Source organism: Enterococcus sp. RIT-PI-f, assembly GCF_001297065.1.
Taxonomy (GTDB): Bacteria; Bacillota; Bacilli; order Lactobacillales; family Enterococcaceae; genus Enterococcus_D.
This window is the reverse complement of sequence record NZ_LHOX01000015.1, coordinates 112,941-343,626: the sequence shown is the minus strand read 5'-3', so window position 1 is coordinate 343,626 and position 230,686 is coordinate 112,941. Positions and strand designations below refer to the sequence as shown.

Annotated in this window: 198 protein-coding genes, 2 pseudogenes, 1 riboswitch and 3 other annotated features (2 of these 204 only partly in view); of the genes and pseudogenes, 41 read left to right on the top strand and 159 right to left on the bottom strand. The window is 41.9% G+C overall.

Annotated elements, in window-relative coordinates; genetic code table 11:
• The 4 genes in view from AEQ18_RS08515 to AEQ18_RS08500 are tightly spaced (at most 48 nt apart) and all read right to left on the bottom strand, a layout consistent with a single transcriptional unit that may run on beyond the window.
• A protein-coding gene (locus tag AEQ18_RS08515) for an ABC transporter substrate-binding protein (RefSeq protein WP_054115903.1) crosses the window boundary here: on the bottom strand, positions 1-463 show its start. 809 nt of this gene lie to the left of the window's left edge; 463 of the gene's 1,272 nt are visible here — the first part of the coding sequence; the start codon lies at positions 461-463; the stop codon falls past the left edge of the window.
• A gap of 48 nt (positions 464-511) precedes the next feature.
• Positions 512-1,666, bottom strand: coding sequence for a glycoside hydrolase family 88 protein (locus AEQ18_RS08510; RefSeq protein WP_054115902.1), 1,155 nt, complete (start codon positions 1,664-1,666; stop codon positions 512-514).
• Positions 1,647-3,485 carry a DUF2264 domain-containing protein gene (locus AEQ18_RS08505; RefSeq protein ID WP_054115901.1) on the bottom strand — a complete coding sequence of 613 codons (1,839 nt, stop codon included), beginning with the start codon at positions 3,483-3,485 and terminating at the stop codon, positions 1,647-1,649. Before AEQ18_RS08505 ends, AEQ18_RS08510 begins: the two co-directional genes overlap by 20 nt.
• The gene (locus AEQ18_RS08500; RefSeq protein ID WP_235505513.1) at positions 3,482-3,760 is read right to left on the bottom strand and encodes a hypothetical protein; all 279 of its coding nucleotides are present in this window, start codon (positions 3,758-3,760) and stop codon (positions 3,482-3,484) included. Before AEQ18_RS08500 ends, AEQ18_RS08505 begins: the two co-directional genes overlap by 4 nt.
• 296 nt (positions 3,761-4,056) lie before the next feature.
• Between AEQ18_RS08500 and AEQ18_RS08495 the strand changes: the two genes are divergently transcribed.
• Positions 4,057-5,103 (top strand): LacI family DNA-binding transcriptional regulator, encoded by a 1,047-nt coding sequence (locus AEQ18_RS08495; protein ID WP_054115900.1) that lies wholly within the window; start codon positions 4,057-4,059, stop codon positions 5,101-5,103.
• A 72-nt stretch (positions 5,104-5,175) separates the two neighbouring features.
• On the opposite strand, the gene AEQ18_RS08490 is transcribed toward AEQ18_RS08495, so the two are convergent.
• From AEQ18_RS08490 to tgt, 11 genes are all read right to left on the bottom strand, one after another.
• Complete coding sequence (locus AEQ18_RS08490) at positions 5,176-6,831, bottom strand: heparinase II/III family protein (protein ID WP_160316056.1); 1,656 nt, start codon at positions 6,829-6,831, stop codon at positions 5,176-5,178.
• A 10-nt stretch (positions 6,832-6,841) separates the two neighbouring features.
• Entirely contained in the window at positions 6,842-7,678 is an 837-nt protein-coding gene (locus AEQ18_RS08485; protein ID WP_054115898.1) for a hypothetical protein, read from the bottom strand.
• A gap of 355 nt (positions 7,679-8,033) precedes the next feature.
• A complete protein-coding gene (locus AEQ18_RS08480) occupies positions 8,034-8,519 on the bottom strand; it encodes a hypothetical protein (protein ID WP_054115897.1) in 486 nt (161 codons plus the stop codon).
• Positions 8,520-8,709: 190 nt separating this feature from the next.
• Entirely contained in the window at positions 8,710-11,301 is a 2,592-nt protein-coding gene (adhE, locus tag AEQ18_RS08475; protein WP_054115896.1) for a bifunctional acetaldehyde-CoA/alcohol dehydrogenase, read from the bottom strand.
• Positions 11,302-11,646: 345 nt separating this feature from the next.
• Positions 11,647-11,937 (bottom strand): type II toxin-antitoxin system RelE/ParE family toxin, encoded by a 291-nt coding sequence (locus AEQ18_RS08470; protein ID WP_054115895.1) that lies wholly within the window; start codon positions 11,935-11,937, stop codon positions 11,647-11,649.
• On the bottom strand, positions 11,927-12,256 hold the full coding sequence (locus AEQ18_RS08465) for an AbrB/MazE/SpoVT family DNA-binding domain-containing protein (RefSeq protein WP_054115894.1): 330 nt from the start codon (positions 12,254-12,256) through the stop codon (positions 11,927-11,929). Before AEQ18_RS08465 ends, AEQ18_RS08470 begins: the two co-directional genes overlap by 11 nt.
• A 146-nt stretch (positions 12,257-12,402) precedes the next feature.
• A complete protein-coding gene (locus AEQ18_RS08460) occupies positions 12,403-13,350 on the bottom strand; it encodes a N(4)-(beta-N-acetylglucosaminyl)-L-asparaginase (RefSeq protein ID WP_054115893.1) in 948 nt (315 codons plus the stop codon).
• Positions 13,335-14,699, bottom strand: a complete 1,365-nt coding sequence (locus tag AEQ18_RS08455; protein ID WP_082348628.1) for a Sapep family Mn(2+)-dependent dipeptidase — start codon at positions 14,697-14,699, stop codon at positions 13,335-13,337. The genes AEQ18_RS08460 and AEQ18_RS08455 overlap by 16 nt, the downstream gene beginning before the upstream one ends.
• 12 nt (positions 14,700-14,711) lie before the next feature.
• Positions 14,712-15,431: a GntR family transcriptional regulator, LSA1692 subfamily gene (locus AEQ18_RS08450; protein ID WP_054115892.1), complete on the bottom strand. Its 720-nt coding sequence runs from the start codon at positions 15,429-15,431 to the stop codon at positions 14,712-14,714.
• Between the two features lie 158 nt (positions 15,432-15,589).
• Positions 15,590-15,937 (bottom strand): preprotein translocase subunit YajC, encoded by a 348-nt coding sequence (yajC, locus tag AEQ18_RS08445; protein ID WP_054115891.1) that lies wholly within the window; start codon positions 15,935-15,937, stop codon positions 15,590-15,592.
• A gap of 82 nt (positions 15,938-16,019) precedes the next feature.
• Positions 16,020-17,165: a tRNA guanosine(34) transglycosylase Tgt gene (tgt, locus tag AEQ18_RS08440; protein WP_054115890.1), complete on the bottom strand. Its 1,146-nt coding sequence runs from the start codon at positions 17,163-17,165 to the stop codon at positions 16,020-16,022.
• A gap of 197 nt (positions 17,166-17,362) precedes the next feature.
• Between tgt and AEQ18_RS08435 the strand changes: the two genes are divergently transcribed.
• Positions 17,363-18,070 (top strand): DUF975 family protein, encoded by a 708-nt coding sequence (locus AEQ18_RS08435; protein ID WP_054115889.1) that lies wholly within the window; start codon positions 17,363-17,365, stop codon positions 18,068-18,070.
• A gap of 435 nt (positions 18,071-18,505) precedes the next feature.
• Here AEQ18_RS08435 and queA read toward each other — a convergent pair whose 3' ends face one another.
• The 10 genes from queA to AEQ18_RS08385 form a co-directional block, all read right to left on the bottom strand.
• Positions 18,506-19,537, bottom strand: a complete 1,032-nt coding sequence (gene queA / locus AEQ18_RS08430; protein WP_054115888.1) for a tRNA preQ1(34) S-adenosylmethionine ribosyltransferase-isomerase QueA — start codon at positions 19,535-19,537, stop codon at positions 18,506-18,508.
• A 75-nt stretch (positions 19,538-19,612) separates the two neighbouring features.
• Complete coding sequence (locus AEQ18_RS08425) at positions 19,613-20,998, bottom strand: alpha-L-fucosidase (protein ID WP_054115887.1); 1,386 nt, start codon at positions 20,996-20,998, stop codon at positions 19,613-19,615.
• A gap of 21 nt (positions 20,999-21,019) precedes the next feature.
• The gene (locus AEQ18_RS08420) at positions 21,020-22,783 is read right to left on the bottom strand and encodes a glycoside hydrolase family 35 protein (protein ID WP_054115886.1); all 1,764 of its coding nucleotides are present in this window, start codon (positions 22,781-22,783) and stop codon (positions 21,020-21,022) included.
• 88 nt (positions 22,784-22,871) lie between these two features.
• On the bottom strand, positions 22,872-24,251 hold the full coding sequence (locus AEQ18_RS08415; protein WP_054115885.1) for a glycoside hydrolase family 1 protein: 1,380 nt from the start codon (positions 24,249-24,251) through the stop codon (positions 22,872-22,874).
• Positions 24,252-24,270: 19 nt separating this feature from the next.
• Positions 24,271-26,466, bottom strand: coding sequence for a glycoside hydrolase family 3 N-terminal domain-containing protein (locus AEQ18_RS08410; RefSeq protein ID WP_054115884.1), 2,196 nt, complete (start codon positions 26,464-26,466; stop codon positions 24,271-24,273).
• A gap of 9 nt (positions 26,467-26,475) precedes the next feature.
• Positions 26,476-29,490 (bottom strand): alpha-mannosidase, encoded by a 3,015-nt coding sequence (locus AEQ18_RS08405; RefSeq protein WP_054115883.1) that lies wholly within the window; start codon positions 29,488-29,490, stop codon positions 26,476-26,478.
• A 67-nt stretch (positions 29,491-29,557) separates the two neighbouring features.
• Positions 29,558-31,186, bottom strand: a complete 1,629-nt coding sequence (locus AEQ18_RS08400; RefSeq protein ID WP_054115981.1) for an extracellular solute-binding protein — start codon at positions 31,184-31,186, stop codon at positions 29,558-29,560.
• 58 nt (positions 31,187-31,244) lie between these two features.
• Positions 31,245-32,159, bottom strand: a complete 915-nt coding sequence (locus AEQ18_RS08395) for a carbohydrate ABC transporter permease (RefSeq protein ID WP_054115882.1) — start codon at positions 32,157-32,159, stop codon at positions 31,245-31,247.
• A gap of 11 nt (positions 32,160-32,170) precedes the next feature.
• Positions 32,171-33,109 carry an ABC transporter permease gene (locus AEQ18_RS08390; RefSeq protein WP_396174006.1) on the bottom strand — a complete coding sequence of 313 codons (939 nt, stop codon included), beginning with the start codon at positions 33,107-33,109 and terminating at the stop codon, positions 32,171-32,173.
• A gap of 190 nt (positions 33,110-33,299) precedes the next feature.
• Positions 33,300-34,643, bottom strand: coding sequence for an alpha-L-fucosidase (locus AEQ18_RS08385; RefSeq protein WP_054115880.1), 1,344 nt, complete (start codon positions 34,641-34,643; stop codon positions 33,300-33,302).
• Positions 34,644-34,888: 245 nt separating this feature from the next.
• Between AEQ18_RS08385 and AEQ18_RS08380 the strand changes: the two genes are divergently transcribed.
• From AEQ18_RS08380 to AEQ18_RS08365, 4 genes are read left to right on the top strand one after another with little or no spacing between them, the layout of a single operon-like run.
• Positions 34,889-35,518: a YesL family protein gene (locus AEQ18_RS08380; protein WP_054115879.1), complete on the top strand. Its 630-nt coding sequence runs from the start codon at positions 34,889-34,891 to the stop codon at positions 35,516-35,518.
• 19 nt (positions 35,519-35,537) lie between these two features.
• Positions 35,538-37,409, top strand: a complete 1,872-nt coding sequence (locus AEQ18_RS08375) for a beta-N-acetylhexosaminidase (protein WP_054115878.1) — start codon at positions 35,538-35,540, stop codon at positions 37,407-37,409.
• 45 nt (positions 37,410-37,454) lie between these two features.
• Positions 37,455-37,916, top strand: coding sequence for a hypothetical protein (locus tag AEQ18_RS08370; protein ID WP_235505512.1), 462 nt, complete (start codon positions 37,455-37,457; stop codon positions 37,914-37,916).
• 23 nt (positions 37,917-37,939) lie between these two features.
• A complete protein-coding gene (locus tag AEQ18_RS08365; protein ID WP_054115876.1) occupies positions 37,940-39,271 on the top strand; it encodes an alpha-L-fucosidase in 1,332 nt (443 codons plus the stop codon).
• Between the two features lie 16 nt (positions 39,272-39,287).
• Here the strand turns inward: AEQ18_RS08365 and AEQ18_RS08360 are convergent, their stop codons facing one another.
• The 3 genes from AEQ18_RS08360 to AEQ18_RS08350 all read right to left on the bottom strand — a co-directional run bounded on the left by AEQ18_RS08360 (position 39,288) and on the right by AEQ18_RS08350 (position 43,945).
• Positions 39,288-40,610: a family 20 glycosylhydrolase gene (locus tag AEQ18_RS08360; protein ID WP_054115875.1), complete on the bottom strand. Its 1,323-nt coding sequence runs from the start codon at positions 40,608-40,610 to the stop codon at positions 39,288-39,290.
• Positions 40,607-42,901, bottom strand: coding sequence for a helix-turn-helix domain-containing protein (locus AEQ18_RS08355; RefSeq protein WP_082348627.1), 2,295 nt, complete (start codon positions 42,899-42,901; stop codon positions 40,607-40,609). Before AEQ18_RS08355 ends, AEQ18_RS08360 begins: the two co-directional genes overlap by 4 nt.
• A gap of 147 nt (positions 42,902-43,048) precedes the next feature.
• Positions 43,049-43,945, bottom strand: coding sequence for an ROK family protein (locus AEQ18_RS08350; protein ID WP_054115874.1), 897 nt, complete (start codon positions 43,943-43,945; stop codon positions 43,049-43,051).
• Positions 43,946-44,248: 303 nt separating this feature from the next.
• Between AEQ18_RS08350 and AEQ18_RS08345 the strand changes: the two genes are divergently transcribed.
• Genes AEQ18_RS08345 through AEQ18_RS08330 form a run of 4 tightly spaced genes read left to right on the top strand, consistent with a single transcriptional unit; the run spans position 44,249 to position 47,650 of the window.
• Complete coding sequence (locus tag AEQ18_RS08345; RefSeq protein WP_054115873.1) at positions 44,249-45,424, top strand: betaine/proline/choline family ABC transporter ATP-binding protein; 1,176 nt, start codon at positions 44,249-44,251, stop codon at positions 45,422-45,424.
• 3 nt (positions 45,425-45,427) lie between these two features.
• Positions 45,428-46,063 carry an ABC transporter permease gene (locus AEQ18_RS08340; RefSeq protein WP_054115872.1) on the top strand — a complete coding sequence of 212 codons (636 nt, stop codon included), beginning with the start codon at positions 45,428-45,430 and terminating at the stop codon, positions 46,061-46,063.
• Positions 46,063-46,983, top strand: a complete 921-nt coding sequence (locus AEQ18_RS08335; protein ID WP_054115871.1) for an osmoprotectant ABC transporter substrate-binding protein — start codon at positions 46,063-46,065, stop codon at positions 46,981-46,983. Before AEQ18_RS08340 ends, AEQ18_RS08335 begins: the two co-directional genes overlap by 1 nt.
• Positions 46,984-46,987: 4 nt before the next feature.
• Entirely contained in the window at positions 46,988-47,650 is a 663-nt protein-coding gene (locus AEQ18_RS08330; protein WP_054115870.1) for an ABC transporter permease, read from the top strand.
• Positions 47,651-47,722: 72 nt separating this feature from the next.
• Here AEQ18_RS08330 and AEQ18_RS08325 read toward each other — a convergent pair whose 3' ends face one another.
• From AEQ18_RS08325 to AEQ18_RS08315, 3 genes are all read right to left on the bottom strand, one after another.
• Positions 47,723-50,545: an endo-beta-N-acetylglucosaminidase gene (locus tag AEQ18_RS08325; RefSeq protein ID WP_054115869.1), complete on the bottom strand. Its 2,823-nt coding sequence runs from the start codon at positions 50,543-50,545 to the stop codon at positions 47,723-47,725.
• Positions 50,546-50,791: 246 nt separating this feature from the next.
• Positions 50,792-52,753 carry a glycoside hydrolase family 127 protein gene (locus AEQ18_RS08320; RefSeq protein ID WP_054115868.1) on the bottom strand — a complete coding sequence of 654 codons (1,962 nt, stop codon included), beginning with the start codon at positions 52,751-52,753 and terminating at the stop codon, positions 50,792-50,794.
• 4 nt (positions 52,754-52,757) lie between these two features.
• The gene (locus tag AEQ18_RS08315; protein ID WP_054115867.1) at positions 52,758-53,687 is read right to left on the bottom strand and encodes an AraC family transcriptional regulator; all 930 of its coding nucleotides are present in this window, start codon (positions 53,685-53,687) and stop codon (positions 52,758-52,760) included.
• A gap of 124 nt (positions 53,688-53,811) precedes the next feature.
• Between AEQ18_RS08315 and AEQ18_RS08310 the strand changes: the two genes are divergently transcribed.
• A complete protein-coding gene (locus tag AEQ18_RS08310; protein ID WP_054115866.1) occupies positions 53,812-55,074 on the top strand; it encodes a glycoside hydrolase family 27 protein in 1,263 nt (420 codons plus the stop codon).
• Positions 55,075-55,272: 198 nt separating this feature from the next.
• On the opposite strand, the gene AEQ18_RS08305 is transcribed toward AEQ18_RS08310, so the two are convergent.
• The 9 genes from AEQ18_RS08305 to AEQ18_RS08270 form a co-directional block, all read right to left on the bottom strand.
• Positions 55,273-56,460 (bottom strand): arabinan endo-1,5-alpha-L-arabinosidase, encoded by a 1,188-nt coding sequence (locus AEQ18_RS08305; protein ID WP_054115865.1) that lies wholly within the window; start codon positions 56,458-56,460, stop codon positions 55,273-55,275.
• 111 nt (positions 56,461-56,571) lie between these two features.
• The gene (locus tag AEQ18_RS15425) at positions 56,572-56,817 is read right to left on the bottom strand and encodes a DUF6171 family protein (protein WP_082348626.1); all 246 of its coding nucleotides are present in this window, start codon (positions 56,815-56,817) and stop codon (positions 56,572-56,574) included.
• A 1-nt stretch (position 56,818) separates the two neighbouring features.
• Positions 56,819-58,264, bottom strand: a complete 1,446-nt coding sequence (locus tag AEQ18_RS08300) for an alpha-N-arabinofuranosidase (RefSeq protein ID WP_054115864.1) — start codon at positions 58,262-58,264, stop codon at positions 56,819-56,821.
• On the bottom strand, positions 58,261-59,253 hold the full coding sequence (locus tag AEQ18_RS08295) for a glycoside hydrolase family 43 protein (RefSeq protein WP_054115863.1): 993 nt from the start codon (positions 59,251-59,253) through the stop codon (positions 58,261-58,263). The genes AEQ18_RS08300 and AEQ18_RS08295 overlap by 4 nt, the downstream gene beginning before the upstream one ends.
• 3 nt (positions 59,254-59,256) lie before the next feature.
• Positions 59,257-60,678 (bottom strand): glycoside hydrolase family 43 protein, encoded by a 1,422-nt coding sequence (locus AEQ18_RS08290; RefSeq protein ID WP_054115862.1) that lies wholly within the window; start codon positions 60,676-60,678, stop codon positions 59,257-59,259.
• On the bottom strand, positions 60,675-61,268 hold the full coding sequence (locus AEQ18_RS08285; protein ID WP_235505517.1) for a DUF624 domain-containing protein: 594 nt from the start codon (positions 61,266-61,268) through the stop codon (positions 60,675-60,677). Before AEQ18_RS08285 ends, AEQ18_RS08290 begins: the two co-directional genes overlap by 4 nt.
• Before the next feature lie 19 nt (positions 61,269-61,287).
• The gene (locus tag AEQ18_RS08280) at positions 61,288-62,121 is read right to left on the bottom strand and encodes a carbohydrate ABC transporter permease (protein ID WP_054115860.1); all 834 of its coding nucleotides are present in this window, start codon (positions 62,119-62,121) and stop codon (positions 61,288-61,290) included.
• Positions 62,122-62,132: 11 nt separating this feature from the next.
• Positions 62,133-63,050 (bottom strand): carbohydrate ABC transporter permease, encoded by a 918-nt coding sequence (locus AEQ18_RS08275; protein WP_235505511.1) that lies wholly within the window; start codon positions 63,048-63,050, stop codon positions 62,133-62,135.
• Between the two features lie 56 nt (positions 63,051-63,106).
• On the bottom strand, positions 63,107-64,450 hold the full coding sequence (locus AEQ18_RS08270) for an ABC transporter substrate-binding protein (protein WP_054115859.1): 1,344 nt from the start codon (positions 64,448-64,450) through the stop codon (positions 63,107-63,109).
• A 367-nt stretch (positions 64,451-64,817) separates the two neighbouring features.
• Between AEQ18_RS08270 and AEQ18_RS08265 the strand changes: the two genes are divergently transcribed.
• Positions 64,818-65,708 carry an ArsR/SmtB family transcription factor gene (locus tag AEQ18_RS08265; RefSeq protein ID WP_054115858.1) on the top strand — a complete coding sequence of 297 codons (891 nt, stop codon included), beginning with the start codon at positions 64,818-64,820 and terminating at the stop codon, positions 65,706-65,708.
• A 65-nt stretch (positions 65,709-65,773) separates the two neighbouring features.
• On the opposite strand, the gene AEQ18_RS08260 is transcribed toward AEQ18_RS08265, so the two are convergent.
• The 11 genes from AEQ18_RS08260 to AEQ18_RS08210 all read right to left on the bottom strand — a co-directional run bounded on the left by AEQ18_RS08260 (position 65,774) and on the right by AEQ18_RS08210 (position 80,022).
• Positions 65,774-67,597 carry an APC family permease gene (locus tag AEQ18_RS08260; protein WP_054115857.1) on the bottom strand — a complete coding sequence of 608 codons (1,824 nt, stop codon included), beginning with the start codon at positions 67,595-67,597 and terminating at the stop codon, positions 65,774-65,776.
• A 219-nt stretch (positions 67,598-67,816) separates the two neighbouring features.
• Positions 67,817-70,522, bottom strand: coding sequence for a YhgE/Pip domain-containing protein (locus AEQ18_RS08255; protein ID WP_054115856.1), 2,706 nt, complete (start codon positions 70,520-70,522; stop codon positions 67,817-67,819).
• Between the two features lie 269 nt (positions 70,523-70,791).
• Positions 70,792-71,463 (bottom strand): HAD family hydrolase, encoded by a 672-nt coding sequence (locus AEQ18_RS08250; protein WP_054115855.1) that lies wholly within the window; start codon positions 71,461-71,463, stop codon positions 70,792-70,794.
• Between the two features lie 25 nt (positions 71,464-71,488).
• The gene (gene proC, locus AEQ18_RS08245; RefSeq protein WP_054115854.1) at positions 71,489-72,289 is read right to left on the bottom strand and encodes a pyrroline-5-carboxylate reductase; all 801 of its coding nucleotides are present in this window, start codon (positions 72,287-72,289) and stop codon (positions 71,489-71,491) included.
• Between the two features lie 62 nt (positions 72,290-72,351).
• Positions 72,352-73,053: a GntR family transcriptional regulator gene (locus tag AEQ18_RS08240; RefSeq protein ID WP_054115853.1), complete on the bottom strand. Its 702-nt coding sequence runs from the start codon at positions 73,051-73,053 to the stop codon at positions 72,352-72,354.
• A 41-nt stretch (positions 73,054-73,094) separates the two neighbouring features.
• Positions 73,095-75,533 (bottom strand): DNA translocase FtsK, encoded by a 2,439-nt coding sequence (locus AEQ18_RS08235; protein ID WP_054115852.1) that lies wholly within the window; start codon positions 75,531-75,533, stop codon positions 73,095-73,097.
• A 249-nt stretch (positions 75,534-75,782) separates the two neighbouring features.
• Complete coding sequence (gene relB, locus AEQ18_RS08230; RefSeq protein ID WP_054115851.1) at positions 75,783-76,007, bottom strand: type II toxin-antitoxin system RelB family antitoxin; 225 nt, start codon at positions 76,005-76,007, stop codon at positions 75,783-75,785.
• A gap of 60 nt (positions 76,008-76,067) precedes the next feature.
• Positions 76,068-76,445, bottom strand: a complete 378-nt coding sequence (locus AEQ18_RS08225) for a hypothetical protein (protein WP_054115850.1) — start codon at positions 76,443-76,445, stop codon at positions 76,068-76,070.
• 22 nt (positions 76,446-76,467) lie between these two features.
• On the bottom strand, positions 76,468-77,469 hold the full coding sequence (locus tag AEQ18_RS08220; protein ID WP_054115849.1) for an ABC transporter substrate-binding protein: 1,002 nt from the start codon (positions 77,467-77,469) through the stop codon (positions 76,468-76,470).
• A gap of 11 nt (positions 77,470-77,480) precedes the next feature.
• Positions 77,481-78,485 carry an ABC transporter permease gene (locus tag AEQ18_RS08215; protein ID WP_054115848.1) on the bottom strand — a complete coding sequence of 335 codons (1,005 nt, stop codon included), beginning with the start codon at positions 78,483-78,485 and terminating at the stop codon, positions 77,481-77,483.
• A gap of 19 nt (positions 78,486-78,504) precedes the next feature.
• The gene (locus AEQ18_RS08210; RefSeq protein ID WP_054115847.1) at positions 78,505-80,022 is read right to left on the bottom strand and encodes a sugar ABC transporter ATP-binding protein; all 1,518 of its coding nucleotides are present in this window, start codon (positions 80,020-80,022) and stop codon (positions 78,505-78,507) included.
• Positions 80,023-80,211: 189 nt separating this feature from the next.
• Here AEQ18_RS08210 and AEQ18_RS08205 point away from each other — a divergent pair, with 189 nt between their 5' ends.
• Positions 80,212-80,598, top strand: coding sequence for a helix-turn-helix domain-containing protein (locus tag AEQ18_RS08205; RefSeq protein ID WP_054115846.1), 387 nt, complete (start codon positions 80,212-80,214; stop codon positions 80,596-80,598).
• A gap of 196 nt (positions 80,599-80,794) precedes the next feature.
• Here the strand turns inward: AEQ18_RS08205 and AEQ18_RS08200 are convergent, their stop codons facing one another.
• The 4 genes from AEQ18_RS08200 to AEQ18_RS08185 form a co-directional block, all read right to left on the bottom strand.
• Positions 80,795-81,598 (bottom strand): amino acid ABC transporter substrate-binding protein, encoded by an 804-nt coding sequence (locus AEQ18_RS08200; protein WP_054115845.1) that lies wholly within the window; start codon positions 81,596-81,598, stop codon positions 80,795-80,797.
• Between the two features lie 13 nt (positions 81,599-81,611).
• Entirely contained in the window at positions 81,612-82,244 is a 633-nt protein-coding gene (locus AEQ18_RS08195) for an amino acid ABC transporter ATP-binding protein (protein WP_054115844.1), read from the bottom strand.
• Between the two features lie 10 nt (positions 82,245-82,254).
• Positions 82,255-82,899, bottom strand: coding sequence for an amino acid ABC transporter permease (locus tag AEQ18_RS08190; RefSeq protein ID WP_054115843.1), 645 nt, complete (start codon positions 82,897-82,899; stop codon positions 82,255-82,257).
• A gap of 191 nt (positions 82,900-83,090) precedes the next feature.
• Positions 83,091-83,326, bottom strand: a binding site (T-box leader).
• A gap of 104 nt (positions 83,327-83,430) precedes the next feature.
• Positions 83,431-84,585: a cobalamin-independent methionine synthase II family protein gene (locus AEQ18_RS08185; RefSeq protein ID WP_200908903.1), complete on the bottom strand. Its 1,155-nt coding sequence runs from the start codon at positions 84,583-84,585 to the stop codon at positions 83,431-83,433.
• A 112-nt stretch (positions 84,586-84,697) separates the two neighbouring features.
• Here AEQ18_RS08185 and AEQ18_RS08180 point away from each other — a divergent pair, with 112 nt between their 5' ends.
• The 3 genes from AEQ18_RS08180 (at position 84,698) to AEQ18_RS08170 (ending at position 86,612) form a co-directional block, all read left to right on the top strand.
• Positions 84,698-85,621 carry a LysR family transcriptional regulator gene (locus tag AEQ18_RS08180; RefSeq protein ID WP_054115841.1) on the top strand — a complete coding sequence of 308 codons (924 nt, stop codon included), beginning with the start codon at positions 84,698-84,700 and terminating at the stop codon, positions 85,619-85,621.
• A 230-nt stretch (positions 85,622-85,851) separates the two neighbouring features.
• A complete protein-coding gene (locus AEQ18_RS08175) occupies positions 85,852-86,037 on the top strand; it encodes a hypothetical protein (protein WP_054115840.1) in 186 nt (61 codons plus the stop codon).
• Between the two features lie 2 nt (positions 86,038-86,039).
• The gene (locus AEQ18_RS08170; RefSeq protein WP_054115839.1) at positions 86,040-86,612 is read left to right on the top strand and encodes a zeta toxin family protein; all 573 of its coding nucleotides are present in this window, start codon (positions 86,040-86,042) and stop codon (positions 86,610-86,612) included.
• Between the two features lie 74 nt (positions 86,613-86,686).
• Here AEQ18_RS08170 and AEQ18_RS08165 read toward each other — a convergent pair whose 3' ends face one another.
• The 5 genes from AEQ18_RS08165 to AEQ18_RS08145 form a co-directional block, all read right to left on the bottom strand.
• Positions 86,687-89,062: a phosphoketolase family protein gene (locus AEQ18_RS08165; protein WP_054115838.1), complete on the bottom strand. Its 2,376-nt coding sequence runs from the start codon at positions 89,060-89,062 to the stop codon at positions 86,687-86,689.
• Positions 89,063-89,197: 135 nt separating this feature from the next.
• On the bottom strand, positions 89,198-90,622 hold the full coding sequence (gene araA / locus AEQ18_RS08160; RefSeq protein ID WP_054115837.1) for an L-arabinose isomerase: 1,425 nt from the start codon (positions 90,620-90,622) through the stop codon (positions 89,198-89,200).
• 16 nt (positions 90,623-90,638) lie between these two features.
• Entirely contained in the window at positions 90,639-91,337 is a 699-nt protein-coding gene (locus AEQ18_RS08155) for an L-ribulose-5-phosphate 4-epimerase (protein ID WP_054115836.1), read from the bottom strand.
• Positions 91,338-91,356: 19 nt separating this feature from the next.
• Complete coding sequence (locus tag AEQ18_RS08150; RefSeq protein WP_054115835.1) at positions 91,357-92,952, bottom strand: xylulokinase; 1,596 nt, start codon at positions 92,950-92,952, stop codon at positions 91,357-91,359.
• A gap of 5 nt (positions 92,953-92,957) precedes the next feature.
• Positions 92,958-94,064: a GntR family transcriptional regulator gene (locus AEQ18_RS08145; protein ID WP_082348625.1), complete on the bottom strand. Its 1,107-nt coding sequence runs from the start codon at positions 94,062-94,064 to the stop codon at positions 92,958-92,960.
• Between the two features lie 163 nt (positions 94,065-94,227).
• On the opposite strand from AEQ18_RS08145, the gene AEQ18_RS08140 reads away from it, so the two are divergent.
• Both AEQ18_RS08140 and AEQ18_RS08135 read left to right on the top strand, forming a co-directional pair.
• Positions 94,228-95,058: a helix-turn-helix domain-containing protein gene (locus AEQ18_RS08140; RefSeq protein ID WP_235505510.1), complete on the top strand. Its 831-nt coding sequence runs from the start codon at positions 94,228-94,230 to the stop codon at positions 95,056-95,058.
• A 107-nt stretch (positions 95,059-95,165) separates the two neighbouring features.
• A complete protein-coding gene (locus AEQ18_RS08135) occupies positions 95,166-96,275 on the top strand; it encodes an ABC transporter ATP-binding protein (protein WP_054115832.1) in 1,110 nt (369 codons plus the stop codon).
• 330 nt (positions 96,276-96,605) lie between these two features.
• Here the strand turns inward: AEQ18_RS08135 and AEQ18_RS08130 are convergent, their stop codons facing one another.
• A complete protein-coding gene (locus tag AEQ18_RS08130; RefSeq protein ID WP_054115831.1) occupies positions 96,606-98,678 on the bottom strand; it encodes a DNA topoisomerase III in 2,073 nt (690 codons plus the stop codon).
• Positions 98,611-98,988 (bottom strand): DUF1033 family protein, encoded by a 378-nt coding sequence (locus AEQ18_RS08125; RefSeq protein ID WP_054115830.1) that lies wholly within the window; start codon positions 98,986-98,988, stop codon positions 98,611-98,613. Before AEQ18_RS08125 ends, AEQ18_RS08130 begins: the two co-directional genes overlap by 68 nt.
• Before the next feature lie 311 nt (positions 98,989-99,299).
• Between AEQ18_RS08125 and AEQ18_RS08120 the strand changes: the two genes are divergently transcribed.
• The gene (locus AEQ18_RS08120) at positions 99,300-100,154 is read left to right on the top strand and encodes an AAA family ATPase (protein ID WP_054115829.1); all 855 of its coding nucleotides are present in this window, start codon (positions 99,300-99,302) and stop codon (positions 100,152-100,154) included.
• A gap of 303 nt (positions 100,155-100,457) precedes the next feature.
• Here the strand turns inward: AEQ18_RS08120 and AEQ18_RS08110 are convergent.
• The 23 genes and pseudogenes from AEQ18_RS08110 to AEQ18_RS08000 all read right to left on the bottom strand — a co-directional run.
• Positions 100,458-100,989, bottom strand: a pseudogene (locus tag AEQ18_RS08110) (PTS transporter subunit IIC); the annotation flags it as partial.
• A gap of 182 nt (positions 100,990-101,171) precedes the next feature.
• The gene (gene mnmA / locus AEQ18_RS08105) at positions 101,172-102,290 is read right to left on the bottom strand and encodes a tRNA 2-thiouridine(34) synthase MnmA (RefSeq protein ID WP_054115828.1); all 1,119 of its coding nucleotides are present in this window, start codon (positions 102,288-102,290) and stop codon (positions 101,172-101,174) included.
• A gap of 224 nt (positions 102,291-102,514) precedes the next feature.
• Complete coding sequence (locus AEQ18_RS08100) at positions 102,515-103,036, bottom strand: Asp23/Gls24 family envelope stress response protein (protein WP_054115827.1); 522 nt, start codon at positions 103,034-103,036, stop codon at positions 102,515-102,517.
• A gap of 50 nt (positions 103,037-103,086) precedes the next feature.
• A complete protein-coding gene (locus AEQ18_RS08095; RefSeq protein ID WP_054115826.1) occupies positions 103,087-103,281 on the bottom strand; it encodes a DUF2273 domain-containing protein in 195 nt (64 codons plus the stop codon).
• 12 nt (positions 103,282-103,293) lie between these two features.
• A complete protein-coding gene (amaP, locus tag AEQ18_RS08090) occupies positions 103,294-103,857 on the bottom strand; it encodes an alkaline shock response membrane anchor protein AmaP (RefSeq protein WP_054115825.1) in 564 nt (187 codons plus the stop codon).
• Positions 103,858-104,063: 206 nt separating this feature from the next.
• Positions 104,064-104,669, bottom strand: a complete 606-nt coding sequence (locus tag AEQ18_RS08085) for a metallophosphoesterase (RefSeq protein WP_054115824.1) — start codon at positions 104,667-104,669, stop codon at positions 104,064-104,066.
• 13 nt (positions 104,670-104,682) lie between these two features.
• Complete coding sequence (locus AEQ18_RS08080) at positions 104,683-105,528, bottom strand: aldo/keto reductase (protein WP_054115823.1); 846 nt, start codon at positions 105,526-105,528, stop codon at positions 104,683-104,685.
• Between the two features lie 165 nt (positions 105,529-105,693).
• Positions 105,694-106,035: a DUF1831 domain-containing protein gene (locus AEQ18_RS08075; protein ID WP_054115822.1), complete on the bottom strand. Its 342-nt coding sequence runs from the start codon at positions 106,033-106,035 to the stop codon at positions 105,694-105,696.
• Positions 106,036-106,102: 67 nt separating this feature from the next.
• Entirely contained in the window at positions 106,103-107,242 is a 1,140-nt protein-coding gene (locus AEQ18_RS08070) for a cysteine desulfurase family protein (RefSeq protein WP_054115821.1), read from the bottom strand.
• A gap of 151 nt (positions 107,243-107,393) precedes the next feature.
• A complete protein-coding gene (gene manA, locus AEQ18_RS08065) occupies positions 107,394-108,347 on the bottom strand; it encodes a mannose-6-phosphate isomerase, class I (RefSeq protein WP_200908908.1) in 954 nt (317 codons plus the stop codon).
• A gap of 45 nt (positions 108,348-108,392) precedes the next feature.
• On the bottom strand, positions 108,393-109,397 hold the full coding sequence (locus AEQ18_RS08060) for a serine hydrolase domain-containing protein (protein WP_054115819.1): 1,005 nt from the start codon (positions 109,395-109,397) through the stop codon (positions 108,393-108,395).
• An 89-nt stretch (positions 109,398-109,486) separates the two neighbouring features.
• The gene (locus AEQ18_RS08055) at positions 109,487-110,332 is read right to left on the bottom strand and encodes a VOC family protein (protein ID WP_054115818.1); all 846 of its coding nucleotides are present in this window, start codon (positions 110,330-110,332) and stop codon (positions 109,487-109,489) included.
• Between the two features lie 189 nt (positions 110,333-110,521).
• A complete protein-coding gene (gene argB / locus AEQ18_RS08050) occupies positions 110,522-111,280 on the bottom strand; it encodes an acetylglutamate kinase (protein ID WP_054115817.1) in 759 nt (252 codons plus the stop codon).
• 33 nt (positions 111,281-111,313) lie between these two features.
• Complete coding sequence (argJ, locus tag AEQ18_RS08045; protein WP_054115816.1) at positions 111,314-112,504, bottom strand: bifunctional glutamate N-acetyltransferase/amino-acid acetyltransferase ArgJ; 1,191 nt, start codon at positions 112,502-112,504, stop codon at positions 111,314-111,316.
• 53 nt (positions 112,505-112,557) lie between these two features.
• On the bottom strand, positions 112,558-113,580 hold the full coding sequence (gene argC / locus AEQ18_RS08040; protein ID WP_054115815.1) for an N-acetyl-gamma-glutamyl-phosphate reductase: 1,023 nt from the start codon (positions 113,578-113,580) through the stop codon (positions 112,558-112,560).
• Positions 113,581-113,733: 153 nt separating this feature from the next.
• Entirely contained in the window at positions 113,734-114,873 is a 1,140-nt protein-coding gene (locus tag AEQ18_RS08035; RefSeq protein WP_054115814.1) for an acetylornithine transaminase, read from the bottom strand.
• A gap of 186 nt (positions 114,874-115,059) precedes the next feature.
• A complete protein-coding gene (locus AEQ18_RS08030) occupies positions 115,060-116,946 on the bottom strand; it encodes an ABC transporter ATP-binding protein (RefSeq protein ID WP_054115813.1) in 1,887 nt (628 codons plus the stop codon).
• The gene (locus AEQ18_RS08025; protein ID WP_054115812.1) at positions 116,943-118,670 is read right to left on the bottom strand and encodes an ABC transporter ATP-binding protein; all 1,728 of its coding nucleotides are present in this window, start codon (positions 118,668-118,670) and stop codon (positions 116,943-116,945) included. The genes AEQ18_RS08030 and AEQ18_RS08025 overlap by 4 nt, the downstream gene beginning before the upstream one ends.
• A complete protein-coding gene (locus AEQ18_RS08020; RefSeq protein WP_054115811.1) occupies positions 118,663-119,343 on the bottom strand; it encodes a TetR family transcriptional regulator in 681 nt (226 codons plus the stop codon). The genes AEQ18_RS08025 and AEQ18_RS08020 overlap by 8 nt, the downstream gene beginning before the upstream one ends.
• Positions 119,344-119,615: 272 nt before the next feature.
• Positions 119,616-120,623: an LPXTG cell wall anchor domain-containing protein gene (locus AEQ18_RS08015; protein ID WP_054115810.1), complete on the bottom strand. Its 1,008-nt coding sequence runs from the start codon at positions 120,621-120,623 to the stop codon at positions 119,616-119,618.
• Between the two features lie 123 nt (positions 120,624-120,746).
• Positions 120,747-122,717 (bottom strand): glucose PTS transporter subunit IIA, encoded by a 1,971-nt coding sequence (locus tag AEQ18_RS08010; protein WP_054115809.1) that lies wholly within the window; start codon positions 122,715-122,717, stop codon positions 120,747-120,749.
• Positions 122,717-123,625 carry an N-acetylmuramic acid 6-phosphate etherase gene (murQ, locus tag AEQ18_RS08005; protein ID WP_054115808.1) on the bottom strand — a complete coding sequence of 303 codons (909 nt, stop codon included), beginning with the start codon at positions 123,623-123,625 and terminating at the stop codon, positions 122,717-122,719. Before murQ ends, AEQ18_RS08010 begins: the two co-directional genes overlap by 1 nt.
• Positions 123,618-124,682, bottom strand: a complete 1,065-nt coding sequence (locus tag AEQ18_RS08000) for a DUF871 domain-containing protein (protein ID WP_054115807.1) — start codon at positions 124,680-124,682, stop codon at positions 123,618-123,620. The genes murQ and AEQ18_RS08000 overlap by 8 nt, the downstream gene beginning before the upstream one ends.
• Positions 124,683-124,932: 250 nt before the next feature.
• Here AEQ18_RS08000 and def point away from each other — a divergent pair, with 250 nt between their 5' ends.
• Positions 124,933-125,496: a peptide deformylase gene (gene def / locus AEQ18_RS07995; RefSeq protein WP_054115806.1), complete on the top strand. Its 564-nt coding sequence runs from the start codon at positions 124,933-124,935 to the stop codon at positions 125,494-125,496.
• 56 nt (positions 125,497-125,552) lie between these two features.
• Here def and AEQ18_RS07990 read toward each other — a convergent pair whose 3' ends face one another.
• The 11 genes from AEQ18_RS07990 to AEQ18_RS07940 all read right to left on the bottom strand — a co-directional run bounded on the left by AEQ18_RS07990 (position 125,553) and on the right by AEQ18_RS07940 (position 135,219).
• A complete protein-coding gene (locus tag AEQ18_RS07990; protein ID WP_054115805.1) occupies positions 125,553-126,764 on the bottom strand; it encodes a M20 family metallopeptidase in 1,212 nt (403 codons plus the stop codon).
• Positions 126,765-126,816: 52 nt separating this feature from the next.
• On the bottom strand, positions 126,817-127,659 hold the full coding sequence (locus AEQ18_RS07985) for a MetQ/NlpA family ABC transporter substrate-binding protein (RefSeq protein ID WP_054115804.1): 843 nt from the start codon (positions 127,657-127,659) through the stop codon (positions 126,817-126,819).
• A gap of 29 nt (positions 127,660-127,688) precedes the next feature.
• Positions 127,689-128,369: a methionine ABC transporter permease gene (locus AEQ18_RS07980; RefSeq protein WP_054115803.1), complete on the bottom strand. Its 681-nt coding sequence runs from the start codon at positions 128,367-128,369 to the stop codon at positions 127,689-127,691.
• Positions 128,370-129,446, bottom strand: a complete 1,077-nt coding sequence (locus AEQ18_RS07975) for a methionine ABC transporter ATP-binding protein (RefSeq protein ID WP_054115802.1) — start codon at positions 129,444-129,446, stop codon at positions 128,370-128,372.
• A gap of 352 nt (positions 129,447-129,798) precedes the next feature.
• Positions 129,799-130,035, bottom strand: a binding site (T-box leader).
• Between the two features lie 63 nt (positions 130,036-130,098).
• Positions 130,099-130,602 carry a cysteine hydrolase family protein gene (locus AEQ18_RS07970; RefSeq protein ID WP_054115801.1) on the bottom strand — a complete coding sequence of 168 codons (504 nt, stop codon included), beginning with the start codon at positions 130,600-130,602 and terminating at the stop codon, positions 130,099-130,101.
• Positions 130,603-130,612: 10 nt separating this feature from the next.
• Positions 130,613-131,131: a transcription repressor NadR gene (locus AEQ18_RS07965; RefSeq protein ID WP_054115800.1), complete on the bottom strand. Its 519-nt coding sequence runs from the start codon at positions 131,129-131,131 to the stop codon at positions 130,613-130,615.
• Between the two features lie 3 nt (positions 131,132-131,134).
• A complete protein-coding gene (locus AEQ18_RS07960; protein ID WP_054115799.1) occupies positions 131,135-131,980 on the bottom strand; it encodes a chorismate mutase in 846 nt (281 codons plus the stop codon).
• 56 nt (positions 131,981-132,036) lie between these two features.
• A complete protein-coding gene (locus tag AEQ18_RS07955) occupies positions 132,037-132,723 on the bottom strand; it encodes an NAD-dependent protein deacylase (RefSeq protein WP_054115798.1) in 687 nt (228 codons plus the stop codon).
• Between the two features lie 214 nt (positions 132,724-132,937).
• Positions 132,938-134,068 (bottom strand): M20/M25/M40 family metallo-hydrolase, encoded by a 1,131-nt coding sequence (locus AEQ18_RS07950; protein WP_054115797.1) that lies wholly within the window; start codon positions 134,066-134,068, stop codon positions 132,938-132,940.
• A gap of 36 nt (positions 134,069-134,104) precedes the next feature.
• Positions 134,105-134,557 carry a YjiG family protein gene (locus tag AEQ18_RS07945; RefSeq protein ID WP_054115796.1) on the bottom strand — a complete coding sequence of 151 codons (453 nt, stop codon included), beginning with the start codon at positions 134,555-134,557 and terminating at the stop codon, positions 134,105-134,107.
• Positions 134,554-135,219 carry a nucleoside recognition domain-containing protein gene (locus tag AEQ18_RS07940; protein WP_152911899.1) on the bottom strand — a complete coding sequence of 222 codons (666 nt, stop codon included), beginning with the start codon at positions 135,217-135,219 and terminating at the stop codon, positions 134,554-134,556. Before AEQ18_RS07940 ends, AEQ18_RS07945 begins: the two co-directional genes overlap by 4 nt.
• A 245-nt stretch (positions 135,220-135,464) precedes the next feature.
• On the opposite strand from AEQ18_RS07940, the gene AEQ18_RS07935 reads away from it, so the two are divergent.
• From AEQ18_RS07935 to AEQ18_RS07905, 7 genes and pseudogenes are all read left to right on the top strand, one after another.
• Entirely contained in the window at positions 135,465-135,767 is a 303-nt protein-coding gene (locus AEQ18_RS07935; protein WP_054115795.1) for a hypothetical protein, read from the top strand.
• Positions 135,768-135,909: 142 nt separating this feature from the next.
• A riboswitch (Lysine riboswitch) is annotated at positions 135,910-136,082 on the top strand.
• A gap of 115 nt (positions 136,083-136,197) precedes the next feature.
• The gene (locus AEQ18_RS07930; protein WP_054115794.1) at positions 136,198-137,787 is read left to right on the top strand and encodes an ABC transporter permease subunit; all 1,590 of its coding nucleotides are present in this window, start codon (positions 136,198-136,200) and stop codon (positions 137,785-137,787) included.
• A gap of 11 nt (positions 137,788-137,798) precedes the next feature.
• Positions 137,799-138,533 (top strand): amino acid ABC transporter ATP-binding protein, encoded by a 735-nt coding sequence (locus AEQ18_RS07925; RefSeq protein ID WP_054115793.1) that lies wholly within the window; start codon positions 137,799-137,801, stop codon positions 138,531-138,533.
• Between the two features lie 204 nt (positions 138,534-138,737).
• The gene (gene brnQ / locus AEQ18_RS07920) at positions 138,738-140,087 is read left to right on the top strand and encodes a branched-chain amino acid transport system II carrier protein (protein ID WP_054115792.1); all 1,350 of its coding nucleotides are present in this window, start codon (positions 138,738-138,740) and stop codon (positions 140,085-140,087) included.
• Positions 140,088-140,209: 122 nt separating this feature from the next.
• The gene (locus AEQ18_RS07915; RefSeq protein WP_054115791.1) at positions 140,210-141,715 is read left to right on the top strand and encodes a helix-turn-helix domain-containing protein; all 1,506 of its coding nucleotides are present in this window, start codon (positions 140,210-140,212) and stop codon (positions 141,713-141,715) included.
• A gap of 275 nt (positions 141,716-141,990) precedes the next feature.
• Positions 141,991-142,518 (top strand): helix-turn-helix domain-containing protein, encoded by a 528-nt coding sequence (locus AEQ18_RS07910; protein ID WP_054115790.1) that lies wholly within the window; start codon positions 141,991-141,993, stop codon positions 142,516-142,518.
• A gap of 189 nt (positions 142,519-142,707) precedes the next feature.
• A pseudogene (locus tag AEQ18_RS07905) lies at positions 142,708-143,062 on the top strand (iron chaperone).
• A gap of 20 nt (positions 143,063-143,082) precedes the next feature.
• Here the strand turns inward: AEQ18_RS07905 and AEQ18_RS07900 are convergent.
• The 28 genes from AEQ18_RS07900 to AEQ18_RS07765 form a co-directional block, all read right to left on the bottom strand.
• Positions 143,083-143,475, bottom strand: a complete 393-nt coding sequence (locus AEQ18_RS07900; protein ID WP_054115789.1) for a hypothetical protein — start codon at positions 143,473-143,475, stop codon at positions 143,083-143,085.
• Between the two features lie 105 nt (positions 143,476-143,580).
• Positions 143,581-144,039 (bottom strand): low molecular weight protein-tyrosine-phosphatase, encoded by a 459-nt coding sequence (locus AEQ18_RS07895; RefSeq protein WP_054115788.1) that lies wholly within the window; start codon positions 144,037-144,039, stop codon positions 143,581-143,583.
• Between the two features lie 3 nt (positions 144,040-144,042).
• A complete protein-coding gene (locus AEQ18_RS07890; protein ID WP_054115787.1) occupies positions 144,043-144,612 on the bottom strand; it encodes a TetR/AcrR family transcriptional regulator in 570 nt (189 codons plus the stop codon).
• 135 nt (positions 144,613-144,747) lie between these two features.
• On the bottom strand, positions 144,748-145,707 hold the full coding sequence (locus AEQ18_RS07885; RefSeq protein ID WP_054115786.1) for a LacI family DNA-binding transcriptional regulator: 960 nt from the start codon (positions 145,705-145,707) through the stop codon (positions 144,748-144,750).
• A gap of 12 nt (positions 145,708-145,719) precedes the next feature.
• The gene (locus AEQ18_RS07880) at positions 145,720-149,010 is read right to left on the bottom strand and encodes a GH36-type glycosyl hydrolase domain-containing protein (RefSeq protein WP_442855695.1); all 3,291 of its coding nucleotides are present in this window, start codon (positions 149,008-149,010) and stop codon (positions 145,720-145,722) included.
• Positions 149,011-149,028: 18 nt separating this feature from the next.
• A complete protein-coding gene (gene bglX, locus AEQ18_RS07875; protein WP_054115978.1) occupies positions 149,029-151,176 on the bottom strand; it encodes a beta-glucosidase BglX in 2,148 nt (715 codons plus the stop codon).
• 8 nt (positions 151,177-151,184) lie between these two features.
• On the bottom strand, positions 151,185-151,955 hold the full coding sequence (locus AEQ18_RS07870; protein ID WP_054115784.1) for an endonuclease/exonuclease/phosphatase family protein: 771 nt from the start codon (positions 151,953-151,955) through the stop codon (positions 151,185-151,187).
• Between the two features lie 7 nt (positions 151,956-151,962).
• Positions 151,963-152,883 carry an acetylxylan esterase gene (locus AEQ18_RS07865; RefSeq protein ID WP_054115783.1) on the bottom strand — a complete coding sequence of 307 codons (921 nt, stop codon included), beginning with the start codon at positions 152,881-152,883 and terminating at the stop codon, positions 151,963-151,965.
• Positions 152,864-153,475: a DUF624 domain-containing protein gene (locus AEQ18_RS07860; protein WP_054115782.1), complete on the bottom strand. Its 612-nt coding sequence runs from the start codon at positions 153,473-153,475 to the stop codon at positions 152,864-152,866. The genes AEQ18_RS07865 and AEQ18_RS07860 overlap by 20 nt, the downstream gene beginning before the upstream one ends.
• Positions 153,476-153,573: 98 nt before the next feature.
• Positions 153,574-155,175, bottom strand: coding sequence for a sugar ABC transporter substrate-binding protein (locus AEQ18_RS07855; RefSeq protein ID WP_054115781.1), 1,602 nt, complete (start codon positions 155,173-155,175; stop codon positions 153,574-153,576).
• 14 nt (positions 155,176-155,189) lie between these two features.
• Positions 155,190-156,071, bottom strand: coding sequence for a carbohydrate ABC transporter permease (locus tag AEQ18_RS07850; RefSeq protein WP_054115780.1), 882 nt, complete (start codon positions 156,069-156,071; stop codon positions 155,190-155,192).
• 11 nt (positions 156,072-156,082) lie between these two features.
• Positions 156,083-156,994, bottom strand: coding sequence for an ABC transporter permease (locus tag AEQ18_RS07845; protein ID WP_054115977.1), 912 nt, complete (start codon positions 156,992-156,994; stop codon positions 156,083-156,085).
• A gap of 356 nt (positions 156,995-157,350) precedes the next feature.
• The gene (gene ruvB, locus AEQ18_RS07840; protein WP_054115779.1) at positions 157,351-158,355 is read right to left on the bottom strand and encodes a Holliday junction branch migration DNA helicase RuvB; all 1,005 of its coding nucleotides are present in this window, start codon (positions 158,353-158,355) and stop codon (positions 157,351-157,353) included.
• 12 nt (positions 158,356-158,367) lie between these two features.
• A complete protein-coding gene (ruvA, locus tag AEQ18_RS07835) occupies positions 158,368-158,958 on the bottom strand; it encodes a Holliday junction branch migration protein RuvA (RefSeq protein ID WP_054115778.1) in 591 nt (196 codons plus the stop codon).
• Positions 158,959-159,053: 95 nt separating this feature from the next.
• Positions 159,054-159,491 (bottom strand): peptide-methionine (R)-S-oxide reductase MsrB, encoded by a 438-nt coding sequence (gene msrB / locus AEQ18_RS07830; RefSeq protein ID WP_054115976.1) that lies wholly within the window; start codon positions 159,489-159,491, stop codon positions 159,054-159,056.
• Positions 159,492-159,570: 79 nt separating this feature from the next.
• On the bottom strand, positions 159,571-159,969 hold the full coding sequence (locus AEQ18_RS07825) for a GFA family protein (RefSeq protein WP_054115777.1): 399 nt from the start codon (positions 159,967-159,969) through the stop codon (positions 159,571-159,573).
• Complete coding sequence (locus AEQ18_RS07820) at positions 159,966-160,532, bottom strand: Maf family protein (protein WP_054115776.1); 567 nt, start codon at positions 160,530-160,532, stop codon at positions 159,966-159,968. The genes AEQ18_RS07825 and AEQ18_RS07820 overlap by 4 nt, the downstream gene beginning before the upstream one ends.
• Positions 160,529-162,625, bottom strand: coding sequence for a DNA mismatch repair endonuclease MutL (gene mutL / locus AEQ18_RS07815; protein ID WP_054115775.1), 2,097 nt, complete (start codon positions 162,623-162,625; stop codon positions 160,529-160,531). Before mutL ends, AEQ18_RS07820 begins: the two co-directional genes overlap by 4 nt.
• A gap of 15 nt (positions 162,626-162,640) precedes the next feature.
• The gene (mutS, locus tag AEQ18_RS07810) at positions 162,641-165,193 is read right to left on the bottom strand and encodes a DNA mismatch repair protein MutS (RefSeq protein WP_054115774.1); all 2,553 of its coding nucleotides are present in this window, start codon (positions 165,191-165,193) and stop codon (positions 162,641-162,643) included.
• On the bottom strand, positions 165,177-165,563 hold the full coding sequence (locus AEQ18_RS07805; protein ID WP_054115773.1) for a YlbF family regulator: 387 nt from the start codon (positions 165,561-165,563) through the stop codon (positions 165,177-165,179). Before AEQ18_RS07805 ends, mutS begins: the two co-directional genes overlap by 17 nt.
• A 5-nt stretch (positions 165,564-165,568) precedes the next feature.
• Positions 165,569-166,366, bottom strand: coding sequence for a TIGR00282 family metallophosphoesterase (locus AEQ18_RS07800; protein ID WP_054115772.1), 798 nt, complete (start codon positions 166,364-166,366; stop codon positions 165,569-165,571).
• Positions 166,367-166,530: 164 nt separating this feature from the next.
• A complete protein-coding gene (pepT, locus tag AEQ18_RS07795; RefSeq protein ID WP_054115771.1) occupies positions 166,531-167,766 on the bottom strand; it encodes a peptidase T in 1,236 nt (411 codons plus the stop codon).
• A 47-nt stretch (positions 167,767-167,813) separates the two neighbouring features.
• Positions 167,814-168,236 (bottom strand): methylglyoxal synthase, encoded by a 423-nt coding sequence (locus AEQ18_RS07790; RefSeq protein ID WP_054115770.1) that lies wholly within the window; start codon positions 168,234-168,236, stop codon positions 167,814-167,816.
• A 103-nt stretch (positions 168,237-168,339) separates the two neighbouring features.
• Positions 168,340-169,116: a Cof-type HAD-IIB family hydrolase gene (locus AEQ18_RS07785; RefSeq protein WP_054115769.1), complete on the bottom strand. Its 777-nt coding sequence runs from the start codon at positions 169,114-169,116 to the stop codon at positions 168,340-168,342.
• A gap of 227 nt (positions 169,117-169,343) precedes the next feature.
• Entirely contained in the window at positions 169,344-170,210 is an 867-nt protein-coding gene (locus AEQ18_RS07780; protein WP_054115768.1) for a MetQ/NlpA family ABC transporter substrate-binding protein, read from the bottom strand.
• Positions 170,211-170,249: 39 nt separating this feature from the next.
• Positions 170,250-171,020: an SDR family NAD(P)-dependent oxidoreductase gene (locus tag AEQ18_RS07775; protein WP_054115767.1), complete on the bottom strand. Its 771-nt coding sequence runs from the start codon at positions 171,018-171,020 to the stop codon at positions 170,250-170,252.
• Positions 171,021-171,028: 8 nt separating this feature from the next.
• Entirely contained in the window at positions 171,029-171,502 is a 474-nt protein-coding gene (locus tag AEQ18_RS07770; protein ID WP_054115766.1) for an S-ribosylhomocysteine lyase, read from the bottom strand.
• Between the two features lie 138 nt (positions 171,503-171,640).
• Positions 171,641-171,894, bottom strand: a binding site (T-box leader).
• Positions 171,895-171,983: 89 nt separating this feature from the next.
• On the bottom strand, positions 171,984-172,781 hold the full coding sequence (locus AEQ18_RS07765) for a formate/nitrite transporter family protein (RefSeq protein WP_054115765.1): 798 nt from the start codon (positions 172,779-172,781) through the stop codon (positions 171,984-171,986).
• 368 nt (positions 172,782-173,149) lie between these two features.
• Between AEQ18_RS07765 and rpsD the strand changes: the two genes are divergently transcribed.
• Positions 173,150-173,761, top strand: coding sequence for a 30S ribosomal protein S4 (gene rpsD, locus AEQ18_RS07760; RefSeq protein ID WP_054115764.1), 612 nt, complete (start codon positions 173,150-173,152; stop codon positions 173,759-173,761).
• A 78-nt stretch (positions 173,762-173,839) separates the two neighbouring features.
• Here rpsD and spx read toward each other — a convergent pair whose 3' ends face one another.
• The 9 genes from spx to AEQ18_RS07715 form a co-directional block, all read right to left on the bottom strand.
• Positions 173,840-174,289: a transcriptional regulator Spx gene (gene spx, locus AEQ18_RS07755; RefSeq protein ID WP_054115763.1), complete on the bottom strand. Its 450-nt coding sequence runs from the start codon at positions 174,287-174,289 to the stop codon at positions 173,840-173,842.
• 18 nt (positions 174,290-174,307) lie between these two features.
• Entirely contained in the window at positions 174,308-174,733 is a 426-nt protein-coding gene (locus tag AEQ18_RS07750) for an Asp23/Gls24 family envelope stress response protein (RefSeq protein ID WP_054115762.1), read from the bottom strand.
• 294 nt (positions 174,734-175,027) lie between these two features.
• Positions 175,028-177,304: a glycoside hydrolase family 65 protein gene (locus AEQ18_RS07745; RefSeq protein WP_054115761.1), complete on the bottom strand. Its 2,277-nt coding sequence runs from the start codon at positions 177,302-177,304 to the stop codon at positions 175,028-175,030.
• A 12-nt stretch (positions 177,305-177,316) separates the two neighbouring features.
• The gene (locus tag AEQ18_RS07740; RefSeq protein ID WP_054115760.1) at positions 177,317-178,330 is read right to left on the bottom strand and encodes a LacI family DNA-binding transcriptional regulator; all 1,014 of its coding nucleotides are present in this window, start codon (positions 178,328-178,330) and stop codon (positions 177,317-177,319) included.
• A gap of 192 nt (positions 178,331-178,522) precedes the next feature.
• Positions 178,523-179,161, bottom strand: a complete 639-nt coding sequence (locus tag AEQ18_RS07735) for a YesL family protein (protein ID WP_054115759.1) — start codon at positions 179,159-179,161, stop codon at positions 178,523-178,525.
• A 70-nt stretch (positions 179,162-179,231) separates the two neighbouring features.
• The gene (locus tag AEQ18_RS07730) at positions 179,232-180,800 is read right to left on the bottom strand and encodes an extracellular solute-binding protein (RefSeq protein WP_054115758.1); all 1,569 of its coding nucleotides are present in this window, start codon (positions 180,798-180,800) and stop codon (positions 179,232-179,234) included.
• A 15-nt stretch (positions 180,801-180,815) separates the two neighbouring features.
• On the bottom strand, positions 180,816-181,712 hold the full coding sequence (locus AEQ18_RS07725; RefSeq protein WP_054115757.1) for a carbohydrate ABC transporter permease: 897 nt from the start codon (positions 181,710-181,712) through the stop codon (positions 180,816-180,818).
• A 9-nt stretch (positions 181,713-181,721) separates the two neighbouring features.
• The gene (locus AEQ18_RS07720) at positions 181,722-182,642 is read right to left on the bottom strand and encodes an ABC transporter permease (RefSeq protein ID WP_054115756.1); all 921 of its coding nucleotides are present in this window, start codon (positions 182,640-182,642) and stop codon (positions 181,722-181,724) included.
• Positions 182,643-183,022: 380 nt separating this feature from the next.
• On the bottom strand, positions 183,023-184,384 hold the full coding sequence (locus AEQ18_RS07715) for a citrate/2-methylcitrate synthase (RefSeq protein ID WP_054115755.1): 1,362 nt from the start codon (positions 184,382-184,384) through the stop codon (positions 183,023-183,025).
• A 234-nt stretch (positions 184,385-184,618) separates the two neighbouring features.
• On the opposite strand from AEQ18_RS07715, the gene acnA reads away from it, so the two are divergent.
• The 3 genes from acnA to AEQ18_RS07700 all read left to right on the top strand — a co-directional run bounded on the left by acnA (position 184,619) and on the right by AEQ18_RS07700 (position 189,260).
• The gene (gene acnA / locus AEQ18_RS07710) at positions 184,619-187,315 is read left to right on the top strand and encodes an aconitate hydratase AcnA (RefSeq protein WP_054115754.1); all 2,697 of its coding nucleotides are present in this window, start codon (positions 184,619-184,621) and stop codon (positions 187,313-187,315) included.
• On the top strand, positions 187,308-188,555 hold the full coding sequence (gene icd, locus AEQ18_RS07705) for an NADP-dependent isocitrate dehydrogenase (RefSeq protein ID WP_054115753.1): 1,248 nt from the start codon (positions 187,308-187,310) through the stop codon (positions 188,553-188,555). The genes acnA and icd overlap by 8 nt, the downstream gene beginning before the upstream one ends.
• A gap of 165 nt (positions 188,556-188,720) precedes the next feature.
• Positions 188,721-189,260, top strand: coding sequence for a biotin transporter BioY (locus tag AEQ18_RS07700; protein ID WP_054115752.1), 540 nt, complete (start codon positions 188,721-188,723; stop codon positions 189,258-189,260).
• Between the two features lie 69 nt (positions 189,261-189,329).
• On the opposite strand, the gene AEQ18_RS07695 is transcribed toward AEQ18_RS07700, so the two are convergent.
• Genes AEQ18_RS07695 through AEQ18_RS07675 form a run of 5 tightly spaced genes read right to left on the bottom strand, consistent with a single transcriptional unit; the run spans position 189,330 to position 192,172 of the window.
• Positions 189,330-190,079, bottom strand: coding sequence for a 3-oxoacyl-ACP reductase (locus AEQ18_RS07695; RefSeq protein ID WP_054115751.1), 750 nt, complete (start codon positions 190,077-190,079; stop codon positions 189,330-189,332).
• On the bottom strand, positions 190,076-190,297 hold the full coding sequence (locus AEQ18_RS07690; protein WP_054115750.1) for a DUF2829 domain-containing protein: 222 nt from the start codon (positions 190,295-190,297) through the stop codon (positions 190,076-190,078). Before AEQ18_RS07690 ends, AEQ18_RS07695 begins: the two co-directional genes overlap by 4 nt.
• 22 nt (positions 190,298-190,319) lie before the next feature.
• Positions 190,320-191,213, bottom strand: coding sequence for a metallophosphoesterase (locus AEQ18_RS07685; RefSeq protein WP_054115749.1), 894 nt, complete (start codon positions 191,211-191,213; stop codon positions 190,320-190,322).
• Complete coding sequence (locus tag AEQ18_RS07680) at positions 191,201-191,590, bottom strand: iron-sulfur cluster biosynthesis family protein (RefSeq protein ID WP_054115748.1); 390 nt, start codon at positions 191,588-191,590, stop codon at positions 191,201-191,203. The genes AEQ18_RS07685 and AEQ18_RS07680 overlap by 13 nt, the downstream gene beginning before the upstream one ends.
• A gap of 12 nt (positions 191,591-191,602) precedes the next feature.
• A complete protein-coding gene (locus AEQ18_RS07675; protein ID WP_054115747.1) occupies positions 191,603-192,172 on the bottom strand; it encodes a GNAT family N-acetyltransferase in 570 nt (189 codons plus the stop codon).
• Positions 192,173-192,279: 107 nt separating this feature from the next.
• On the opposite strand from AEQ18_RS07675, the gene AEQ18_RS07670 reads away from it, so the two are divergent.
• Complete coding sequence (locus tag AEQ18_RS07670) at positions 192,280-192,726, top strand: YueI family protein (protein ID WP_054115746.1); 447 nt, start codon at positions 192,280-192,282, stop codon at positions 192,724-192,726.
• 11 nt (positions 192,727-192,737) lie between these two features.
• Positions 192,738-193,154, top strand: a complete 417-nt coding sequence (locus AEQ18_RS07665; protein WP_054115745.1) for a hypothetical protein — start codon at positions 192,738-192,740, stop codon at positions 193,152-193,154.
• Positions 193,155-193,229: 75 nt separating this feature from the next.
• Here AEQ18_RS07665 and gshAB read toward each other — a convergent pair whose 3' ends face one another.
• Positions 193,230-195,500 carry a bifunctional glutamate--cysteine ligase GshA/glutathione synthetase GshB gene (gene gshAB / locus AEQ18_RS07660; protein ID WP_054115975.1) on the bottom strand — a complete coding sequence of 757 codons (2,271 nt, stop codon included), beginning with the start codon at positions 195,498-195,500 and terminating at the stop codon, positions 193,230-193,232.
• Between the two features lie 244 nt (positions 195,501-195,744).
• On the opposite strand from gshAB, the gene AEQ18_RS07655 reads away from it, so the two are divergent.
• Positions 195,745-196,113 carry a BlaI/MecI/CopY family transcriptional regulator gene (locus AEQ18_RS07655; RefSeq protein ID WP_054115744.1) on the top strand — a complete coding sequence of 123 codons (369 nt, stop codon included), beginning with the start codon at positions 195,745-195,747 and terminating at the stop codon, positions 196,111-196,113.
• A gap of 212 nt (positions 196,114-196,325) precedes the next feature.
• Here the strand turns inward: AEQ18_RS07655 and ftsY are convergent, their stop codons facing one another.
• Genes ftsY through rnc form a run of 4 tightly spaced genes read right to left on the bottom strand, consistent with a single transcriptional unit; the run spans position 196,326 to position 202,681 of the window.
• Positions 196,326-197,561, bottom strand: a complete 1,236-nt coding sequence (gene ftsY / locus AEQ18_RS07650) for a signal recognition particle-docking protein FtsY (protein ID WP_054115743.1) — start codon at positions 197,559-197,561, stop codon at positions 196,326-196,328.
• 1 nt (position 197,562) lies between these two features.
• Positions 197,563-198,381 carry a Cof-type HAD-IIB family hydrolase gene (locus AEQ18_RS07645; RefSeq protein WP_054115742.1) on the bottom strand — a complete coding sequence of 273 codons (819 nt, stop codon included), beginning with the start codon at positions 198,379-198,381 and terminating at the stop codon, positions 197,563-197,565.
• A gap of 13 nt (positions 198,382-198,394) precedes the next feature.
• The gene (gene smc, locus AEQ18_RS07640; protein WP_054115741.1) at positions 198,395-201,973 is read right to left on the bottom strand and encodes a chromosome segregation protein SMC; all 3,579 of its coding nucleotides are present in this window, start codon (positions 201,971-201,973) and stop codon (positions 198,395-198,397) included.
• Positions 201,974-201,988: 15 nt separating this feature from the next.
• Positions 201,989-202,681 (bottom strand): ribonuclease III, encoded by a 693-nt coding sequence (rnc, locus tag AEQ18_RS07635; protein WP_054115740.1) that lies wholly within the window; start codon positions 202,679-202,681, stop codon positions 201,989-201,991.
• Between the two features lie 233 nt (positions 202,682-202,914).
• Here rnc and AEQ18_RS07630 point away from each other — a divergent pair, with 233 nt between their 5' ends.
• Together AEQ18_RS07630 and AEQ18_RS07625 are read left to right on the top strand one after the other, a co-directional pair.
• On the top strand, positions 202,915-203,154 hold the full coding sequence (locus tag AEQ18_RS07630; RefSeq protein WP_054115739.1) for an AbrB/MazE/SpoVT family DNA-binding domain-containing protein: 240 nt from the start codon (positions 202,915-202,917) through the stop codon (positions 203,152-203,154).
• Positions 203,151-203,567, top strand: coding sequence for a type II toxin-antitoxin system death-on-curing family toxin (locus AEQ18_RS07625; protein ID WP_054115738.1), 417 nt, complete (start codon positions 203,151-203,153; stop codon positions 203,565-203,567). Before AEQ18_RS07630 ends, AEQ18_RS07625 begins: the two co-directional genes overlap by 4 nt.
• Before the next feature lie 944 nt (positions 203,568-204,511).
• Here the strand turns inward: AEQ18_RS07625 and AEQ18_RS07615 are convergent.
• The 3 genes from AEQ18_RS07615 to AEQ18_RS07605 form a co-directional block, all read right to left on the bottom strand.
• Positions 204,512-205,339, bottom strand: coding sequence for a carbohydrate ABC transporter permease (locus AEQ18_RS07615; RefSeq protein WP_054115736.1), 828 nt, complete (start codon positions 205,337-205,339; stop codon positions 204,512-204,514).
• A complete protein-coding gene (locus AEQ18_RS07610) occupies positions 205,336-206,283 on the bottom strand; it encodes a carbohydrate ABC transporter permease (RefSeq protein ID WP_082348624.1) in 948 nt (315 codons plus the stop codon). Before AEQ18_RS07610 ends, AEQ18_RS07615 begins: the two co-directional genes overlap by 4 nt.
• A gap of 63 nt (positions 206,284-206,346) precedes the next feature.
• On the bottom strand, positions 206,347-207,627 hold the full coding sequence (locus tag AEQ18_RS07605; protein ID WP_054115735.1) for an extracellular solute-binding protein: 1,281 nt from the start codon (positions 207,625-207,627) through the stop codon (positions 206,347-206,349).
• 103 nt (positions 207,628-207,730) lie between these two features.
• Here AEQ18_RS07605 and AEQ18_RS07600 point away from each other — a divergent pair, with 103 nt between their 5' ends.
• Complete coding sequence (locus tag AEQ18_RS07600; RefSeq protein WP_054115734.1) at positions 207,731-209,470, top strand: sensor histidine kinase; 1,740 nt, start codon at positions 207,731-207,733, stop codon at positions 209,468-209,470.
• 5 nt (positions 209,471-209,475) lie between these two features.
• Positions 209,476-210,939, top strand: coding sequence for a response regulator transcription factor (locus tag AEQ18_RS07595; protein ID WP_054115733.1), 1,464 nt, complete (start codon positions 209,476-209,478; stop codon positions 210,937-210,939).
• 135 nt (positions 210,940-211,074) lie between these two features.
• On the opposite strand, the gene AEQ18_RS07590 is transcribed toward AEQ18_RS07595, so the two are convergent.
• The 12 genes from AEQ18_RS07590 to AEQ18_RS07535 all read right to left on the bottom strand — a co-directional run bounded on the left by AEQ18_RS07590 (position 211,075) and on the right by AEQ18_RS07535 (position 225,493).
• Positions 211,075-212,655, bottom strand: coding sequence for an alpha-L-rhamnosidase-related protein (locus AEQ18_RS07590; protein WP_054115732.1), 1,581 nt, complete (start codon positions 212,653-212,655; stop codon positions 211,075-211,077).
• 115 nt (positions 212,656-212,770) lie between these two features.
• Positions 212,771-213,745, bottom strand: coding sequence for an AraC family transcriptional regulator (locus AEQ18_RS07585; RefSeq protein ID WP_054115731.1), 975 nt, complete (start codon positions 213,743-213,745; stop codon positions 212,771-212,773).
• A 113-nt stretch (positions 213,746-213,858) separates the two neighbouring features.
• The gene (locus AEQ18_RS07580) at positions 213,859-215,643 is read right to left on the bottom strand and encodes an oligopeptide ABC transporter substrate-binding protein (protein WP_054115730.1); all 1,785 of its coding nucleotides are present in this window, start codon (positions 215,641-215,643) and stop codon (positions 213,859-213,861) included.
• Between the two features lie 17 nt (positions 215,644-215,660).
• The gene (locus AEQ18_RS07575; RefSeq protein WP_054115729.1) at positions 215,661-216,578 is read right to left on the bottom strand and encodes an ABC transporter permease; all 918 of its coding nucleotides are present in this window, start codon (positions 216,576-216,578) and stop codon (positions 215,661-215,663) included.
• A 16-nt stretch (positions 216,579-216,594) separates the two neighbouring features.
• Positions 216,595-217,551, bottom strand: coding sequence for an oligopeptide ABC transporter permease (gene opp4B, locus AEQ18_RS07570; protein WP_054115728.1), 957 nt, complete (start codon positions 217,549-217,551; stop codon positions 216,595-216,597).
• Complete coding sequence (locus AEQ18_RS07565) at positions 217,551-218,495, bottom strand: ABC transporter ATP-binding protein (RefSeq protein WP_054115727.1); 945 nt, start codon at positions 218,493-218,495, stop codon at positions 217,551-217,553. Before AEQ18_RS07565 ends, opp4B begins: the two co-directional genes overlap by 1 nt.
• Positions 218,496-219,503, bottom strand: a complete 1,008-nt coding sequence (locus AEQ18_RS07560) for an ABC transporter ATP-binding protein (protein WP_054115726.1) — start codon at positions 219,501-219,503, stop codon at positions 218,496-218,498.
• Positions 219,504-219,824: 321 nt separating this feature from the next.
• Positions 219,825-220,067 carry an acyl carrier protein gene (gene acpP / locus AEQ18_RS07555; protein ID WP_005227129.1) on the bottom strand — a complete coding sequence of 81 codons (243 nt, stop codon included), beginning with the start codon at positions 220,065-220,067 and terminating at the stop codon, positions 219,825-219,827.
• A gap of 108 nt (positions 220,068-220,175) precedes the next feature.
• Complete coding sequence (plsX, locus tag AEQ18_RS07550) at positions 220,176-221,195, bottom strand: phosphate acyltransferase PlsX (RefSeq protein ID WP_054115725.1); 1,020 nt, start codon at positions 221,193-221,195, stop codon at positions 220,176-220,178.
• Between the two features lie 46 nt (positions 221,196-221,241).
• Positions 221,242-223,278, bottom strand: a complete 2,037-nt coding sequence (recG, locus tag AEQ18_RS07545) for an ATP-dependent DNA helicase RecG (protein ID WP_200908907.1) — start codon at positions 223,276-223,278, stop codon at positions 221,242-221,244.
• Between the two features lie 123 nt (positions 223,279-223,401).
• Complete coding sequence (locus AEQ18_RS07540; RefSeq protein WP_054115723.1) at positions 223,402-225,084, bottom strand: DAK2 domain-containing protein; 1,683 nt, start codon at positions 225,082-225,084, stop codon at positions 223,402-223,404.
• Positions 225,085-225,130: 46 nt separating this feature from the next.
• The gene (locus AEQ18_RS07535) at positions 225,131-225,493 is read right to left on the bottom strand and encodes an Asp23/Gls24 family envelope stress response protein (RefSeq protein ID WP_054115722.1); all 363 of its coding nucleotides are present in this window, start codon (positions 225,491-225,493) and stop codon (positions 225,131-225,133) included.
• Positions 225,494-225,760: 267 nt separating this feature from the next.
• Between AEQ18_RS07535 and rpmB the strand changes: the two genes are divergently transcribed.
• Together rpmB and AEQ18_RS07525 are read left to right on the top strand one after the other, a co-directional pair.
• Positions 225,761-225,949 carry a 50S ribosomal protein L28 gene (rpmB, locus tag AEQ18_RS07530; protein WP_003128045.1) on the top strand — a complete coding sequence of 63 codons (189 nt, stop codon included), beginning with the start codon at positions 225,761-225,763 and terminating at the stop codon, positions 225,947-225,949.
• 159 nt (positions 225,950-226,108) lie between these two features.
• Positions 226,109-228,742, top strand: a complete 2,634-nt coding sequence (locus tag AEQ18_RS07525) for a YfhO family protein (RefSeq protein ID WP_054115721.1) — start codon at positions 226,109-226,111, stop codon at positions 228,740-228,742.
• Between the two features lie 51 nt (positions 228,743-228,793).
• Here the strand turns inward: AEQ18_RS07525 and AEQ18_RS07520 are convergent, their stop codons facing one another.
• Entirely contained in the window at positions 228,794-229,795 is a 1,002-nt protein-coding gene (locus AEQ18_RS07520) for a helix-turn-helix domain-containing protein (protein WP_054115720.1), read from the bottom strand.
• A 131-nt stretch (positions 229,796-229,926) separates the two neighbouring features.
• On the opposite strand from AEQ18_RS07520, the gene AEQ18_RS07515 reads away from it, so the two are divergent.
• On the top strand, positions 229,927-230,686 hold the 5' portion of the coding sequence (locus tag AEQ18_RS07515; protein ID WP_054115719.1) for an MFS transporter. The gene runs 494 nt beyond the window's last position; only the first 760 of its 1,254 coding nucleotides appear in the window; its start codon is at positions 229,927-229,929; its stop codon lies beyond the right edge, outside the window.

The following is a 230,686-nucleotide window of genomic DNA, read 5'->3' as shown; positions in this document are numbered from 1 at the left end:
ATAGTACCCAAAAATCAGTTCGATAGGGTTGTGCATAGGTTTTTCCGTCCACATCATACATTTCGTAACTTGCTTGCGCTGGATCAGTATCAATCGAGGATATGTGGTCTGTTAAATCAACTAACTGATCTCGTAATGCATAGTTAGAATAAGATAATAAATTTTTCATGGTTAAAATGTCTGTGGTATCCCCAGATGAAAGCATCGTTGTAAGTTTTGTATCATAATCATCAGAAGCAATATCGACTGGCTCAACAGTGATTCCAGGATTAGCAGCCTCAAAAGCACGAAACAGTTTTTCAAATTCAGGTGTCGTATCATAATTCCACGTAGTAACTGTCAATTTGATATCGCCATCTGCGGATGAATCATTCTCTGAAGAAGTATCTCCACCACAAGCTGTTAAAGCTGCAACAGCGCCTAACATTGCGACTGCCATAAAACTTTTTTTCCACAATTTCATTTTAATTCCTCCATTTTATATTTTATATTTTAGGGATATCCCCTTGAATCACCAATACATATACCAAGACTGTGTTAGGCGTGTCAGTGCTTCAAGGTAGAAATAATCTCCCCATATCATGCACTCATCCACACCTTTATTTGTGTTTTTGTCATAAACACCATGTAACAAAATCCCATTCGACATTGGAGAAGTTTTCGTCGTATAATTTTGTGCCAATGCTTCCATCATCTCAAATGCCACCGATTGATATGTGTGATGTTTTTCGTCAGAAAGGGGTAAGTGCTTCGTTAATTCCAGCAGTCCGCAGACGGCAATTGCCGCAGATGAACTATCTCTTTCCTCCTCACTTCCGTCATTAAACACAAGATCCCAATAACACACTTTATCTTCCGGTAAATCTGCGATGAAAAAATCTGCGACTTGTTTTGCCGTTTCAAGAAAACTGTAGTCGCCAGTATAAAGATAACTTAGTGTGAATCCGTAGATCCCCCAAGCTTGACCACGAGCCCAACATGAATCATCAGCGAATCCTTGTTGCGTTTTCCCATAAAGCGGTTTTCCCGTTTCAACATCAAAATAATAGGTATGGAAGGTCGTAGCATTTTCCCTCACAATATATTTTTGTGTTTGCTTTGCATGAGCATAGGCTGCTTCTTTATACCGAGGATCACCTGTTTCTTGAGAGGCAAAATAAAGAAGCGGCAAATTCATTAAACAATCAATAATGATCCGTCCTCGTTGCTCCGGATCATTAAGATCCCCCCAGGCTTGTATGATTTGCGCTTTTGGGGAATATCTTTTCATCAGCAAATCTGCAGCTTGAAGCGCCATCTCTTTTGATGCATCACGGCCATTGACCTTATAATCCGCTAGTGCTGATAAAATATAGAGAAAACCAATGTCATGTGTTTCTAGTGCTATTTGATGATCCAATCGATATTGGAAGGCACGTAATTGATGGTCGATCACAAGATCATAGGTATCACTCTGACTCAATTCTTTGCTTAAAAACAACATACCGTTCCAAAAACTGGCTGTCCAATCTATATTTTCTTCAGGTTGATAAACTTGATTAATGCTTGCCGCTGGTGGAACCAAATCTGTGAATGTTCTCAAATTGTGGGTCACCTTTTCTAAAACAAACGCTGTTTCTTCTTGTAACCAGTCTTTCGTTAATTTCTCACTTATCGCCTTGCTCATTTTCGTCTTGTCCTCCTGCCAAAGCAACAACGATCTGCTCCTCAGATTGTTTGATCGTCAGTTGCCCACTGCTTTGTTTTATATCTACTGGTTGTGTACACTCATGGGGAAGCAAACCAGTAATTACTGATACCAATACATAATTTCCACTCGCTCTTTTTACTTTCAAATATGGCAGCAGCGTTGCGGGAAATAATAGGTTTGTATTTGGTTCTGTTCTGACTACGCCACTTTCGTCAAACCCAAGGATCGATTCTACACTCGATTCACCTACCCTATTTTTTACTGCAGCGCGCTCTTTTTTTTGTATGATTTCACTTTGCCCTTGTGGTGTCGAAAATCCACCTTCATACAAGTATAATGGTCTAGCAGACTGCACTTCATGAATTCTCACATGACATCCCTCAAGGGGGACAATCGTGGATCTAATACGGACATCCGTCCATGGATGCCATTCATGAACGATTCGATCAGACCGTATATCGTAAGCATGATCCAATTCTTTGGTTCTAAAAAAACGATCGTCTTCTGACAATGCTAAGCAGTTATCGAAGTTTCCTTCGTAGTACTTATAATTGCTTTTAGGCACACTATTGCCAAAGATGGAAGAATAAACAAATTTGCTATACTTACTGCTTGCATGACTCTGATTATTAATGAATTGACCTGCAGGAAACATCAGTGCATGAGTCAAATCACGATTATGCTGATAATAATTCCTACTGATTGGGTGTGGATTTTTGAGTGTCTTCATTTGCAAAGGTTGGACTTCAGATTGCCAATATGGATGATCTTTGGGTACTGCCAACAGCAAAAAAGTTTTGAATGCCCAATAAGGCGATCCAGGTGCGTTATATCCTTCAGCAAAAACTAAATTTTGATAATAATATCCTACTGATAGTAACCCTTCCGGCGTAAAAATATCTTGTTGCATCCAATGATGCAAGTGACGACTAATGATTCCTTTGATTTCTCCCCAAGGTAACGCTTCCACATCTGCAAATACTAAAGCACTGAAAAAAGATACCTGTGCGAAGCGATAGGATAAACTTCTACCGAATGGAACTGCTGCACCTGTTGCGGAAAACCAATATTGAAAAGTTTGTGCAAACTGGATCGCACGATCTTTAAATCTCTGACAGCGCGTTTCATCCTCAGGCATTAGCTTCGTATAAAGCAAGCTATAGTAGTGAATAGCAAAAGAGACATAATAATCTATCTGTGTTTGCACACCATCACAATACCAACCATCCCCCAAATAAAATGTTTCAATCAAAGCAAAATCTTTTTCGATTTGCTCTTGATCATAAGGCATGTCACATACCTTCATGGCAGAATTAACTAAAATACGAAAGAAATGCCAATTGTTTGCTGGTATCTCGTGATCATTCGCTTGGATCAACCAAGCATGGACATTTATTTTCTGCTCTTTGGTCAGCTTTAGCCAAGTCTTTTCCTTATTTAGTAAGAACAGGGTGCTTAAAGAAGCCATCTCTACGATCCGTTGATCAAAATCCTGAACGATTCCCCAATAATTGGGATGCTTAGGATTCGTTCCTGCAATGATTCCATCCATATATTCTGCTAAAAACGGACTATCATTTTGTGTAAGAAAAGGACCTAATCCCCAGAGTGGTCTTAAGAAAGCCTCAACATCTCTAATCTTTTTGTCATACACAGTGCCATGCGTTCCTAAATCCAACCCTCCCGCTGTTTCAGCTTTAAAATAAGGATGCAAAACATCTAACATATCATTAAACCCATCAGCTACATCTTCATATTGTTCAAATGGATTTTGCTTGATTCTTTTATTGATCATTTTTCAGTATTCCTTTCTATCAAAGTTCCCTTAATAAATCCATAATATTCTCCGTAAACCGTGACTTCCTCTTCTAAGTAAAGTACTGTTCCTTGCTGATTAAACACTTGATATTTCGCCGAATCTGTTTGCAGCACGAAACGATCTCCTTCCTTGATTTGAGCATCTTGACTATCGGTATCAGTTATTTTCCCAGTCATTTGAACAAATTCATTTAAAGGAACTTCTCCTTCTTGATATGCAAGATCAGTGTATGTCTTGGCTGCAGTTTTCAACTTAGTCACTGTTTCTTGAGAAAACTTCGCCGTTTGTGTACTTTCACTTTGTAAAGTGCATCCACTCAATATCATGAGCGATAAACATAAAAATAACGATTTATACACATTCAAAACAAATCACCCCATTGGATAAAACGCTTTCTTCAGAATTTATCATACTTAATTTTAGGAAAAAAATCAACACTTTTCCTAAAATTAAGTAAAATTTTCCTGGCATTAAGATTTAGGTGTTGGTTTTTTTAGTAAAAAGAAATATACTAGTAGTATCAACTTAATTTGAAGGAGGTATTTGTTTGGCCACGATTACTGATATAGCATCCATTGCCGAAGTATCCATCTCCACAGTATCGAGGGTTTTGAATTATGATCCCAGCCTTTCTGTAACTGAAGAAACCAAACGCAAGATATTCGAAGCTGCTGAAAAACTAAATTATACAAAGTACAAAACCAAACAAAAACAGAAAGTCACTGTACCGATCAAGCAACAAAAAAATGAAATCTCAATTGGAATCGTTCAATGGCGAATCGATGATGAAGAGTTAGAAGATATTTATTACATGTCGATTCGTATGGGCGTAGAAAAGCGTGCTGCTGAATTAGGATGTGATTTATTGAAGATTTCGCAACTAGATCCTCATGCGATTCAAGGGTTGGATGGTCTATTAGCGATCGGCAAGTTTACGCAAGAAAAAGTAGCTGAACTCCACGAATTACATCCTAATCTTTGCGTGATTGGGAGTAATTTCCCTTTAGATGATTACGATTCGGTCAATACAGATTTTGCTCAAGCTACAGAATTAGCATTGAATCACTTAACTGATTTAGGTCATCAAAAGATAGCCTTTATCGGGGCTGAAGAGAGCCAAAACATGTATGGTTATCGACGATATAAAACCCCGACCGTCAACACATATGTAGATATGATGAAACACTATGATTTATATGATGATACTTATTTTATTGTCAAAGAAAATAGTGCACTTGATGTAAAAACTGGTGAAGAACTAGCCTTACAAGCATTACAGACATGGGGTGAATCATTGCCTACGGCTATACTTGCTGCAAACGATGCTTTTGCAATTGGTATTATTCACACCTTAACAGCACAAGGTATAGCGGTTCCCGGCGATATCAGTGTGATGGGAATCAATGACATATCGGTTTCACGTTATGTTTCTCCCCCGCTATCTTCTGTACGGGCTTTTACAGAAGAAATGGGCGAAACAGGAATTGAATTACTGTATAATCGAATTTCAAATCCAAGTGTAGCCCGTCGGATTTTCTTAAGTACAGAGTTGATTGTACGAGAATCTACAGCATATCCGAGGGAAAACACTTAAAATAGATCGAAAAAAAACTGCTTCTCCCTTGTTGATATTTCTGGGAAAGCAGTTTTTTGTATGCACTATTATCTAATCTTTGTTCCAAGAAACAACCGTTTTGATATGATCAGCATGACCATGTTGGCTCAAAACCTTTATCACATAGGCTTTATTTTCCACCCCATAGTGATTTTTGTATCGCATAGTCTTTACAGAAATTTCTCCAATCTCAAAGTACAACTGACAAATATTATCTTCCTTCCTCAATCTGACTGTTTGGCCAACGACTTGTGGTTCAATTTCCGTCACAAACTGCTCTTCGACCGTATTATTACTTTGTTGAAATTTAAACTGATCAACGACGATTAATTGATTTTCCTCTAAACGAAATGAACGACTATAAGAATCTAGACATGCTTGGGGATAAAAATCCGTTAAAGATAAATCAAAACGGCTTCTCGATACCTCTTCCACAATGGCATTTTTTCCATATTCTTGTTGTGTTACTCCATTGATAATAGGAATTGAGTGGCTTTGAGCAGAAGGCACAAAGAACTGATACCTGAACCTATCATCAAAGTATTCTTTTGTATATTCACCCGCACCAAGATCAGTTAAGAATAAAGTATTATCAATTCCTAAAACAAAATGACCTACATCTATATGATTGTGGCTTTCTTGATTATGCCCACCTTTTGCTGCAAAAAACAACGCTGATTTTTTGACAATCAGCCATTGCGCTGATTCATAGTAACGAAAAGCATCTGTCGCTATGGGATGGGTGATTGTTTTGTCATACCAGCTTAAATTACGATAGATTGGGGCAAAGCGGTAACAATGATCACTATCCAGCCTACTCACACCGCCAGACAGCTGTGGAACAGGAACATGAAAATACTGATGGCAAAAACTGAGCAAACCGCTTGATAACGTACTATCTGCAAAATCTGAAAAAGGTAAATATTTATTAGGATAGATCATTGTATAATAAGGAAATGCTGCAATTGCTTTCACCTTAGGATGACTTAAATAGCGTGAATCACCTAAGACTGATTGAAGCTTTTCAGCGTAATAAATAAAATAGCCAAATCCATAGTCCCAGTAACCTACACCTTCAACGCACGCACCATCATCGCCAAAACCGTCCAAGTAACTAGACATTGATCGATCTAATCGATCAATGATTGCCGACAATCGGGCACTATCTTTGACCACAACTAAAGCGATCATTCCTATGCATCCACCTATTACCGCTGACCAATTATTTTCTTTATCTTCCCAATCCCAAAATTTGTTCTCAAAGGGAGACAAAATCCGAGCGTCGATTTCTTCCAATACTCGTATATTCAGTAATGGATCCAAATCATCGCCAACTAGTGTTAAAAGTTCGCTCAATGCCTGTCCGGTTTCTGCTGCAAACAAATCAATCGTTGTTTTAGCTTCTTTTGTATAATAGCCTTTTTCGATTGGCAGATGAGCAGGTAAGCTCCAAGTATACTCATTGCATATTTCCCATAATAATTGCATCAGCAAGGCTTTAGTATCTTTCCTTTTATCAAGATAATAACCCAAACCTAAAACCACTAATCGTCGCCGACGTTCAAAGTACGCCTTCTCAAAGGTAATACGTTCACCTGTTTCTAAAAAAACGGAATATCCTTTAAAAGGCAAATGGGGAATCATGCCTTCAGAAACATATACTTTAGCTGCTTCTATTATTTCTTTTTCTAATGATTTGATTGTCATTTCTTCTCGTTTAGAATTCATAATAACCAAAAACCTCGACTTGCGTAAGGGCAGGAAATGGCGACGGATCATCTGATTGGATCAAGTGACACAAGGTAATACTGGTAGTTCTTCTTTTTTTGAAATCAAATGATTGCCCACCGTCTGTTTTGGTAGTTACAAAAGTTTCACTACTGCCGTCAGAAAACACCGCTGTAACATTTTCCCAATAATTATCATGTGGAAAATCTGCCCTTAATGTAAGCCGCACATGATCCACTTGAACTTCTTTACCAAATTCAATCGTCAAGGCAGCATCTAATTGTTGATTGATTCCCCAAGACCCATAGGGATAGTTCCCATGAGAGCGATTGGCGAAAACACCATCGATTGCGTTACAGGCAAAGAATGTCGCATCATCTCTTGTTTCTACATTCGCCCAGGCATGTGGATAAACACCGCTCTCATTTTTTTGATCATGCGGATTAAGGGCAATATTACGATAGGTCCGCACTTCTGCTGAGGTAGCAAGACGCGCGCGCAAGTAATGACAATTCCCTGCAAAGCGAAACTGCGGGGCCGCTTCAAGCGCATTTTGTGTACGTTTGACTTTATACCGCCACTCTTTCTCCTTTAAATAAATCATTGTCGAATCCAAGGTTTCGTCTAATTTCACGACTAAAAATACACCTGATTGATCCAATGTGATCATAATGTCATCGCCGTCTTCATATTGGAAATCTTGTAATGCAAGTTGAACAAAATCTTCCCCTGAAGCCGAGATCATTTGTTTTTCCTTATCATGAGAAAAAAATCCTTCCTTTATTTTTCCTTTTGAATCTAGTATGGACATGGTAAGCATTGTCATAGATAAAATCTCCTTCCTTATCACATCTATTATAATCAATCAGAACGAAAAGAAAACGCTTTTAAACTATTTTTTACTATTTTTTTACTTAAATATTTCTGATAAAAAGAAATTTTATTGATAAATTTTACTAAACAAATAAAATAACAGTTTTTTGAATTATAGGAACACATTCACCAAAGTTCACTGGAACATAAACTGCCTTTGAAACGCATGCAAGTCGGCATACACTACTTCAGTTTTTCAGGCAATACGTTATTTAGTCAATCTTGACCACAAAAAAATCAAGTTGTTTTCATATAGACGAATCTCTTCTACATGAAAACAACTTGATTCTCTTTGAACCATAATTCTCTTACTTCTTGTTGAATAATCGTTGAAAAAAGCCTGGTTTATCCGCAGTCTCTTGAACTGAAAGTTGTTGTAGCGGATGATCTTTCAGCTTTCGTTGAAAGGTTAAATTATCTTGTAAAAGCAATCCGTTCAATTCTACGATACCATTCAAACTGGCAATCGTTCGCCGCAACTCGCCACCTTGCTGACCATAGAAGTCCGCAGCTTCACTTTCTTCTTGTGCCGAGAGGATTCGAATAAGTTGTTGCAATGTTTGTACCTGTTCACCGAGAATAGCAGATAATCTTTGGACTGGCGGTGCTTCAACTTGGACTGGCTCTGCATAAACAGTCACTAAAGATAAACTATCCGCGTAATCTTTCAAATCAAAAAGAAAGGTTTGGCTTTCTTCCTCTTTGGTGATCGTCGTTTGGATCAATTGTTTGTGTACCGCTTCCAATTCTTTTTGTTGCCGATTTAAATCCGCTATCAATCTTTCTATTTCCATGGGCGACACCCTCCTACTGATATAGTCTATTGTTACGTTTTTCTTTGGATCCGTCAAGAAAACCTCAGAGAAATACAAAATCCTTTATTTGCGCTCACGCTTCATTCATGTCTTTGCCTCTTGGATCACTCATAAAAAAAACCAGCCCCTTAGCAGCTAAGATACCGCGGGGCTGGTTTTAGTCATTTGTTTAGCCGTTGTAAGCATCCACAATGATTTGTTTCAATTCAGAAATCAAAGGTTCTTTTGGATTTGCTGTTGTACATTGGTCTTCATAAGCCAATTCAGCCATCCGATCAACTGTCGTATCTAAGGTTTCTTGTGTCACACCTTGTGCTTTCAAGTTCATGTCGATTCCCACTGATTGACCTAATTCATACACAGCAGTTGCCAAAGCATCTACTAGTTCAGCTGTGGTTTCACCTTTAAGACCCAAGAATTTCGCAATGTCAGCGTAATCTGTATCTGCACGGAAGAAATCATATTTCGGGAACATCGCATGTTTTTGCGGATCTTTCGCATTGTAGCGAATAATATGCGGTAAAAGAATCGCATTTGTCCGTCCGTGAGGAATGCCATATTCGCCCCCGATTTTGTGGGCAACTGAGTGACAAATACCTAAGAATGCATTGGCGAAGGCCATACCAGCCATTGTTGACGCGTTATGCATTTTTTCACGAGATTCCATATCAGGTGTTTTGACAGATTTTTCTAAGTAGTCAAAGACCAACTTGATTGCTTGTAAGCTTAATCCACGTGTGTAGTCAGATGCCATCACTGATACATAAGATTCAATGGCATGTGTCAAGACGTCCATCCCAGTATCAGCTGTAACAGAAGCAGGAACGGACATCACGAATTGTGGGTCAACGATCGCTACGTCTGGTGTCAATGCATAGTCAGCCAATGGATATTTCACGTGTGTTTCACTGTCTGTAATAACGGCGAAAGGTGTCACTTCAGAACCTGTACCAGAAGTCGTTGGGATACATACAAATTGTGTTTTTTCTGGTTTATCGATCTTGTACGTCCGTTTGCGGATATCCAAGAATTTTTGTTTCGCGCCAAAGAATGATGTGTCTGGGTGCTCATAGAACATCCACATGCCTTTGGCCGCATCCATCGCTGAACCACCGCCCAAAGCGATTACTGTATCTGGTTGGAAATCAACCATCATTTTTGTTCCAGCATAAACTGTATTTGTTGAAGGATTTGGTTCTACATCTGAGAACACTTCGATTTTGACATCATTTTTGCGGCGTGCAAGGACTTCTCGCACAGTATCACAGTAGCCAAATTGAACCATACCTGGATCGCAGACGATCATGACACGCTCTACGTTTTCCATTTTTTCAAGATACATCAAAGAGTTTTTTTCAAAGAAAATTTTTGGTGGCAATTTGAACCATTGCATATTATTTCTCCGTTTCGCTACAGTTTTCACATTGATCAAATTGACAGCTGATACGTTGCGTGATACTGAGTTCTTTCCGTATGAACCGCAACCCAATGTCAATGATGGGATCATTTCATTGTAGATATTACCAATACCGCCTTCTGCTGATGGTGTATTGACTAAGATCCGGCATGCTTTCATTCGTAAACCGAATGCCAAGTGCAAGTCTTCGTTTTCACTATGAATCACGGCTGTATGGCCTAATCCGCCTAAATCAAGCATCGCTTCACATTTTTGGAACGCATCTTCTGTGTTGTTGGCTTTGATCATCGCCAAGACTGGAGATAATTTTTCACGTGATAATGGATAATCCGCACCTACGCCATCTAATTCAGCAATCAATAATTTTGTGCCTTCAGGTACTTTGATGCCTGCTAATTTGGCAATATCCATTGCTGAATGTCCAACGATTGCTGGATTTACGGCATATTTGCCTTCATTCATCACTGCATCTTCTAATTTTTGCAATTCTTTTGGTTTCACCACATAGACTTGATGTGCTTCAAATTCAGCTTTGACTGCAGCATACACTTCTTTATCAACGATCACTGCTTGTTCAGAAGCACAGATCATGCCGTTATCAAATGTTTTTGATACAATCAAGTCGTTCACAGCGCGTTTTACTTTTGCTGTTTTTTCAATATAAGCTGGCACGTTACCTGGGCCAACGCCTAAAGCTGGTTTACCAGTTGAGTAAGCTGCTTTGACCATGCCCGCACCACCAGTTGCCAAAACGATGGCGATGCCTGGATGGTTCATCAACAAGCCAGTCGCTTCGATAGATGGATGTTCGATCCATTGGACACAGTTTTCAGGTGCGCCCGCTGCAACTGCAGCATCTCGCACGATCCGCGCTGCTTCTGCTGAACATTTTTGTGCAGATGGATGGAAAGCAAATACGATTGGGTTACGGGTTTTCAACGCGATCATTGCTTTAAAAATCGTTGTTGAAGTTGGGTTTGTCGTTGGGGTTACACCACAGACCACACCAACTGGTTCAGCAATTTCAATCAAGCCTTTTTGTTTGTCTTCATTGATCACACCAACAGTTTTGTCGTGTTTGATGCTGTTCCAAATGTATTCTGATGCATACATGTTTTTGATTGCTTTATCTTCGTAAATACCACGGCCAGTTTCTTCAACAGCCATTTTTGCAAGCGGCATATGTTTGTCTAACGCAGCCATTGCCATTTCATGCACAATGTGGTCTACTTTCTCTTGATCAAAACTTTCCATTTCTTTTAATGCAACGTTTGCTTTTACAGCCAAATCGTCGATCATGCCTTGTACGTCGATGGTTACTTCTTTTTCCAATGTCTTAGCCATTGTTGTTCCTCCTAGTTCTTAAACAAGTTTTTATTTGTTAAGTACTTCACATATAGAATGATACAGCATCTTTTTTTATTTGTAAATAGTTTTTTGTGATTTTTTTCACAGTTTTTAAAATATCTTCAAATCAAGCGTTTTCATTCTTTTGTTTATCCTATAAAACATTGGCACTGTACAAAACGAATATAAAATCACATGTGTTTTATTGAGCAATTCATGGATATTATGCTCATTTTTCGTAGCTTTCCCACTATTTTCATACATACAAATAACGTCTAGATTTCTTTATCTAGACGTTAGATGATTTCTGTTCATTGATCCTCTTCCCTCAATGAAAGTCATTTATCTATTTATTTGCTTCAATTGCGCATAAAAATTTTCATGTGTGCCACATAAAAGAATGACTATTAGCTGATCATCTTTGATGGTGTAGGCAACTCTATACATCGTGCCTGCATAGGTAAATCCTTTCGACCAGATACCGACTAAGTCCCCTGATTTTTGTTTTCCATTAAGAGGATCTATTGCGATTTCATCATATATGAGCGCTATAAATTTTTTCTTTAGTTGCTTTTCCTTTATTTTTTTCAGATATTTTATGACATGTTTTGAAGGTATCACTTCATAGGTCAAGTTCTGCCTCCAGCGCCTCCTTTGTCACAGGTCGAGCATCTGTATATGCTTCTTCAGCAATGGTGTGAAATGAAGCCACTATTTTTTCTTTGCGCTCTTTGAATGCTGCTAAAATATCTTCATGCTCATATCCCTCTGCGATGATATCCGTTAAAATCTCTTCACCAAAATCGAAAAAATCTTTTGCTGGTTCTACAAATTCGTATAGAATACCATTGCCTACTAGTTTAGGCTCTACTGCCACGCCACTGGGAATATTGAAGTCTTTGGGTACGGTCAACATAATTGAGTTTCCTTGTTTTCTGGTCTTGGTGATCATCTTTATTCCTCCCCTGTCATTAGTAATGTCTCTGTCATTACATTATACCATCACGAGGAGTCATTACAAGTAATTACACAAAAGCTGATCTATTTTCTCTATAAAGAAAACGACCACGTCTATTTGAAATCACCCTTCTTCCCATTTTAAACTGGCGCTTTGATTCTCGCTTCGTAGGCATCTAACCATGCTTGTGTGATGGGTTCGATGGTCGTGGTTTGGTTGGGACCAGGTTTAGCCATAAATATTGCAGGTGCTTGTTGTTCAGTTGCCACGCTAAAGGTGAAATCCACATTGGTGGCAACGCCCCACGCCCCTTGGTTGTTCATCGCAATCAGCGAAAATGCCGCTGCTTTTCCTAGTCGTTCCCGCAACTGCTGATCAAAATGATAGACTGCTTGATCACACGCTTCTTGAGGTGTCGACCCGTTACCCATTAATCGAACGATTTCATAGGACAAGCATCCTTTCATCAAATCTTCGCCTAAGCCTGTGGCTGCCGCACCGCCGATGGTGCTGTCTGCATAAAATCCAGATCCTGACAGCGGAGAGTCCCCTACACGTCCAGCTTTTTTCATAAAGAGACCTGAGCTGGAAGTCCCCACAGCCATGCGTTGACTTTGGTCTAGTGCGACAACACAGACAGTATCATGACCATCATAGGGGTTCAATTTCTTGTCGGCAATTTCTGCTAAACGTTTTTGCCAGATCTTTTTGGCACGTGGTGTCAGCATGTTCTTGCGAGGAAACCCTTCATTCATCGCATATTCAGTCGCACCTTGTCCGACTCTAAAGCTGTTAAAGGTGTCGACACTTAATTTGCGCGCCACCGAAATCGGATTGGCCACATCTGTGATGCCTGCAACAGCACCGATTTGAAAGGTATCGCCGTCCATAAATGCCGCATCTAATTCAACGATTCCTCGCTCATTGGGTAAGCCGCCATATCCCACAGATTTATAGTATGGATAGTCTTCGACATTACAGATAGCTGTTTCTACAGCATCTTTGCAATCCCCGTTATCTGCTAAAATGGCTTTTGCTGCTAAAACCCCATCGTGCGCCATACGCCAAGTTGCTATTGTTCCCCACATATATTTTCTCCTCCTATAAGGACTTCTTGCGTCCTTTTGTTGTTTTCATTCCTGATCAATGCAGCCATTGCATGCATATAGATGTTTACGTTTGATTGAAGATCTGTTACAGCCATGTATTCATCTTCTCGGTGTGCAATGCCTTTTTGTCCTGGAAAAGACGGACCAAAGGCGAGAATGTTAGGCACTTTACGGGCATATGTCGCTCCGGTAGTGGTCACAGGGGCTAAATAAGTACCTGTGACTTGACCATACACCTCGGATAATAGGCGTGCCCCACGGCTCTCTTTGTCGCGACAAATACTAGGTATGCTTCGCACCACTTCGATCTCTGCCTGTTTGGGCAGATGCTTTCTGATCGCTGCTAGAACTTGCGCTTCCTTTCGCGCAACAGGATACCTGACACTCACATCCAAAGAAAGGCCTTCAGTTGTTTTTTGCAAAATGACTGGTGTCACTAAAGAGGCTTCTTCTGTGGCAGAGAATGTGTGAAGACCAATCCCTTCACCAGTATGTTGTGCATGAAATTTTTCTGCTATCCATGCAAATGTGGTACGTGCTGCTTCAGATAGGCCAGCTTCTTGTTGGAGTTTTTTGGCCAGTATCGTAAGGGCATTCTCACCTAATTCAGGCGCATTGCTTGGTGCGCGTCTGCCTTTCGCTGTCACAACGCGCTCCGCCACAGTGACCCTGAGCTGATCTGGAACATGTGCTCGAGACTGATCCCCTTCAATCGTTCCCAAAAGTAATCGATCTTGCGTGGATAACGGAAATGAGAGTCTTACTTGTAAAATTCCACGTTCGCCGTAGACCACAGGGTATTTGCAATCTGGGGTGAACCCAAAACTAGGCGCTGGTTCCGCGGCAAGATAAGCTGGGATATCGGACATGCCGCTTTCTTCATCTGTGCCAAACACAATCCGAATCTTGGTGCTTGGCACCACACCTAATTCCTTGAGCAGTTTCAAGCCATATAGACAGCACATGATTGGCCCTTTGTTATCCAAAATCCCGCGACCATATAAATTACCCGCTTTTTCCGTCAAATCAAACGGCGGAACTGACCATCCCTCCCCTGCTGCGACGACATCTAGATGGCCGAAGACACCAATATAATCAGTGTCTGATGTGCCCCATTCTACATAGCCGATCTTTTGATCGATCATTTTTGTCTTAAAACCATACGCTCGGCCTAAGTGTAAGACTTGTTCTAACGCCTGTTTAGGTCCCGTGCCATAAGGGGCATTTTTGGTGGCAGCACCTTTCACACTGGGGACTTGCATGATACGTTGCAAATCAGTAAGAAACGCGGGCCACTGCTGCTTAATGATATGTTCAAATTGATCCATTCTGTACTCCTTTCATGTCCTGCGACTATTGATTTGTTTGAATGTATATTTATCACCACGGTAATAGGAGGTTTCATACATGACCGGTATCCCGTTCGCAGCATACGTCATCGCACGCAACAGAAGTACAGGATCATTTTCTGTAATGGACAGTAAGCGCGCGATTGAAGCTGGACATTTGATTGCTTCAATTTCTTGTTGTGCATAGCCTATCGGCTGTTTTTTTTCGATTGCTTCGTACAGTGAGCCTGAAAAATCAAACGTTTCTTTTTCAGCTGACAACTGCAGACTAGGAAGATAAATATTTTCTAGCGTCATTGGTTCATGATCTAAAGAACGTAGGCGCACCAGATGAACCATTGGTATGTCTTCCGTTTCGGAAAATAGTTGCTTGATTTTATCTGGTACCGCCGTAGATTCTTCTACCTGCAAGACAGTGGTCTGGGCTGTTTTCTGTTCCAATTGCGCGCGCTCTGAGAAACTTTGCAATCCATTCGCGCCACTTTGGATTTTAGCCAACTGCATGACATAATTGCCTTTGCCTGGATGTTTGACTATGCGTTGCTGCTGAATCAGTCCTTCCATCGCTTTTCGGATCGTGAGGCGGCTGCATTGGAATATCTCCGCCAAAGCATAGTCTGAAGGCAGTTTCTGACCAGCTGGATAGACCCCCGCATCTATTCTGGCTAAAATCCGGTTTTGAATTTCTTGGTAGATTGGCTGTGTACTCATTTGCTTCACCTTCTTCTGTTGCATCCCATATCTTGCAACTTATTTTGAATAAGAAATCATTTCTTCTATTCTTCACAAAAATAGTATATACCATTTAGTATATACTATGCTAGAGGTTTATAAAAAAAAGGAATGCCATTGGCATTCCCTCTTCATCATTATTCTTTTGTTTCGTCTTGAACATCTGTTGTTTCTTCAACAACATCCGCAGGTTCGATCGTTGTTTCAACAGAAGATTCCACCATTCCTGGTGTAACCGTCCGAATTGCTGAACGATCAAATTCTAAGAAGATGCCTTCGCAATCGATCACAACTGTGCTTTTTTCAGTGTTGATTTCAGAAATCACGCCATGAAGTCCGCCAATTGTTACCACACTGTCGCCAGCTTTCATATTTTCAAGCAAGTTTTTGCGTTCTTGTTGTTGTTTCTTTTGTGAGCGACTCATGAAGAACCACATTGCCACTAAAGCAACCAACATAAAGATCATTGGTAAAGATTGTGCCATTTTTTTCACCTCGATTATTATTCTTTCCTATAAATACTTTATCAGAATCAACTTTATTTTCCTACCGTTTTGACGATAAAGTTTAGAAATTCCTTGCGTTTTCTTTGTTGAATCCATATTCTTCAATAAAATGTTGTCGAAACTCTAATAAATTGTCATCCATGATCGCTTGACGGACTTGTTTCATCAAGTTCAACAAGAAGTATACATTGTGGTAAGACGTCAAACGCATGCCGAAAGTTTCATCACATTTGATTAAATGACGAATGTACGCCCGTGAATAATTCTTACAGGTATAGCAATCACATTTTTCATCAATTGGACGGAAATCACGGGCATATTGCGCATTTTTCACGACCAAGCGACCTTTAGAGGTCATGCAAGTCCCATTACGCGCGATCCGTGTCGGTAACACGCAATCGAACATGTCCACGCCACGTATGACACCATCAATCAATGAATCTGCCGCCCCAACACCCATGAGGTAACGGGGTTTGTTTTCTGGAATCCATGGGGTAGTAAATTCCAACACACGGTTCATTTCAGCTTTTGGTTCGCCGACTGATAATCCGCCGATAGAATAACCTGGGAAATCCATGCTGATCAAATCTTGCGCACTTTGTTTCCGCAAGTCTTCAAATCCAGCCCCTTGGATGATCCCAAATAGCCCTTGGCGATCAGGATTGGCATGGGCTTCTAGTCCTCTTGCTGCCCAGCGTGATGTTCGTTCAACTGATTTTTTGACATAATCATAACTTTCATCAAATGGGGGGCATTCGTCAAAACTCATCATAATATCTGAGCCCAATTTATTTTGGATATCAATCGCTTTTTCAGGTGATAGGAACATTTTTGAGCCATTCAAATGATTTTTGAAATGGACGCCTTCTTCTACGATATTCCGCATATCTGCCAACGAAAAGACTTGGAAACCGCCAGAATCAGTCAAAATCGGTTGATCCCAATTCATGAATTTATGTAAGCCGCCTGCTTCTGCTACGATGTCTTCTCCTGGACGCAACCATAAATGATAGGTGTTGCTTAAAATGACGCCGGCACCCATCTCTTTTAATTCTTCTGGTGCCAATGTTTTGACGGTTGCCAAAGTGCCAACAGGCATAAACATCGGGGTTGGGAATGTGCCGTGAGGGGTGATCAATTCTCCCAAGCGTGCACCGGTGTGTTTTTCTTTTTTGATTAGACGATAACGAATGGCTGGTTCTGTCATTCATTTCCCTACTTTCTTTATATACTCAAGTTACTGTGCAACGCTATCTATGATAAGCGCTATGCTGTTAATTTGCAAGGAAGTTTAAGGAATCTATCCCTATTTTCTCCTAAGAATGCGAATCAATCTCTTCTTTTTTTTGAAGATTTAGTGAATGTTTGCTATGATGTTATTTATATTGAAGGGAGGTTTTTTTTGTGAAATCGATTGGTGAATTAAAACGTGAAGCAAAGCAAATGTTGCAAGGCCGATGGAAGGACAGTGTATTGATGTGCTTAGTCCCTACATTGATTGCCATCGCCATCACTGCTGTGCTGGTTGTTGTAGCTGTTATTCCGCTGATGGCACTAATGAATAGCAACGGCTCTATAGACGCGTCTACGGTGGAAACAGCGAGTTCTACAGGTAATGGTGGCGGTGGTCTGATCAACGGGTTGTTTGCGGCACTCTTTGGTGCAGGGATTTCTTGGACATTTTTGGATATTCTTCGTGGCAAACGCACAGAGATCAATCCATTTTCTGATGTTTTTCGCGGCTTCAACGGCGCATTTGTCCTAGGTATTATTGTCATTTTCATTTTAACAACTATTTTTACAACGTTATGGACTTTCTTGTTCATCATTCCGGGCATCATCAAGGCGTATGCATACTCACAAGCCTATTTTGTTTATTACGATACGTATGAACAAACTGGCATGCGTCCAGATTTCCTCAGCTGTATCACTGGCAGTCGTCACTTGATGAATGGCTATAAAGGAAAATTGTTCTTGCTTGATTTGAGTTTCATTGGTTGGCATATATTGGCGCTGTTTACATTGGGGATTGGCTATTTATGGTTGACACCTTATATAAGCGCCACAAAGGCGGCATTCTATGAAAATCTGCCAAAACAAGCACTCGCTTAAAAGACCGTCACAACGGTCTTTTTTCTTTGGCAAGCAAACCATTTGCAAGCGTTTCCTAACCATGGTATATTATGAGTGTAAGGAAGGTAGCAACTCTGATGGTGGTTACGTAATAAACGCAAACTCAATCTACAAAAAGTTGTTGAACGTACAAGTTTCACCTAGTATCAAACGTGTAAAGTAACAAGAAGAACCACGTAACAAAGATCGAACATTTCCATATCGACAAATGATACGTCTCATTTTGTATCAGAATACACGAAACATGTGTAAAGTTGTAAATGAAACAAATTTTCGAACCATTGCTTTGCATGTAACATCAAAAGCGACCACCACTTATACCTTCCTCAAGTATGAAGCTGGGCGACAAAAAAGCAGTTCTAAAGTTGAGAAATCATCAACTTAAGAACCGCAATTGTCGCTCAGTTTATTTGTTTATTTCAAGAACATCGCATCGCCAAAACTAAAGAAGCGGTAGCGTTCATCGATGGCATGTTGATAAGCTGCTAAAGTCAAATCACGTCCAGCAAACGCACTGACCAACATAACCAATGTAGATTTTGGTAAATGGAAATTGGTTGAAAAAGCTTGTACGACTTTGAATTCATACCCTGGGGTGATAAAGATACTCGTCCACCCACTATCGGCTTTGATTTCGCCGTCAAATTTGGTCCCGATCGTTTCTAAGGTACGAATAGAGGTTGTCCCTACTGCGACGATTTTCCCGCCTTTGCTGCGTACGTCATTCAACTGCGACGCCGATTCTTCCGTCAAACGATAAAATTCGCTATGCATCTCATGATCCGCAATATTGTCCACGCTCACAGGTCGAAACGTGCCCAACCCAACATGCAGGGTCAAATACACGAGTTTTACACCTTTGGCTGCGATCTCTGCCAACAGTTCAGGGGTAAAATGCAGACCGGCTGTGGGTGCAGCAGCTGAACCATTCTCTTTCGCATACACAGTTTGATAGCGATCAGGATCTTCCAAACGTTCTTTGATATAAGGCGGTAACGGCATCTCTCCTAATGATTCTAAAATCTCTAGGAAAATCCCCTCATAACTAAAGCGAATGATACGTCCGCCATGATCCAATTCTTCCTCAACGACTGCCTCCAGACGCCCATCTCCAAAAGTAATTTTGGTACCGACTTTGGCTCTTTTGGCTGGCTTGATCAACGTCTCCCAGCTGTCCCCTTCAATGTTGTTCAGCAGCAAAATTTCTAGGTGTGCGCCTGTTTCTTGTTTTTCGCCATATATACGGGCTGGCAAAACACGGGTATCATTCATGACCAACGCATCGCCAGGGTTCAATTCATCAATAATGTTATAAAAGTGCTTATCTTCAAAGCCACCCGTCTCACGGTCTACGACAAGCAAACGTGAACTTGAACGGTCGCTTAATGGGGTTTGGGCAATCAATTCTTCTGGTAAATCAAAATCAAAATCTTCAGTTGTTAACATATCTTTCCTCTCTTCCTTTCATCTGCTCGTCTATTTTAGCATGTTTTTGGTTGAAAAGAAAAAGAAGACTGCTGATTAAAGAGAAATGGTCCGCACTTCTTCGATATGGTAGTTTCCTCTACTCTTCAGGATGCGGACATCAAGAGACGTAAGCGCACGTTTAGGAAAACGAACGATGCGCTGGTACCCAATCGCATTTCCTGTTGCCAGCAATTCGTCTTGGCCATCCACTTTTGTATAAATCTGATAGCTTTCGATTTGTTGGCCAAATGAAATTGCCTCTTTTAGCGAAACCCCACTGAGTTCGACTGGTTCTGCCCATTCAAACAGCAACTGTGCTGGTTCTTGCGGTTGGACAGACCGATACGTCTGCGTGTTTGGATCAACGATGAGATTGGTCAACTGGCACGTAGCTGTTGGCACATGGTTTTCTTTCTTCAATGCATTGATTTTCTCGCCTAATTCATTCAGTACGATCAGATCGTTTGGCGCCATCAATCCGTTGGGCATGGGCGGCACATTTAGCAAAAAGGTACTATTGCCGCCGACCGCCTGCTGATAGATCGTAAATAATTCTTCACTGCTGCGCAGCGCCTGGTCTTCGTGGGCATGATAAAACCAACCAGGACGTATTGATGTATTGACTTCTGCTGGGTACCAAACGAGTTTTCCCTGATAGGCGGCCAAAACAGTTTGGCTGCCTAGATCTTGTTGGGCTGAATTTGCTCTGCCAAAGGTGCCGTCATCCACTTTTTGTGATTCCGCCATCGTGCGTTCCGCCGACAATAAAGCTTCTGGCACCACGCTCCATTCATCTACGCGTGTATGCCCAGCCTCATTGCCAACCCAGCGTACATCTGGACCACAGACCGCCATGACTGCTTGCGGCTGTAATTGACGCACACAATCAAAGTAACGTTGCCAATCATAGCGTTGCTGTTTGCCTGCAACCTCACCATTTGCTCCGTCAAACCAGACTTCAAATATATCACCGTAATGCGTCAATAATTCTGTCAGCTGCGCAATGTAGAATGCATCGTACGCTTCTCCGCTTCCATAAACAGGCGCATGCCTATCCCATGGCGATAGATAGATACCAAATTTCATGTTTTCTTCGGCACATGCCTGTGAGACCTCTGCAACCAAATCACCTTGCCCATTTTTCCAAGGGGTATTCTTGACTGAATAGGCGGTTGTTTGTGTCGGCCATAGACAAAATCCATCGTGATGCTTGCACGTCAAAATGAGTCCCTTCATGCCTCCTTGCTTCAGCCCTTTGACCCACTGCCTGCAGTCTACAGATGGCGGATCAAATAGCGCTAACGAATCCTGACCATTCCCCCACTCTTTGTTCGTCATTGTATTCATCCCAAAATGAATGAAGCCGTAAAATTCAGTTTCTTGCCAGGCGATTTGACGTTTGGATGGACGAGTCTGTGATAGTTCTTGTACAGATACCATAAATTGCTCCTTTCAGTTTTTTTATTCGATGATAGGTGTCTGACTGAAAGTCAGCTCCGTCACCTGGATACCTTCTGTCTCAAAAACAATTACCTCATTGTCTCCTTGCTGCCAAAAATAGGCTGGTGCATATAAATGTCTCACCGGTCCTTGCCAATAGCGTCCAATATGATGACCATTGACAAAAACAACTCCTTTGCCTAACGTACGACAATCCAAGAAGGTATTCTCAGGTTTATCTAGGTGGATCCATATTCTATAAAAACAAGGCGTACCTGACAGGGTCTCTTTGCCAAAATCGATTTTTTGCAACTGCTCAGGTGATAGCTCTAATGAATAATGCTGCCAATCTGATAGGTATTGGTTATCATCTAGAACGCCGCCACGTATTCCTTTTCGCTGGGTAGGCGCAATCAGTTTGGGGCCGTAATTGTTTCTTCCCATATTTTCAACGAGTAGATCTAACTGACTGTATGGTTTTGACAAGTGTAACGACACGCTTTCACCTATTTGCTCTTGGTATTGCGTCGCCACGCGCTCGTGGTCAAGGTACCATTGAATACGATCGCCGCCTTCTACGATTTTCAGCGTACTATGACTAGCAGTTTTCTTGAGGACAGTGCGATATAGAAGATAGCCGAATTGCTGTCCCAATTTTTCCATTGGCAAGGAATAGTCGTTTCTGACCGGTACGCACATCTCATCTATGACTGAAAACAAGCTGACCGCATCATGTACTGGCTGTGTGTCAAAGGCAACTATATTGGGTAAAATAGGTGCTTTAGTGTCCGCACTCGACACTTCTTCTTGGATGACTTTTTGGATCGCATCGTATTTTTCAGTTGGTGTACCCCATTCAGTAAGGAGAGCATCATAATCATAGGAAGTGATTTGTGGATCGTTGATGTCCCCTGCGTCTGAACAGCCATTATAAAAACCAAAATTGGTCCCGCCACGAAACATGTACAAGTTGATACTGCCTTGTTTCAAGGTTTTTCGGACTTCCGCTGCTGTTTCCGTTGCGTCTCTGCGAATGATTGGCTTGCCCCAATTACTGAACCAGCCATCCCAAAATTCCATGCACATCAAAGGTCGATCGATTCCCCGTCTGTGTTGATACGCCCTAAGTGCTGCAAATTGGCCCGACGCATCTGATCCAAAGTTGACTGTCGCAAGAATTTGGTTATCTGACGAGGTTCCCCCTTCAAGTAATTTCTCAACACCCCCATCAGACGTGAACAAAGGCACATCGAAATAAGTTGCCAGCACCCCCGCTAGCCATGACAAATATTGTTGATCTGTCCCAAAAGAACCGTATTCGTTTTCCACTTGAACCATCAATAGCTTACCGCCTTTGGTCAATTGATAGGGAACCAACTTGGGCAGCAAAACGGCATAATAGGCTTCGATGGCTTTCAAGTAGCCAGCATGCTGCGAACGAATCCGCATACTATCATCTGCCAACAACCAAGCCGGCAAGCCGCCAAAATCCCATTCCGCACAGATATAAGGCGATGGTCTTAAAATAATATATAGCCCTAGATCTTGCGCCATCGTCAAAAATGAGGTGATGTCTGCGATCCCTGTAAAACAAAAGGCGCCTTTCTTAGGTTCATGCAGGTTCCAAGGTACATAGGTTTCTACACAATTCGCACCCAATGCCACTAAATTTTGCAACGTCATCTGCCATTCTGAAGGCGCCAGACGGTAATAATGTACGGCCCCAGATATCAAACGAATCGGTTGATCATCTATATAAAATTCTTCTTTGATGTCAAATTTCATTTGCGCTTCCCTCTCTTTCCACATGTGTACATTTTAAAACAACCTTGAGAATGCATAGTGACTTCTCAAGGTTGTTTTACTTTATAGGTCAATCAAATCCATTGTGTGCGATGACATCTGCCATCCAAAAACTGATTTCTTTCGGTGTCCGTGCATAACCGTTGGTCAAATCAAGACGGTAATAGCCATAGCGGTTCTTGTACGCATTCAACCAACTCCAGCAATCCGTGAATGTCCACATATGATAACCAAAACAAGGCGAACCTTCTTCGATGGCTTGATGCAGCGCTTTAAGGTGGTCTGACACAAAGTCTATGCGATACGTATCCTGAATGATGCCGTGCGCATCCATATATCGTTCCTCTTCAGACACCCCCATCCCATTCTCGGAAATAAACCATGGAATATTGTGATAGCTTTCTTTCAAACGCATCGCAATATCATAAATACCTTGCGGATAAATTTCCCAGCCACGGTGGGGATTGATTCGTTTCTCTGGCCAATCATATCCCCGGAACAAATCTCTAGGACCTGTGATTGGTCGATGCGGACTTTGTGGGGCTTGCACACGTAACGGCTGATAGTAGTTGCAGCCAACGAAATCGACCGTATTTTCTCTGAATATCTCGTGATCACTTATGTCCGTTTCAGGAGATAAATGCGCCTCTTTCAAGATTTCCACAAGTTCAGCTGGAAAAGTCCCTTTGACCGCGCAGTCCAGAAAGCTGCGAATATACAGCAAGTCAGCCCATCTCGCAGCTTCAACATCTTCTTTATTCTGACTTTTTGGATAGACAGGAGAGAGATTCAAGATAATCGAAATTTGCCCATCATTGTAAGGATTGTTGCGGTATGCTTTGACCGCCTTTGCATGGGCCAGCAAAGTATGGTAAGCCACTTGGATCGCACGCTTAAAATCTTGCACTTTCGGCCAGTGGGCATCACCCATATAGCCGCATTCGATATGTACCAGCGGCTCATTGAATGTCGCCCATTTTTTGACAATGTCCCCAAAGCATTCAAAAGCTGTTTTGGCATAGAAGGCAAAATGGTCTGTCGATTCCCTTGCTTCCCATCCACCTTTTTCCATCAGCCACCATGGCATATCGAAGTGAAATAAATTAACGATGGGTTCCACGCCATTGTCGATCATTTCTTGAAAATAATCACGATAAAAACGAAGAGCTTTGGGATTTAATGTCTGACCATCAGGCAACAAGCGTGTCCAAGCAATCGAGGTACGAAAAGAATTCATCCCCATCGCTTTCATATTCGCTACATCTTCTTTGTATTGATGATAGGTATTCGACGTATGTTCAGGCCCCACGCCATCGAAAAATAACTCTGGCTCCATCTCAAACCATTTGTCCCAGGTAGACGGGCTTTTTCCATCTACATTTGCTGCACCTTCTGTTTGTGGCGCTGAGGCTGCTGCGCCCCATAAGAAATTTTTGGGGAATGTATACATTTGTTTCTCTCCTTTTGCGTCATGCCGTTTTGACGTTGAACTTCTCACAAAAAATAATAGTATTCTCGGCTTCGACTTGTAATGTGAATTCTGGTGTTTCCGTTAATAGACTGCCTTGTAAAAGGGAAGACAAGGGGATCCGCAATGAAAATGTTTTTGATCCTTGGGCTGGAATCATTGATTTAGTAAACCCGCACAGTGCTTTGACTCGTGGTATGACATCCGTTGTATAATCCTTGAGATATACTTGGATCGTTGTACTGCCATTCATTGCAGACGGATTTTCTGTTTCTCCCTCTATTTCAATGCAACCATCAAATAGTCTAACAGAAGTAATAACAGAGGCAACTGCGCCATAGGTCAATCCATACCCAAATGAATATTTAGGCCGACCGCTTTCATCTAAATAATCCTCTTGAAACGCTTGCTTGCGATAATTATAATACACAGGCAACTGGCCTTCCGTACTTGGGATAGACACAGCAAGATGGCCACTTGGTGTGTCATCACCAAAAATTAGTCTACTGATTGCTTCCCCTCCATATTGGCCAGGATATCCACAATAAAGAATACTCGTAAAATACGATTCGATTGGCTCAATCAAATGTGGGCGACCGGAAATCATCAGACCAATCATCGGTTTGCCTAATGTGGCTAACGCTTTAATCAATGCCAATTGGCATGTCGGGATGTTTAAATGGGCCAAGTCGATATTCTCTCCACTTGTCATATCGTGTGATCCTTGGCGTGCTGCGCCGTTATCATCAAAAACTGTCCTAAAATCACGAATACTCGATCCACCCATCGTCACGATGATCGTATCTGAGGATTTGGCGATGGCCATCGCTTCTTGCAGCCATTGCGCATTGCCTTGTGTGATACCGCATCCTTCTGCCGCTTTGATCGTGAGAGATTCGGTTTGATACCTCTCCATCCCTTGACAAATAGTCACACACTCAGCGGCTGATTTGAACGGTGTGTAATCCCCTAAAAGATGGTAGATATTTTTGATATGTGGGCCGATCAGGGCTATTTTTTGTGGTCGATCTTTTGGGATCGGCAAAACTTGCTGCTGATTTTTTAACAGGACAATGGACTCTGTAGCAAGTTGCAAGACACTGTTTTTTTTGTTTGTTTTGGCACTCGTACTTGTTGATACAGCATGCGCAAATAATCCTAACTTTTCTTTTAATGACAATACACGGCGGACTGCTTGATCTAGAACGTCCATAGTGACCAGTCCTTGATCGACCGCTTCTTCAAGCAAAGGATACACATTATCCCATAAGCTGACATCGATTCCCCTGGACAAGGCTAGCGCAGCTGCTTCTACAGGTGGCAGACGATCAGTTAAACGATCTAGCGCACAACCGTCTGCCATCACGATCCCCTTGAATTGCTGTTCCTCACGCAAAATGCTTTGCAGTAAATACTTATTCGTGTGGCAGGGTATTCCATCTAAATCATTGTAGGCGGCCATAAAACCAGCGGCTCCTGCAGCAACACCTGCCACCATTGGGGGAAAATGGATTTCTCGTAGTTCTCGATCACCTATGCTTACTGGTCCGGCGTTGTGCCCACCCATACAGGCTCCTTGAGCAGCCAAGTGCTTCAACACAGCTATAACATTTTCGGCACCAAAATCCCCTTGTAAACCGGTCACTGCCGCTTTTGCGAAGCAACTGGTAAGAAATGGATCCTCGCTAAAGCACTCTTCTGTCCTTCCCCATCTGGGGTCTCTCGTCACATCCAATGCAGAAACTAGGCCAACGTGAGCCCCCTTTTCACGTAATTCTGCTGCAACGATTTTTTGGACCTCTTCATAGAGTGTCGGATTCCAACTTGCGCCGACACTGAAGTTGACAGGTGTGGTCGTTGAATAAAGGGCTTGATGTCCATGAGGACACTCCTCTACAAGAAACGCTGGAATTTGTAAACGGGTATTGGCCTTTAAATAAGACTGGATCAGCTGAGACACTTCTTTTGCTTCTTCCAGACACAACCCAGTGGTATGATTCCTGCCAGACCAAGGATCCGCTCGAAACACACCATAAATCCAACCGATCGATCCAAATCGTTTCACTTCCTCTTTGAAGTAATCTGTCAAAACGATTTGCCCATTCACCTTCTCATACACTTGCCATCCATAGAGGCGTTGATTCAGTTGTCCAACTTTTTCTTGGAGCGTCATTTGTTTGAGCAATGCATCGATCATTTGCTTCTCCTATTCAAAAAATATTTTTATCGTTTGCACTTCATAAGGCGCGAAAGCAACATGGATTTGATTTGCTTCCACGTGTAGCTCTTCCTCGTTTTCTTCTAATAAATTGCACAAAACAGCCCGTTGAATGAGTTGCTGACTTTCTATCACAGCCTGTGTACGCCGGTTATAATATTCATATAAGCGAATGATCACGGCTTCTTCATCTTCGGCTTTTTTGATGGTATCTAAAAGAATATTCTCTTGTGGTACGTTGAAAAAGGCATCAGACGCTATCATGGTTGCTGGGAGAGAAATGGCAGGCACATTCAAATCTAGTGCTTGTTCCATGGTATGTCCTTTCTTCCAATCTCCTTCATGGACATAGAGGGCGTACGTAAATTCATGATGGCCTTGGTCGGCTTCTGGATATGGATCAGTAGCAGATTTGATCAAGGAAATGCCTATTTTTTGAAAGGCTGTATTAAATCCATATTTTGAATCGGTCAAGACACTGACCCCATAGTCATCTTCCGACAAGTCAACCCACTTCTGGCCACAACTCTCAAAACGAGCAACGTCCCAAGAAGTATTTTGATGGATTGCACGTTTTACATTGCCAAACTGAATATCGAAAGTCGCTTCTAAGGTATTCACAGCTATCGGCAGTTGCGCTTTCAAAAGAACATGGTGTTGATGCCAATCAACGGTGGTGTCAAAATCGATTCTGCCTGTACCATGATAGAAGTGAATAAATTGTGTGATCTTTGATTGTTCAAAAGGACGAACAAGTTTGATGCTATCTCGAATCGGTCCTTGTTCCACAATTACAGCCTCGCTGATTTGTGCTACTTGGTATGATTTTTGCACATAATACGGATCAATATCCCACGCATCATAGTTCATCGGCAAGTCTTCGTATGCAACCAGCTGATTCATGACCTCCCCTTTTGGCAATACGTCTCTTTGGTGTTTTTTGTCAAATAATGACACGATCTCAAACTGTGCATTAAATATGACTACAAAATCGGTTGTTTCAAAACGTTGTGGCAAAGTACGTACAGATTGCACGCTTTCTGCAGCCTGTAATCTGATTGGTGTAAAGGATAGACTATCTGCTTGCGGCACTTGGACGATCAACTGGCCATCATGTGTCCTTTGAGAAGGCATCCCTATAGCAGTTTGCGCTGAAACAGGTAATTGCACGTGCATCGTTCTCTGAATGCCCAGACCATTGAACACCGTAAAGACATCTTTTTGTGCAGGATCTTCTGGGATCAATTGCTTGATCATTGCTTGTCCTTCTGCTTTCAGCCATGCATAGTCTTGATCTGTTTGCTGATAGACTTCTTCTATCGAGCTTCCTGGAAGAATATCATGAAATTGGTTCAGCAACAGTAACTTCCACATTTTCTCCAATGTCTTTCTTGGATAGTGATCAAACCCGTGAAGTGTATAGAGTTTTTCCAAGGTCTGCATCATATTTTCCCCTTGACGATTGTTTCTTTTATTTTTACCAATGGAGGTCAAGGTACCTCTATGATACTCAAAGTACAATTCTCCATACCAAACAGGTGCTGCTGCCGCCTTGAAAGTTTGTGCCAGCCGTTGGAAATAAGCCACGGCTTTATCCCCAGTAATCGTTGGCATACTCGGCAATGGTTTTTGCAGGCGTTTCTGACATTCCAACATATTTCTGGTAGGACCACCGCCGCCATCACCATACCCATAGGCAATCATGATCTCATCATGAATTTCTTTTTGCTGGTAGCGTGCAAAGCTGCCTTTGATCGTATATGGGTCTAACAATCCATTGTAGGTGGTGTAATAAGGGGTTGGACTATACCCTTCGCTGATTGTCGTAATAAAATGGGTCAAGACTTGACTGCCATCAATGCCTTGCCAATAGAATGAATCGTAGGGAATCTGGTTGTATTGATTCCACGATAACTTCGTAGTCATAAAGTAAGGTGTATTGGTTTTCTTTAATAATTGCGGCAAAGCGGCAGAATAGCCAAATACATCGGGCAGCCACAACATTTGACTGTCGATGCCAAACTCTTGTTTAATGAATCGTTTGCCATAAAGCAATTGTCTTACAAGGGATTCACCCGAGGTTAAATTACAATCGGCTTCGACCCACATCGCACCTTCTACTTCCCAACGTCCTGATTGGATCTTTTCCTTGATTGCTTGGTACAGCTCTGGGTATTGCTCTTTGATAAATTGATACATTTGCGGCTGACTTTGCAAAAAAGTATAGTCTGGGAATTCGTCCATCAACTTCAACACTGTTTGAAAACTGCGTTCCCCTTTCTCGATGGCTTGCTGAACCGTCCATAGCCAGGCCAAGTCAATATGGGTATGGCCAATGGCCGTTACTTTTTCTGTTGTGACGTTTTCTTCCTGATAGCATTTCGCTAATTCTGTTTGCGCTAACGTCAAACTATGATAAAAACGTTCACTGTAAGGACTGCGGAAATCCAAGATGTTAGCAGCGGTACTTAGATGCTGTTGATAAAATCTTTCTTCACCGCCAAACTTACGGATTGCCCGCCATGTTTCAAACAATGTTGTAAAATCCATCCCTGTTTTTTCTACATCTGGGTCAATAGCAATCAATTGCAGATAAAGAGGAAATTGTTTCTCTTCCCTTCCAGAAAATAATTCTAGCCGGAAATCCATTCCCCGTTCATCCCAGGAATCCAACAGCACTTCGCGATGATTGACATCGATGGCTTGTACAAAAGATTCATTCAAATATACTTTCATTTGCGGATTGGTGGTGTTATCCCATTCGTTCAACGAAGTATAGATACGGATAGCCACTGTCTGTTCCTGCCAGTCCGCTGGTATATGGATGCGTCCTTTAAAAGTATAATATTGATTTTTGCTGCCGAAAAAAGTGCCCTGCGCATAGGGCTGCCATCCTTCTGATGTTTGCATGTCAACAGGAATAGCGATAGGTTGTTCTTTGATTCGAAAACTTTTTAATTTGATCAAGATTTTTTGAATACGTTCAAACTCAAAATTTGTCATTTTTCCACTTCCTGTACTAAAAAAAGCGGACTTGACAACGATTGTCCTCGCCCGCTTCTTCACTTTATTAGTTCGCTAGCCAACGATCATATGCTGTTTGATAGACCGCCACATAATCTTCAATGCCCATCGACTCAACAGTGGATACAAATTTATCCCAATTGCTTAAAGGTTCTACACCGGTGATAAATTTGGCTTCCATCTGTTCGATATACGTACTTAAGTCTGTTGCAGTTGCCGCCACTTGGTCATTTTCCTCTACTGTCAGGTACAATAACGGGAATGGCACGACAGCAATATCATTCATTTTGTCTTCTGTTTCTTGTGCTACCCAGTCACCAAAAGCATTGTCGACTTCATCATCTGGATTCACAAGGATCGCATACTCATCTGTTGTGTCTACAACGATATTTGGTGTCGTTAAGCCATAGGCAGGTGTGATTTTTCCTCGCTCGTCTTCCGTTTTGTCTAAATCAACGCCTTCAGCATAGACACGCACTTGGTCTCCGTTCGCATTTTCTGCATACTCCCAGAACACACCTTCAGGACCTTGTTCAATGTATTTCGACCCTTCTACTGAATAGAAGTAGTCCACCCATCTCATCGATGCTTCTGGTGAAGGATTGACATTTGTGACCGCAAAAGCGCCCCGTGAAAGTCTTGGACTACCAGGAATCACCGCAGATGTCGACCATTCAGACGTCAATGGTTGGAACATCGGATCATTCATGGCTTCTGTTTCTGTACGTCCAGTCGTGAAGAAACTGAAATAATCAGCAAACAAGCCCAATTGATCATTTTGCCCTTTGGCTTTCTTCTGCTCATCAGATTGACCATAGACTTCAGCATCCAACAGTCCTTCATCATATAGCTTGTTCATAAACGCAAGGTAAGCCTTATAGTTTTCGGAAATCGGTGTATAAGAGACCACATCATCATTCACTTGGATGCCTCTAGTCAAAACACCAAAAGCTGCCATAAGCCATACCCTTGTTGAATTCATGTCCACATCAGTCAACGGAATTTCATCTGCTGCGCCATTGCCATTCGGATCATCGTTCTTGAATCGTGTCAATAAGTCATACAGTTCATCAGTTGAGGTCGGTAATTCCTCTACGCCTAAGTTGTCTAGCCATGTGCCGTTATACCACATAGGTCCTTGCCACCAAATCGATGTTGAATTCCGAGAAATCATTGGTAAAGAATAGATATGGCCATCCGGTGTGGTGATCGATTTCAAGATAGAAGGATCTTCTTGTGTAAGTGCGTATAGATTAGGCATAATTTCAGGTGTAATGTAATCTTCCAAGGCGACTAAGATACCTTGTGAGCCATAATCGATTTCCATTGAAGACGTCAGTGCATTTGAGCCGGCACCGTATACGATATCTGGTAAATCGCCTGAGGCAAATGCCAAGTTCAACTTGGTACTGAAATCAGCTGACGGTGGGGTCGTATAGGTCAAATCTATCCCCGTCAATTCTTGATAGTCTTGTAACGTGGGCATGTCTTCCCATTCTGCCATGCCCACGCCAGGTGCCATGATATTTAATGTTAGTTCTTCCCCTTCTTCAATGATTGGAAACTGACTATCATGGTTGATCTTGACGCTAGAGCCATTTTCCCCACTAGCAGCATCACTATTCGCGCTGCTATCCCCGCAAGCGCTCATTAACAATGTGCCGCATACAAACATTCCCAGCAAACGTACGATTTTCTTTTTTTCCAATTGTTCTTCCTCCTTATAAAATGAATCAACCTTTAATTGAACCGACCATCATTCCTTTTACAAAATATTTTTGTAAGAAAGGATACACCATAATAACTGGTAGTGATGAAACGATCATCACCCCATATTTTATTACTGCTGCTAATTGTTGCTTGCTGTAGAGCATATTTGCTACTTCAGCGGTCACATTGCTGCCCACTGTGTTGGATGACATATCTTGTAAAATCAAGATTTCTCTCAAGACCATTTGCAATGGATACATAGATTTATCAGATAAGTAAATCAATGCGCTGAAGAAGCTGTTCCAATGACCAACGCCATAAAACAAAGCCATAACAGCAATGATCGGTGTGGATAACGGTAGGACGATCTGCATGAACAAACGAAAATCTGAACATCCGTCTACGATTGCTGCTTCTTCCATTTCCCTAGGAATCGTTGACTGAAAGAAAGTACGCGTGACAACGACATTGTACACAGAGACTGCCCCCGGAATCACTAACGCCCAAACAGTATTCAACATACCCAGACTTCTGATCAACAAATAACTTGGAATCAAGCCGCCAGAAAGAAACATGGTGACAATCATAAAATTCGTAAACGCCCTGCGTCCATAAAAATCATCTCTTGATAAGGCATAAGCACAAGGAAGCGTGACGATCAGATTGATCGATGTCCCTAAGACGGTATAATAGATCGTATTGGCATACCCTCGCCAAATACTGTTATTGCCTAACAATGTTTTGTAGCCTTCCAGCGTGATCCCTTTTGGCAATAGCCACATTTCCCCAGAATTGACCATATGGGGATTTGAGATCGATGCACTGACGATATAAATCAATGGATATAAAACGACCACTAAAGCCAAGAATAAAAAGAAGTAAACAAACCCTAGAAATAATTTGTCGCCTCGTGTTTCTTTAATCAAACTCGTCTGCATGTTCTCACCTCCTATAACAAACTAGAATCACTTAAACGTTTTGCAACTGCATTGACCAAGATCAACAACGCGGAGTTGATCAGTGAATTGAACAACCCGACAGCTGCGGCAAAACTATACTGCGCATCCAATAACCCTTGCTGATAAACGAATGTTGAGATAACATTTGATGATTCCATATTTAATGGATTTTGCATCAGAATAATTTTCTCAAATCCGACAGACATGATGCTGCCAAAACTCATGATCAACAAAATAACCATTGTTGGCATGATCGTCGGTACATTGATATACCAAACCCGCTGGATCCTAGATGCCCCATCAATTGTCGCCGCTTCATGCAACTGCGTATCAACGCCAGAAAGGGCGGCTAAATAGATCACTGAACCCCAACCTGTTCCTTGCCAAACCCCAGATAAGACATAAATCGTTTTGAACCATTTCGGGTCTGTCATAAAATTGATCCGCTCCATGCCAATCAATTCAAGAAAGTGATTGATAATCCCTGTTGAAGGAGATAGAAACGCAATCACCATCCCCACCATAACAACCACCGCAATAAAATTAGGGGCATAGGTAACAGTTTGCGTAATTTTTTTAAAAGGACCATCCTTGACCTCATTGAGTGCCAAAGCTAAGATAATCGGCAACGGAAATCCGACAACTAGGGAGTACACGCTGATCCCGACTGTATTCTTGATGAGATCCCAAAAGTAGTAAGAGTCAAAGAAACGTTGGAAATGTTTGAATCCGACCCAAGGGCTGCCTAGAATACCTAAGGAAGGCATATAATCCTTAAATGCAATGATCACTCCATACATTGGTCCATAGGAAAAAATCAAAATAATGAGAAATGCTGGTAAAACAAATAAATACAGCTGCTTGCTTTTTCTGATCCTTATTTTTATATTGTCCAGTCGACTAGATGACTTCGGCTGACTTTTACTCATACTTGCTGCTTCCATTGAAACTCCTCCTTCGCTCATGATTCAATTCTTAAATGAATTCGCTTACATCGCAATATGTATTTTCGCTAAGTATGACAGGCATCTATGGTTAAGAAACTTGATATATCAACATTCTGTTTTGAAATCGCAAAAAATACACATCCCACATCCTAGAAAAAATCGAGCAATTCTTTTACGTATTGACTACTTTCAAACCAATAGCACCCACACTTGGTATGCGAATCGTTGTCTTGGAAATATAGCTTCGGCCATTTTCACTGCAGACCGACAATACACGATTTGTGGCCAAATCAATGACTTGCGCTTTTTCAGCATTGATCTCATCTAAATAAATCTTCTCTTCATTCAAGTCACGCACACTGCAAAAGGCGTAATGCATTTGCTGTGCTTTATGATAGGTAAACCACCACTGGTTCTGTTTACTTTTTCTCTTGCTTCTTGTCTCGTAGATCCCTTCCCCGTACTGGTCTAACCAAGCACCAATGTCTGCTAGTATAGCCGTTTCTTCTTCTGTAAAAGTGCCTTCTGGTGTTGGTCCCACACCCAAGATTAAGTTCCCACCTTTGCTCACAACATCAATCAATGTTTCAATCAATACTTGACTAGACTTGAACGTATCTGAAGGTACATATCCCCAATCGTTACCAATAGGAATGTTGCTTTCCCATACTTTATCTGGAATCTCATCTTCATTGGGAATTTTTCTTTCTGGTGTCACATAATTTTCATGACGCCCACCCATCATCCGATCGACAATGATCAATTCTGGTTGGTTTTCTCTTGCTATTTCAGCTAATCGATCCATTTGCAGGTCTTCTTTTCCTTGACCACACCATCCACCATCTAGCCATAACAAGTCCACTTCTCCATATTGTGTGGTGATTTCTTGTATTTGACGATGCACGAAGGCAACATATCTTGCCCAGATATCTGGCCGTTCTTCCGGATCGTAACTGGCTCTTCGGCCTTTTTTAGTACCATCATCTAACCAATAAAAAGGAGAATACCAATCTGCTTTTGAATAATAAGCGCCAATACCTAGACCTGCTTTGCGAAAAGATGTAAAGACTTCTTGCAAAATATCTCTTTTGAATGGACTCAACTTCCCACCAATTTTAAATTCTGTCTCTAAGGTATTGAACAAATTAAACCCATCATGGTGTTTTGTTGTGAAAATACAATATTTGAATCCTGCGGCCTTACATACCTCAGCCCAATGCTCTGTATCGAGTTTTGTAGGATCAAACTGACTGATCAACTGCCAATAGTCCAATTGCAATTGTTGGAAATCCTCTCGAAATGCACGACCTTCTCTCGCCCAGAGATCTTCTTCTGATAATTGCCAAGACTCTACGATTCCTGCTTGTGCATATAACCCATAATGAAAGATCACCCCAAACTTTAAATCCTGAAACCAGTCTAGACGCTCTTGCAACATCTGACTTTCTGGATACTGCTGCTGGTCTGCCCAACTATTTGTTTTTGCTTCTTCAATGTCGCCACGAACTTCTTTCATGTGTTTTGCCTCCCCTCTGTCTAACAAAAAAACTAACGAAGTTTGACCGATCAGACAATATGTAATTCTATTTTGCCCTTATGTAGAAAGCGTCATCATCAGAGCTGCACAAAAAATGTGGCCCGTCCTTTTGTTTCAAGCAAGTGCTGAGATATGTCATTTTAGTACATGCTATGTACTATTCGTTTTTACCTATCAGCACAGCATTGTAAGTGCTATCATTTTATAAGAACGGAGGGATTTTTATGGAAGAAAATAAACAATTGTATCGTTTTTCTTATCGTCTAGGGGATTGGTTGTTGTCCTTGATCAAACTACAATTTTTTTGTTTGTTTTTTATCATTCGCGGAGGTGTGCTATTTGGTATTTTCCCAGCAATCACTACAGTGATGCATTATTTTTTATTAACGTTTCAAAGAAAAGAAACTGGACCTGCTTTGTATCCATGGTTCAAGAATACGTACAAAAATCATTTTTTAAAAACCAATCAGTTGGCCTTGATTCTATGTGGGATGGTTGGTTTCCTTTGGGTTGATCTCAGAATTTCCAGTACTTTTGTACAAAATAGTTTGATCCATTTTGTTTTGACCGTATTTTTGATAATGGCTCTGTTAACCGGGGTGTATCTTTTTCCAGTCTATTTGCGATACTCCCTCAGCCATCTGCATTATTTTAAAGTAGCCTTTTTATTGATGATGATCAGCCTCCCGCAGACAATTGCAATCATTTTGGGTATTTTTGTTGCATCGGTGATTGCCACATTCTTCCCTATCTTAGTTGTGACTGCCTTTATTCCCATGGTGATTTTCCCAATCAGTTGGTTTACATTCCAAGCGATTCAGCGGGGCGAGGAAAAAAAAGCGCTCTTTGAATAAGTCAGAAAGGAAAACAAGGATGCCTATTCATATAGAAACAAGCGACCCCACGTTGACTGATTTCTGGCAAATTGCAGCGCCAGAATTGCAGCTGCAGCTAGACGAATCTGGCGAAAAGATGATTTTGATCCAACGTAGCGGCTCGCTAAAAATCGTCAAAACACCAACTAGTACCACCATTTTTTATCAAGAAAAGGCCCACTTATTCCGTGCATTGGTGTTATGGGTGACCCAACCTGAAGCAACCTTTACCTTTGAAGAACAGCCACAATTCAAAGAAATCGGTCCTATGATCGATCTTTCCCGTAATGCTGTTCTAACGATCGAACAAGCCAAAAGATTTATTTTGCTGTGTGGAAAAATGGGCTTGAATACATGTTTGCTCTATATGGAGGATACCTATGAGATACCTGAATTTCCTTATTTTGGCTATCTGAAGGGGAGGTATACCCAAAAGCAGCTGCAAGAATTGGATCAATATGCTCAGGCAATTGGCATCGAATTGGTTCCAGCTATCCAAACATTGGCGCATTTGACCAATCCTCTCAAGTGGGGCTTTGCTAAAGACATGAAAGATACCAGCGACATTTTACTTGTAGACGCGCCTAAAACATATCAATTTATCGAGGCAGCTTTAACTTCGATTCAGCAGAGCTTCTCCACTGATAAGATCCATATTGGCATGGATGAAGCTCATCAATTGGGTAAAGGAACCTATTTTGAGGAGCACGGGCCTGAAGATCGCTTCTCGATCATGACAAAGCATCTGCAAAAAGTAGTCGCCATTTGCAACAAACTATCACTCAAACCAATGATGTGGAGTGACATGTTCTTTCGACTTGGGTCCAAAACGGGTGATTATTATGACCCCGATGTTGATTTTCCTGAAGATTTGCCGCAGCAAATACCAGAAGTCACAATGGTCTATTGGGACTACTACCACCATGACGAAGCCCGTTATCAACAGTTGTTTCGGGACCATCAGCAGTTGCAGCGGCCAGTGATTTTTGCTGGTGGAATTTGGACTTGGAATGGTCTTGCACCTAATTATGGCAAAACCATTGCTACCTCAAGGGCAGGGTTATCTGCAGCAAAAAAGGCCAATATCCAGACAATCTATGCCACATTATGGGGGGATGACGGCGGAGAAACCCCTTTGATCGCATCGCTGCTCGGTTTGCAATTGTTTGCAGAATATCAATTTCATCCTGATCCGACGATTACAGAGATTGCTGCAGCTTTTCGACGTTTCCATCAATTGGCAGCAGAAGATTTCCTTTTATTGTCTCAATTTGATCAAACACCGGGCGTTCCGATGGATAATCCCAGTGGCGCAAACCCAAGCAAGCTCGTTTTCTATCAAGATTTATTATTTGGCCTGTATGATCAAACACTGGCTGCTGAACCCCTTAAAGCACATTATCAACAGCTAGCAAAAGAGTTGCAGCACGTGCAAGTCTCTGCTGATACACAAAAGATGTTTCATTATTATCAGCAGCTTGCCGAAGTATTGTCAAACAAGGCAGATTTCGGGCATACGCTTCACCTTGCCTATCAAACAAATGATTTATCAGAAATACAAAGTCATCTTCACCAAGCAACTCAACTTAAAAAAGCTTTGCGGCAACTTTACGATACCTATCGATCGTTATGGTTTGAGTGGAATCAACCCTTTGGATTTGAAATCATGGACTTACGCTACGGTGCCCTGATGAATCGCATTGACACGACGATTTGGCGTTTAAGCCACTATCTAGACGGTTCGATTTCCGTACTACCTGAATTGATTGGCCCGCGGCTCCCTTATGACGAATTGTATCCATCTCCAGAAGGATTCGGTCGAAATCTTTTTCATGGTATCTACAGCCCAAGTAAAATTTCAGATGTCTAAACAGAAAGGAATGATTGCATGAACAACCGAAGGAAAAAGTGGGGATTGATATTTGTTATCCTCCTCGCTGGATTATTGGCCACATTCTATCTTTCAGCACCAAAAGCTACATCTCACACGATTGAAGCCAATGGAATCACAGGTGCTGTCACAAATCAGCGTGATGCACAAATCTGTTTTGATTTGTTAGAAAAGAACTTGACTGCAGCTTCCAATAAAGATATTGAAACCTATATTGATACATTGGTCTCTAGTGCACATGAGGAAACAGCGCAAGAAATGACGACTTTCTTTGACACCTATACGTTAGCGCATACCTTGCTTTCTTTTGAGATAGTCAAGCAAGAGGCGTCCTCTATGCTGGTGGCCGCCCAACAACAAACAATCAATTTGGGTGAAAATAGCTATCGAAATCATATCACACAGGCCCATCATACATTTGTTAAAGAAGGCGCAGCGTGGAAAATCCAACAGACAGTTATGACAAATACATCATTCATTGATTGAATACACAAAAGGAGTACAACATGATGAGGAAATTCGCCAATTGGCCTACCACTTACCCTGCGCCAGACTGGTTTATTCATGACCGTTTTGGTCTATTTATCCATTTTGGTTTATTCAGTGTTGGTGCCCGCCATGAATGGTATATGACGACTGAGGAAATAGACCCAAAAACCTATCGAGAAACATATTTTGATGGTTTTGACCCTGATTTGTTCGATGCCAAAAGGTGGGCCAAAGCAGCCAAATCTGCCGGTATCACATATATGGTGTTCACAACCAAGCATCATGAAGGATTTGCCTTGTGGGATAGCCAATTCACCGATTATAAAATAACGAACACTCCGTTCAAAAGAGATTTACTTGCTGAATTGCTGCCTGCTTTTCGCCAAGAAGGAATCAAAGTCGGCTTATATCATTCGTTGATTGACTGGTATCATCCACACTTTTCATTAGATGGATTGCATCCCCAAAGAAACCATCAAGAGGCGCGTCTGAACAACGACCAACGAAACATGACCCTCTACCAAGATTTCATTGCCCATCAAGTAGAAGAATTGGTCACCCAGTACGGTAAAATCGACTATATGTGGTTTGATTTCCCTTATAGTCATCGTGACTGGGGCTGGTCTAAAGGGAAAGGTCCTCTTGATTGGGATAGTCTCCGATTGGAAACGATTTGCCGCACACACCAACCAGATATGCTCTTGAATGATCGTTTGGCACTCGGTCGCGGCATCACCACGCCAGAACAGTTTCAACCAGAAAAACCGTTTGAAAAAGACGGTTTACCTGTTCTATGGGAGGCCTGTCAAACGATGTATGGTACGTGGGGCTATGATCGTGATGCCCAAGAATGGAAATCTAGTGATATGCTGTTGAAAATGTTGATCGACACGGTTGCAAAGAATGGCAATTTCCTGCTGAATATCGGGCCAAATGCACGGGGGGAAATCGATCCGCGTACCCGCGAACGACTACAGGCTATTGGGGAATGGATGCGGTTGAACAAACAGTCCATTATTGGCTGCGGCCCAAGCATGTATAGTCCACCCACGGATTGCCGCTATACTCAAAATGGGCTAAAATTATACCTCCATATTTTTTCCTATCCTTATAAACAACTTTATATTAGAGATATTGCAAAAAAAGTCCGCAGTATTCGTTTACTTACAGATGGATCAGAAATTTTTTATCGCGGATACGACCCTCAGGAAGTCATTACCTCTACTGAAGAAACCATTGGTCCTGATGACTTGTTGGTGGCGCTCCCTATAGTGAAACCAGACACCCTCATTCCTGTCCTAGAAATCACTTTGCACGAATCAGATGAAAAAAACGGCAGCTTTCCTCTATAAGAAAAGCTGCCCTTCTTCATGTTGTATGCCATGCCCTGTACAAAGGCTGATACATCGCCTTAGATTCTTCTAGTGCATACACTTTTTGATGAATCGCTGCCAATAGCCAAAACGCATCCTCAATCACCGCTTGTGCTGTTTTTGCTTCTGGTATATCAGCCCATATCGACAGCGCGATCGCTGGCGACTGACGAAGCCACTTTTCGGCTACCTGTTGGTTATGGGCAAATGTGGTCAATTGGAATGACTCTTGGATTTTCTCAAACGTAGGATAGGTATATCCTGCCGCTTCGCCTAATACATAATAGAAAAAATTGTCGTTATGATTGATCAATTCATAGCCATTTTCCAAATAAAATGAAACTGGCGCCATGTTCGGATTCCAACGGGTCCAATAAGATACTTGGCATGCCTTTGATAGTACACATTGCTCTTCACGATTCAAGCGATAGAACCCATCATTCCACACGCGTACAGTAAACCCCAATTGGCGGACGTGGTCAATGATATCATTGACATATTCAATGAAAACTTCAATCCCACTCGCCTTTTCTCCGTACTTTTCCTTTGCGGTTTCGACTAGCAAAGGATAAGTTTCCAGTGCATCAAAATCAATAAATTCATCTGCACCAATATGAAAATAATGACTTCCAGAAAATAGCGCTGCGTACTCGTCATATAACGATTTGATAAACTGTTGTGCATCTGGATGCACAATATTCAGTGCACGTTCATCCATCGTTCCATCTTTCATAGGCAGTTGCCACTCTGGATAATGGTGCAATAGTTGCTTAAGGTGCCCGGGTGAATCCAAATCTGGAATCAATTCAATGAAATAGCGTTTCGCATAATCGATCAATTCTTTGATCTCAGATTTTTTGAGGTGTTGTTCTGACACGATTTCGGGAAATACTTCTGATTCGATACGAAATCCTTCGTTCTCCGAAAAATGAAGTTGTAAATGCGTGCATTGAAACCAAGCCATACTTCGCACCAATTGTTTTAACCTCTTTAAAGAATAGAACTTTCGCCCTATGTCGATCATGACACAGCGTTCGCTGACTTTTGCAGTGACAGTCATTGGTTCGTTGACTTCTTTCGAAGAAGACAGCAATACATATTTGGTGATACCATGAAATAATTCTGCTTGATTTCGCCCAGAGATCCAGCCTTCCACAGGATTGATCACAAAATCTTCGTCTAACGCTGGATCCACGCGCACTACTATTGGCTGCTTCAGACCTACATGATCGATCGATGTTTCTTCTATAAGCTGCTCAATCGCGTCAACCACTTCTTTGTTCTCTTCTTGATAGATAAACCTATTCGCTGCGTTCATATCTTCTCTCCTATATCTGCATTGTTTTCGATGGATGGATCGGCACTTTGATAAAATGTTCTATATTGCCCGGGTGTCATACCAACGATGGTTCTGAATTTTCTTGTATAGTTAGACACATCGTAGTAGCCATTTTCTTGGATGATCTCTTTGATCGGTCGATTTGTTTCCACTAAATCTTCTTTGATTTTATTCAAGCGCTGCATTTGAACATACTTGGAAAATGTCATTCCTGTTTCTTTTTTAATATAGCGACTGACATAAGAGACAGAGACATCGAACTTCTCTGCTAGATTTTCCAAGCAAAGCTGTGAGGAAGTATAGTGTTTCTGCATATAATCAATGATTGTTTCGCTCATATTTATCGCAGGTTTTGGTGTATTCGCCTGAACTTCTTCGCAAATCAAGTGTACCAAAGCCACCAGATTTTTTTCTAATTGATTCAAATGACTAAACTCAACCATTTCTTCCGCTTTTTGTAGAATCGCTTGACCAGCTAATTGTTCGCCCACTTGGGCTACGGCGTTTAATACATAAAAGCCGTACATTTTTTGGACAGATATTGAATAGCCTTTAAGACGAACTTCTGAAATCAGTGTATGGATCATTTCAGTCGCCACTTTGCTGTTTCCCTGATTCAGTGCTTGGATCAGTTTTAGTTTCTTTCCTTCAGGATAACTAATCGTATTTTCTTTTGTCTCATAGGTGATATCTCGATAATAAACGATCGATTGTTTGTTGGCTGAATGATAGTCTAATGCTGCCAAGCTTTCGATGTAGGATACATTTACAGAAGTTAATTGGTGGACCACAGTCCCGATGCCGATCGGGGGAACGATATCTGTTTTCTTTGAGATCAATGCCAGCATTTCTTCCACGATTTTATCTGGTTTTGTTCTTTGCTCAAAACCGATCACCAGGGCAATCAATTCGCTGCTCAAGATTTCTGTTGCATACACAGCATAGTGGTTAGTCACCACTTGCTCAATCGAATCAATCAAAAAGGCAGATTCTTGATTTTTTTCTTTGGCGTTGATATTTTTTGCATCCATTACCATCACAAAATAATGATTTGCCGGGAACTGGACATGGACAGCTTTCAGCAACAGCGCCAACTCTTGACTTGATTCAAAGCGGTCACTAATCAATTTTCGAATCACTTGTTCTCTGGCATGAGGGGTCTGCAATTGAATCTCTTGATGCAACGCTTGGTGTTTGGCAAAGAAATCCTCGAGCGTGGTATGCACATCTTCTATGCTTAGTGTCGATACTGCAGTTTCAGGTGTGTGCTTTCTCACCAATTTTTCGATCCGTTCAATCGGCCGATAACTTCTGCGTCCCATGATAACGACGACCACAACACCAATAGCAAGCATGATCACAAACGTGGCAAAAAAACTATTCTGCACACGATTGACACTTTTTAGCGCGCTATCCATATTTGTAACAGACACGACTGAGATACCTAAATCACTATTTGGGAGAGTTTGGATCAAATAGTTCTGTTGATCATACTTCACCTGTTTTTCAGCTAGCGCACTTTTCAACACGTCGGTATTTTCAAATTGTTCTGTCACTGTATTTTTTTGCGTACTCGCGATGATCTGGCTTTGATCATTGACGAGAAAATTGGTTGAATTCCCATCGCTGGATGTGAGATCCAGCATACTTTTCAAACTAGATTCTTTGATTTCATAGATAACTGACCCATAGGCAGGCAAATCATCATTTTGCAAAGGTACCACATAAAAAAATCTTGATATGCGGGTCATTGCTTCTGCTTCACTAACGGTCAACAATGTTGGTGCATCCACATTTAATTGCTCGATGAGTTGGGTTGTGTGTTCTGTATTATTTTCTAATACATTGTGCAAAAACGTTTCAATTGTATAGATGCCTACAGAAGAATACAATCTGTCTTGATCGTCTTTATAATGAAGATATGTTTCTTCGACGAATTCGCTGGTCATTTTATATGCCTGTAAGCGTTCTTTCCCCTCTTTCGCATAATAAGGATGACGCATAGAGTTCAGAGTGAGCAAATAATCACCACTCATTTTTTGCGTCAAATAATTCAATTGAATGAAATTGTTTTCTAAAGAATATTTTAATTGGATCAATTGGTTTTTTGCCATTAGCTCGACTTGTTGCTGAATGCTTTCTACTGAAGCAACATACCAAATACTAGAAATGATCAGAAATGGGAGTAAAAAAACAATCAAGTACGATAAGATTGCCTTACTTACACCACTTACTTTCTTTTGCCCTCTTCTTTTACCTGTATATTCCATATTGATCCTCCCGTGTCTGTAGGATTCCGCACAATTGATTTGACGGAGGATTCGGCCTTTTCCTTTGATAAAGATGATTAAAATTTATTTAAAAACGTTTTCATTATTATTATGATTCAAAGGACAAAAAATAACAATACAAGATTATCATTTCGTTTGACCTTTTATTTCGAATTTATTTAAAAAATAATAACAAGCGCCAATCAAGTTCGAGTCATTGCCAAATAAACAAGCTTCAACCTGTGGCACGATAATGTTACTAGGGATCGTGGCCGCCAGACGATTTATTTCCCTTTGCAGCGCAGGGAGCAAAAAATCACTTTTGCTAATACCGCCACCGATGAGTATTTTTTCTGGATCAACCATATATTGTAATGAATAACAACCAACCGCTAATTTCTCAATAAATGTATCGACCGATGCTTGTGTCTGCGTATCCCCTGCTTCAAAAAGTGCCGCTACTTGATGCCCATCTAGCGGTTTGCCGAACTTTTGACTGACTTCTTCTACAAGTACACGTGTAGAGCCTACCAAGCTCCATATTTCCCAAGGCTTCGGATCAGATGGATATAACATATAGCCAAATTCTCCCGCTACCAAATGTTTGCCTCGTACCAATTGATGATTGATCATCAAGGCGCCGCCCACTGATGTACCGAGGACGATTGTCGCAAAATCTTTGCAGTTCTTCCCGTTACCTAACCATTTTTCTGCCAAGAGGGCACAGTTCCCATCATTTTCTGCGGATACTGGTAGGTGAAAATAACGCGCCAATTCCTTAACGAGTGATTGGCCGAATGCTTCATACAGTACCGAACCTATGCCAATTTCTTGGGTCTGCGGATCAACCAAACCGGTACTGCTAATTGCGATACCATCAAACATACGTCCATAGTGTTGCTCAATATGATCGATCAAGTGTGCGGTTAATTGTTCGTAAGCGGCAGGCATCGGAAAGTTTCCTCTCGAGATTATGGTGCCGTTTCGATCAATTACCCCTGACTTTATCATTGTGCCGCCAATATCAATTGTCAAAATATCCATGCTACCATCCCTTTATTTAAAGTACCTCTAGTATAAGGAGCCAATTTGACATATGACTATATGTAAATTCTTCGCCACTATGTGAAAAACGTCAAATATCGTCTCTTTCACTTGTTACGTAAGGAATTCTCTCCTTGATCGTCTATCGAGGAAATTTGGTTCCTTTTCGATGACCCTCTAAAAAAATAGTGTGTAAATAACACAGTAAAAGTCAAATCATTTGAATAACCCATAACTTTTCGGCATACTAAGGAAAGAGTATAAGTCGAAATAGTTGACTTAAATAAAATTTGAGGTGACAACATGATTGAGTTTCAGCAAGTAGCCAAAATTTATAAAGGTGGAAAAGTAGCCGTCGAAGATGTCAATTTGTCTTTTGATAAAGGTGAATTCATCTGTTTTATTGGGACCAGCGGCAGTGGGAAAACCACTTGTATGCGGATGATCAACCGTATGACTGACCCATCTAAAGGAAAGATTTTGATCAATGGAAAAAGCGTGACTGAGATCAACCCAGTTGAACTGCGCCGCAAAATCGGCTATGTGATTCAAAGTATTGGTCTAATGCCCCATATGACGATTCGCGAAAATATTACTTTGGTACAAAAACTATTGAAAGTCAGCCAGGAAGAACGCAACAAAACCGCTGAAAAAATGATTGACTTAGTAGAATTGCCCCGCGAAATGCTTGACCGCTATCCAAATGAATTATCCGGTGGGCAACAACAGCGGATTGGTGTTGTTCGTGCCTTAGCTGCCGATCAAGATGTGATCTTGATGGACGAACCTTTCGGTGCATTGGATCCAATTACCCGTGATTCGCTGCAAGATTTGGTCAAAGATTTGCAAGAACGTCTTGGTAAGACGGTTGTTTTCGTTACCCATGATATGGATGAAGCTCTCAAGTTAGCTAGCAGAATCGTGATCATGAGTGAAGGGAAAGTCATTCAATTTGATACTCCTGCCAACATTCTTCAACACCCTGCAACACCGTTCGTTGAAGAGTTGATTGGGGAGGATCGCTTACTGCAAGCAAAACCTGACACGACACCAGTCAAAGATGTCATGTTGAATACACCAATCGCCATCACACCAGAAAAATCATTGCAAGAAGCCATCCGCTTGATGCGTGAAAAACGGGTAGATACTCTGTTGGTCACTGACAACAGCAATGTGCTGAAAGGCTATATCGATGTAGAATCTATCGACCGAAACCGTGGCAAAGTCACGAGTGTAGGAGATATCTTGAACAAGGATGTCTTTTTTGTGCGGGAAACAGCGTTGTTGCGTGATACATTGCAGCGTATCTTGAAACGCGGATTAAAATATGTGCCTGTCGTCGATGCTGATAAACATCTTGTGGGTATCTTGACCCGTGCTTCATTAGTTGACATCGTCTATGATGTGATCTGGGGCGACGAGCCTTCGATCTCCGACGCAATCGAATCAGTGAAACCTGCTGAAACAGAGGAGGTCTAGTTCATGCAAAGCTTCATAGATCAATATGGCGGTCAAATCGTCAGCAAAAGTATCGAACATTTATATATTTCATTTGCAGCATTGCTGCTAGGTATCCTCGTGGCTGTGCCTGTCGGCGTGATTTTGACCCGTTTTCCTAAAGCAGCCTCCATCGTGATCGGCATCACCAGTGCGTTGCAAACCGTTCCTTCTTTGGCCTTATTGGCCTTGATGATTCCGATCTTAGGTGTCGGTAAAGTGCCAGCGATCGCGGCATTGTTCATCTATTCATTGCTGCCGATTTTGCGCAACACGTATATCGGGATGAAAAAAGTCGATTGGAATTACCGTGATGTCGCGAAAGGTATGGGGATGACCAACCTCCAATCCATCGTTAGTGTAGAATTGCCATTGGCGATCCCAACGATCATGGCGGGGATTCGTTTGTCTGCCGTCTATGTATTGGCATGGGCAACCTTGGCTTCATATATTGGTGCGGGCGGATTAGGCGACTTGATTTTCAGTGGTTTGAACAACTATCAACCACCATTGATTTTTGCCGGAACGATTCCTGTAACTATTTTTGCTTTATTGGCAGACTGGTTGCTTGGATTGCTAGAAAACAAATTAACACCGGCTGCTTTAAGGGGGGATGCTTAATGAAAATCAAAGCAAAACTAACCTTGCTCTTCTCTTTGGGTCTCGTTTTCCTATCAGGGTGTTCATTCCCTGGATTGGCATCGACATCGACAGATGATACGATCGCCATCACTGGCGGTATCACATCAGAAGCACAAATTCTTGGCGCTATCGTGGCGGGCATGGTCGAACATTATACGGACAAAAATACAACAGTCATCAATAACTTAGCGACAACGACCATCAACCATCAAGCGATGATGAATGGCGATGCATCCATCTCGTCTGCACGTTATACAGGGACTGATTTAACGACGACATTAGGGTTAGAACCAGAATCAGATCCAGATGCTGCTTTTGAGAAGGTCAAATCCGAATTTGAGAAACGTTATGACCAAACGTGGTTTCCTTCTTATGGTTTTGACAATACCTACGTTTTCTTAGTTCGCAAAGATACGGCAGAAGAGTATGGATTGGAAAAAGTGAGCGACCTGAAAGATGTTGCCGACCAATTGGTGGCCGGTGTCGATACCGCTTGGATCACCCGTGTCGGTGATGGTTATGACGGATTCCAAGAAGCATACGGATTTTCTTTCCAAAATATTCTACCGATGCAGATCGGCTTAGTCTACGATGCTGTGGATAACGGCAAAATGGATATTGTTTTAGGCTATTCGACAGACGGACGAATCGGCAGTTACGATCTTGTCATGCTAGAAGATGACTTGCATTTCTTCCCGCCATATGACGCAGCACCAGTTGTTGACAACAAATTGCTGGAAGATACACCTGAAGTTGGCGATGCATTGAATAAATTAGCTGGCACGATCGATACCGAAAAAATGCAAGAATTGAACTATCAAGTTGACAATGATCTATTAGAACCAACTGTTGTTGCAGAACGTTTCTTAGAAGAAAATAATTATTTTGAAGGAGAGTGATCCCATGGCTGATATGAATCTATTTCAACAATTTGTGTTCTATTTTCAAGAAAATGGCGGCTATGTGTTCACGCAGTTTCTCCGTCACTTTTTGATCTCGATTTACGGCGTACTTTTTGCAGCCATCGCAGGTATTCCGATTGGTATTTTGATTTCCAAAAAAATGCGCTTGGCTGACTGGGTGATTCGTTTTGCGAACATTATCCAAACGATTCCCTCTTTGGCGATGATTTCAATTTTGATGATTGGAATGGGACTGGGTGTCAATGTCGTCATTCTAACGATTTTCCTTTATTCTTTATTGCCGATCATCAAGAACACTTACACTGGCATGCGTCAAGTTGACCGCAATACATTAGATGTCGGTAAAGGGATGGGCATGACCAGTTGGCAACGGCTGTACATGATCGAATTGCCTTTATCTGTATCTGTGATCATGGCGGGAATCCGCAATGCCTTGGTCGTAGCGATTGGTATCACAGCCATTGGTGCCTTTGTGGGCGCTGGAGGTCTAGGTGACATCATCATCCGAGGAACAAACGCTACAGATGGTGCGTCGATCATTTTGGCAGGTGCATTGCCGACTGCATTGATGGCAATCATCACAGACTTAGGCTTGAGTTTCATTGAACGCCGCTTGGATCCTGCGAGTCGGACATCGAAATAAGTAAAACCGTTTTGTCAGAGTTTTGACAAAACGGTTTTTTTGCATCTAATCGTTGGTTTTGATCCAACCTATTTATTTCATCCCATACACTTGCACTTCATAGATTCTTGCTGCAGAATCGGCGCCTTGCGTTGGTTTATCGATACTCAGCTTCACATATCGGACTTCTTTGGCTGCAAATGTGTGACTAGATTCCGCTGCCTCATTGGTCAAAATACGAGAAACGGCTTCAAAGTCTTTGCCGTCTTCACTCACCAAAATCGTATACGCACGACTATTCATATCCGGACTTTCTCCTCCAGCTTCGGCATGTGCGATATGCACTTCACTGACAGTTTGCGCACTGCCCAAATCAATCGTCAATTCATGCGGCCCATTCCCTGTGGCACACCATTTCGTGCTGGTGTCCCCATCCACTGCAAAGGCAGGTGCTTCAGCATCATTGACAAATGAGCTGGCACTGACATCTGCGCCTTCAGATAAAAGTGTCAAATCATTCGGTGCATCCTCACGTATTGTGATCAAGCCTGTCATTTCAATAGGCGTTTCACCAGACGCATTTTTGGCAGTTAAAGTAACAGTGTACGTGCCAGGTTGGTCATAGGTCACTTGCGGGTCGTTCGCACTGCTTGAATCAATGTTTCCGCCTTCAAATGTCCAACTGACTTCTTCTGTGTTGCTAGAAGATGTGTTCGTGAAAGTGATCATTTCACCCGGTGCTGCCAATGTTTTGGAAGCAGTGAAGGATGCTTTAGGCACTTGATTGTCTGGCCAAGTAATATCAACTGTATCAGATAGCGCCCCACGATGACCGTACTGATCGACTGGCAAAACAGCAAAAGTTGTCGTATCCGTCTCTTGTCGATCCAATGCATTCAAGTAAAAATTTTCTGCAGGTGTTGCACCTAAGAATGAACGGCTGTCATCTGCGTTGATTTGATACAATTCGTAATAGCTGGCGCCATCAGTCGTTGCTTCCCAAGTAAAGCGAACCCCTGCATAATTGCCTTCTTCTTCATCAAATAAGACGTCTTCAACTTGCACATTGTCGACACCTAATTGGCTAGCTTCGTGGTCCCCGATCGCCAATTGGCCTAAATTCATCTCATAGACATCATTCGTTGCTTTGCTACTTATCGCTAAACCAATGTCTGTCACAGTTTGATCCGCATAGTTCTTTACATCATAATTGACTGTCGTCCATTCCGTGCCTACTTCTTGATCCCCTTCAAGGATCTCTTGACTGCCATCTTCAAATGTCAGTATCAAGGATAAAGCTGTTTTATCCGTTGCTTTGGCTGTGGCGCTGATTTTGGTCGTTGTTTCCAGTTTGACCTGCGTATGATATAGCGCCATTTGACTCGTTGCACCTTCGGTCATATTTCCCCTCAGTTTCAACGCATTTCCACCATTATATGCATCCGCATAATTGACAGTGACCGCTAACTGATTGTCGTCTTCATGATCGAAGACCCAGCGATAGGTCGGCAAAACATCTTGCAAACTTCGATTGTTCCAATTGCGGCTAGATACTTTTTCCCCATCAATGAAATAATTATAGCCATTTCCTAGATTGAAATTGGTCACAAAAGGTAGTGATGTGATCGCAGTCTGTTCTAATGCATAAGTGGAGATCCCTGGCCATTCGGTGTCTTCTGGCAAGGTACTTTCTCGAGGATCGCCGGATGTATTGACCCAGAAGGCATTTTCTTTGGCCTGGAAATCATCGGGATTGCTGGATGACGTATAGGTCCAACTTGGCACATATAACCCCAATGATGTATAAGGAATGCCTTGATCATCCGTAAATAGATCCCACCGTACTGGGGTAGAATAGCCATTTTCTTGAACATCGATCCCTGCCAATAAGTTATATGGATCAATGCCGATCTCTAACGCTTTTTCATTCGATGCCTTCAAGAGTTCTTGATCTGCCAGTCGATCACTGGTCCACCAGAAATTCAGGAACATACTATCTGATAAAGGTTCCATCTCTGCATCCACTAAGTACGCTTTATTTTCATCTGTCAGGGCATTTTGCCAGTCCATCTTCCCATCTGTCGTCATAGAATCGTACCACATGATATCTAAATGTTCTGCTTTTTCCTTGAACTGTGCGATCAATTCTTGCATCGCTTTGGCATGAGATTCGTTCAAACCACCTTCAGCTGTTGTATCTTGTGACGTACCATCGGAGGCTTCATCAAAGCTCGTCACGACTGTATCTGTTTCTTGATTGAAGAACCAGCCATCAAAACCATATGCCTCAGCGACTTCAATCAATTTATCCACGATTGGGAAATTCCCTTGATCGTCTTTTTCTAAAAATGTATCCAACCATTCTAACTTGCCGCCATGTGCCGTTTGCGGGAAAAAGACCGTGCCTAAAACGGGCACACCGTTTTTATGTGCAGCATCTGTCACATCAGGACTTGGCGGTACGATAATGCCTTCACCAGAGGAGCCGCCCCAATAAACCAATTGATCGATATATTGCCAATAAGAGAACACATTGGCATCAAACGTATTGATGCCTCTAGGTGAATTGCCGCTCGTACTGCTATTCATGATCGACAATGCAACAACCTTGGTTTCTGCATATTGGCTGTCATTCATTTGCGGCAAGGTCTGCTTGTCCACCCGCGCAGCCAACGGTACAACACTGGTATTATATTGGGCATCAGGATCATCTGCATAAGACCAATCCAACAAGTCTTCTGGAAACCAATAAGAAGACTCCGGTTGATTATCCATCGCCTTCTCAATGGTACTTTTTGCTGTTTCCTTATACACGACCTCTGCTGTATCTGCCTCACTTTGGCTGCAACCGGCCAACTGTGCTGAAGCCGCCAACAGAAGCATCGCCACCCCTGCTTTTCTCAATTTACTCGTCACACTTCTTCCTCCTTATATACTATATATTGATTCGCTTGTTATTGAAAACATGCGAAGTCATACCAACTTAAAATCATTTGGGGGAGTTCTCACACCAAAGATAACGCTTCCAAATAAAAATATATAGGAACAAATTAAAGGAATGATGCAACAGATTTAAGAAATATCGAGATTGATTTTTCTTAACAAGTGTTTTTTATAATAAAAAAAGAAGCAGCATGATTTGCGCTTCTTGTTTCATTAGTTTCATTTTATATTGTTACCTGTTTGGAGCTGCATTGCCAAAGGTAGCCAGACACGCATCTCTCCTTCACCCCTGTTCCCCCACAAATGGTATGGGATCATCCGCCATTTTTTTGGTGCATATTCTTCTGACAGCGGCAGGTAGAGTGCTTCTTGTCCCCATCTTTGACTTTGAAAACCAGCAACATCTATTTCTAGTGTCCTTGGCAATAGCTTTTGACTCTCTGTTATAGTGAAAGCTACCGAATCAATTGGGATTCGACACTGAGAAATGCCTTTCCCGTTGTCCGACTCTTCTAAACAATAGACAAAGGGTCCCCGCTGAATAGCTGCTTGATTGATATCTTGCGTTACCAATGGATTGGCGCCTAGCATCTGAACCGGCTGTTGAAATGTGATTCGAGCCGTCACTTTTGTGCTCGCTTCAAAAATAAGTGCTTGATCCGTTTCATGCCATACTTGTTGGCTATCAACTTGAAAAGACTTAAGCCATTTTGGTTTATAGATGATGATTTTCTGCGCAATCCCACTGTAATTGATCGTCATTTGATCGTCAAATGGAAAGTCACCTATTTGTTCGATGGTAAATTGATTGGTCCGTTTTAGATGACTTGCGACAAAAAGGTTGATAAACAATGTATTTCCTTCTTGGGTATAAACAAATCGTTGCAAGGCACTGATCATCCGTGCAAAGTTTGGCGGACAACAGGCACAACCTAACCAATCTGGGCGTTGGGTCTTCACGTGGCCTTTTCCAGGGTTATGACGACAACTTTCTGGCATTACTTCCAATGGATTCACATAAAAAAACTGTTTGCCGTCGATGGAGGCACCGGCTAGCACACCATTATATAACGCTTGCGTCAAAACATCTAAATAATGATGTTCTTGTGTCAATTTAAACATCTCAAATGAAAATTGGACCAATGCGATCGATGCACATGTTTCACAGTACATCGTATCATTTGGCAAATCATACGCACCAATAAAAGCTTCGCCATGAACAGTTCCACCAACACCGCCTGTTATATACATCTTTTTATAGGCAATATCTTTCCAAATCGCTTCGCAAGCCGTTATAAGTGCTGAATCCTTTGTATACTGGGCAACTTTTGCCATACCGCTAGCCATATAGAGCAGGCGAACGGCGTGGCCTTTAGCTTCCCGTTGATTTTTTGGCTGGTCATAGGCTTGCAAGTACGTTAAGTCAATAGCGGGTTGTTCAGCGGATAATCCCAACGCTGCATTTTCAGCAATTTCTTGTTCATAAAAATCTGGATTTTCGCCTCTAACTTCTAAGAAAAAGTCTGCCAATGCCAAGTATGTTTCATTATCCGTATGCTCATACAACCGCACTAGTGCCAATTCTATTTCTTGGTGGCCATCTGCACCTTGGATTTGATTGGCTTCTCGTCCAAAATACTGCATGATATTTCGGACGTTTTTTTCAGCGATCTCCAGAAGCTGTTTCTTGCCTGTCGCCAGATCATAGGCAATGGCTGCCTCAACCAAATGTCCTGCGCAATACAATTCATGGCTAAAATACAACTGTCGATATTTCAACTCCGGACGGGTCAATTGAAAGAACGTATTCAGATAGCCATCCTCTTCTTGGGCTGCAGCCAACAATTCAACAACTTCATCTATGCTATCGATCAGTGCCGAATCTTTTTGATTGACCAAGCTATATGCAGCTGATTCAAGCCATTTATAGACATCACTGTCTTGGAAAAACCAGCCAAAGTGTGTTCCTTCAGTCTGCCTAGCTGCTATACGAAAGTTTTCTAATGCGTGACTCTTGCCGGCGGGTAAAGAATCATCTTTTCGTTCTGCTTGTACATCGATATCCAAAGCATCATTTAGTACTTGATACTGATAAGGAATCGTTTCTTCTCTCACGATTCTCTGATAGTTTCGCCAAAATGTATCCTTCAATGTCACTTCATGTAAGTCAAATTCTTTCATGATCTCACCTTTCTTGGTACGTTTTTTTTACCATCACAGAAAACCCTGCATCACCATCTACAATATGTTGGCCATCTTCTCTCATGATTTCTTGCCGATATAATTGGCGGTATGCTTTTGGTGTCAGCCCCTTTTTCTTCTTGAATGTATTGGAAAAGTGCTGACGGCTATTGAAGCCGGATTGTATAGCAATTTCTATGATTGGCAGTTGACTATTTGCCAACAAAAAAACAGCTTGTTTTAAACGTTCCTCTGTTATGAATTGTCCAACACTTATGCCCATCTGGGCAAAAAACAATTGGTGCAAATACGCTGGTGTAATCCCGATTGCTGTTGCAATATCCCTGACCAGCAAAGATTGATCATATTGCGCTTGAATAATGGCTATTGCTTGATTCACATATTTATTACCCAAGGCGGAATTTTTTGCCCGTAAGCATACAATCAATTCCATCATCATCCGCTTAAATTGCAAGGCAACACTAAATTGATTTTCTTCTTTATTCATTGTCTGACTATTCGTAAGAATCAATAGTTGGATCAATGATGTCAATGCTTGACCAAAATGCCGAATATCTTTACTTATCACACAAGGAGAGGAAACTGCTTGTTCAGAAAAAAACGTCTTGGCAACACTTTGGATATCTTCTAACCCTATATCAGTTGGTTGATTTTGTAAGATAAATTCAAGATTCAATAGCGTGCAGGGCGATCCCTCTTCTACTTGCAATGCATGTTTTTGATTCGTTGCGATGCACACAAAATCATTCGGTCGCAGCGCCAAAACTCTATCTGGAAGGTAGACTTTACACGCGCCTTCAGTAACGAACATAATTTCATAAGCAGCATGTTGATGCAAATCCATGTCAAAGTAGTCTAATGCAATACTATAAAAAGCAGTGATTTTTGCGTAATTGTCAAGGCGACCAAACATTCCTTCAACTCCTCTAAAAAAAGAATGATGATTTCTTTCTTTTCATCTATTTACTATATAAAACTTTCCATCTCTCTCTTCACCACTGCCTATAATGACCCTATGAAAAAAAAGGAGGAAGAACATGTCATTTTTAGATTATGCAAAAACACCACCTATGGGATGGAATTCTTGGGATTGTTATGGTGCTTCTGTGACTGAAGCAGAAGTGATTGCCCATGCCGATTTTATGGCAGAACATTTACGACCTTATGGATGGGAATATATCATTGTAGATATTCAGTGGAGTGAACCTGAGGCCAAATCGACCCGCTACAACGATTTCTATCCGTTGACTATGGATGCCTTTTCTCGTTTGACGCCTGCCGAAAATCGTTTTCCTTCCGCCAAACATGATAACGGTTTCAAATCATTAGGCGATTACATCCATCAGAAAGGTTTAAAATTCGGCATTCATATCATGCGAGGGATCCCTCGTCAAGCCGTCCACCAAAATACAGCAATCAAAGGTACAACAGCACGCGCTCGTGATATTGCGCTAAATTCTATATGCCCTTGGAATGCTGACATGTATGGCGTAGATGTTTCTTTACCTGAAGGGCAACTCTACTATGACTCATTGCTTGAACTTTATGCGTCATGGGGTGTTGATTTTATCAAAGTAGATGATATCGCAGATTCAAGACTTTATGGTGATGCCCACCTAGCAGAAATCAAAGCGATTCGACAAGCAATTGACAAAACTGGACGTGAAATCGTGCTTTCTCTTTCTCCCGGACCAGCTGCTTTGAAAAATGGCAGTTTCTTTCAAAACCATGCCAATATGTGGCGGCTGACAGACGATTTTTGGGATCATTGGGATGCGCTTTATACGATGTTTGATCGTGCATCAGAATGGGCACCTTTTATTCGTCCAGGCAATTGGCCCGATTGTGATATGCTGCCTTTAGGCCATATTGGGATTCGAGCCGTTGACGGTGGCGGTGGTGATAATTGGACACGATTCACCAAAGATGAACAATACCTTTTGATGACGTTATGGACCATTTGCCAATCGCCTTTAATGTTTGGCGGCACTTTGCCTGATATTGATGATTTCACACTACATTTATTCACCAACGAAACAGTTTTAGAGATGTACCAAACCTTAGATACCCAAAGAGAAATATATCGAGATGACACATGGATCATTTGGCAAGCAACAAGCGCTGCTGCGACATACCATGCCATCTTCAACGTGGGGTTAGACACGCAGCCATTCCCTCAAACATTGCAACAGCATTTTTCGATCGATAAGGGCCTTGATTGTTGGCGACAAAAAGAATGTCATCTTTCAGAAACAGAGATCCCCTCTCACGGTGCTTTACTACTAAAAAGTACAACATGAGGACTAGAAACTGTCAATATCATCATTCACGGTGTCACTTAACATCTGTCAAAAGAGTCATCCCTACTCATTGTTTCTTCGTTATATCAGCTAGACAAAGGATCGTTAACGCCGTTCTTTGTCTAGCATTTTTTTCTTATCGACCACAAAAACAATATCTATCAGTTATTTTAATATAATCAATCAATGAAATAATTGCTAAAATTGACACTTTTTCCCAATAAATGAATATCCTTGCGCGTTCATACCAGATAAGCATAGTTCCTTCTTGTCATTAACTTGCTCAAAATAGGCTGAAAAAGTTTGTCCCTGCCATAAATAATTTTCACCATTTTTTTCTATCTTATCAATGGTTATATGTTGTGAATGTGTCACTTCTGAAGTAGCATCAAACTGGATCAGTTCCCACTCACCCACTATTTCCGCTGCCGTTGGTTTTTCAGTATAGGACTGTTGAAATGTCATGGCAGATACAACAGGCCAGCCGGTGTTCAGCCAAAATAACTTGCGGATGTTTAAATAAAAATCATCACTGAAAGGTCGTCTTCGCGCATGATGGACCAGATACATGTCACCGTCTGTATCTTGAAAAATTGAATTATGTCCAGGAGCGTATACTGTCGCCACATGAAGAAATTGATAACTTCCTAAAATTTTTGTTCCTATCTCCGCAGGGTCCTCCTCTTGATCAGTCATCACATTCCCTCGCCAATCAAGATAAGGTCCTGTGATTTCTTTTGCCCGTGCCACACGGATATGATAAGAATCATGTAAAGAATCAAACGAAACAAATAGATAATACATATCTGTTTGAGGATGATAATGAATAAACGCACCTTCAATGGCAGTGTCCACAGAAGTTGGCCGGTAAGCAATACGCTGATCATATCCTGACGCAGTCATTTTCCCCGTCTCTTTGTCAATCGGCGCAAGATAAATCCCATCAAAAAACGACCCATATACTAGCCATTGTTCTTTGTCCCGATCCGTCACGATGTTCGCATCGATGGCATTATGAGCTGCCAGTGCTGGAGAGGTTTTGACGATCTCCCCTTGATCGATCCATGGGCCTAAAGGATGTGGTGCAGTGGCCAATCCAATAAAAGATGTGGTACTGCCAAATGTAGATGCAGAATAATACATACGAAATGTTTGCTGATATTTGATAACTTCTGGTGCCCACAATCCTTGTGCATGGCTCCAATCAACAGCACATACTGGCATTTCAGAAAATGCAGTTGTTTCAAATTGCCAATGCACCAAATCCTTGGAACTGCGAATAGGGATACCCATCGTCATCGGTTGTTGTGTATCGGTTGAAAACAAATAATAGATTCCTTCATGCTCAATGATCGTTGGATCATGCACCCCATTTATACCTTCCATGTCATTTTCTCCTTTTTAAAAAAATAAAAGAGTCCTGCGACACGAATCAAACGTAAAGAAGCCGCTTAAGGATGCTTCACACTTGGATTCTTTTAGCCACAGTCCTCTTTGTTATCGCCAGTTTCCCACAGGACAATCCTTGTGGGCTAAGTTTGCCCTGAATTTGTAAAAGCACCCGCACTTACTGCAGGTATGATTGATACGCAAGGGACAGCCTTCGCAGATCGCTATTCGGCGAGCCACTACTTCAGGCAATGCCAAATCTATTTCCATCTCTAACTGCTCAGCAATCAACGCGTCAATGTTTTCACTGGCTGCCGCTGCTGTATCTTTGATATCGCACCCTTTGCAAGTCATTTTACAGGGACAATGAGATCGTGAGCACACTCATCGGCGGTACGGTCACTGACAGTTGCGCTTCATCGACCTGATACGCTTGAAATGCTTGGATCGTCACAGTATCCGGATGATCAAAATCATTATGGGCATTCATCGTATGTCCAGCGATGTAACGCGCTTCTTTGACTTCTTTGATGGCTGACTCTAATGTGAAGGACAGTGCTTCAGTTGCCGTGATGTCAAAATTACAAATCGATACATGCAACGTGTTCTCTTTTTTAGAAATCGTATACGTGATGTGCTCACCATGGTTTCCATGGCTTTCGATTCTTTCAGCATCTTGGTGGACTTTATATAAATCGAACACATGATAACTCGGCGTTTTCACCATCTGATCACCATCTGTCAGGATCATTGCTTGTAATACATTCACGGTTTGCGCGATATTCGCCATATGAACACGTTCCGCATGTTTATGAAAAATATTTAGTGTAATCGCAGCAACCATCGCATCGCGAATCGTGTTTTGCTGATATAAGAATCCAGGATTGGTTCCAGGTTCGGCACTAAACCAAGTCCCCCATTCATCCACAATGATGCCGACGCGTTTTTCAGGATCATATTGATCCATAATAGCACTATGGCGGGTGATCAACTCATCCATATACGCTGCTTTTTCGCAGGTGACACCCCATTCCGCCTCATCGAAGTCCAAAGCACTGCCTTTTTTCTCCCAGCCTTGCGGATGGACATAGTAATGCAAACTTAGACCATCCATGAGCCAATGGGCATTCTTCATTAATGTTTCTGTCCAATTGTAGTCATCCACATTGGCACCGCCAGCGACTTTATAAATTTTTTGATCACCATATTGACGGACATAGGTTTGATAACGTCGGTATAAATCCGCATAATACTCAGGACGCATATTCCCGCCGCAGCCCCAGTTTTCATTCCCAACACCAAAAAATTTCATTGGCCAAGAAGCATCATGCCCGTTCTCTCTTCTAAGATCGGCCATTGGTGAAATCCCATCCATCGTGATGTATTCGACCCATTCAGACATTTCTTGCACAGTACCGCTGCCGACATTCCCATTCACATAGGCATCACATTCAAGCTGCTTCACCAATTCAAAAAATTCATGCGTCCCAAAGTGGTTGTTCTCCGTCACGCCGCCCCAATGGGTATTGACCATCGTTTTGCGTGCTTCTTTTGGGCCAATTCCATCTTTCCAGTGGTACTCGTCAGCAAAACACCCGCCTGGCCAGCGCAATACAGGGATTTGAATATTTTTTAAAGCCTCCACTACATCTATTCGCATGCCATTTTTATTTGGGATTGATGAATCTTCCCCTACATAGAGTCCTTCATAGATACATCTGCCTAGATGCTCAGAAAAATGGCCGTAGATGTATTTACTGATGGTGTTTCCTGATTTAGTGTTTAAGATTTTGATTGTCATTCCATCACCTTTTCCTCAGATTTAATGTTTGGTACAGGTTCACCAAAAACTGGGAAACCTGCTTCATCCCACGTAAAAACTTGAGCGATTGCATGTCTATTCGGATTTGCTAAAGGATCACCGGTTTGATTTTTTTCTGGACGAGCATGGTAAATCAACACATCTTCTCCCTCATTATTCTTAGTGAATGAGTTATGCCCAGGTCCATACTGTGCATTTCTTTCAGAAGTTTTGAAAACTGGATCTACGTTTTTGTGCCAAGAAAAACCATTTAGCAGATCAGCATTTTCCTCTGCCCAAAGAAGCCCCATAGCATAGTTTTCATCCGTTGCACTACCGGAATAAGTGATAAAGACTTTATTATTCCTAATAATCACTGCAGGACCTTCGTTGACCATAAACCCAATTTTTTCCCAGGGATATTCCGGAATAGATAGTAGTGTCTGCTTGCCTTTCAATGTCCATGGATCAGCCATCTCTGAGATATACAAATTTGAATTACCCGGTATGCGAGGATCTTGCTGTGCCCAGACATAGTATAATTTATCTCGATGCTCGAAAACCGTTGCGTCCAAACTAAAACTTTCAAACTGAGTCACTACTTGCCCTTTTTCAGTCCATTCCCCCTTGAAAGGATCAACGTGATTATTTTCAATTACGAACATCCGATGATGATGCTTCTGATCCCTTACCTCAGCGTCATCACTCGCGGCAAAATAGATATACCAGCTATCGCGGATGAAATGTATCTCAGGCGCCCAAATCAATTGGCTTAACGGTCCTTCATCATGTGCGTACCATACGATTTTCTTTTCTCCATTCTCTAATTCATTTAGAGATTTTGCTCTACGTATCTCTATCGCCTGATATCCTGGGACAGATCCTGTAAAATAATAAAAACCGTCTGTGTGTAAATATACCCACGGATCTGCACGTGTATGTACGATTGGGTTTTGCAATTGCTCTTTTTCTGTACTAATTTTCGACATGTGTCATCCCTCATTCTTCACAATAAATAATGGAATACCTGACTCTGAGGTTCCCGTAAAAGTCATTACTTGTTTATGCTGATTTTCATCCCAACATGAGATAAATTTTCCTTTATAAACAACTTCAGAAATTTCGACTTCAGCATCATATTGGCTGTTCTCATCAGCGATTTTCCAGTTACCTGAAAGATCGCCTGTAATTTGACCATTTTTTGATAGCTTGATGGCCTGCGGTGTACTTGCTTCATCAGAAATTAGTTTATTAAAGATCAGCGCACTATAATCGCCAACTACTTGGGCCGGAGTGTAATCGTTAATGACTTCTCCTGCATAACGTAAAGGGGCAATAACTGGCCAACCGGCTTCTGTAAAAAACATTTGATGGACACGAACAGAATGATACTCTCCATTGTCTGGAAATCTCGTATGGAAAATCATATAGTATTGTCCAGTTTCTTCGTCAAAATATGTTGAATTATGCCCAGGAGAAATATATCCATTCCTTTCCTCAATACCTGAATAAACAAAGTTTCCAATAAGTTTTTGTCCAAAATTTTGAATGCTTCCATCATCAAATAATGAACCATATTTTCCTTTAACATCACTCATCATATGGCCTTCGCTATCTTCATATGGACCATCTGGATTCAAGGATCGAGCTACACGAACATTGTATCCGCCATCAGCATCTAAGCCACCAAATGATGTAAACAAGTAATAATATCCTGTCTGATCATTGTATTGAATATACGGTGCCTCGATCCTACTGTGATTCCCACCTAATAAATGGGTACCATAGGTATCTCTATCTTTGGGTAATCCTGTTTCATCGTCCATTTCCAAAATATAAATACCACCTGAATAGGAACCGTATACCATCCAGAGCTTATCATCATTGTCGTAAAACACATGGGGATCAATAGCATTAGGGTGAATAGCGGCATTATATTCTTCTCCGAATTGGGGTGAAGTTCCCGAATAAAGAAATGATTCAATCTTTTCATATGGACCATCAACATTATCTGATACCGCCACACCTATAACAGATAATGGAGATGCCCCTTGGCATAAGCAATAATACAGATAAAATTTACCATTTTTAAATTGTTGAATATCACTTGCCCAAAGTGTATCTGTTTGGGCATAAGAAAAATCTTCTGCTAATTCTGCACGGATATCCTTGAAAAGTTGATCGTCGGATACTGAATTTGAGATTTGTTGCCACTTCATTAGATCCTTTGATTGTGCAAATTGCATATGTGAACCGATAATATAAAACATGTCATCACTCTTGATGATTGAAGGATCGTGGACACTCACATCCTCAAACTCAGGATCCTCTAATTTTTGTGCCACCGATGCAGATTTACAACCAACCAATAACAGCATTAATGGAATAGAAGAAAGAAGTATTTTTTTGATCATATTTTCAATAACCCTTTCTTTTGATAACCATTGTATAGACACCTATATGTGGTATATAAAAACAATGATATTGCTATAAAGAAAAACCAATGATACGCCAAGCTAATGATCGCAAAAGTCAGAATAAGCAAAATGCAAATGATAGATTCTCCAATCAAGACTAAGGGACTCATTAGTGCAAATACTGCTTTTTTCCACCATATCTCTGTGCTTCGATCGTCAATAAGAATGCTATTTATTAAAACAAGAAGGACATATGCTAGCAAGATAAGCAGCGGCCATTGGAAAACCGCTCTCATCATTTGGTCTTTCTGAATAAATAGTAATTCCAAATAAATCGTGGAAACTACTATCGGAAATAATAAAACTCGCCATTTGCAGGTCTTAATCGTTTCTACATAATAGTGACAATACAGTTTGAAAACACCAACGTATGAATAATAACCCGTAAACAAATCTGACTTTTCGAATAATCTGATCATAGCCGATGTACTTGGTACAAGACCGATAAAAAACAAACCTAGTATCAACCCTAGTAGCCAAAGTATATTTAACTCTATCAAAAGGACCAACACATTTAGCCATTTCATTGCTCTCTCAAACATGACCTCACCCTTTCATTCCTGAAAGTGCTACTGATTCGATAATTTGTTTCTGGAAAATGATAAAAACAATCAAAACCGGAAGTAAAGAAATAACTGAAGCTGCCATAATCAATGGATAATCAGTCTGAATAGCATAAGCTGCATTTAGGTTGGCAATAACAACTTGCAGTGTTTGTTTTTCGGGGCTATTTAAATAAATCAGTGGTGCTAAGTAATCATTCCATGCGCCCATAAACCAAAGAATGAACTGCGCGGCAACTGCTGGGCGAATAAGCGGAAAAATCAATTGAAAGAATGTTTGAAGATAACCAGCTCCATCTATTTTCGCCGCCTCAACGATTGAGTCTGGAATATTTGATAGGTATTGTCTTAAAAAGAAAATCATAGTAATATTTCCAAACATACCGGGCACGATCAAAGGAAGCAACGTATCTACCCAACCGATTTTTGAAAACAACATAAATTGAGGAATCATCACTGCTGGATAAGGAATCATTAAGGCAGCTAGGAGAACTAGAAAAAGCAAATTTTTATGTGGCATTCTAAGTTTTGCAAATGAAAATGCTGCTAAACTAGATGTCAAAGTACCTACGATAGTCACTGAAAGTGACACAATCACTGTATTTTTTATACCTGAAAATAAAGTATCTAACTCCACTAGTCGTTTATAGGCATCAAATTGAATTGGATCTGGAATCCATTGAGGGGGTAATTGAAACACCCCAGCCTTGTCTTTAAATGAAGTTGAGATCATCCACAACAACGGACCGACCATGATAATTGCCCCTAGGGATAGAATCAAAATGATCAGTACGTGACTTACTTTAATTTTTTTCATCTTTTCCCCTCCTAATCCAATGTATAGCTTGAGCGATTATTCATATAGAATTGAAATGCTGTGATTGCAAAGACTAAAATAGCCAAAATTAAAGCCATACTACTTGCATAACCCATCTGCCAATTCTTAAAGGCTTTCTGCCAAATATACCAGACTACAGTTGCACTACTATACTGTGGCCCGCCAGTTGGTGTCATAATATTGATTTCAGTAAATATTTGCGAGCCACCAATAATATTTGTAACAACTAAAAAGAATGTAACTGGCTTGACCATCGGCCAAGTAATATTTCTAAATTTTTGAAATGAGGAAGCACCGTCTAATTCTGCTGCCTCGTAGAATGTTTTGGGTACACTTTGGATAGCTGCTAAATAGAGCAACATTGAATAGCCTAATCCTTTCCAAACCGTCATGATGATAATTGCTGGTTTTACTGTGGAAGGATTTTGAAGCCAGTTCGGACCATCAATACCAAATATATCCAGTACTTGATTAACTAAACCAAAATCACCATTATAAGCCCATTGCCATAGAATGGAGATAGCAGCCAAAGAAGAAATAACTGGAATATAATAAATGGTTCTAAAAATGGTTGTGCCTTTGATCCCACGACTCAGTGCTGATGCTAACATAAAAGATAAAAGCAATCCTATTGGTATACCTAACATTAAAAAGACTGTATTAAACATCGTTTTATAGAAATACTCATCTCTAAAAAGCTTTTGAAAATTTTCAAAACCCACAAAATTCATTTGTCCCAATCCATTCCAATCAGTAAATGCTGCATAACCCGAATAGACTAACGGAATTAAAGAAAATAGAATAAATCCAATCACAGGAAATAGTACAAATAAAAATGCTACTTGATGTTCTTTGGCATAAAGACTACTTTTCTTTTTACGTTGTTTTATTCCTACTTTTTGTTCCATTAAACGTCCCTCCATAAAAATCTTTGGGGCCACAATGTTTGTGACCCCATATAAAACTATTTTGCTGTTTCCTGTTGCTGAATCGCTGCATCCAACTTATCTTGCATCTTCGGCTGAACTTCTTTTACATAATCTGCCGCAGTTTGATCACCGTCAAGAACAGGTTGAATATTAATGAAGAATTCATCATACCATTCAGCGTTGTAGGTCGTTGCAGCAGGCATTGCTCGGCCATAGTCTTGCACAATATCAAGAAATTCTTGTTTGTTATTTGGTACACTTTCAGTATCGGATGCCCATTCTTCAGCCATATCGATCAAGTTAGGAATTTGAATTTGTGCATCGACTAATTGCTGTTGTCCTTCTTCAGAAGCACTTAAATATTCTACAAGTTTCACTGCTTCTTCTGGATACTCCGTTTTACTTGCTACACCAATACCTAAAGACCCAACATAAGTCGCAGATTCTCCGGTCGATCCTGCTGGCCATGGAATCAGATCGTATTCAAAATCTAAGCCAGCATAGGTACTCATATCCCAAGGTCCAACAGGGAAGAAGGCAATCTCTCCATTCATCCATCTCTGATAAGTATCTAATGTTTGAGCATCAGAAATCGACGGGGTCAATTCATGGACATTTTGTAAATCAGCAAACCATTGCAACGCTTCAGCAAATTCAGGTGTATCAACAGTGACCGTGTCTTTATCTTCATTGATCCAATCAGCTCCGTTGCTCCAAGCAAAAGCTTGCAAACTCCAGTTCACATTAAATCCAGTTGCCCACTGATCAACTTTTCCATCACCGTCTGTGTCTTTCGTTAATTGTTTAGAAACCTCTACAAATTCATCCCACGTGTAAGGCGTATCTATATCAGGCAAATCAATACCGGCTTCTTCAAACATGGCTTTGTTGTATCCTAAAGCAAAAGGACCTACATCTTTTGGTAATCCATACAAAGCACCTGTTCCTACCTTTTCACCATCATATCGATAACTATTCACACCATATTCCCATACATTTGAAAGATCAAAGTCTGAGTTTTCAATCTCATCCGTAATATCAAGTAATACCCCGTTGTCCACATATGCCATCAAGTTTCCTTGTTCAATATAAAAGACGTCGGGCATATTTCCGCCGGAAATAGCTGCTTGCAGCTTTGTTGCGTATTGATCTGCATCAGTCGCTATAATTTTAACGCTTACATCATTCTCGTCTTCGAATTGTTTGATTGCAGTTTCATAGGCTTTTTTCTCATCTTCACCACCCCGAAACATAAAGGTGATTTCTTTACTGTCGCTTCCACTGCTACTACTGTTGCTATTGCTACTCCCACAAGCACCTAATACCAAACCACATAAACCTAATACTGAACCTGAAACAAGCATTTTTTTGATATTCATCTTTTACATCCTCTCAGATTTTTACTTAGTATAACTTTTTTATCTATTTATTATTTACTACTTCCTTGAACAAACCTTTGATAAAAAACAATCCTAATGATGACAATCAACAAATAATCTTAAACTAAACATTTACCTAAACAAATTAAATGAAGTTATGTTTGCAAACACTTTCAATTTACAACTAAATAATACATTACACTGTAAACGCTGTCAACAATATTTTGATTAATTATATCAACTTAATCTATATATTAATTAATACAAATGTTAACTAAAAGAAACAAAACCAAGTCTATTTACACATATTAGCAAATATGTTAACATTCAGGTAAATAAGAGTGTTAGATTCCTAGGAGGTGCGAAAATGCAATTAGAAATCAATCAGGAGGCATTGCCAGTATACGAAGCTTTAGCGAGCAGTGTGCGCATTAAAATTATCCAGATGTTAGCCAAAAACAAAATGAATGTGAAAGAGATTGCTCAAGCTCTAGGCTTAAGCAGTGCCATTATCACTATGCATATCAAAAAATTGGAAGAAGCAAACATTATCAAGACAGAACGAATTGGGCAAAAAAAGATTTCCAGTTTAAGAGTCGATCATATCGATATCAACTTCCCTGAAAAAATCTTTAACGCTTTTGATACGAAGGAAACCGTGATTCCTATTGGACACTATACAAATTATGCGGTGGAACCGACATGTGGGCTGGCAACTTTAGCAGGCTTTGTTGGACCGGTAGACGAACCTAAATACTTCATGGATCCAAATAGAATGGATGCAAGAATTTTGTGGTTTACAAAAGGGTTCGTGGAATATCAGTCCCCTAACTTTCTAGCAAATGAAGAAAAACTAGAAATGATGGAGATTTCGATGGAGATCTCATCCGAGTTTCCATTTTCTAATAACAATTGGCCATCAGATATTACTTTTAGTTTGAATGGTGTGGAGTTAGGTACTTGGACGAGTCCCGGGGATTTTGCCGATATTCGCGGTAAGTTTACCCCAGATTGGTATCCCGATAACTTGAATCAATATGGTCTGCTCAAAACGATTCGTATCATGGATCACGGAACCTATATGGAAGGAGAGCCGCTATCCAACATCACCATCAAAGATATTCCGGCATATGAAGATACTTGGCATCTCAAACTAGAAGTCAAAGAAACAGCCACCCATATTGGCGGCTGTACCCTTTTTGGCAAAGGATTTGGCAATTACGATCAAGATATCAAACTAAAAATGTTTTATAGTTGAGGCATCAAAAGAGCCGCGAATGACCAGCAATATGTGCTGATCATTCGCGGCTTTGTTTCATCTTGTTATTTCTTCAAATGATAACTATACGTACTTACAATAATATTTTCCCGCCATGACAATCTAAACCGTAATCGCAGACTCGTCTGGTTATGCAAAATATTTTGCCAGCGGTGTTTCGGTACAAACTGAGGAATGATGACCGTTGTCGTATAATTGTGCTTGGTCGCATTCCGGCTGACCAAATCTACATAGCGAATGATTGGATTTTCAATCGAGCGATACGAAGAATGGACGATCGATAGACGCACATCAGGAAAGTTTTGCTTGAATTCTTGTTGGATTTCTTTTTCTTTCTTGACATCTTCATCCAAAGAGACGTGCATCGCAACAACATAATCCCCAATAGATTGTGCATAGTTTAGGGCGCCAACATTCACGCGGGTCACATTCCCTACCAATACGATCACCGTATTGCCTTCATAGGCGTGCAATTTCCCTTGTTTTTCTAAACGCAATTGCTCTGCTACATTCTTGTAATGGTCATGGATCTTGTAAAAAATAAACAGCAAGATCGGCATGATAATGAAGAATGGCCAAATATCATTTAGTCGATAGACGAACAAGATCACGATGATCGCATAGGAGATCAAGGCACCCACGATATTCGCCAAAGACTTGAAGAACCAGCCTTTGCCTTCATTTTTCCATTTCACGACCATCCCAGTTTGTGACAGTGCAAAAGGAATAAAGACCCCAATCGAATAGAGGGGAATCAAACGCTCTGTTGATCCTTGAAAGATAAACAATAGGACGATCGAACCAGCCGCTAAAGTAATGATCCCGTTAGAATAGCCTAGTCGATCCCCACGGTCTTGGTACATATGCGGCATATATTTATCTTTTGCCAAATTGAATGCTAATACTGGGAAAGCGGAGAAACCGGTATTGGCAGCGACTGCCAAAATCAAGGCAGTGGCAAATTGTAAAACATAATACATGATGCCATGTCCGAAAACAGCGGCACCGATTTGCGATAGGACGGTCACTTCAGTTTGCGGCACAATGCCGTACCAGTAGTTGATAAATGTGATACCGACAAAGAAGAAACCTAAAATGGCAGCCATGATCGTTAAAGTCGCTGCTGCATTTTTTGCCCGTGGTTTCTTAAAGAATGGGACTGCATTACTGATGGCCTCTACACCAGTCAGCGAAGACGACCCGGAAGAAAAGGCTCTTAAGATCAATGCGACAGAAACGCCAGGTATTACAGCACCAGGCAACGCTGTAGCATTTAAAGGTTGGACACCTGTGATGATATTGAATAGACCAACGACAATCAGTATCGTGATCACGGCAATGAAGGTATACACTGGGATCATCAAGAACGAGGCGGATTCCCTCAATCCCCGAAGATTCATCATCATGATCAATAAGACGATCACGATCGAAATCCCTACTTGATGGCCATACAATGCTGGAACCGCCGAGGTGATGGCTTCTGCCCCCGCTGAGACGGATACAGCCACTGTCAACATGTAGTCGATCAGCAAAGAGCCCCCTGCGATCAAGCCGGCATTTTTGCCCAGGTTTTCACTACTTACGACATAGGCGCCGCCCCCGTGAGGATACGCATGGATGATTTGGCGGTACGATAAAGTCAATGAAATCAATAAAATAATCACAAATGCAGCGATTGGTAAGGAATACCAGATGGCAGCTGCTGATAAAGCGACCAGCACGACCACGATCTGCTCGGTCCCGTATGCGATCGAAGATAACGCATCGGAAGATAACAACGCAAGGGCAGCTGTTCTCGTCAATTTCTGATCATCATTTTCAGCAGATTTCAAAGGACGTCCGACCAACAAACGTTTTAAATAGTCCACTTCATTTTACACTCCTTTTTCATGAAAAATATACGATGATAATACCATAAAAACTATAATAAATATTGAACGATCAAGATTGTATGCTACGCCTGAAAACAGGAAAAGTCAATGAAAATCAAATGAAAAATACAACGTAAAATGCTCTTCTTTTTTTTAGAATCCAGCTTAAGATTGAAGAAAAAGCAGATAGAACAAACGGCTCTATCTGCTTTATTGTTAATGGAAGAAATGACTCTCTTTTGATATGTCACTCAATTTTTTCGACTTCTCACTTACGTAAGGTGAAACGAGTGTACCGACTATCCCAAAGAATAAGAAGATACAAATCAATATGATAACTGGTGCCCATACATTTGGCCAGTAGATCCCCCCGGCTGATTCTCGCAATAGATTGACAGCATGCGTGAATGGCAACAAAGGATTGATAAATTGGAAGAACTTCCCAGACACTTGGATGGGGTAATTCCCACCACCTCCGGAAATCGATAATACCAAGATGATAATGGCAATTCCTTTCCCGAGGTTACCGAAGAGTCCGGCTAAAACATAGACGATCATCATAAATGCCAATCCGACAAGCAGGGCAAAGAGCACGCTATAGACAGGATTCCGCACATCAACACCTAAGAGAAACATATTTCCTAACGTAACGATCAAACTTTGCGCTACCGCCATCGTTAAGAAAGTCATCATTCTCGCGACAAAGGTTTCTCGTTTGGTAAACCGTTGTTTGTCTTTCTTATCTAAATGATACTCTGTTGTAGCAACACTTGACAACAATAATGCCCCTACCCATAAACACAATGCGGTGTAAAACGGTGTGCTGGCTGAGCCATTGTTGGCGATTGGATAGATTTCATTGGTTTCCAAATCAACCGGTTGTTTGAAGAATTCAGCTTCTTCTGTAGCATCTAGTTTCAATAGCTTGATGATATCCCCTAAATCCACTTCGCTTTCGCCTTTGCGGATCGCATCAGCAGCTTTATGAATGCCAGATTTGATATTTGGCCAGTCGTTGTTGATGAGGTCCACCGCAGCGTCTAAGGCTTTTTCAACTTCTGGCAATTTTTCATCGACCATATCCATCGTAGAGGTGATTTCCGCCTTTACGGTAGGCCAATCATTTTGCAAGAAGTCCGCTGCGATACCTAATTTATCTTCAATGATCGGTAATTCATTGTTATACAAATCCGCCCCTTTATTGATGGCTGCAACGATCTCGTCCATATATCCATTCAACATTGTATTGGCGTCATGTAATTCTTGCTTGATCGCTGGCAATTCTTTTTGGTATTTCTCCAAAATCGATACAGCATTGCTGACAACTGTTTTGGTAGATGACAACAAAGAATCGAAATCAATATCTTGAGCTTTTTGCAAGACATCTTCGGCGGTGGTGATCGTAGTGATCAATTTGGTGAGGACATCATTGATCGTGTTTGTAATAGAAGATACATCAATACGATTCAGTAAATTACTGATGTCTTGTGCAGCTGCAGTTATTTGGCTAAGGTAGTTCTGAATATCGTCAATTGACCCATTTTGTACCAAATTGTCTAGCGCACTCAAGCGCGTAGATAATACACCTAATAAGTCTTTGGCATTGCTCAATTGATCAATGATTGTTTGTAAATCACTATTGTTTCCAGCCTCTTGGATTTTGGTCATGAACGCAATCAAAGAATCTAAAGCTGTTTGCTGTTGTTGGATATTTTGCTGGAAATCAGCAATCACATTACGTATGGCGGTCCGTTCCTCATCTGTCAGCTCATTATCCGCCAACGCTTGATTGATGGTGTCCGTCAGACTAGCAGTGGTCGTTGCGACTTGGCTGATAGCATCAATCGTCACCTGCACACTGCTAGAGATACTTGGCAACGCATCTTGCAGCTGTTGGGCACCTTCTTTTGTTGCAGAAGCAAAGTCGGCTGCTTGATCACCTAAGTCTTCGATCTCCGGCAACGCGGCTTGCACTTGTTCGATGATTTGCAGGCCTTGTTTGGCTGTATCGATCCCGTCGGTCATCGTACTAGCAATATCGTCAAAATCTTCATCGATCATTTTTAGTTGTTTGCCGGCATTTTGGATCTCTGGAATTTTTTCTTGCAATGTCAAAATAATGCTGGCTTCTTTTTTCAAAGTAGGCATTTTGTCATTTAATGCAATCAGTTTATCGCCCATCGCATCGACTTCTGGGATATAATCCGTAAATTCTTCCGCTTTGGCAATCTTGTCTTTGATTTCTGGAAATTTGTCATGCAGTGTGACGATCTCTTGCGTATAGCCATCGATCGTATCCAGATTTTCATCGGTATCCAAAATCATATTTTTCACTTTATTGATGCTGATCAGATTAGAATCAATATCATACCCAATCTCGTTAAAAACCTTTAGCAGGGTGGAACTCGCGGTTTCAATGAAGTTCTGAGAAATCTCCTCTTGCAAACTGCTGGCACCCTTAGACGTGATTTTAGGTGCGATGGCATTGATTTTTTCATTGCTGTAATATTCGATCGTTGGTTTTTCGATCGTTCCGCTGGTAAAACTGATCAGATCTTCTGAAAAATCTTCTGGCAAGTAGATACCCGCGTAATATTCACCTGATTTGACCCCTTCAACGAGGGCATCTTTTGAATCAACGAAACGCCAACCTAGTTGCGTATTGTCATGTAAGGTATCTATGACTTCATCACCAATCTTGATTTGCGTTCCTTCAAATTCTGCCCCACTATCGGCACTATAGACCGCGATCGGCAGTTCACTTGTATTGCCGTAAGGATCCCACAAGGCTTTGATATTGAACCACGCATACAGCGAGGGCAAAATCATTAATGCAATAATCAAAAAAGCTGCGATTGGATTGGAAAAAATTCGTTTCCAATCTAGTTTATATAAATAAAGGACATTTTTTATCTTCTTCATTTCTCTTCCCCCACTATTCGTCATCGAAGGATAATTTACCATGTTTTTGGCTTCACGCCAATGACTATGATCGGCTATCGAATTGCATTTTGACAAAAGACCCTTTTTGTCAAAATGAAACCCCTTTACTTTTTGATCTTATTCTGATAATCATTCTCTTTTCTTTAACTTTACCATGAAGCATGAACCCACACCGAATGATATGACTTTGTGTCGAAAGTAAATAAAAAAATGCCTTCTCCCTATCAAGAAGGCATTACGATTAAGGATCAAAGTTGATCGGCTTGCAGCAGATCATAAACAAACTGCAGTGAGTCCGTTTCTGCATACAGATTTAATCCTGCTTTCTGTGCTTCTGTATACGTTGTCTGAAAACTTTGGTCCGGGATCAATACAACTTCGATTCCAGCCCGTGTGGCGGCCAATGCCCCTAATAAAGAGTCTTCCATGACCAATGCTTGCGCGGCCGTCTTATCCGCAAGTGCCAACGTCCGCACATAGGGTGCTGGATCTGGCTTATGGGCGGCTACATCATCGCCGAAAGTCAGATAGTCAAAGCACGCGAGCAGATCAAAATGAGGCAGCAATTTGGCTGCCCGTTCTTTCATCGTCGACGTTGCCAGTGCCGTGATAAACCCTTTTTCTCTGGCCAACAGCAGTGTCTCTTTGGCATAGGGCTTCATTTGCAAGGTCCCATTCATCAGCTGTGCTTCGATGAAGCCTTCTCGCTCCGCGCGAAGTGTCATGACCCGTTCATGCCCGCCAACGACCTGTGCCAATTGATCCGCCGTCTGCTGCCAACTTTGTCCCCTCCAACTGCTGATGTCTTCTGCGGATAAAGGAATATTGTGGTCTTTAAACAACGCGAGCCAACCATCAAAATAAATTTTTTCGGTATCTAACAATAACCCATCTAAATCAAAAATCAGTAATTCTTTCATAAGCACCCCTTTGATTGATTGTGTCTTACGACATATCGCGATTTTTTTCTGCAGCTGTATGGACTGCTTGGATCACCGCTGCGCGCAGACCGTTTTCTTCCAACGATTTGACCGCTTGAATCGTCGTCCCGCCAGGAGAAGTGACTTGATCTTTCAAGACCCCTGGATGCTCTTTGGTTTCTAAGACCATTTTAGCGGCACCCAGCACAGCTTGAGAAGCAAATGCATAGGCCATCTCCCGAGGCATTCCTTCAGCAACTGCCCCGTCTGCCAAAGCTTCAATAAACATGTAAGTATAGGCTGGAGAAGAACCGCTCACACCTATCACCGCATCAATCATGCTTTCTGGTACAACAGCAGCTTTTCCCACGCTTTCAAACAACCGCAGAACAAATTGGGTATCTTCTTCCGTGGACATATCATTGGGGCTGATCGAAGACATTCCTTCACCTACAAGCGCAGGTGTATTCGGCATGACCCGGATAATTTTTTGGCTGCCTAGTGCTGTGGTCATTTGGTCGATCGTTACACCAGCGGCAATCGATACGATCACATGGTTTCTCGTCAACAGCGGTTGCAATTGTGGCAATAAATGGGCAAAAACAAAAGGCTTGACCGCTAAAATCAACACTTCTCCATACGCTGTGGCCTCAGACAATGTGGTGGTCCCTTGAATCCCTGTTTCAGCCTCCAATTGCTGCAATGTCGGTTCATAGCGATGGTTATAGACCAGAATTTCATTTGCGGCATACAACTCTGATTTGATCAACCCTTTGATAATGGCTTTTGCCATATTTCCAGCACCGATAAAGGCGATTTTTTTCATTTCATCACGCTCCATTTCAATTTGATTGTACCTTTGTTTTGCGAAAAAAGCCCAATCAGAGATTAGGCTTCAAATTCAATCATGTAAGGATGTAAGGCAGTATTATAGATTCCCTCTGTGTATTCTACTACCTCACCTTGCATATCATAGGATTTCCGAATACGCTTCAATGCGGATATTTCTGGTGTGATCATGAATTTTTGCTGCTCCGTTGTCAAGGTAACACCAACGAAGGCGTCTTCGAAGCGATCAATGATCATCCGATGCTCGTCTAATAACCGATAGAGGGATTTTTCTTCCAATTCATCGATCGACGACCCTTTAAGCTGGATCGGCAAGTGGTATTCATAATAAATAAATGGCTGGTGATCAAAGTAGTACAGACGTTTTAAACGCATCACATCTTTGCCCATCAATGGATAAGCCGGATGATCAGGGGATAAGCTTACTTGGGTAAATTCAATATTTCTTTTCGTATATTCTTTGCCGGTTCTTTCTAACAGCTGACTGAAAGTCGTCCCTTTTGACAACCGATTGTAGGGGCGATTGCTTAATACTGTTGTTCCTCGCCCACTACGTTTTTCGACATACTCATCAGCAGCCAATAGTTCGATTGCTTTACGAACCGTGATTTTACTTACATTGAAGACAGCCTCCAACTCGGTTTCTGTCGGTAAAAATGAGCCGATTGGATACTTGCCCGAAAAAATATCTTCTTTGATTTTATCGGCAACATCGCGGTACAAAATATGCTTGCGCTTCATGATTCCTCTTGCCTTTCTTTACAGGTATTTGGATACAGCATTTATTCCTCAAATGGGGGGATTTCTTCGGGTTGTGGTTCGATCAAGACTTTTCTAGGTTTGCTTCCTTCAGATGGTCCAACCACACCTTGGGCTTCTAATTCATCCACTAGACGCGCAGCGCGATTATATCCTACCCGAAACCGTCGTTGCAATAAGGACACGCTTGCTGTTTGCATATCGATCACCAACGCTTTGGCTTCTTCAAACAACTCATCTTGCGGTTGACCGCTAGTACTGGTATTCGTTTCTTCTTCAGTGACCATCATTTTCTCTTCATAATTGGCTTCTTGCTGATCCGTCACAAAGGTAACGATTCGTTCGACTTCATGATCGGAAATAAAGGCACCTTGGACACGGATTGGCTTGTTCTCACCCATCGGCAAATACAGCATATCGCCGCGACCCAGCAATTTCTCCGCACCGTTGCTGTCAATGATCGTCCGAGAGTCGACCCCGCTGGAAACGGCGAAAGCCATCCTTGAAGGAACATTGGCTTTGATGATTCCGGTGATGACATCGACACTAGGCCGTTGTGTGGCCAAAATCATATGGATACCGGCGGCCCGCGCCATTTGCGCTAAACGAATGATTGCATCTTCCACTTCATTGCTGGCCACCATCATCAAGTCCGCCAATTCATCAACGATCACGACAATGAAAGGCAAGATTGGCCGATTTTCACCATCTTCTAGATTCTTGTTAATGACCAATTCATTGTAGCCGGTAATATTTCTTACGCCTGTCGCTGCAAATTTTTCATAGCGTTCTTCCATTTCTTTGACGACTTTTTGCAAAGCTTGCGCGGCTTTTCGCGGATTGGTCACGACAGGTGTCAACAGGTGAGGGATGCCATTATAGACATTCAGTTCAACCATTTTTGGATCAATCATCATCAATTTGACTTCATGGGGTTTGGCCCGCATCAAAATACTAGTAATGATTCCGTTGATTGCAACAGATTTCCCGCTCCCTGTCGAACCTGCAATCAGCAGATGGGGCATTTTCGTCAAATCTGCGGTTTGGACACGCCCTGAGATATCCCGTCCTAAGGGCACTTCTAATAGTTGATCTGGATGATCTGGCTGGGCATCGATCACTTCTCTGAAAGAAACCATGCTTATAGCGCTGTTTGGCACTTCGATCCCAATCAATGATTTACCCGGGATCGGTGCTTCCATCCGCACATCTTTTGCGGCAAGTGCCAGAGCGATATCATCTGTCAAGCCAACGATTTTGCTGACCTTGACACCGACTGCTGGTTGAACTTCAAATTTCGTGACTGCCGGCCCAAGACTGGCTTTGACGACTTTGGCATCGACACCGAAACTTTGAAACGTTGTTTCAAGAACACCAATATTTTTTTCGATTTTTTTGTACTCACTGCTTTGATCAGTTGCCGGAATCGAATCCAATAATTCCGCAGAAGGCAACTCGTAATCTCGATTCTCCGCTTCTTCTGAGATTTCGAATTCCAATACTTCGCCATCGTCGTCTAAAATTTCGCCATCCTCATTGACCCGTTTACTCGGTTTTGACGTGCCTGCAGGATGTGGTGCATCTGCCATCTCTGATGCCGCTGCGGATGTGCCAGTTGCTTTAGGGACTTCTTGAAAATGATCGATCGGCACAAAACTCAATTGTTCCGGTTCGAAGGTGTCCGTTGTTTGGGCTTGTTCTGCCTTGGCTAACTTTTCCCCTTCAGTCATTGGACGCACTTGATTCTTTTCTTTGATTTCTGCCAAAACAGCCGCGCGTTCCGCTTCTTTCTTGGCTTGTCTTTCAGCCGCTTTTTCAGCTTTGCGGGCTTCTTTCTGCGCTTGTTTTTCAGGAGAGCCCTCTAGGAAACGTTGTAAGCTGTCCCCTGCCGTTTGTAAATGATCCAATAATTCATGGCTGCGCATGTTGCTGAACAAAAAGCCGCCAACCAGCATCAAAAGAACAGCTATGATATAACTGCCAATTTGAGAGACAAGGAAATAACTGCCATTATAAAGCAACGCACCGGTCATTCCACCCCCAACATTCTGACTCACTTGACTGCGGCGAATATCCCCTAGCAAAGTCATCCATGTGGTTTGCAGTACATTTGTTTGTTCACTGATCACATTCCCAAAAAGATGGGCATGCAAAATAATCAATAGACCAAGATATATCAGTAGACAACCGATAATCCGCCGAAATTGCTGAAATTTTGCTTCAGTGGTTTTGATAGCTAACCAACCGCCATAAGCCGCTAATGCGATACAAAGAACCCGATAGGTATTGCCGCCAACGATTCTAAAGCCATTGGCAATCAGCATCCCCAAAAAGCCTAAATGGAAAAAGCCAAATATCGAAAACAAGATAAACAATAAGCCGACGCCGACCAATACTAATTTTTCTTGTTGTTGCTGCTGTTTTTTTGTTTTGCGTTTCTTCGCGCGTTTCTTTTGCGCCATGTCTATCCCTCTTTTCATCTTTATCTATTATAACGAAAAAAGAAGGCGAACAAAAGTTTTCCTGTGAGAATTTTTTAAGTCCCGCAAAATATTGAAGAAAACTGCCTATTCGTTACGTACACCAACATCGTACATACCGAATAAGCAGCAATTTTATGCTATAGAGAAATAGAACAACTAGCTGCCATCAATTTTTTCACGTTTGCTTGTCTTGATATCAAGAACGAGCGGAATAGCATCATGATTCTCTCATTTTCCCGATAATCCTTCAGCCTGCATCATGTCTTGTAAAGAGATCGTTTCTCCAGAGAGTTTTTTTAACGCTTCCGATCCGGTTTTCACATCAAAGATGTCTTCATTTATTTCTGTTAATGCGTGTTTCATGAATATAGATAAAGGTTGACCGGTTAAAGCAGCATAATTTTGAAATAATGCCTCTTCTTCGTCATTCAATCTTATTGTCGGTACGCGCATAGTCAATCCCTCCCCTTAGCCCTATATCTATTGCACGCATGTAGTACAAAAATCACTGCATCACATATATCTATCAGAACTGGTTATCTCATGTGCAAAAGGATAATTCAGTGCGCCATCAATCCCACAATCTATGTCAATCAATGCTTGCAGCAGCAGTTTGGTGCGCTTATTTTCCGAAATGATTTTTTTCTTCTTGACGATCTGATACGCTTGATCAAAATCCTGTAATGTCATATAAGCGTCCTTAAGTAATATATAGTAAAGCAGAACAAATTTTTCTCTTTCTTTAGGGAACAACTCAATCAGTAAACACGTGACTTTTCTCTGCTGTGATTCCCCATAAGGAAAAATAAAGTCGGAAAATTCATTGAAGGCTTTTTCTCTGGCTTTATAGGATTTAGATTGTTGGCGCATTTTCAATAGAAATTCATGCATAGACGCACTTCCTCCATAGGTTTCAAGGGTTGATAATATCTGCAATTTCTGGGTCATCAATATTGTCTTTGGTAATCACCATTGTCCCCGTATCAACGACTTTTTGATCAGGTTCTATGCCGCGAGCGAGCTCTACAGCTTGTTTGACACCTTCATAGCCCATTAGATATTGTTTCTGTAGAATAGTGGCAACATCATACGCTTCTGTACGAATCATATCCTCGATTTCGCTTGAGAAATCAAAACCTACCAATGTGATATCCGTCCGATTTGCTTCCATCAAACCTGTGACAAAACCAACTGTGGAACCATTGTTCGGTCCAAATACTGCTTTTAGCGTTGGATAAGCAGTCAGCATATCTTGTGTAAAACCGACCGCTTTTGTGATATCGCCATCATTGACCTTGATATCTTCATTTAACACTTGCCACGTATCTGGTGCGTGCAAATCCCAATATTCATTGAACCCTGACAAGCGATCAATGATTGTTTGTGATCCTGAAGCACCAATTTGTACGCCAACTTTCATTTCTTCACTTTCCGAGATGCCTCGATTTTTCAAAAGTTCTAGCATTGTTTCAGCCGCTTCTCTACCGGCTTCCACATTATCTGTCATCAAAGCGACTGAATAATCATCGGTATTGATCATTGTATCAACGATGACGATTGGAATCCCAGATTGAAACGCTTCTGATACCGGGTTAGCCATCGCTGTCGAATCTGTCGGACCAACAACGATCCCACTCGCGCCAGCTGATACTGCATCTTGTAGTTGTTGGACTTGTTTTTCAACTTCAGCTTCATTGGCTAAACCAGTTACGACTAAATCCACACCCAATTCTTTGGCTGCTGCATTTGCACCTTCCTCTACTACAGACCAATACTGATTGCCTAAAACTTTAGTCAAAAAATAGATTGTTTCATTGCCATCGCTGCTTCCCTCTCCATTCTCTGTGCTTGCGCAAGCGGTTAGGAAAAGCAGACTGCAGACAATCAAGATACGCGTATACATAAACTTTTTCATTTGTATTCCCCCTAATTTTTTTTATTTCTACGTACATCCAGTGCTATCACACCAACTAGAATAAAACCGATGATCACTTGTTGCCAAAATGAACTGATCCCCATAATGTTTAAGCCATTCCGCAGAACGCCTAATATCAAAGCCCCGATAATCGTATTGACGATGGCACCTTGGCCACCACTATTGGATACACCGCCAATCACCGCTGCCGCAATTGCTTCTAGCTCCATGCCTTGTCCTGCCATAGGTTGCGCAGAGGATATTCTTGAGGTGACGATGATTCCTGCAACACATGCAGAAAAGCCACTGACACAGTACGCAAACATCCTTGTACCTACAGCATTGATCCCAGAGAGTTTTGCAGCCTCTAAATTGCTTCCACAAGCATATATTTGTCTGCCGATTTTTGTCTTAGATAAAATGAACGCTAGCATCAGTCCATATATCAAAGTAATCAATACACTATACGGAATACCGCCAGGCAGACGCCCACCACCAATCTGATAGAATACTTGTTGCGCCTCTTGGCTGGGGATCGTATTGGTATAAATTGGTTTTCCATCAACAAGCACATTGGCTAGCCCTCGAAAAACCCATTGCGTACCTAAGGTAGCAATAAACGGAACAACACCTAAAACCTCAATTGAAAATCCATTGAGAACGCCCATTAAAATGCCAAATATCAGCGCAATCAAAATAGCTAAAGGCAACGGAACACCTGCTATTAATAACGTTGTGACAATAATTCCTGATAAGCCCATAGATGCACCTGCAGAAAGGTCAGTCCCTCCACCCACTAAAACAAAGGTTAGCCCATACCCCACGATGGCATAGGTCACAACTTGTTGCAGAATATTGATCAAATTATTTTTCGCCATAAAATTTGGATTTAAAACCGCAAATATGATAAAAAGGATAACCAATGCAATACCTGAAAATATTGCTTTTCTCGTACTCAAGCTAAAGCGATGAGCAAAAATCTCTTTCTCTTTTTTCAATGTAGTCACTTGTTTCATTCAATCGATTCTCCTTTGATTAACTTATGTTTTCCATATTTTTATTGTATCCAGCTGCAAGATACAGGATTTCTTCTTGGGTTGTACCTTTAGCTGGTAATTCACCGTTGACAGTCCCTTCATGAATGACGAATATGCGGTCGCTCATGCCTAAGACTTCTGGCAAATCGGAACTGATCATAATGATCGCCACGCCTAAATCACTCAATTCATTAAATAATTCATAGACTTCGTACTTGGCACCCACATCGATTCCTCTAGTAGGTTCATCTACGATCAACACGTTAACGTCATTACATAACCACTTTGCCAGAACAATCTTTTGTTGGTTTCCTCCTGACAAATTAGCTACAGTTTGTCCTAAACTTGGTGTGCGTATAGAAAGTTTTTCTTTATATTTACGCGCAGTTTCTTCCCCCGCTTGATCGTCCACTATTCCCTTGCGTGTGATTCTGCTTAAGCTAGCCATATTCACATTGAAACGAACATCTAATTGCAATGCCAGTCCATCATATTTCCGGTCTTCAGTCGCATAGCCTATCCCATATTTGATCGCATCACTGACCTTAGTAATCTTGACTGGTTTGCCGTCCATTCGTACATCTAGTTTCAATGCCTTATCTGCACCAAAAAGACACCGGGCAATCTCCGTCCGTCCAGCACCCATTAAACCTGCGATGCCGACAATTTCTCCAGAACGGACTGAAATCCCCGCTACATTGATACCGCTATCATTTTCTAAATGGTTGATTTCTAATACCGTATCGCCAATCTTTCGTTGATGTTTAGGGTAGACGTTATGCAACTCTCTGCCAACGATCATATTCACCAATTTTTCGGTCGTAATATCTGCATAGCGCTCAGTTCCTATATACGCACCATCTCGAAGGACGGTCACCCGCGCACAGATTTGCGCCAATTCTTCCATTCGGTGAGAAATATAGACCATCCCAACATTTTTTTCTTGCAGCTTTCGTATGATTTTAAATAGCTGCTCAATTTCTTTTTCAGTTAATGCAGCAGAAGGTTCATCTAAAACAAGTATTTTCGAATCCATTGATATCGCTTTTGCAATTTCGACCATCTGTTGTTGCGCAACGCTCAAACGGCTGACGATTTCATAGCTATTCAAGTTGATACCCAATTCATCCAAAATGATTTGCGTGTCACTATGCATCTTTTTGTCATGGATGAACCCTTTCATTGTCGGTTGACGCCCGATAAAAATATTGTCTGCCACTGTTAAATGGGGCAATAAATTTAACTCTTGAAAGATGATCGCCACACCTTGTTCCTGTGCTTTTTTAATATTCGTCATTTTGACTTTGATGCCTTCAATGAATATTTCTCCTGAATCAGGTTGGTAGACCCCCGACATCACTTTCATCAAAGTTGACTTTCCAGCACCATTTTCACCAACTAATCCATGCACCTCTCCTTTATTCACAGAAAAGGAAACATCACTTAGCGCCTTTACGCCAGGAAACGTCTTCGTGATATGTTCCATTCGAAACAACTCGTTTTCTTCTTTGTTCATTCTTATCCTCCTTGTTTTAATGAATATATTCATCAAATAATAAAAAAATACCACGTAAAACAGACGAATATCTTCTCAAATCATTATACTTACCCGTTAAGAGTAAATCAATATATTTTTTACACATAAAGCGTAAAACCCCTCCTTCAAGATGTCCTTCGAGTAAAATAAAAATGAGAGGTGATCCTATTGAAAACGATCGCAAGCCGATTGACTGATCTAAGAGAAAAGAATGACTGGACAAAAACTGAAGTTGCGAAAAAATTGGGTTTAACGGCAGTGAGTACTTACGCAAATTGGGAATACGGATCAAGAGAACCTCACGCAGAAATGATTGCTGAGATTGCGGACGTGTATGGCGTAACCACAGATTACATTATTAAAGGTACAAATATGTCCGAAAATAGTGATGCGCCTACCGACATAGCATTAAAAATTTCCCAATTGATTCAGTACATTCAGACACAAGATCCGGAAGACTTACTCTTTCATGGCAAATCTTTAAGTGAATCTCAAATCAATTTATTGGTCCCTGCATTAAAAGTTGCCTTAGCCCTTACTGAGAATGAGGCTTGACCACCCCTATTTGTAGAATCGCACTGTCTTCTCTGAGTGAGACATGATGTAGCACTAAACAAAAAACCAGCCTGAAGGCCTTAAGTTTAAGGCGTCAGACTGGTTCTTCAAATATAGATATAGGATAGCAAAAAAGGAAAGCTTGGCTTTCCTTTTTTGCTGTCTGAAACTATCGACATCACGTTTTAAGCAATGTTTATTTTGGCGTTATATCCTCACCAAACCATTTCTCTGAGATTTCAGCGAATGTACCGTTTTCTTGTAATGTCTTCAAGCCTTCGTTGATTTTATCCGCTAATCCTTGATCATCTTTACGGACACCCACAGCGAAATCTTCCGCTTCAAATGGGCTTTCAATTTCATTATAATCGTCGGTCTTTCCTGTTTGGGTCAAATAGTATTCTGCATACACACGATCGATCAGCAGCCCATCGATCCGGCCATTTTCTAAATCAATGAATGCCTCGTTGAAACTAGCATATAACGTTGCATCATTATCTGCCACAATGTCTTTGAGTACTTCTGGTTGATTATTGAATGTATCATAGCCGGAAGACCCTTCTTGGGCACCTAAAACTTTGTCTTTCATATCATCAAATGAGGTGATATTGCTTGTTTTCGCAGTGACTAACACTTGTTTGTTTTCCATATACGTATCAGAAAACAATACCTTTTTGACCCGGGCATCTGTTTTCGTATAGCCGTTCCAAATCATGTCGATGGTGCCATTATCCAATTCTGTTTCTTTCATGGACCAGTCAATTGCTTGGAAGGTCACTTTGGTTCCTGTTAAATCAAATACAGCTTTGGCTAAATCGACATCAAATCCAACAATCTCCCCTTGGTCATCTTGGAAGCCCATCGGTACGAAGGTATCATCCAGCCCAACAATGACTTCATCCTTATCGGCGGCACTTTCAGTCGCCTTGTTGCTATTTCCGCATGCCGCAAATACCAAGATGCTGGCAGCTGCTATCAAAGATAATACATATTTCCTCATTTTTTTCTCCCCCTTATTTTCCTGATACTTCTAACAATTGATCGCCAATGTTTTTGGCAAAAACCAAATCATGGGTCACCACGATTTGTGTTACACCTTGTTTTTTCAAATCCAAGATCAACGCCTCTACTTGTTGCCGCAAGCCAGGATCTAGCGCACTTGTCGGCTCATCGTAAGCCAAAACTTTTGGATTCATCGCCATCGCTCGGGCAATCGCTACCCGTTGGCGTTGACCACCTGATAATTGAAATGGATATTGCTTCAATAAGTCATCCAATCCTAGCTGTTTGGCCAAAGCTTCTGCTTTTGCCGTATATGTCGCTTTGTCCTGCTTCAACACCATCTTTGGCGCCAAAGTGATATTGTCAAACACCGATAAATGTGGGAACAGTTGGAAATCTTGGAAAACTACCCCTACCACTTGTTCTTGTTCTTTGGTATCCGTTGGATCAAAGGCTTTGCCATCTAACAAAAAGGTCCCAGAATCCACCGTTTCTAAACCAGCAAGCGTTCGTAGAAGTGTTGTTTTCCCCCCACCCGAAGGACCAACCACTGCCAAAATGCTGCCATCTTCAATTGTTAAGTCTAAGCCATCAATGACTTTTTTGTTGCCAAAAGATTTTGATATTTGATTCAGTTTTAACATGTTGTACCTCCTAGCGATAATAATCAAGCTTACTTTCAAGTTGTTTCAACAATATCGTGAATATCCCAGTCAGCAATAAATAGATCAATGCGACGCCTAACAGTGGCAACAACGTACTATCTCGCTCCATTGCGATTTTTCCGATCCGCATCACATCTGACAAGCCTAAGATATACACCAAAGATGTGTCTTTGACCAAATTGATCACTTCATTCCCGACAGAAGGCAGCGTAATTTTGACGACTTGCGGAATAATGATTTTCCGGATCGTTTGGATTGGATTCAACCGCAAGACTTTCGCTGCTTCATATTGACCTGCCGGGATCGACTGGATGCCGCCACGGAATATTTCTGCGAAGTAAGCCGCATAATTGATAACAAAAGCGATCAACGCAGCGTCAAACCGATCGAAGACAATGTTCAGGATCGGTAGTCCATAAAAAACAAAAATCAGTTGCAGCAGCAAGGGGGTGCCCCGCATCAGCCAAACATAGACTTGTACAATGAATTTCAACACTTTCAATCGACTAGCCAATACAAAGGCCAATAAAATACCTAATGGAATCGATCCGAGTAAAGTCAGTGCAAACAACTTGATGGTAATGCCAGCACCTGAAAGCAATTGGGGCATTACATTGATTAAATAATCAAACATACAATTATTCCTCCTTGGTCAAATAAATAAATAAAAAACGCGTACTCCGGCTTATGCCAGAGGACGCGCTACACGTGGTTCCACCTCAATTTGTTTTTTCCTCTCAGAAAAAACCTCAAGCAGTCTATGGCTTCCCAATAGTAAAAAGGCATCCGGTCGGAAAATAAAAAAACGTCCTCTAGCCATTACAGCTAAAGGACGTTATCAACGCGGTTCCACCTTTGTTTATCAGTGCCTCACGGCAAACTGATCTTAGAAAGTCATCAATCAATGACTGCAGCGCTAACGGGCATACCCGGTCTTTCCTACTTCTTCTTCGGAAAAACGACTCCAAGATGTGTTTCACAACCCTGTGCTATCTCTTTGCACCAACCAGAGATTCTCTTTGAACAACAAGTCTTGCTACTCTTCTTTTCGATGTCTATTTCATTAAGTTGAGTCTTACTTTACTCGCTCTTAAGGAAATTGTCAAACATTTTTTCTGAAAATTTAAAAAAAGATGGATGTTTATACAATTTTCAATAAATCTGATTAACCAAAATACGCTGCTGCCAACTTTTGACCTTGTTCAATTTTGGCCCATTGCTGATCCACTGACAATTCATTTCCACAGTCACAAGAAGCAAATCCGCATTGATGGGATAGGTACAAACGGTCTTTTGGCAAGATTTCGCTGGCTTTATCTAACAATGCCACAACTCTTTCTTCGTCGTCTAATGTCGATGTTTTACTAGACAGCAAGCCCAGCACGACTTCGACATTTGGCCGATCTTTTAAGGCTTCTAAAGCGGAAATATCTCCGGCGCGATCATCATCCCATTCTAAGAAGAAACGATCATAGTGTTGATCTTTCAAAAATTTCTCCGCGATGGCTTTATAAGTGCCGCTTGCCGCTGAACGACTTTGATAATTGCCGCGACAATTATGGGTCCATACTTTTAAGCCTAACGCATGGGCAAAATCGGCAACTTCATTATTGATCGCCACAAACTCATCCGCCAAAGCTTCTAATCCCGCATTGCCTTCTGCAAAAAAGCTCTTGTCATTATCATCCGCAAATAATTCCCATAAACAGTCATCGAATTGAACGATTTCGCCACCGGCTTCTTTGTATTCTTGCAAGAATTCTTTATACGCGTTGATCAACCCTGTACGCAAGTCTTCTTTGGTTGCATATACTTGACCTTCACCAACTAGATCATTGAAGAAGGTCAACTCAGTAAAGGCATGCGCGGCACCCCAAACGGTGATTTTGACTGTATCCTCTCCAGCTTGGGCTTTGGTTTCTTTGAACAAAGTCAAATAATGATGGTTTTTGCCTGACAAAGGTTTCGTGATCCGAATGCCAATATCTTTACGGGTCTCAAAATCACCACCGTCTAAATCTTCAAAAGCATATCCCCGGTCAGCAATATACCGTTCTACGCCATCTAGCCCCCATAGGAAATCGAGATGCCACATAGAGCGACCATGTTCGCCATCTGTGATCACAGTAAGTCCATGTGCTTTTTGCGCTGCAATAATGTTTTCGATTGCTTTGCTTTCTGTTTCTTGATAACCAGGGAAAGCGTCATAGAATGGATAGTGAATGTCATCACGGTGTTCGATTTTGTTTTTGTAGTCTAATAAATCTTGTGGACGTAATAAAGAGCCTACAAGTTGAAATTTGTCAGTTGCCATATTCATTTTCCTCCAATTCAAAATTGTTAGACTTATTCTAGCAAACATCCTATACTATAGATAATACTTATAAACTTATATTTCCTATAGGTAATACCTATAACCGAAGGAGAATCATATGCGGATTCAACAACTAGAATATTTAGAAAAAATCGTTGAAACGGGCTCTTTCAACGAAGCTGCCAAACAATTGTTCATCAGTCAACCCTCTTTATCCCAAGCCATGAAAGAATTGGAAAAAGAATATGATCTGCAGCTCTTTTATCGCAGCAAATTGGGCGTCACACTGACTGATGAGGGTCGAGCTTTTATCAACTATGCCCGCAATATCTTAGATCAAGTCAATCTATTGGACGAACGCTTCCGTAAAGATACTGCTAGGAAACACGTATTTAGTGTATCCGCTCAACACTATGCCTTTGTGGTCCATGCCTTTGTGGAATTGGTCAAGCGGATTGGTGAAGATGAATTTCAATTTACCCTAAGAGAAACCCAAACCCAGAATGTCTTGGACGATATTCAAACCTTCAGAAGTGAATTAGGCGTTATCTATCTCAACGATTTCAATAAAACCGTCCTGCAGCGCTTGATCAGTGAAAAAGATCTGCAATTCATTCCTTTGTTTGAGGCAAAACCCCACGTGTTTATCGGACGGAACAACCCACTGACACAAAAGGACCGTATCACATTGAAGGACTTAGAAAACTATACCTATTTGTCCTATGAACAAGGAGAAACCAACTCCTTTTATTTTTCAGAAGAAATCTTAAGTACTTTGCAACGCAAAAAACATATCCGTATCAGTGATAGAGCAACGATTTTCAATTTGATGGTCGGCTTGAACGGCTATACCATCAGTTCAGGTATCATCAGCAGCGAACTCAACGATGAGAAAATCGTGGCGATTCCACTAGCTGTCGAGGATTCGATGACACTAGGGTATTTGACACATAAGAAAATGGAACTTAGCGAGATGGCACAAGAATATTTAACTTTACTTAAACAGCATATCCAGAACTATGGCTTCGAGATTTTTGATTGAGTAAAAAGTTTTCGAGAAAAATTTTAGACATACCAGATTCACTCTCAATCTGATCTTTTGTTTTTTCTATTTGGCTGATGAGAATTGGTGATGCTATAATGTTTATATTCACTTATAAGTAAATGGATGCCGAAAGGTTTAAGCATTGTTAACGGTCCTATCTATTAGCAATAAACATCATCGATTGAAAGTATTGTAACGCTTGAACTTTATATGAGGAGTGATTGAAAATGACAATTCAAGAAGAACTGAAGAACATCTATATATCAGTTTCGAAAATGGATTTACTAGATTTAAAAAAAGCTTATGAACAAGCTGAAACACAAGAAGAACTCGAATTTTACAAAGAGCTATTTACCTTTCAACTGCAACAAAAGCAAAAAATAGTGATTAATCAAAAAGATTTTGTGATTTAAATATGAATACAAAATTACAATACATCATTGTTGCTGGAGTAAATGGTGCTGGAAAATCTACGCTGTATCAAACTATACCGGAAATTTTTGAACATACTCAAAGAATAAATGCCGATGAAATTTTGAACAAAAATCAAGGTGATTGGCAAAAAAACGCGGATAATATGAAAGCGATGCGTGAAGTTATTCAGCAGATGAATCAAGCGATTGATGCGAAGAAGTCATTTCACCAAGAAACAACACTGTCTGGACAGGGTCAAATTAAATGGATAGAAAAATCCAGGAATAGCGGCTTTCAGGTGAATTTACTTTATGTTGGATTAGATAGTGCTGACTTAGCTATAAAACGCGTACAACAAAGGGTGGAAAAAGGCGGTCATGGTATACCAAAAGAACGCATACGTAAAAGATATTTTCAGTCTTTGAAAAACTTAGCGCTGATTGCACCGCTTTGTGATAACATCATGATATATGATAACACAACCAATTTTATTCCTATTTTTGAGCAGCACAACGATAAGGTGTTATTTAATAATACTGAACTAATACCTTGGATACCTCATTGTTTCAGATGACTAAATTTCAAAAGATGAATGATTACAAATAGAGCACGGCCTTTCCTTCTCTGGAAAGGCCGTGCTCATTTTCATTAATTAGACTCTGGCAATGGTTGCCAGGTCCATTCTTCCACTTCCGCAATATCATATCCGTTTTCTCGAATAAAGTCATGATGATCGTGCACAGTATCATCCATTTTTTGTGCAAAATCAGCAGCGTCTGCGCCATAGACCCATTCCGCCGCATCTTTGGCTAAATGGAATCGATCCAATTCAGACAAGATCCGCATGTCAAAAGGCGTCGTGATGTCTCCATTTTCACGATAGCCATGGATATGAATCTGCTGATTTTGCCGACCAAAGAAAATATCTCTGATCAATCCTTCATACCCATGGAAGGCGAATAAAATCGGTTTGTCCTTTGTAAAGTATGACTCAAATGCGGCATCACTCAACCCGCGTTCATCCACTTCAGGACGACGCAATTTCAGCAGATCGACCACATTGATAAACCGGATTTTCAAATCTGGAAACGCCTTGATCAGTATGGATACAGTAGCCAACGCTTCTAAATTAGGCTCTGTTCCTGCAGCTGCGATCACGATATCTGGTTCTTGACCATGATCGGTTGAGGCCCAATCAATGATTTTCAACCCATCATTGGCCAATGCTTCCGCTTCTTCTGCTGAATAAAATTGCGGACGCGGATGTTTGGAAGATACCACCAAGTTGATTTGGTTTTGCGACTGCAATGTCTTGTCCATGACTGCCATCAAACTATTGGCATCAGCTGGCAAGTACACACGGACAAAGGCCGCTTTCTTCTCAGCGATATGGGTCATAATTCCTGGATCTTGATGGGTGTAGCCATTGTGGTCTTGTTGGAAAACCGTTGATGAAGCAATCAAATTTAAAGACGGATATGGCTTGCGCCAGGCCAAATCATTGGCTTTGCGCAACCATTTGAAATGCTGGGTGATCATCGAGTCCACCACCCGCAAGAAAGATTCGTAACTCGCAAAGAACCCGTGTCTGCCAGTCAGTACATAGCCCTCAAGGAAGCCTTCTGCTTGATGTTCAGACAATTGAGAATCAATGACCCGTCCCACAGAAGACAGCCATTCATCGTAATCAGGATGTTTGGCTTCTAACCATTGGCGATTCGTCACATCAAATACATGATTCAACCGATTAGATTTGGCTTCATCTGGGCCGAAAATGCGGAAATTAGTTGGATTTTCAGTGATGATATCTCTGGCAAATTTCCCAAAAACCATCATATCTTGTGCGGTGACTGCCCCTGGTGTATCTACGTCAATCGCATGAGCTTGCCACTTTGGCAAGTGTAACGGCTGCGGATCAATGCCGCCATTGGTGATTGGATGAAGCGCCATGCGCTGGGTGTCTTGAGGCGCCAACGCCTGGATCTCTGCTTTGAGCCTGCCGTGGGTGTCAAACAGGTCATCCGGCCCATAAGATTGCAGCCAATCAGTTAAGACATCGACATGTGCCATATGGTGCGCATCTACAGGGATCGGCACTTGATGGGCACGGAAACCGCCTTCGATAGGCTCGCCATCCCACACTTTCGGTCCGGTCCACCCTTTAGGCGTCCGCAGGATCAATACCGGCCATTTCGGCATTTCAGATTGATCAGCAGGGTGTTGTCGTGCTTTTCGTTGAATGTCTTTGATGGACTCGATGGCTTTGTCCATTTGTTGTGCCATTTGCGGATGAATGATCTCAGGATCATCGCCTTCCACAAAGTAGGGCGTCCAGCCCATACCTGCAAAATATTGGGTTAACTCTGCATCACTCTTGCGGGCTAAGATCGTTGGATTAGAGATTTTCGCCCCATTCAAATGCAAGATCGGCAACACGGCGCCATCATTGACTGGGTTGATAAAGGTATTTGAGAACCAGCTGCCCGCTAACGGACCGGTTTCAGCTTCTCCATCACCGACCACGACTGCAGCGATTACTTCTGGATTGTCTAATATCGCACCAACGCCATGAGAAATCGAGTATCCTAATTCGCCACCTTCATGGATCGAGCCAGGTGTTTCTGGTGCTGCATGGGAAGCAATCCCGCCAGGAAAAGAAAAGATCTTGAATAAATGCTGCATCCCTGCTTCATCTTGGGTCGCCTGCGGATAAATTTCCGTATAGCTTCCATCAAGATAGGCATTGGACACCATTACTTGTCCACCATGCCCAGGACCTTCGATATAAAACATATTCAAATCATATTTGTTGATGACCCGGTTCAAATGCGTGTAAATGAAGTTTTGACCAGCAATCGTACCCCAGTGACCGATCGGATGGACTTTTAAGTCCTTTTCTTCGATTGGTCTACGTAATAATGGATTGTCTTTCAGATAAATTTGACCTACAGACAGATAATTCGCCGCACGCCACCACGCATTCATTTTAGAAAAATATTCTTTTGTTTCATATTGATTCGTCATGTTGCTCCTCCTTCATCCTACCTGTACTTGATATATAAAAGTCTATGCGCGGGGAAAATAAAAGTCAATTTTGCTGATTGCTTAAGCCTAATGAAACACAAAAAAACACTGGCAAAAATTTTGCCAGTGTACAGGTTATTTGATGGTCACAAATTCCAATCCAACGAGTTTCGCCCATGTTTCGATTTGGTCAGCTGTCAAAGCAAGAGATACGACAGTATGATGTCCACCACCTGTTTCGATCCATTGTTTGACGCCTTCATGGAAGTTTGGCCGCGGTGTCCACATGATCCGAGCTACCGGTAATTTTGGTGCCTCTTCTGTGGGTTCGAAGGCATCGACTTCATTGATCAATAATTTATAATGGGTACCAAAGTCAGCCATCGATACCACTACCCCTGCACCGCCTTGGCCATCGAAGACCAATCGAGCTGGGTCTTCACGATCACCCATCGATAACGGGGAAACAACGATTTTAGGCTTATTAGCAGCCAAAACTGGGTCGACTTCCATCATATGGGATTGCAGGATTGCTTCTTTGCCTTCTGCTAATTCATACGTATAATCTTCCATAAATCCAGTTGCTTGATTATGGGCCATGATTTTCATTAAGCGATCAATCGCGGCCGTTTTCCAGTCACCTTCTCCTGCGAAGCCATAGCCTTCTGCCATCAACCGTTGGACAGCTAATCCCGGCAACTGCTGCATGCCATAAAGGTCTTCAAAGTTGGTTGTGAACGCTGTATAGCCCCCAGCTTCTAAAAACCGCCGTAAGCCGATTTCTTGTTTGGCTTGGACTTTGACATGGTCTTCCCATTTTTGATGGTCATATTCACCATAGTCGAAGTCATATAAGTCACGATACTCCGTGAATAGTGCAGCGACTTCGTCCTCTGTTACTGCATCAATATATTGGACCAAATCTCCTATGCCAAAATAATCGACAGTCCAACCAAATTGGATTTGCGCTTCTACTTTATCTCCTTCTGTCACACCAACATTACGCATATTGTCACCGAAACGTGCGACTTTGATTTGGAAACTTTCGTTATAGGCAACCGCAGTATCCATCCAAGCAGCGATTTCTTTTTGGATTTTCTCATTTTTCCAATAGCCAACAACGATCTTATTTTGCTTATTCAATCGAGCGTTGATGAAGCCATATTCTCGGTCACCATGGGCCGCTTGATTCAAGTTCATAAAATCCATGTCGATGGTTGCCCATGGAATACTTTCATTGTACTGTGTTGCTAAATGGAGCAAGGGTTTTTGCAATAATTTGGTCCCGCGAATCCACATTTTCGCAGGCGAAAAAGTATGCATCCAGGTGATCACTCCCGCAACTTCATCCCGATAGTTGACTTCTTTCATGATCTTCGTGATGGTATCTGGTGTTACGGCCAGTTCTTGCAATACGACTGGATATGGCAAGTTACCGCTATCATTTAAGTGTTGAACCATTTCATCGGCGTGGGCTTTGACCTCATTTAACGCTTCTTCTCCATATAAATGCTGCGAGCCTACGACAAACCAAAATTCTTTTTTTCCGATTTCTAACATTGTGAGTTGCTCCTTTTTAATTATTTTGCCCATAATAGGCATCTTTTCCGTGTTTTCTTAAATAATGTTTATCCAAGATCCGTTGCGGCAGCTCAGTGGCGTAGCTGTTCAGCTGTCTGGTTATGACATTCATTTTGGCTACTTCTTCCAAGACGACAGCATGCATCACAGCGGAGTCAGCATCTTTGCCCCAAGTAAAAGGGCCATGTCCATGCAATAAGACACCCGGAATCTCTAATGGTTGGATGCCTCGTTCTTTAAAGGTTTCCACAATCACATGACCGGTTTTAGCCTCGTAGCCATCATCAATTTCTTTTTGCGTCAAAAATCGTGCACATGGCACTGCGCCATAAAACGTATCTGCATGGGTCGTGCCCATGGCCGGCAAATCGATCCCGGCTTGCGCCCAACTGGTTGCCCATGTGGAATGGGTGTGGACAATACCGCCGATCTCTGGAAATGCTTTGTATAAAACAGCATGGGTCGGTGTATCAGAAGAGGGATTCATCTGACCTTCCACAATCTTTCCTTCAAAGTCACAAACGACCATGTCACTTGCTTGCATGGTTTCATAGTCGACACCACTGGGCTTGATCACAAAGAGTTCCCGTTCGCGATCCACAGCTGATACATTGCCCCACGTGTATTTGATCAATCCGTGTTTTGGCAGATCTAAATTGGCTTGAAACACTTCTTCTTTGAGCTGTTCTAACACATATCTCGCCTTCTTTCTCTTATTTCAAATAATCGATCGCTGCTTGTTCGATTGGCAATCCAGCTTGATAGCGCGCCACAAATGTGTCAAATCCTTCAATATCAGCTGGCAATGGCGCCAATGTTGTGCCTGTATCTCCTCGGAAAACGATTTCATTCAGAAATGCATCAAGGGTCTGGTTTTCGGACTGGCGTCTGAGGTATTCTGCAAGGATCGCAATTCCCCACGCGCCCCCTTCACCTGCTGTTTCCATGACAGTGACTGGTGCTTCCATGGCTGCAGCCAGAATGCGTTGCGCGACCTCAGGCGTTTTGAAAATGCCCCCATGCCCCACGATTCGTTCAATCGTTACCGCTTCAGCCTCAAGGATCTTCATGCCAATTTTCATGGCACCAAAAGCACTGTAAAGATGCATCCGCATAAAGTTCGGCAACGTGAAGGCGCTCTCAGGCGTACGGACAAAAAGTGGACGCCCTGCTGCTATCTTAGTAATGTTTTCTCCGGAATAATATCCATAAGAGAGTAAACCGCCACAAGACGGATCCCCTTTGATTGCTTCATTGAATAAGAGAGAAAAAATGTCTTCAACTGACTGATCCATACCAGCCGCTGTCGTAAATTCTTTGAATAGTTTGACCCAGGCATTGATTTCAGAGGTACAGTTGTTGGTGTGGACCATCGCCACTAAATCACCCGCTGGCGTAGTGACCATATCGATTTCTGGATGGACCTGTTTCAATGGTTCTTCTAACACGATCATTGCAAATGCTGATGTGCCTGCGGATACATTTCCTGTTTTGGGTGCCACACTATTTGTTGCCACCATCCCAGTACCTGCATCTCCTTCTGGAGGGCATAGGGGAATGCCAGCTGCCAAATTACCGGAAGGATCCAATCGTAAAGCCCCCGCAGCCGTTAAGCTGCCGGCTGGACTGCCGGCCACAAGAACTTGCGGCAAAATCTCTTTTAGGTGCCATGGATACGCCTGTCCGTCAATTTGGGCATCAAATTGGGCGATTTTTGAGGCATCAAAATCTTTCGTCTGACTATCGATCGGAAACATCCCTGAAGCATCCCCGATACCAATGACCTTCTCACCGGTCAATTGCCAATGCACATACCCTGCCAAGGTGGTGAAAAAAGCCACATCTGCAACATGGTCCTCATGATTCAGCACGGCTTGATAGAGATGCGCAATACTCCATCGTTGCGGAATATTGTATTGAAATAATGCCGTTAGCTGCTGTTCTGCTTCTTCCGTGATTGCATTGCGCCATGTCCGAAAAGGTACCAATAGTTGATCTTGTGCATCAAAAGCCAAATAACCATGCATCATTGCTGAAAAGCCGATCGTACCGATTTTGGTCAATGTAAGATCGTATTTGTCTTGGACAGCTTGACGCAACGTCTGATAACTTGCTTGAATCCCTTGCCATACAGCATCCATGCTGTACGTCCAGATTCCCTCTGCCAATTGGTTCTCCCACTCAAAACTACCAGAAGCAATCGTTTGAAACTGATCATCGATCAACACTGCTTTGATACGTGTCGACCCTAACTCGATCCCTAACGATGTCCGGCCCTCTTTGATGGCTTGCTGCATATGATCCGTCATCAAAATTACACTCCTTTATGATTGATTGCTGAATCACGGACGATCAAGTCCGGTTCAAAATAAAACGCGTCTGTCTCCGCGGTTTTGCCAGTAATGACCCATTGGGCAGCCAATTGTCCCATCGCTTCTTTCGGATGCGTCAACGTGGTGATCGTTGGGACGGCAAGTGTACTTAAAGGAGAATCGTCATTGCCAATGATCGATATATCTTCTGGCACAGACTTTCCAGCTGCTGTCAGTGCTTGGATCATCTGTTGCGCGATCTCATCGTTATAGCAGACGATCCCTGTGATTTGATTCTCTTCATGGATCAATTGATCGACTGCTTGCTTGATCACGGCTTCTTTCGTTTCTGTTGTATAGGTCAATACATCCTCAGATGAAAAGGAACATTTGGCATTGGTCAATGCTTTAACGAAACCTTTCAAACGATATTTCCCTTGTAGATCATCGATTTTCGTGACCATCATCAATCGTGTGTGGCCACCTTGCAACAAATGATTTGCGGCCAAAAAGCCAGACTTTGTATCATTGACACAAATATGCGGTAAGTCTAATTCTTCATAGTAGGCATTGATCATCACCACAGGTATCCCTTTTTCTTTCAAAGCTGCGTAATAGGCCAAATTAGGATTGTATTGGTTACTTTTTGTTGGTTCTATAATCAAGCCATCCACGCCTTGATCGATCATTTGCTGCAAACATGCACGCTCTTGTACATGGTCATTATTGGTCGATCCCAGCAACAAGGAATACCCTTGTTCTCTCAATGTTTGTTCCACGCCACGCATGATTGACGGAAAAATGTAATCCGACAAATACGTCATCATGATGCCAATCGTTTTGCGACTGGACTGATTCTGAGTCATAGGTATTGATACATATGTACCCGATCCTCGTTCTTTTCGTAAATAGCCCTCGTTGACCAACACAGCAATTGCTTGCCGCACGGTGTGGCGGCTAAATTGAAACGCTTCTTGCAATGCAGCTTCAGTAGGGATTGCATCCCCTTCTTGATACGTACCCAATCGAATTTGCTCTCGTAAAATATCCGCAAGTTGTTCGTACTTATTCGCCATTAATATCACATCTTTCAAAAGTTGTCCGTACATATACGATATCAAGAAGGCGCTTTCTTGTCAACCTTTATTTCTATAAATAGTTGTAAACTCGATGGAAGAACATGCTATACTAGAATCAAACTCTGTTGACTAAAGGAGGTTTTCCACTATCAATTCATTTCAAGAAATCAAACATCATTTTCCAGAAGCCACGTTGCATCCATCTGCATCCAATGATCAAGGGCTACTGTCTGTCCCGTTTGGACGACAATTTATCTGGATTCCCAAGGAAACATTAAGCAAGAAAGAGTTGCTTTTGTTTCAGATGCGAGAAGGTGACCGCCAAAAAAATATCGACCATCAAGCACATCCATGGTACCCGATTTTATTTGACCATCAGCCTGTCTCTTCACCAAATATGTATCGTTTTATCCACGTTCATTTCACCAAAGTCATAGATGGGCTGCAGTCGGAATGGCTGGCGGAGATTCAACAAATGTTGCCCGCTGTTGTTGATTTGTTCTTTATTTATGATAACCAAGCGGTCATTGTCGAGGCCCATAGCGGGGAAAATCTGCGTGTTGAAGATTTGGATGGCTTATTTGTCGCCCTAGATATGGATTTCGATTGCTATTCTCAATTGTTTGTAGGTCCGTTCCATCGTTCGGAACATGATTTTACGCAATTATGGGAAGAAGAAGCTACTTTTTACTATGAAGTCTTGCAATTACGCAAACATCAAAAGAGTTTGGACTTGCCGACTGGGTTGTCCACACTATTCATTTCTGGGGCGAAGCCTTATCTCGCTTTGCTTCGAACGCTTTATTTAGATTGGTTCGAAGAAGAAACAGAAACGATTATTCGTGCATTATGGCAACATCAAGGAAATGCCAGCTCGACCGCCAAAGCGCTGTTTATGCATCGGAACTCCTTGCTATATAAGATCGACAAATTTCAAACAGCTACAAATTTGAATCTTAAAATCATGGACGACCTGCTGCTAGGCTATTTTTTATGCCAAACTTTTTCCACACACACAGACTAAACAACATGCACAAGAAAACGCTTTTTTCTTGTGCATCTTTACGTTGTCCAATCGAAGCGTTTTCATTTATGATAAGCATGTAAACTAAATCGAAAGAGGTAATCCGAATGGTAGAAATGGCCTTAAAGAATATTCACAAAAAATATGACAACAATGATACCTATTCTGTAACAGATTTTAACTTAGATATCGCGGATCGCGAATTTATCGTCTTTGTTGGACCTTCCGGTTGTGGTAAATCAACAACACTTCGAATGATCGCCGGATTAGAAGATATTTCTGAAGGTGAATTAAGCATCGGCGGCAAAGTCATGAATGATGTAGCGCCTAAAGACCGCGATATTGCCATGGTATTCCAGAACTACGCGTTGTATCCCCACATGACTGTATTCAACAATATGGCCTTCGGTTTGAAATTGCGTAAATATGACAAAGAAGAAATCAAAAAACGTGTTGAAAATGCAGCTGAGATCTTAGGTTTGACTGAATACTTAGACCGCAAACCGGCTGCCCTTTCAGGTGGACAACGTCAGCGGGTCGCACTAGGTCGTGCAATCGTCCGTGATGCAAAAGTCTTCTTGATGGATGAGCCTTTATCTAACTTGGATGCAAAACTGCGTGTAGCCATGCGTGCTGAAATCGCTAAACTGCACCAACGTTTAGAAACAACAACGATCTACGTAACCCATGACCAAACAGAAGCGATGACCATGGCTGACCGGATCGTTATCATGAAAGACGGTTTTATCCAACAAATTGGTTCACCAAAAGAAGTTTACAACACACCAAAAAATATGTTTGTAGCCGGCTTTATCGGTTCACCTGCCATGAACTTCTTCAATGTAACATTGAAAAACGGCGTGATCTCAGATGGCCAAAGCTTGAACTTGCGCATTCCTGAAGGGAAAAACAAAGTACTCGTTGAAAAAGGCTACGAAGGCAAAGAATTGGTATTTGGTATTCGTCCCGAAGATATCCATAGCGAGCAAATCGCATTAGAAACTTCTCCAGAAGCAACTGTTCGTGCCGAAGTCGTTGTATCAGAATTACTTGGTGCTGAAACAATGCTTTATACAAGAGTTGGTGCCACTGAATTTATTTCCAAAGTAGATGCCCGGGATTTCCATCGCCCAGGAGAAACAGTTGATTTGGCTTTCAATATCAACAAAGCACATTTCTTTGATAAAGATTCAGAAAATGTCATCACTTTACCTTAATCTGTAGTTACCGTGCACTGTTCTCGGATTTGCCCCCTAGGCAGTCGCATTTAACTAATATCCACTTTTATTCCTTATTTGTATCCCCCAAAAAGAGACAGTCTGATGGCTGTCTCTTTTTGGGTACTTGTTTGATTCATCTGATTTGAATCGCGACTATACACACAAAACAGCTGTGTGCTCAAAAAGAATCCTTCCAGCATAATGGAAACAATATGTTTCGGTACAAACAATCACTGGCTCTTTTCAAATTGCGGTTGCCTCCGCTATAAGCAAAAAAACCCTCAAAAAAAATGTTTTTGAGGGTTTTTTTGCCTTAGGCATGAATCGCTATTTTTTCTCCATTGCCGCTTTCAATGCGGCTGCCAATGGACTTTCTTGCGGCTCATCTTGGTTGATTTTATTCATCAAACGTCGTTCTTCATGTTTAGTTATTTTTTTGCTGCGCTCTTTTTTGTCTGCCATTTTCTCTGTTGTTCCATCAAACTTGCAACGAAAATAAGCGCCTTTTTGTCCATCAATGATTTCCATCTTACGATGACATTGCGGACAACGATGATTCGATACTTTCGGATCTTTCCGACGCCGGTATTTGCACGTACTGCTTGAACACACATAAATTTTCCCGTCACGGGTACTCTTTTCCCGCAATGGTTCGCCACATTCTGGACATTTTTTTTGGGTCAAAGAAAAGTCTTGGTATTTGCTTTCACTTTGTTTGATTTCTTTGACCAATTGTTTGGTGTCCGCTTCAATTTGGGCAAGGAAGGTTTGGGCGGAATAACTGCCTTTCGCAATCGCCTCTAATTCTTTCTCCCATTTTTCTGTTAGTTCGGGGGTCACCAATGAAGGATTGACCAAAATCAACAATTGTTTGCCTTTAGGTGATACTTGCAATCCACTTGGTGTCCGTTCCATCAATTCTGATTTGATCAATTTTTCAATGATCTCAGCTCTCGTAGCTGGTGTGCCTAAACTATGTTTCTCCATCTTGCCAAGCAGTGTACCTTCATTTAATGGTTTTGGCGGTGTCGTCAGTTCTTTTTGAATCGTAAATACTGGTTTGACGGCACTATCCTTTTGCCAAGTCATTGCTTGCGTTTCATCATCGCCTGTTGTTTTCCAACCAGCCTCTATGATCGTATTGTGGGTAAAGACAAATTTTTCCTGGCCAAAAGAAACGGTCACTTTCTGTTGTTGTTTCTTGTGGGGTTTAGCGAAGAGCATCAAGAAACGTGCCACGATCATTTGATAGATCCGTTGCTCGTCGTTAGATAGCTTTTCATAACGTGCCCGTTGTTCTGTCGGCAATAAGGCATGGTGATCACTGACTTTTTTGTCATTGAAAACCGCTTGCTGCTGGACAACTGCCCCATTCTTGATATACCCTTTGACTTCTGGTGCAAAATCCGCCACAGCTTGCAGCCGTTCTTTCATCGTCGCTTTCATATCATTGGTTAAATATTTTGAATCTGTCCGAGGATATGTCACGATTTTGTGAACTTCATATAAGCTTTGAACCAAAGATAAGGTCTTTTTCGCAGAAAAATCGAACCGTTGGTTGGCTTCTCTCTGGATTTCTGTCAAATCATAGGGTAATGGTGCAGACTCTGTTTTGATTTTTTCTTCGATGGCTGTCACGCGACCGTTCTGCTGACTCATCGATTTGACCAATGCTTCCGCATCCGTCCGTTCTTTCAGTTGATATGGATTTTTTAAGTGCAGTTTTGCTTTCGCATCCCCTGCAGTCAAGGTAATCACATGGTAGGTTTGCGGACGGAACCCTTCAATGTTCATTTCTTGATCCCGCACCAAAGCTAAGGTCGGTGTCTGGACACGACCTGCACTCAAATTGTCTTGGTATTTGACTGTTAATGCTCTTGTCACGTTTAGACCTATCAACCAGTCCGCTTTTGCCCGTGCAAGTGCCGAATGGTAAAGATTATCATAGTTTCGGGCTGGCTGCAGCTTGGCAAAACCATCTTTGATTGCTTTGGGTGTCTGGGAAGAGATCCATAACCGCTTAACTGGTTTATCAAAACGTACCCATTCAAGGATCCAACGTGCCACCAACTCGCCTTCTCGACCAGCATCGGTAGCGATAACGACTTCTGATACGTCTTTACGCTGTGCCAGCTGTTTGATCGCTTTTAATTGCTGACCTGTCTTCGGCAACGGTTTGATACCGATATTTTTGGGAATCATTGGCAAAGTCTCCAGCTGCCAGTTGGCCCAGTCTTTATTTAAATCTTCAGGCATTTTCAAGCCCAATAAATGACCAAGGGCCCAAGTGACAATTACCTTGGGTCCTTCGTAATAGTTTTTATGTTTTTGCTCACAGCCCAATACTTTGCTGAGGTCTTTGGCAACGCTTGGCTTTTCCGCTAGAATTAGTTGTTTCATAAAAATCTTTCTCGCTTTCGTCGACGACTTGTTGATATTCTTTGAGTAGTGCTAACCCAATGTATTGTTGAAGGTAATCGTCGCATTCTTCGCACCAGCGCTCATCTTCTTCATTCCAAAAAGCCGTCATAAAGTTTGATTTTGCATTTATGTAAGAATAATCATTTCTAATTTCTTGCCATTTATTTTCATAAAATGACTTGGCTTCGCTAAAGGTTGCAAATGTGAACGCCTCTTGAATATCTGACTGCCATCCCTCAAAAAACCACCACGGCTCATTGTCACCATACATGACTACAACTTGATACATTCCATTGCTCCTCTCACGATTCCTTACTCATATTAGTCACTTTTACCTAAACTTGCAAGAAATAAGTTTCAACAATTAAGCACTCTTTAAAACATTTATAAAATCATCGTTTTTTTTAATATAAAATGATCCGTTTAAGATTACAGTTATTTTCTTTCCTCTATAGTCTAGCATAGAAGAAAACGAATGTGAATATAACAGAAAAAGAATAAAAAAAAACCAAACAAGATTTATTTTAACTTCGCAAAAATTTTTATCTATGATGGATATGCTACAATAAAGGCAACCACGAAACTGTCAGGAGGTGCTCCATGTATCTCGAACAAATCACTTTTCCCGATCAAGAAGCCGAGTTTGATTTTTTCCTTTCCATTCAACGGACTGTCTATGATTCTTACTACCCTTTTCAGATTCTCAGTGCCCGCCGTTTTCAGCAGATTGATTTTGAACCAATCACGATTTTATATGGCGGCAATGGTTCTGGAAAAACCACTGCATTGAACGTAATTGCCGAAAAGATCCACGCGCAGCGCTTTGCTGCGTATAATCGGTCGAATTTTTTCGAGGACTACTTATCCTACTGTTCTACTCGTAGCAACGACGAACCGCAAGAAAAAGTGCTTTTGACCAGCGATGACGTCTTTGACTTCATGCTGGATATTCGAAACTTAAATCAAGGGATCGATCATCGCCGAGAAGAAGTATTTCAAGAATACTACCAAGCAAAGTATGCGGACTTTCGTTTCACAGGTTTTGACGATTACCATGAATTGAAGAAAATCAATCTCGCACGATCCAACACACAGTCCAAATTCACCCGCAAGCACTTGATCGACAACGTCCGAGAATATTCCAATGGTGAAAGTGCCTTTCGCTTCTTTCAAGAAAAGATTCGTCCCAACAGCCTTTACTTATTAGATGAACCAGAAAATTCCCTTTCTGCTGAGCGTCAGCTGGAACTGGTGCAGTTACTAGAAGATTTTGTTCGCTATGAGCAGTGCCAATTCATTATTGCTACTCATAGTCCTTTCGTTTTATCTTTAAAGGAAGCCAAAATCTATGACTTAGATCAAACGCCCGTCGATGTGCGGAAGTGGACCCAGTTAGCCAGTGTCCAGCAGTATTACCGCTTTTTTCAAGCACACCAAGTCGAATTTGATGATTAATCATGACCAAAGCAAACCATTTTCCGTCAAAGATTTCTTTTGGCGGCTTTTTTTCCGCCGCACTCACACAAAGACCAAAATCAAATTGATCAGCGTAACAAAGATGGCGACAACTCCCGCAATTTTGCCCCACTTGACTTCTGCTTGATTATACTGATCGGAATGCCCCGCAATCTGAGAGGACAAAAAGTAGAACTTTTTAAAACAATCAAATACCCTGCTAAACCAAATAGTACGGCTAAGGCAAGATGATTGATTTGACTTGAAACGACCTGAGTTTGATGAAGCGCTCCCTTACAACACTAACGACAAAACAGCATTTCCCGGTAAGATGATGGCATAGCCAATAAAGACAGGTACCAACCAGATAGCAGTGACCCAAATCTCAGAGCGACCAGCTAATACGGGCCAATCTAACCCCATATAAACTTCCCGATTTTTGAAGCGATTTTTCATCATTTCCAACATTGCAGCAGCAAGTGGTGAAAGGGACTGCATAAACATTTTTGAGCTCGTTGGGAACAACGCCATTGCAGTCGCGATTTGAATAGCTAAATCCAATGGATCTAACACCCCATAAGCTGTGGCTAATCCCAATCCCAAGCCAATGAGAAAGCCATCACTGAATTTTCAGAGAAGATACCGATGTTCTTTTTTAGGGCTTTGGTATCGGCACGTCGATTAAATCATCCATAATCACATTGATCGGTAATAAAAGCACTGCTGAAATATTCATCAAGTAGGTCACTATTACTAGAGAAATATCTGTCAAATCCTCAATGTGGCGTTGGAACATATCCCCCATCTTGAATTCCAAGATAACCTGTACGATCGCTCCTTCACAAGTCGCTGCATTTAGCGAAAAGATCAACCTTTTCAAGATCAAAGAATAAACGGCTACCTATTTTTTTGGTTCTCTTGATTACGCAAAACATTCGTTGGTACAAATAAAGAAAGCCCTAGCTAAGTGCAACTGATTGGTTCAGTGTTCTTAGCTAGGGCTGATTTTGTTAGTGGTTAAACGTATTGCAATTCTTTGGCTTCTTGATAAGCGGCATCGATCAATCCGCCGCCTAAACATTCCATGTCATCATAAAAGACAACTGCTTGTCCAGGCGTGATTGCCCGTACAGGTTCGTCAAAAACCACTTCTGCACGATCACCATCTAATAAATGGACCGTCACCGGTACATCTTGTTGACGATAGCGGAATTTCGCTGTACATTTGAACGTCGTGCCACGATCTTCAGCTGTTGTGAAATGGATTTGACTGGCTTCTAACCGATCAGCATACAATGCTGGATGGTGGAAACCTTGACCAACGTACAATGTGTTGGTGGCTAAATCTTTGCCAACCACAAACCATGGTTCTTGGGTCGCACCGCCGCCGCCGATTCCTAGACCTTGTCTTTGACCGATCGTATAATACATCAAGCCATCATGTTGGCCCTTGACTTCACCGTCTAAGGTCACCATATTGCCTTTTTTTGCAGGCAAATAATTACTTAAAAATTGTTTGAAATTCTTTTCGCCAATAAAACACACGCCAGTTGAATCTTTCTTCTTGGCAGTAGCCAAACCAGCACGTTCCGCAATTGCGCGGACTTCTGATTTTTCCATGCCGCCTAAAGGAAACATGGTTTTGCTTAATTGTGCTTGTGACAATTGACTTAAGAAATACGTTTGATCTTTGTTATTGTCAACACCCCGCAACATATGCGTTGTGCCATCTGCATCAACCGTTACTTGTGCGTAGTGTCCAGTCGCCACGTAGTCTGCACCCAAATCCATTGCATAATCCAAAAAGGCTTTGAATTTGATTTCTTTATTACACATCACATCTGGATTCGGAGTCCGTCCTGCGCGATATTCTGCTAAGAAGTATTCAAACACGCGGTCCCAATATTCTTTTTCGAAATTGACAGAATAGTAAGGAATCCCAATTTGGGCAGCGACTTTCGCTACATCCTTATAATCTTCTGTTGCGGTACAAACGCCATTTTCATCGGTATCGTCCCAGTTTTTCATAAAGATCCCGACAACATCATACCCTTGTTCTTTCAGCAAAAGTGCTGTTACCGACGAGTCCACCCCGCCGCTCATTCCAACCACCACTCGGGTGTTTGCGTTAGACATGATTGAATCACCATCATTTCAATTATAGATTCTGAAATCATCTACGATTTGAAGGTCGCAACTTTTCAGTATCTTGCATTATACATCAAAATACCAAAAACTTCACGATAAGTTCTTTGATCTTTTTGATTCTTTAATGAATCTCTTAAATACCTGTGTCTAAGAAGCGCGTTAAATAAAAAAAAACGACCAGTCTTGTGACTGGTCGTTCACGCTTCATAAAATTATTGAACCCGTGGTTCGTTGTTTTCTTGGATTTTAGTCGTTGTTTTGTTGAAGGCACCTTTGGCTTTGCGTCCTTGTTTTGAAGCAAAGTCGCCAGTTGTTTCAGCAGCACTGCTGACTTTATCTTGCACTGTTTCGGAATCTTTTTCGAATTGTTCACGGGTTTTGACATCCGCAACATTCACATTCACTTCAATGACATCTAAGTTCGTCATTTTATTGACTTGTGTTGATACAACATCTTTGATTTGATCATAGATCGTTGTCATGTCACTGCCATATTCAGCAATGATATCTAAATCAACAGCTACTTGTTTTTTCCCAACTTCAACGTTGATACCAGAAGTGACATCATCCGTATTCACTAATTTGCCGGCGATATTTGAGAAGAAGCCACCATCTACTGTTAATAGACCCTCTACAGATTCTAGTGCAATGCCTACGATTTTTTGAATCACTTTATCTTCGTAAGTTAATTCTCCTTTAACACCTGTTGTTGTTGGTTTTGTTTGGTTTTCCATCGTACATTCCTCCTAATATCTTCTTTAAATTAATATAATAGTACCAAATTTTAGCGTTGCGGTCTTTGAAATTGCTCAAAGAAACCGACTTCTTTTAGATAAAATCCCAGATATGTGCCTAGTGCAGTGAATATCAATAGCAACAAGGTCTTCAAAAAGCCGATCGTGATCAAGAGAATCGCTAGAATCAAACCCAACACTGCAAAAATAGTTGGAATTTTATAATGACTGAACCATTCATTCATCTCATTTTCCTCCTATACCACACGTGGTTGTTGATGCGGTGTGGGTTTTATTTCAGCATCCTTCAAGATGACCTCTGTCTGGATGTTGCTTTCAATACCAAATAGCTGTTGTAAATTCGCACTGATAGCGGTCACTAAACGTTCTTGTTTTTGTGGTATATCAGCTGTCTGCTTCATTTCACCATCTAATTTGACAGATACTTTGTTTTTAACAATATTGATTTTCGCAGATGGTTGATGAATGAACGCCGTTTCTTCTGCTTGTTGAACAATAAAATGTTCTAAAGCTTTCTTTTGGATCACCAATTGACCATTTTTGTGCTTGATGACTACGCGGTCTGAACGTTTTGGAAAAAAGATGACCACGATAATCGCTAAGAGCGCAAAACAAGCAAAGCCTGCTGACAGCCAAAAGATGAACATCTCCATGGAAGCGCCGATCCAAGGATATTCCGCTAGCGGTATCAGATAAAAGGGCAATTGAACTGCTTGTTGTGTGGCAACCATACCAAAGAAAAAGAGTAGCAATAACAATAACAATCCGACAACAAAAATCACTTTAGAAATCTTACGCATTGGCAACCTCCTTTGCTTCTTGCTACTTAAAGCATACACATTTCTCAATCGATCATCAAATAATAACTCCTGAAATTGATTATTTTTTGAGATACAGCTTTTTTCTGCAATAAAGCAATTATTTTTCATTGCCCTTGCTGTCAAAGAGTTCTTTTCCTATTCATTCCACCAACATCTGCGCCAAAAACGCAAATAAATTGTTATTCTCAGCGAGAAAGTTTCTCTAGTTCTTCTTTTTTCCGCTGATACATTTCCGCAAGATCATTTTCGGAAATCGGCTGCCCGAATGGCCGTGGGTGTGTCAGAAACGCGCGTTCGGGTGCATCGACACCGACATTCAGATTTTCTGCGATCGGTACGCTATGGTGATGGATATGACCGTGCAAGTTTCGGCTGTTTTTGGTGATCCCCAGCAACATTGGATAATGGGTCAGCAAAAACTGCTGATGATCGAACTTGATCAAGGCACCGACATCTTCAAATGCAAATTTGGCTTGTCCTGATAAACCAGGATCATTGTTTTTTAAATAACGAAAAAATGCACGGGTATCATGATTGCCTTTGATAAACACAATCTTCCCTTGCAATTGTTTGAGTACAGATAACACCTCAGGAAATCCTTTTTCATAAGCGGGATGCATCGCAACATCTCCCAAATGATACACAGTATCTTGTTCCCTCACCACCTGGTTCCAACTTGCCACCATCACTTGGTGCATTTGCGTCACAGTTGCAAATGGCCGCGGGGCAAAATCATTGTTTCCCAATAGTGCTTCATGAAAAAAATGTGTATCAGCTATAAAAAAATTCATCTGGTCTCCCTTCTCATATGACTTCTAATGGCTGTTTTTTTGTTGGCGGCAAAAATCTTGCGTCAATTTGTTCAAGCTCTGCAGCAGAAAATCGAATCTGCTTCGCTTCGATATTCTGGATCATATGTTGGGCATCACTGGTTTGGGGAATCGCTAATGTCTGACCATTGCGAATCGTCCACGCCAATAATAATTGAAAGACAGAAATCCCCTTTTGTTCCGCCATCGACTTCAACAATGGATCGTTGCGGAAGTGGTTGCCTCGACTGTCGCCTTGTGCAATGGGCGAATACGCGATCAGTGGAATATCTGCTTCTTGCAACCATGGTATCAAGTCATATTCGATCCCGCGGGCACCTAAATTATATAACACTTGATTGGCAGCACAATGTGATCCATCTGATACTTGCATCAGTGCCTGCATCTGTGAGACATCAAAATTTGAGACCCCCCAATTGCGGATTTTTCCAGCCGCTTTGGCAGCCTCCATTGCCGCAACTGTTTCTGCTAGTGGAATATCTCCTGGCCAATGCAATAGATAGAGATCTACATAATCCGTTCCCAATCGTTCCAGTGAACGATCCAGCGCTTGCGGCAATTCGGTTGTTGATGCGTGCCAAGGGTAGACTTTAGAAATCAGATACAGGTCGCTGCGGGTATACCCTGCGATGGCTTTGCCAACCAATGTTTCGGCGGCTCCTTCGCCATACATTTCTGCTGTATCGATCACAATGAGTCCACCATCGATCCCCACTTTTAACGCTTCGATCTCTGCTTGTTCTTTGACTGGCTCATCTCCCATATGCCAAGTGCCCATCCCAATTGTTTCTTGTATGATACTTGTTTGATCGTCCTTCATTTGTCACCCTTCTTTCCAATCAAATCCTTTTTTAAACGTACGACAATTGCTGGCACGTTATCGGTAGGTCTAGTATAAAAAGAAAACGCAAAAGATACAAAAAAAGCGCATCGCGTCCCATTCCGTAGAATGCAGACGCTGATGCCCTTCAAGCTCATCGATTATTTACACTTTTTCAAACAAACCACGGCTGATAAAGCCGTCCATTAAAAAGTAAAATTTTTCTTGGAGCATTTTTTGTTTTGGATCTTTAAAAATATTGACAGCCTTTAGCCCATTGGCTGTGGTGATCGACATTTTAAATGTCTGAATGTCTTTGGCCACCGTAATTTTCAGTTTAAATCCTTCTTTGCTTTGGGGTGTTGCTTCTAATCCGCGGATCAGTTGGAAATTCCCGCCATTTGTTTCAGTGAAACCATTATCTCGTAATGTATAGCGTTTTGCTTCTGGCGCCAATCGATAGACCACTTCAGCACCTAGGACGGTCGCTTGTGTTTCAAATGCCATTTTTCCACCTCATTTAACTCATTTCTTCTATTATAAATAGTTTTGAAAAAGAAAGCTAGCGGAACTCTTATTTTTTGGAATTCAGCACTGTTTCAGCCAAAAGCTGCGCGAATTGGCGGACTTCCACCATCGTATTGCCCAAGCCAAAACTAATACGGACAGACTCTCGAATGGCTGGATGTTCCTTGCCCAACATCGCTTCCAGCACATGAGAAGGCTCAACGTTCCCCGCCGTGCAAGCACTCCCTGTCGATATGGCTGCACCTTTCAGATCCAGCTTCATCAAAAGCAAGTCGCTGCTGACACCCGGAAAGCGCAAATTAAGAATATGCGGCAATTTGCTTTTGGCGTTCCCGTTTAATTGATAGGACACCCCGTTTTTTTGCAGCGTGTCTAGCAAAGCTTCAGCAAACTGTTGATAGTGGGCCGTATTTTCTTGTTGGACTTGCTCCGTCAGCAACGAGGCCGCTTTGGCCATGCCCATGATCCCCACAAGGTTTTCTGTGCCGGCCCGTCGTTTTTCTTCTTGCTCGCCACCATGCAGATACGAAGGCAAAGAGATCCCGTCGCGTTTATACAGAAAGCCAACCCCTTTGGGTCCATTGATTTTATGGGCGGATATACTCAGCAAATCAATGCCATTCTCAACTATATTCAACGGTATTTTTCCATATGCTTGTACCGCATCTGTATGAAAAACAGCCTGATGCGTCCGTAAGACTGCCCCAATCTCTGCCATCGGCAAAATATTGCCAGTTTCATTGTTGGCACTCATGATCGATACTAGGATCGTATCTGACCGTAAAGCAGCTTCTAGATCTGCCACCGCTAATTGACCTGTTTGATCGACTGGCAAATAGGTCACTTCAAAGCCAAGTGTTTCTAAGTAATGCATGCTTTGAATGACAGCCGGATGTTCGATTTGCGTTGTGATGATATGTTTACCGCGGTTTTGTTGACAGATAGCGGTCCCAATGATCGCTGTATTATCGCTTTCTGTCCCTCCACTGTTAAAAATAATCTCATGTTCTTTGACACCTAACTGCGCCGCAATGGTTTGTCGGGCAGTTTCTAATTTGGTATGGGCATCCCGACCATAGTGATGGATACTTGATGGATTACCAAAAATCGTTGCCATCGTTTCACTCATCACTTGGATCACATCAGGATGGATCGGCGTTGTCGCCGCGTGGTCTAAATACACCATTTTATTCACCTTTCTTTCATATGTGCCATTATAGCAGAACTTACGTATGCGTCTAATACAAACCACTGCGAAAAAATCTGTCCTACACAACCATTGTGGTTAGGACAGATACATACATGCTATTTAGGCAGACACAATCAACGTAGATTGCTTACTCTTTGCCAGGTTCAGAAGCGATGACTGTTAATTCTCCCACCAATTCCCATTTTTTGATTGGATTTGGCAAGATACAGCTTGTACCCATTTTCAATTCATAGGAATGACCATCGATCACCAAATGACCATAGCCTTGAATCACTGTCATCAATGTGTAGGCAGCTTGTTGCTGTAAGTTTAATTTACCACGCACTTCCCATTCATAGACGTTGAAAAACGGCGTTTCTAAATAGGTCACCACAGCAGAATTTCCTTGTTTGACTTCCTTGATGGATAATTCAGGGGTCCGGGCAGGAACCGTCGTCACATCAATAGATTGCTGGATATGCAATTCCCGTGTTTGTCCTTGATCATCGGTTCGGTCATAATCATAGACGCGATACGTCGTATCAGAACTTTGTTGGGTTTCAAGAATCATGATTCCTTTGCCGATCGCATGGATCGTGCCGCTTGGCACGTAGAAGAAATCACCTTTTTTGACTGGTACTTTGGTCAAGAGGTCATCCCATCGGCCGTCCTTGATCATTTCTGCTAATTCTTCCTTGCTTTGCGCATGATGCCCATAAATGATTTCGGCATCCGGCTCAGCATCGATAATATACCAGCATTCTGTTTTTCCTAACTCGCCTTCGTGGGTCAAACCATAGGTATCATCTGGATGGACTTGGACAGACAAGTCATCTTCAGCATCCAAAATTTTGATCAGTAAAGGAAAAACGTCCTTATCTGAATGGCCAAACAGCTCTTGATGGTCGCGCCACAAATCGACCAAAGTTTTTCCTTTAAACGGGCCGTTTTCAATGACACTGACACCATGCGGATGTGCACTGATCGCCCAATCTTCGCCGATTTTGTCATTTGGCAAGTCAAAACCAAAGACTGTATGCAGTCGGCTGCCGCCCCAAATTTTTTCTTGAAAAACTGGTTTCATAAATAATGGTTCCATAATTGATCCCCTCTCTCATTGTTCGTGGATATTATAACATGAAACGGGTTACGTTTGAGATTCTTTTAGGTAAGAAGCAACGATTTCGTCGCGATGCGTGATGTATGCTGCCCGATGATCCTGAGGATGCACACGATTCGACAAAAAAATAAAGGCCTGCTGCTTCTTCAAATCAACCAACATAAACGTACCGGTATACCCTGTATGAAACAATTGCTGGGTTGGACCTATGAGATCCCAACCATAGGTACGCAAGCGATCACCTGTTGTTTGCGGCTGTTTCAATGCCTCGATGATCCTCTTTGAGAAGAAAGGCGTTTCGTGCGACGCCGCCTCAAATAACGTCTGGACAAAAGCTGTTACATCATCCACTGTGGAGAATAATCCTGCATTACCGGCATGGGGGCCTAAAATACGTGCTTTGGGGTCGTGAGTAACGCCTCTAAGCACTTGTCCATTTGCTTGTTGTTGGGTAGGGACGATCATGGAGGACTGCGCTTTTGAAAATGGCGGAAACCCACTATTTGTCATGCCTAATGGCACGAGTACTTGTGCGCAAAAAATCTCGGTCAATGGTTTTTGAAACAGTTTCTCCAAAAGAAACCCTAATAGGATAAATCCTGTATCTGTATAGTGCACCCTTTGTCCGGCGGAACCATCACTGGCAAGGGTAAGATACGCTGCCTTCAGTTCTTCTGCAGACAACTGATCTCGATGAGGGATCCACGTATGGATAGCCGCAGTATGGGTCAACAAATGTTTGATTTTCACGCTTGCGTCTTTATATTCCGGCAGCCAGTACTGTAAAGAATCGTCCATATCAATCATGCCTTGATCCCAACATTTCAATAGCACAGTCGTTGTACAGATCACTTTTGTTAGCGATGCTGTGTCAAATACATGTGTCGCAGTCATTTTTTCTTCCGTCGGCAGCATGGATGCATGCCCAAAAACATACGTCTCCTGTGTCCCTTTCCTAAGGAAGCGTACGACTGCCCCAGGATAGACTTGCGGCATGTTCTGTTCTATCAATTTCAATGTGTTTGCGTACATTATATTCCTCACTTCACCCTATTTCTATGCGTCAGCCACCACTCATCAAAAAAAGATACTATCCACAGTGGAGAGTATCTTCAACTGATTTATTTAGACTGACATGGAACGACGTCTTTTTGAACGATGAACCACCATTCAATCCCAATGGTATCATAGGTCGTTAGTAATGTTCGTTTCTTGTCGATGAAGAATTCTTGCTGCTCGTTCGTTAAATGTTTTTCTAATGTATCAAGATCTTCTTGACTGATCGAGATTTTCAGGAAGTCAAGGCCTAGTACTTCGTGGGTTGGTAAATCGATCGTACCGCCTTGTGCTTGCGTCAAACCAACTTGAAAATCGCCATCATTCAAAAGAAACGCGGCTTCTTCAGATTCTTGGGTCTTCAGTCCCAGCACATTTTCTAAAAAGGCTTGTGCCTTCGCTAAATCGCTGACATGTAAATATAGTTTGCCAAACCGGACAGCTGCTGAAAGTGCTGCTGGCTTTTTAGGTGCTGCATTGATCAAGTCCACTTCGTTGTTCGGTACGGATTCATTGCCTTGCGCGGTATAACGCACTTCAATCAAATTGCCTTCTGGATCTGCCACTGTGAAGCCTAATTGATTGGTTTCAAAACGTGTGTCTTCAAATGTCAACCCACGTTGTTGGACATTTTTGGCAATCGTTGCGGCTTCAGCTAAAGTTGCCGTCTCCAAGACAATGCGCTGCATTTTCTTGATTTCACCGATATGGTCCGTTGCTCGTGGGCTTTCTTCCAACCATAGGATCTCTTTGGTATCCCCTTTATACCCAAAGATCGCCAATTCATTTTCTTCCCTTTTCAGTTCGAACCCCACCACATCTCGATAAAACACGATGGCTTGATCACGGTCTTTGACACGAATCGCAACTGTCAATAACTTGCTGCTGCGCCCCAATAAGAAATCTGTCATTTTTTCTCCCCCTACATACATTTGTACCCATTGTACTGATAAAAATGCATTCTAGCAAATGAAATCCATGTCAAAAATACATTTTTTTTTGCATGAAAGAGGAAAAACTACATAAATAACAACCACCAAACCAAAGATGATGGATTCCATCGGGAAAGCTTTGCTTCATTGCTCCGCTTTTTTGAGTGACTAAACCACAACAGCCACTCGGTCAACACCTAGGATCTGCGTTCCACCATAGTTGATCTGGTTGGTGATAGAAACCGAAGAAACCCCTGCAAGTAAAGCTTTTTGTGCACTTAACACCTTAGGCAGCATGCCGCCAGTCACCACGTTATCTGCAATCAATGTTTGCATTTCTGACAATGAGATTTTTTCCAACCACTTGTCTTCCTTCTTGATCCCTGGCACATCTGTCAAAAGAAATAACTTCTCTGCTTGCAGACTTACTGCTACTTGACAAGCAACTTCATCTGCATTGATATTCAGCCATTGTCCTGATGCTGTGATTCCTAAAGGTGCAATAATGGGGATATGCTGTTTTTGTGTCAGCAATTGCAGAAATGCTGTGTTGATCTGCGCCACATGTCCGACAAAGCCTAATTGGGCTTCATCGATCACAGCGCCAGTAATCAGTTGATCACAGCCAGCATTGAGTCCGACTGCCTGCATGCCTGCTTTTTGGAAGCGTGTGGTGATCATCGGTTGAACTTGTCCTAAAAGAACCATGCGGGTCACTTCTAAGGTTTGCGGATCAGTTACCCGCAAACCGTCTTTGATAGTGACTGGCAGCGCCATTTTTTCCATCATTTCTGAAATATAATGACCGCCGCCATGAACGATCACGATTTTTTTCCCAGCGGCTTGCCAATCACTGACTTGCTGAAAGAATGACGGTGTTAGGTTATCTGAAGCGACGCCGCCAATTTTGATTACGATCGTTTCCATACACAATGCTCCTTTTTATGTCCTTTTCTCTGATCAGGTGTGGTAAAGGGCGTTGATTTTGACATAATCATAGGTCAAATCACACCCCCACGCCATGCCTTGTCCTGAGCCTTCTGCCAATGCCACCTGAATCTCCACTTTGGATTGGGCTAACGCCTCCTGCATCATGTCTTCATCAAAACCAACAGGTTTTCCTGACTGGAAGACGACAGTACCAGCTAAGGAAATCGTTAATGCATTCGGATCGATGGGTTGTCCGCTGTAACCCACGGCACATAATATCCGACCCCAGTTGGGATCTTTGCCAAACAATGCGGTTTTGACCAGTGGCGAGCCAACGATCGTTTTACTGATCATCCGGGCTGCCTCATCTGTGACTGCCCCGATGGTGTTGGCTTCGATCAATTTGGTCGCCCCTTCACCATCTTGGGCAATTTCTTTGGATAGTACGGTCAACACAGCATGAAACATCTTTTTAAACAGGTCATAGTCGGCCGTATTTTCTTGGATCTCAGACGGCTGCGCCAGTCCATTGGCGAACACCAGCACCATATCATTGGTAGAGGTATCCCCATCAACTGTAATTTGGTTAAAGGTGACCTCTGTCAGTTCTCGCAAAAGTTTTTGCAGCAATTCAGTTGAGATCGCTGCATCGGTGGTGACAAAAGCCAACATCGTGGCCATATTCGGATGAATCATTCCTGATCCTTTGGCACATCCCGCCATCGTCACGGTTTGGCCGCCAATCTGACTTTGGATCACGATACTTTTTTCTGTTAGATCCGTAGTAAGGATTGCCTTCTGGAATGCGTGCGGGTCACCTGCTTTTTTCAACTGAGAGATGCCAGTGGTAACTTTCTCCATAGGCATTTGTCGACCAATGATCCCTGTAGATGCGACAGCGATTTGATCTGGTGCCAGCCCGAGTGTATCGGCGGCAGCTATCGCCATGTGCTGTGCATCCTCATAGCCTTGTGCACCGGTACAAGCATTGGCATTGCCAGCATTGACGATCACCCCTTGCAGTTGACCTGATGCCATCTTTTCTTTGGTCACTTGGATCGGTGCTGCTTGCACCTGATTGGTCGTAAAAACAGCCGCCGCGTTAGCAGGTACTTCTGATACGATCCAGCCCAAATCAACTTTCGTTTTTTTCAATCCGCAATGGATCCCGTCAGCATAAAATCCTTTAGGTGACGCAATGGTTCCGGCAATGACTTCCATACTATTTTCCTCCTGCTTATCTCACACGCAATTTTTTCGTTTCTTTGATTTGATTATGGGTAGACCGGCACTTGCAGCAAACCGGCTGTTTCGGAAAGGCCGGCCCAGCAATTAAAGTTTTGGATTGCTTGCCCTGCAGCACCTTTGCCTAGATTGTCGATGACCGCCACCACAGTCAAGATTTGTGTGTCTGGATTCAAAGATAGGCCAATATCACAAAAATTAGTGGCGGTGACTTGTCGCAGTTCCGGCATCTTCCCCACCGGCTGTACTCTAACAAAAGCAGCATCTTCATAAGTAGCCAAAAATTGCTGATACAAGTCTGCTTCCGTGACCGCATCTTTGATTGGAGCGTACACTGTCATGAAAATTCCTCGTTTCACAGGAATCAAGCTGGTTGAGAACTGGATATGCTGGATGGTTGGATCCCATTGCTGCAATTGCTGGACGATCTCTGGTATATGCTGATGCTGGTTCAATTTGTACATCGCCATGTTTTCTGAAGCATTGACATAATGGCTGCTATCAGTCAAAGACTTCCCGGCACCGGAAAGCCCTGATTTGCCGTCAAAAATCAACGTCCCCGCTAGCCAACCTTGTTGAAGGATCGGTGCAGCCGCCAAAATCGCAGCCGTCGCATAGCAGCCTGGATTGGCAATCAGGTTGCCATTGGCTGTGGTAAACTCTGGTACGATATATTCAGCTTGTGCCAATAATTCTGCATCAGCTGCTTCCTTCTGATACCATTTTTGATAGTCTAAAGGATTTTTTAAGCGCAGATCACCAGACAAATCGATAACAGGAAACTCATTCTCCGCAAAGTCAGCTGCCAACGTTCGACTAATACCTGCCGGCGTCGCAAAGAAGACCAACTCATTTGCTTGTTGAATGTACTGGGGATCATAAGGCAAAATCTCTTGATCCAGGAAACCAGTTAAATGAGGATACAATTTTTCTGCATGTTCATGCATCGAATGACTATGGATCGTTCCCACCTCCAACACGGGATGTTGTTGGATCAAACGAATCAACTCAACTCCGGTATATCCTGTAACACCAACGATTGCTGCCTTCAAACGCTTCTCCTCCTTGTGATAAATTACTTATGATTATAGGCAACTCACAATAAGATGTCAACGGTTATTTATAAAAATATTCATAAAAAACAGAGAATATTCGTCATTGACGCAAATAGTTGTTTTTTTATACATTTATTTTCTGCATTGGGCTTAGCCCAAAATGCTGCGAAGAATCGCAATACCTGCGGCTGTCTCTTCTTCGGTGATCGTTAATGGCGGCAATAACCGTAAGACCTGTGTTCCTGCTTTCAGTGCCAACACATGTGCCTCTCTTAATTGCTGCATGACTTGCTGCAACGTATCGGCATCTTTTAGAACCAAACCGATCATCAGTCCTGATCCTCGAACTGCTTGCACTGTGGGCAAATCTTTTAAGCCTGCCAATAATTGTGCGCTGCGCGCTTGAACATTGTCCTGTAAAGAAGGCACAGCAATTTGCTGACAAACAACGGCAGCAGCAGCCATCGCCAATTTATTGCCCCCAAATGTCGATCCGTGACTGCCTGGCCCAAAAGCCGATTTCAATGCTGCTTTCCCGACCAGCGCCCCCACAGGGATGCCGTTGCCCAATCCTTTAGCCAGGGTAAACATATCTGGCTCAATATCATACTGTTCAAACGCATAAAAGGTGCCTGTACGCCCCATGCCAGTTTGAATCTCATCGATGATCAACAGCGTACCATTTTCTTTACAGTGAGCAGCGACTGCCTGTACCCACTCTTTCTCAGCTGGGATCACGCCACCTTCTCCTTGGATCAATTCTAAGATCACTGCTGCCGTGTCTGCTGAGAGTGCTTGCGCCAAGGCTGCTTCATCGTTGTAAGTAAGATAGGTAAAGCCTGGTACCAAAGGGCCGAATCCATCTTGGATCGCTGCTTGTCCAGTTGCGGACATGGCCCCAAATGTTCGGCCGTGGAAAGATTGCTGAAAACTGATGATTTGACTGCGTCCCGTCGCTTTACGTGCCAACTTTAAGGCAGCTTCGTTGGCTTCTGCGCCACTATTGCAAAAATAAACCGCATATTCTGAGGTGTGAGGTATTTGCTGCACCAATTGGGCAGCGACTGTTTCTTGCAATTGGCTCTCATACAAGTTGGGCATATGCCATAGTTTCTCGGCTTGTGCAAGCAATGCTTGCTGGACTTCTGGATGACCATAACCCAAATTGACTACACCGATACCACTTGTCAAATCTAAGTATTCTTTGCCCTGCTGATCTTTCACATAGGCGCCTTGCCCCTCAACGATCTCAAAAGGGAGTTTATTATAGTTGGAAAATAAATGACTCATCCTATCACACACTTTCTTTTTTGTATTAATATACATAAAATAAACGTAAATAGCAATAAATATTTATTTATAGCGGGATTTATTCAAAAATAAACCAGGTATTAGATAAATATATACAAAAAAATCCAGCTAAATATTTCTTTAGCTGGATAATCTTCTATCGATTTATGTTGCTATGCTGAGTGCTTATGCAGCATCTTCTGAAAACTGACTGTTGTACAAGTCCGCATAGAAACCGTTTTGCGCCATCAATGAGTCATGGTTGCCGGTTTCAACGATGGATCCATGGTTCATCACAATGATGTTATCTGCGTCACGAATCGTAGACAGACGGTGAGCCACTACGAAACTTGTCCGGTTTTCCAATAAGCGACCCATGGCTTTTTGGATCAGAATTTCTGTCCGCGTATCAACACTCGATGTTGCTTCATCTAAGATCAAGACATCTGGATCCGCCAAGAATGCCCGGGCGATCGTGATCAATTGACGTTGACCTTGAGAAATATTGCTGGCTTCTTCATTCAAGACAGTATCATAACCTTCTGGCAATTTCCGAACAAAGTCGTCCACGTGGGCAGCTTTCGCTGCGGCAATCACTTGCTCTTTGGTTGCATGTTCATTGCCATAATGAATATTGTCATAGATCGATCCTGTAAACAACCACGTATCTTGCAAGACCATCGAGATGTTGCTGCGCAATTCATCTCGTGTCAAATCACGGGTATCTTTGCCATCATAGCGAATACTTCCGCCACTGACATCATAAAAGCGTTCAAGCAAGTTGATCAGTGTGGTTTTACCCGCACCAGTTGGCCCAACGATGGCGACCATTTCTCCTGCTTTGACGTCTAAACTAAAGTCAGTCATCAATAATTTTTCTGGACTGTATCCAAATTGAACATGATCGAAACGCACTTTATAATCCGTATTTTCAACTGGCAATCCAGAAGGTTCATCTGTCATTTCTGCCTCGTCTAATACTTCAAAGACCCGTTCAGCCGACGCAACTGTCGATTGGATCGTATTCAATAAACTAGCAATTTGTGTGATTGGTTGTGAAAACTGATTGGTATATTGTAAGAATGCTTGCACATCCCCTAGCGTCATATTCCCATTGGCTACTTTGATCCCACCAAGAACTGCCACAAAGACATAGCCTAAGTTTTTGATGAAGTTCATCAAAGGCATAATGATGGCTGAGATAAACTGTGCCTTCCAGCCAGCAGCATACAAACGATCATTTTCTGCTTCAAACACGACTTGGTCAGCTGCTTCATGGTTGAATGTTTTGACCACTGTATGACCGCCATAGGTTTCTTCTACTTGGTCATTCAGCAACCCTAAACTTTTTTGTTGTGCAGCAAAGAATTTTTGTGATTTTGGCGCCACGATCATGACAACGATCAGGCTTAGCGGTACCGTCGCCAATGCCACCAATGTCAGTTGCCAGCTGATAGTCAACATCATCCATAAAACACCAATGAAAGTCACGACGCTGGTAATAAATTGAGTCAAATTTTGTTGTAGTGTGCTGGCGATATTATCCATATCATTGATCGCACGAGACATGATATCCCCATTGGAGTGGGTGTCATAATAAGAAATCGGCAATCGATTCATCTTTTCATCTAAATCACGGCGCAATTCATAAACAGTGCGTTGAGACACACGGGTCATAATGAACTGTTGCATAAAGTTAAAGACCGCAGAGACCACGTACATGCCGATGGCAATCAAAATGATTTGACCGACTTTGTCAAAATCGATGGGAAATTCAGTCACAGTTTGACCTGCTTGTATTTGTTGCGCACCAATCATTACCCCTTTGAAGATTTCAGTGGTTGCTTCCCCCAAAATTTTTGGTGTTTGGATTTGGAAAATAACCGCTGCAATCGCTAAGACAAAGACAGCAATGATCGCTATTGACCGTTTTGACATATAGCCGAAGAGGCGTTTGACTGTACCCCAGAAATTTTTGGCTTTTGGTCCTTTGGCACCTATATTCCGGCCTGGGCCACCGCCCATAGGTCCACCGCGGTGTCCTTGGTTTGTATTGTTTTTGTTTTCACTCATGCAAGATCCTCCTCTCTCAATTGTGAAGAAACGATTTCTTGGTAGGTTTCATTTTCTGCTAACAGGGTTTCATGGTTGCCTTTACCCACCAATTGTCCTTCATCAAGAACGAGGATCGTATCAGCATCCATGACCGTGCTGACCCGTTGCGCGACAACCACCATGATACTGTCTTGCATGTCACGTTTTAAAGCCGCACGCAGATTGGCATCGGTTTTAAAGTCTAACGCTGAGAAGGAATCATCAAAGACATAGACATCTGCTTGTTTGACTAATGCACGGGCAATCGCTAACCGTTGTCGTTGCCCCCCAGAGAAGTTGCCGCCACCTTGTTCGACCCGACTTTCTAGTCCATCTTCAAGTTCTGATACAAAGTCTTTGGCTTGTGCGATCTCTAGCGCTTTCCATATTTCTTCTTCAGTGGCATCGGGTTTGCCATAAAGCATATTTTCTCTGATCGTACCTGAGAAAAGGACGGCTTTTTGCGGAACGAATCCCACAATTTCCCTTAAGTTATGTTGCGTTACCGCAGCTATGTTGGTGTCATTGATCTTTATTGCTCCACTTTCGACATCAAATAAACGAGGCAATAGATTGACCAACGTTGTTTTCCCAGACCCAGTGCCACCGATTATAGCGACAAAATCGCCTGATGCCGCTTGAAAATCGATCGCTTCAAGGGCTGATTTTTCAGCACCAGGGTAACGGTAACTCACTTGATCAAATGCTAAAGTGGCAGCTTTGCCTTTTAGTGTTAATGCTTCTGGTGTTTGCGCATCTACAATTTCGTCTTCTTCATTCAACACTTCGTTGATCCGGTCTGCAGAGGCTTGCGCTCTTGGTACCATGACAAAAATCATGGATAACATCATGAAACTGATCAAAATTTGTGCTGCATACGTCATGAAGGCAATCAAATTCCCAACTTCTAACGTCATTTCTGCAATATAATGACCACCGAACCAAGTAATCGCAATGTTGGTTCCACTCATGATCAAGGTCATCAGCGGCATCATCAATGCCACGATCGTGTTCACTTTGATGGCTGTTTGGGTGTAATCTTTGTTGGCACCGTCGAAGCGATTGGCTTCATAGTCTGTTTTGTCAAAAGCGCGAATGACCCGGACACCAGTCAACCCTTCACGGAAAACCAAGTTCAGACGGTCGGTTTTCTTTTGCATGCTTTTGAACAGCGGTACAGCAAAATACATGATGCCGCCGACAAGAACCAGCATAATTGGAATGACCACCAAGAAAATCCGCGTCAATTGCGCATCTTTTTGGTAAGCTAAGAAGCTAGCACCGATAAGTGTGATTGGGGCATTGATCATCATACGCAAAAACATTTGTGTGACCATTTGGATTTGGTTGACGTCATTGGTCGTTCGCGTGATCAATGATGCCGTACCGAATTTATCAAAGGCTCGGGCAGAAAAATTTTCTACTTTTTGGTAAATATCCGAACGTAACTTTTGGCCTAATTTTTGAGATTCGCGGGTTGCGAAATAAGTGTTCCCTAATGCTGCTAAGATACTGATCATGGAAAAGCCGATCATATAAAAACCAGTTTTCCAAATATAGTCAATATCTCCGGTGGCGACCCCATTATTGATAATGTTGGAAGTCAATGTCGGCAAGTATAGATCCGCCACTACTTGGATCACCATAAACACGACTGCCATTATAATAGAAATGGACGATACGCGTTTGATCAATTTAGTCATGTGTTTCCCCTCTTTCTTTCTTTGCGCCTTCTCTTAACCAGCGAATTTTACTATTGAAATCAGACATCGCCAATGATGGATCATAACTGTCGTCAGCTTGAATATGACGATATGCTTCGGTGATCGTAGAAAATACCGTATGCATCAATAATTGGATCAGCAATTTCAACTCATGATCGTCAGCAACCTTCAACAAGTCTTTGTCGATCTCAGCAAAAAACTCAGCTTCTTCTTTTTTCCGTGTTGCTTTGCGTTCTTCGTGATGGGCATGATGCATCTTTTTATGTATTTCTGGCATCACTTTATGGAAGGAACGGTAATCCATACTCAAGAACAAGTTGCGGTAAAAGTTGGCATTCTTTCCTTTTAAAACTTCCTCGATCATCCGAGAAAAATACCATTCAAATCCAGCAAACAAATCACCTTTTTCATGCTGGATCGATCGAATCAAATCCCTTTGACTGTCGCTTTTTAATGTGTGGAAATAGTAATAATACAAGTCTTCTTTATTTTCAAAATACTGGTAAAAGCTGCCGCGAGGAATCTCCGCATCCTTGATGATCGTGGCGATGGAGGCATCTTTAAGGGGCAATCGGGAAAATTCTTTCTTGGCTGCATTCATGATGCGTTTTTGCTTTTCAGCTGGCAGGTGAAAAAATGTTTCTGTTGGCAATCAAACAATCTCCTTTCATGTTGGTTAAATAAATCACACTGTTCAAATATGACACATCGTCATATGACACTGTGTCATTATACACCCTCTACCACAGAAAGCAAGCAATTAAATTTGATTTTTTTATGAAGTTCTTTTTTATAACTTCATTATTAATGGGGGATAATTGAAATGAAAGGATATTTCATTTTCAAAAAAACTAAAAAAACTGTACAAGCATACGCGCCTGTACAGTATGGAAATCATACATGATGGTTAGTAAAAAATAACAATTATTTCTTTTTTCTTCTCCAGAAAATAATGCCCACGATCAGAATCAAAACCACACCCGCAATGCCTAATAACGGGCTTTTGGATTCGTTGGTTTTTGGCAACTGGTCATTGTCTTGCGCAGCGGTTTGTGTTGCTGAAGTGTCGCTTTGGTTCCCACTGCTTGCAACAGTTTCAACTGTAGTGTTCGTGGCTTGTTGACTGTCATCGGTTGTTTCAGTCGTTTCTGTTGGCAGATACATTGATTCGTTGACTGCATGAATGATCCAAGCGATCCTGCCTGGGAACAATGATTCACCATTTGTTTGGGCTTCAACGGTGTCCAGTTGTGTCAAGATGGATGCCAACCATTCGTCCGTAACAGATTGATTGAATGTCAGAAAAATTCCATTTGCTGGATACAAGGTTTTCAGGTAAGTTTGCAATTGATCAATATCAGGTATCATTGCAGAAAAGGTCGCATAACTGCTGGGATCAAATGCCAATTGCGGTTCGATCGCGGACCATGACAATGTTTGATCAATAAATAAAGCCCGAACGATTTTTACCAAAAAACCAACATCAAAGCCCATCGTATCACTAGAATAGCGCAAAGCCAGTTGATTCGCTTGGGCGAGTTGTTCGTCTGTCAGTTGATCTAATTCCGATTGGCTCAAGAAAGTTATACTGCCATCGCTAATCGCTGACTGCAATCCTTGTCGCATTTCATTCGGTTGATCTTGTGCAGAAAAGGTCTGGATATCCGTTGCCTCTCCGATTTCTGATTGGATCGAATCGATCACATCCGTTGCGTCAATAGTCTCTGCCGTCGTATCACCCGTACTGCTTGTTGTCGTTGGATCCTCACTCGTTGATTGGCTCTCTTTTGTTGCTTCTGAACTAGATTCACTTGTCATTTCCTGACTCGAATCAAGACTTTGAAATGTATCAACACTTGTCGATTCCTCTGCCAAAGTCGTCAACGGTGATAAGAAAAGGATAAAGCAACTTAGCCAAAAAACTTTTTTCATGATTCTTCTCCTCCAACTAGGTCCTATATTTGTAACAAAACTGTAACATAAGTCCAAATAATCAGCAATCGATTTATTTAAAATTTAAAAAATACCCCACCCTTAAAAAAAGGTGGGGTATGATCATTTCACATTTAAAACCATTTCGCCAGCGTTCGTTTGCCCAGTTTTCAGCGTACCTACTGTCGATACTGCATCCATATTGGTCACCAGTACCAGCATTTCAGCAGCTTTTTGATGAGCTTTCAATTGCGGCAAGTCTACTTGCGCCACTTGTGTGTCAGGTGTGACTTCTTGTCCAACCTCAACGAACACATCAAAAGGTATTCCTTTCAGTTCTACTGTGTCGACACCCATATGCAAGAGTACCTCTAACCCAGAAGAAGTGGTAAAGCCAATCGCATGTTTTGTAGGAAAAACTGCGGTGACGGTTCCAGATACAGGCGCATAAATGGCCCCATTCTCCGGTAATACAAAGTAACCGTCTCCCATCATTTTTTGGCGAAAGACTGGATCACTTGATTCCGTCAATGCCTTCGTTTGACCATTTGCAACGGCATAGAACGTCGTTGTTGTGTCTTGTACGGACCGTTCATTTGTATTTTCTGCTGCTGTAGCTTGCGGTACAACAGTTTCTGTCCCTGCTTCTGTTTCTTTCACCGCTGCAAGCCGATCTTTGGGAATACCAAAGAAATAGGTCGCAACAAAACCACCTGCATAGCCTGCTAATAAACCAAAGATATACCCTAACCAATGACCATTCGCAATCAATGGGATCAACGCCATTCCGGATGGTCCAATGGCTGTAGCGCCAATATTAGAGAGGGCACCAATGACCGCACCACCAATCCCGCCACCTATACAAGCAGTGATAAAGGGCCGACCTAATGGCAATGTCACACCATAAATCAAGGGTTCGCCAATTCCTAAAATACCAACCGGCAGCGCGCCTTTGATCATTTCTGTCAATTCTTTGTCTTTGCGCAGCCGCACCCATAATGCCAATGCAGCACCGACTTGACCAGCGCCTGCCATTGCAAGGATCGGCAGCAATTGCGTACTGCCAGTTGCTTCAATCATTTGAATATGAATAGGTGTCAGGATTTGATGCAGACCAAACATCACCATTGGTAGAAAGGCTGCGCCCAACACAAAGCCAGAAAATGCACCGCCAACATTCAAGACCCAGTTGATTGAGCCCACCAAGCTATCTGAGATCGCCCCTGCCAACGGCATGATCAAGAAAATTTCCGCTAACCCAATGATCAATAGACATAATGTCGGGGTCACAATGATATCAATCGCTTCAGGAATCACTTTGTGCAAAACAGCTTCTAGTTTTGCCAATAACCAGACCGCGAAAATCACCCCTAAGATCCCGCCTTGGTTGGCGACTAACGCTTCGCCAGTAAACAAGTTTTGGATCGGTGCATCTGGGTTCATCCCAGATAATAAGATCACAGAACCGATGACACCCCCTAATGTTGGGTTTGCTTTGAACACTTGTGCAGCATTGACCCCAGTGAAAATCGCTAGGTAAGTGAACATCCCATTTTTTAAGATATTCAGGATCATGACATAATAGTTCCACGTGTCCCCGTCTAATCTGCCCGCGGTGATCAAATTCGTTAAGACAGAAGCTATCCCTGCCACCAAACCCGCACCCACGAAGGCGGGAATCATCGGTACAAAAATATTTGAGATATCTTTCAACAATGATTTGAAGGGAGATTGTTTCTGTTTTGCCTTTTGCGCCGCCTTCATTTCAGCTGTCTTCGCACTTAAAGCGTCTTTGCCAGATAGCGTACTCTGCGGGATTTCTTGCCCAAGATCAACACCTGCTTGTGCCACCATCGCATTGGCCACTTTGTTGACTTTCCCAGGGCCGATAATCACTTGCAACTGTTCATCGTTGACTACCCCCATGACACCTGGAATGTCTTTGAGACCTTGCTGATCCACCTTGTCATGATCGCGAACAGTCATGCGGACTCTAGTCATGCAGTGATTGACACTCTCTACATTGTCCATGCCACCAGAGGCAGCATAGATTTTCGCTGCCAATTCTTCCACTGATAAAGCTTCTTTTGCCATTATCCTTCTCCCCCAATCGCTGCTTTAACGAAATCATGTCCGGCCGTTAGTTTATTTTGCGCTTCTTCCTTGCCACTATCTGTCAAGAGCATCACGATCGCCAGTTTGACATTTTGCTCAGCTGCTTCAAAAAACTTAGCAGCAGTCTGATAATCAGCTTCCGTAGCTTGCATGATAATGCGCTTGCTCCGCTCCACCAATTTATCATTGGTCGCTTTGACATCGACCATCAAATTATTATACACCTTGCCAATACCGACCATCGAAATCGTTGAGATCATATTCAAAATCAATTTCTGCGCTGTGCCTGATTTTAATCGCGTTGAACCTGTCAAAAACTCTGGCCCGCAATCCACTTCGATAGGTAAGCTTGCATGCGCCGAAATTTCCGCCTGCTTGTTGCAAGCAATCGTTGCTGTGGTGGCGCCGATTTGATTGGCATAGTCGAGCGCCCCAATCACGTAAGGTGTCCGGCCGCTGGCAGCAATCCCCACCACCATATCTTTATCTGAAAGTGTCAAATCAACCAGATCTTGTTTCCCTAAGGTCATAGAATCTTCTGCCCCTTCGACTGCCACCGTCATGGCCTTTTCTCCGCCGGCAATCAATCCGACAACTAATTCTGGCGCTACACCAAAAGTCGGTACACATTCTGCAGCATCTAAAACGCCCAGACGACCGCTAGTGCCTGCCCCTAAGTAAATCAAGCGGCCACCTTTTTTTAGCGAGGCAATCGTCGCTTCAATGACCTTTTCGATACTTGGCAATTCTTTTTCTACTGCGGCGGCGACTTTCTGATCTTCTCGGTTCATCTTTTGACACGCTTCCGCAATCGTCATCTCATCTAAATTCGTTGTTTCATTGTTGCGTCTTTCTGTAGTCAAGTTGTCTAAATTGATTTTACTCATTGGAATCATCTCTTTCTATTTTGAATCGCATGCCTGCGCGTATATGTTGGATCAAAGGTAAATCTGCATCGATCACCTGTGCGGCTACATTGACCCGCGGATCCGATGGCAATGGTTGTTTACATACTTGGATTTCTCCCATATATCGGGCATAGGCTTGATTATCGATCGTTACTGCCCCAAGCGGTCGTTCTCGCGGGGCTTCTGTTTTGACTAAAGGAACTTCACCGAAACGGGCTTCGGCACTGCGCAAGACATCTCTCGCTTCATCTTGTCGATTTTGATGCACCCCCAGCACGTCATCTAGGTAAGCTGACCCGCACTCCTTGACTCTTAAGGGAACGACATCATATTGCGTATATTGATTGAACTGCTGGAGACTTTGCTGCGTCAATCCGCCATCTCCGATATATACCGCATCCACCGTACCTGATTGCTGTAAGGCCAATGCAGCTGCAAATGGTGCTATGCCTCGATGTTCTTCTAATGTAGGTAAACCTGCATATAAGGGTCCCCGCAGTCGGTCATCCCCGGGCACAAAAGCTTGTACATAGAAGCCTTTGTCTTTCAACCAGCGATTTTTGTCTAGCACCCATTGTTCATCCAATCCTGTTTCCGGTCGCGGATAATAATTGTGCCAAGCTTCTAATTGCGTAAAGTCAGCGCCAAAGTCCTGCAGTTCTTGGACATCTTTCTCCGTTAACGTACTGGCATTCAATGCAATACGGAGTTGATGTGAAAATCGGGCGATTTGTTGATTGTCGATTGCGTAATCCATCCGCAACCCTGTAACACCTATAGCTGCCAATTCCTCCAAGCGATCGATAGAAAAGCCCGCATCAGTCAGCGCGTGACCCGAAATATCAACCATCAAAGACATATGATGGGTTTTGGCAAAGCCGCCAATTACCGCTAAACGCTCACGGTATTTGCTGCGATCATCTTCAGGAATATGCATCGATGTAAACATGCCTTTGAAAGAAATGGCCATTTTTTCCATTTGTGCCAGATCATCGGGTGTTAAATCTTGATTCATAAATACAGAAAAGCCAAACATCTTTTCTCCTCCTTGTTCAATATCTACAAGTGATACCGTTTTCTACAATTGCATTATAACTGACGGCGCTTTCTATTGCAACTATATTTCATAAAATATTTATATAATTAGAAATATCATTTCACATCATAAGAAATGTTTGCGCTGCTGAACATTCTTATGACGATAATTTAACAGTTGTGGTACACTTTATAAGGAATGAATATTTGATATTCGTATTTTTTACATAGTAGGAGGAGTCACATCATCAATGATTACAATGGATGATATCATTCGCGAAGGCAATCCGACTTTACGCGAAGTAGCCAAAGAAGTACCTTTTCCATTAAGCGATGAAGATATCGCATTAGGAAAAGACATGATGACATTTTTAGAGAACAGCCAAGATCCTGTCAAAGCAGAAGAACTTGAACTGCGCGGCGGTGTTGGGCTGGCTGCCCCACAGTTAGATATTTCAAAACGTATCACAGCAGTTTTGGTTCCTAGCAGTGATCCTGAGAACCCTGAGCCAGAGTTTAAAGATGTCCTTTACAATCCTAAGATCTTGAGCCACTCGGTCCAAGAAGCTTGTTTAGGTGAAGGGGAAGGCTGTCTTTCAGTGGACCGCGAAGTGCCTGGCTATGTCGTGCGCCACGCACGCATCACCATTAGTTACTACGATATCAACGGTAAGAAGCAAAAAGTTCGCCTGAAGAACTATCCAGCCATTGTGATCCAACATGAGATCGATCATTTGAATGGCGTCATGTTCTACGATCATATCAACGAAAAGAATCCTTTCTCATTAAAAGAAGGTATCTTAGTGATTGATTAGCTGCAAGACAAAAAACCGCACCTTTGAGAAGGGTGCGGTTTTTTGTCTTGCTTATGTTAATTTCCTTTCGCTAAACGCACTTGATGGTCTGCTTTGATTTTGACCAATAATTCTGGCTGTTGGAATAAATCCAGTGCTGTCAGTGCCAGTAATTCTGCGGCAATAGCGATGGATTGTAGTCCCTTGTCGCTTTTGGCAGCTGCTTTGAATTCTTCTGAGTGTCCAGCAATGTATGGGTCTGAGATCGAAACAGTCGGTTGGATCGTTGGGATCACTTGGCTGACATTGCCGACATCAGAAGAGCCTAAACTGGTTTTCGCTTCTGTGTCAATCTCATTTTCCGGTACTCCAGCGTCTGCGGCATGGGCAAAGAACAGCGCATCGAAACTTGGCGTAACGATCACATCATCTACAGAATTTTGGAATAAGCCAAAATCATACGTTGCACCAGTAGCTAATGCTGCCCCTTTGACAATATTCTCAACTTTCTCATAGACGTCATTTAAGGTCGCACGGTTGCTGGCCCGCAAATAAAAGCGACCCGCTGCATATTCAGGCACGACATTGGCTGCAACGCCACCATCGGTGATCACACCATGGATGTTGACATCCTTTGGCAAATGCAAGCGTAGACCATTGATTCCGTTGAAGACTTGGATCAGCGCTTCTAAAGCATTGATGCCTTTTTCTGGGGCTGCGGCGGCATGAGAAGCGCGGCCATAGAATTTGATATCAACAGGATCATTGGCTAAAGAAGCCGTTGTTGCGCCATAGCGGTGGGCGGGGTGTACGCACAATGCTGCATCTACATCATCAAAGAACCCTTCACGGACGAAGCTGCCTTTAGCTGAACCGTTCTCGCCACCTTCTTCACCTGGGGTACCATAGACGCGAATCTCGCCACCGATTTCATCAACAAAAGATTGCAGTGCACTCGCCGCTAAGACAGAATACGTACCGAATAAGTTATGACCGCACGCATGGCCGATACCAGGCAAGGCATCAAATTCAGCAAGAAACGCAATCACGGGACCAGGTTTGCCGCTTTGATAACGCGCATCAAAACCTGTTCGATGGCCAGCGACATCTTTTTTGACATGAAAGCCTTCTTTTTCAAGTTGCGCGATCAATGCATCCGATGAATAAAATTCATAATTGCTGACTTCGGGATGGGCATGAATATCCAGCGCCAATGCTTGGTATTCAGGTAATCTTTCTTCAATAAATGCTTTGATGGTAGAATTTTTAGTTGTAGTTGCAGTCGTCATCTCTATTCTCTCCTCTACATGCTGATTGATTTTATTTTAGTTTGTCAGTAGCCTATTTTGCACCAAACGTTTCCCATGCAGGAACACTTGACCCTTTCGATGTTTCTTCGATCACTTTCTTGGTTTCATCTGTTTGATAAGCGGCCACAACTTTTTGATAGATTTCGTTGTCTTCGTCTTCTTTGCGGGCAGCAATAATATTTACATAAGGACGAGCGGTTTCATCCACTGGTTCTAGGAAAATCGCGTCTTCTGTTGGTACAAAGCCCGCATCTACAGCCATTCCGCTATTGATCACAGAAATATCAACATCTGACAATGCTCTTGCGGTTTGCGCAGCATCTAATTCCGAAATATCCAATTGCAAGTCATTTTCAGTGATATCTGCCACTGTTGGTGTTTGTCCTGCGGCTTCATCGACTTTGATCAAACCTGCTGTTTGCAACAGCAATAATGCCCGACCACCATTCGTGACATCATTAGGGATCGCAACTTTCGCTCCTTCCGCCAAATCTTTGACATCAGTGATTTTATCAGAGTAGATGCCTAAAGGCGCATTGACCGTATTCCCGATCGATACCAGATCAGTCCCAAACTCTTCGTTATAATTGTCCAAGAAAAACTGATGTTGGAACGCATTGATATCGATGGATCCATCAGCTAAAGCTTGATTCGGTTGGTTGTAATCCGAAAATTGAACATACTCTAAATTGATGCCTTCTTCTTTCAAGCGTTCTTTGACACTATCCCAAACGTCCGTATCCGCACCAATCAAGCCTAATTTAACAGTTACTTCTTCTTGTGAACTATCCGTTGAAGCGCTGCTGCTGTTACCGCACCCGCTAATCAATAATAATGCTGCCCCTAACACAACTGTTTGAATCCATTTTTTCATTTTTTATTCCTCCAAGTTTTCGCTATTTTTTAATGAGATACGCGTTTGACCAAAAGATTGCTGATAAATTGACTGATGAAGACCAAGACCAAGATAATCAATGTCGCCATAATGGTCACATCACTTTGGAATCGATTGTAGCCACGCGTGATGGCGAGATTGCCTAACCCGCCGGCACCAACAGCACCAGCCATTGCCGTCAAACCAATGACATTGATAATCGTCAGTGCAGAAACGCGAATGATGCCCGCCAATCCTTCTGGTAAATACACTCTAAATATAATGCCGATCGGACTCGTACCCATCGCTTCAGCTGCTTCAACAACGCCTGGATCGACTTCCAATAAAGCAATCTCGATCTGACGTGCAAAAAAGGGAATGATTCCAGCAATCAACGGCACCAACGCAGCTGTTTCACCTATCGTCGTCCCCACGATCAAACGGGTGAACGTACCCAATAATGCCAGTAATATGATAAATGGAATCGAACGTACGATGTTGATCACTTTATCCAAAAGTTCAAACAACCCACGATTTTCTAAAATACCGCCTGGTCTAGTCACCACTAAGACGATTCCCAATAAGATGCCCAGAATGCCGGCGATCAATGCTGTCCAAAACGTCATGTAGAGCGTCTGGATCGTGGCAGCGACAAACTCATCTGAAATGGCCACTACATTGGGAAAATATCGTTCAAATAAAGCCCCCATTTAAAACCCTCCCTCAATCACATTGTTTAATGGTTCTGCATGATTTTCTTTGATGATGTTGGTATACACACCTTGTTCTTTCAAATAAGCCAATGCCCGTTTCCGTTGTTGATACTCTCCGGATAGACTAACGATCAAACTGCCGATCGGCACCTCTTGTAAAATCTCGACGTTGCCATACAAGATATTGGTCGTCACTTTGTAGCGGCTATACAATTGCGCTATCAGCGGTTCGTTGGTCTGATCGCCAACATAAGAAAGCTCAACCAACCATTCATTTGGTGCCAACGCAGAAAATTTGGTGCTGCCTAAAATCGTTTCTAAGGCTTGATCAATATGTGTGGCTGTCCGAATAAAATCTTTGGTCAACGGTTTTTCCGGCTTGCTGAAGATTTGAATACTAGACCCTTGTTCGATGACCTCGCCATCTTCCATAACTGCGACTTTGTTGCAGATTTCTTTGACGACTTGCATTTCATGCGTGATGATCACGATCGTCAATCCTAACTTGCGATTCAGCTTTTTGAGCAAAGCTAAGATCTGCAAAGTGGTTTTGGGATCCAATGCGCTAGTAGCTTCATCACAGAGCAAAATCTGCGGATCGTTGGCTAATGCTCTCGCAATGGCGACCCGCTGTTTTTGCCCCCCAGATAATTGACTGGGAAACGCCTCGGCTTTTTCTTCCAATCCAACAAGCGCCAATAAATCTGTCACTTTTTGACGACGTTCCTGTTTGGATCTGCCCGCATATTTCAGGGAGAAATCCACGTTGTCAAAAACATTGCGACTGTTCATCAAGTTGAAGTGCTGAAAGATCATCCCGATCGTTTTTCTTTTCTCGCGTAAAGCTTTTGCCGATAATGCCGTCAAATCTGTGCCATCCACAACGACTTGCCCTTGCGTTGGGCGTTGCAAGAGATTGATCACCCGTACCAACGTACTTTTACCGGCCCCTGAATAACCAACAATGCCGTAGACATCTCCTTTATCGACTTCTAATGACACTTGTTTGACTGCTTGGATCGCAGTTTTTTTTGGTTGATTGAATGTGACTGATATATCTTTTAAAGAAATCATGTACTTCCTCCTTTATTTTCTTCAACTACGCAAAAAGCGTCCTCAAGCAAACCAATGATTGATTTGCTTGAGGACGCTTTTTGCGTGTTACCACCTCTTTTCAAGCCTTGCTCACACAAGACTCCTTTTCAAGTACCTACATACTCTAGCGAGATAACGGTCGCTGCCGTCGCCGCCTTGCAGATATCTGCTCGGAACGAATCACTCCTTGGCCATTTTCTATCCGTGTTTTTTTGCTTCTTTTCAGCTGCCGAAGCTCTCTTTTGAAAAAAACTGCCGTATATACTTACCAATTCATCGTGTTTGATACTATTTTTTTGTACAAAAAAATCCTTTTATCAGCCTAAGCTAATAAAAGGACGAAAGTTCGCGGTACCACCTTTTGTTCGGAAAGTTGCCTTTCCCTTGACCCAACATCTGTCTGCACAGAGATTGGCGCTCGCGGTATCGGTCGAGCTGTCCGTGATTGCCTACTTATCGACAATCAATCCTCCAAGGCCATTGTTCAACGCTTCTGACTTAACTCTTTCCACCAAACAGAGTCTCTCTTTAAAGTTTCGTCGTTTACTTTCCTTATCATCGGATCTATTTATTCTTGTTGTCATGTACTTTACTGGAAAATATGCTCCTTGTCAACACAAAAAATCATTTTTTATGGTTGCGGCAATATGCGGGCATAGCGTCCTTGCCAGATTCCTTCATACCAGTCGATGATTGCCGGTGCCGACAATCCATTGCTGGGATACGTACTCGTTGCATAGCTATACAGGCTGTTTTTATAGCCCAAACCATGGGCAAACTTGATCGTTCCGTCCATGCAATACTCTGTTTGCGCCCCTGCAAATTCAATCGACCCAACACCCAAATCAATCAAAATCGATTGTAGATTGGTTTGAAAAAAACTATTGGCATGTGTTTTCCGAACATATTTATCACTTTTTTCTTGATGCAGTTCAGGATACAATTGCCACGATGGTTCTCCATAAATCAATGCCTCATCTTCGTGCTGTACAAATATAATGGGATGTGCAGCTGCCCGATACCTATCAATACGCTGATTGGTAAAAGCAATCAGTTCTTCCAGATGATCAATCGTTGCGCCATTTTCATTGCACACACCATTCTGCAGATCAATCACCAGTAATACATCTTCCATATGATCACTCCTAATTTTGATAGAGCATACCTTGTTCTGCCAATAATGCTTTGGCTTTGACCAAGTCCGCTGCATCTTGATAGCGCAGCGTATGCAGGTGGATGCCGTTGGTCAAGTCTGACAATAATCGCGCTTCAGCGTGCTGACTCCTTGCCATAAAGTCCGCTACATCTTGCGCTGTTTGAATGCGCAGACTCCCTGTCAACTCTCCATATATATCATGTTCTACCACCACATCTAACACTTCCAGGTGGCAAGCAACAAAAATATTCAGTTCCGCTTCTGTTTGTGCCGGTGTATGCTGAACGGCGATTTTGGTGGCATTGCCCTCAGCAGCCATCAGTGCTTGTAGCCGATATCCTCTTGCAGTAGCGACGATCTCTTCTCCAGCCGCCCGCATCAAGGCAATATCTCCAACAATGATTTGTCGGCTCACACCTAGTGCATCTGCCAATTTACTGGCACTGATTGCTTTATCGGCTGCTTGCAAAGCGGCTAAGATTTGGGTGCGTCTCGTTGTCCCATCCATTGCTTAATCCTCCAGTCGTTGATTTTGATACGCTCTTGAATGCGCCATGATCGATTCAAATGAAGCAACGATTGTTTCTTCAAAGGCTTTATTTGATACAGATTGACGGATATTGTCTAACACTTTGGCTTCACGATTTTCATCTAAGACCGGCATTTGGCTTGATTTTTTGACTTGGGCGATCTCATTGACCGTTGTCATGCGTTTTTCTAACAAGTGGGTGATCTGCCCATCGATTTGATCGATTTCTTCCCGTAAAGGCTGCAATGGATCTGCGGATTCTGCTTCATTCATATCGATTGTTTTGATCACGCGGGCCGGATTGCCTGCGATCACCACATTGTCAGGAAATGATTTGGTGACAACACTTCCTGCCCCGACAACGACATTGTTGCCTAAGCGCACGCCAGGGACAATCGTTGCGGCCCCCCCGATCCAGACATTGTCGCCAATCACGATGGGTGCACCTAATTCAAGACCGCTATTGCGTTTGACCGGATGCAGTGGGTGGGTGGCAGTAAACAAACGGACATTGGGTGCCAGCATACAATTATCGCCGATCGTGATTGGACAAACATCTAGCAAAATACAATCATAATTGGCATAAAAGTTTTTGCCAACAGAAATGTTATAGCCGTAATCGAAACGCACATTCGGTTCGATGTAAATCCTTCCGCTGACCGTACCAAAGGTTTCTTTCAATAGCTGTTCTTTGATTTTTTCATCGGTTTCTTGATTGATCAACGCCATTTGTTCCCGGGCATATTTTCGATCTGCAGTCAATTCTGGATCTGGTGCGAAATACAATTCACCAGCAATCATTTTTTCTTTTTCTGTCCGTTCTGTCATTGTTTCTCCTCCGTTATGTGCCGTTTTTTTCATTAACGGCGCGTTATTCTTCTATTTTAAACTAAAGCAAAGATGTCTTCACCGCGCGCCAATACTTGCTCAGCTGTGATACCCGCTACTGGGGTTTGGTTGATCACCAACACTGACGGTGTTTGCTGGTACTGGATCAAACCGGCAAAGGGATACACTTGCAATGACGTACCTACGACAACCAGCAATTCGGCTTGTGTTACAGCAGAAATCGCCGCTTCAATCTGGTCATCTGCGAACCCTTCTTCGTAAAGCACGATATCCGGGCGAATTTGGCCACCGCATGCTGAATGATGCCAATCTGTCAAATAGGTTTCCCATGGGACAGTTTGGCCGCATTTCCGGCAATAACAACGGTAAAGACTACCGTGAAAATCGATGCAATGATGGCTGCCAGCTTTTTTGTGAAGGCCATCAATATTTTGCGATACCGTCCAGACAGGCCGTGACGTTTCAAGCGCTGCGATGGTTCGATGAATCACATTGGGCTTGGCATGAGGATGATACAAGTGTTGAACAAATTGATAAAAGGTGTCCGGTTCATTGACCATACAGGTATGGCTCAATAAATACTCGGGTTGCTGAATCCCATGATAAACGCCTTTTAGCGAGCGATAATCAGGAATGCCAGAAGGCGTTGAAACCCCTGCACCAGTCAAAAAAGTACAGCTCTTGGCTTCTCGAATCAGTTTGGCAGCAGTTTGGCTATCCATGGTTTCCCTTCTTTCTTCCAATATTTTCAGGTTGGTTATTATGGTATCTAGTATACCATTTTGCGCCGCATAATCACTAGCTTTTGCCAATTATCTAACGATGACTAGGACTGTATCCCGCAGTAGTTTTCCCTTACGATGCTGCACAAAAAAACGCCTCAGCAATCGACATTGCGGTCGTTGCTGAGGCGTAAAAAAATATGTCATACAACTATTAGTTAGCAGTGGCTGTCTGGGCTGCTTCTTGGACAAGTGCAATCGTCATGGACACCAATTGCTGCAATTCTTCGATTGGCATTTTTTCATCGATTGTATGAATGTCTTCATAGCCGCAGGCAAGCACACCCATTTCAACACCTAAGCCATTGAAGATATTGGCATCGCTGCCGCCGCCAGCTGCAAATGATTGGTACGTCCGTCCTATTTTGGCAGCAGCAGCGGCGGCCATGCGGACAGCTTTGCAGTCGTCAGAAAGTTGAATACTCGAAAAATTCACCTTGGCTTCTGCTTGGACTTTCCCACCCATGCTCGCAGCCGTTTCTTCCAAAATGGTCAACATCTCATCCACTTGGTGCGCCAATTTCTCTTGATCAAAAGAACGGACTTCTCCGATGATCTCTACATGCTCTGCTACCACATTCGTCGGACCAGTAGCCATAAAGGTGCCTATGTTGGCGGTGGTTTCGCCATCGATTCTTCCCAATGTCATTTTTGCCACCGCTTTAGCAGCTATTTCGATTGCTGATACACCTTTTTCCGGTGCGACACCGGCATGAGCTGTGATGCCATTCACCGTTGCTTTGATCTCTGCCGCGCCTGGTGCAGCGGTCTTCATCCCGCCAACAGCTCCCCCGGTATCTAATGCATAACCGATTTGCGCTCTGAGATGCGCTGGATCGATTGCTTTGGCCCCCAGCAAACCAACTTCTTCTCCAACAGTAAAGATTAGTTGCACGTCCCCATGAGGGATCTTTTGTTCCTGAATCGTCCGTACTGTTTCTAAAATTGCGGCAACACCCGCTTTGTCGTCCGCCCCTAGGATGGTTGCGCCTTTTGACGAAATCACACCATCGATACATTGTGGTTGAATACTTTTCCCCGGGCTCACCGTGTCGATATGGGCATTCAGCAATAATGGTTCAGCATCGGGGATATTTCCCGGTAGAAAGGCCAGCAGATTGCCTGACCCTAACCCTGTGATTGGTTGACTATCATCTTCAAACACCTCGATCGCCAATTCTTTCAATGTGTGCAGCAGATAGTCGGCAACGTTTCTTTCTTGTCCTGATTCCGAATCGATTTGTACCAATGTGCAAAACGTGGTGAACAATCTTTCTTGATCCATGTCAAATCCTCCTTTTGTCTGGTCTATCACTAGATATTATACAAACAAGCGCATGGTCAGCATGGCCAACGCCGCGTTGATCAATGAAATCAAAAACATGTGGAGATTATACTTCGTTGGCAATGCTGCGGTACCTAGAATACGACCCAAATATTGGACTTGTGAGCCAATCAAATAAATCGCCGGCAACAAAATCGTCGCTTCCGCTCCCGTCAGTTCTCCGGCTGCAATCAGGCCAGCTGCAATCCCAACGCCGCCGCCCATGGACAACCAAGCACCCATCAAAACAGTCGCCGCAACCCCCGGCAAGCCAAATATCACCATCACAGGACGGAAAAGCTGGCCGATCAAGACCAATGCCCCAGTTAATTCCAGTACCTGAATCAACGCAAAAGCAAAAATAATATTCGGGATCGTCGAATGAACGGCAATCTGAAAACCATTCCGTGCGCCTTCGACAAATGCATCAATCACTGAACCTTTTTTCATATCTGCACCTCTCCTTCTGGCGATCCATTGATGGGAAATCTGTTCAGATACAAACGCATCAAATTAGCACCTAGAATTTTATAAAAGAAAATCACCAACAAAGGAACCAAAATCGGCACGTTCCCTAAAAAAGGAAACAGTGCTGCCCCACTTCCCAGAAAATTGGTCAGCGCGGCGCCAGCTGAAAACTGAAACGCGCAAAAAATGATTTTTTCCTGTGCATCCAAGCGATTCTCCTCGGACATCTGCTTCATCATCGAAGCACCCGCGTCGGCAGATTGCAGACTTGCGACCAAAGCAATCCCTGAAGAACCTGGGATGCCTAACAACGGGCGTAACAAAGGACTCAATAAATGTTCTGCCGCATTCAATCCATCAAAGTACTCCACGATTTTGATGATCCCAAGCGAGAACATGACTGCCGGTACCAACGATAAGGCAAAGAGAAAGCCATCTCGAACCCCCGTTCCATCGATGCCTCTGAAGGAACTTGCAAGGACGCCATCCCCTTCGCCTAAGTCCCCCAACACACCAAATTCACCAACAATATTGTTAAAATCCAACGCTTGTAAAGGACCTTCGCTTGCTGTAAAAAGTCCGGAAAAAAATAGAAAAATAAGAATGAGTGCTGCGTATCCTGTCCATCGTACTTTCGTTTCCAATTTGCGCCTCCAATAAAATAACGTATTTTTAATCAATTGATCAAAATTATTTTAACATAACTGACCAATATATCAAAAATATTTTTTGGGTAATATTTTCATTCTTCCTCTTGATTGTTCGTTGCCATTGATTTTTTTATTGATCCGCTGCATGATGCAGTAAAACATTTTTCAAGTTGAATCTTTCATGACTTTTTTGCTAAAACATGGTAAACTATTCACGAATTAAAGTGAGGTGAAATACATTGGTAGCATTTCTTATTTATTGGGCAATGATCATCATTAGTTTTGGTTGGTTAGCAGTCAGCTTATACTTCTCTATTTTCTATTTGGCACGTAAAGAAAATGGAAATCTATGGGCCTTTGGTTTATTAAATGTCATTACAGCTATTATTCAAGCCATCGTGCTTGTGGTCTATCGTTCATTAGGCCAAGATTGGGGCGTCACACAATATTCAAGCTTGATTTACTTAGCGCTTGGTCTATTGTTGGGACTCACAGTGATCCAAGCTGTTTTGGGCCGTGAACCAAAAGCGAAAGTTGCATAATCGATGAATCGATACACACAAAGACGGCCCTACTTTCTGATTGAGAAAGATAATGGTCGTTTTTTTGTTAAAAAGAATTGACATTCGCTAGAAATTCTTCTAAACTCTGATAAGAATCAAATTAAATACGAGTCCCCTTTAACATTTAGGTAGAGGTCGCGAGGTTCATTAATCCTGCTGAGTGCAGCAACACGTTAACAGCAGAGCTAGGGAATATCGCCGAAACAAAGTTGGTTTTGCTAGAATCACTCTGTTGGGCCGCAAATGAATAATTTGCGGACTGTCTTAGCTTCGCTAAGTTGCGCTATGTTTTGTGAAAGGTTTGTCGACAAAAACCTGTCCACAGCCGTTTTCCAATCATGGAGTACGGCTGTTTTTTGTGCTTTTTCACCCATGCCTGCCTGTTTTGCTCGTGAAAGGAAAGAGAAAAATGAAAAAACATTATTGGATTTGGGCCTTATTCGCCCTCTGTTTGTCGTTCGGTCAATGGACTTCACCTGTGGCCGCGGATGAACAAACACCCCCTGATCAATTCCGGGTTGGCATGGAAGCTGGCTATGCCCCTTTCAACTGGACCCAAACGACGGATGCCAACGGTGCCGTACCCATCTCAGGAGAAGAAGGTTCAGCTTTTGCTGGCGGCTACGACGTCCAAATCGCCAAAAAGATTGCAGAGGGTCTAGGCAAAGAGTTGGTGATCGTCAAAACCCAATGGGATGGTTTGGCGCCAGCCTTGCAATCTGGAACGATCGATGCCGTGATCGCCGGGATGTCGCCCACAGCAGAACGTCGGGAACAAATCGACTTCACCGATCCTTACTATGAATCAGACCTAGTGGTCGTTGTACGTAAAGATGGTGACTTCGCAGATGCCAAAAGTTTGGCAGATTTATCTGGCGCAAAAATCACAGCGCAATTAAATACCTTCCATTATACCGTGATCGATCAGATCCCTGATGTCGACAAGGAACAAGCCATGCGTGATTTTTCTTCCATGCGGGTGGCATTGGCTTCTGGTATCATTGATGGGTATGTCAGTGAACGTCCAGAAGGTGTCACAGCTGTCGGTGCCAATCCAGATTTAGAGATGATCGAATTTGCAGATGGCGCAGGATTTGAAACCAATCCTGAAGACGTGCAAGTCGCTGTAGGTATGCGTAAAGGCGATAGCGACGTTGCCGCTGTCAATCAAATTTTAGCTGGTATCTCTCAAGAAGAACGGACCGATTTGATGGATCAAGCGATCATTCAACAACCAGCAGATGCCAGTGGCGAAACCGCTGATCAAGGACTGATCGCAGATTTCAAAAAAATCATTGATGATTATGGGATGTTGTTCTTGCGCGGTGCCGGACTGACCTTGTTCATCGCCATCGTATCAACAGCCATTGGCTTGCTGATTGGTTTACTGGTCGGTGTCTTCCGTACATTGCCATTATCTGAAAACCCCGTCAGCCGTTTCTTCCAGCGTGTCGTCAATGGTTTATTGACGATTTATATCGAAGTCTTTCGCGGTACACCAATGATGGTGCAAGCGATGGTCATCTTCTATGGGACGGCATTGGCTTTCGGTGTATCGATGAATCGGACAATAGCAGCCTTATTGATCGTGTCGATCAATACTGGAGCCTATATGTCTGAAATTGTGCGCGGCGGGATCTTCGCCGTTGATGATGGCCAGTTTGAAGCGGCTCAAGCAATCGGAATGACCCACTGGCAAACCATGATCAAAGTCGTTTTACCGCAAGTCATGCGCAATATCTTGCCAGCGACAGGAAATGAAATCATCATCAATATCAAAGATACAGCTGTTTTGAGTGTCATTAGTGTAGCCGATCTGTTCTTTCAAGGAACCTCTGCTGCCGGAACGAACTTCCAATATTTCCAAACATTTGCGATCATCGGTGTCATCTATCTGGTCCTGACTGTCAGTGCGACACAGATTTTACGTTTTGTAGAGCGTAAAATGGATGGCCCTAGCGCTTATGTAAAATTGGAAGACATCAACCCAAATGAATAAGGAGGAAGAACATGTCAGCAATCATTGAAATCAACCGTTTGAAAAAAAGTTTTGGCGACAACGAAGTCCTAAAAGATATTAGTTTGTCTGTCAACAAAGGTGAAGTCGTGACGATCATTGGTTCTTCCGGCTCAGGAAAATCAACCTTGCTTCGCTGTATCAATTTATTAGAAAAACCCACCAGTGGTGAAATTGTCTATCTCGGAGAAAATGTGTTGGAAAAAGGGTATGATCTGCCGAAATACCGCACCCATTTAGGGATGGTGTTCCAATCATTCAACCTATTCAATAATATGAATGTTTTAGAAAATTGTGTGACTGGTCAAATCACCGTCCTCAAACGTGAACGCAAAGAAGCCGAAGCGATTGCCAAAGAAAACCTTGAGAAAGTCGGCATGGCGCAATATAGCAACGCAAAACCTTCTCAACTGTCCGGCGGACAAAAACAACGGGTGGCCATTGCCAGAGCACTGTCGATGAATCCAGATGTCATGTTGTTTGATGAACCGACTTCAGCGCTTGATCCCGAAATGGTCGGCGAAGTCTTGAAAACAATGAATACCTTGGCCCATACAGGACTGACGATGGTGATCGTGACCCATGAAATGGGTTTTGCCAAAGAGGTATCTGACCGTGTGATTTTCATGGATAAAGGGGTCATCGCAGAACAAGGCACACCGGAAGACATTTTTGTCCATCCGCAAGAACAACGTACCAAAGAGTTCCTTTCACGGGTACTTAATTAAAAGAGCAGCTTAAAGAATGCACACCGCTTGAATGGCCTTGTGATTGTATCCAGCAAGGGTTTTGAGCGGACACTGCGTTCTTTTTTTATTTGCTGCTGTATGAAGCAAGCTGATTTTTAGGCATTTTTCACTAAAAACTATTGCATTTCATGTCATTTTTTGTTACTTTTTTTAAAACTATGGAATTATAGGAGTCTTTGATTTATGGAAAAGAAATTGCGTTTGAAAGATTATCTTTATGTTGGCTCAATGTTATTTGGGCTGTTTTTTGGTGCTGGAAATCTGATTTTCCCTGTCCACATGGGACAAGAAGCTGGAGCAAATGTCGGATTGGCCAATCTCGGTTTTTTGGCCACCGGGATCGGATTGCCTTTCTTAGGGGTAATCGCCATTGGACTTTCTCAAAGCAGCGGGGTCTTTGAATTGGCCGCCCGGGTCAATCGCCGTTATGCAATGATCTTCACCGTGTTGCTGTATTTGGTGATCGGGCCATTTTTTGCATTGCCGCGTCTGGCCACCACTTCCTACGAGATTGGCTTGGCACCTCATGTGTCTGACAGCCTGAACACACTGCTGCTCGCCTTATTTTCTTGCTTGTTTTTCGGCGCTGCTTGGTGGTTTTCACGTAAACCGAGCAAAATATTAGATTATGTCGGCAAGTTTTTGAACCCTCTGTTCTTGGTCTTGCTAGGGGTGCTGCTGTTGTTTGCTTTCTTGAATCCGCTGGGGGCAACCAGTGAGATTGCGGTGCAAGCCAATTATCAAAGTGATGCTTTCTTTACTGGGTTTACCAATGGATACAATACCCTGGACGCCCTCGCTTCTTTGGCATTCGGCATCATCATCGTCTCAACGATTCGCAATATGGGCGTTGAAAAGCCTGCCACCGTCGCGAAAGATACCATTTTATCCGGATCAGTGAGTATCGTCTTGATGGGAATCATCTACACGCTGCTTTCATATATGGGGGCAATGAGTATCGGACAATTCCCTATCAGCGAAAACGGGGGGATCGCTTTAGCCCAGATCGCCAACCATTATCTCGGCACTTTAGGCAGCCTATTGTTGGCTTTGATCGTGATCTTAGCCTGTTTAAAAACAGCCATCGGCTTGATCACAGCATTCTCAGAAACCTTTGCCGGGCTGTTTCCCAATCAAAGCTACGCCTTCTTTATCGGATTGACGAGTATTTTGCCAGCGATCTTTGCCAATGTTGGCTTGACCAAAATCATTGAATTTTCAACGCCTGTGTTGATGTTTATCTATCCCTTGGCGATCACATTGATCCTTTTGGCGATCATTAGCCCCTTGTTTGGTCATCGTGCCAGCGTGTATCGCATGACGACTTACTTCACACTGATCGCAGCGATCATCGACGGATTGAATGCTTGCCCAGCATTGATCAAAGACACTGCTTTCGTCCAAGCGATTCTGCGTTTCGCTGAAAACTATTTGCCATTTTTCCAAATTGGTATGGGTTGGGTCACTCCAGCAATCATCGGATTTATCATTGGGTTATGTTGGACATGGTTCAAAAAATACCCCGTCAAGTAAAAAATCAGCTAAAATATGCAAAAATATCCTACTTTTTCTTAAAAGGTAGGATACTTTTTTGCATAAAAGACTGACAGGTGGGAAAAAAAACGATACAATAGAGCCAATAAAGGAGGATACTTATGTTTTACGAAGAACTTATGATGGATCCGCAAACATTAATCAAATTTAAAATATTCCGGCGTATGCTGACTTTACAACACCCTAGCCACCCGATTGCCCAATTGGCGAAGGAAATGGAGTTGAGCTACCAACAAGCTTTCATCGAGTTGACTGAGATCGACCAAGATCTGAATGAGTTAACTCCAGATCACATGTCGATACTCGGCCGCGGTGGCAAACTGCAGCCCCAGAATATCGCGGTAACGATCGATGAGTATCGCTTCTATTTATTAAATAAAAGCGTGCCGTTTTTATACGTTCTTTATATGCTGAATGAAGAAGATCCTACGATCACTGATTTTTGCGAAAAATATGATGTCAGCCGCTCCACAGTTTCCCGAAAATTTGAAAAACTAAAAAATCATTTAAAACAATTCCAACTACGCTTTACCTATACCGAATCGAATTTGGTAGGGGATGAACGTTTGGTTCGTCTGTCATTGTTCAATATCATTTGGTTAGGTGTAAGAGGTATTGAATGGCCTTTTGCCCTTCCGGAAGCGGATGCCGAAGCGTTTGTGGATGAATTCAGTGAATATTTCCCAATGACGCATTCCTATTTGGGTCGTTTAGAATTAAAATATTTTGCTGCTTTGGTCTTATTGCGCATCAAAAAAGAAAATTATACAAAATATGACAAACGCTATAACTTCTTGATGAAAAACAACCGCTATTTAGATTTCGACCGATTAAAAGCCTTTATCGATGATCGTTTCGCGTTAACTGACAAACAACTTAAAGGCGAATCTGGATTTATTTATTTACTCGCGCAAATGTTTCCTTTCTATCTATCGACAGATGAGCCTGCTTTACAACAAACATTACACTTTTTTGCAGACAAGAAAAATCCTGTCTACCCATTAGTACAAGACTTATTAGCAGAGATGAAAGAAACTGTCTTCGCCTCTCAACCAAGTCTCTTGGATGAACCATTGATCATCGGTAACTTGATCAACGTGACTTATGGCAATTATGTTTTCAGACAACCATTTCCAAATATCTATCGTTTGCTGAACCCGAGGATCAATCGCGGGGCTGCTGAGGCACAACTACAAGCCAAAATCAGCACTTTTTTGACCAACTATCGCGAAGATGCAACTGTTGATTATTTAAACGATGACAATCAAGAACAAATGGCGATCATGTATACCCATACGCTTCTGCCATTTTATGATCAAATTCGTTATGCTAATCGCTTGTATGTGGGTATCGCGTTAGAAGATAACTTTTTATTGGTACAAGGCTTGTCGCAATTCTTGCACGACTTAACCTTTGTGGCTGCGGAACCTTATGACCAAAATCATCAAGCAAAATACGATGTTGTTGTCGGCTCAAGTCAATTATTGAAAAAATTGAACCCTGATACAGCAAGTTATTTATGGGATTATGCCTCTGATGATCGTCACTATATCGATCTATATCGTTCATTGAAGAATCATTTCGATGAAAAAAATCTATCACTGTAACAGAACCGTCACAGGTTCTTAAGAACTTTCAAAGGGTTTTGTCACAAAATATTCATATTTAAGCCGTATACTTTATGTATACCAACAAACAACCCTAACTAACACTTTTTCATTTTTAACTCCTTCCCACCGGCCACCCACCGGTGGGTGTTTTTTTGTTTGAAACAGGATGTAAACAAGTATTGCAACGGATAGGTGCCCATTTGCAACAAAACTGCACTTGTGCGATACGACTATTTCTTTTATCATTGAAGGAAAAGCAACGGAGGTACGTCATGTTTTCTGAACGGCTAAAAGAACTGCGGAAAAAACAGGGACTTTCTCAATCAGTTCTTGCAGAATATCTCTCAATATCAAGGCAAGCTATCTCGCGCTATGAGAAAGGATCTGCGGAACCAGATCTAAAAAACTTGACACGTATTGCAAATTACTTCGACGTCTCTACAGACTATTTGTTGGGTAACGAAAATCAACCTGCTATAGTCCAAAGTTCTTTAGACCATATCTTTGTTACCAGTATCATCTCAGGGACTCTTTCAGCTTTCTACAAATTTACTTTGTCACCAGTTTTTGCAGCAAAAGCAGATGAACCTACCATTTTACTTTGCGGCATCGATAAACATACCTTTTGGGGCGAGCATTCGGTCCAACTAGCCTTTTATCCTTCCAAAGATGCTGCTGAAAAAGAAATAGAAGCTTTGTATCGTGCCATCTCTAACGGTCATCGAACCTATACTCTGCAATTCTTCGTGCCTACAACCAATAAAGGGCGTTTTGGGATTAAAATACTGGATATCTCGTAAAAAAAAATGATGATTCTTAAACACTTCCCAATCTTTTCTCCACAAAAAATTCACATTTTCTAGGTATAGTATATACATACCAACAAACAACCCTAACTAACACTTTTCATTTTTACTCCTAGCCTGTCAGCCACCCACTGACAGGCTCCTTTTTTTGTCGTATACTTAAAATAAAAAAGAGGTGCCGTTATGTCTACTGTAGATCAATATATCGCCAATGCCCCCTACACAGCATCAGGCTGTTCTAATGAAAGTCCGACAAACGATTCTAGAGGCAGTGCCTTAAGCAATCGAGAAAATCAGCTATCAAATGCCTACTTACCATTACCATGAAAATCTTGTTCATTTCGCTTGTGCAAAAAAACATGTAGGTTTTTATCCTACACCTGATGCCATTCAGCATTTTTCAAAAGAGCTGGCACCTTATAAGACGAGCAAGGGTGCTGTTCAATTTCCTTTCGATCAAGAGATCCCTTATCCGTTGATCAAAGATATGGCAGCGTGGCGCCTCTCAGTGGTTCAATTGGCCCATGGGGAGAACTAAATACACAAAAGAAGAAGCGGTCATTCGTTGACCGCTTCTTCTTGCTTATCTATTCGTTTTTTCGCACTGGGCTTGGTGTTCAATGTACTGACCTTTAAAATTTGATGTAACGGAATGATCCGCAACTGCTGACGATTGTTTTGCAGCTTCAACACAACTTGTTCCTTCGCGACCGTCTTGCCTACGATCCATCCGGTAACGGTTTCAAATTCTCCTAATTTCTCTGCCTTGACTTGCAGCACCACCAGATACTTAGCAGTTGCTGCCTCTTGCAGCAGACGCCGTACTTCTCGTAATTTCTCTGTTTGGTTCTTCTTGTCTGCATCATCACTGAAAAACGTATCCAGTAAAGTGGTGGATGTCATCACAATGAGTTTACCTAATTTTTTGATAGGCGATGGTTTCTTTTCCATTGGACTTTCCTTTCTGCACGATACCGAGGCAAAAAGCCACACATACGTTCGCATCTCTTATCCTTATTTTACCAAATTTAAGCAAAAAAACAAGAGCGAACATCGCTATTTTTCTTCCCCGAATGCTGCGAACCAATAGGGCATGCCTAATTTGATCAAACGATAAGTTTCTTCAAAATCACCTGTATAATAAGGATCTGGAATCTCCGTCTCTTGCTGCTCAGGGACCACACTTAAATACGCATGAATCTTGTCTCTATATTGCTTTGGTGCTTGTTTCCGTAATGCTGCAACATTTTGGTCATCCATTCCGATGATCCAATCAAAGCGTTCAAAATCGGCCTCGGCCACCTGACGAGAAATCAACCCTTCACTGCTGAGGCCCTTTTGTGCCAACAAATGCCGCGTACCAGGATGGGCTGGGTTGCCCGCTTCCCACGAACTCGTTGCTGCAGAGTCCACTTGCCAGTCTAATCCTTGTGCTTTGATCTCTGCCTGGAATAAGGCTTCTGCCATTGGTGAGCGACAGATATTGCCTAAACAAACAAAAAGTATTTTGGTCATGGTTCACTGCTCCTCTTGTTCATAAATTTGGTAAGAAAAAAATTCAACATCTTTGGCTAAACGAAACAATTGCGTTGCAATTTCTAGCGGCGACTCTGGAAAATCATTTCGCACCCATGATTCTAGGATGCCGCCGCACCCATAGGAAAAGAAACGGCTATAAAAGCCAATATCTTTGGCCGTCAATTGCTGATCGGTGTCTACGCCTTGGAACAAACGTTGAAAAAGCGGTTCTGTGATCTCAAAAAAACTGCGCATCAAAATTTCTCGGTCATCGATCACTGATTTTCGATAAAAATCAGCAGAGGCTTTCATCGCTTTCAGCATACGCAATGCCGCCTCTTCCCAGTTATCCAAAGAAATATCTTCTGCGGTCAAAAAGACCAACGCATCATGATGATAGATCCACTGGATCAAGGCTTTTTTGTCTGGAAAATGATAGTAAAATGTTTGACGGTTGACATTGGCTGCCGCTGCAATCTCTTGGACGCTGATTTTATTGATTTCTTTGGTTTGGCAAAGTTGCACCAATGATTGGCCGATCATCGCTTTGGTTTGATTGCTTTCCCCCATTGTCCACCTCTTCTTGTATCTTGCTGTTTCTTCTATCATACCAAATTATGGGCAGAAATAGAATGGAAGTAAATAACTACTATGTATACAAAAAGACAGACCAAGCGGCCTGTCTTTTTGCTATCTCGCAGCCCATCAAATAAATGATTCACCATCCACATAGGTTGTGTAGATATGCTCATCCTCCACTGGATCCCCTTGGATCGCATGGATGATTTTTTCGGCAGCAACCATGCCCCACCGGTGTTTTGAGTAAGCGATCGTTGCTAAGCGCGGTTGGACAAATGCCCCCAGCTCCGTATTATCAAACCCGATGATCCGTATATCTTTCCCGATTTGATAGGCTGTCTCGCGGACATATTTATAGACCCCGATCGCCATTTCATCATTAAAAGCAAAGATATCGATCGGCCATTGCGTAGGATTGGCCAACAATTGTTTGGCTGCTTGATATCCTGAAGGTTCCGTAAAATCCCCAGGAATCACTTCGAATGGAATGCCAAAGCGCGTCAGCTCTTTGGTAGTCGCTTCTAAACGTTCATAGCTGTCATACCCTGTTTCAGGTCCCGACAGCAAATATACCTTTTCGCTTTGTCCGGCAATCAACTGATCGATCGCTAGGGCAGCCCCGCCTTTGTTATCCAATAATACTTGATAAATATTGTCATGGGACATGACACGGTCTAAGACAACGATTTGATGGCCTCTTTGCGCATATTGCAAGATTTCCTCTGCAGGGAAAGTCCAATCCAAAATAATTGCGCCATCGATCATCCGTTCTGGAATAAATAAATGAGATTTTTTACCACTGCAAACGATCATTTCATAGCCGAATAGTTCCAAGCCTTTCTTGATCCCATCAAGCAGTTCCCCGTAGAAACTACCGGCGTAGTCTGCCAAATAGACGCCAATGATATTGGTTTGTCGGCGTTTTAATGAGCGAGCCGCCATGTTCGGAACATAATTCAATTCCTTCGCGATCGCTTGGATGCGCGAACGGGTTTCCTCGGTTACTTTTGGACTGCCATTCAATGCATAGGATACGGTGGAAATGGAAACACCCGCTTGCTGGGCAATATCTTTGATTCCTACCATGGCTTCTCCTTTCTAACGATAAATATCGATTGTATTGTCGCTCTTGTTGAATAATTGGCAGATTTGTTCTTTTTCGAAACAGATTGCCCCTTGTCGATAACGGTTTTCGGTAAAGTGTAAAGGCATCTCTTGTCCATTGATAACGACTTTTGCCTCTGTCGCTTCATGAAAGACAAACTTGACTGGATGCGCATATATTTGATAGGTCAAAGCCAATCCATCAAGTTCGGCCGGCAATACTGGGTCCAACTCAAGATGATCCACATATTCACGAATCCCCAATACTTGACTGATCAATTGGTTGAGATAAATACCAGGTCCGCTGGAATAGATACGCCAGCCGCCTTTTACACCAACCGTTCCTTCTTTTAGTTTACCAAAATTCTCTTGTGCTTGATACCTTGTTTTGAAATCGCCATCAGAACTGCTAAAGTAGACATTCGCTTGCCGCAATTCGGCATTTGGCACGCGTTCTTTGATTTGGATCGGATTGATGACGCCTAATCCTTGCCACGTTTCTTGTTTATTGCCAAGTTTGGCCATTGCTTCTGTAAAACGGATGTGGGCATGAACATATTGCAAGCCAATCTCACGGCCGAAATTTGCTGCCTGTTCCGCTCGTTTGAAATTGGTGCTGACGCCGCCTTGATACTGTGCGGGGCGATTCATCAGGCGGACGCCGTCTGGAAACTGCAAATGCGACTTGATGATCGCTAAGTGATGCTTGGCTTCCTCAGGTGACAATAGTTCCCCGATCATACTTTGCTGCATCGGCAACAAGCGGTATTGGATCCCCGTTTTTTTGTCCGTAGGATGAACCATCAGCTCCACATGGCTTTCATCTTCCATATAGACAAATCCTGGCAGCGTGCCGTCAGCCAGCATATAGGTTTCAAAATCCTTTTGCACACCAGCAGCTAGTGCTGAAAGATGTGCTGCGTATGCAGCGTCATAATCAGCCAACTGCTGACCTAATTTTTTCAAGACCTCATAAGTCAGCGCGACGGTCCAGCTGCTGGCCATTTGTTTTTTCAATTTGCTGTTGTTCGGTTGCAAGGTATCGTCCCAATCCCCATCGCCATAGCAAGACAAATAGGTACCCGGCAAGAAATTGGCCTCGATATAGGCAACTTCTTTTTTCAGATGGCTGAACAAACTTTCTGATGCGGTTTTTTCAAAGCTTTCTCGGTCAGTGTAAGCAATTTGTTTCTCCAAAATGGTATAATCTTTGGTCTTTTCTAAATAATCACTGACGACCTTCATTGGCCAAACGATGACATCGCCATGGCTTTCATCCGCTTTTTGTTTCTCATAACGATCAAACATAAACCATTGCGGCCAGTTGCCATCATCTTCAAATTGATTTTCAAACAAATGTTCTATGATCGAAGCAACCATTTCCGGACGATTCAAGGCCAAAAAGTATTCCGTCGGTCCTTGAGACACATCTCGCGTGCCCCAAGCAGCGCCGCCATATTGTTCCAAACCATGAGGAGATAAATAATGGACCAGCATATTGTGGGTATACCAACGGGCCAATAAGTTGAATGAGACAACATCCGCTTGGTCATGCTGCAATGAAAACTGGTGCAAGAGTGTATTGATAAAGTCCGTATACACTTGATCTTCTACTGCGTAGTCATTCACATTGGGCTGATAAGGTGCTTGGTCTAAAGTCCCTTGGATCACAAATGATACGTCTTTTTGCGCATCAAACTGCAACACTGTCAAGGCAGCTTCACCCTTGGTTGGGGACACATTGAATAAGGATTCATCTGTAACTGAAAAGGGTTGATCTGACGCTAAATAATACGTTAATGCTGGATATGCTTCGTGAATCGGCGAGTCTTGTGATCCTTTGATCGTCAGCAGTTGATCCGATACATCAAGTGCGACCGTTGGCGCGCTATCATCCACACCCATTACAAACTGATTGCTGATCGCCCAAGTATATGATCGTTGTTGTTCACTATGGATCGTGGTCGTCACCTGACGACCCTCTAATTGCGTATAAGTAGTGACTTTAATGACATCATTTGCCAATTTATAGTACCAAGACGCTGAGTTCAAGCCCATCTCAAATGCAGAAGGCATTGTCAAGATCCGCCATTGGTCTGCTTCTTTCAGATAGATTCGCTGCCCTGATTGTTTGATCAGATTCAAGGCATTGCGGCTATTGCTCAACAACTTGTTCATGGATGTATTGCCCAAAACGATCTGAGAATTAAAGATCCCACTCATATAGACAGTCGTACTCATGATTGGTTGATCGACAGTCAGTGATTGCCCGCTCAAAAGGATATGTCCATGACTGCGCTCCATCTCTGCTTCTTTATCCTTCAGTACCACATGGTGGTAATTGTCAGTAAAGAAGGAGTACGTTTTGTCCCCCACGGTTTCAACTGCTTCTTGGTTGGGAAAACGCGCAGCGATCTCGGCTTCTGTAAATGTTTCGCCGACCACAACAGCCCCTAAATGTTTGCTAGGAACTTCTTGTCCGCTAAGGTCATCAAATACCAATTGTGCATATTGCGCCTCTAAGTCAGCCACGGTAAATTGCGGTGCAGATACAGCGTCTGCTTGGTTTTCCTTGACAGCGGCATAAAAGACGACTTCTGTCGGTGTGTCGCTCAGCTCCAGCCATTGGCTTTGCAAGGCAATATAGGCAAATTCGTATTGATAGACTTCATTTGGCAATCTTTCTTGCTGCAACGCTTCTGGAAGATTGGTTGTTTTATAGCTGCGGCCAAAAAACTGATAGCCATCGGTAGCATAGCCTTTCAGAGATTGGAAACTCCCTTGTTCAACCAAAGGGAAGCGACCACCTTGCGGTTGATTTTGTCGTGAAGAAACCGTGATCCGCCCTTCACTCTCTGTTACATGATGATCGATATACTGAGAAACATAGGCTTCATTCGATTGCACCGCACCTTTGGCGGCATTCCCTACATCTTGTCCGTATACGATATCGGCTTTTCCACTGCCCTTCAAACGGACACGCCAAAACCAGACATTTTCTGCCAATTGAAAATCAACTTGATAGGTGATCGATTTGTACACACCAGACCACTGCAATTGATGTTCATTATAGGCAAACGTACTTTTCGCATTCGAGCCAATCAATGGGGTAAACGACACTTGTCCATCTTCTTTGATACGCAGATACAGTTGATTCAAGCTGCCATCTAATAGGTTCCCGTTTAATTGGTTGATCATTATATCATGGCTTTGGATCTCATATAAATCTCCTGTCGGTAAAAAGACAGCTGTCGTATCAGCATTGGCCACTTGAATTTTTTTCATCATAAAAACCATCCTATCTTAAACTAATCGCAGTGTTGTTTCCTGCAGGTCACGACTATTAGGTCCGACCATGATTTTGAATTCTCCAGTGTCACTTGCCCATTGCTGATTGCTGTGAACATACCGCAATTGGCTTTCATTGATTGTAAAGGTCACTTCTTTGGCTTCGCCTGCTGCCAAGACTACTTGTTGGAAGTCTTTCAACTCTTTCACTGGTCGAACGACTTCCCCGACCATATCACGCACATAGAGCTGAACCGTTTCGGTGACTGATTGTTCCCCTTCATTTTTGACGGTGATCGATACTGTCGCCGTTTGATGTGCATCGATTTGCGCTGTATCAATGTGCAAGTTGTCATAGGACACCGCACTGAAACTTAAACCGAACCCAAAAGGATATTTGGCATAGTTCGATACATCCAAATATTTTGATACATATTTCTCTTCTGGTGCTTTTTCATAAGGTCGTCCTGTATTGTCTGTATTGTAGTAGATTGGCACTTGCCCAACCGTTTCTGGGAAAGACATACTCAAACGACCACTAGGATTATACTGTCCCCACAAGATTTCAGCCAGTGCACTTCCCCCTTCAGTCCCAGGGAACCATGCTTCAACAATCGCCTGTGCCTGATCAATCGCTTGCAGATCTAAAGGCCGGCCATTGAATAAGGTAACCACGATATTTTTATTATGCTGAAGCAGCGTCTTGAATAATTGCTGTTGTGCTTCTGGCAAACGGATATCACTGCGACTGGCAGCTTCTCCACTCATCCATTCTTGTTCACCTAAAGCCAAGACCACTTTATCAGCCTGTTTTACTAAATCAATGGCTTCTTGGATGGCTTCTTCACTTGGTTCGAAATAATCAAACGCTTCAGAACCAAAAATGATTTTTGCACCAATTGCTTCGGCGCCTTCTACCAGATTGACTACTTCTTCTTGTTTGCCCTGCCAAGACCATGCACCCAGCAAATCTCTTGATTGGGCACCCGGGCCAACGATCGCTACTTTTTCCTGTTTCTTAAATGGCAAGATACCCTCATTCTTGAGGAGGACCATTGATTTTTTGGCAATATCTTTTGCGATCAGGCGATGATCATCAGAAAGGACTACCGCTGCCTCTTCTGCTTCATCCGCACCGCGATAAGGATTTTCAAACAACCCCAACTCATTTTTCAAGGTAAGGATGCGCAACACGGCTTCATCAAGCAACGCTTCATCGACAGTCCCTTCTTCAATCAGTTCTTGCAGATGGTCTGTATAGCAAGTAGTCATCATTTCAATATCCACACCTGCTTTGATGGCTAACTCAGCGGCTTGTTTTTCATTTTCTGCGGCACCGTGGGCAATAATTTCGATGATGGCGCCCCAGTCTGAGATAACGACACCTTCAAAGCCAAATTCTTTGCGCAATACATCTCTAAACAACCAACGATTGGCAGTGGCTGGAATACCATCTACTGTATTGAAGGAAGTCATCACTAATTTTGCCCCTGCATCAAGTGCGGCTTTATAGCCAGGCAAATAGCTTTCCCGCAATTGCCGTTCTGACATATTGACTGTATTATAGTCACGGCCGCCTATAGCAGCTCCGTATGCCGCAAAATGCTTCACGCACGCAGCCACACGATGGCGGTCATTGGTCAAGTCATCGCCTTGATACCCTTTAACAAATGCTTCGGCAAAGCGGCCATTTAAGTAGGCATCTTCTCCTGTTGATTCCATCACACGTCCCCAACGAGGGTCACGCACCAAATCCACCATTGGCGAAAAAGTCACATGTAAGCCTGAAACAGCTGCTTCTTTTGCTGAAACTTCTGCCATTTGCTCAGCCGCTTGGACATCCCAAGAGCTGCCCAAGGCAAGGGGAATCGGAAAAATCGTTCGAAATCCGTGAATGATATCGGCCATAAGGATCGTTGGGATATTCAAGCGATTATTCTTGATATAGTCATTCTGCACACGAATGGCTTCTCTGGCACCAGAAACCCCCAATGTTGTTCCTGCATTATTGATATTCTCTTGCGTCAAACCTAAATCGCTCATTGGGCCGGTTTTTTCCTCTGCTTTATCGGAATAGAATGCGGCTGCTAATTGTAAAAGCTGATCGATTTTTTCTTCGATCGTCATTTCTGAAAGTAATGCTGTCAGTTGTTGTTTTTCCATTTTTCCATTCACCCTTTTTCTTCTAATCGTATGTCTGCTTCTAACGGAAAGTGATCCGACGGAAAACGCCGGTCACAAGCATCGGTTAGGCAAGCGGTTTTTATTACTTCAAATCCCTTGGTGTAGATATAATCGATTTCTTCTAACGCTGCCCAAGGCATATCGTACGTAAAATTTTGGTAAGATCCTTTTGGTCCATAGTGAGGGTGCAAGCCGGTTTCTTTGGCATTCCTAAAAAACGCAGCTAAGTAATCATGAACAGCTTCCGTTCTTTCTGCATTCAAATCCCCCATCAACAATACAGGATACGCACTGATTTTTTCCGCCAACCGGCTCAAGATCACTTTCATCCCTTCAAAACGAGCGGTTTCTGAAATATTATCCAAATGCGTCGAAATCACCAAAAATGGTGGCTGATCTTTCGGTGCTAAGATGGCCCAGACGCATAATCTGCTATATGCTGCATCTGGATGGATACTTGGCTGATCTGGGGTCATGGATAACCAAAACGACCCTGAATCGACCAACGTATACATGCTGGGTTTGAAATATAAGCCAATCCCTTCACCTTGGCCATCACCATCCCGCTCGGCAGTGATTCCTTGATATTGGGTCAGTTTTTTTAGATCCGCGATTTGCGTCGGACGTATTTCTTGTACCGCCAACAACGACCAATCATGATAGTTGATCAAGTCCAACACTTTGTCCGCCCGATAGCACCATTGCCAATCTTGGTCAAAGTCCGTATCGACACGGAGATTATAAGTAGCTACTTTCATCTGTCTTTCATTCCTTCTGTTCATCTTTTGCCAATAATTTCTTGATTTGCTGCATCTCACGGCGAATCTGTTTGGCTTCTCCGCCGCCATGACCTTTATTCAAATAAATCATCAATTGCTTAGGTGCGAGAATCTTTTTATAGGAAACGAAGAAGTCTGTCATCGGGCAGATTGGATCTTTGCTGCCCACGGATGCAAAGACAGGACCAGTGATTTGGTGGGCCACATACTGCAAATCGTAATAGCCCATCACATCTTGGATCTGCGCAGCTTGTGTTGGGTGCTGTATGCAATAGTCTTGGACCACACTATAACTACCGGTTTTTTGCACCATGCGATTCAGAATATTGGAATGGCTCGGTACATCCGCGAAGGTGGCAAAAATTGGACTTGCGGCCAATGCATTGACCCATAGCGCCACTCCGCCGCCTTGGGAGCCTCCTCGCAAGATCACACGGTCTTGGTTGACTTCTGTCAATGCCTGAGCGACTTCTAGCGTTCGCAAACTATCTGCGATCAATCGCTTCATATAAAAATCTTCTTTCTCTAAGATCCCTCTGCCAAAAGGTAGTTCATGCTGTGTCGTTTCATATGGCACATGATCTTGCGTCTTTCCGCCTTGTCCGCGATTATCGATGACAAGACAGCCGCACCCGATCAACGGCCAATGGGCAAACTGAAAAGGTTCTTGCAAATAATTCATATACCCTAAAAATTCAATGACCAATGGACAGGCTTTCGTGGTTTGGGGCAGCAGCAAGAACCCATAGATTGTTTCGTTGCCCAAACTTTGAAAAGAAATCTGATAACAATCTATCCCATTCAACAAGGGAACTTTGCGTTCTTTTTTGAATGCGAGAGGAATGTCCCGCAGCTCTGCTTGCACTTGTGCCCAAAATCGGCTTCTTTTATTGGTTTCGCTTGTCATATACAGGCTCCTTCGCTAATACTTTGTTGAAAAAAAGGACTTGAAGGCATGCTGATCCTGAAATACCTAAACAAATAAATAAAAACAAATTGACTTTGCTGCAAAGAACAAACAACACGATCGGAATCACCAATAATATAATGGCATTAGCGGTACTGCTTAATACTGCATATGCTGTTTCTTTCAGCGTTTCGCGTACGGATCGTTCGAATAGACTGAACAAGAGGATAAAGACCGTTAAAAACAACCCAGCCAAACTGACCAGAATCACCGACAAAACACCGAAGTAAGGCGTGATCGCCATCAAACTGTATATGATCAACGCTGCCGCAAGTACGTAGCCTAATACGATAGCTGTCAATTGAAACCCCCGGGTAAGATTGCCTCTAAACGCTTGTTGATACCTGCGCCACAGTGGCAATTCCTTTTCATCCATCAACTGCCCCACTGTCTGATATAGCGCAATCAGGGCCGGCCCTGTAAAAATGATCGTCATTGCTGGCAGCATAAAGAGAAAACTAAGCATGATCATATCTGCTAAAAATGAAAATACGCGGTAATACCAGCCGTCAAAAGAAAATAATTGTTTCATGGTAAACCTCCAATCGTGGTTTGCTCCGCTTGCAATAACAAAAGAAAGGAAGGGAAAGGTCGGTTGTTGGCGTCGCTTTCCTCTTCCTTTCTATCGGTTTATTCTAGTTTTTCGCGGTTTTCAGCCATTTTTTCTGATTTGATGTCTTTGATTGCGTCCCAATTATTAGAATCTAGGAAACTTTCAAAGTCTGTCAATGTCGTGTCAAAGGCCGATTCATCTTTCGAACGAATCAATGAAATGATCGTGCTGTTGGTTTTGGTTTTGATCGCTGTATTTGAACGTGCTTCTGCAGTTCCCGCATCTGGGTCTGTGTTTTCAATGACAAAGTGCGGATATAGCTTGCCTTCGCCCCATTCTTGCATTTGTGTCAATGCATTCTCTGTTTTGACTTTCAAGGCATTGGCACGGTCATTATTGAAATAATTGAAACGACTGATACCATATTTTTTGTTGTATGCCTCATTGTCGCTTTGTTCCATTTCTTTGACTTCTGGCAAGTAATCAATCTTGCCTTCATCATTGTAGGCATAGGTCACATCTTCAACACCAAATTTAGTCAAAATTTGTCCTGGTTCATCGATCAAATACGTGAAGAGTTGGGTCACTTTAGCTGGATCAGCTGCATCTTTGGTGATGTAATTGATCAACCAGCCAGAAATCCCCGTTTGATTCAAGGTTGCTTCTCTGCCAGAGGTACTTGCAGGTCCATCGATCGCAATGTAACGTGTATCTGAATTGTTCATAAATTCAGTGAAATTGCCGCCTTGGCCGCTCGTTCCAGCTACTAAAATCGTTGCATAATCACCTTGTTTGACTTTTTCATCGTAGGTTGGGCCATCATCAGTAAAACTGTCATCACTGATATTGCCATCACGATACACTTCATTGAACGCTTTTAACCATGTTACATATTCATCATCTAGATTACGGTCATAAAAATTGCCATCTTCATCTTCTAAAGGCACACCGAGGAAATCTTGCAGTTTATCAGAGAATGGTCCTGCTGTTTCGCCGATCGTAGTGAAGCCCATTGGCGTTAAATCAGGATATTTATCTGCGATTTCTTGCATGACTTTGACAAAGTTCTCTGGTGTGGATACATCAGGTTTGCCTAGCGCTTCATAGATGTCTTCACGAATCACAAAGTTATCGTTGACTGGAATATTGCCGCTTTCATAATCCGCTTCGGTATTAGAATAGTTCGGATAGCCGTAAGTTTTGCCATTGTCTAAAGAGAACCAATTGAAGGTGTCTTCAGTAACGACATCTAACAAGTATGGGTCGTATTGTTCAGCTAAGTCGTTTAATGCATATGCCCAACTATCGGCCTTAACAGCTGCTTGACTGGTTTTGTCCATCAATGTCACGATATCTGGCATGTCTCCACTTGAAATCAACGCATTCAGTTTTGAATCATCCCCAGAAATAAATTCTATATCAATATTTAGATCCTTTTTGATTTGCGCAGTTGTGACATCCTCGCCAAACGGCAAACTTGTCCAATCTGAATTGATGTACCACGTAATTTTTGTTGTTTCTTCTTTCGTGTCTAATTTCCAAGCAGGTGTGCTTTCATCTAATTCATACCGATCTTTGATGGAAAAATCTGAACCACTCGCATCGTCTGAGCTGCCGCCACATGCTGCTAAGCTGAGCAATGCTGTTGTTGCCAATAAACCGCCTAATACTTTCTTCATGTCTATCCCTCTTTCTATTCTTTTACTGCACCGGCCATCATACCGCCGATAAAGTGTTTTTGAAGCAATGGATAAATAATTAAAATCGGCACAGTCGTGATCACGATCGTTGCCAATTGCACCCCACGGGTCGTTGCTTGGACAATAAAGTCTGTACTACCGCTTTCCGTCATCGAACTTAGATTAGATTGAACGATGATTTCATAGATTTTCATTTGCAATGGATAGAGATATTCTTTGGTGATATATAGTTTGGTCGTCATAAAGTCGTTCCATTGGCCTACCCCGTTAAACAAGATAATCGTTGCCAACGCAGGCTTCGTCAGTGGCAAGAAAATCTGGTAAAAGATTTTGAATTCACTAGCACCATCGATTTTCGCTGATTCTTCTAATGAAGGTGGGATCTCACGGAAGAAGTTCATTAGAATCACCACATCATAGTAACTGAATAGGGCTGGAATAATGTATACCCAGAAAGAATCCAACAAACCGAGCGAGCGGATCAGCAAGTAAGTAGGGATCATTCCACCACTGAAATACATGGTGATCACGCCTAACGTGGTATAGATATTGCGCCCAATCAAGCGAGATTTACTTAACCCATAGGCGACTACGGCACAAAACAATGTATGAGTCGCAGCACCAATCACCGTTTTTAAGACTGAGATCAAAAAGGCTCTTGGGATGCTGTCATCCGACAATACTTTACGATAATTTTCCCATGTGAACCCTTTAGGCCATAAAACTAAGCCATTACCGGCTAAGCCTGAACCGGAAGATACCGAAGATACCAAAATATTCCAGACTGGCACAATGATCAGTAATGAAAACAGAATCAAAATCATTGTGTTAAAGAAATAAAACCAGCTGTTTTCTGTTTTTTTTCGTTTAATCATTTTTACGCCTCCTATAAGATGACTGAGTTGCCGTTATTCAATTTCCGTGTCACGCGGTCGGTGATCACTAGAAGAATCACTGAAATAATGGCTACGCCTAATCCGACTGCTGTTGCATAAGAGAAATCGCCTTGCGTCAGACCCATCTTATACACGAAGGAGTTGATGACTTCTGATTTGTTTTGGTTTTGAGAATTCATCAGAACCAATGTTTGATCTAAGTTCGAGCCTAAGATACCGCTCACATTCAAAATCAAGTTCAATGAAATGATCGGTGTCAGCAGTGGCAATGTGATCGAACGAATTTGCCGCAATTTGCTGGCACCATCGATTCTTGCCGCTTCATAAAACGTGGGGTCGATACGAGACATCCCTGCTAAGTAAAGAATCGTTCCCCAGCCAACTTCTTTCCATAAATCTGACAGAACAGCGATCCACCAATATTTATCGGGATCCAACAAATGGTTGACGCCTTTGTCCATCAAACCAACAGACATCAAGACTTGGTTAATAAATCCATTCGTAGATAACCATGAAATCATCATGCCCCCCAAAACGATCCATGAAAAGAAATGGGGAATGTATGAAACCGTTTGAATAATTTTCTTCAAGCGTCCATCTTGCATCTCAAAAATCATGATCGCTAAAATAATGGGAATCGCAAAACCTAGTCCCAATTTCAGCATACTGATGGCGAGGGTGTTGCGTACTGCTTCCCAGAAAAAACTATCACTCATGATGATGCGAAAATTATCTAACCCAACCCATGGTGCAGAAGAAATCGTGTCAATAACTGTGTAATTTTTAAACGCGATGATAATGCCATAAATAGGAATATAATTAAACACGATCATAAAGGCAACACCTGGAAAAACCATCCAGTGCAACTGCCGCTGGCTATAAATCTTTTGCAATTTACTCATATCCATAATCCCTTTCTTTTGCCCTAAGAAATATCTGTCTATTTGGTGAAACGTTTCTACAAACAGAGTATAAGTGGTCGCCAAACAAAATGCAAGCCTTTTCAATTATTTTTTTCAGATTTTTTCGCTTCTCGCTTTCTCCATGTTTTTTTAATTCATGTAGCAACCATCACAATCAAAAAGCTGATATATCAGCTAAAATTTGAATGTTATACCTCTATTTAACAAAAAAAATCACTTAATGCTTTATTTGTCACTGTTTTTTCAAAACCGTTCGCTAGATAAACCTAAAAGAAACGTTTCACTAAACAAGAAAAAGCCACCATCGCTGGGGGCTTTTTGCTGACATCCATTTGTTATCCTTCCACAAATGGATAGCCAAAGTGGTCGTAGGCTAATTGTGTCGCGACGCGACCTCGCGGGGTCCGCTTGAGAAACCCTTTCTGTATCAAAAATGGTTCATACATATCTTCGACCGTTTCGGTCTCTTCACCAATATTGACGGCGATCGTACTTAGTCCTACCGGTCCACCATGGTACAACTCGATCATCGTGCGAATCAGTTTTTGGTCGACATAATCTAACCCAGCATGATCTACAGCCAGCAATTGCAACGCTTGATCAGCAATTCTTTGATCAATCACGCCGTCTGCTTGAACTTGGGCATAATCACGTACACGTTTCAACAGACGATTGGCGATTCGCGGGGTGCCTCTAGAACGGCGGGCAATCTCGATCGCACCTTCCTCTACGATGGCAGTTTGGAAGATCGATGCGGTGCGCTGCACGATTTCTTTGAGGTCACCTTCTTCATAGTATTGCATATGAGAAATGATACCGAAGCGATCCCGCAATGGGGCAGATAACATGCCCGCACGGGTCGTTGCGCCTACTAAGGTAAAAGGTGGTAAGGGAAAATGAACCGGATGAGCGGTCGTTCCTTGACCAACCATGATATCGACATAAAAGTCTTCCATCGCCGAATACAGCATTTCCTCTGCCACACGGGGCAAGCGATGGATCTCATCGATAAACAAGACATCGCCTGGCTGCAATTCATTCAGAACAGCAATCAAATCCCCTGGTTTTTCGATTGCTGGACCACTAGTGGTCTTGATCTGCACGGCCATTTCATTGGCAATCACCATGGCCATCGTTGTTTTACCTAATCCTGGCGGTCCATAAAGCAGGACATGATCTAGTGCTTCTTCGCGGTTTTTGGCAGCTTGGATATAAATGTTTAGTTCTTGTTTGACTTTATTTTGGCCAATATATTGCGCAAGGGATTGCGGGCGCAGCGATTTTTCGATGATTTCTTCTTGCTCATTGGATTCTGGTGAAACGATCCGTTCCTCTGTCACGCTGATCCCTCCCTATTTTTTCATCATCAAACGAAGTGCTTCACGCAAATATTCATCTGTGGATTTCGTTATATTGGTTGCCAATTGTTTCTCGACTTTTTTGATTTCTTTGTCACTATACCCTAATGCCTTCAAAGCTTCTAAAGCTTCTTCAAGTGCTGTTGTTGCAACGGTCACTGGCAGAATAGCTGTTTCACCCACAAGTTCTGCTAATTTCCCTTTTAGATCCAGCACCATTTGCTGGGCTGTTTTTTTGCCGACACCAGGAAATTTGATCAGATAGGTGACATCTTCATTTTCGACTGCCGTGATCAAGCCGGCATGATCGTCATTGGCCATGATCGCCAATGCGCTCTTGGGACCAATCCCAGACACACTGATCAGTTTAAGGAACAACTGCTTGCCTTCGATCGTAGAAAAGCCATAAAGACTATGGGCGTCTTCTCGAATGACTTGGTGCAGGTAAATTTTGACTTCTTGGTTGAGTTTACCGCTAAATGCATAGGGATTTCCAAATGCAATCTGATAGCCGATGCCATAAGACTCGACCACGATATAGGCGGGGAAAATATCCGTTACTTTGCCGATAATATATTCGTACATGTGCTTTCCTTTCTGTACATACGTTCCCTTTATTGTAGCATAGACTGAGAGGCAAAAAAAGGACTGCCCGTAAAGACAGTCCTACAGTGATCCGATTATTCGACGACTGATTTATAGTCACCATAGCCTTTTTCATCCATTTCAGCTAGAGGAATGAATTTTAACGCTGCTGAATTGATGCAATAGCGCAAACCGCCTTTGTCTTGCGGTCCATCTGAAAAGACATGGCCCAAATGAGAATCTGCTTCTTTGCTGCGCACCTCTACCCGATGCATCCCATGGGAGAAATCAGCTTTTTCTTGAATATCTTGACGACTGATAGGTTTAGAAAAAGAAGGCCAACCACAGCCTGCATCAAATTTATCCGTGGAGGCAAATAATGGATCGCCGCTGACGATATCCACGTAGATCCCTTTTTCGTAGAAGTCATCATACGTTCCCGTAAACGGTCGTTCTGTCGCATTTTCTTGTGTGACAGCATATTCAATCGGCGATAGGGTTTCTTTCAGTGCTTCTTTATTTTCTTTTGTCATAGTGTCACCTGCTTTCAAATTTCGACGCTTCCTTTGCACTTATTCTGCCTCTTTTGGACTGGATTGTAAACTGACTTGCTTATGATTTTCCAGGTAGTCCTGGCCAACGAATGGTCTTCTCAGCTATATGCAAGTATGGCGGCTGGTCCTTAGTGAACATTTCTTCAGTTACGATAGCCTCGGATAAATGTGGAAATAGCCCTGCTGAAAAATAAAATTTTTCCGTTTCTTTTTCAAAATAACAAATACTTGATCCACATTGACTGCAAAATCCTCTCTGTGCCCAAGCAGATGATTCATACCATTGCAGCATTTGTTCCTCGAAAGCAACTTGCTCTCTTCGGCAAGGGGACAAGGCAATCATGGCGCCACCATGAAATTTTTGACACATTTGACAATGACAAATCGTAATGTTCTTCTCAATACCTTCAATCTTTATCTGGACTTTACCGCATAAACAGCTTCCCTCTGCATTCATTTTGTTGCCTCCTCAGGAAATTCAGCCAGTAAATGACTAACCGTATTAACAGGAAAACCAACGATGGCATAATAATCACCGTTGATGGCTTCAACGAATACTTTTGCAGCCCCTTGAATACCATAAGCACCTGCCTTATCCGCATATTCTCCTAAATCAAGATAGCGGTGGATCATCTCATCTGTCAAAGGACTAAAGGTGACTTCAGCTGAAACGACTGTCTGACATTGCTGATCGCCTTTTTGCAAATAGACGGCCGTATGGACCCAATGCTTCTTGCCGCTCACCAAGCGCAACATGCGATAGGCATCTTGCCAATCGACGGGTTTACCTAATATTTCACCATTGATGGTGACCGTAGTATCGCTCGCAATCACTAAATCGTTAGGATGGTTTGGTAGGACCACAGCTGCTTTTTCAGCCGCCATCCGCGCTACGTAAGCAAGCGGTGCTTCTCCGATACGGACGCTTTCGTCGATATCAGCGGGTACAACAGTGAACGTTGGCACCAATTCCGCCAACAGTTCTTTTCTTCTAGGGGATTGTGAGGCTAAAATAATCATTCGATTGCACTCCTTGCGCCATGAGGATCTTGGATTCGTTTGAACATCCGCTCCATATCACTATTGGTAAAATGGATCAGCACAGGCCGTCCATGTGGACAATTGAAAGGATTTTCACATTGTGCCAAATCGATCAACAATTGCCGTGCTTGTGCTTCATTGAGATAATGATTGGCTTTGATCGACCGTTTGCAACTCATCATAATAGCAATCGCTTCGCGAAATTTTTTGACACTGACACTGCCAGTAGTCAATAGCATATCAATCATTTCCCGCACGATCGATTCTTCTTCTCCACTTGGATACCAAGTCGGATGTGCCCGCAAAATAAAACTATTGGCACCAAATGGTTCTAAATGAATCCCGACTTCTGCTAACTGTGGACTTTTTTCTTGAATTTGCAGGGCATCACTGTTGGGATAATCCAAAACGATCGGCACTAGCAACTCTTGCTGATCAGTAGTCACATCACCAATTTTTTCCCGAAAATATTCATATTTGATCCGTTCTTGCGCGGCATGTTGATCAATGATATACAGCCCTTGTTCACTTTGGGCAAATAAATAGGTGCCATGCATTTGGCCGAAATAAGCCAATTGCGGAAAACGCTCTTTGGTGGGGGATTCTTCCAATAAGCGGTCAACTGTTTTTAAGTAATTTTTATCCCCACCATGTATTTCTGGATGCAAGTGAGACATTGTCTCTTGTTCAACAGCTGCTTCTTTTGGTGTCTCAGCAGTTGGTGTCTCTTCCGCTTTGCTTTCATCAAGTTGCTTCGGAAAGGCTTCTTCGATAAATGAGTGAATGGGTTTATTCGGTAAGGATGCTGCTAAATTTGTGAAAGCCTCAGGACTTTCCACGGGTCTTTCATTGGATCCATTCTCTGATTCTGGAAGTTTTCCACCTTCCTCCACAGGTTTTTCCACAGACTTATCCACAGTCTGTTGATAAGTCTGATTGGTTTCAAATTTGCCGGTTTGGCGATTAAAGTGCAAATCAGAAGATCCTTGCGGGGTTTCTAATGCTAAGCCCATTTGTTCTGCTTTGGGCTGGTCTTTGACTTTCTTTTTGAAACGAAGATTATCGGCAGCATTCGGAATCAAATTGATTTCCCGCAACGCTTCATTGATTGCCGCACTGATCAGTTTTGTCAATTCCGCTTCTTTTGATAAACGAACTTCTTGCTTGGTCGGATGAACATTGACATCTACAAGTAATGGGTCCATTTGGATCTCTAAGACCGCAAGTGGAAAGCGGCCAATCATCAATTTCGAGCCATAGCCTGCAACAATGGCTTTATTCAAGGCAAAGTTGCGGATATAGCGGCCATTGATGATCGTGGATAAGTAATTCCTGCTGGCGCGGGTTACTTCTGGCAAGGAAACAAAACCGGTCACTTTAAAATCTAAATCTGCTGTATCGATAGCGACCATTTTCTTGGCTGTCTCCACGCCATAAATACCAGCGATCGTTTGCTTCAACACCCCATTACCGGTGGTCCGCAGCATCGGGTTACCTTCATGGATCAGCCGAAAGGCAATCTCTGGATGACTCAAAGCGATTCGATTAACGATATCCCCCACATTCGCCAACTCCGTTTGCAGCGTTTTGACATACTTCAAGCGAGCCGGTGTATTGTAAAAGAGATTTTCGACAGTGATTTTGGTTCCTTGCCGCAAATTGGCCGGTTTGTGTGCTTCAACCGCCCCGCCTTTCAACCGAACATAGGTGCCTTGAGCTGCTTCATTGACAGCTGTTTCGATCGTTAAGACTGAAACAGAAGCGATACTTGGCAATGCTTCACCGCGAAAGCCCAGCGTACGGATGCGGAACAAGTCATCCCGATTATGGATTTTACTGGTGGCATGCCGTTTAAAAGCTGTCAACACATCTTCTTCAGCAATACCTTCGCCATTATCGATCACTTGGATCTTACGCAAGCCAGCTTCTTCAATAAAAATATCGATCTGTGTACTGCCGGCGTCGACAGCATTTTCAACTAATTCTTTGACCACAGAAGCCGGTCGTTCGACGACTTCTCCGGCAGCAATCTGGTTGGCAAGACGTTCAGACAATTCTTGGATCTTTCCCATCTGCTGACCTTCTTTCTAGATTCGTTTTTGCAATGCATACAACATATTCAAGGCGTCCATCGGTGTCATTTCTAATAAGTTTAATTTCTTCAGTTGATCGATGACCCCGATTTCTTCTGTTGAGATTTCACTAAATAAAGACAGTTGTTGATTTTCTTCGATTTGTGGTTTTGGTTGTACCGTTGGTTCATGTTCTTCTAATGCTTTCAAGATGGTGGCGGCTCTTTGGAGCAACGGGCTTGGCAGTCCTGCGATTTTGGCAACGTGGATCCCATAGCTCTTGTCTGCGGGTCCGTCCATCATCTTGTGCAGGAACACGACTTCCCCTTCTTTTTCAACAGCACCTACATGGATGTTGCGTAATTTGGCTAGTTCTTCATCTAACACGGTCAGCTCATGATAGTGGGTGGAGAATAAGGTCTTGGCCCGTACCTCTTTGTGGATATATTCAATGATTGCTTGCGCCAAAGCCATGCCGTCATATGTCGCAGTTCCTCTGCCCAGCTCATCAAACAAGATCAAGCTATTAGGTGTCGCATGACGGAGTGCTTGATTGGCTTCCATCATTTCCACCATGAAGGTACTTTGACCAGCAATCAAGTCATCACTGGCACCAATACGGGTAAAGATTCGGTCAAAAATCGGCATTTCTGCGGATTGCGCCGGAACGAAACAACCGATTTGTGCCATAATCACCAATAAGGCAAATTGACGCATATACGTACTCTTACCAGACATATTCGGCCCTGTGATCAGTAAGATTTCCGTATCCTCAGGCATCACAATACTGTTGGGAATATATTCTTGGTGGCCCAATACTTTTTCGACCACTGGATGTCGGCCATCAATGATCGATACGGCACGTTTTTGGGCAATCGCTGGCCGCACATACTGATAGCGTTCTGAGATTGTCGCAAAGCTTTGCAACACATCCACTGCGCTGACTGCTTTGGCGAGTTTCTGCAACTGAGCAATCTTTGCTTTGACCGCTTCTCTAACCTCTAAAAACAAGCGATATTCTAAATCAACAGATTTTTCTTCAGCTTCTAAAATCAAGGTTTCCAGCCGTTTCAATTCAGGGGAGATGAAACGTTCTGCATTGGCTAGGGTCTGTTTCCGTTCATAGCGAGAAGTATCCAAATTGACCAAATTGGCTTTGGTGATCTCAATATAGTAACCAAATACACGGTTAAAGCCTACTTTCAATGTTTTGACACCAGTCGCTTGCCGCTCTTTGGCCTCCAGTTCGGCTAACCATTTTTTGCCATCCCGCATTGCTGTCCGATATTGATCCAATTGCGGATCAAAACCGTCTTTGATGATATTGCCTTCCGTGATCTGTAACGGTGCGTCTTCATCGATGGCCGCTTCGATCAGCGCAACTAGATCATCCATTGGATTTAGTTCTAACAATAGGTCGTTCCATTCGCCACGGTTGATGCCTTCCAGTAGATTGCCGATCAAGGGAACTTGCATCAAGGAAGATTTCAATTGCAATAAATCACGGCCATTGACATTGCCAAAAGCCACTCGGCCAACCAAACGTTCCATATCATAGACTTTTGTCAATGCTTCTTGCAGATCGCCTCGTTCAAAGAAACTATCCAGCAAAGATTGGACCATATCTTGACGGGCAGCGATTTTTTTCGGTTGGATCAATGGTCGATCCAACCATTGTTTCAATAGACGTCCACCCATCGCTGTTTTGGTTTCATCTAATAGCCACAATAAAGTGCCTTGTTTTTTCCCTGTACGAATCGACTGGCTTAATTCTAAATTAAATTTAGAATAATGATCCATTTTCAGGGCATGGTCTGGTTGATAAGCGACAGCTTGTTGAATATGGGCCAAACTGCGTTTTTGGGTGACTGAAAGATAGCTGAGTAATTTACCAGTCACTTCTTTGATCGTTGGCTCAGTCAGCTGGCTTGTCAAAAACTGAAATTCTGCATTGTCTTCATTCGTTTCTTGGTTAGAAAAAACCACTTCTAGACGGGTCGTCAATAAGGTTCTCAGTTCCTCAGAGATCTCACTGCACAAAACAACTTCCTTCGTTTGCAGTGCAGCTGCTTCATTGAGTACTGCTTCTTCATCTTCTAGGACAGCTGCTTTCAATTCCCCTGTACTTAAATCAACATATGCAAAGCCAAATTGCTGATTTGCGTGCAAAACTGCCGTCAAAAAATTATTTTCTTTCGCCGTCAATCCCTTGCTGTCCATGACCGTTCCTGGCGTGATCAACTGAACGACTTCTCGTTTGACCATTCCTTTAGTGGTTTTAGGATCTTCTACTTGTTCGCAAATAGCGACTTTATACCCTTGCTCAATCAGGGTATCGATATAGTTGCTTGCTGCATGATACGGTACGCCGCACATTGGAATCGGTTCTTCCGCATTTTTGTTGCGGCTGGTCAATGTCAGTTCTAAGATTTGCGCGGCTTTGATGGCATCTTCATTGAATAATTCATAGAAATCTCCTAAACGATAGAACAAAAAAGCATCTTGGTATTGGGCCTTGATGCTTAAATACTGTTCCATCATGGGAGTGTTTTTAGTCTTTTGAGGCATGTTGTTCCTCCTCCTGGATGGGTATATTCATTTGCTTTTGGATCTCATTGGTCACATAGTGCAATAATTCATCTGCTTCTTGTAATGCCTCCCGATAGGCAACCACGATCGGGTGGTGTTCATATTCATTTGTCAATGCTTCATATTTATTTTGCGCTGCTTGATACGCTTCAGGTTTATGGTAATACTCGTAGTGGACCATATCCTTTTGTGCCTGTTTGATTGCTTCCTCCAAAGATTGTAACTTGGGATTCGCTGCGGCCCGCTTTTGGATTGCTTGAAAATTCCGGACAACAGAATGATCTGCTAAAAGCTGTTTCAAACTGGCCACTTCACTGGCGATTTTTGGTTCTTTCTCTAGTTGATCCATCGTTCTTACTCCGTAAAAGGGCGGTCTTCACTGATTTGGATTGGTTTGATTGATTTGGCTTTTCCAGATGTTTCGTCGATCTCGATCAGGCAGGCCGATAGGATGCTGCGGCCTTTTTCGATGACTTCAAAACGTTGCGGCAATGCGGTCAAAAATTTCTCGATCACTGGTTCGCGTTTCATACCCAAAATACCATCGTAGGGGCCTGTCATGCCAACATCAGATAAGTATGCCGTTCCTTGAGGCAAAATCCGCGCATCATTGGTCTGAACATGGGTATGGGTGCCGACGACAGCAGAAACACGGCCATCTAAATACCATCCCATTGCTTGCTTTTCACTCGTGGTTTCCCCATGGAAATCAACAAAAATAAAAGGGGTCCGTTTGCGTGCAACAGCCAGCAATTCTTCCATTTTGCGAAATGGATCGTCTAGATCGACCATGAAGGAACGGGCTTGCATGTTGATGACTGCCAATTCAATCGTATTGACTTTGACAAAAACCATCCCCACCCCCGGTGTCCCTTCTGGAAAATTAGCCGGTCTGATCATTTTTTTTGCATCGCCGATAAATTCAAAAATATCCCGATTGTCCCATGTATGATTGCCGAGTGTGACAACATCAACACCGTCTTGCAAAAATTTCTTATAGATTTTCCCTGTGATACCGCGACCTGCTGCCGCATTCTCGCCATTGGCGATCGTCACTTGCGGCCGATAGGCTTTCTTTAGTCTTGGCAAATACTCCGTGATCGTTTCTCTGCCTAATGAACCAACAACATCTCCAATAAATAATACCCGCACACGATTTCCTCTTCTCTTTTCACTTCTTTTCTATTATAAGGGTTTTGGTCAAGAAAAAAAAGGTGCATTCCTTGTTCAGATCTTGAATCACGCAGGCAAGATTCCCCATGTTTGGCAGCACAGAAAAAAAAACGCGCCTTTTTCCAAAGTACGCGTTCTTGGCTTTAGTTCTGTGCATCCGCTCCAGTGCCGACATGACGAACGATCGCCACGATCAAATCACGGGCTGTTTCCATCGCTTCGACTGTGATGAACTCATATTGTCCATGGAAGTTTTCCCCTCCGGTAAACAAGTTCGGTGTCGGGATGCCTTTGTACGTGATTTTTGATCCGTCTGTACCGCCACGAAAAGGTTCCTCAATCGGTGTGATCCCGATCGCTTTCATCCCTGCTCTAGCTGCTTCGATACTACGCGGGTCTTCTTTGATCAAGTCCCCCATGTTGTAATATTGATCGTAAAGTGTGTAGGTGATCCGCTCTTGACCATACTGGCTGTTCAACGCGGCAATGATCGCTACCATGTTTTCTTTACGCTGCTCAAATTGCTGATGGTCGTGGTCACGTATGATGTAGGATACTTCAGCTTGGCCAATATGCCCACTCAAGTTGTGCAGCAAATAAAATCCTTGATAGTCTTTCGTCAACTCTGGCACCTCAGCTGCCGGCAAAGCAGCATCGATTTGATGGGCAATCTTCAAGGCATTGACCAAACGGCCATACGCCGTTCCCGGATGAACACTGGTGCCGTGGATGGTGATATCGATCCGGGCCGCATTGAAGGTCTCGAACTCCATATGTCCGATCCGACCGCTGTCCATTGTATAGGCAAAAGCAACAGGAAAATCTGCTGGATCAAAGCGATCTGCTCCAAGGCCGATCTCTTCATCTGGGCCAAAAGCAACCCAGACATCCCCACGTTGTTGGGGATCTTGTTTTTGTAAGATGCGCACTGCATCAATGATCTCTGCGATCCCTGCTTTGTCATCCGCACCTAGTAATGTCGTGCCGTCAGTGGTGATCAATGTCTGACCAATGTAATCCGTCAAGTTAGGAAACTCAGCCACCCGCATCATCAATTGTTGTTCTTGATTGAGTACGACGTCTTGACCATCATAATTTTCGTGGATCTGGGGTTGGATATTTTCGGCTGCAAAATCCGCTGTATCGACATGGGCAATAAAGCCGATTGCTTCTTTTTCAGGATTCCCTGGCAAACGACCAATCACAAAACTATTTTTTTCGTGATAAACGACGTCTGACAGGCCCATTTCAGTTAGTTGGTCTTTCAACAACAAAGCAAGTTCGACTTGCCCTGGTGTTGTAGGAATCTGTTGGCTGGTTGCATCAGATCGGGTATTCATTTTGGCATAAGTGAGGAAATCCTTCAATATCTGTTTCATAGCGACACTTCTTTCTTGTTTATATCATTGTTATTTACTATATCATGTTAAAAAGACAAGGGACGATGATCGGTTTCATGGATCACCTCGCGAAAATCAGCAAAACCAGCAGCCAAACCTCTCAGCAAGATTTCTGCAGTACCCATATTGGTCGCGAGGGGAATCTCATAGACGTCTGACAACCGTATCAAAGCAGTGACATCTGGTTCATGGGGTTGCGCTGCCAAAGGATCCCGCAAAAAAATCACCATATCCAAATCATCTTGTGAAATCATCGCGCCGATTTGCTGATCTCCACCTAAAGGACCCGATTTATAGCAATGCACCGGCAGACCGGTTGCTTCTTGGATCCTCTTTCCTGTCGTCCCTGTTGCAAACAATTCATGTTGCGCCAAAATCTCGCGATAAGCGGTCACCAGTTTGATCATGACCTCTTTCTTTCGGTCATGGGCGATCAATGCAATTTTCATCTTGTCGTCCTCCTTTTTTCTCTATTGTACCAATCAACTAAGATATTGTATGAAAACATAAAAAACATAGCGGCACGCAATTCAGCCCCGCTATGTTCGTCTTTTAAATCAAATGCAGCTCTTTCAACGCCAACCAAATACCATCTTCATCATTGCTTGCAGTCACCATATCCGCCACTTGCTGGATCGCAGGTACAGCATTGCCCATGGCCACACCAATGCCAGCAGCTTCTAACATTTCGCGGTCATTTTGGCCATCGCCAAAGCAGATCACATCAGCTTGCGAAATGCCTAATTGTTCTGCGACACACAAAATCGTTGCCGCTTTTGACCCTTCTTTAGGCACCACATCGACACTGTTCTCATGCCAACGAACAAAGCGTAGTTTGCTGTATTTGTCATCAAAATAATGCTCATATTCTTTTCCATAGAATGCCAATGCTTGATAGACTTCTTTTTCTTCAGGAAAATCCACATCTAATTCTGGCAACTGTGCACCAAAGGAATGCATCGCAGCTTCCATCTTCTCAATATTTAAAGAAGAAGCTCGTTTGGCTGTATCCATCCCAACAAATGCGGTGTCTATCCCTAGGTCATGAGCTTCAGCCACAAAATTGTGCAATTGTTCCTCATCCAGCAAATGTTTGTACACTTGTTGATGGGCCAAAAAGGCTGCTGCTCCATTACAAAGGATATAGTTGTCAAAAGCAAGGGAACGAATCACGTCTTGTGCATGAAAACGACTGCGTCCAGTCGCCACTGTTACGAAGTGTCCCGCATCCCGCAAGCATTGCAATGCCTCGACTGTACTGTCTAAAGGCTGTTTGTTCGAGTCAAGCAGAGTTCCGTCAATATCAAAGGCAAAGAATTTCCGATTCATAAAAGGTTAAGGCTCTCTTTCTATAAGAAGTATCCATTTTTTTAAGACGTACATCCTTGAACATTTTTTTCGTTCAAAGGAAATCTTACTTCCATTCTTACATAAAAATGCCGTCTTTTCAATGTTTCTGAGTCAATCCTTTCAACGAAAATCTTTTTCGTGTTTTCAAGCTGCGTAAACGAATCCTCCACTTTTCTCTCACATACCGCCCTCTACCTCGATGAAACTCATTGGACTTCTTGCCACAACGTAGTGATATCTTCCTGGACGTCCACTTTGGTTCCGCCAAAGTTGTCTTCAATATAGTCCTTCACTTCATCACTATGATAAAGATCAGCCAATTTTTGCAATGCAGGGTCATCTGCGTTTTCTTCAGTGGTCACCAACACATTAATACTGGTTTTGGTATTTTGATCGATTTCTTCTTTATACAACGAATCCGTTAAGACATTCAACCCGCCCTCAAAAGCCACCGTATTACTGATCAATGCTAGATCGACATCTGGCAAGATTCTAGGTCCCGTCGTGTCATCAATCAGTTTGAAGGTCAAATCTTTTGGATTGTCTACTATATCAGAAGGTGTCCCAGTTCCATTGTCAAAATCATCCGATAGCGTAATCAAGCCAGCTGCTTCTAATAAACGCAACCCTCGTGCTGTATTCGCTGGATTATCTGCTAAAGCAACCACTGCTCCATCAGGAACATCCGCGATATCATCGATTGAATCGGCATAAATCCCCATTGGCTCCATATATGTCGTAGCGATGGGAACCAAATCTGTATCACTATCATGATTGAAGCTCAATAAATATCCTAGAGATTGAAACGCATTGACAGCTACTTCTCCCTCGACAGTGGCTGCGTTCAACTGCGGACCGCTGTCAATTTCCTTGACTTCGATCGATAACCCTGCATCTTTGGTTTCATCAAGTCCAGCAATAAATGTCCAAATCTCGGCATCACTCCCGACAGAACCAATCACCACTTTTTCCGGCGCTGTTGAATCGCCACTCGCTGATGTATCAGCTTGTTGCCCACATCCCGCAAATACGAATGCCGAAAACAGTAAACTTACGCCCAAATATTTTTTCATCCTACATCCATCCTTTTTGTGTTTTAATTACCTATTTTATTAGTGCATCGTCATACCGCCAGTAACATTGATGGCTTGACCTGTCATATACGCTGCTAAGGGGCTTGCTAAGAATAAGACCACATTGGCCACATCTTGCGGCGTTCCTGTGCGGCCTAATGGCACTTGCGCTGTATCTTCGGCAACGATATCTGCGACAGATAATCCGCGCAATCTTGCACCATCCACTCTTTCTCGCTGCTTCATCTTTGTTTCGATAATTCCAGGACAAACAGCATTCACAAGAATGTCGTCTGGGGCAACTTCTAATGCCAAATTTTTTGTTAACCCTATTAGAGCATGTTTTGATGCTACATAGGCGCTCATGCCACGATACGGATTTTTCCCAGCCTGAGAAGCAAGCACGATCACTCGACCATGCTTTTGCCACCGCTTCATTTCTGCTGTGATTTTTCGCAATACGAGGTAGGCACCTCTCGTATTGACAGCAAAAACATGGTCGAAATCTGCTGTCTGACTTGTGAGAAATGGATCCATGATCGATAAACCAGCAACATGCACCAACACATCAGGAACCAACTGATGTATTTGGATCATTTCAACAAGCTGATCAATCGACGCTTCTTGTTGAATATCAACATGTATTTGATACGCACCATCTCCTGCTTGCGTCCAATCTTGTGTATATTGACGGTCTGCATCGATCACGATTGCCCCTTCAGACAAAAATGTTGTGCGGATCGCCGCACCAATCCCCTGTGCACCGCCAATCACCAATACGACCTTTTGTTGCAACTCAGAAAACACCATGCGCTCACCTACACAATGCGGCGGACAAAAGCATCACGACTAATCCCTTGATCCAACACTGATTTCGCCCATTCTTTCGCAGAAAACAAGGAGTGGTCTTTATAGTTTCCACAACTTTTGGCATCTGTCCCCTGGACATCAGACCATTCAATCTCATCAACGATTTGTGTCAAGGTATCTTTCAATGCTAGAGCGACTTCTGCAGGCTCATATCTGTCCCATACGATCAGATGAAATCCGGTTCGGCAGCCAAATGGAGAAATATCGATGATCCCTTCCAAACGGTCTCTGAGCAACGCGGCCAGCAAATGTTCTAAAGTATGGATAGCGCCGGTAGGGATTTCTGCTTGATTGGGTTGGGCAAAGCGTAAATCATAATTGGTGATCGTATCGCCCTTCTTCCCTGTTTCTGTCGTGATCACACGAACATATGGTGCAATTACTTTATTGTGGTCAAGGGTAAAGCTTTCTACTTCTGCCATTTTTTCTTCCTACTTTCTATGATTGAATATTTGTCATTGTCATAAAGACAGTGCAACCAAAAAGGCATAACTTCTAAAATCAAACAACTGACCGCGACAATTTTTAAGCCAAAAAAAAATCCTTAAGAGAGTTATTCTCCTAAGGATGTAATCAACTTACATGGTACCACCTTTGTGCGCAAACTTCTTGCGAAGCATGCCTCTGCTCCCATACGGCTTTCGCGATATAGGGATCCATGATAACGGGGACAGCCGTGTACCTCTAAAAACAAATTCTCGAAGTACCCACTCAAAAGCCATTTTCAGATTCATTTTCTTCCACCCTTTTTCAGCATACAGGGCTCTCTGTCAGGAATATGACTAAATCTTACTTTCTTCATCAACGTGTTTGTTGCTTGATTTTTATCAAGAATAGCAGATGGGCAAATGGCTGTCAATCAAATTTTTCACAAAAAAAAGAAGCATTGCTGCTTCTTTTTGCTTAGTCTACATAGGTTGATTTAGAATTGTTCAACCAAGCATAGCCTAAGCCCATTACAAGTCCGCCACCGATATAATTACCGATAAAAGCAAAGACTAGGTTATGGATCACACTGCCGACAGTCATGCCAGCTAGGTGACCGCCTGAAGCCCAGAAAGCCAATGTGAAAGCTGGGAAGTTGGCGATAACGTGTTCGAAGCCTAAAAAGGCAAAGATGAAAATAATGAAGATGATCGCTGCCACTTTACCAGCATCGTCTTTCATCCGCATGCTGACCAAAACAGCTGTATTCACGACAATATTGGCAAACATCGCTTCAACCAAAATTTGAAGTGTTGATTTATCCAATTTTGCAGTGATCGATGTCAACATGAAGTTGTCTGCGGTCAAGCCTTGAAAAGGCCCTGTTAACGCAACGATCGAACCGAAGATCACGCCGCCGATCAAGTTGAACAGAACACAGGTAAACAAAATTTTCAATGCCAAAGGAACGCTCAAACGTTTTCGATAGACCCCAACTGTCATATACAACATATTTGATGTACCGAGTTCTGCGTTCATATATAAAATCATGACCAAAGACCAGCTGAACATAAAGGCATACAAAATTTTCCCAAGTCCATGGACCATTGATTCACCTTTCATGGCAATTGCAAAAGCAATTGCTGTACCAAGGGTCAAGAATAGGCAAGCCATCATTGCACGGACAGCATAACGTACATAACTACTTTTGATCAAGTCGATTTTCTTTTCAATAGAGGAATCGATTTTCTCAAATAACGGGGATACTGGATTCATTTTTCTGCTCCTTTTTTTGTCTATTATCTTTATTCGTTATAAATTGCACAATACTTCCATATTCTAATGACGAAACAGCTTTTTGTAAAGGGATAAATGAAAATATAAGGAATTTATGAAAAATTTCATTCCTAGTTTTCATTTAAGCATCCAGAAGTATATCTTGACTTATGCAGCAATATTTCGTATACTATTCTTTGTGTAAAATAATGCAGCAGGGAAATAATAACTCGTCCCCAGTTCGTTGCCCGCAGGGTTCAATTGCGTAACCGCGGCTGCAAAGGTGAAGATTGAAGAATGAACTGTACGAATATGAATTTTTCAACGGATTATTTTACTCCAAACTAATTTATTGGAGGAACCAAATTATGTCACGTTATACTGGACCATCATGGAAAATCTCTCGTCGTTTAGGTATTTCATTATCAGAAACTGGAAAAGAATTGGCACGTCGCCCTTACGCTCCAGGTCAACACGGACCAAACAGCCGTGGAAAGAAATCTGAATACGGCATGCAATTAACTGAAAAACAAAAACTACGTCATATGTACGGCGTCAACGAACGTCAATTCCGTACATTGTTCGTTAAAGCTAGCAAAATCAAAGAAGGCAAACATGGTGTTAACTTCATGATCTTACTAGAACAACGCTTAGATAACGTTGTTTACCGTCTAGGTTTAGCAACTACACGTCGTCAAGCACGTCAATTGGTCAACCATGGCCACGTATTGGTAGACGGCAAACGTGTTGATATCCCTTCATACCACGTTGAAGTGGGTCAAGTGATCAGCGTTCGCGAAAAATCACAAAACATTTCTACAATCAAAGAAGCTGTTGAAGCAACAGCTGGCCGTTCTTCATTTGTCAGCTTTGACAGCGAAAAATTAGAAGGTTCATTGACTCGTTTACCTGAGCGCGATGAATTGACTGCAGAAGTTGACGAAGCATTGGTCGTTGAATTCTACAACCAAGTCCTTTAATTTTATCAAGGAACACGATCCGTTATCGGATCGTGTTTTTTTGTGTAAAAAAAGGAGAAGCACAATGCTTCTCCTTTTTCAGATAATATTCACAACAGATTTGCCTTCGGTCTTCTTTTGACGATAATTGAACATCAATAGTTCCCGTTGCCGTTTTTTAAAGATGATCTTCCGCAAATTTCGTGGTACAAACTTACGAATATCCTCTTCATTGTAGCCAACTTGCAGTTTATTTTGATCAATGATGATTGGGCGTTTTAATAAATTAGGGTAGGTTTCGATCAAGCTAAGGAGTTCTTCAAGTTTCAACTCATCCAAATCAATAGCCAATTTTTGATAGACTTTAGAACGGGTAGAAATAATATCTTCCGTACCATTTTTGGTCAAAGAAAGAATTTGTATTAATTCCTCACTATTTAATGGATCGCTAAACATGTTTCTTTCTTCAAAAGGCAACTCATTTTCGGTCAACCAAGCCCGCGCTTTGCGGCATGAGGTACAGCTTGGTGTTGTATATAGTGAGATCATTTGATCATTCTTCCTTTCTTACTGATTTTGATTTGTTTCTTGCTGTGAAGTGCTATCTTCCATCTTTTCAAAGGTTTCTTGCGTCACGACATCCGCAATACGAATATTGATTTCTTTGACAGTTAATGTGGTCAACCGGCTGACTTCTTGCAACACGATTTCTTGAACCTGTCCAAATAATTTCGGCATATCTTTCCCATAAAGCACGACTACTTCTAAATCAACAGCGATTTCTTCTTTGCCAATCTCAACATTGATCCCAGAAGCGACTTGTTCCTGTTTTTCAAGGGCTTCTGTTTCGTCGGTAATGAATCGGCCATTCAAGCTGATCAACCCATCCACGGATGTCAATGCTGCAGCAATAATCGTTTCAATGACTTTCTCTTCAAAGGACAGTTCATTCGTTGGTTCTTGCTGATTTTCTGTTTGTTGATCGTATGTCATTTTTCACACTCCTTGGTTTGACGAATACAAATATGCCAACGCGCTCACCTGTTGCACAACTTTATTTACTCAACTTTCAAACGCTAGGAAAATATCCTACCCTTTAAGCATAGTTTTTTTTCGGTTTTTTTACAAAGAAAAACACTTGTTACCCGAAAAACAATCTATATTGAAACAAAATAGGTAGGTTAAAAAAACAACAGTAATTGGATTCACTGTTGTTTTCTTACATTTTTAGATTCAGAGTTTTATTTTTTATAGCTATTGACCATGCTCTATCTTAATCCCCTTGCTTCACCTGTCAATCACTAGTGCTATATTTGTGATCTCTGTTAATTCGTTATAAATCTGGGCTTTAAGTATATCCCCTTTCAAAAGAGAAATTTTTACTGTCATCCGATCAACTTTCACTTGAATCAGTCGTTTCTGATAGGTGATTTTAAAAGTATAACTCTTCCATTTTTCTGGAATCGTCGGCGAAAGAATTAGCTCCTTACCGTCAGTTCTTACACCCCCAAATCCATAAACAATATTCATCCATGCAGAAGCAATTGACGTTGTATGAAGTCCCTCTCTGGTATTACGATTAAAGTTATCTAGGTCCATTCTTGTCGCAAATTCAAAAAATTGATAGGCTTCCTGCTCTTTTCCTAGCTCAGATGCCAAAATAGAATGAATAGAAGGAGAGAGAGACGATTCATGAATCGTTTTTGGCTCATAAAACTCGTAGTTGATTTGTTTTTCAGCAATGCCAAAAGATTGGTTGTATAAAAACAAAAACATTAACACATCAGGTTGCTTAATCATGTTGTTCCGGTAGATACGGTCATAAGACCAATGATCATATAACGGAAATTCATCAACGGGAATCGAATGAATATCAAGTTCCGGTAACTTAAAAAATCCATCGTGTTGTTCAATCAAACCATTTTCATCTTTGAGTACGACCATCTTCTCCGCACACTCTTGCCAATTTTGATATTCCTTTTCTATGAGTCCACACTTTGCTAAAGTAGATTGGAAGCTTATTCGATCTATAGTCTTCATTTCTTCCAACACTTCTAATGTATACTCAAGCGTTCGCTTAGCCATATAATTCGTATACGCATTATGATTAACCATCATTTGAAATTCATCTGGTCCCATCACCCCAAAAAAACCAAATTCTCCATTTGTAGACCATGCACCCCGAGAAACTAAAAATCTTGAAACTTCAATTAAAATCTCAATTCCATGGGAATACAAAAATTCTTTATCATGTGACACATTTACATAATGCCAAATGCCATAAGCAACACCTGTACTCGGTTGGAATTGCAGACTAGCATGTTGCCACAAATCACACGCTTCGTGACCATTTAAAGTAGCAATTGGATAACAAGCACCTTCGCAGTCTAGTTGTTTTGCTCGTTCTTTCGCCTGAGGCAATGTATAGTATCGAAACTCAAGCAAATTTTTTGCTGCGCTTAAATTTGTTAAGAGATAGAAAGGTAAGCAACAAGTTTCAGTATCCCAAAAAGCAAGTCCACCGTATGCTTCGCCCGTTAATCCTTTAGCACCAATATTGTGATTAGGATTTTGTCCATAATAGGTTTGATGCAATTGAAAGATACAATAACGTATACCTTGTTGGTTTCGCGTATCTCCCTCAATTTGAATATCTTCCTGATCCCATACGTTTTTCCAATGTATTCTATTTCTTTCACAGACTACATTAGAGGATAATTGTAATTTCAAAGCTTGAGAACCTATTTGACTTAGATTTCTTTCATCGATTCCCGTTTTATTCACAATCATAGTTACCCTACGCTCTACTTCAAATACTTCTTTCTCCTTAAGTTTAACGTTAAACTCAAAACCGATAAATTTGTCCCTCTCCACGATTCGAGTGTCTAGGGACTTTGAAGCTACAATAGAAAAACCTGCATAAACTTTCTGTTTAGTCGTACTTGTTTCTGCTATCATTGAAGCACTAAAATGATTCGAATTTTTTTCTTGTTCTTTCCAAAAATTTCTCCCTTCTCCTTTGTGAATCGTGTTAAAATCTATCCCCATTAAAATTGTTAAATCTGCATCTCCTTCAAGAGTTTCTATTGAGATATTTTGATATCCTTGGGTCACCTCTTCCATGTTTAACATACGTTTAAAAATAATTTTTACTTTTGTTTCTTTATTTGGTTTCCAATGAAAGCTCCGAATTAATATCCCAGTCCTTAAATCCAAATGTCGCTCAAAGTTATCTATTTCGGCATTAGCAAGATCTAAAGAAGTATCACCACACCAGATTCTTGTATATAACCAATCAACTGCGTTGACCATAAAATGACTTCTAGCAACAATCCCTTTGTATTTCACATGATTTTCTTGGGGACTGTTCTCATAAACTCCGTTGAAATAACTTCCAATTAATGTTTCACCTGAATAGCCTTCTTCGAAATATCCCCGAACTCCCATATACTCATTCGCTAGCGAGAAAATAGATTCTGATACTTCGCTTCGACTCTTTTCGAAGCCTTTTTCCGAAACCAACCAAGGATCAACTGTATAATACATATCTGCAATTTTACCCATAGCACTACCTTTCTAAAATGTCGTTTTTCTTACAACCAAAGTTCCATTCAATAATGTAATTTGGCTTTCTTTTATGTGTTCATCAACAATATTAACTAATGTTTTCATTGCTAATTCGCCTTTTTTGGTTTGGTCTAACCTGATAGTTGTTAATGGCGGATCATTCAAAGCTGCATATCGAATATCGTCAAAACTAATGATTGACAGTTTTCTTTCGTGAAATGACTTCTCCTGTTTCAATCTGTGAATGAATTTTATTGCCAAATAATCGGCCGTTACAAGTATACCTTGGAAATCATCTAGATGATTCAGGATTTCTTCTTGTTGCTCTTCTGTGTATTCTAAATCTGCATCTAGTTTTATATGATAGTCTTTAAGTGCATTGTGATAACCAATATAACGTTGCTGGATAACTGATGTTTTATTTTTGTCAAATTCATAAGATAAGAAACCAATTTTGGTTAATCCTTTTTTCAATAAATAAGTTGTTGCTTTGTAGCTTGCATCTTTATCATTGGTATTAATAAAATAGCTGTTGGGATAATCTTCGATATGACTGTACACTTTTTCTTTCAAATGAGTATCAATGAAAATCATTGGTACTTGAATAATTTGATGTACTTCCTCAAATAGTTCCTGGCTAAACCCAACAGCAATGAAACCATCAAATCGCCAATTTTTCTGTACTTCTTCTATATCTTCTGTTTTTGTGACGCTATGCACTAAAGTAAAGAAATTATGTTCCTTTGCAACTCGCTGGATACCTTGCAAAATTTCGTTCACAAAAGGATCCGCAAAGTCTAAATTCTTCTGATCCGAAAAATACAATAATCCGATCAAACGTGATGAGGATTTCACTAGGGCCCGAGCATTCATATTTGGCGAGTAATTATATTTTTTTATAATTTCCTCGATCATATCGATTTTATCTTGGGACACGCGATGCGCTTTTTTATTAATAACATTTGAAACTGTTGTTACACTGACACCTGCTTCTTCAGCAATTTTTTTGATTGTGATTTTCATGCGCTTGGTCCTTTCGAACGTACTCGTTTTCCCTTATTATACCGCATTATATCTTTCCATCAATTAGTTAGTCATTCCTTGATAAGACTTGCGAATTTACACTAACTGAAACAGTATTTTTCGTTCATTTCCTCATTCTACATTATTATAGATAGTTCTTCCTAAACACTTTATGCGTTTATTCTTTTAGGACTACATCTGAAGAAAACTTTTTTCTACTTTTTGGTAGATTTTTCTAAATCTCAAATTATTGATTAATGATATGACTGAAAACCCACCAAACGTATAAAAATAAATCGATGTTAGTAAACGTTCTGGGCTACTCAAACTAAAATAGACTACAGCGATATTAAACAAAAGCAGTATAAATGTTTGTTTTCCATTTTGGACAGCAATCAAAAAACAATTCTTTACGCTCCTTGCTATCGTATCTTCATATCGCCCTAAGTAAGAAAATAGGAGCAAAAACAATAGAAAAAGTGCTAAGACAAATGGAAATAAAATTCCTATTCCTATTGCTCTTATCTGTGCTGTCTGTTGCTCAAATAAATAGAAATCTATCAAAAAAAGAACACTCATAAGAAGTATAGCGCCCCAACTAACTGTAGCTTGAATAAAATTCTTTTTGAAACAAGTAAAATAACTTTTTACAATTCCTTCATCGTTATTTTTCAAAATTTTTTGCCAGCTTGTATTCAAACTAACTAAAGACGCACCAATCGTGATGATAGGAATACTAGTAACCAAAAACAATACATTTAGCAAAAACAAATCTGTTGTTCTCCCAAGAATCTTAATTATTGGACTATTAAAATTTATTATTTCTTTCATTTTTTCTCCTTCCAGAGGAAAACTAATTTGATAAAGCTGAAGTAATTGTTACCTCAGCTTTATCCTTTTTTTAATTTAATGCCGCATTGTATCTATCAAAGGCATCCTGTTGAATTTGCATAAACTCATCAATTCCCATTGCTTCAAGTTGTTTCAAATAGTCACTCCATTCTTCCTCCACACCGCCTTCTACGATCCACTTAGCAGCTGTTTGAGAAGCATATGAACCAATATCGACGTACAATGCAGACAAACGTGTCAGTTCTTCTTGTGAATACATCACATTTGGAAAGGCTGGCAAAACGTATTCATTGATCTGATTATCAAGAGCTAATTTCAAGCCATCTCCTTGTGTTTCATCGATTGTTACTCGGTCATTAAAACCTTCTTCGACATATTTAGGTCCGAAATCACGCAAAGAATTGATCCATGCCCATTCATCAGCGGAGGTGTCATTTTGAGGTGGTAACACAGTATATTGATCCCCATCTTTTTCAACCCCAACACCAAATGAACCATAGAATGTTTGAATGCTTGCATCATCTGTATAAAATTGATCCGCCCACTTTAACAATTCACTAGGGTTTTCGCAACTAGTGGTCACCATAAACTCATTCCGCCCATAATTGTAATGATCCGGATCAGAAATGACGTATCGGTTGCCATCAGGTCCAACAAGTGGAGGCAAAGCAACATATTCTTCAGCATGTAATCCAAAAGTAGCATCTGCTGTCCATCCAGCAGCTACACCCACCAGAGAAACATCCTTGTTCATTCGTTTTGCATCGCTCATAGAAGTATCTGCTGTAAATAATTCAGGGTCAATCAATCCTTTTTGATAAGCTTCGCTCATCCATCCAATACCATCACGATAGGATTCTTCAATACGAAGATAAACAGGTTGATCGTCTTTCAAGCTCATTTCATAGGTATTGTCTGCACCAAGACGATTATCAAAAGGTAAAATAAAAGAAAAAGTTTCGCTAAAATTCCCAACCCCATATGGAATTTCATCATTCAAGTCACCATTTCCATTCGCATCACCTTCATTAAAAGCAACTAAAACATCTATAAATTCTTCATAGGTATCTGGCATATCTAACCCCAGATTATCTAACCATGTCTGATTGATAAACATCTGGTTTGCAATCAATGGCCGCATTGGCAACTTTTTCGGTAAACTGTATATATGTCCATCAGGTGAAGTAATCATGGCTCTAAGTTTAGGATCACTCTCCATAATTTTAGACAAATTCGGCATATTTTCTTCGATCAATTCTTCCAAAGGAATAAAGACATCTTGATTTTGAGCAATTTCAGCATCTGTAAAGGTGATTGATCCTAAAAAAGCATCCGGTAAATCCCCCCCGGCCATAAGCACAGATTTTCTATCTCCCCAGTCAGCTGATAAGTGAATATCCCAATCAATTTTAATACCTGTATTTTCCTCTGCTTCTTCTAGGAAACCTTTAGTAAAATCATCTCCCCAGTCAGCCCATCGGACAGTTGTGATTTTAAAATTATTATTACCGCTTTCATTATTACTTTGCTCGATATCTGATTCTTGATTGCCACAAGCAGTTAGTGTTCCGAGCACCCCAATAGATAAAAGTAGCTTTGACCATTTTTTCTCAATCATTTTACATTCCCCCATTTATTCTTTTAAAGCGCCAATCATGACACCTTGATTAAAATATTTTTGTAATAGTGGATATAACATCATAATCGGCGCTGTCGATACAACAATTGCTGCATACTTCATCATATCAGCAGTCGCTCTTAACTCAGAAGCCAATTCTCCAGTTGCTTGTGTTTGGAGCAATTGGTTACTAATTAATAGTCTCCGAAGAATCAGTTGCAATGGTTGAAGATTTTCATTTGTTAAATAAATCAAGGCGTTGAACCATGAGTTCCAGATACCCACTGCTGTCCATAACCCAATAACCGCCAATATTGCTTTGGATAAAGGCAAAACTATACTGATAAAATATCGAATCGTTCCACATCCATCAACTTGAGCAGCTTCCCATAATCCTGCGGGAATACTATTATTGAAAAATGTTCTAGCAACAATGATATTATAACTTGATACCGCAAATGGAATGACCATTACCCAAAATGTGTCCAAAAGACCTACATTTTTAATCGTTAAGTAAATAGGAATCAATCCACCAGAAACAAACATCGGGACAATGAATACGATAGCCACCCACTTTCGACCAAATAAATCTTTTCTAGATAGTGCATATCCTGCTGGTATATTGACAAATAACGCAACCAAAGTACCAACTACCGTATACATAACTGTGTTCAAATAACTGCGCCAAAAAAGTGATTGCTCGAACAATCTTGCATAACCATCTAATCGCCAATCATTTGGTAATAACCAAACTTGACCACTTCCAACATCTGCTGGGTCACTAAAAGATGCAATGATGACAAACCATAAAGGATAAATGATTAGGAGAATTAAAACGATTGCTATTCCATAGACAAAAAAATTGAATATTTTTTCCGAACTATTCATGTGTCTTCCTTTTTTTGCTTCCATATTCCCCTCCTAAAATAACCCTGTTTTTGTAAGTCGACGGGATAATGAGTTAACCATTATCAATATAATGACATTAACCACCGTATTAAAAAGACCAATAGCAGTAGAATAGCTGTATTGAAAATTAATCAACCCTACTTTGTAAACATAAGTTGATATAATTTCGCTCCCTGCTAAATTCAATGGATTTTGAAGCAATAGTACTTTTTCAAACCCTACACTCAATAGCCCGCCCGCGCGTAGAATAAGTAAAATCATTGCAGTTGGCAAAATCAAAGGTAAATCAATATGCCTAATTTTTTGTAGTTTAGAAGCACCATCCATCGTAGCAGCTTCGTAATAAGTTGGATCAATTGCTGACAGGGCCGCCAAAAAGATAATGCTGTCCCAACCAACATGTTGCCACACATCACTCCAAACATACACACTAGCAAAGCTTGTAGGTCGCGATAACAGAGCTGGTATATCAATCCCAAATAAACCTAAAAAGTTTACAATCAACCCATTATTTGGTGAAAGAAATAAAATCAGCATGCCGCACATCACCATAGTCGAAATAAAGTGTGGTAGATATGTTGTAACTTGAAAAAATTTCTTGAATTTTTCCACTCGGATTTGATTACATAGAATTGCCAGTGCTATGGGTAATGGAAATCCCACTACAATACTGTAAATCGAAATTTTTAGTGTATTTCTAATCGTTACGCCAAATTGATATGAACTAAAAAACTGAGAGAAATGCTTAAATCCAACCCAAGGACTTCCAAATATACCTGAAGAAGGAGTATAATCTTTAAACGCAATCACTAAACCTGACATCGGAATATAAGTAAACACCAACAATAAAATTAACGCGGGCGCTAATAATATATACAAAGAAAGACTATTCTTCACTCTGCTACTGTATAAACTTTTATTACTCTTCCCCATACTCGAATCCTCCCTTTTACACTAATCTAATGATAAATACTGTCCATTCTTTTAGTGATAACTCTTCTTTCGTTCAAACTTGAAAATTTGAACTTGATTTTCAGCAATTACCTAGTTAAAAATAATCGTTTTGTCTAGCATTAATTTCACCTCTTTTTCATTTGGTTTAACGTTAAACCTAAAATTAATTAAAGTTTAACGTTAAACTTTAATTATGTCAACGCTTTCATTATAAATTTTTTTTGAATTTTGCCACCTATATAATAATTAATATAGATATGCGGTTATATTACCTACTATGTAATCACCCTTGTTCATCCCCTCTAAAGTATTTAGATACAAAAAAAGCAGTGATTACTCACTGCTCTCACTGCTTTAATTCATCGTAATGACAATTTGCTGTATCCTCGATCCACTGACACCTCTTTATATGCCGGGCGCATGATCTTTTGTGCATTGACCAATTCTTCGATCCGATGGGCAGACCAGCCAACGATTCGGGCGATTGCAAACATCGGTGTATACAACTCCTCCGGCAAATCTAACATATTGTACACAAACCCACTGAAGAAATCGATATTGGCACTGACCCCTTTGTACATTTTGCGTTTTTCTTTGATGACTTCAGGCGCAATCCGTTCCACCATAGTGTACAGTTGATATTCTTCCCATGCCTGACTGCCTTTTTCTTGGGCCAATTTGGCGACATAGTTTTTGAAAATCGCTGCTCTTGGATCATTGTCGCTGTATACGGCATGCCCCATGCCATAGATCAATCCTTTTTGGTCAAAGGCTTTCTTATCCAATACATTCTCCAAATACACGCGAATCGCTGATTCATCCGTAGTATCAGCAACTTGTTGTTTTAAATCTGCCATCATTTCTGTTACTTTGATATTCGCGCCACCATGCTTGGGACCTTTTAATGATCCTAGCGCTGCAGCAATCGTGGAATAAGTATCGGTGCCGCTGGAGGTGACGACTCGGGTCGTGAAGGTGGAATTATTCCCGCCGCCATGTTCCATGTGCAAGACCAATGCCATATCTAAGGTTTGTGCTTCTTGGAAAGAATATTCTTTGGTAGGGCGCAACATCGTCAAAATCGTTTCAGCAGTACTTAGATTCTCTGGCGGTCGGTGAATATACATACTTTCCCCTTGACTGTAATGATTATAGGCATGATAAGCATAGATGGCCAACAAGGGGAAGACACTGATCAACATCAAACTTTGTTCCAGCACATTTTCAATACTTATGTCATCTGACTTTGGATCATAACTTGCCAATGTCAGTATACTCCGAGATAAACTATTCATAAGATCAGAAGAAGAAGCTTTCATAATGACATCCCGCACAAAATTTGTGGGCAATGTGCGTTTCTCTGCTAACAGCACACGAAATTCACCTAGTTCGTCTATGGTTGGCAATTCTCCAAAAAGTAATAAATATGCAATTTCCTCAAATCCGAATCGATCTTCATTGACAAAACCTGCAACCAACTCATTGATGTCAATCCCTCGATAACGCAACTCTCCACAAGCAGCGATTGGTTTTCCATCCACGATTTTCTCAGGATATATCGTGGATATCGTCGTCAATCCTGCTAAAACACCAGTCCCATTGACATCTCTGAGTCCTCGTTTTACATCATATTCTGTATAAAGATTCACGTCGATTTGATTGGCATCCTGACATCGTGATGCGAGAAATGATAGTTTCTTATCCTTCTCTAATTTTTCCATAGCTATTTATCCTCCAATCCTATTCTTTACATTCAGATAAATTGTTATTTAATGCCTTGTTCAATCACCTATACAAGGTCCGAATTTTTTTGTTTGCTATTTTTCAAACTTTCACACATTATAGCACGATGATTTAAAAATGAAATCTTTTTCATAATTTTAATTGATTTTTTAAATTAAAATCGTATAATTATTCCTAATAAGAACCAATATTTCGTTTTAAGGAGGATTCATATGAAGTGGCAAACCACATTAACGGTGGATGATACGGCATATACGTACATTGACCTCGTGAAGCTGACCGAACAATTTTCAGCGGATCTTCACCGATTGCCCTATGCGATCCGGGTTTTACTTGAAAGTGTTGCACGTCATCAAGACGATGAAATCACAGAGGCATATTTGCCTTTTCTCGCGCATTGGTCTCCTGCCCAACCTGAAGGCGTGGTGCCTTTTAAACCAGAACGTGTCGTGTTGCAAGATTTTACCGGTGTACCAGCAGTCGTTGATCTAGCGGCGATGAGAGATGCAATCGTTGCATTGGGAGGCGATGCGGAGGCGATCAATCCAGAGATCCCTGTTACACTAGTCGTAGACCACTCTGTACAAGTTGATTGTGCCGGTACGTCTCAAGCGATTGCATTTAATACTGCCCTAGAGTTTGAGCGCAATCAGGAACGATATCAATTTTTGAAGTGGGCACAGCAATCTTTCGATAATTTTGAAGTAGTCCCGCCTGAAACTGGTATCATTCATCAAGTAAATATTGAATCGTTATCGGATGTGATTTTACAAAAGCAAATTGGTACCAATACGTATCTATTCCCCGATACCTTGCAAGGAACCGATTCTCACACCACCATGATCAATGGATTAGGTGTACTGGGCTGGGGTGTTGGCGGGATCGAAGCAGAAGCGGCGATTTTAGGAGAGCCGTCATTCTTTCCTACGCCCGAAGTGATTGGTGTCCGTTTTATCAATGAAATGCCTGCTGGCACAACAGCCACTGACTTGGCATTAAAAGTGACTGAAGTGTTGCGGTTAGAAAAAGTTGTGGGTAAATTTGTTGAATATTTCGGACCTGGCTACAGCAACTTATCTCTTGCCGACCGGGCGACCTTGGCGAACATGGCGCCAGAATATGGTGCAACGTGCGGCTTTTGTCCAATCGATCAAGAAACGCTGAATTACTTAGCCACTACTGGACGACCATCTACATTGATCACTATGGTGGAAGCCTATGCGAAAGCCAATCATCTTTTTTATGATGCACAGCAAGACCCGGAATATACGAAGGTGATCCTTATCGATTTGGCGGAGATCCAGCCAGCCTTAGCCGGGCCTAAAAGACCTCAAGACCGGATTTTACTTCCGGAGGTCGGTACGGACTTTGATCGCTCCGTCACCGCGGACGTTGGGCCGAAAGGCTTTGGCTTGACCCATGAGGAATGGGAAAAAGAAGCCCTTGTTGTGTGGCCAGAAACCACTGAACAGTTGACTACCGGCGACCTGGTTCTGGCAGCTATCACAAGTTGTACCAATACCAGTAACCCTTTTGTGATGCTCTCTGCCGGTTTGTTGGCAAAGAATGCCGTAGAAAAAGGACTAGTGGTGCCAAAGTATGTCAAAACCTCTTTAGCTCCAGGTTCGCAGATCGTAACGACCTATCTGCAAAACAGTGGCTTGATGCCTTATTTAGAAAAACTAGGTTTTTACTTGGTCGGCTACGGCTGTACGACGTGTATCGGTAATTCAGGGCCTTTAGAAACCCCTGTTGCTGAAGCCATTGAAGCAGAGAACTTATTGGTCGCTTCGGTCTTATCAGGCAATCGCAATTTTGAAGGGCGGATCCATCCGCAAATCAAAGCCAACTATTTGGCCTCACCCCCATTGGTTGTAGCCTATGCAATTGCTGGAACGATTCGGAAAGATTTGACCAAAGAACCTTTGGCGATCATCCACGGCCAACCGGTTTTTCTTGCTGATATTTGGCCGACAAATGAAGAAGTCAACGCGTATGTCCAAAAATACGTTGGTCCAGAAGCCTTCCAAGCTGCCTATGCCCATTTGTTCGATGCAAACGAGCGATGGAATGCGATTGAAACCACAGCCAGCGCGGTCTACGGATGGCAAGAAGAATCGACATACATCGCACATCCGCCTTACTTCAGTGGATTGCAAAAAGATTTGCCGCAACAAGGGGCGCTGAACGACCTGAAAGTTTTGGCGAAGCTAGGCGACTCAGTTACAACAGACCACATCTCACCTGCTGGAAGCATTGGGCTAGATTCCTCTGCTGGCAAATTTTTGACGGACAAAGCTGTGCCCTATCGAGATTTTAATTCCTTTGGCTCTCGTCGTGGCAACCATCATGTGATGATGCGGGGAACATTCGGCAATATTCGCTTGCAGAACCAATTGGTGCCTGGCAGTACGGGAAGCGTGACCCACTATTTCCCAACCGGAGAAACACGTTCGATCTTCGATGCTTCTATGGCCTATCAAGAAGCCGGGTCTAGCTGTATCATATTGGCCGGGAAAGATTATGGAATGGGTTCTTCACGAGATTGGGCAGCCAAAGGGACACAATTGCTTGGCGTCAAAGTCGTATTAGCAGAAAGTTTTGAACGGATCCATCGCAGCAACTTGGTAATGATGGGGGTCATTCCTTTAGAGTATTTAGCAGGAGAGACAGCCGAAACTATTGGTTTAGATGGCAGCGAGTCCTTCTTTGTCGCTTTGCCTGAAGAGCCGCAAGTGGGCCAAACCATTGATGTAACCGCCAAAGGGCAAGATGGATCAGCAATCACGTTTCAAACACGCTTGCGTTTTGATGCCCCAGCAGACATCCGCTATTGGAAACATCAAGGCATTCTGCCGATGGTCATCCGTAAAAAAGTCACTGAAACAGGAGGTGCAGTTCATGTCTAATCAGTTCCAAGAACAAGGGATCGTGACGGTACCCTACATCGCAGGAGATGGGATCGGCCCAGAAATTTGGCAAGCTGCCCGACCGGTGATCGATGCTGCATTAACCAAAGCTTACGGTCACACAAAAGCGATTGAATGGCTAGAGATTCTTGCTGGTGAAGCTGCTTACACTCAGACCGGCACTTGGCTGCCTGAGGAAACGATCTCAGCGATCAAAACCCACAATCTAGCCTTGAAAGGCCCATTGACCACGCCCATTGGTGAAGGCTTCCGTTCGTTGAACGTCACACTGCGGCAAACATTAGATTTGTATGCTTGTGTCCGGCCTGTTCGTTATTTTTCAGGGGTTCCTTCTCCATTAAAGGAACCCGAAAAAACCGATATGGTGATTTTCCGTGAAAACACAGAAGATGTCTACGCTGGGATCGAGTTTGCCGTGGATGATCCGCAAACCAAATCCTTGGTCGCACTATTGACAGATCAATTTAATGTCCATACGATTCGTTTTCCAGAAGATACAGCTATAGGCATCAAACCGATGTCTATCTCTGGCAGCCAGCGGTTGGTCAAAGCTGCGATCGATTATGCATTGGCGCATGGTCGACAGACGGTCACGTTAGTCCATAAAGGCAATATCATGAAGTTTACCGAAGGCGGCTTCAAGAATTGGGGCTATCAGTTGGCAGAAACCGACTATCCAGATCAATGTTTTACCATGGCACAGTTTCGTCGCTTAATCCAGTCTAATGGTGAAATTGCAGCACAAGAAGCACTCACACAAGCCAAAGCGGATGGCAAACTGATCATCAATGATGTGATTGCTGATAACTTTTTACAGCAAATCTTGCTTTATCCCGAAAAATATGACGTCATTGCCACTTGTAATTTAAATGGCGACTATATCTCAGATGCGCTAGCGGCACAAGTTGGCGGCATCGGTATCGCCCCGGGAGCGAATATCAATTACCAGACTGGGGCTGCAATTTTCGAAGCAACCCATGGCACAGCCCCTGATATTGCCGGATCAGGCAAAGCCAACCCTTGCTCGCTGCTCTTATCTGCTTGTATGCTCTTGGAATACCTTGGGTGGCAAGAAGCAGCTGATATGATTACTTCAGCGATCGAATCAGCCATTGCAGACCAGCAAGTCACAGCCGATTTTGCCGGTTTGCTTCCCGGAGCAACCTGCCTATCGACGCAAGAATTTGGCCAACGATTGATTGACACCCTTTCACGCTAAACACGAAAAAAGCCTTCTTTGCGGCATATATGCGCAAAGGAGGTCTCTTTTATTCCAACTATATTCGTGTACGCTAAAAAAGAAGCTTTACTTTTCGTTTACCATGTTTTATACTTTCGTTAACCAATATAACAAAATAAAAGTTAACGAAAAGAGAGGGATTCGATGCGTTTAACATTACGTCAACAAATACAAGCAGCACTTTTTGCCATTATTATTGCCGGTTTATCTCAATTGACCATTCCATTAGGATTGGTTCCTTTGACAGGACAGACGTTTGCAATTGGTTTAGCAGTGACTTTCTTAGGAACCCGCACTGGTACGATGGCGATCCTGATTTATCTTTTGCTAGGCTTGATTGGGTTACCTGTTTTTGCTGGATTCAGCAGTGGTATCGGGGTCTTGTTTGGGCCAACTGGCGGGTATCTTGTCGGTTTTATCTTCAATGGTCTGGTGACTGGTTCTCTCTTGTCATTCAAGTCCAACAATTATTGGTGGGCGATCATTGCGAATATCGCAGGGGCGCTGGCTACACTGGCTTTTGGTACAATATGGCTGAAATGGAGTACAGGGATGGATTGGTCCGCAGCCTTTAGCGGCGGCTTCGTCTTATTCATCCTGCCAGGGATCATCAAAGCTGTAGCAGCAGCTGTGTTAGGGATTTTCTTACGCAATAGACTGGCCCATAAATTAGCCCTTAGATAGGTAGAAACAACCCAACAGCTTCGACATGCTTCGTCGGAACTGTTGGGTTGTTTGACTATTTTTAATCTGTTATTTCAATGTCCAGCCACCATCGATCGGTACAACAGCACCTTGCAGATAGCTTGCTTGTGGACTGGCAAGAAAGAGCGTCAATTCTGCCACTTCTTCAGGTGACGCCCAGCGTTTGACCGGCGTTTCATCTGCGACCCATTGCGCCATGGCACCATCTCCAGCAAAATCTGCTTGGTTCATCGGTGTTTTGATTGCGCCCGGTGCGATTGCTTTGACTGAGATGCCTTGATCGGCATGGTCCAACGCCAATTGTTTGGTGAAGCCAATGATGGCGTGTTTTGTTGCTGTGTATGCAATACCTCCGCCTCCTGCAACCATTCCCGCAATTGAGGCCATATTGATGATCGTTCCGCTTTTTTCTGCGATCATGCCCGGCAAAATCGCTTTGACTAGGTAAAACATGCTCGACAGATTTGTGTCTAACAACTCGTGCCACAAGGTATTCTCTGTATCTAGAATTGTTTTATAACCGTCTAATTTGCCAGCCGTATTCAACAAAATATTGATTGCACCAAATTGCTTTTTGCACAAAGCCGCTGCGTCTTCACAAGTCTGTACGTTAGAGATATCACCAACATACCCTGTAAAGAGCGTTTGGTTGGTCAATCTTTCCGGGAAAGGCTGCTGATCCACACCAAAAACCCGTGCACCCTGTTTAAGAAATAACTGTGCTTGCGCCAAACCAATTCCTGAAGCTGCGCCCGTCACAAAGACGCTTGTTTCTTTCGTGATCCAATCATGACTCATTCAACGATTTTCCAATCATCTGCTAAGATATCACAAACTGTCGGCGCAAAACTCGAGAAGCCTTCATCTGCTGTTTTGATCAAAAAATAAGGGGTGACTGGGCTGCCATCATATACTTCATCCGCAACAAGGGTCACATACAATTCATACCCGCCCCATCCTTCCCGAATGATTTTTGCGCCTGCTTTTAGTTCCGGTAAAATTGCTTCAAATGTCATATTCTTTCCTGCTTTCTTCAAATTAATAATCAATATAGGTGATACCTTGTTCCAGTTCTTCAATCAAATGCGCTTGCTTGTACGCCGCGAAATCATCGTCATGCTGCCGCAGCAAACCGCGGATTTTTGTCGGTTGAAAAGAATCAGTCAACTGCCTTTCCTTGACAAAACGCCGCGTCATCTCCCATTCATAGTAATAGCCAAAAGGACGGCAATGGTACCAGGCACCTGCAATACATTTTGGTGCAAAACGGCGGTGGGTGTGGCCAAAAACAACGTCTTGGACTTGTGGGAAATCAGCAAGCACTGCGCCAAAATCAGGAGAGCCCAAAAAAGCATTCAAATGATTCCAACGGGCATATTTCCCCGTTTGGCGTACAATAAACGCCGATTGAGGGACAAAATGCGTAGATAAGATCACCTGCTTATCTGTTGGTATAGTTGTCAATACTTCTCGGAGCCGCTGATTAATCTCATGACTGATTGCCGGATCTGTTCCTTGTCGATGGATCATGCGGTCATACCAAAAGAGCTGTTTCAGTCGTAGAATGTCTTTTTCATTTGTTAAATCAGAATACTGGTAATCGTACCAGCCATTGACACCCAATAATAGATGGGTGTCAGATAGTGGATAGGTATGAAAATTAAGAAAAGAGGGATGCGTGAATCCTTCAATTTCATCTTCCGCTAAATCAATCATTTCGTGATTGCCCCAGTGGAACGTCACCGATAGTCCTTGATTCTGAAAAAAATCGATCACAGATAATGCCCGCTCTTTTTTGTTCGCGATATCCCCTGCCAGATGCAGGTGATCGACTTGTTGTTGTTTCAAATGATCGGCTATCTGCTGAAAATGAACGGGTGTCAAATGATTGATATCCATGTGCAAGTCGCTGATGATGGCTAGTCTTCCCATGATGCTGATCCTTTTGCTGTGTGCTGTTCGACCCGCAACAACTGCACCCCTTCGGTCATTTGATCTGCTGTCGTCAACTGTAAGCCACCATGGGCAGCAGCAAGGGTCAGCTGTATTGGTTCAGGATATGCTTGATTGATTTCTTCCGTTGTCCAAATCACCCCAATCATTGTTTGGCACTTCACTGTATAAGGCGATTGTTTGGACAACGGATAGCTCTCAGGGGCTACGATCAATCGCAGGTCCACCTCCACCGATGCGGTGGTTGTCGCAGGAAAAGGATCCCACCCCTCCTCTCCAACAAAATACAAGCGGTCATCGATGTGCATCACTGCCTTGATTTTTTCAGCAGCCTGTTGTGCGATCTCTATCTCCATTGGCTCACTCCTTTACATCACGCGCTTCATCCATTCATCTTTGGTGATTCCTCGCATCACTTCATCCACTACTTGTCCGCGTACACTGCGGGCAGATGGAATCGTGGCTTCGATTTTCATACCCGTTTTTTCCATGACGCGTCCAGATTTTTGGTTCCGTACATCATGCAAGGCATAGATGCGAACCAAATCCAATGTGTCAAACCCGAAGTGCAGCAATGTCATCACTGCTTCTGGCATCATTCCTTGCCCCCAAAACAGCCGGCTGAGGGTATAGCCGATTTCTGCTATTTCTTTCGCAGAATCCACCCGCAAGTCAATCGTGCCGATCATTTTCCCAGATGACTTGTCTTGAATGGCAAATTTGCCTAAAGGATCAGCTATGAAATAGGTCGCAATACTCAATTTTGTCTCCTCTAATGATTGATGCTGTGGAAAAACGAATCTCGTTGTTTCCTCATCGCTGGCATATGCATACATGTCTGTTGCATCTGCCAATGTCACTGGGCGCAATAACAAACGCGGTGTATCGATCATTTGATGCATGGCAAGCAATAGCTGATGTTTTTCTTTTTTTTCCATGACTTTCCCTACTTTCTTTCCCTGAATTTGCCCATTGGCATGCTGGATCTTAAGCAGCTTGCGTGTATGGTATAATAGTCTTAAAGAAAACGCTGAAGGAGGCTATTATGGCAGATGAACTAGAAAAACGCCTGGATACAGGCATGTACGGAACACCTCGGATCAACCCTGATGAGCAGCGCAAATACTTAGGCACATTTCGTGAACGATGTTATCTAAGTATGACAGTAGCAGAAATGAAGAAGAAGGACAACCAAGACACGTTGATTTCTGCATTGCCGCATTTTCAACAGCAATTGGTCTTGCTGAATGGCAAGTTGCCGGAATCGATCCAAACCACTTATATCGCCTTACTAACAAAACAGCAGATGGATTTTCGCGTGGTTTCTGATGCCCAAGATGCGGCACCTGATAGTATCGGTCTGCTGGTTACCGCCAAAGAAGCGGTCAATGAGACAGTCATCGATATTGAACAAAAATATCCGTCCGCACCTGTCGAACCAAAGACTGAGGAAAAGCACAAAACATCATTTTGGCACAATATTTTTCACTAGGAGGAACTATCATGTCTACGAATGAACCTGCTTTTGGCGAATTGAAACAAGAATTATTGATTGTACTGGATCGTCATATCGATATACTTAAAACCGTGACTTCCATTGAGATCGACCATTTAGACGGCGTGCTTTTTATGATGCGCAGTCTTGGTTTTATGCTGGACCGGGCACCTAAAGTCCTGGCTTCGGACGATTTGACTGAGATGCATTTTATGATGTTCCAATATTACAGTTTGCTGTCAGAACTAAAATACAATCTGGTGCTGAATTTCCCTTACGCTTCGTTAGAAGATGTCCCTTTATTAACGATCATCGAGACTTTCCCTACGTCTTACGAAACCGCCATGAAGCAATGGTGGGAAAATCGAACCGGACTTGTTGTGGAAGAAACAAAACAAACCATTGAAATTACGGCTTTCCAATAACTATACAACAAAATGACCAGCTGATCACGCAACCGTTGCGATCGATCAGTTGGTCTTTTGTCAGTTCAATTTCATTTAATTTGAAGCATCAAATACTTCTGGGAACAACAACCGCAAAACAGACATTGTCAGGCGTTGGCCAGCTCCGCTATAAGGATATACATGCATATGCATCGCAGGATTGAAATTGGCTTCTATGATCCCATACGCACCCTCGCTGTCAGCGGGTTTTGTCTTATCAGGAATGATCAGATCGATGCCGCAAATCGATGCCCCTAATGCTGCCACTGCCGCTGCGGCAATCGCTTTATACTCCTCATTGAAATCATCCGTGACATCGATCGAATCGCCGCCGGTACTGATATTTGAATTTTCTCGCAAGTAAACGATTTGTCCTTCTGGCGGAACGGAGCCTATCGTATAGCCTTGTTCTTTGAGCATCAGCTGTTCCAGATTGCCTAGCTGGATCCATTCCAGCGGTGACCGGTGATGTGAACCACGTAAGGGATCAAGATTTTTTTCTTTGACCAATGCTTCGATCGTTTGTCGACCATCTCCCACGACATTTGCAGGGATCCGCAACAAAATCGCATCGACCCGTCCATCGATAACAAAGAAGCGGTACTCCGTTCCAGCCAAAAATGATTCAACCAAAATCGATTGATCTTCTGCAAAAGCAATCGCCACAGCTTCCTGATAGTCAGCCAAAGAAGCCCCTTCTTTGAAAATTGAAATACCCAGTCCATAATTGGTGGTTTTGGGCTTGACAACAAAGCCGCTTTTCGCAATATGCGGGTAGTAATCGATTGCCGCCGCAGCCGTTGCAAATTCAGCACCGCTAGGAACATGAAAGCCATGTTCTGCCAATACTTTCTTCGTCACCGTCTTATTGGCCATGATCAATGGGACGATATATTGATCCTTGCTTGTCATATTGGCGTTTTTGACATACTCAATATGGTCCCCTGCTTGCAAGCGCAAGAATTGATCTGTTTCATCTAAAACTGTTACTTTGATTCCTTTTTGGATCGCATCAAACATCAAAATTTGCGTAGATAATTCTAGCGTGCGATAACCAGCTAATTGATACGGTCTGGCCCAAGCAGATTGATGATATGCCACACCTAGCTCTCTTGCGACTGCCGCTTGACCGGCAGATTGACTTGCTTGAAAGAGCTTGCCGGCAAAAGTCAACGCAGGATTTTCCAGCATATCGCCTAATTGCGCCAAATAAGGTACTTCTGGCAATTGCAATTCGGCCGCAAAGCTGTGTAACTCAGCGACTATTTCTTTCGCTTCTTGCAGATAAGCTGTTTGAGCCAATGGATGTTCCAGTGCGACAGCATCATTCATTCGATCCCCTGTTTTGACCCATTCGTCTAGATCAACGCCTTCATCTTTGGTGCTTAAAAATAACAAAAAGAAGTGTAAAAAACGCACTTGTTCTTTCGAGATACCATAGGCAGCGTAAGGATCGATGTCGATATTGCGTATCTCAATGTATCGGATGCCCGCTTCAGCAAGGTCTGCCACGCGACGGCCGCCCCTTAAACGTACCGGCGCATAGAATTCTTTCTCTTCCGAGAGTTTGCCGGTTTCCACAAGCGCAGCAATATCCCCAAGATAGTTTTCTAAGGACCCATAAGATACCGTCACATCCGGATGATTGGTGTAGCCATAACGGCTGTTTCTGATACTGCGAACAGGCTCTGTCGGCCGCTGCTCACCTGTGAAATAGTTGGCTTCTGAGGTGGGGGTTGCCCCAAAGAAATAAGTCAAAAACCAACGATAATGCAAATAATTGCGGGTAACCTTCAAATACAATGCTGTCTTGAAGGATTGATAGTCTACTGCCTGATCACTTGCTTCGTACAACTGTTGGAGGAAACGATCCGCAAACTCAAAATTAAAATGGATACCGCTGACCATTTGCTTACGTTTGCCATAGGTCTTCGCCAAATAGCGGCGATACAAGACATCCTCAAACTGGTCTAATTTAGCAATCACGATGTCCGCTTCTGCTTGGGGCAAAGCTGGCGGCATGCTTAATGGCCATAACATTTCTTCTGGTGCCATTGACCGATAGGCCACATCGTGGATCGCACCCAAATAGCGAAACAATTCATCTACCGTATCCGCTACAGGTGTGATCAGTTCTAATTGATTTTCGGCAAAATCCGTTTGAATATAGGGATGAAAACTGCGATTGCCTAACACTACAGGATGATCGGTACCAGAAAAATCTCCTGCCAGCGTGACCCGCTGCGCCTCCCGTTCGATTCCATAACGGCCTTTTAGTAAATAAGGGGAAAGTGCTTTTTGTTTTAAAATGTTTTTTATCATCATGTAGGTATCCTCTAAATTTCTACTTGTTTTTAGTTTGATCATTCATATTCTCTTCTATTATAGACAAAAAATGTGAAAATTAAACAAATTTGTTCCTCTTTTTTACATTAACTGTTAACAAAATTACCAAGAATTTATAAAATACTTGAATAAATTTGATATTTACCTACAAAATAAAGTATACTGATTATATAACAGTAAATTATTATGTCTATATTACTCTTTTTGAAAGGAAGAATAGTGAATGAAACCACTTAATCTTACCAAACGCGAACGCCAGATCATGAATATCTTTTGGAATGCAGAAAAACCCCTTTCTGCAAACGACATTGCTGTCCAGCAGCAAGACCTCAGCAAGAATACGATTCAAGCTGTTGTACGCAAATTAAAAAATCATGATTTATTGAAAGTAGCCGATATCGGTTATAGCGGCACCGTGTTGACGCGCCTGTACGCGCCAAATGTGACGCAAGAAGATTTTCTTGCTGCCGAATTGTCTGACCAATCGTTACTAAACTTGATCACCAACTTTATTGAGACCAATAAAGAGATCGACACGTTGAACGAACTAGAGAAATTGATCAAAGACCGCCAAGGAGAACTAACAAAGTAAGCCACTTGCCCTTGTCGTTACTTGCAATCTAAGTTTGCGAAAGACTGCTTCCCGAAATACTCGGTCTGCGTACACTTGATTGTGAGGCATCTTTTGTCTTTGCTGGAAAGGGTCTTGGCCTATATGACAGCATCTCTTCAATTGACCATCACAGATTTATTAACAATAAAAAAGAGCCATGTATTGGGAATATCCCGAGACATGGCTCTTTTTTAGTCTTTGATCAATCCTTTGAATAGACCTACAACAAACTCATTTGGATCAAACGGCTCTAAATCATCAATGCCTTCTCCTAGACCGACCAATTTGACTGGCAAACGCAACTCATTGCGGATCGCCAATACGATCCCGCCTTTGGCTGTACCATCTAATTTGGTCAAAACAAGACCAGACACATCCGTTGTTTCTTTGAACTGTTTGGCTTGATTCATGGCATTTTGACCGGTCGTCGCATCCAATACAAGTAAAACTTCGTGAGGCGCACTTGGATCGACTCGGTGGATGATCCGCTTGATTTTTTCCAATTCATTCATCAGATTGACTTTATTTTGCAATCGTCCCGCTGTATCTACAAGTAAGACATCAGCATTTTCCGCTTTGGCCCGCGCCATCGCATCATATACCACCGCTGCTGGATCTCCGCCAGCATTGCCGCGAACCACTTCAACGCCCGCCCGTTCACCCCAGACGACCAATTGATCAATGGCACCTGCACGAAAGGTATCTGCTGCGGCCAATAAGACTTTCTTGCCCTCTGCCTTGAATTGATGGGCTAATTTCCCAATACTGGTAGTCTTGCCTACGCCATTGACACCCACGAATAAGATGACCGTCAAATCAGGCTGCATATTCAATGTATTGACTTCATCGACACCTGCTTCACCATAAAGATCCACCAGCTTCTCAATGATCACATTTTGTACTTCTGCCGTTTTTTTGACATTTCGCAGTTTGACTTCTTGTCTTAATGCGTCAGCGATTTTCATCGCTGCATCGAACCCGACATCAGCACCAATCAATGTTTCTTCCACTTCTTCAAAGAAATCTTCATCGACAGTCCGAAAATTGGCAAACAGTTCATTCATCCGTTGGCCAAACGTTTTGCGTGACTTACTCAATCCTTTGGTGTATTTGTCTTGCACTGTTTCTTTTTCGATCGTTTCAGAAATCGTTTCAGGCGTTGGTGTAACAGACTGTTGGGTCGTTATCGGTGCCTCAGCAGGTGGTTGCACAGCTGGTCCTTCTTCTGGCAAATCCGCATGTGCATCTGCTTGATCTTCTTCATCACCAGGAACCTCTTCATCGGAAACTGATGAATCAGGGGCTGGTTCACTCGCTTCATGGCTAGATGGTGCTGTTTCATTATCAGGCACGACAGGCTCAGCTATTTCTTCTGTATCTTTTGATTCTCCAACCAACGCTTTTTTGATTTTATCAAAAAATCCCATATCAAGCACCTCCTGTTAAGACATATTTTTCGATCACTTGCGCGACACCGTCGGCTTCATTCGAGGCCGTCACAACATCTGCGGCATCTTTGATCATCGGTACCGCATTGTCCATTGCTACCCCAATGCCGGCATAACGAATCATTGGTAAATCATTTTCTTCATCGCCGATCGCCATGACCTCAGATTGATCAATCCCTAAGTCCTGAGCCAATAAACTGATACCATAAGCTTTCGTGATACCTTTTGGCATAAATTCCAGTAAGTTGTGGCGGCTTTTGATGATTTCGAACTTTTCACTAACTTCTGCTGGGATCGCAGGTATTTTAGGATCCAATACTTCTTGGTGATAGGCAATCACGGCCTTATTGTATAATTTGGTTTCATCTAAAGCATCAATGGCAAATGGACGGCAATCCAACAACGGATTCAACGAGCCATAGATCGACAAATGCTCAGCTGAGGTGGGCAAACTCAAAACGATTTCCTCTGATACGATGTCTAAAGGCAAATTCAACCCTTCAGCCACAGCGATCAATTCATGGACATCGGCCAACTGCATCGCCGCTTTTTCAATAATTTCACCCGTTTCATTTTTTTGCACCAGTCCGCCATTGAAAGTGATACTGTAATCTCCGGCATCTTTTAGTGACAATTCATCTAAATACGGTCTAATTGCCCGCAATGGACGTCCCGTACAAATAACGACTTTGACCCCTTGGGCCTTGGCACGGGCCAGCGCTTGTTTGTTGCGGCTCGTGACTTCTTTTTTGCTATTTAATAATGTTCCATCTAAATCAATGGCAATCAATTTAATCATCACTTCTACTCCTCTACTCTTGCGCGGCTGCGAAACGTCCACCTTCACGAACCTCTTCTAACCGTACCGAAACGGTTTTGGAGACACCAGATTCTTGCATAGTCACGCCATATAGGACATCGGCAGCTTCCATCGTCCCTTTACGGTGGGTCACCACGATAAACTGCGTATCATTTTGGAAGGCGCTGAGATAATGGCCAAATCTAGACACGTTGGCTTCATCCAATGCAGCTTCTACTTCGTCTAATACACAAAACGGTACAGGGCGCACTTGAATGATCGAAAACAAAAGTGCAATAGCGGTCAAAGCTCGTTCTCCCCCTGAAAGCAGACTTAAGTTTTGCAGTTTTTTTCCTGGTGGTTGGGCTTCGATCTCAATTCCTGTATTCAACAAATCAGTAGGATCTGTCAACACAAGTTCTGCGTGACCGCCCCCAAACATATTGGGAAAAACTTGTTTGAATTGTAACCGAATGGCATCAAACACTTCGCCAAAACGGGTTTTGACTTCTTCATCCATTTCGGACATCGTATCAAAAAGCTGTGCTTTAGCGGTCAATAAATCATCACGCTGCCCAGTCAAGAACACATGACGCTGATTGACTTGCTCAAATTGCTCGATCGCATTTAGGTTGACCGGCCCTATCTCATCGATAGCAGTTTTTAATGTTTGGATTTCTTCTTTGGCAGCAACAGCATCTGTGATTGCCGCGAAATCTTGCGCTGCTTTCTCATACGTCATGTTGTATTCTTCTTGCAGGTACAACAAGCGATTATCCATCACTAATTCGCTGCGATTTTTTTCGATCTCAACCGCAGTTTTTTGTGACAACTGCTCTTTTTGATCTAAATTGGCACTGCTTAATGCTTCGTCCAAGGTACCGATCTTCAACTGCAGCGCTTGTCGCTTGGTGCGGATCGCCCCCAATTCTTCCGTTAAGGTATCCTTAGCGGCTGCATATTCCTTGATTTGCTGCAAAAGGGCTTCTTCTGAGAATCCATGGTCACTGGCGTTGCTGGAGAGTGCTTGTATTTGCCGTGTCAAGACCCGTTGCCGATCTTCATTTTCGGCAATGGCTTGCGCGTTGGCGGCTATTTTTTGCTGTAAATGCGCAGTTTGCTCCTTCTGAACCGCAAAATCTGCCTGCAAACGTGCCACATCTTCTGACAATTGTTGTCGTTTTTCTTCAATCAAGTCTTCTTCAACATTCATTTGACGAATATCTTGATCGATTTTTGTCAATTGGGCAGTAATATGCTGCTGTTGTTCTTCTAAGTCTTGTTTCTTCTCCGCATACTCTTCGAAGAAGGCTTGTACTTCCCGATGTTCAAAAGCAAAGACTTGCTGTTCTTTTTGCAGGCGGTCAAGTTCTTGTTGCAGATGATCCAACCGATTTTGCAATTCATGCGCCGTCATGCGGGCTTCTTCACCTTGGGTGCGCAACGTATCTAGGGCTGCGCGCGCTTCTTTAGCGGCTGTTTCAAAATGCTGCACTTGTTTTTCAGTCGTTTGCAGCCGTTCGTCTAATTGTGCTGCTTGCGCAGTCAGTTGCTGCAATTCATTGCTCTGACTGAATAAGCTGCCTGCGTTCTTTTTGGTTGCCCCACCGGTCATCGAACCTCCGGCATTCATGACATCGCCTTCTAGCGAAACGACCCGATAACTGTAATTCAGCGCCCGGGCCAACGCATTGGCACTTTGTAAGTCCTCAGCAATCAAAATGCTGCCTAAAAGATTGTCTGTGATTGTCTGAATCGATGCCGGCGACTCAACCAGCTCACTAGCAACACCGATAAATCCATTCACTTGCTGTGCTTGGTTACGGGCATATTCAGGCAAATGGCGGGCTTTGATGGTCGTCAAAGGTAAGAATGTTGCACGGCCGCCACGATTTTCTTTCAAGTAAGTGATGGCATTGCGGGCATCGCGTTCATTTTCCACGATCACATGTTGTGCCGAAGCGCCCAGTGCTGTTTCGATCGCAACCGTATAGTCTTGAGGGACATCGATCAGCTCTGCTACGGCTCCGACTATTCCTTCCAAGTGCTGTTTGTTCTTTAATACCAAACGAACCCCTTGATAAAAACCGCTGTAGTTTTCTTGGATGTCTTGCAAACTACGCTGCTTCGCTCGAACTTGCTGGACTTGATTCATCAATGCATACATTTTTTTCTGGGCTTCTTCAAAGCGTGCTTGATTATGCTGCGCTTTTTCTTGTACTTGGATGTATTGATTGCGCTGCGCATCAAGTGCAGTCTTTGCAGTCGTCAATTGTTCAGTCACCAACGCGGCTTCGGTTTCTTTTTCTTGCAGCGTTGTGTTCATTTCTGTTTGCCTTGTCAGGGCAGATTGATTTTTGGCCGTTTCTTGCTGATATTGGCGAGCCAAATATTTCAATTCGTTGCCAACCGTTGCTTGCTCTTGCATGGCTTCCACATATTGACTGCGCAATTCTTCGATGATTTCTTTGGCAGAACGTTGATACTTTGCTTGGTCTTTGCGGGTTGCTGCAATTTGGGCTTCCACTTCTTGGATGCTGCGGTTCTTTTGCGAGAGCGCCGCAATCAGTTCGCTTTTTTCCTCGTTTAGGAGATCGCTTCTTTCTATGACTTCATCCAAATTCTCTTGATACTCTTCGGCGCTCTTTTGGGTATGTTTCGAGCGTTCATCCAACAGTTCTTTTTGCCCTTCTGCTTGTGTCAAGCCCTCTGTGGCCGTAAGAAGCTGTTGATTGATTTTTTCGAGGGTTTCATCGAAAGCAGTTCGTTGTTGACGCAACTCATGCAATGAAAGTTCCCCTTGGTTGATTCGGGTGGCAATTTGTTCGAGCTGCAGATTACATGCAGCCAACTCCGTTTTCGCCAATTCCCATGCTGCTTTGGCTTCGGCGATCTCCATCACTGTATAGGCCACATCGATCGTCGTCAGTTGTTCTTTCAATGCCAAAAACTTTTTGGCTGCTTCGCTTTGCGCCGCCAACGGCAACAGCTGATCTTCCAATTCATAGATGATATCTTGTAAGCGGCTCAGGTTATCTTCAGTTTCAAATAATTTCTGCTCTGCTTTTTTCTTACGCTGTTTATATTTCAAAACACCTGCCGCTTCTTCAAAAATGCCGCGACGGTCTTCTGGCTTACTGCTGAATATGGCCTCCACTTTCCCCTGAGAAATAATGGAAAAAGATTCTTTCCCCAATCCGGAGTCCATAAATAATTCTTGGATATCCTTCAAGCGACAGGATTGTTTGTTCAAAAAGAAGTCACTTTCACCCGTCCGTCTTAACCGACGCGACACACTGATCTCATTGTAATCCAATGGTAAATAGTGATCGCTGTTGTCCAAAATAATGGTTACTTCAGCTAGATTTAGTGCTTTGCGAGAATCTGAGCCCGCGAAAATGACATCAGGCATTTTACCGCCTCGTAAATTCTTGGCAGATTGTTCTCCTAAAACCCACCGAATCGCTTCGGTAATGTTGCTCTTGCCGCTGCCGTTTGGTCCGACAACAGCAGTCACTCGGTGTTCAAAATCGATGACTGTGCGGTCGGCAAAGGATTTAAAGCCGGCAATCTCTATTCGTTTTAAATACACTCCGCCATTCCTCTCTTATTGTTCCAGGGATGCGAGCGCATTGGCTGCTGCATCTTGTTCTGATAATTTTTTTGATTTCCCTTGTCCTTTACCGATCAACGTATCATCACAATAGACTTCTGTCCAAAAAATTCGTTCATGGGCAGGACCTGCTTCCTTGATCAAACGATAATTGATTGCGACATCGCCACCTTTTTGCAAGACTTCTTGCAACCGTGTTTTATGATCCATCTCATGGGAAAAAGCACCTGCTTTGACTTTCGGAAAGACAACTTGTGTCAAGAAGCCATCCACACTTTCTAGTCCTTGATCTAAATACAATGCGCCCAGAAAGGCTTCAAATAGATCGCATAACAAAGAAGGACGTTTGCGTCCGCCGGAATTCTCTTCCCCTTTGCCTAGTCGGATCGACGCATCAAACCGACAATCTTTGGCAAACATCGACAAGCTATCTTCTCTAACGATCGCTGCTCTCAATTTTGTTAATTTGCCTTCAGGCAGATCTGGTAATTCCCGATACAAATAGCGCGAAACGATCAACTCTAAGACAGCATCACCTAAGAATTCCAACCGTTCATTGTCTGACAAGTGTAAGTTGCGGTGCTCATTCACATAAGATGAATGGGTAAAAGCTTGTTCTAATAGATCAACATCATGGAACACAATACCAAACTTTTCTTTCAGTTCTTTCGTTAGCTGTGTATTCATCTGCCACATTCCTTTATTCTTTAGTTGACACTTCCTTATTATACTGGTTTTTGCTGAATTATGAAATGTTTCATCTAAAAACTTGCCTTGTATGTAAGAAAAATTTATGCAGCTATTCTGATAATAAAGATTCGTGTCCGATAAAGGGTCAAGTCATATAAAAAGCCGTAGTATAAAACAGGTAGATATTTTTGTATACTAGGTATAAAGATAAACAGAAGGAGTGGCTCTCTATGAATAATGATCAAAAAGCATATAAAATTAGGAAATCCGGGAATAGTGATGTAACAACAATCCCACGAGAAGTAAAAGACAAATTAGGTGTTGAAACAGGTGGCTCGATTAGTTATGTGTTTTTGCCCGATGGATCGATAAAGATTGAGAAAGTCGAAGAAAAAATAGATATTGATTCAATCGGTGATTCGGTTATGAATCAATATAAGGGTGCTATCGAGGATTTATTCGAACTATGAAATACTTAAAAGTTGAAGATATTATCCGTATCAATAAAAAATTGATTGCTGAGACTTCCCGTGGAGAACTTATCGGAATAAAAGATGCTGCAGCACTGGACATGGCGATAAACCAACCAAAACAAATAGTGTTTGGTCATGATCTATACCCTCCCATTTACGATAAAGCTGCGATCCTTACTATAAACTTAGCTAAAAGACACCCATTTCAAAATGCCAATAAGAGAACAGCACTAGTCGCAATGCTCGTATTTTTTAGTATGAATGGCTATTCTACTCATTTCGATAGACAAGAAGCAGTACAATTCATATTGACTATCACAACGAGTGATCAAGACTTTGATGCATTGAAACGTAACGTCACTTTATTCTTAAAAAATCAGATAAGATATATAGCAAACCTAAATAAGTAGTGTGAATAACGATGAGATTGGAAATAAAATCGAACAGCAACTAGGATTTAGGCCTTGCTGATTAAACGTGTTTCACGTTTCCCATGTTCCAAATTTGCTCGTTGGGAAATATAGAAATGACATTATTAGAATAGGTAATATCGTGCAATGGGCTTTTGGTACGAACCCTGAAAGCATGTATCCTTTGTAATACAATTTTTTTATCACTACTTCCCCCCCTAAGCTCCCCTCTAAAAGAAACTGTAAAAAGCAAAAGATCAGCCCACAAAATCAATATGGACTAATCTTTAAATGATTATTTTTTATTTACATGCTGCTTTTGAAAAAGGACTGCCATCCCACAGATTATCAACCCAAAAACAAATAACCATGAGTAGATTGTCGTGGTGAATGCGACAAAACCAAAAATGCCAATACTTATTAATAAGATACTATTACTTATACTATTTGAAATTAGAAGCAAGACACTCAATTTGAATTTTTTTTGTTTGGGTTCCATAATGCCAACCCTAGCAATATTCACCAGAAGTAATCCTTCCAAAAATAGTATGATTATATTTGCAAAAAACAGAATGAATCTGAGATTATTATTGACATTAATAATATATATATTGAACACTATGAAATAGGTTAAAGTTGGTACGATAAAAACCAGCATCTTATTATTCACCACAACCGTTTTCAAATTCCGAAAATAAGATATGATGATTCCCTCAGATTCTCCAAAATAATAATTACTGATTGTTTTAACCATTGCGATCACGCTTGGAAAAATTGTAAAGCTAACTACGTAATAAACCGGGAAAAATATCGGTTTAAAATCAATACTAAAAAAAATTTGGAAGAATAAAGCATTGGTTATCAAAAACAAAGCATTTATCACGACAACGCTATATATATATTGACTAATTTTATTTACATTCGTTAAGACATTTGTCATAATATCATCCCTTTACAGCTCCTGCTGATATTCCTCCTACAAAATATTTCTGCAATAAAGTGAAAAGAATAATCAATGGGATAGCACATAAAACACAGGCTGCAAAAAGAACACTCCACTGTGCAGGATTTTCTTTATCACCTAAGAAATTCAACATGGTTACTGGTAAGCTCATTTCAGATTGTTTATTCACAAAAATCAACGGATAGAAATAATCGTTCCAAATCCAAATCCCTTGTGTGATCACAACAGAAACAGTCGCAGGTGCCAAAAGCGGAAAAACTATTTTATAAAACCTAGTAAATAAATTGGCACCATCTAGGTATGCAGATTCTTCGATCTCAGCCGGTACACTTCGCATAAACCCAGTATACAAAAAAGCTGAAAATGGAATGCTGCAGGTGATAAACATAATCATAGGGGTAAATCTAGTACTTGGGATTCCCAATTGACTAAATACTTGAGCAATCGGTATAACAACCATTTGACCTGGAATAACTAACCCCGATATAAACAAAATATATAGAAAACGACTCAATTTACTATTGATTCTTCCCAGTGGATAGGCGGCCATGGAAGCGACTATCACAACAACAAATACACTCCCCAACGTAGTGATCAAGCTATTTAAAAACGATGAAGTAAAATTCATTTTATCAAAAGCAGTTCGATAACTTTCAAATGAAAACTGTGAAAACAACTCCAATGGTGAACTTGTATCACCAGGGCTTTTTAAAGAAGTTGATACTGCTATAGCCAACGGTGCCAATGTATTAACCAAAAATAAAACTAAGAAGATGTGTATTAAGATAGCATTGCGCTTTTTACTCATTCCATTTCCCTCTCTCTCTTATTCATAAAAATCAATAGTACTGCAGTTATTGCAATAATAACTAGAAAAGAAATAACGGAAAAAGCAGCGGCTTTACCAAACTGTTGCTCAGTAAACGCCATTTTATAGATAGAAAACATCAACGTATTTGTGGAATCTCCCGGCCCTCCGTTTGTCATAATAAAAGGATAATCAAAAGATTTCAACCCATTGATCACATTTAAAATTACATTTATCGTAATTGACGGTGCCAACAAAGGAATCTTTACAAATCGAATAATCTGCCATTCTGAACAACCATCTATTTTTGCGGATTCCAATACTGAATTATCAATTGTTTGTAAACCAGCCAAGTATATGATCATTGTTTGACCAACATTCTTCCAGATGTCTACTATGGTAATACCATAGAGGGCTTTACCGTAGTCACCTAATATATTGAAGCTACTTCCATCCAACCCTATCATATTCATCAAAGATGCAATTAGACCTGAACTAGGCATATAAACATAGCTCCAAATAAAACCAATAACGATTGCGCTGAAAAGAGCTGGGATATAAGCAGCAGATCTGTAAAATGCCATTCCCTTTATTTTACTATTAAGCGCTAATGCTAAAACTATTGCCAATAAATTTCCGCCAATAACCAGGATAGCTGTATATATCAATGTATTGGATATAGAGTTAAATAATATTCCTGAATCAAACAATGTCTTGAAATTACTAAAGCCTACATGATTATAATTCAAATTAAATCCATTAAAATCCGTTACGCTATATGTAAATAATTTTATAAACGGCCAAATCCAAAAAACACCAAAAATAATCAATGCTGGTAAGACAAAAATATACAAACGATTATTCATTACTAATGATGGATTTTTTTGAATAAAAAATTTCTTTTTCTTTTTATCCAAAGAATAGATTGTTTCTTTTGCTTCCATATTATTCACCCTTTTTATAAAATCGACTCTAGAAATACTTCTTCTAGAGTCGATTTATCCTATTTATTTCAACTCTTCGAATTTTTTCTGCATTGCTTCTGCAACATCCTCTGGTGAAATTTTTCCAGTACCGATCATTTCACTAAATTTGGACTGCATTTCTGTTTCAGTCCCGCTTGGCCATGCTTGATTGCTCCAATAGAATGAGCGCCCAGCTTCAAAAGCAGGTACAATATCTTGGAATACTTCATTACTCAACTCTACACCTTTAACAGTTGTAAATGACGTCGCCGTTTTGATCCAAGCATCATATAATTCTGATGAACCATCCATCATTTCATTAAAGATTGCCTTTATATCTTCCAAATGTTCACTTTCAGCACTAATGGCAAAACCTGCTCCTGTAGCTGCAGAAATATATGTTTCTCCTTCAGTGTTAGCTGGTAATGCCATAAACCCAAGATCAAAAGGTGAACCTTCTAAAGCTGTATAGCTGAAATCACCATCAAAAATCATTGCTGCTTCACCATCAACAAAAAGCTGTTGTGCTTGTGCTTGACCTAGACCTAAAGAATTTGTTGTAACATATCCTTTATCATACAATTCTTTATACATGGTTATTGTATTGACCCATTCATCGTCAGATAACTTTGTTTCTCCTGTATACAACTGATCATCAAAGGCATCATTCTTAGGATAAACTTGATTTGCTGCAACTTGATACATACCAAATTGAATCATATAGGAATCTTTATCTCCCATAACGATCGGTGTGACTCCTGCATCTTTCAAGGTTTGACATGCATCTAAAAATTCTTGCCAATTGGTGGGGATTTCAATTCCGTTTTCTTTAAATAGATCTTTGTTATACCATGTGCCTAATACACCAACCGAAGATGAAACTGCATACGGATTACCTTCATATGACATATCTGCTTTCCCTTGATCAATGATTGTATCCCAATTTTCTAAATCGGTTAAATCTGCAATATAACCAGCTTTTGCCATTTCTTCAACCGAGCTTGCACTCGCTTTCTTTGGTTGAACAAGGAAAATATCTGGTGCTTGTCCTGTTGACAACTTACTTTTAAGTGCTGTATAGTACTGGTCGTCGGGCAGTAATGTGGTTTCAACTGTATAACCTGGATTCTCTTTTTCTACAATTTCTTTAAAAGATTTCAAAAACACCCCTTGATTCCCATCGCTAACCCCCGAGGCCATAACAGTAATTGTTTTATCATTACTGTCCCCAGTGCCTGTTGCAGCATCATTCCCATTTCCACACGCAGACAAAATTCCAATGGTTAAAAGTGCAGCTACAGATAAACCAAATCTTTTTTTCATCTTTTTATCCTCCTTTGTTATATCTTTATTTTATTTGAAAACGAGTAAGCAATTTTTGTAAAACATGGTATACTTTTTTTAGGTGTAGAGAGGAGCTGCATAAGTGAGTATCAGCAAACGATTAAAACTATCCATGGTCATGATTACATGTGTCACAGTTGTATTTACAACATTGTTATCATTTTTGTTATATTTTTATTTCTCTTACCAGGACTTGAAAGCGAATACAAATAATTCTTTAGACCGTAGTGCCTCTTTAGTTGAAAATAAGATAAACGAAATCGATATTTTAACTGAAAAAATTCAATTTTATTCCAAAAGCACTTATGACCTAATGACTGATTTAAAGAAGTACAGTACTGAAAATAGCGATTACTCAAAAAATGACCTTTATTACACAGGTCAAGAAATAAAAGATATTTTCAAAACATTGATGTACCGCATGGAAGATGTCAACTTTATGGCTATCATTTTACCCAACGGTTCTATTATTTCTTATTCGAATACTCAGAAAGATTTTATATCATTCTATAATCCACTAAGAAGCCTTTGGTATAATCAAGCACTCGAAAAAGCAGGTGATTTATCCATTAGCATCATTCCGAATAATTCAATTATCACTGATTCAGAAGATGAACAAGTACTCTTGTTCTCTAGATGCTTGTACGATTTTTATTCAAAAAATCTACTCGGTACAATCGTTGTAAGTTGTGAACCAGACTTTTTTAATTTTATGACTAATGATTTTCCAGATAAAGTAATCGACTTTCAGTTAAAGGATATTGATTCAAATGAATCGCTTTTTCAAAAAAATACCGATTCCAATCTAACTAGTACAACTACAATATCAAAAAATATTAACACGAACAGACAACCGCTTTCACTTTCTGTGCAAATTGATAATAGTCAATACTATCAACTTTTCACTGCATTGATTATTGGAAATATGTTTATCTTATCGATCACATTTATTTTTATTTATTTAAGTGCATCTCGTTATGCGCAAAATTTCAGTTTACCCATTATTCAATTAGCTAAGACAATGAAGGAACGCGCAAAAGACAATGATATTCTCTCTCAGTCAAAAATTGCAGAAGAAGAACGAAATGATGAGATTGGCATACTTTACTCTCAATATCGACAGATGTTAAGTACTATCGATAATCACTTGATTGATCAAATAAATTATGAGCAAAGCTTGTTAAAAGCAGAATTAAACGTCTATAAAAACCAAATTGACTCTCATTTTTTGTACAATACGCTTGAATCAATAAACTCATTAGCAGAAATCAAAAATATTCCGGAAATCTCAAACATGACATTAGCTTTATCAAGTATGTTCCGTTATGCCTCGAACGGTTTTAATAATGAGGCCACTCTTGAACAAGAATTAAAAAATGTTTCAGATTATCTAATCATACAGCGAATCAGATTTCAAAGACAAATTGATTTCATGAACCTAATTACAAATGATGAATTATATCATGCTATCATCCCAAAAATCACTTTACAACCCTTGGTTGAAAACGCAATTTTTCATGGACTAAACAGAGGTGGAATAAGAGGGAAAATTCGCATATTTGCAAATCTGAGGCAAAACGCATTAATCATTCGCATTTTTGATGATGGTCTTGGTATTGATCCTAATCACTTAAATGTCCTTAGCAATGACCTAGCAAATGCAACCAAGTTAGTACGAGAAAGAGAGAACCATATTGGATTGATAAATATTCAAGCAAGAATTAAAAATTATTATGGTGATGACTATGGCCTATCCATTTATAGCAATCAGAATAAAGGAACATTGGTCATACTAAAATTGCCTTTTATCAAGGAGGAGTAATTGACATGTACTCATTTTTACTTGCAGATGATGAACCATTGATTCGAAAAGGAACCTTAAAGAAAATTATCGGTTTAGATTTAGCTATTTCATGTGCTTTTGAAGCTGAAAATGGTCAACAAGCGATAGATTTTCTTAAAAAAAATACCGTTGACTTCATCATCACTGATATGGACATGCCTAAAATAGATGGTTCCCATTTATTAGATTATCTAAAAACAAATCAACCACAAATACCCATTATTGTAATCAGCGGATATCAAAATTTTGATTATGTTCAAAAAGCAATACAGTCAAAAGCAATCAACTATATTTTGAAACCATTTAGTAAAAAAGACTTAGCAACCTCGCTGAATGATGTAATACAAATACTTGGAAGAAGAAAGAATGAACTTATTGAGAATACGAAACGTTTCTTAAAAGCATTAGAAAGTGATGAAGTAATATCCGATGATCATTTCCATAAACTGAATATCTCAGGAAATAAATATTATCAACTATTCATCGCAGAAATTAAAAAGAAAACCATTCATCTGAATGAACTTAAATTAAACTCTATCTACCATTCAACCTATCCAGAGGACGGAAATCTTCATTTTTTCGTTTTAGAAAAAAACATGATTGATGAAGTACATCTTGATTGCAATGAAAATTTACATGGTGCTCTTTCAGACGTATTTTTTTTGCCAATGAATACTATGGATAGTACATTTAAAGAAGCATATCAACAAACCATAAATTTATTGAACTGGCGTAAGTCCAATACACAGCCAATCATGATCAGTGAAGACATTGCGAACACACCTCAGCCGTTTTTTGACAGATTGACATTAAATACCTATATGTATCTAATCGAATCTGGACAGAGCAAAGCATTCCGAAGTTCTTTTTCAGAGGAATTAAATATTTTATATAATGAAAAAGATATCCCTCTGATTCATATTAAAGAGTTAGGTCTCGTTATTATTGAACGCTCAAAACTTTTTTTAGACAACTTTTATCAGATGCAATCAAATTATACCTATCCCTCTGTTCAACATACTTTACTATATCGGATGTTTCAGTATGAACAGGTTCGAGATTACCTGTTGCATTTTTTAGGAAATATCGCTGATTCTATGGCATACGAAAAGCTTTATAGTTCTTCTGACTTAGTTGTCAATGTACGCGATTATATCAGGAACCATTTCGAAGAACCATTGACATTATCCTTTTTAGCCGATTTATTTTATGTAAACAGTTCATATCTATCTTTAGTTTTTAAAGAACGCACAGGCATGAAGTATGTTGATTATCTCAATCAACTGCGTATCAACAAAGCGAAAGAATTGTTGACTGAAACTTCTGCTAAAGCAGATTTTATTTCAAAAAAAATTGGATACGACAATGTAAAATATTTTTTCAAAGTCTTCAAAAAATATACAAATGAAACACCTGAACAATACCGAGAAAGAACGAAGTCTAAATAAATATGCTTACACTATAAAAAGCCATACTCTCAGTGTAGTGACCTCCAAAAGTTAGGTATCTGGTCTAACTTTTTGGGGTCGCTTCATAGGAATATAGCTTTTTATAGTTATACTTTGACGTACGCCAGAAAACACTTATTTAAGATAAGTATTGATTAACGTAACTGGTGTGCAAGACCAAGCGTGACAAAATGATGAAATTATCGGACTACCATATGGCGAAAAATCAGGTGTTTCTGGTTTAAAAGCCTCCCAAAAAGTATCAGCACCTAATTCAATCATCTTCCCCCAATATGTTTTCATCAAAGTGATTGCTTCTTGATTTGATCCAGCTATAAAAAGTGCCTCTACCAAATGATGATACATATATGGTGTACCAAAACCTTTGACAGGGAACTGTTTCAAAATCATCTTTTTAGCTATTTGCTTATTTATTTCAGGTGAGAAAACACCAGCTAAGATCATCCATACTTGACTGGCACAATTGATCTCATCTGTCCCTTCAATAATAAATTGCTGCTTTTCTTCATTAAATAATTTTTGTTTAGCAAACGACTCTAATTTTTCTAACTGTTGCACATATTTTGTATAATCTAAATCTCTCATTTCTTTTGCCAATAAACAAAATGATTTTAGGCAATAAATCAAGACTCCTTGCGCAGCAGTTCTTTTATCAAAATCATCCGACCAATCAATAAAAACAGGCCAATCATCTTGTAAGTTCAATCTACCTTCACTATCTACCAATGCCAAGGCTAAGTCTATCTGTTTCTTCGATACGGGATATAAGTCTTTTAGAACCGCAATATCATTAGTAACGTGGAAATATTCTTCTAAAATTGAAACAAAAAATAGACTATAGTCAAATAAGAAAGTATCGTCAGGAATCAACGCAGGTGCTGTGAAAACATTTGCCGGAATTTTCCCTTCTTTTGTTGTCATGCCGCCAAAAAGATATAAACACCTTTTAACTAAATCATTTGATTGAAAGGTTTTATAATTTGCTGAAGCTTGCAGCCTTAAGTCTCCTAACCACAAACGACGATCCCGTTTTGGTCCATCTTCAAAAACATCTTGCATACAATCTGCCAATGTTTTTAATGATACATCGTATATCTTTGAAAGTTCAGGATCCGTAATTTTGCTTGATGCGGCTGTCTTCATATCTACTGCACTTTCGGATATAAAAATCGGATTTTCAAACGATGCTTTCCATTTTGGAGAAGTATCAAGTACTTCTATTTCTATGAACCGGCAACTGTATCTTCTTGGCAATTCAAGTTTTTTAGGCAAAACATCTATATGGATATATTCTTCTTGAATCCATGATTTTGAAAGCCATCCTTTGTAATCTTGCGAATCAAACCCTAGTTCTGCTGGAATTTCTGCAAACTTCAATCTAAGATATAGCGGTGCATCCATCGGCGAACCAACAGAATTTATTGACACGGAAAATGTGCCAACATAATGGTTGCCAAGATCCAATATAATTGATTCATCCTTGCCTATAAGCTGCTGAGAGAGTTGTTCAATCCCAATTGGGGATGGCAAAACATTAAACCCATATGCAGCATTTTTATCTGTCACCAATTCAACTATTCTATTCGGATGTATCTGTTTCTTATTCAACACAGGTTTATGTATCTCCGCTTTATGCAGCAACTCTTTATCCAATGCCCATTCAACTTGATTATTTATTTGAAAATCAAATGACATACATTTGTACCTCCTCATCTATTTGTGTAAATCTCTCAAATAGATTGTAAGCGGATTCCAAACGTTGTTCAATGTTCATATACTGGTCTTTGTTTATCCAAATCCTATTTATGAATCAAAATATATTTCTTTGATTCCTTATTTCACTCGGACGCATTTGAGTATACTTGGCACACAATTTATATAAAGCTGCGGTAGAATTATAGCCAATAATTTCTGCTATTCGTTCGAAACTTAAGTTTGTTTCTGCAATAAGTTCATATGCTTTTTTAAAACGTATATTATTTAAAAGTTCTTGAAAAGAGGAACCCGTTTGTTTTTTCAATTTATAACTCAAGTAATCTTTGTTATAGCCAAATTCCTTTGCGATTATTGAAAGAGTTGCTTCCTTATAATTCTTTTCAATGTAACTTAATAAATTTAATAATTCATTATCACAGATATTTTGTTGATTTAAGTTTTCTGCTTCTAGTAGGCGAGTCATTTCAATCAATAAGATCGATAGGTTTAAATTAAGAGAACGCATATAGTAAGGTTTTTTTTCAAAAAACTCGATCAGCATATTTTCAATCAAATCTTGGACTCTTTTGTTGTTTCCGGTTCTAAAAATTAAATGCGGGTATTTCTGTTTCACTTCACTATGACTAGTAAGCAAAAACTCATTAACAACGCTAGATGATTTTATCATATTAACTATTAGCTCTGTACTGATTGATGACTCTTTAATCAATATATTGATTAAAATATCATTTTTACTTAAAGCATCAATTTCTTGGATAGAATTTTTATCTAGCATCAGAATTTCTCCTTGCTCTAAAAAAATTTCTTCTCCATTGATTCTATGATTGCTCTTTCCTGAAAGCATATAGTTTAATTCCACAAACGCGTGTCTATGCGCAGGCATTGGGGCATATCGATGATGTTTGCTGATGAAAATATTTCCGTCCTCAAAATAAATCTCTTCAGGTATCTGAGGAATAGCTTCACTTTTAAAGTCTAATTCTAAATCATTGATATTTTGCCCATGAACACTTTGCATTTTCTCAATAAGTGTTTCTTGGAAAAAAAAATCCTTTATTTTATCAATCATCACAGCCAACTCCATCTAAATTCAGTATAATTTAATATTACCTGATTTTCCCAAAGTATCAACTCCCACAAAAAAAAGACGCCCCAAAAGGAACGTCTTTCATCAATCAAAGATCAGCGAGATTCTGCAGTAACAGAAACAGTTGCCCATGGGTTATGGTCAACATCGTATGCCCAATCAAAATCTTTCACACGGTCTGAAATAGGTAATACTTCATTACGGTAAAGTGTTGGGATAACGAATGCTTCGTCAAATGCGTATTCTTGCCATGCATCAAATGCTTCTTTGCGTTTTGTATCATCAAATGAATCCGTTGAATCGATTGCTTCTAATAGCTTCGTGTTTTCATCTGAAGAGAAACGTGTGTAGTTATATGCTGCTGTCGCACCATACAAACCTGAAGGTGATGGATCTGAACCTGTACCCCAAGCGCCTTGGTATACATCGATTTCAGGATCATCATTTTCTAATTTGTCATAGAATGCTTGGAAGTCGATCAAACGACCAGTTGTATATTGTACATCTAGTCCGATTTCATTCCATTGTTGGATGTAGTAATCAGCCAATGGTTGCGCTGTTTCGCCACCTGACATTGACGCAAAATTGATCGTTAATTTTTCGCCATCTTTGTCTTCACGCATGCCATCGCCATCCACATCTTCGTAGCCTGCATCATCAAGCAATTGGTTTGCTTTGTCGATGTTGTACGTATAGCCTTCAATCTCTGTATCATGCAATGTACCAAATACTGGTGGGATCAAAGTCGTTGCGTTTGTACGCAAACCATTGTAGAAACGGCTGCCGACTGCATCATTGTCTAATGCATAGCCCATTGCTTGGCGCAATGATTTGTCTGCCATTTTTGCATCTGGATCTGTTACAACTTCATTAGCATCAGAATCCCATGTACCTAATTTGAAACCAATATAAGTATATGCTTGTTCTGGACGGCCTAAGATTTGATAACCATCAGTGTCTTTATATGTTGGATACGTATCTGTTGGCATTGATAAAGCTAGATCATATTGTTTCGCATTCAAACCTTCTACGATTGACGCAGATGGAACTGCTTTAAATGATAACTTATCTAGTTTTGGTGCACCACCATAGTAATATTCGTTTGGTACATATTCTACAGACTCACCAGAAACGATGTTAGACATTACATAAGGACCAAACACAACTGGGTTTTTACGAACGGGATCACTTGATTCCATATCTTTGATCGCAATGCCGTCAAACGTATGTTTTGGTAGTGCAGAAGCCCACACACCGCCACCAGCTTGTAACATACCTGGATGTACTTGTTTGTATTCGATTGTTACGACTTTGTCGCTTTCTTTTGTGATACCTGAGATCGTATCAGATTTGCCATCATGGTAATCTTCCATGCCGACGATGTTTGTGAAGTTGCTGTCATAACGCACACCTGTGTAGTCTTTGTTACCGATTACTTCATAAGAGAAAATCACGTCATCTGCGGTTACATCTTCACCGTCAGACCATTTTAAATTGTCACGCAATGTGATCGTTGCTGTATTGTTGTCTTGATCGATTTCTAAGTTTGCTGCGCCGCCATCCACGATTTTGAAGTCAGCATCTGTTAAAAACAGACTTTCATTACTTGGAGACATGAATTGAGCATCATACGCATCTTGATAGAATTCTGTTTGGAACAATCCTTGGAACTGTGTATCCATTACCACTGCAACGTCAAGTGTACCGCCGTCCACTGCGTCTGCATCATTTGTAACTGAAGTCGGGAAGCTGCTCACATCTTCTGTTTCAGTAGCTGAGTTGCTGCCGTCAGATGAATCTGTTCCACCACTATTACTGCCACAAGCTGCCAATGCTAACACTGACAAAAGAGTGACCATACCAAAAATATTTTTCTTCATCCTGTATCCTCCTTAGTTTATCCTAACCGTTGACGCGCATCTGCTGAACGCTTGAATGCTTGACCAACGTAATTTATACTCAACATCAAAACCAAAATCAGAATTGACGCGGGTAACCAAATCCACTGTCTATTGACCAGCACATCACCACTGCTGGCATACCCAATCAATGTCCCTAAACTTGGCACATTCGTTGGTAGACCAAAACCTAAGAATGTTAGTGTCGTTTCAATACCAATATTGGCTGCAAAGTTCATTGTTAAGTTGGTGATGATCAATGAGCTCAAGTTTGGCATGATTTCTCGGAACATAATGACAAAGTCATTGGTTCCTAATGTTTTCGACGCACTAACATAATCTCTACGGCCTTCTGACAAGGTTTTGCTTCGGAAAAGCCGTGCTTTCCCGACCCAGTAAAAGGCACTCATGACCCATATAAAGGTCCAAACATCATAACGAGGAACGATCGACACGATAACGATAATGATCAACATGATTGGCAAGATCATCACGAAATCAACGATACGCATCAAAATATTGTCGATCATGCCGCCATAGTAACCAGAAATGATCCCTAGGCCAACCCCTACGATCGAGGTAATGATCGTAATGGAAAAACCAATCAAAATCGAATTACGGGCACCAATGATCAATTGTCCCCAAACATCACGGCCACCTTCATCCGCCCCTAAAAGGTAGGTGCCGCCGTTTGGTGAAACAGCGCCAGGCACTGCATACTTATCAAGGATACTTACACGCATCACTTGCGTTTGATCGATCATCGCCGAACCAATAAACACGAATAATAAAACTGCGACTAAAAATACCAAAGAAAAAATGGCAATTCTGTCTTTTAGAAATTCGCGAAAAATCATTTTTAATCCCATAGGCGGGATACTTTCTTGTTTTAAATCTTTATCTTTTTTTTCAGACATGCTTTATCCCCTCCTATTACTGGATTCTGATTCTTGGATCGACAATACTCATAATAATATCAGACAACAATGTACCGATCAGTGTCGCTAATCCTAAGATCAACGTCAATGACGTGATCACTGCGTAATCTCGCTGTACGATACTATCGATAAATAGTTTTCCTACACCTGGATAAGCAAAGATTTTTTCGATAACCACAGATCCAGCAATCAATGAAGTGATCTCATAGCCCATTTGTGAAGCGATCGGCAATGAGGCATTTCGGAAGACGTGGCGTGAAAATACTTTATTCGTTGGCACCCCTTTTGAACGTGCTGTACGAACGAAATCCAGTGATTTAGAATCGATGACTTCACTGCGCAGATATTGAATCGTGACAGCAGTCCCCAATAAAGCTGAGGTAATCGATGGCAAAATCAAATGATACAATCGACTCCAGAATTCATCCATCCCGCTGACACCAGGTACGACAGAGCCGCTCGTTGGGAACCAGCCCAAACGATACCCAAAAATGAAGAGTGCCAACAAAGCAAAGATAAACAATGGAACCGCAAAACTAAAGAAGTTATAGACAACAACTGCTTTATCGATCAAAGAGTCTTGGTAGCGCCCTGCCAACATCCCTAATGGAATGGCAATCAGATAGGTCAGAATCACTGTCAGCAAAGATAACCACAGTGTATTGCTGATCCGGCCTGATAGTAAGGTAGCTACAGGTAATTTATAGATAAAACTTTGCCCAAAATCACCTTGAACGGCATTACCGATCCAACGGAAATATTGGGTATACCATGGATCATTCAACCCAGCAGCTTCCCGCATCCGTTCAATCACCGCAGGATCTTGGTTTGGATTGATCAATCCGGTAAACGGATCCCCTGGCATTGCTTGTGCAATCAAGAAAATCAAAATACTCAAAATAATGACTTGAGGGATCATCAACAACAAACGACGTAGAATTGTTTTCCACATTATTCAGCACCCCCATTTTTCAATGCGACTTGATGTGATGCGGTAATTGTCCGCAAATCATACACCCGACCCGTTTCATCATAATAATCTTTTTGATGCGTCACGTAATCTAATTCTACACGACGACGGTTTTCTTTATGGGCCTCACGATTTTTTACATCAATTTGAGGAATAGCTGATAATAAGCGCTTGGTATAGATATGGCGTGGATCTTGATAAATATCTTCTCTTGATCCGATCTCAACAAAACGGCCTTTGTACATGATCGCGATATTGTCACACATATGTTTGACGACACCTAAGTCATGAGAGATAAACAAGAAACTTAAGCCGAATTCTTGTTGGATGCGTTTCATAAAGTTCAATACTTGCGCTTGAACCGATAGATCCAATGCAGATACAGGTTCATCTGCTACGATCAATTTAGGATTCGAAGCAACTGCTCGGGCAACACCCAAACGTTGTCTTTGACCACCAGAGAATTCATGGGGATATTTGTACAAAGCATCCTCAGGCATACCCACGATGTCTAACAAGCGTTTGACGCGTTGTTTTTCTTCTTGATCACTTAGACGTTCAAAGTTTCGTAATGGTTCCGCAATGATATCGATGACCCGTTTTTTGGGATTCAAACTCGACATGGAATCTTGGAAGATCATTTGCACATCTTTATTGTAGTTCATTTTTTTGCGCGCCGCACGTTTCGTCACGTCTTGGCCTTCATAAATGATTTCTCCGCTAGTGACTTTCTCTAAACCGACAATTGCTTTACCAGTCGTCGATTTACCTGAACCTGATTCCCCTACTAAACCATAGGTCTTGCCTTTTTCGATCACAAAGTCAACGCCATCTACAGCATAGACAAAATCCGTGACGCGATTGAAGAACCCGCTGCGAATTGGATAGTGGACTTTCAGATCTTTGATTGTAATTAATTCTGTCATCTACACTTCTCCTTCTTCGTCTCTAAAATGGAAATGCTTGTAGCACGTGCAACGGACTAGATGATCCGGTGCAACTTCATGCAAGACCGGATTTTCTTCATGGTCGCTTGCAGGGATCCAAGGAATCCGTGCAGCGAAACGACAGCCTGTACGAGGCATGTTTTTCAAAGAAGGCACAACGCCTTCGATCACATGCAACTCATCATTTTGAGAATTTTCTTGTGGGATCGAGTTTAATAATGACTGTGTGTAAGGGTGTTGCGGGTTGGAAAACAATTCTTCTGCAGTAGCCACTTCAACGAATTGTCCACCATACATCACGGCTACCCGATCAGCCATTTCAGCCACGACACCTAAGTCATGCGTAATCAAAATAATCCCAGTTTGCGTTTCTTCTTGCAGATCTTTCAGTAAATCCAAAATTTGTGCTTGAATCGTTACATCAAGCGCTGTAGTTGGTTCATCCGCAATGATGATCGGCGGTTTGCATGCAATCGCGATAGCAATGATGACACGTTGCCGCATCCCCCCAGATAACTCATGGGGATATTGACGACCCACCCGCGGTGGATTTGGGATCCCAACTTGTTCTAATAATTCCAATGCCCGAGCTTGACGCTGTTCAGCTGACATATCGGTATGGTAAGATAAACCTTCTTTGATTTGATCTTCAATACGCATCAATGGGTTCAATGCTGACAATGGATCTTGGAAGATCATCCCGATATCGTTACCGCGGATTTTGTTGTACAGGGTTTCATTTAAATTTGATAAATTTAAATCTTTATATAAGATTTCCCCCGTGATTTTGGTGTTGTTAGGATCATGCAATCCCATAATAGTGGTTGCTAATGTACTTTTTCCGCAGCCAGATTCTCCAACGATCGCTAATATCTCATTGCGGTCTAAGGTGAAAGAAATACCATCTACTGCATCATAGTAATCATCTTTAATACGGAAACCTGTATGAAGGTTTTGAACATCTAGTAACTGATTATCTCTGGACAATCGAATACCCCTCTCTACTTTCTAAGATGACGTGCACGTGCTAATAAAAAACTAGGAATAAACGAATGAATTCCGAAAGCTTTCTTAACAATGTATAATATATTCTTAATAATTATATAGAAATGATTCTAATAATGCAAGCCCTACAAAAATAAAAACACTGAATTTTCAGAATACTTACAATAGTCTTACATCATTGCCATGTCAACTTTTCAATCTCATCAATCAAGTCGTGAAACACTATAATAAAGGCTCCCTTATTGAAGAAAAAAGGATAAAGAAAGAGCCAAGTCATCTAGGACTTAGCTCTTTTAAACTGTCTTAAGCAAGATGGCTTGAAATATAATCAACCGCTCCACCGACTGTTTCGATCTGCTCGGCATCTTCATCTGAAATTTCGGTACCAAATTCATCTTCTAGTTCTAGGACGAATTCCATCACACTGATCGAATCAGCGTTCAAGTCGTCTTTAATGCTCATTGTATCCGTCACGTTCTCGGCATCAATCTCAAAATGATTGGCGATCACGACTGCTACTTTCTTGAATACTTCATCTCGTGTCAACTGGCTTCACCTCCACGCGTTTGCACAAAACATAGAATGGCTAAGAAACATTGTACTGCTTTCCCATGCATTTGTCTAGGCTTTTTTTGCAATTTTGTTACAACGATGTCATTCCGATTGCGAAGCTGACGTTGCTGTGTTTGATTCATAATGCGCCACCAATTGCGCAACGACATCTGTTGCAAGCATCGCATGGATTTGTTTGATGGTATACGCAACCGCTTCTGGCCCCGTAGAGCCGTGGGTCTTGATGACTGGCGCCTTTAAACCAAAGAGAACAGCACCGCCATGTTTGGCGTAATCCATCTCATTTTTGACATTTCGCAAAGCATCTTTCAATAATACAGCACCTAACTTACCTTTGATGCCAGCATCCATGATCGAAGATTTCAATAAGCCCATCAAATTCAAGGCTGTGCCTTCAATTGATTTTAAGACTGCATTCCCAGTGAAGCCATCCGTCACAACAACATCTGCTGCGCCATTCAGTAACTCTCTCGCCTCAACGTTGCCAATAAAATGGATCGACGGTTCTGCAGAAAGCAATTCAAAAGCTTTCTTCGTTAATTCACTGCCTTTGGTTTCTTCTGTTCCATTATTTAAAAGGCCTACACGTGGGGTACTGATGCCGCGCACTTTTTGTGCATAGAAAGAACCTAACACCGCATAGTTAACCAAATGTTCTGGTTTGTTGTCTGCATTCGCACCTAGATCCAGCATATCAAACCCGGCATCTTTACCAATCACAGGCATCGTTGACATCAATCCAGGTCGATCGATCCCTTTGATCCGTCCAACGATGAACAGACCTGCTGCTAACAGCGCGCCGGTGTTGCCGGCAGAAAAAATAGCATCTGCTCGTCCTTCTTTGACTGCTTGTGCAGCTAGTACCATTGAAGCTGTTTTTTTCCGTCGAATCGCTTTGACGGGTTCATCATCGCTATTGATTTTTTCATCGGTATGAATAATTGTGATCTGACTTTCATCTGTCACATATTTTCTGATCTCATTTTCTTTTCCATATAATTGAAACGCAATATCTGGAAAGTCTTTTTTTGCCAGCATGACACCTTCCACGATGGCTTTTGGGGCGTTATCTCCACCCATTGCATCGACGGCAATTCGCATGTCGTTGCCACTCCCTTCATTTTCTTCATTAGTATAGCATAATTTATCAATCAAAAAATTGTTTATCGGCTTTTTGCGCAGCCAAATATGCAGCTAATGGTTGATATTCTGGCAATACTTGCCAATTCTTTTTTTGCCAAAGCGCAGTGGCTTCCACTTGGGCGACTTCTAAAATATGGGCATCCGCCACCAGATCTGCTGCAGCAAATTCTGGCAATCCTGACTGACGGTTTCCGAAGACTTCTCCCGGACCACGCAATGCCAAATCTTTTTCACTGACGATAAAGCCATTGGTGGTTTCAGTCATGATCGTCATTCTGGCCACGCCTGTTTCATTCTTAGGATTGGCGATCAAAATACAATAAGAGGCATCTGCCCCACGACCAACGCGCCCCCGCAGTTGATGCAACTGTGCCAAACCAAACCGATCGGCATCAATGATCAGCATCACTGTCGCATTTGGTACATTGACACCGACTTCGATGACGGTCGTGGACACCAAAATCTGCGTCTCGTTTTCTTTGAAAGCAGCCATGATTGCATCTTTTTCGTCATTTTTCATTTTGCCATGCAGCATTCCCACTTGATAGGTCGGTGCATAGTAACTTTGCAATTGTTCATAAATTTCTGTCGCATTTTTGACGTCCAGCATTTCAGATTCTTCAATCAGCGGACAAATCACATACATCTGATGTCCTGCGGAAAGTTCTCTTTGTGCCCATTCTAAGATAGCGTCAAATTGAGGTGGTCTGACCCAGCGGGTTTCGACGGGTATGCGGCCAGCGGGCATTTCATCAATGATCGAAACATCCATTTCACCATAGGCGGTGATCGCTAATGTCCGCGGAATTGGCGTAGCAGTCATAAATAAAACATCTGGCGCATAGCCTTTCTCTCGCAAAACTTTTCGTTGATTGACACCAAATCGATGCTGTTCGTCTGTGATCACTAAACCCAAATGAGCAAAGTCAACGCCTTCTTGGATCAGCGCATGGGTGCCAACAACGATATCGATCTCGCCGGCTGCTAACGCAGCAAGGATCGCTCGTCGTTCTTTGGTCTTAGTCGATCCTGTCAACAGTGCTGTCCGAACTTCTAACGGATCGAACAACTGATTGAGGCTCTCCAGATGCTGTTGCGCCAAAATCTCGGTTGGCACCATCAATGCCCCTTGAAATCCGGCAGTCATCGTGGCGTATAAGGCGATCGCAGCAACGACGGTTTTGCCGCTTCCTACATCGCCTTGTAATAAGCGCTGCATATGTTGCGGACTCTTCAAATCATGGCAGATTTCATTGGTGACTCGCTTTTGGGCATTCGTTAGTTCGAAAGGCAACTGGCGGGTAAATGTTTTGAGCCGCTGGACATCATAATCGATGACTACCCCATTCTTTGCATCTTTCTCACTGCGTTTCAAGCCTTGGATCTGCATTTGAAATAAGAAGAATTCTTCAAAAATGACTCTGCGCTTGGCTTGATGGCTGTCTTGGGGCTGCTTAGGAAAATGCATGGCAAACATTGCAGCATCGCGACGCATCAAACGATACTTATCGATCAAAGTTTGCGGCAAGATTTCCGGGATTTGATCGCCAAAGTCCGTAAATGCTTGCTTGATCAGTTCGATCAAGACGCTTTGGCGCACCGATTTATTGACATGATAGATTGGTGCAAACTCTTCACTGCTTTTGCTGCCAATGATTTTCATACCTGTCATTGCTTTGCGTTTGGCATCCCATTTGCCATATACCGCAATCTCTTCTGATAATTCTACTTTGTCTTTTAGATAAGGTTGATTAAAAAAAGAAACATTGAAGACATCGTGGTCTTGCATCATACGAAATTGCAGACGGCTCTTTTTATAGCCAAATCGATTGACTACGGGCGGTGAAACGACAATGCCTTTGATCGTTACTTTTTCTTGATCTTGGATTTCTGCCAATTGTCGTTCTTGAATATCTTCATAGCGAAAAGGATAATATTTCAGCAAGTCTTCGATGGTTTCAATGCCTAGACTAGCAAGGTCCTGGGCGCGCTTTTCACCGACACCTTTCAGCACGGTCAATGGCTGCTTTAACATGCGAATCTCCTTTCATGTGTTGTTCGTTGTCTTCATAGAGCACTTCGCTGATCGCGATTGATGCACTGATACGAAAAAGCGAGGACAAAAATCGTTTGTTCGATTTTTGCCCCCGCCTGCCTATTTTGATTATTCTGCTGAGAAGAGATACGGATAGACTGGTTGATCTCCTTGATGGATTTCCACTTCGATCTCTGGGTGTAATGCTAGAATCGCTTCTTCGATTTTGTTTGCTTCTTTGGCTTTGCCTTCTTCACCGATCATGATCGTCACGATTTCTGTGTCTTCTGTGATCATTTTTTGCAATGTCGTCATCGAAGCAGAGAAACGATCTGGTACGGATACAACGATCTTTCCGTCCACCATGCCTAAGAAGTCGCCTTCTGTGATCTCAATACCATCAATAGAGGTATTGCGAATCGCATGGGTCACAGACCCGCTGGCTACGCTTGCCAAAACATCTGTCATGGCTTGTTTGTTTTCCTCAAGACTTGCTTGCTCGTGGAAGGCCAACATCGCTGTCATTCCTTGAGAAATCGTCCGCGTCTCAACAACTGCGACAGGTACATCTGCCACTTCAGCTGCTTGTTGCGCAGCCATAAAGATGTTTTTGTTGTTTGGCAAGACGATGACTTGGTCCGCGTTGACTTCTTTGACAGCAGATAAAATATCTTCTGTGCTTGGGTTCATCGTTTGACCGCCACTGATCACATAGGCAGCACCTAGGCTTGTAAACAATTGTTTCAATCCTTCGCCAGCTGCGATCGCGATGATCGCATAAGGTGTCCGAGGACGTGGTGCAGGCGCAGCATCGTTCGTTTGGTGGTCATGTTCTAGAATCGTTTCGTGTTGTACACGCATATTGTCGACTTTGATTTTCACCAATGAACCGAATTTTTGACCATAGTTCATGACTTCACCTGGATGTTCAGTATGCACATGGACTTTGATGATTTCATCATCATTGACCACTAGCAAAGAATCTCCTAGTTCGTTCAAATAATTACGGAATGTATCGTAATCAAAATCGCTGTCCACCGTAGGACCTTCACCGATTTTGACCATGATTTCAGTACAATAACCAAAGGTAATATCTTCAGTCGCCATATGTCCTTGCACACTGCGGTGATGTTCTGCATTGACCATCTCATCCATTGCTGCAGGTGTCGGTTCAAATACTTCATCCGCTTGATATTCGCCGCTCAAAGCATTTAGGAATCCTTCATAAATAAACAGCAGTCCTTGACCGCCACTATCTACGACCCCAACTTCTTTTAAGACCGGCAATAAATCTGGGGTTTTTGCCAAAGCGCGTTTGGCACCGTGAACAACAGCTTTCATCACTTCCACGCAGTCATCGCTGGTTTGAGCTTTCTTTTCACCATATTCAGCTGCGATGCGCGCAACTGTCAGAATCGTTCCTTCGACAGGTTTCATGACTGCTTTATAAGCAGTTTCAACGCCATGCGTAAAGGCTTGTGCCAATTCTGGTGCAGTGACTGTATCCACTGTCGGGATCGCTTTTGAAAAGCCGCGAAATAGCTGTGACAAAATCACGCCGGAGTTCCCCCGCGCGCCCATCAATAATCCTTTTGACAGTGTTGCTGCCAATTCGCCAACTTTTTCAGATGTTGCATCGGATACTGCTTTGGCACCGCTTGTCATTGATAGGTTCATATTGGTTCCTGTGTCGCCATCAGGAACAGGAAAAACATTTAATGAGTTGACAAACTCTGCATTTACTTGTAGACGAGATGCGCCGGCCTGCACCATTTCTTGAAACTGACTTGCGCTGATATTCGTTACCTTCACTTAGATAGTCCTCCTTAAAATCATCCGCCGTGAACGGATCCCTTGCCTAATCTGGCAGTACACGTACGCCTTGAACAAATACATTGACCGAATTCGCGGATACACCTAGCATGGTTTCTAAGTTGTATTTCACTTTTTCCTGTACGTTGCGGGAAACTTCGGAAATTTTGGTTCCATAGCTGACGATCGTGTATACATCCACTGCAATGCCGTTTTCTTCTTGACGGATCACGACACCACGAGCATAATTTTCTTTACGTAAAATTTCATTGATGTTATCTTTGATTTGTTTCTTGCTGGCCATCCCAACGATACCAAATACATCTGTTGCTGCACCACCGACGACTGTCGCGATGACTTCATTGCTGATTTCAATAATACCTGCTGAGGTTTGAATTTTAACAGCCATTATATAGCCTCCTTAAAGGGGAAATTCCCATCTTTCTACTTAACATATTTTATCATAGCTGTACTGCAAATAAAAGGATGTGACTTACGAAAAGGGGCGTTATAGCAGAACTTTATCTATTCTGACCTTGTTTAATTTACAATGTTTACTGTGAAAAGTCAATGTTTCCTGGAAATTACACTTGCATTTTTCAGCATTCTATGATAAATTCAGATGGTATGAGCTGAAATAGCGCTCCAACATCAAGGCAAAGGAGGAAATAACCACATGGCTAAAGTTTGTTACTTTACTGGACGTAAAACTACAAGTGGAAACAATCGTTCTCACGCAATGAATGCGACAAAACGTACTGTGAAACCTAACTTGCAAAAAGTTCGCGTTATGATTGACGGAAAACCTAAAAAAGTTTGGGTGTCAACTCGTGCTTTGAAATCTGGAAAAGTTGAGCGCGTGTAACCACACCTTTTCAGGCCGTTCTAAGGAACGGTCTTTTTTTTGTGCATTTTTTCTTTGGATGCACTTATGTTTTCATTAAAGTCAGCAGGCGATTGTTTTTTTAATCTATTTACTTGTGGTAAACTAAGAAAAAACTTCATAAGAAATAGGTGACTATTCGTGCAAACTATCAAAGCTTTTGTTAAAGAACATCGCCGCTATATGCTGGCTAGTTTTTTCTTGCCCTTTTTGATCATGGCGCTGATTTATTTAACGATTGGCATATATCCTGGGAGCAGCCGCAGCGTATTGGCTAGTGATGCCTTTTCACAATTTTCAAATTTCCATGCGAGCTTTCGCAATATGCTATTAGGTAAACAAAGTATTTTTTATACGTGGAATGCCTCATTGGGTCTGAATTATTTGGCACTGATATCTTATTATTTGGGCGGGATCTTCACGCCGCTGGTCTTGTTCTTTCCAAACCAGTTGATGCCAGATGCGCTGTATTTCCTAACCTTGATCAAGATTGGCAGTGCCGGACTAGCATTTTGGTTTTATGCGAGTCAAACTTTCAAAGTGCAGCGTTGGCAGCATGTCACTTTGTCCGTATGTTATGCGTTGATGTCTTTCATAACAGCCCACTCTGAATTGATCATGTGGTTGGATGCGATGATCTATTTGCCACTGGTCATTTTGGGTATTGATCGGTTGATCCAAAAACGCAAACCGCTTCTCTTATTTGTCAGTTATCTGCTGCTATTTTTGTCTAGTTTTTATATGGGGTTCATGATTGGTGTTTTTTCCGTCCTATACTGTCTTGTAGAGTTGGGACGCAATTGGACACAAGCCAAAGGTGCCGTGATTCCATATAGCCTGACAGCGCTCCTCGCTGGTGGTGCCTCAATGATCATCGTCTTACCAGCCATTATGGATTTGCACTCTAACGGTGAGGCCTTGACCACAGTGACAAAATTTAAAACTGAAGCGACTGATGTCTTGGATATCGTGATGAAGAACATGGTTGGCGTCTACGATACAACCAAATACGGATCGATCCCTTTTATCTACATTGGTCTAGTACCATTGTTGTTCTGTATATTGTATTTCGTTTCAAGAAAAGTACCATTGAAAGATAAATTGCTTTATGGATGCTTATTCGGCATTTTGATTGCCAGTTTTTATATCGTACCGTTGAATTTGTTTTGGCATGGGATGCATGCGCCTAATATGTTTCTTTTTCGTTATGCCTATCTCTTTTCATTCTTGGTGATCATGCTTGCCGGTTATGGCTGGGAACAGTTGCAGCAAAAAGACCGCGGTCTATTTGTCATTATTGGATTATCGACGATTGTTGTCTTCGCACTGTCCTATGCCTTAAAAGGTGCAGACAGTTACGACTATGTCACGATCACTTCGTTTGCATTGACGATCGTTTTTCTGATTCTCTATCTTCTGTGTGTCAGCTTTGGACAAGTAGGCTTACTCACTCAGAAAAGAGTGTCCCTGTTGATGCTGGTCTTCGTCTGCGGCGAAATGGCGGTCAATACCAGCGGCATGCTTCGGGGGATTTTGGATGATTGGAATTATGCCTCTCGTAGTCTGTATACAGAACCCTATGATGATATCCGCACACTTGTTACCCAAGCGAATGAAGCCAACGACACTTTTTTCCGTCTTGAGAACTTAGATCCAGTTTCTTCAAATGATAGTATCAATTATGGCTACAGCGGCGTCAGCATGTTTTCTTCAATCAGGAACCGCAATTCTTCCAGTTATCTAGACCAACTAGGATTTCGGTCCCGTGGAACCAACTTGAACATTCGTTATTTGAACAATACGTTGCTGATGGATGCATTTACAGGAATCAAATATAATATCTCAAAACAAAACCTGACAAAATATGGCTTTGAGCGTGTGGGTGAATCAGGTGCCTACAAGTTGTATGAAAACAAGAACGCTTTGCCACTGGCTTTCTTAGCTGATCCAACAATCAAGGATATTGAACAACCCGCAAATGATAATTTGACTAGTCAAACCAATTTGATCAACGGTTTGGCAAACGCCAATTATACGTATTTTTCCTTTCAGCCTATCACTGTGATCCATACAGAAAATACGGATATCTCAGATGATGGCATGTATACAAAATTGACTGAACAAACATTTAATGAAGCAAAAGAAGTGACTTGGCAAGTAGAAGTCCCTGCCCATACACAAGCCTATCTCAGTTTGTACCCAGCGAACTTTGGCGAACTCGACAGTTCATCTGCTACTGTTACCGTCAATGGGATCAAACGAGAAACGCAAATCAGTATCAATGGACAATACTATGATTTAGGTACCTTTGATGAAGCAACGACGGTACAATTTACTGCAAGTTTTTACGGTACAGATGAGATTTCATTCCAGAATCCGCAAGTCGTGACCTTGGATACCCAAGCATACCAATCAGCCATCAACGCCATCCAAGAACGCGGTGTTGAGATGACAGTTGGCAAGCGCAGTGCGGAAGCTGAGATCACCACGGATACAGAACAACAATTGGTGACAACGATCCCTTACGATAAGGGCTGGTCAGCGACTTTAGATGGTGAATCGGTACCAATCACAGCCTTCCAAGATGGCTTTATCAGTATGACGATCCCTAGTGGTACGCATCAGCTGAAATTGACCTATTTACCGCAAGGATTCTTACCAGGTGTTTGCTTGTTCTTTGTCTGCATCGCGTTGTTCATCTTGTTTCTTTGGTTATACCCAAAGTACTTGTCGCGACGCGCGCAAGCTCTAGAAATAGATGACTCAGAAAAATAGATTGAAGCATAAAGAACCACGGGCATGTTTAGGACATACCCGTGGTTTTCTCTATCTAAACACCAAATATCTGTTTGGATCCAACGCATTTTTCTTTACACTCTTCAACATCATTTCCCACAGACTGACCTGCTTGGGTTGTTTCAAAATCCGAAAAACAGATAACCCTTGGTCAAACTTTTGTATCCCCTTTTCTATATCACCCAAAATATACCAATACCACCCTTGATAACAAAGCAAATTGGCGCTATTCATTAAATCTCCTCGATCGAATAAGATTTCTTCTGCCAAATCCAATGCTTCTTTGGCCCACTCAAAATGGCGAAAGTTGATAAACGTACTAAAAGTGCTGAATAGCAAATCTAATTGTACTTCTCGCATCACAGCTAACCCAGATTCTTTTTGGGTTCGAGAAATCGCCGTTTTTAACAGACGATGAGATGTATCAATTGGAAATAAGAACTGAAAATAGCGAAACAGCAACACCTCATAGACACCCCAATCATCGACTTTCAATAGGTATGAAACGACAGGGCGGGTACGAATCCGATAGGTCTCAAAAAAGTGCTCCCTTTGCGTCTGCGCCTCTGTCTGGGTCTGCGCAACATCTCCCTCAAGATTGACTTTAAAAGTATGCTGGATAGAGTCAGCATATAATAAGATGAAGGTACTGTCTTGCTTGTCAGCGATCTCTTTTTTTAGCGCTGTGATTTGTCGTATCCCCCGCTGCATGGATTCAGCGCTCGAGTAGGCATCTTTATTGATAGTAAGTACTCGATCTAGTTGTTCTATAAATACACTTGTCAAGTACATCGGTGTATAAAGCACGTGTTCAAAGTGGGCTGTTCCTTGATCCAAGGCACGCAAATACAAAAATTCCTCGAAGGAAACATTGATTTTTCCCAATAAATGCTCTAAACGATGCAAACTAATATTTGATGCGCCAGTTTCAAACTTGCTGATAAATGAGCGGCTATTCAGGTCATCCGACAAGTGTGCCAGTGTAAATCCCCGCGCTTGGCGTAACTGCTTAAACAATTTTCCTTCTTCCATGAGAAACTCCTTTTCTAAAATAAATAGACGATGCATCGAAGATCATTCCACTATAGTGGAATTATTTACCTTCCTAGTATAAAGGAATCTATACTAACTATACAACTACTAGAAAGTGATGTGATGAATCAATGCAAGTCTATCTGCACAACAAAGGCTATCGTGCCCTCGTCAACGCTGCCCTCTTAACCGGGATCGGCATGAGCTTATTCAATATCGTTTTTGTGATCTATGCCAGTACACTTCCTTTCAACACACTTGCGGTATCACTGGCCTCAATGGCGATGCTGGTGCCTAACTTACTACAAATCGTTACTGGTCATTTGGCGGATCGCACGCAACGGAAAGTACGCTGGATGATGACAAGTCGGCTGTTTCAAGGTGTGCTGTTTTTACTCTTGGCTTGGTTGATCCAGTTACCCCCAAGTTTGATTACATTTTTGCTCCTTTTAGCAATCAATATTTTATCCGATTGCCTTGGCGCTTATAGTGGCGGATTACAATTGCCTTATGTCAGACGTTTAGTTCCCGCAGCAGCATTGGATCAAGCAATGGGCTTTCAAATGGCTTGTCAAACAACGATTCAGATTATTTTCCAAGGGATCGGTGCCTGGGCGATCGTGTTCATGAACCACCAATTTGCTTTATTCGGTGCGATCAACGCTTTGACTTTCTTCTTGGCTGCTATTGTCATTTTTCTGCATCGCCCCTGTTTCATCGATCATACACCCCCGAGCCAGAATCACGGGCGTATTTTTGCAAATACAACAAGTGCCTTTCATTTGGTCACTGCTGGTCCTTTCCTAAGACAAGTATTGTTCTTCGCTTTGATGATCAACACATTAGCCGCCAGTACCTCCGGGCTGATGAATATTGATTTATTGACTGCTG

Excerpts from the sequence above, each read along its gene's own strand:
- AEQ18_RS08510 (WP_054115902.1), bottom strand. The coding sequence starts at position 1,666 with ATGAGCAAGGCGATAAGTGAGAAATTAACGAAAGACTGGTTACAAGAA.
- AEQ18_RS08420 (WP_054115886.1), bottom strand. The coding sequence starts at position 22,783 with ATGAAATTTGACATCAAAGAAGAATTTTATATAGATGATCAACCGATT.
- AEQ18_RS08465 (WP_054115894.1), bottom strand. The coding sequence starts at position 12,256 with ATGATCACCAAGACCAGAAAACAAGGAAACTCAATTATGTTGACCGTA.
- bglX (WP_054115978.1), bottom strand. The coding sequence starts at position 151,176 with ATGGAAAAACAACAACTGACAGCATTACTTTCAGAAATGACGATCGAA.
- AEQ18_RS07955 (WP_054115798.1), bottom strand. The coding sequence starts at position 132,723 with ATGGATAGCCAAACTGCTGCCAAACTGATTCGAGAAGCCAAGAGCTGT.
- AEQ18_RS08165 (WP_054115838.1), bottom strand. The coding sequence starts at position 89,062 with ATGACGAATCAATATGAAACAAAAGAATATTTTTCTAAAATGAATGCG.
- AEQ18_RS07880 (WP_442855695.1), bottom strand. The coding sequence starts at position 149,010 with ATGAAAAAAATTCAAGTGGCCAATGCTGATACGACAGCTGTCTTTTTA.
- AEQ18_RS08150 (WP_054115835.1), bottom strand. The coding sequence starts at position 92,952 with ATGACGGATCATATGCAGCAAGCCATCAAAGAGGGCCGGACATCGTTA.
- AEQ18_RS08035 (WP_054115814.1), bottom strand. The coding sequence starts at position 114,873 with ATGAGTCATTTATTTTCCAACTATAATAAACTCCCTTTTGAGATCGTT.
- AEQ18_RS08170 (WP_054115839.1), top strand. The coding sequence starts at position 86,040 with ATGAATACAAAATTACAATACATCATTGTTGCTGGAGTAAATGGTGCT.
- AEQ18_RS07700 (WP_054115752.1), top strand. The coding sequence starts at position 188,721 with ATGCGTTTAACATTACGTCAACAAATACAAGCAGCACTTTTTGCCATT.
- AEQ18_RS08460 (WP_054115893.1), bottom strand. The coding sequence starts at position 13,350 with ATGTGGGGAACAATAGCAACTTGGCGTATGGCGCACGATGGGGTTTTA.
- AEQ18_RS07585 (WP_054115731.1), bottom strand. The coding sequence starts at position 213,745 with ATGATTGATAAAATAAAGGATTTTTTTTTCCAAGAAACACTTATTGAG.
- AEQ18_RS07520 (WP_054115720.1), bottom strand. The coding sequence starts at position 229,795 with ATGGAAGAAGGAAAATTGTTTAAGCAGTTACGCCAAGCGCGGGGATTT.
- AEQ18_RS08380 (WP_054115879.1), top strand. The coding sequence starts at position 34,889 with ATGGAAGAAAATAAACAATTGTATCGTTTTTCTTATCGTCTAGGGGAT.
- AEQ18_RS07910 (WP_054115790.1), top strand. The coding sequence starts at position 141,991 with ATGTTTTCTGAACGGCTAAAAGAACTGCGGAAAAAACAGGGACTTTCT.
- AEQ18_RS08410 (WP_054115884.1), bottom strand. The coding sequence starts at position 26,466 with ATGATCGATGCATTGCTCAAACAAATGACGCTCCAAGAAAAAGTTGGA.
- AEQ18_RS07720 (WP_054115756.1), bottom strand. The coding sequence starts at position 182,642 with ATGGGGAAGAGTAATAAAAGTTTATACAGTAGCAGAGTGAAGAATAGT.
- gshAB (WP_054115975.1), bottom strand. The coding sequence starts at position 195,500 with ATGATGATAAAAAACATTTTAAAACAAAAAGCACTTTCCCCTTATTTA.
- AEQ18_RS07695 (WP_054115751.1), bottom strand. The coding sequence starts at position 190,079 with ATGAGTCATGATTGGATCACGAAAGAAACAAGCGTCTTTGTGACGGGC.
- AEQ18_RS08075 (WP_054115822.1), bottom strand. The coding sequence starts at position 106,035 with ATGGCATTTGAAACACAAGCGACCGTCCTAGGTGCTGAAGTGGTCTAT.
- AEQ18_RS07915 (WP_054115791.1), top strand. The coding sequence starts at position 140,210 with ATGTTTTACGAAGAACTTATGATGGATCCGCAAACATTAATCAAATTT.
- AEQ18_RS08330 (WP_054115870.1), top strand. The coding sequence starts at position 46,988 with ATGGCTGATATGAATCTATTTCAACAATTTGTGTTCTATTTTCAAGAA.
- AEQ18_RS07870 (WP_054115784.1), bottom strand. The coding sequence starts at position 151,955 with ATGAAAGTAGCTACTTATAATCTCCGTGTCGATACGGACTTTGACCAA.
- AEQ18_RS07980 (WP_054115803.1), bottom strand. The coding sequence starts at position 128,369 with ATGGGGGCTTTATTTGAACGATATTTTCCCAATGTAGTGGCCATTTCA.
- ruvA (WP_054115778.1), bottom strand. The coding sequence starts at position 158,958 with ATGTACGAATATATTATCGGCAAAGTAACGGATATTTTCCCCGCCTAT.
- AEQ18_RS08455 (WP_082348628.1), bottom strand. The coding sequence starts at position 14,699 with ATGGATCAATTTGAACATATCATTAAGCAGCAGTGGCCCGCGTTTCTT.
- rpmB (WP_003128045.1), top strand. The coding sequence starts at position 225,761 with ATGGCTAAAGTTTGTTACTTTACTGGACGTAAAACTACAAGTGGAAAC.
- rpsD (WP_054115764.1), top strand. The coding sequence starts at position 173,150 with ATGTCACGTTATACTGGACCATCATGGAAAATCTCTCGTCGTTTAGGT.
- AEQ18_RS07605 (WP_054115735.1), bottom strand. The coding sequence starts at position 207,627 with ATGAAAAAAAGATTTGGTTTATCTGTAGCTGCACTTTTAACCATTGGA.
- AEQ18_RS08355 (WP_082348627.1), bottom strand. The coding sequence starts at position 42,901 with ATGGAATATACAGGTAAAAGAAGAGGGCAAAAGAAAGTAAGTGGTGTA.
- AEQ18_RS07575 (WP_054115729.1), bottom strand. The coding sequence starts at position 216,578 with ATGTCTGAAAAAAAAGATAAAGATTTAAAACAAGAAAGTATCCCGCCT.
- AEQ18_RS08335 (WP_054115871.1), top strand. The coding sequence starts at position 46,063 with ATGAAAATCAAAGCAAAACTAACCTTGCTCTTCTCTTTGGGTCTCGTT.
- AEQ18_RS07885 (WP_054115786.1), bottom strand. The coding sequence starts at position 145,707 with ATGGTAGGAATCAAAGATATTGCCCAGCAAGCGGGTGTTTCCATTTCC.
- AEQ18_RS08305 (WP_054115865.1), bottom strand. The coding sequence starts at position 56,460 with ATGGAAGGTATAAATGGGGTGCATGATCCAACGATCATTGAGCATGAA.
- plsX (WP_054115725.1), bottom strand. The coding sequence starts at position 221,195 with ATGCGAATTGCCGTCGATGCAATGGGTGGAGATAACGCCCCAAAAGCC.
- AEQ18_RS08505 (WP_054115901.1), bottom strand. The coding sequence starts at position 3,485 with ATGATCAATAAAAGAATCAAGCAAAATCCATTTGAACAATATGAAGAT.
- AEQ18_RS07565 (WP_054115727.1), bottom strand. The coding sequence starts at position 218,495 with ATGACAGAATTAATTACAATCAAAGATCTGAAAGTCCACTATCCAATT.
- AEQ18_RS07820 (WP_054115776.1), bottom strand. The coding sequence starts at position 160,532 with ATGATTATTTTAGCCTCACAATCCCCTAGAAGAAAAGAACTGTTGGCG.
- AEQ18_RS08350 (WP_054115874.1), bottom strand. The coding sequence starts at position 43,945 with ATGGATATTTTGACAATTGATATTGGCGGCACAATGATAAAGTCAGGG.
- AEQ18_RS08345 (WP_054115873.1), top strand. The coding sequence starts at position 44,249 with ATGATTGAGTTTCAGCAAGTAGCCAAAATTTATAAAGGTGGAAAAGTA.
- AEQ18_RS08340 (WP_054115872.1), top strand. The coding sequence starts at position 45,428 with ATGCAAAGCTTCATAGATCAATATGGCGGTCAAATCGTCAGCAAAAGT.
- AEQ18_RS08055 (WP_054115818.1), bottom strand. The coding sequence starts at position 110,332 with ATGACAGATTTCTTATTGGGGCGCAGCAGCAAGTTATTGACAGTTGCG.
- AEQ18_RS08215 (WP_054115848.1), bottom strand. The coding sequence starts at position 78,485 with ATGAAACAAGTGACTACATTGAAAAAAGAGAAAGAGATTTTTGCTCAT.
- AEQ18_RS08425 (WP_054115887.1), bottom strand. The coding sequence starts at position 20,998 with ATGGTATCTGTACAAGAACTATCACAGACTCGTCCATCCAAACGTCAA.
- AEQ18_RS07730 (WP_054115758.1), bottom strand. The coding sequence starts at position 180,800 with ATGATTGAGAAAAAATGGTCAAAGCTACTTTTATCTATTGGGGTGCTC.
- proC (WP_054115854.1), bottom strand. The coding sequence starts at position 72,289 with ATGAAAAAAATCGCCTTTATCGGTGCTGGAAATATGGCAAAAGCCATT.
- AEQ18_RS07925 (WP_054115793.1), top strand. The coding sequence starts at position 137,799 with ATGTCAGCAATCATTGAAATCAACCGTTTGAAAAAAAGTTTTGGCGAC.
- adhE (WP_054115896.1), bottom strand. The coding sequence starts at position 11,301 with ATGGCTAAGACATTGGAAAAAGAAGTAACCATCGACGTACAAGGCATG.
- msrB (WP_054115976.1), bottom strand. The coding sequence starts at position 159,491 with ATGACAAAAGAAAATAAAGAAGCACTGAAAGAAACCCTATCGCCGATT.
- pepT (WP_054115771.1), bottom strand. The coding sequence starts at position 167,766 with ATGAAACAGATATTGAAGGATTTCCTCACTTATGCCAAAATGAATACC.
- def (WP_054115806.1), top strand. The coding sequence starts at position 124,933 with ATGATTACAATGGATGATATCATTCGCGAAGGCAATCCGACTTTACGC.
- AEQ18_RS07690 (WP_054115750.1), bottom strand. The coding sequence starts at position 190,297 with ATGACATTTGAAGCAATTTTACCGGAACTAAAAGCAGGCGCAAAAATC.
- AEQ18_RS08310 (WP_054115866.1), top strand. The coding sequence starts at position 53,812 with ATGTCATTTTTAGATTATGCAAAAACACCACCTATGGGATGGAATTCT.
- argB (WP_054115817.1), bottom strand. The coding sequence starts at position 111,280 with ATGGAAACGATCGTAATCAAAATTGGCGGCGTCGCTTCAGATAACCTA.
- AEQ18_RS07850 (WP_054115780.1), bottom strand. The coding sequence starts at position 156,071 with ATGATTAAACGAAAAAAAACAGAAAACAGCTGGTTTTATTTCTTTAAC.
- AEQ18_RS08360 (WP_054115875.1), bottom strand. The coding sequence starts at position 40,610 with ATGAACGCAGCGAATAGGTTTATCTATCAAGAAGAGAACAAAGAAGTG.
- AEQ18_RS08200 (WP_054115845.1), bottom strand. The coding sequence starts at position 81,598 with ATGAGGAAATATGTATTATCTTTGATAGCAGCTGCCAGCATCTTGGTA.
- AEQ18_RS07580 (WP_054115730.1), bottom strand. The coding sequence starts at position 215,643 with ATGAAGAAAAATATTTTTGGTATGGTCACTCTTTTGTCAGTGTTAGCA.
- AEQ18_RS07865 (WP_054115783.1), bottom strand. The coding sequence starts at position 152,883 with ATGACAAGCGAAACCAATAAAAGAAGCCGATTTTGGGCACAAGTGCAA.
- AEQ18_RS08485 (WP_054115898.1), bottom strand. The coding sequence starts at position 7,678 with ATGACAATGCTTACCATGTCCATACTAGATTCAAAAGGAAAAATAAAG.
- spx (WP_054115763.1), bottom strand. The coding sequence starts at position 174,289 with ATGATCTCACTATATACAACACCAAGCTGTACCTCATGCCGCAAAGCG.
- AEQ18_RS07855 (WP_054115781.1), bottom strand. The coding sequence starts at position 155,175 with ATGAAGAAAGTATTAGGCGGTTTATTGGCAACAACAGCATTGCTCAGC.
- AEQ18_RS08125 (WP_054115830.1), bottom strand. The coding sequence starts at position 98,988 with ATGTATCAAGTTGTAGTCATGTATGGTGACAATGAGCCGTGGTGGTTT.
- AEQ18_RS07945 (WP_054115796.1), bottom strand. The coding sequence starts at position 134,557 with ATGAAAAAAGGTTCAGTGATTGATGCATTTGTCGAAGGCGCACGGAAT.
- AEQ18_RS08385 (WP_054115880.1), bottom strand. The coding sequence starts at position 34,643 with ATGAAAGAAGTTCGTGGCGACATTGAAGAAGCAAAAACAAATAGTTGG.
- AEQ18_RS07985 (WP_054115804.1), bottom strand. The coding sequence starts at position 127,659 with ATGAAAAAATGGATTCAAACAGTTGTGTTAGGGGCAGCATTATTATTG.
- AEQ18_RS08135 (WP_054115832.1), top strand. The coding sequence starts at position 95,166 with ATGGTAGAAATGGCCTTAAAGAATATTCACAAAAAATATGACAACAAT.
- AEQ18_RS08120 (WP_054115829.1), top strand. The coding sequence starts at position 99,300 with ATGTATCTCGAACAAATCACTTTTCCCGATCAAGAAGCCGAGTTTGAT.
- AEQ18_RS08185 (WP_200908903.1), bottom strand. The coding sequence starts at position 84,585 with ATGAATATGGCAACTGACAAATTTCAACTTGTAGGCTCTTTATTACGT.
- yajC (WP_054115891.1), bottom strand. The coding sequence starts at position 15,937 with ATGGCACAATCTTTACCAATGATCTTTATGTTGGTTGCTTTAGTGGCA.
- AEQ18_RS08000 (WP_054115807.1), bottom strand. The coding sequence starts at position 124,682 with ATGTTTGGCTTTTCTGTATTTATGAATCAAGATTTAACACCCGATGAT.
- AEQ18_RS08490 (WP_160316056.1), bottom strand. The coding sequence starts at position 6,831 with ATGACAATCAAATCATTAGAAAAAGAAATAATAGAAGCAGCTAAAGTA.
- AEQ18_RS08320 (WP_054115868.1), bottom strand. The coding sequence starts at position 52,753 with ATGAAAGAATTTGACTTACATGAAGTGACATTGAAGGATACATTTTGG.
- AEQ18_RS08030 (WP_054115813.1), bottom strand. The coding sequence starts at position 116,946 with ATGAGTGAAAACAAAAACAATACAAACCAAGGACACCGCGGTGGACCT.
- AEQ18_RS07950 (WP_054115797.1), bottom strand. The coding sequence starts at position 134,068 with ATGGATCAAGAAAGATTGTTCACCACGTTTTGCACATTGGTACAAATC.
- AEQ18_RS08225 (WP_054115850.1), bottom strand. The coding sequence starts at position 76,445 with ATGCATGAATTTCTATTGAAAATGCGCCAACAATCTAAATCCTATAAA.
- AEQ18_RS08100 (WP_054115827.1), bottom strand. The coding sequence starts at position 103,036 with ATGGAAAACCAAACAAAACCAACAACAACAGGTGTTAAAGGAGAATTA.
- opp4B (WP_054115728.1), bottom strand. The coding sequence starts at position 217,551 with ATGTGGAAAACAATTCTACGTCGTTTGTTGTTGATGATCCCTCAAGTC.
- AEQ18_RS07895 (WP_054115788.1), bottom strand. The coding sequence starts at position 144,039 with ATGACCAAAATACTTTTTGTTTGTTTAGGCAATATCTGTCGCTCACCA.
- AEQ18_RS08130 (WP_054115831.1), bottom strand. The coding sequence starts at position 98,678 with ATGAAACAACTAATTCTAGCGGAAAAGCCAAGCGTTGCCAAAGACCTC.
- rnc (WP_054115740.1), bottom strand. The coding sequence starts at position 202,681 with ATGAATACACAGCTAACGAAAGAACTGAAAGAAAAGTTTGGTATTGTG.
- mutL (WP_054115775.1), bottom strand. The coding sequence starts at position 162,625 with ATGGGAAAGATCCAAGAATTGTCTGAACGTCTTGCCAACCAGATTGCT.
- AEQ18_RS08145 (WP_082348625.1), bottom strand. The coding sequence starts at position 94,064 with ATGTACGGACAACTTTTGAAAGATGTGATATTAATGGCGAATAAGTAC.
- AEQ18_RS08300 (WP_054115864.1), bottom strand. The coding sequence starts at position 58,264 with ATGACAATCAAAATCTTAAACACTAAATCAGGAAACACCATCAGTAAA.
- AEQ18_RS07930 (WP_054115794.1), top strand. The coding sequence starts at position 136,198 with ATGAAAAAACATTATTGGATTTGGGCCTTATTCGCCCTCTGTTTGTCG.
- AEQ18_RS08285 (WP_235505517.1), bottom strand. The coding sequence starts at position 61,268 with ATGAAATGGCTAAATGTGTTGGTCCTTTTGATAGAGTTAAATATACTT.
- AEQ18_RS07740 (WP_054115760.1), bottom strand. The coding sequence starts at position 178,330 with ATGAAAATCACAATCAAAAAAATTGCTGAAGAAGCAGGTGTCAGTGTA.
- AEQ18_RS08220 (WP_054115849.1), bottom strand. The coding sequence starts at position 77,469 with ATGAAAAAGTTTATGTATACGCGTATCTTGATTGTCTGCAGTCTGCTT.
- icd (WP_054115753.1), top strand. The coding sequence starts at position 187,308 with ATGTCTAATCAGTTCCAAGAACAAGGGATCGTGACGGTACCCTACATC.
- mnmA (WP_054115828.1), bottom strand. The coding sequence starts at position 102,290 with ATGTCTAACGCAAACACCCGAGTGGTGGTTGGAATGAGCGGCGGGGTG.
- AEQ18_RS07775 (WP_054115767.1), bottom strand. The coding sequence starts at position 171,020 with ATGGTGTTTTCTGAGTTGCAACAAAAGGTCGTATTGGTGATTGGCGGT.
- AEQ18_RS08270 (WP_054115859.1), bottom strand. The coding sequence starts at position 64,450 with ATGAATATCAAAAAAATGCTTGTTTCAGGTTCAGTATTAGGTTTATGT.
- AEQ18_RS08375 (WP_054115878.1), top strand. The coding sequence starts at position 35,538 with ATGCCTATTCATATAGAAACAAGCGACCCCACGTTGACTGATTTCTGG.
- AEQ18_RS07735 (WP_054115759.1), bottom strand. The coding sequence starts at position 179,161 with ATGAAAGAAATAATAAATTTTAATAGTCCAATAATTAAGATTCTTGGG.
- AEQ18_RS08210 (WP_054115847.1), bottom strand. The coding sequence starts at position 80,022 with ATGAACAAAGAAGAAAACGAGTTGTTTCGAATGGAACATATCACGAAG.
- AEQ18_RS08295 (WP_054115863.1), bottom strand. The coding sequence starts at position 59,253 with ATGTCGAAAATTAGTACAGAAAAAGAGCAATTGCAAAACCCAATCGTA.
- AEQ18_RS08095 (WP_054115826.1), bottom strand. The coding sequence starts at position 103,281 with ATGAATGAATGGTTCAGTCATTATAAAATTCCAACTATTTTTGCAGTG.
- AEQ18_RS08085 (WP_054115824.1), bottom strand. The coding sequence starts at position 104,669 with ATGAATTTTTTTATAGCTGATACACATTTTTTTCATGAAGCACTATTG.
- AEQ18_RS07960 (WP_054115799.1), bottom strand. The coding sequence starts at position 131,980 with ATGACAGAACGGACAGAAAAAGAAAAAATGATTGCTGGTGAATTGTAT.
- AEQ18_RS08070 (WP_054115821.1), bottom strand. The coding sequence starts at position 107,242 with ATGGTGTATTTAGACCACGCGGCGACAACGCCGATCCATCCTGATGTG.
- AEQ18_RS07765 (WP_054115765.1), bottom strand. The coding sequence starts at position 172,781 with ATGAATCCAGTATCCCCGTTATTTGAGAAAATCGATTCCTCTATTGAA.
- AEQ18_RS08060 (WP_054115819.1), bottom strand. The coding sequence starts at position 109,397 with ATGTACGCAAACACATTGAAATTGATAGAACAGAACATGCCGCAAGTC.
- AEQ18_RS07770 (WP_054115766.1), bottom strand. The coding sequence starts at position 171,502 with ATGGCAGAAGTAGAAAGCTTTACCCTTGACCACAATAAAGTAATTGCA.
- AEQ18_RS07975 (WP_054115802.1), bottom strand. The coding sequence starts at position 129,446 with ATGATTTCTTTAAAAGATATATCAGTCACATTCAATCAACCAAAAAAA.
- AEQ18_RS07715 (WP_054115755.1), bottom strand. The coding sequence starts at position 184,384 with ATGGAAAAATTAGAGAAGGATAAGAAACTATCATTTCTCGCATCACGA.
- AEQ18_RS08450 (WP_054115892.1), bottom strand. The coding sequence starts at position 15,431 with ATGAGTACACAGCCAATCTACCAAGAAATTCAAAACCGGATTTTAGCC.
- AEQ18_RS08080 (WP_054115823.1), bottom strand. The coding sequence starts at position 105,528 with ATGAAGGACGATCAAACAAGTATCATACAAGAAACAATTGGGATGGGC.
- AEQ18_RS08395 (WP_054115882.1), bottom strand. The coding sequence starts at position 32,159 with ATGCAGACGAGTTTGATTAAAGAAACACGAGGCGACAAATTATTTCTA.
- AEQ18_RS08415 (WP_054115885.1), bottom strand. The coding sequence starts at position 24,251 with ATGTATACATTCCCCAAAAATTTCTTATGGGGCGCAGCAGCCTCAGCG.
- AEQ18_RS08195 (WP_054115844.1), bottom strand. The coding sequence starts at position 82,244 with ATGTTAAAACTGAATCAAATATCAAAATCTTTTGGCAACAAAAAAGTC.
- AEQ18_RS07670 (WP_054115746.1), top strand. The coding sequence starts at position 192,280 with ATGGCAGATGAACTAGAAAAACGCCTGGATACAGGCATGTACGGAACA.
- AEQ18_RS07860 (WP_054115782.1), bottom strand. The coding sequence starts at position 153,475 with ATGAAACAATTATTTTCTTTTGACGGCTGGTATTACCGCGTATTTTCA.
- AEQ18_RS07680 (WP_054115748.1), bottom strand. The coding sequence starts at position 191,590 with ATGGAGATAGAGATCGCACAACAGGCTGCTGAAAAAATCAAGGCAGTG.
- AEQ18_RS08235 (WP_054115852.1), bottom strand. The coding sequence starts at position 75,533 with ATGGCGCAAAAGAAACGCGCGAAGAAACGCAAAACAAAAAAACAGCAG.
- AEQ18_RS08400 (WP_054115981.1), bottom strand. The coding sequence starts at position 31,186 with ATGTTTGTATGCGGCACATTGTTAATGAGCGCTTGCGGGGATAGCAGC.
- AEQ18_RS08175 (WP_054115840.1), top strand. The coding sequence starts at position 85,852 with ATGACAATTCAAGAAGAACTGAAGAACATCTATATATCAGTTTCGAAA.
- AEQ18_RS08180 (WP_054115841.1), top strand. The coding sequence starts at position 84,698 with ATGCGGATTCAACAACTAGAATATTTAGAAAAAATCGTTGAAACGGGC.
- AEQ18_RS07685 (WP_054115749.1), bottom strand. The coding sequence starts at position 191,213 with ATGGGAAGACTAGCCATCATCAGCGACTTGCACATGGATATCAATCAT.
- AEQ18_RS08265 (WP_054115858.1), top strand. The coding sequence starts at position 64,818 with ATGCAATTAGAAATCAATCAGGAGGCATTGCCAGTATACGAAGCTTTA.
- AEQ18_RS07590 (WP_054115732.1), bottom strand. The coding sequence starts at position 212,655 with ATGTCATTTGATTTTCAAATAAATAATCAAGTTGAATGGGCATTGGAT.
- AEQ18_RS07970 (WP_054115801.1), bottom strand. The coding sequence starts at position 130,602 with ATGGAAGATGTATTACTGGTGATTGATCTGCAGAATGGTGTGTGCAAT.
- AEQ18_RS07645 (WP_054115742.1), bottom strand. The coding sequence starts at position 198,381 with ATGATTAAATTGATTGCCATTGATTTAGATGGAACATTATTAAATAGC.
- AEQ18_RS07805 (WP_054115773.1), bottom strand. The coding sequence starts at position 165,563 with ATGGATCAACTAGAGAAAGAACCAAAAATCGCCAGTGAAGTGGCCAGT.
- AEQ18_RS07845 (WP_054115977.1), bottom strand. The coding sequence starts at position 156,994 with ATGAGTAAATTGCAAAAGATTTATAGCCAGCGGCAGTTGCACTGGATG.
- AEQ18_RS08365 (WP_054115876.1), top strand. The coding sequence starts at position 37,940 with ATGAGGAAATTCGCCAATTGGCCTACCACTTACCCTGCGCCAGACTGG.
- AEQ18_RS08010 (WP_054115809.1), bottom strand. The coding sequence starts at position 122,717 with ATGGCAAAAGAAGCTTTATCAGTGGAAGAATTGGCAGCGAAAATCTAT.
- brnQ (WP_054115792.1), top strand. The coding sequence starts at position 138,738 with ATGGAAAAGAAATTGCGTTTGAAAGATTATCTTTATGTTGGCTCAATG.
- AEQ18_RS08315 (WP_054115867.1), bottom strand. The coding sequence starts at position 53,687 with ATGTTTGGTCGCCTTGACAATTACGCAAAAATCACTGCTTTTTATAGT.
- AEQ18_RS07790 (WP_054115770.1), bottom strand. The coding sequence starts at position 168,236 with ATGAAAATTGCATTGATCGCCCATGACCGAAAGAAAGAGGTCATGATC.
- AEQ18_RS07900 (WP_054115789.1), bottom strand. The coding sequence starts at position 143,475 with ATGGAAAAGAAACCATCGCCTATCAAAAAATTAGGTAAACTCATTGTG.
- AEQ18_RS07965 (WP_054115800.1), bottom strand. The coding sequence starts at position 131,131 with ATGGATGGGACAACGAGACGCACCCAAATCTTAGCCGCTTTGCAAGCA.
- AEQ18_RS07535 (WP_054115722.1), bottom strand. The coding sequence starts at position 225,493 with ATGGCTGTTAAAATTCAAACCTCAGCAGGTATTATTGAAATCAGCAAT.
- ftsY (WP_054115743.1), bottom strand. The coding sequence starts at position 197,561 with ATGGGATTTTTTGATAAAATCAAAAAAGCGTTGGTTGGAGAATCAAAA.
- AEQ18_RS07615 (WP_054115736.1), bottom strand. The coding sequence starts at position 205,339 with ATGAGTAAAAAGCGCAATGCTATCTTAATACACATCTTCTTAGTTTTA.
- AEQ18_RS07825 (WP_054115777.1), bottom strand. The coding sequence starts at position 159,969 with ATGAATGCAGAGGGAAGCTGTTTATGCGGTAAAGTCCAGATAAAGATT.
- AEQ18_RS08250 (WP_054115855.1), bottom strand. The coding sequence starts at position 71,463 with ATGAAAGAATTACTGATTTTTGATTTAGATGGGTTATTGTTAGATACC.
- queA (WP_054115888.1), bottom strand. The coding sequence starts at position 19,537 with ATGTTAACAACTGAAGATTTTGATTTTGATTTACCAGAAGAATTGATT.
- amaP (WP_054115825.1), bottom strand. The coding sequence starts at position 103,857 with ATGCGTAAGATTTCTAAAGTGATTTTTGTTGTCGGATTGTTATTGTTA.
- AEQ18_RS08240 (WP_054115853.1), bottom strand. The coding sequence starts at position 73,053 with ATGAAGCGCAAGCATATTTTGTACCGCGATGTTGCCGATAAAATCAAA.
- AEQ18_RS07625 (WP_054115738.1), top strand. The coding sequence starts at position 203,151 with ATGAAATACTTAAAAGTTGAAGATATTATCCGTATCAATAAAAAATTG.
- AEQ18_RS08405 (WP_054115883.1), bottom strand. The coding sequence starts at position 29,490 with ATGACAAATTTTGAGTTTGAACGTATTCAAAAAATCTTGATCAAATTA.
- AEQ18_RS08015 (WP_054115810.1), bottom strand. The coding sequence starts at position 120,623 with ATGAAAAAAGTTTTTTGGCTAAGTTGCTTTATCCTTTTCTTATCACCG.
- AEQ18_RS08280 (WP_054115860.1), bottom strand. The coding sequence starts at position 62,121 with ATGAAAAAAATTAAAGTAAGTCACGTACTGATCATTTTGATTCTATCC.
- acnA (WP_054115754.1), top strand. The coding sequence starts at position 184,619 with ATGAAGTGGCAAACCACATTAACGGTGGATGATACGGCATATACGTAC.
- AEQ18_RS07610 (WP_082348624.1), bottom strand. The coding sequence starts at position 206,283 with ATGGAAGCAAAAGAAACAATCTATTCTTTGGATAAAAAGAAAAAGAAA.
- AEQ18_RS07630 (WP_054115739.1), top strand. The coding sequence starts at position 202,915 with ATGAATAATGATCAAAAAGCATATAAAATTAGGAAATCCGGGAATAGT.
- AEQ18_RS07745 (WP_054115761.1), bottom strand. The coding sequence starts at position 177,304 with ATGGGTAAAATTGCAGATATGTATTATACAGTTGATCCTTGGTTGGTT.
- mutS (WP_054115774.1), bottom strand. The coding sequence starts at position 165,193 with ATGCCTCAAAAGACTAAAAACACTCCCATGATGGAACAGTATTTAAGC.
- AEQ18_RS07725 (WP_054115757.1), bottom strand. The coding sequence starts at position 181,712 with ATGGAAGCAAAAAAAGGAAGACACATGAATAGTTCGGAAAAAATATTC.
- AEQ18_RS07750 (WP_054115762.1), bottom strand. The coding sequence starts at position 174,733 with ATGACATACGATCAACAAACAGAAAATCAGCAAGAACCAACGAATGAA.
- murQ (WP_054115808.1), bottom strand. The coding sequence starts at position 123,625 with ATGAGTAAAATCAATTTAGACAACTTGACTACAGAAAGACGCAACAAT.
- AEQ18_RS08255 (WP_054115856.1), bottom strand. The coding sequence starts at position 70,522 with ATGAAGAAGATAAAAAATGTCCTTTATTTATATAAACTAGATTGGAAA.
- AEQ18_RS15425 (WP_082348626.1), bottom strand. The coding sequence starts at position 56,817 with ATGACTTGCAAAGGGTGCGATATCAAAGATACAGCAGCGGCAGCCAGT.
- AEQ18_RS08390 (WP_396174006.1), bottom strand. The coding sequence starts at position 33,109 with ATGAGTAAAAGTCAGCCGAAGTCATCTAGTCGACTGGACAATATAAAA.
- araA (WP_054115837.1), bottom strand. The coding sequence starts at position 90,622 with ATGTTAGAAATCGGAAAAAAAGAATTTTGGTTTGTCGTAGGCTCGCAG.
- AEQ18_RS08480 (WP_054115897.1), bottom strand. The coding sequence starts at position 8,519 with ATGGAAATAGAAAGATTGATAGCGGATTTAAATCGGCAACAAAAAGAA.
- AEQ18_RS07595 (WP_054115733.1), top strand. The coding sequence starts at position 209,476 with ATGTACTCATTTTTACTTGCAGATGATGAACCATTGATTCGAAAAGGA.
- argJ (WP_054115816.1), bottom strand. The coding sequence starts at position 112,504 with ATGGAAGTCATTGCCGGAACCATTGCGTCACCTAAAGGATTTTATGCT.
- AEQ18_RS07990 (WP_054115805.1), bottom strand. The coding sequence starts at position 126,764 with ATGACGACTGCAACTACAACTAAAAATTCTACCATCAAAGCATTTATT.
- AEQ18_RS07780 (WP_054115768.1), bottom strand. The coding sequence starts at position 170,210 with ATGAAAAAATATTTGGGCGTAAGTTTACTGTTTTCGGCATTCGTATTT.
- AEQ18_RS08025 (WP_054115812.1), bottom strand. The coding sequence starts at position 118,670 with ATGACTAAATTGATCAAACGCGTATCGTCCATTTCTATTATAATGGCA.
- relB (WP_054115851.1), bottom strand. The coding sequence starts at position 76,007 with ATGCGCGTACCGACAATAAGATTGAATGACGAAGAAGAGGCATTATTT.
- AEQ18_RS07655 (WP_054115744.1), top strand. The coding sequence starts at position 195,745 with ATGAAACCACTTAATCTTACCAAACGCGAACGCCAGATCATGAATATC.
- AEQ18_RS08190 (WP_054115843.1), bottom strand. The coding sequence starts at position 82,899 with ATGTTTGATTATTTAATCAATGTAATGCCCCAATTGCTTTCAGGTGCT.
- AEQ18_RS07675 (WP_054115747.1), bottom strand. The coding sequence starts at position 192,172 with ATGGAAAAAAAAGAAAAACATCAGCTATTGCTTGCCATGCATCAAATG.
- AEQ18_RS08275 (WP_235505511.1), bottom strand. The coding sequence starts at position 63,050 with ATGGAACAAAAAGTAGGAATAAAACAACGTAAAAAGAAAAGTAGTCTT.
- AEQ18_RS08290 (WP_054115862.1), bottom strand. The coding sequence starts at position 60,678 with ATGATCAAAAAAATACTTCTTTCTTCTATTCCATTAATGCTGTTATTG.
- AEQ18_RS07785 (WP_054115769.1), bottom strand. The coding sequence starts at position 169,116 with ATGAATCGGAAATTCTTTGCCTTTGATATTGACGGAACTCTGCTTGAC.
- tgt (WP_054115890.1), bottom strand. The coding sequence starts at position 17,165 with ATGACAGAACCAGCCATTCGTTATCGTCTAATCAAAAAAGAAAAACAC.
- AEQ18_RS07890 (WP_054115787.1), bottom strand. The coding sequence starts at position 144,612 with ATGGGGGAAAGCAATCAAACCAAAGCGATGATCGGCCAATCATTGGTG.
- AEQ18_RS07665 (WP_054115745.1), top strand. The coding sequence starts at position 192,738 with ATGTCTACGAATGAACCTGCTTTTGGCGAATTGAAACAAGAATTATTG.